This window comes from Sphingomonas sp. P4_G2, from assembly GCF_056401155.1.
The window spans coordinates 1-171,940 of the sequence record NZ_JBFUJY010000008.1; the positions used below are offsets into that span (position 1 = coordinate 1).

The 171,940-nt window shown below is 65.1% G+C and carries 147 protein-coding genes, 1 tRNA gene and 1 pseudogene; 66 read left to right on the plus strand and 83 right to left on the minus strand.

The window, feature by feature from the left end; genetic code table 11:
• From AC1DRD_RS19210 to AC1DRD_RS19230, 5 genes are all read left to right on the plus strand, one after another.
• A partial coding sequence (locus tag AC1DRD_RS19210) for an MBOAT family O-acyltransferase (protein ID WP_478042665.1) occupies nt 1-1,073 on the plus strand: 1,073 nt, incomplete at its 5' end.
• A 14-nt stretch (nt 1,074-1,087) separates the two neighbouring features.
• The gene (locus AC1DRD_RS19215) at nt 1,088-2,992 is read left to right on the plus strand and encodes an HAD-IIIC family phosphatase (RefSeq protein ID WP_478042666.1); all 1,905 of its coding nucleotides are present in this window, start codon (nt 1,088-1,090) and stop codon (nt 2,990-2,992) included.
• A complete protein-coding gene (locus AC1DRD_RS19220) occupies nt 2,989-3,237 on the plus strand; it encodes an acyl carrier protein (protein WP_478042667.1) in 249 nt (82 codons plus the stop codon). Before AC1DRD_RS19215 ends, AC1DRD_RS19220 begins: the two co-directional genes overlap by 4 nt.
• Complete coding sequence (locus AC1DRD_RS19225; protein WP_478042668.1) at nt 3,237-4,262, plus strand: hypothetical protein; 1,026 nt, start codon at nt 3,237-3,239, stop codon at nt 4,260-4,262. The genes AC1DRD_RS19220 and AC1DRD_RS19225 overlap by 1 nt, the downstream gene beginning before the upstream one ends.
• A 153-nt stretch (nt 4,263-4,415) precedes the next feature.
• Nucleotides 4,416-5,876: a lipopolysaccharide biosynthesis protein gene (locus tag AC1DRD_RS19230; protein WP_478042669.1), complete on the plus strand. Its 1,461-nt coding sequence runs from the start codon at nt 4,416-4,418 to the stop codon at nt 5,874-5,876.
• Between the two features lie 18 nt (nt 5,877-5,894).
• Here AC1DRD_RS19230 and AC1DRD_RS19235 read toward each other — a convergent pair whose 3' ends face one another.
• From AC1DRD_RS19235 to AC1DRD_RS19250, 4 genes are read right to left on the minus strand one after another with little or no spacing between them, the layout of a single operon-like run.
• On the minus strand, nt 5,895-7,250 hold the full coding sequence (locus tag AC1DRD_RS19235) for an outer membrane beta-barrel protein (RefSeq protein WP_478031841.1): 1,356 nt from the start codon (nt 7,248-7,250) through the stop codon (nt 5,895-5,897).
• A 34-nt stretch (nt 7,251-7,284) separates the two neighbouring features.
• Nucleotides 7,285-8,163, minus strand: coding sequence for a hypothetical protein (locus tag AC1DRD_RS19240; RefSeq protein WP_478031842.1), 879 nt, complete (start codon nt 8,161-8,163; stop codon nt 7,285-7,287).
• Between the two features lie 11 nt (nt 8,164-8,174).
• The gene (locus tag AC1DRD_RS19245) at nt 8,175-8,666 is read right to left on the minus strand and encodes a glycosyltransferase (protein WP_478031843.1); all 492 of its coding nucleotides are present in this window, start codon (nt 8,664-8,666) and stop codon (nt 8,175-8,177) included.
• A 4-nt stretch (nt 8,667-8,670) separates the two neighbouring features.
• Nucleotides 8,671-9,846, minus strand: a complete 1,176-nt coding sequence (locus AC1DRD_RS19250) for a Gfo/Idh/MocA family protein (RefSeq protein WP_478031844.1) — start codon at nt 9,844-9,846, stop codon at nt 8,671-8,673.
• 427 nt (nt 9,847-10,273) lie between these two features.
• Here AC1DRD_RS19250 and AC1DRD_RS19255 point away from each other — a divergent pair, with 427 nt between their 5' ends.
• The 9 genes from AC1DRD_RS19255 to AC1DRD_RS19295 all read left to right on the plus strand — a co-directional run bounded on the left by AC1DRD_RS19255 (nt 10,274) and on the right by AC1DRD_RS19295 (nt 20,042).
• On the plus strand, nt 10,274-11,524 hold the full coding sequence (locus tag AC1DRD_RS19255; protein WP_478042670.1) for a hypothetical protein: 1,251 nt from the start codon (nt 10,274-10,276) through the stop codon (nt 11,522-11,524).
• A gap of 59 nt (nt 11,525-11,583) precedes the next feature.
• Nucleotides 11,584-12,894: an ATP-binding protein gene (locus AC1DRD_RS19260; RefSeq protein ID WP_478042671.1), complete on the plus strand. Its 1,311-nt coding sequence runs from the start codon at nt 11,584-11,586 to the stop codon at nt 12,892-12,894.
• Nucleotides 12,895-12,908: 14 nt separating this feature from the next.
• Entirely contained in the window at nt 12,909-14,273 is a 1,365-nt protein-coding gene (locus tag AC1DRD_RS19265; protein ID WP_478042672.1) for a GNVR domain-containing protein, read from the plus strand.
• A gap of 1 nt (nt 14,274) precedes the next feature.
• Entirely contained in the window at nt 14,275-15,006 is a 732-nt protein-coding gene (locus AC1DRD_RS19270; RefSeq protein WP_478042673.1) for a P-loop NTPase family protein, read from the plus strand.
• Between the two features lie 289 nt (nt 15,007-15,295).
• Complete coding sequence (locus AC1DRD_RS19275; RefSeq protein ID WP_478031851.1) at nt 15,296-15,901, plus strand: exopolysaccharide biosynthesis polyprenyl glycosylphosphotransferase; 606 nt, start codon at nt 15,296-15,298, stop codon at nt 15,899-15,901.
• Nucleotides 15,902-15,985: 84 nt separating this feature from the next.
• Nucleotides 15,986-17,113, plus strand: a complete 1,128-nt coding sequence (locus tag AC1DRD_RS19280) for a glycosyltransferase family 4 protein (RefSeq protein WP_478042674.1) — start codon at nt 15,986-15,988, stop codon at nt 17,111-17,113.
• 44 nt (nt 17,114-17,157) lie between these two features.
• A complete protein-coding gene (locus AC1DRD_RS19285; protein WP_478031853.1) occupies nt 17,158-17,715 on the plus strand; it encodes a polysaccharide biosynthesis/export family protein in 558 nt (185 codons plus the stop codon).
• A 10-nt stretch (nt 17,716-17,725) separates the two neighbouring features.
• Entirely contained in the window at nt 17,726-18,262 is a 537-nt protein-coding gene (locus AC1DRD_RS19290; protein WP_478031855.1) for a UDP-N-acetylglucosamine--LPS N-acetylglucosamine transferase, read from the plus strand.
• Nucleotides 18,263-18,776: 514 nt separating this feature from the next.
• Nucleotides 18,777-20,042: a glycoside hydrolase family 5 protein gene (locus tag AC1DRD_RS19295; RefSeq protein ID WP_478031856.1), complete on the plus strand. Its 1,266-nt coding sequence runs from the start codon at nt 18,777-18,779 to the stop codon at nt 20,040-20,042.
• A 117-nt stretch (nt 20,043-20,159) separates the two neighbouring features.
• Here AC1DRD_RS19295 and AC1DRD_RS19300 read toward each other — a convergent pair whose 3' ends face one another.
• Nucleotides 20,160-20,348 (minus strand): hypothetical protein, encoded by a 189-nt coding sequence (locus AC1DRD_RS19300; protein WP_478031857.1) that lies wholly within the window; start codon nt 20,346-20,348, stop codon nt 20,160-20,162.
• 735 nt (nt 20,349-21,083) lie between these two features.
• Between AC1DRD_RS19300 and AC1DRD_RS19305 the strand changes: the two genes are divergently transcribed.
• From AC1DRD_RS19305 to galE, 3 genes are all read left to right on the plus strand, one after another.
• Nucleotides 21,084-21,770, plus strand: coding sequence for a class I SAM-dependent methyltransferase (locus AC1DRD_RS19305; RefSeq protein WP_478042675.1), 687 nt, complete (start codon nt 21,084-21,086; stop codon nt 21,768-21,770).
• Nucleotides 21,771-22,287: 517 nt separating this feature from the next.
• Nucleotides 22,288-23,226, plus strand: a complete 939-nt coding sequence (locus AC1DRD_RS19310; RefSeq protein ID WP_478042676.1) for a UDP-glucuronic acid decarboxylase family protein — start codon at nt 22,288-22,290, stop codon at nt 23,224-23,226.
• Nucleotides 23,223-24,227, plus strand: coding sequence for a UDP-glucose 4-epimerase GalE (galE, locus tag AC1DRD_RS19315; RefSeq protein ID WP_478042677.1), 1,005 nt, complete (start codon nt 23,223-23,225; stop codon nt 24,225-24,227). Before AC1DRD_RS19310 ends, galE begins: the two co-directional genes overlap by 4 nt.
• On the opposite strand, the gene AC1DRD_RS19320 is transcribed toward galE, so the two are convergent.
• Genes AC1DRD_RS19320 through AC1DRD_RS19330 form a run of 3 tightly spaced genes read right to left on the minus strand, consistent with a single transcriptional unit; the run spans nt 24,205 to nt 29,285 of the window.
• The gene (locus AC1DRD_RS19320) at nt 24,205-25,998 is read right to left on the minus strand and encodes an ABC transporter ATP-binding protein (RefSeq protein ID WP_478042678.1); all 1,794 of its coding nucleotides are present in this window, start codon (nt 25,996-25,998) and stop codon (nt 24,205-24,207) included. The genes galE and AC1DRD_RS19320 overlap by 23 nt on opposite strands.
• A 6-nt stretch (nt 25,999-26,004) precedes the next feature.
• Nucleotides 26,005-28,017 carry a glycosyltransferase family 2 protein gene (locus AC1DRD_RS19325; RefSeq protein WP_478042756.1) on the minus strand — a complete coding sequence of 671 codons (2,013 nt, stop codon included), beginning with the start codon at nt 28,015-28,017 and terminating at the stop codon, nt 26,005-26,007.
• Nucleotides 28,014-29,285 (minus strand): glycosyltransferase family 2 protein, encoded by a 1,272-nt coding sequence (locus AC1DRD_RS19330; RefSeq protein ID WP_478042679.1) that lies wholly within the window; start codon nt 29,283-29,285, stop codon nt 28,014-28,016. Before AC1DRD_RS19330 ends, AC1DRD_RS19325 begins: the two co-directional genes overlap by 4 nt.
• A gap of 71 nt (nt 29,286-29,356) precedes the next feature.
• Between AC1DRD_RS19330 and AC1DRD_RS19335 the strand changes: the two genes are divergently transcribed.
• Nucleotides 29,357-30,397, plus strand: a complete 1,041-nt coding sequence (locus AC1DRD_RS19335; protein WP_478042680.1) for a glycosyltransferase family 2 protein — start codon at nt 29,357-29,359, stop codon at nt 30,395-30,397.
• 488 nt (nt 30,398-30,885) lie between these two features.
• Nucleotides 30,886-31,179, plus strand: coding sequence for a hypothetical protein (locus AC1DRD_RS19340; RefSeq protein ID WP_478031868.1), 294 nt, complete (start codon nt 30,886-30,888; stop codon nt 31,177-31,179).
• Nucleotides 31,180-31,209: 30 nt separating this feature from the next.
• On the opposite strand, the gene AC1DRD_RS19345 is transcribed toward AC1DRD_RS19340, so the two are convergent.
• Both AC1DRD_RS19345 and AC1DRD_RS19350 read right to left on the minus strand, forming a co-directional pair.
• Nucleotides 31,210-31,890, minus strand: coding sequence for an anti-sigma factor family protein (locus AC1DRD_RS19345; RefSeq protein ID WP_478031869.1), 681 nt, complete (start codon nt 31,888-31,890; stop codon nt 31,210-31,212).
• Complete coding sequence (locus tag AC1DRD_RS19350; RefSeq protein ID WP_478032031.1) at nt 31,887-32,351, minus strand: RNA polymerase sigma factor; 465 nt, start codon at nt 32,349-32,351, stop codon at nt 31,887-31,889. The genes AC1DRD_RS19345 and AC1DRD_RS19350 overlap by 4 nt, the downstream gene beginning before the upstream one ends.
• A gap of 105 nt (nt 32,352-32,456) precedes the next feature.
• Here AC1DRD_RS19350 and AC1DRD_RS19355 point away from each other — a divergent pair, with 105 nt between their 5' ends.
• Together AC1DRD_RS19355 and AC1DRD_RS19360 are read left to right on the plus strand one after the other, a co-directional pair.
• Nucleotides 32,457-33,686 carry a S8 family serine peptidase gene (locus tag AC1DRD_RS19355; protein WP_478031870.1) on the plus strand — a complete coding sequence of 410 codons (1,230 nt, stop codon included), beginning with the start codon at nt 32,457-32,459 and terminating at the stop codon, nt 33,684-33,686.
• A gap of 69 nt (nt 33,687-33,755) precedes the next feature.
• A complete protein-coding gene (locus tag AC1DRD_RS19360; protein ID WP_478031871.1) occupies nt 33,756-34,640 on the plus strand; it encodes a hypothetical protein in 885 nt (294 codons plus the stop codon).
• A 180-nt stretch (nt 34,641-34,820) separates the two neighbouring features.
• Here AC1DRD_RS19360 and AC1DRD_RS19365 read toward each other — a convergent pair whose 3' ends face one another.
• The 6 genes from AC1DRD_RS19365 to AC1DRD_RS19390 form a co-directional block, all read right to left on the minus strand.
• Nucleotides 34,821-35,396 (minus strand): c-type cytochrome, encoded by a 576-nt coding sequence (locus tag AC1DRD_RS19365; RefSeq protein ID WP_478031873.1) that lies wholly within the window; start codon nt 35,394-35,396, stop codon nt 34,821-34,823.
• A gap of 33 nt (nt 35,397-35,429) precedes the next feature.
• Nucleotides 35,430-36,620, minus strand: coding sequence for a copper resistance protein B (locus AC1DRD_RS19370; protein WP_478042681.1), 1,191 nt, complete (start codon nt 36,618-36,620; stop codon nt 35,430-35,432).
• Nucleotides 36,617-38,542, minus strand: coding sequence for a copper resistance system multicopper oxidase (locus AC1DRD_RS19375; protein ID WP_478042682.1), 1,926 nt, complete (start codon nt 38,540-38,542; stop codon nt 36,617-36,619). Before AC1DRD_RS19375 ends, AC1DRD_RS19370 begins: the two co-directional genes overlap by 4 nt.
• A 122-nt stretch (nt 38,543-38,664) precedes the next feature.
• Complete coding sequence (locus AC1DRD_RS19380) at nt 38,665-39,234, minus strand: RNA polymerase sigma factor (RefSeq protein ID WP_478042683.1); 570 nt, start codon at nt 39,232-39,234, stop codon at nt 38,665-38,667.
• Nucleotides 39,231-39,671, minus strand: coding sequence for a periplasmic heavy metal sensor (locus tag AC1DRD_RS19385; protein WP_478042684.1), 441 nt, complete (start codon nt 39,669-39,671; stop codon nt 39,231-39,233). Before AC1DRD_RS19385 ends, AC1DRD_RS19380 begins: the two co-directional genes overlap by 4 nt.
• Nucleotides 39,668-39,949 (minus strand): hypothetical protein, encoded by a 282-nt coding sequence (locus AC1DRD_RS19390; RefSeq protein WP_478031880.1) that lies wholly within the window; start codon nt 39,947-39,949, stop codon nt 39,668-39,670. The genes AC1DRD_RS19385 and AC1DRD_RS19390 overlap by 4 nt, the downstream gene beginning before the upstream one ends.
• A 332-nt stretch (nt 39,950-40,281) precedes the next feature.
• Between AC1DRD_RS19390 and AC1DRD_RS19395 the strand changes: the two genes are divergently transcribed.
• Nucleotides 40,282-42,633, plus strand: a complete 2,352-nt coding sequence (locus AC1DRD_RS19395; protein WP_478042685.1) for a heavy metal translocating P-type ATPase — start codon at nt 40,282-40,284, stop codon at nt 42,631-42,633.
• On the plus strand, nt 42,630-43,019 hold the full coding sequence (gene cueR, locus AC1DRD_RS19400) for a Cu(I)-responsive transcriptional regulator (RefSeq protein ID WP_478031882.1): 390 nt from the start codon (nt 42,630-42,632) through the stop codon (nt 43,017-43,019). The genes AC1DRD_RS19395 and cueR overlap by 4 nt, the downstream gene beginning before the upstream one ends.
• A 76-nt stretch (nt 43,020-43,095) precedes the next feature.
• Here cueR and AC1DRD_RS19405 read toward each other — a convergent pair.
• A tRNA-Ser gene (locus AC1DRD_RS19405) sits at nt 43,096-43,185 on the minus strand.
• Nucleotides 43,186-43,347: 162 nt separating this feature from the next.
• On the opposite strand from AC1DRD_RS19405, the gene AC1DRD_RS19410 reads away from it, so the two are divergent.
• The gene (locus AC1DRD_RS19410; RefSeq protein WP_478031883.1) at nt 43,348-44,091 is read left to right on the plus strand and encodes a DUF1134 domain-containing protein; all 744 of its coding nucleotides are present in this window, start codon (nt 43,348-43,350) and stop codon (nt 44,089-44,091) included.
• 173 nt (nt 44,092-44,264) lie between these two features.
• On the opposite strand, the gene pyrC is transcribed toward AC1DRD_RS19410, so the two are convergent.
• On the minus strand, nt 44,265-45,290 hold the full coding sequence (gene pyrC, locus AC1DRD_RS19415) for a dihydroorotase (RefSeq protein WP_478031884.1): 1,026 nt from the start codon (nt 45,288-45,290) through the stop codon (nt 44,265-44,267).
• Between the two features lie 77 nt (nt 45,291-45,367).
• Here pyrC and ygfZ point away from each other — a divergent pair, with 77 nt between their 5' ends.
• Nucleotides 45,368-46,084: a CAF17-like 4Fe-4S cluster assembly/insertion protein YgfZ gene (gene ygfZ / locus AC1DRD_RS19420; RefSeq protein ID WP_478031885.1), complete on the plus strand. Its 717-nt coding sequence runs from the start codon at nt 45,368-45,370 to the stop codon at nt 46,082-46,084.
• Nucleotides 46,085-46,134: 50 nt separating this feature from the next.
• Here the strand turns inward: ygfZ and AC1DRD_RS19425 are convergent, their stop codons facing one another.
• Both AC1DRD_RS19425 and AC1DRD_RS19430 read right to left on the minus strand, forming a co-directional pair.
• Nucleotides 46,135-47,436 (minus strand): UDP-glucose dehydrogenase family protein, encoded by a 1,302-nt coding sequence (locus AC1DRD_RS19425; RefSeq protein ID WP_478031887.1) that lies wholly within the window; start codon nt 47,434-47,436, stop codon nt 46,135-46,137.
• Between the two features lie 434 nt (nt 47,437-47,870).
• Nucleotides 47,871-49,001, minus strand: a complete 1,131-nt coding sequence (locus AC1DRD_RS19430; RefSeq protein WP_478031889.1) for an OmpA family protein — start codon at nt 48,999-49,001, stop codon at nt 47,871-47,873.
• Between the two features lie 288 nt (nt 49,002-49,289).
• Between AC1DRD_RS19430 and AC1DRD_RS19435 the strand changes: the two genes are divergently transcribed.
• Nucleotides 49,290-50,126 (plus strand): J domain-containing protein, encoded by an 837-nt coding sequence (locus AC1DRD_RS19435; protein WP_478042686.1) that lies wholly within the window; start codon nt 49,290-49,292, stop codon nt 50,124-50,126.
• A gap of 18 nt (nt 50,127-50,144) precedes the next feature.
• Here the strand turns inward: AC1DRD_RS19435 and dapF are convergent, their stop codons facing one another.
• Nucleotides 50,145-51,104 (minus strand): diaminopimelate epimerase, encoded by a 960-nt coding sequence (gene dapF / locus AC1DRD_RS19440; RefSeq protein WP_478042757.1) that lies wholly within the window; start codon nt 51,102-51,104, stop codon nt 50,145-50,147.
• Between the two features lie 122 nt (nt 51,105-51,226).
• Here dapF and AC1DRD_RS19445 point away from each other — a divergent pair, with 122 nt between their 5' ends.
• Entirely contained in the window at nt 51,227-52,201 is a 975-nt protein-coding gene (locus AC1DRD_RS19445) for a hypothetical protein (RefSeq protein ID WP_478031892.1), read from the plus strand.
• A gap of 8 nt (nt 52,202-52,209) precedes the next feature.
• On the opposite strand, the gene AC1DRD_RS19450 is transcribed toward AC1DRD_RS19445, so the two are convergent.
• From AC1DRD_RS19450 to AC1DRD_RS19470, 5 genes are all read right to left on the minus strand, one after another.
• Entirely contained in the window at nt 52,210-53,049 is an 840-nt protein-coding gene (locus tag AC1DRD_RS19450) for an EF-hand domain-containing protein (protein WP_478042687.1), read from the minus strand.
• Nucleotides 53,050-53,150: 101 nt separating this feature from the next.
• Nucleotides 53,151-54,515, minus strand: coding sequence for a dihydrolipoamide acetyltransferase family protein (locus AC1DRD_RS19455; RefSeq protein ID WP_478042688.1), 1,365 nt, complete (start codon nt 54,513-54,515; stop codon nt 53,151-53,153).
• A gap of 5 nt (nt 54,516-54,520) precedes the next feature.
• The gene (locus AC1DRD_RS19460; protein WP_478032034.1) at nt 54,521-55,525 is read right to left on the minus strand and encodes an alpha-ketoacid dehydrogenase subunit beta; all 1,005 of its coding nucleotides are present in this window, start codon (nt 55,523-55,525) and stop codon (nt 54,521-54,523) included.
• 217 nt (nt 55,526-55,742) lie between these two features.
• Nucleotides 55,743-57,029 carry a thiamine pyrophosphate-dependent enzyme gene (locus AC1DRD_RS19465; protein ID WP_478031896.1) on the minus strand — a complete coding sequence of 429 codons (1,287 nt, stop codon included), beginning with the start codon at nt 57,027-57,029 and terminating at the stop codon, nt 55,743-55,745.
• A 267-nt stretch (nt 57,030-57,296) separates the two neighbouring features.
• Nucleotides 57,297-58,298, minus strand: a complete 1,002-nt coding sequence (locus tag AC1DRD_RS19470) for a fumarylacetoacetate hydrolase family protein (RefSeq protein ID WP_478042689.1) — start codon at nt 58,296-58,298, stop codon at nt 57,297-57,299.
• Between the two features lie 168 nt (nt 58,299-58,466).
• Here AC1DRD_RS19470 and AC1DRD_RS19475 point away from each other — a divergent pair, with 168 nt between their 5' ends.
• The 6 genes from AC1DRD_RS19475 (at nt 58,467) to AC1DRD_RS19500 (ending at nt 65,498) form a co-directional block, all read left to right on the plus strand.
• On the plus strand, nt 58,467-59,621 hold the full coding sequence (locus AC1DRD_RS19475) for an acyl-CoA dehydrogenase family protein (protein WP_478042690.1): 1,155 nt from the start codon (nt 58,467-58,469) through the stop codon (nt 59,619-59,621).
• Nucleotides 59,622-59,830: 209 nt separating this feature from the next.
• Entirely contained in the window at nt 59,831-61,483 is a 1,653-nt protein-coding gene (locus AC1DRD_RS19480; RefSeq protein ID WP_478042691.1) for an AMP-binding protein, read from the plus strand.
• Nucleotides 61,480-62,634, plus strand: coding sequence for a thiolase domain-containing protein (locus AC1DRD_RS19485; RefSeq protein WP_478042692.1), 1,155 nt, complete (start codon nt 61,480-61,482; stop codon nt 62,632-62,634). Before AC1DRD_RS19480 ends, AC1DRD_RS19485 begins: the two co-directional genes overlap by 4 nt.
• Complete coding sequence (locus AC1DRD_RS19490) at nt 62,634-63,029, plus strand: Zn-ribbon domain-containing OB-fold protein (RefSeq protein WP_478042693.1); 396 nt, start codon at nt 62,634-62,636, stop codon at nt 63,027-63,029. Before AC1DRD_RS19485 ends, AC1DRD_RS19490 begins: the two co-directional genes overlap by 1 nt.
• A gap of 121 nt (nt 63,030-63,150) precedes the next feature.
• On the plus strand, nt 63,151-64,494 hold the full coding sequence (locus AC1DRD_RS19495; protein WP_478042694.1) for an MFS transporter: 1,344 nt from the start codon (nt 63,151-63,153) through the stop codon (nt 64,492-64,494).
• Nucleotides 64,491-65,498, plus strand: a complete 1,008-nt coding sequence (locus AC1DRD_RS19500) for an aldo/keto reductase (RefSeq protein WP_478042695.1) — start codon at nt 64,491-64,493, stop codon at nt 65,496-65,498. Before AC1DRD_RS19495 ends, AC1DRD_RS19500 begins: the two co-directional genes overlap by 4 nt.
• A 240-nt stretch (nt 65,499-65,738) precedes the next feature.
• On the opposite strand, the gene AC1DRD_RS19505 is transcribed toward AC1DRD_RS19500, so the two are convergent.
• On the minus strand, nt 65,739-66,023 hold the full coding sequence (locus AC1DRD_RS19505) for a chorismate mutase (RefSeq protein WP_478042696.1): 285 nt from the start codon (nt 66,021-66,023) through the stop codon (nt 65,739-65,741).
• 102 nt (nt 66,024-66,125) lie between these two features.
• Here AC1DRD_RS19505 and AC1DRD_RS19510 point away from each other — a divergent pair, with 102 nt between their 5' ends.
• On the plus strand, nt 66,126-67,142 hold the full coding sequence (locus tag AC1DRD_RS19510) for a polyprenyl synthetase family protein (protein WP_478042697.1): 1,017 nt from the start codon (nt 66,126-66,128) through the stop codon (nt 67,140-67,142).
• A gap of 248 nt (nt 67,143-67,390) precedes the next feature.
• On the opposite strand, the gene AC1DRD_RS19515 is transcribed toward AC1DRD_RS19510, so the two are convergent.
• A complete protein-coding gene (locus AC1DRD_RS19515) occupies nt 67,391-67,609 on the minus strand; it encodes a hypothetical protein (RefSeq protein WP_478031911.1) in 219 nt (72 codons plus the stop codon).
• 266 nt (nt 67,610-67,875) lie between these two features.
• On the opposite strand from AC1DRD_RS19515, the gene AC1DRD_RS19520 reads away from it, so the two are divergent.
• Nucleotides 67,876-68,148, plus strand: a complete 273-nt coding sequence (locus tag AC1DRD_RS19520) for a hypothetical protein (RefSeq protein ID WP_478031912.1) — start codon at nt 67,876-67,878, stop codon at nt 68,146-68,148.
• Between the two features lie 211 nt (nt 68,149-68,359).
• Here AC1DRD_RS19520 and AC1DRD_RS19525 read toward each other — a convergent pair whose 3' ends face one another.
• Nucleotides 68,360-69,376 carry a cation diffusion facilitator family transporter gene (locus tag AC1DRD_RS19525; protein WP_478042698.1) on the minus strand — a complete coding sequence of 339 codons (1,017 nt, stop codon included), beginning with the start codon at nt 69,374-69,376 and terminating at the stop codon, nt 68,360-68,362.
• Nucleotides 69,377-69,466: 90 nt separating this feature from the next.
• Here AC1DRD_RS19525 and hrpB point away from each other — a divergent pair, with 90 nt between their 5' ends.
• The 3 genes from hrpB to AC1DRD_RS19540 are packed head-to-tail and all read left to right on the plus strand — an operon-like array spanning nt 69,467 to nt 72,661.
• Nucleotides 69,467-71,992: an ATP-dependent helicase HrpB gene (hrpB, locus tag AC1DRD_RS19530; RefSeq protein WP_478042699.1), complete on the plus strand. Its 2,526-nt coding sequence runs from the start codon at nt 69,467-69,469 to the stop codon at nt 71,990-71,992.
• Between the two features lie 10 nt (nt 71,993-72,002).
• A complete protein-coding gene (locus AC1DRD_RS19535) occupies nt 72,003-72,284 on the plus strand; it encodes an NADH dehydrogenase ubiquinone Fe-S protein 4 (protein ID WP_478031917.1) in 282 nt (93 codons plus the stop codon).
• On the plus strand, nt 72,281-72,661 hold the full coding sequence (locus AC1DRD_RS19540; RefSeq protein ID WP_478042700.1) for a nuclear transport factor 2 family protein: 381 nt from the start codon (nt 72,281-72,283) through the stop codon (nt 72,659-72,661). Before AC1DRD_RS19535 ends, AC1DRD_RS19540 begins: the two co-directional genes overlap by 4 nt.
• 12 nt (nt 72,662-72,673) lie before the next feature.
• On the opposite strand, the gene xth is transcribed toward AC1DRD_RS19540, so the two are convergent.
• Genes xth through AC1DRD_RS19555 form a run of 3 tightly spaced genes read right to left on the minus strand, consistent with a single transcriptional unit; the run spans nt 72,674 to nt 74,915 of the window.
• Nucleotides 72,674-73,450, minus strand: a complete 777-nt coding sequence (gene xth / locus AC1DRD_RS19545) for an exodeoxyribonuclease III (protein WP_478042701.1) — start codon at nt 73,448-73,450, stop codon at nt 72,674-72,676.
• Nucleotides 73,450-73,644 (minus strand): hypothetical protein, encoded by a 195-nt coding sequence (locus tag AC1DRD_RS19550; RefSeq protein WP_478042702.1) that lies wholly within the window; start codon nt 73,642-73,644, stop codon nt 73,450-73,452. The genes xth and AC1DRD_RS19550 overlap by 1 nt, the downstream gene beginning before the upstream one ends.
• 17 nt (nt 73,645-73,661) lie before the next feature.
• Nucleotides 73,662-74,915: an NRAMP family divalent metal transporter gene (locus tag AC1DRD_RS19555; protein ID WP_478042703.1), complete on the minus strand. Its 1,254-nt coding sequence runs from the start codon at nt 74,913-74,915 to the stop codon at nt 73,662-73,664.
• Nucleotides 74,916-75,139: 224 nt separating this feature from the next.
• Here AC1DRD_RS19555 and ptsP point away from each other — a divergent pair, with 224 nt between their 5' ends.
• From ptsP to ftsH, 5 genes are all read left to right on the plus strand, one after another.
• A complete protein-coding gene (ptsP, locus tag AC1DRD_RS19560; RefSeq protein ID WP_478042704.1) occupies nt 75,140-77,416 on the plus strand; it encodes a phosphoenolpyruvate--protein phosphotransferase in 2,277 nt (758 codons plus the stop codon).
• Nucleotides 77,417-77,529: 113 nt separating this feature from the next.
• A complete protein-coding gene (locus AC1DRD_RS19565; protein WP_478042705.1) occupies nt 77,530-78,516 on the plus strand; it encodes a helix-turn-helix domain-containing protein in 987 nt (328 codons plus the stop codon).
• 121 nt (nt 78,517-78,637) lie between these two features.
• Nucleotides 78,638-79,594, plus strand: a complete 957-nt coding sequence (locus AC1DRD_RS19570) for a tetratricopeptide repeat protein (protein WP_478042706.1) — start codon at nt 78,638-78,640, stop codon at nt 79,592-79,594.
• Nucleotides 79,572-80,561, plus strand: a complete 990-nt coding sequence (tilS, locus tag AC1DRD_RS19575) for a tRNA lysidine(34) synthetase TilS (RefSeq protein ID WP_478042707.1) — start codon at nt 79,572-79,574, stop codon at nt 80,559-80,561. The genes AC1DRD_RS19570 and tilS overlap by 23 nt, the downstream gene beginning before the upstream one ends.
• Before the next feature lie 69 nt (nt 80,562-80,630).
• A complete protein-coding gene (gene ftsH, locus AC1DRD_RS19580; protein WP_478042708.1) occupies nt 80,631-82,592 on the plus strand; it encodes an ATP-dependent zinc metalloprotease FtsH in 1,962 nt (653 codons plus the stop codon).
• 93 nt (nt 82,593-82,685) lie between these two features.
• Here the strand turns inward: ftsH and AC1DRD_RS19585 are convergent, their stop codons facing one another.
• The 4 genes from AC1DRD_RS19585 to AC1DRD_RS19600 form a co-directional block, all read right to left on the minus strand.
• Nucleotides 82,686-83,675 (minus strand): CFI-box-CTERM domain-containing protein, encoded by a 990-nt coding sequence (locus AC1DRD_RS19585; protein WP_478042709.1) that lies wholly within the window; start codon nt 83,673-83,675, stop codon nt 82,686-82,688.
• A gap of 729 nt (nt 83,676-84,404) precedes the next feature.
• Nucleotides 84,405-86,753 carry a S8 family peptidase gene (locus AC1DRD_RS19590; protein WP_478042710.1) on the minus strand — a complete coding sequence of 783 codons (2,349 nt, stop codon included), beginning with the start codon at nt 86,751-86,753 and terminating at the stop codon, nt 84,405-84,407.
• A 133-nt stretch (nt 86,754-86,886) separates the two neighbouring features.
• Nucleotides 86,887-87,918, minus strand: a complete 1,032-nt coding sequence (locus tag AC1DRD_RS19595) for an AAA family ATPase (RefSeq protein WP_478042711.1) — start codon at nt 87,916-87,918, stop codon at nt 86,887-86,889.
• A gap of 1 nt (nt 87,919) precedes the next feature.
• Nucleotides 87,920-88,285: a hypothetical protein gene (locus AC1DRD_RS19600; RefSeq protein WP_478042712.1), complete on the minus strand. Its 366-nt coding sequence runs from the start codon at nt 88,283-88,285 to the stop codon at nt 87,920-87,922.
• Between the two features lie 294 nt (nt 88,286-88,579).
• On the opposite strand from AC1DRD_RS19600, the gene AC1DRD_RS19605 reads away from it, so the two are divergent.
• Entirely contained in the window at nt 88,580-89,614 is a 1,035-nt protein-coding gene (locus tag AC1DRD_RS19605) for an IS110 family RNA-guided transposase (RefSeq protein ID WP_478042713.1), read from the plus strand.
• Between the two features lie 361 nt (nt 89,615-89,975).
• Here AC1DRD_RS19605 and AC1DRD_RS19610 read toward each other — a convergent pair whose 3' ends face one another.
• The gene (locus AC1DRD_RS19610) at nt 89,976-91,760 is read right to left on the minus strand and encodes a retropepsin-like aspartic protease (RefSeq protein ID WP_478042714.1); all 1,785 of its coding nucleotides are present in this window, start codon (nt 91,758-91,760) and stop codon (nt 89,976-89,978) included.
• Between the two features lie 195 nt (nt 91,761-91,955).
• On the opposite strand from AC1DRD_RS19610, the gene AC1DRD_RS19615 reads away from it, so the two are divergent.
• Nucleotides 91,956-92,681, plus strand: a complete 726-nt coding sequence (locus AC1DRD_RS19615; RefSeq protein WP_478042715.1) for a DUF6629 family protein — start codon at nt 91,956-91,958, stop codon at nt 92,679-92,681.
• A gap of 54 nt (nt 92,682-92,735) precedes the next feature.
• Here the strand turns inward: AC1DRD_RS19615 and AC1DRD_RS19620 are convergent, their stop codons facing one another.
• Genes AC1DRD_RS19620 through AC1DRD_RS19635 form a run of 4 tightly spaced genes read right to left on the minus strand, consistent with a single transcriptional unit; the run spans nt 92,736 to nt 93,756 of the window.
• Nucleotides 92,736-93,044 (minus strand): hypothetical protein, encoded by a 309-nt coding sequence (locus tag AC1DRD_RS19620; RefSeq protein ID WP_478031939.1) that lies wholly within the window; start codon nt 93,042-93,044, stop codon nt 92,736-92,738.
• Nucleotides 93,041-93,355 carry a hypothetical protein gene (locus tag AC1DRD_RS19625; protein ID WP_478042716.1) on the minus strand — a complete coding sequence of 105 codons (315 nt, stop codon included), beginning with the start codon at nt 93,353-93,355 and terminating at the stop codon, nt 93,041-93,043. Before AC1DRD_RS19625 ends, AC1DRD_RS19620 begins: the two co-directional genes overlap by 4 nt.
• Entirely contained in the window at nt 93,355-93,480 is a 126-nt protein-coding gene (locus AC1DRD_RS19630; RefSeq protein WP_478042717.1) for a hypothetical protein, read from the minus strand. Before AC1DRD_RS19630 ends, AC1DRD_RS19625 begins: the two co-directional genes overlap by 1 nt.
• A gap of 57 nt (nt 93,481-93,537) precedes the next feature.
• Nucleotides 93,538-93,756 (minus strand): hypothetical protein, encoded by a 219-nt coding sequence (locus AC1DRD_RS19635; RefSeq protein WP_478042718.1) that lies wholly within the window; start codon nt 93,754-93,756, stop codon nt 93,538-93,540.
• A gap of 250 nt (nt 93,757-94,006) precedes the next feature.
• On the opposite strand from AC1DRD_RS19635, the gene AC1DRD_RS19640 reads away from it, so the two are divergent.
• A complete protein-coding gene (locus tag AC1DRD_RS19640; protein WP_478042719.1) occupies nt 94,007-95,623 on the plus strand; it encodes a DUF1800 domain-containing protein in 1,617 nt (538 codons plus the stop codon).
• Between the two features lie 18 nt (nt 95,624-95,641).
• A complete protein-coding gene (locus AC1DRD_RS19645; protein ID WP_478042720.1) occupies nt 95,642-96,856 on the plus strand; it encodes a DUF1501 domain-containing protein in 1,215 nt (404 codons plus the stop codon).
• A gap of 46 nt (nt 96,857-96,902) precedes the next feature.
• Here AC1DRD_RS19645 and AC1DRD_RS19650 read toward each other — a convergent pair whose 3' ends face one another.
• The 15 genes from AC1DRD_RS19650 to AC1DRD_RS19720 all read right to left on the minus strand — a co-directional run bounded on the left by AC1DRD_RS19650 (nt 96,903) and on the right by AC1DRD_RS19720 (nt 114,001).
• Nucleotides 96,903-97,682, minus strand: coding sequence for a helix-turn-helix domain-containing protein (locus tag AC1DRD_RS19650; protein ID WP_478031947.1), 780 nt, complete (start codon nt 97,680-97,682; stop codon nt 96,903-96,905).
• 140 nt (nt 97,683-97,822) lie between these two features.
• Entirely contained in the window at nt 97,823-99,202 is a 1,380-nt protein-coding gene (locus AC1DRD_RS19655; protein WP_478042721.1) for a glycoside hydrolase family 28 protein, read from the minus strand.
• A gap of 333 nt (nt 99,203-99,535) precedes the next feature.
• A complete protein-coding gene (locus AC1DRD_RS19660; protein ID WP_478032036.1) occupies nt 99,536-102,070 on the minus strand; it encodes a TonB-dependent receptor in 2,535 nt (844 codons plus the stop codon).
• Nucleotides 102,071-102,096: 26 nt separating this feature from the next.
• Complete coding sequence (locus AC1DRD_RS19665; RefSeq protein ID WP_478042722.1) at nt 102,097-102,831, minus strand: phosphatase PAP2 family protein; 735 nt, start codon at nt 102,829-102,831, stop codon at nt 102,097-102,099.
• Nucleotides 102,832-103,040: 209 nt separating this feature from the next.
• Nucleotides 103,041-104,444: a sensor histidine kinase gene (locus AC1DRD_RS19670; RefSeq protein ID WP_478042723.1), complete on the minus strand. Its 1,404-nt coding sequence runs from the start codon at nt 104,442-104,444 to the stop codon at nt 103,041-103,043.
• Nucleotides 104,435-105,115 (minus strand): response regulator transcription factor, encoded by a 681-nt coding sequence (locus AC1DRD_RS19675; protein WP_478042724.1) that lies wholly within the window; start codon nt 105,113-105,115, stop codon nt 104,435-104,437. The genes AC1DRD_RS19670 and AC1DRD_RS19675 overlap by 10 nt, the downstream gene beginning before the upstream one ends.
• A 95-nt stretch (nt 105,116-105,210) precedes the next feature.
• Nucleotides 105,211-105,615 (minus strand): RidA family protein, encoded by a 405-nt coding sequence (locus tag AC1DRD_RS19680; protein ID WP_478042725.1) that lies wholly within the window; start codon nt 105,613-105,615, stop codon nt 105,211-105,213.
• Nucleotides 105,608-107,257, minus strand: coding sequence for an AMP-binding protein (locus AC1DRD_RS19685; RefSeq protein WP_478042726.1), 1,650 nt, complete (start codon nt 107,255-107,257; stop codon nt 105,608-105,610). Before AC1DRD_RS19685 ends, AC1DRD_RS19680 begins: the two co-directional genes overlap by 8 nt.
• On the minus strand, nt 107,257-108,069 hold the full coding sequence (locus AC1DRD_RS19690) for an enoyl-CoA hydratase family protein (RefSeq protein ID WP_478042727.1): 813 nt from the start codon (nt 108,067-108,069) through the stop codon (nt 107,257-107,259). The genes AC1DRD_RS19685 and AC1DRD_RS19690 overlap by 1 nt, the downstream gene beginning before the upstream one ends.
• Complete coding sequence (locus AC1DRD_RS19695; protein WP_478042728.1) at nt 108,066-108,533, minus strand: MarR family winged helix-turn-helix transcriptional regulator; 468 nt, start codon at nt 108,531-108,533, stop codon at nt 108,066-108,068. Before AC1DRD_RS19695 ends, AC1DRD_RS19690 begins: the two co-directional genes overlap by 4 nt.
• Nucleotides 108,527-109,276, minus strand: a complete 750-nt coding sequence (locus tag AC1DRD_RS19700) for an SDR family NAD(P)-dependent oxidoreductase (RefSeq protein ID WP_478042729.1) — start codon at nt 109,274-109,276, stop codon at nt 108,527-108,529. Before AC1DRD_RS19700 ends, AC1DRD_RS19695 begins: the two co-directional genes overlap by 7 nt.
• Complete coding sequence (locus AC1DRD_RS19705) at nt 109,273-111,549, minus strand: bifunctional salicylyl-CoA 5-hydroxylase/oxidoreductase (protein ID WP_478042730.1); 2,277 nt, start codon at nt 111,547-111,549, stop codon at nt 109,273-109,275. Before AC1DRD_RS19705 ends, AC1DRD_RS19700 begins: the two co-directional genes overlap by 4 nt.
• An 82-nt stretch (nt 111,550-111,631) precedes the next feature.
• Nucleotides 111,632-111,868: a hypothetical protein gene (locus AC1DRD_RS19710; protein ID WP_478042731.1), complete on the minus strand. Its 237-nt coding sequence runs from the start codon at nt 111,866-111,868 to the stop codon at nt 111,632-111,634.
• On the minus strand, nt 111,865-113,322 hold the full coding sequence (locus tag AC1DRD_RS19715) for a radical SAM protein (RefSeq protein WP_478042732.1): 1,458 nt from the start codon (nt 113,320-113,322) through the stop codon (nt 111,865-111,867). The genes AC1DRD_RS19710 and AC1DRD_RS19715 overlap by 4 nt, the downstream gene beginning before the upstream one ends.
• Entirely contained in the window at nt 113,267-114,001 is a 735-nt protein-coding gene (locus AC1DRD_RS19720) for a prolipoprotein diacylglyceryl transferase family protein (RefSeq protein ID WP_478031965.1), read from the minus strand. Before AC1DRD_RS19720 ends, AC1DRD_RS19715 begins: the two co-directional genes overlap by 56 nt.
• A 77-nt stretch (nt 114,002-114,078) precedes the next feature.
• Between AC1DRD_RS19720 and AC1DRD_RS19725 the strand changes: the two genes are divergently transcribed.
• Nucleotides 114,079-114,231, plus strand: a complete 153-nt coding sequence (locus AC1DRD_RS19725) for a hypothetical protein (RefSeq protein ID WP_478031966.1) — start codon at nt 114,079-114,081, stop codon at nt 114,229-114,231.
• A 9-nt stretch (nt 114,232-114,240) separates the two neighbouring features.
• Here AC1DRD_RS19725 and AC1DRD_RS19730 read toward each other — a convergent pair whose 3' ends face one another.
• A complete protein-coding gene (locus AC1DRD_RS19730; RefSeq protein WP_478042733.1) occupies nt 114,241-114,621 on the minus strand; it encodes a VOC family protein in 381 nt (126 codons plus the stop codon).
• A gap of 144 nt (nt 114,622-114,765) precedes the next feature.
• On the minus strand, nt 114,766-115,368 hold the full coding sequence (locus AC1DRD_RS19735) for an LmrA/YxaF family transcription factor (protein WP_478042734.1): 603 nt from the start codon (nt 115,366-115,368) through the stop codon (nt 114,766-114,768).
• A 134-nt stretch (nt 115,369-115,502) separates the two neighbouring features.
• On the opposite strand from AC1DRD_RS19735, the gene AC1DRD_RS19740 reads away from it, so the two are divergent.
• Nucleotides 115,503-116,177 (plus strand): hypothetical protein, encoded by a 675-nt coding sequence (locus AC1DRD_RS19740; RefSeq protein ID WP_478042735.1) that lies wholly within the window; start codon nt 115,503-115,505, stop codon nt 116,175-116,177.
• 56 nt (nt 116,178-116,233) lie between these two features.
• Here AC1DRD_RS19740 and AC1DRD_RS19745 read toward each other — a convergent pair whose 3' ends face one another.
• Nucleotides 116,234-117,313: a DUF3667 domain-containing protein gene (locus AC1DRD_RS19745; protein WP_478031973.1), complete on the minus strand. Its 1,080-nt coding sequence runs from the start codon at nt 117,311-117,313 to the stop codon at nt 116,234-116,236.
• Nucleotides 117,314-117,390: 77 nt separating this feature from the next.
• Between AC1DRD_RS19745 and AC1DRD_RS19750 the strand changes: the two genes are divergently transcribed.
• Entirely contained in the window at nt 117,391-118,665 is a 1,275-nt protein-coding gene (locus tag AC1DRD_RS19750) for a glutamate-5-semialdehyde dehydrogenase (RefSeq protein WP_478042736.1), read from the plus strand.
• 52 nt (nt 118,666-118,717) lie between these two features.
• Here the strand turns inward: AC1DRD_RS19750 and map are convergent, their stop codons facing one another.
• Complete coding sequence (map, locus tag AC1DRD_RS19755; protein ID WP_478042737.1) at nt 118,718-119,545, minus strand: type I methionyl aminopeptidase; 828 nt, start codon at nt 119,543-119,545, stop codon at nt 118,718-118,720.
• A gap of 92 nt (nt 119,546-119,637) precedes the next feature.
• Entirely contained in the window at nt 119,638-120,042 is a 405-nt protein-coding gene (locus AC1DRD_RS19760; protein ID WP_478042738.1) for a DUF2147 domain-containing protein, read from the minus strand.
• 126 nt (nt 120,043-120,168) lie between these two features.
• Between AC1DRD_RS19760 and AC1DRD_RS19765 the strand changes: the two genes are divergently transcribed.
• The 3 genes from AC1DRD_RS19765 (at nt 120,169) to AC1DRD_RS19775 (ending at nt 123,002) form a co-directional block, all read left to right on the plus strand.
• On the plus strand, nt 120,169-120,312 hold the full coding sequence (locus AC1DRD_RS19765; RefSeq protein ID WP_169804917.1) for a hypothetical protein: 144 nt from the start codon (nt 120,169-120,171) through the stop codon (nt 120,310-120,312).
• Between the two features lie 53 nt (nt 120,313-120,365).
• Nucleotides 120,366-121,223 carry an ion channel gene (locus AC1DRD_RS19770; protein WP_478031978.1) on the plus strand — a complete coding sequence of 286 codons (858 nt, stop codon included), beginning with the start codon at nt 120,366-120,368 and terminating at the stop codon, nt 121,221-121,223.
• A 195-nt stretch (nt 121,224-121,418) separates the two neighbouring features.
• Nucleotides 121,419-123,002 carry a Na+/H+ antiporter gene (locus AC1DRD_RS19775; protein WP_478031979.1) on the plus strand — a complete coding sequence of 528 codons (1,584 nt, stop codon included), beginning with the start codon at nt 121,419-121,421 and terminating at the stop codon, nt 123,000-123,002.
• Between the two features lie 156 nt (nt 123,003-123,158).
• Here AC1DRD_RS19775 and AC1DRD_RS19780 read toward each other — a convergent pair whose 3' ends face one another.
• Together AC1DRD_RS19780 and AC1DRD_RS19785 are read right to left on the minus strand one after the other, a co-directional pair.
• A complete protein-coding gene (locus tag AC1DRD_RS19780) occupies nt 123,159-124,784 on the minus strand; it encodes an alkaline phosphatase D family protein (protein WP_478031980.1) in 1,626 nt (541 codons plus the stop codon).
• Nucleotides 124,785-124,818: 34 nt separating this feature from the next.
• The gene (locus tag AC1DRD_RS19785) at nt 124,819-128,022 is read right to left on the minus strand and encodes a TonB-dependent receptor (RefSeq protein WP_478042739.1); all 3,204 of its coding nucleotides are present in this window, start codon (nt 128,020-128,022) and stop codon (nt 124,819-124,821) included.
• A gap of 228 nt (nt 128,023-128,250) precedes the next feature.
• Between AC1DRD_RS19785 and AC1DRD_RS19790 the strand changes: the two genes are divergently transcribed.
• The 3 genes and pseudogenes from AC1DRD_RS19790 (at nt 128,251) to AC1DRD_RS19800 (ending at nt 129,835) form a co-directional block, all read left to right on the plus strand.
• Nucleotides 128,251-128,847 (plus strand): RNA polymerase sigma factor, encoded by a 597-nt coding sequence (locus AC1DRD_RS19790; protein WP_478031984.1) that lies wholly within the window; start codon nt 128,251-128,253, stop codon nt 128,845-128,847.
• A pseudogene (locus AC1DRD_RS19795) lies at nt 128,816-128,962 on the plus strand (FecR/PupR family sigma factor regulator); the annotation flags it as partial. The gene AC1DRD_RS19790 and the pseudogene AC1DRD_RS19795, both read left to right, overlap by 32 nt.
• Before the next feature lie 177 nt (nt 128,963-129,139).
• On the plus strand, nt 129,140-129,835 hold the full coding sequence (locus tag AC1DRD_RS19800; protein ID WP_478042758.1) for a FecR family protein: 696 nt from the start codon (nt 129,140-129,142) through the stop codon (nt 129,833-129,835).
• A gap of 19 nt (nt 129,836-129,854) precedes the next feature.
• Here AC1DRD_RS19800 and AC1DRD_RS19805 read toward each other — a convergent pair whose 3' ends face one another.
• From AC1DRD_RS19805 to AC1DRD_RS19815, 3 genes are all read right to left on the minus strand, one after another.
• The gene (locus AC1DRD_RS19805) at nt 129,855-130,256 is read right to left on the minus strand and encodes an MAPEG family protein (protein ID WP_478042740.1); all 402 of its coding nucleotides are present in this window, start codon (nt 130,254-130,256) and stop codon (nt 129,855-129,857) included.
• 57 nt (nt 130,257-130,313) lie between these two features.
• On the minus strand, nt 130,314-132,353 hold the full coding sequence (locus AC1DRD_RS19810; RefSeq protein ID WP_478031987.1) for an amidohydrolase family protein: 2,040 nt from the start codon (nt 132,351-132,353) through the stop codon (nt 130,314-130,316).
• Between the two features lie 412 nt (nt 132,354-132,765).
• Nucleotides 132,766-133,863, minus strand: coding sequence for a glycosyltransferase family 2 protein (locus AC1DRD_RS19815; RefSeq protein ID WP_478031989.1), 1,098 nt, complete (start codon nt 133,861-133,863; stop codon nt 132,766-132,768).
• Nucleotides 133,864-133,976: 113 nt separating this feature from the next.
• On the opposite strand from AC1DRD_RS19815, the gene AC1DRD_RS19820 reads away from it, so the two are divergent.
• Both AC1DRD_RS19820 and AC1DRD_RS19825 read left to right on the plus strand, forming a co-directional pair.
• Nucleotides 133,977-135,770 (plus strand): ABC transporter ATP-binding protein, encoded by a 1,794-nt coding sequence (locus AC1DRD_RS19820; RefSeq protein ID WP_478042741.1) that lies wholly within the window; start codon nt 133,977-133,979, stop codon nt 135,768-135,770.
• Nucleotides 135,771-135,774: 4 nt separating this feature from the next.
• On the plus strand, nt 135,775-136,539 hold the full coding sequence (locus tag AC1DRD_RS19825) for a 2OG-Fe(II) oxygenase (RefSeq protein WP_478031992.1): 765 nt from the start codon (nt 135,775-135,777) through the stop codon (nt 136,537-136,539).
• Here the strand turns inward: AC1DRD_RS19825 and AC1DRD_RS19830 are convergent.
• Nucleotides 136,528-137,349 carry a Stf0 family sulfotransferase gene (locus AC1DRD_RS19830; RefSeq protein WP_478031993.1) on the minus strand — a complete coding sequence of 274 codons (822 nt, stop codon included), beginning with the start codon at nt 137,347-137,349 and terminating at the stop codon, nt 136,528-136,530. The two genes, AC1DRD_RS19825 and AC1DRD_RS19830, sit on opposite strands and share 12 nt — an antisense overlap.
• 44 nt (nt 137,350-137,393) lie before the next feature.
• Here AC1DRD_RS19830 and AC1DRD_RS19835 point away from each other — a divergent pair, with 44 nt between their 5' ends.
• The 3 genes from AC1DRD_RS19835 (at nt 137,394) to AC1DRD_RS19845 (ending at nt 140,213) form a co-directional block, all read left to right on the plus strand.
• Nucleotides 137,394-138,173, plus strand: a complete 780-nt coding sequence (locus AC1DRD_RS19835; RefSeq protein WP_478031994.1) for a hypothetical protein — start codon at nt 137,394-137,396, stop codon at nt 138,171-138,173.
• Nucleotides 138,170-139,051, plus strand: a complete 882-nt coding sequence (locus tag AC1DRD_RS19840; RefSeq protein ID WP_478031996.1) for a polysaccharide pyruvyl transferase family protein — start codon at nt 138,170-138,172, stop codon at nt 139,049-139,051. Before AC1DRD_RS19835 ends, AC1DRD_RS19840 begins: the two co-directional genes overlap by 4 nt.
• 382 nt (nt 139,052-139,433) lie before the next feature.
• Complete coding sequence (locus AC1DRD_RS19845) at nt 139,434-140,213, plus strand: right-handed parallel beta-helix repeat-containing protein (protein WP_478031997.1); 780 nt, start codon at nt 139,434-139,436, stop codon at nt 140,211-140,213.
• Nucleotides 140,214-140,419: 206 nt separating this feature from the next.
• Here AC1DRD_RS19845 and AC1DRD_RS19850 read toward each other — a convergent pair whose 3' ends face one another.
• The 3 genes from AC1DRD_RS19850 to AC1DRD_RS19860 form a co-directional block, all read right to left on the minus strand.
• Nucleotides 140,420-141,769 carry a DEAD/DEAH box helicase gene (locus tag AC1DRD_RS19850; RefSeq protein WP_478031999.1) on the minus strand — a complete coding sequence of 450 codons (1,350 nt, stop codon included), beginning with the start codon at nt 141,767-141,769 and terminating at the stop codon, nt 140,420-140,422.
• Between the two features lie 216 nt (nt 141,770-141,985).
• Complete coding sequence (locus AC1DRD_RS19855; protein ID WP_478042742.1) at nt 141,986-142,360, minus strand: hypothetical protein; 375 nt, start codon at nt 142,358-142,360, stop codon at nt 141,986-141,988.
• 1 nt (nt 142,361) lies between these two features.
• Nucleotides 142,362-142,712, minus strand: a complete 351-nt coding sequence (locus AC1DRD_RS19860) for a hypothetical protein (RefSeq protein ID WP_478042743.1) — start codon at nt 142,710-142,712, stop codon at nt 142,362-142,364.
• Between the two features lie 207 nt (nt 142,713-142,919).
• Here AC1DRD_RS19860 and AC1DRD_RS19865 point away from each other — a divergent pair, with 207 nt between their 5' ends.
• Complete coding sequence (locus AC1DRD_RS19865; protein ID WP_478042744.1) at nt 142,920-144,482, plus strand: ABC-F family ATP-binding cassette domain-containing protein; 1,563 nt, start codon at nt 142,920-142,922, stop codon at nt 144,480-144,482.
• A gap of 19 nt (nt 144,483-144,501) precedes the next feature.
• On the opposite strand, the gene AC1DRD_RS19870 is transcribed toward AC1DRD_RS19865, so the two are convergent.
• From AC1DRD_RS19870 to AC1DRD_RS19880, 3 genes are all read right to left on the minus strand, one after another.
• Nucleotides 144,502-145,722 (minus strand): NAD(P)/FAD-dependent oxidoreductase, encoded by a 1,221-nt coding sequence (locus AC1DRD_RS19870; protein WP_478032037.1) that lies wholly within the window; start codon nt 145,720-145,722, stop codon nt 144,502-144,504.
• Nucleotides 145,723-145,833: 111 nt separating this feature from the next.
• Nucleotides 145,834-148,437: a TonB-dependent receptor gene (locus tag AC1DRD_RS19875; protein WP_478032005.1), complete on the minus strand. Its 2,604-nt coding sequence runs from the start codon at nt 148,435-148,437 to the stop codon at nt 145,834-145,836.
• A gap of 105 nt (nt 148,438-148,542) precedes the next feature.
• Nucleotides 148,543-150,159 carry a tetratricopeptide repeat-containing sulfotransferase family protein gene (locus tag AC1DRD_RS19880; protein ID WP_478042745.1) on the minus strand — a complete coding sequence of 539 codons (1,617 nt, stop codon included), beginning with the start codon at nt 150,157-150,159 and terminating at the stop codon, nt 148,543-148,545.
• A gap of 89 nt (nt 150,160-150,248) precedes the next feature.
• On the opposite strand from AC1DRD_RS19880, the gene AC1DRD_RS19885 reads away from it, so the two are divergent.
• Complete coding sequence (locus tag AC1DRD_RS19885; protein ID WP_478042746.1) at nt 150,249-151,532, plus strand: APC family permease; 1,284 nt, start codon at nt 150,249-150,251, stop codon at nt 151,530-151,532.
• Here the strand turns inward: AC1DRD_RS19885 and AC1DRD_RS19890 are convergent.
• Both AC1DRD_RS19890 and AC1DRD_RS19895 read right to left on the minus strand, forming a co-directional pair.
• Entirely contained in the window at nt 151,512-153,119 is a 1,608-nt protein-coding gene (locus AC1DRD_RS19890; RefSeq protein WP_478032009.1) for a phytoene desaturase family protein, read from the minus strand. The genes AC1DRD_RS19885 and AC1DRD_RS19890 overlap by 21 nt on opposite strands.
• Before the next feature lie 171 nt (nt 153,120-153,290).
• A complete protein-coding gene (locus AC1DRD_RS19895) occupies nt 153,291-154,472 on the minus strand; it encodes an aromatic ring-hydroxylating oxygenase subunit alpha (protein WP_478042747.1) in 1,182 nt (393 codons plus the stop codon).
• Nucleotides 154,473-154,708: 236 nt separating this feature from the next.
• Here AC1DRD_RS19895 and betI point away from each other — a divergent pair, with 236 nt between their 5' ends.
• The gene (betI, locus tag AC1DRD_RS19900; RefSeq protein WP_478042748.1) at nt 154,709-155,374 is read left to right on the plus strand and encodes a transcriptional regulator BetI; all 666 of its coding nucleotides are present in this window, start codon (nt 154,709-154,711) and stop codon (nt 155,372-155,374) included.
• Here betI and AC1DRD_RS19905 read toward each other — a convergent pair.
• Entirely contained in the window at nt 155,341-156,738 is a 1,398-nt protein-coding gene (locus AC1DRD_RS19905) for a M20/M25/M40 family metallo-hydrolase (RefSeq protein WP_478032013.1), read from the minus strand. The genes betI and AC1DRD_RS19905 overlap by 34 nt on opposite strands.
• A gap of 310 nt (nt 156,739-157,048) precedes the next feature.
• Here AC1DRD_RS19905 and AC1DRD_RS19910 point away from each other — a divergent pair, with 310 nt between their 5' ends.
• Entirely contained in the window at nt 157,049-157,690 is a 642-nt protein-coding gene (locus AC1DRD_RS19910) for a PilZ domain-containing protein (protein ID WP_478032015.1), read from the plus strand.
• Nucleotides 157,691-157,803: 113 nt separating this feature from the next.
• Here AC1DRD_RS19910 and AC1DRD_RS19915 read toward each other — a convergent pair whose 3' ends face one another.
• The 3 genes from AC1DRD_RS19915 to bglX form a co-directional block, all read right to left on the minus strand.
• A complete protein-coding gene (locus AC1DRD_RS19915) occupies nt 157,804-158,478 on the minus strand; it encodes a DUF6445 family protein (RefSeq protein ID WP_478032017.1) in 675 nt (224 codons plus the stop codon).
• Nucleotides 158,475-160,844: a glycoside hydrolase family 31 protein gene (locus AC1DRD_RS19920; protein ID WP_478042749.1), complete on the minus strand. Its 2,370-nt coding sequence runs from the start codon at nt 160,842-160,844 to the stop codon at nt 158,475-158,477. Before AC1DRD_RS19920 ends, AC1DRD_RS19915 begins: the two co-directional genes overlap by 4 nt.
• Before the next feature lie 124 nt (nt 160,845-160,968).
• Nucleotides 160,969-163,242, minus strand: a complete 2,274-nt coding sequence (bglX, locus tag AC1DRD_RS19925) for a beta-glucosidase BglX (protein ID WP_478042750.1) — start codon at nt 163,240-163,242, stop codon at nt 160,969-160,971.
• 354 nt (nt 163,243-163,596) lie between these two features.
• Here bglX and AC1DRD_RS19930 point away from each other — a divergent pair, with 354 nt between their 5' ends.
• Nucleotides 163,597-166,647 carry a TonB-dependent receptor gene (locus AC1DRD_RS19930; RefSeq protein WP_478042751.1) on the plus strand — a complete coding sequence of 1,017 codons (3,051 nt, stop codon included), beginning with the start codon at nt 163,597-163,599 and terminating at the stop codon, nt 166,645-166,647.
• A 60-nt stretch (nt 166,648-166,707) separates the two neighbouring features.
• Here the strand turns inward: AC1DRD_RS19930 and AC1DRD_RS19935 are convergent, their stop codons facing one another.
• The 4 genes from AC1DRD_RS19935 to AC1DRD_RS19950 all read right to left on the minus strand — a co-directional run.
• Nucleotides 166,708-168,228: a tryptophan halogenase family protein gene (locus tag AC1DRD_RS19935; RefSeq protein WP_478042752.1), complete on the minus strand. Its 1,521-nt coding sequence runs from the start codon at nt 168,226-168,228 to the stop codon at nt 166,708-166,710.
• Nucleotides 168,229-168,340: 112 nt separating this feature from the next.
• Nucleotides 168,341-169,681, minus strand: coding sequence for an HlyD family type I secretion periplasmic adaptor subunit (locus tag AC1DRD_RS19940; protein WP_478042753.1), 1,341 nt, complete (start codon nt 169,679-169,681; stop codon nt 168,341-168,343).
• Nucleotides 169,678-171,465 (minus strand): type I secretion system permease/ATPase, encoded by a 1,788-nt coding sequence (locus AC1DRD_RS19945; protein WP_478042754.1) that lies wholly within the window; start codon nt 171,463-171,465, stop codon nt 169,678-169,680. The genes AC1DRD_RS19940 and AC1DRD_RS19945 overlap by 4 nt, the downstream gene beginning before the upstream one ends.
• 178 nt (nt 171,466-171,643) lie before the next feature.
• Nucleotides 171,644-171,940 (minus strand): hypothetical protein (locus AC1DRD_RS19950; RefSeq protein ID WP_478042755.1); only part of this gene is annotated, 297 nt, incomplete at its 5' end.

Below are 171,940 nucleotides of genomic sequence, written 5' to 3' on the forward strand. Positions count from 1 at the left end.
GGCCGCGCTGGGACCTGGTCGCGATCGGACTCACCTTGTTCCTCATCGGATTGTTCAAGAAGGTGATGGTCGCCGATCCGCTCGGCGTCGCGGTGCGGCCGATCTTCGTGCAGGCAGAGATCGGCGGCGTACAATTCATCCAGGCATGGACCGGCGCATTATCCTACGCGCTGCAAATCTATTTCGACTTTTCCGGCTATACCGACATGGCGATCGGCCTCGGGCTGCTCTTCGGCATTTCGCTGCCGCCAAATTTCAACAGCCCCTACAAGGCGCGAAACATCATCGACTATTGGTCGCGCTGGCACATGACGCTGACGCGCTTCCTGACCGCCTATATCTACAATCCGATCGTCGTCGCCTTCACGCGGCGACGGGCGATGAAGGGGCTTCCGCTACCGCGCCGCGGCAAGATGACCCCGGCGACGTTCGTCGCGCTGGTCGCCTTGCCGACAGGTTTCACCATGCTGATTTCGGGCGTCTGGCACGGCGCCGGCTGGCAATTCGTGATCTTCGGCCTGCTGCATGGCTTCTACCTGGTCGTCGCGCACGCGTGGCGCGCGTGGAAGATGCATCGCGGCCTTCCGTTGCAATCCGGCTCTCCGCTCACCGTCGCTGGATCGGTTCTGCTGACCTTCCTGTGCGCGACGGTCGCATTGGTCTTCTTTCGGGCGCCATCGGTTCCCGCCGCGATCGACCTGCTGCGCGGCATGACGGGATTGAACGGCGTGACGCTCCCCGGTCCGGTCGCCCGCATCCCGCTGATCGCGTCGCTGGCCGATGGCATGGGCATTGCGATCGGTTCGCTCGACAATTTCGAGGCGAGCTACGTTGTCCGTATCGTCGTCTTCCTGATCGTCGTCTGGACCTTTCCGAACGCCTATCAATGGTTGCGAGACCACCGCACGGCGCTCGATTTCAAGCCCACACCAAGCTGGACCGATCGCTTCGCCTCGATCGTGCCGTGGCGCCCGACGCCCGCGCTCGGTCTGGTGGTCGGCGCGGTCTCGACAATCACCCTGCTCTACGCGCTGTCCTCTGCGCCGAGCGAATTCCTCTATTTCCAGTTCTGATGGAGACCGATCCGATGTCGCTCCTGCCCTGGCTGCCGCCGCCGTCCGACCCGGGAAGTGACCTGCGCGCCGCCAAGGGACTCGACCCGGCCGAGCGAGCGATGGCGGCGGTACAGCTGGCGGCGTACGATCTCGATGCGATCGAGACCAACCGACTCGATCGCTTCGCCGCGAATCTGGCCGCGCCTGTCTCCGGCTCGACCCCCGTCAGGCTCGCCTTGCTGGGGTCGCACACGCTCGACCATTTGGCGCCGGCGATCCGGGTCGGGGGACTGCGTCACGGCCTGACGATCGCGACGCATATCGGCGATTATGGCCAATATCGCACGGCGCTGCTGGCTGGCGACCCGGTACTCGACGGATTCGCGCCGACCCACGTTCTGCTCGCGCTCGATCTTGAATCGATCCTCCCGACCCTGCCGATGTCGGCGGACGACGGCGAGGTCCGCGACGCGATCGCCGCGGCCGTTGCCGCGATCCGCGTCTGGTGGCAGCGTATCCGTGCTCGCTGGAACGCGCAGCCCATCCAGCAGACCTTGTTACCGCAGTCCCCGACACTCGTCGGGTCCAACGAGGCGCTGCTTCCTGCATCGCCCGCGGCGATGGTCCTCCGGCTCAATGCCGCTATCCGCGACGCGGCGATCGACGACGGCGCGTTGCTCGTCGACGTGGCGACGCGGATGCCCGGCGAGCATGGCAGCGATCGCCGCTACGATCCGGTTCGCTGGTATCAGGCGAAGCAGCTCATCAATCCGGTTTTCGCGCCGCTCTATGGCGAGTTGGTCGCGCAGGTCCTCGCCGCCGCCACGGGGCGGGCGCGCAAGTGCCTCGTGCTCGATCTCGACAACACGATGTGGGGCGGCGTCGTCGGCGACGACGGGATCGACCAGCTCAAGCTCGGCCAGGGCAGCGCCGAAGGCGAAGCGTTTCTCGCCTTCCAATATTATGTGCGGCGGCTCGCGGCCAGAGGCGTCATCCTCGCCGTGTGCAGCAAGAACGATCCCGACATCGCCCGCGCCGTGTTCGATACGCACCCCGACATGCAGCTGGCCTATACCGACATCGCCTGCTTCGTCGCCAATTGGAACGACAAAGCGGGGAATATCCGAGCGATCGCCGCACATCTCAATATCGGCATCGATAGCCTCGTGTTCATCGACGACAATCCCGCCGAGCGCGAGATCGTCCGCCGCGAACTGCCCCAGGTTGCGGTTCCCGAACTCCCGGATGACGTCGCTTTCTATCCAGAGCGGATTGCCGCGGCCGGGTATTTCGAGGCCACGGCGATCACGCGCGATGATTTCGGACGCGGCGGAAGCTATGCCGCCAACAGTCTCCGCGCCGCCGCGCTCGACGACGCGACCGACATGGATGGCTTCCTGCGCAGCCTGGAAATGAAGCTCGTTTCCGGGCCGATGGTCGCGGTCGATCGTCCGCGCGCGGCGCAACTGATCAACAAGAGCAACCAATTCAACCTGACGACGATCCGCCGCGACGAGGCGGAACTGGAACAGGTAGCACGCGATCCCGGCGCGATCAGTCTGTGCTTCCGGCTGCGCGACCGGTTCGGCGACAACGGCCTGATCAGTGTGATCGTCGCGCGCCGCGATGCCGCCTGGCCCGACGACACGCTGCTGATCGACACCTGGCTCATGAGCTGCCGGGTGCTCGGCCGCGAGGTCGAGGTGGCGGCGCTGTCCGTCCTGATCGACGCTGCCGTCGAGCGTGGCATCAACAGCCTGGTCGGCGAATATCGCCCCAGCGGGCGCAATTCGATGGTCGAACAGCATTACGAGAAGCTGGGCTTCACACCGATCACGCCGCCACAGGGTGCGGCGGAAGACGCGCGTTTCTGGCGCCTCGACATCGGCGATCGGCCAGCGCCGGCCCACCATCTCGAACTGGAGACGACCGCATGACCAGCGACGATCTTTATGCGGCGCTCGCCGATGTGATGCGCGATGTCTTCGACCGCGACGACATCGTCATCGGCCCGGAAACGACGGCGCAAGACGTGGCCGGCTGGGACAGCCAGGCGCATATCACGCTGATCGTCGCGGCCGAGCAGCGCTTTGGCGTGCGTTTTCGCACCGCCGAATTCGAATCGCTGCGCAATGTCGGCGATTTCGTGAGCCTGATCGATTCCAAGCTGGCGCCCGCCTGATGGCGACGCTCGCCGCCCCGCTCGGAAAAAGCGCGCCACGACTGGAGCCGATGCGGCGCTACTTGCTGGCGATGGTCATCGGGGCCTTGCTGATGTTCGCTACGCTGGCGGCCGCTCTGGTTTCGCTCAAGGCGTATGACACGCTCCCCCCACCGCAATTTTCCAACAGCCTTTGCATCGACGAAAAGCTGCACAGCATGCGGGCGGGCATCCCAGCCGATCCCAATCTGCTGATCGTCGGCTCATCGGCCGCCTGGCGGCACTTCAACAGCCCCGCAGCGATCGCCGCCGATCCGTCGCTGCGTCCATTCAACGCCGGCTTCTGTGGTGCACGGATGACGCAGGTACGCAAGATATCGGCCTGGCTGACGGCACGCCTACCGACGGTCAGGCACGTGCTGCTGATCGCCTCACCGCTCGATTTCGAGAATTGCACCAAGGCCGACCCATCGCAATTCGACGTGTTGGACGCCGATGCGTACGTCTTCGGCAAAGCGTCGCCGGCGCGTTTCTACGCCCGCTATTTCGATCCGCTGACGCTGGCGTACAATGCCGGGATGATCCGGACGGCGCGCGGCAGCATGTTCGCGCCCGAACCGCTTTTCCAGAACAGCTATGGCGACGCGCCGAACCAGCCCGATCGGTCGCGCGGGCTGTTCTATGGCGCGGTGAAGCTCGATCCCGCCTGCTTCGCCGCCCTGCGGCAAACGGCGCATATGCTCGAGCGCAAGGGTGTCGCCTTTGACGTCACGATCACGCCGCTGCACCCGGAATGGGTCAGCCGCTACGGCGGCGGGGCGTTCGCAACCGCGTTTCCCGACATGATCCGGACGAGCCTCGTCGGCACCGGGGCGCGCTATGATGCCACCCGGCACCAGCCCGATCCCAGGGCCTTCTACGACGCCATCCATATCCGCTGGTCGGCGACGGCCGCCTACACGCGTTCGGTGCTGGCCGAAGCGGGAGCCCGGGCCGGCGTCCACACGGCACAGGCGCTGGTCCTGGCCGGGCCCGGCCAGCGGTGACGGGGTTCTTGCCAAAGCCGGACCATCCCCGAATAGCCGGCGTGCCCGCGGCGGGATGCCGTATCGATGCGCGCAAGCAGCCATCGGGCGCCGACGCGCGCGGCGGCGGCGGCAAGACGACGGCGTGATCCGATGCCCCGGGGGTCGCATCTGATGGCATCGAACGCCAAAACCGCGCGGAACGCCGCATGGGCGGTGCTCGGCCAGGGCGCGGGCCAGATCCTCTCGCTCATCAGCTTCCTGTTCATCGCCCGTTTCGTCTCGCAGGCGAGCTTCGGGATGGTCGCGGTGAGTCTCGCGGCGATCGAAATCGTGCGGCGCGTCCTGATCGATCCGATCACCTATGCGCTCACGGCCAAGACCGATATCACCGACCGCGACTATAATGTCAGCCTGACGCTCCTTACCCTGGTCGGCGCGATCGCCTCGGGGGTGATGTTCGCGCTTGCCGGACCGCTCACGACCTTGGTCGGCACGCCGACCGCCGCGCAGCCGCTCCGCGTGCTGTCGCTCCTCCTCTTCGCCTACGGCCTCGCCGGCGCCCACGGAGCATGGCTGGTGCGCAACATGCGCTTTCGGGCGCTCGCGGTTCGATCGACGATATCGGTGGTGATCGGCGGCGCGATCGGTATCGCCATGGCGCTCAACGGCTTCGAGATGTGGAGTCTGGTAGGACAGCAGCTTGCCATCAACGCCATCAGCCTCGCGACCTTGTGGTTCTCCACCGACTGGCGTCCCCGACCCGTGCTGCGCAGGGCCGATATCAAGGAGACCTACCACTCGATCCGCCACATCTCGCTGAGCGCGGTGTGGACGTCGATCGGCAACGACGCGGATCTGTTCTTCGCCTCGGCCTGGTTCGGGCCGGCAATTGCTGGCATCTACAACGCCGCCAAGCGGATCTTGCTATCGGCCACGCTGATGCTTGTCCACGCGATCTCGGCGGTCACCTTGTCCGCTTTCGCCAGCGCTCGGGACGACGAGCATCGCCGCCACGAGCTTTGCGGTGGACTGAGGTTCACGAGCGCGATCACCGCGCCCGCCTTTGCGGGCTTGGCGGCCACAGCCCCGGAAGTCGTCCACGTCATCCTTGGCGATCGCTGGGCAGCAGTCGCGCCGATCCTGTCGGCGCTGGCGGTCAGCGGCTATCTGCTGTCGCTCGGCATCATCGCGAGTTCGGCCTTGCTGGTCGCTCAGCGGTCGCATCTCGATTCGCTGAGCTCCGCCATCGCGGCGGCAACCAATGTCATTGCCTTTCTGGCCGTGGTGCATTTCGGCCCTGTAACGCTCGCCGTTACCGTTTCGATCATGGCATTGCTGCTGGTGCCGATGCGGCTCGGCTTCGCGTTGCGCGCCTTCGGGGGCAAGTGGCGCGACGCCTGGCATGCTGTGCTGCCATCGCTGTCGGCAACGGTCGTCATGCTCGGCGGCTTGCTGATGGTGCGTTACATCCTGCCCGCGGGTCTGCCGGCGATCGAGCTGCTCGCGGCACTGAGCGCGACGGGTGCGCTGCTGTACCTGGCCGCGCTGCGACTATTCTCCAAAACGCTGTTCGAGCTCGTGCTAGGGGCGGTCGGCGTGGCGCGGTTCCACCGCGCCGTTCTGGCCGAATGATCGAGACTATCCAACCGGTCAGAAGCTGTAGCGCATCCCGAGGCTGACAGTGACGTCCTTGTAACTGGCGGCAAACGGATCGTTGTCGACCGTTCGGCTGACGAAAGCTGCCCGGCCCTCGAACGCGACGTGCCGGTCGACATTGTAGGTGGCACCGACATTGGCATCGAAGACCTTGTCGTTGCGCGGGTTGGTCCGGAAATTGTCGTAGCGATAGCCGGCGCCCGCGCGAACGATGAACCAGCGCTTGAGTTCGTAATCGGCACCGATGCTGAAGGCAGTGCTGACATAACCCGACCTATCCCGAAGCACCGCTTCCTCGACGCTCCGCGACGCTTTGGCGGATAGCGTCAGCAACGGCGTCGCGAATAACGCCACGTCGGCCTTGACCGCCAGGCCGTTGGCGTCGGTCCCGCCACCGCGGCCGAATTGGCGCCAAATATAGCCCACCCCGATCGATCCGCGCAGGAGGCGGTTGCCGGCAAAGGAGACGCCCGCGAGCGCCGTATAGGCCTTGCCCCCGAGATTGGGCACGCCCGGCGCGATGGTGGCGACGCGATAATCGACCGATTGCGCGATTCCCTGAACGAACACCGCCATGTCGGGGGTGACGCGAAAGTCGCCGCGCAGGGTGCCGCGCAGGATATGCTGGTCGCGCAAATCCTGATCGATAATGCCGACGACGGCTCCCGTCGACGTCAGCGCCTTGGTGTCGCGAAAGTTGAAGCGGGTATAGTCGACCGCGCCCATGATCCTCAGATCGCCGGACTGATGCGTCGCGCGCGCGAACACCTGGGTCTGGATATACCTTACGGGTTGGACGCGGCCATCGGGAAAGCCGCTGGAATCACGACGCTCGATCCGCTGGCCGAAGTTCGCACCGCCCTCGATGCGGGTGTCGCCCGTCAGGTCGTAGCGGCCGTAAGCGTTGACGGTGTAGCTGTCTTCATTGGCCTGGGCCTGGTTCAGGAAGCGGACAAATCGCCCACTGGCGCCGAACGCCAATTGTCCCCAGGACGGTGCCGCGTCGAGCCCAACCGCCGGACGCAGCGCGGCGAACGCCGCCGAGTCCGAGTTGCGCGCGTCGCCGAACGGGTTCGATTCATAGCCTATGTCAGCCGCGACCGACGGGTAGAGTCGCCAGATGCCGAGTGGAAAACCGATCGCATCGAATTCGGGCCGATGCCGGGTCCGCACATCCATGTCGACGTCGCCCTTGCCCCGGGCATCGGGAAGATAGACCGTCTGCTGGAGCGGCGGCAGGTCGGGCAGCGGCACTTCCTGCGCCTGCGCCGGAAATACGGCGACGAAACCGACAACCGTCCCAGCCAGCAGGCCGAGCCGATGCCGAACGCTTATCAACGATATTGTCACGGCTGTTCCCCCACGGATCAGTGTTTCTTTCAGGTCATGCTGCAAGCGCTTCCCGTCGATCGAAGGTGCGAACGAGGTCGACCGTGTTGCGGATGTTGCGCTCGCTGGAGGCACCGAACAGGATCGACCGGACATAGGGTTCGGCGACCACCCATTCGATCGCCTCCACGGCGGGAATGGCGCCGGAGGCGAACACCGACATCGCGATGACTCGCGTCGGATGCCGCGCGACGGCCTCGCGATAGGCGTCGATGCCACCCGACATGCGAAAGCCGATTTTGTTGACGTTGGCGCAGACGATTGGATTGTGCAGTCCGACCGAGGCCAGCGCCTCGACCAGTCGCGGCAAGTTCATCGTGATGAAGCCTGCCTCGGCACCGTATTTTTCGCGCACATGGTCGGCGAAGGTACGGAACGCCCCGAAATAACCGAGCCCAAGGATCAGGTCGGTGACGACATTCTGGATGAACACCACCGGCGTCGACAGACCCTCGAATGGCTTCATCTCTGCATCGATGAGCAACGTAGCGACACTATCCATGTCCCTCTTGATCATTGCCTTGCCGCCGCGCAGCGCCGTATCGAGCAACCCGTTGGACGGCAGGAACTTGCGCAACGCGTCGAAATAGCCGAGCTCGGTGACCGCATTAGCATATTTGTGCGCGTACGGCATGCACGGATAGAAGGCGTAGTTCCGCCATTCGTCGGCCGAGCGTCGCACCGCATCCGCGATCTCGGCCACGCGATCATGGGTGGTGCACATGAAGGTATTGATCCCGGCATCGCGCGCAGCCGCGAGCGTGTCGAGAACGGGCGTCAGATCGGCGAACTGCATTGCCTGCCGCCGGGCCTTTTCCTCCGACATGTGGTTGATGCCGAAAAACTGATTATCTCCGAACAGGATGCGCTCCACGTCGTCCTCCTTTAATTGACGCCCGCGCCCAGAAAGTCGCGAATCCGGTCGGTCATCGCGGGGGGCGCGTAAGGTGAAAGGCCTCCTTCTGTTTCGAGCGGGGCGTCGAGGAGGCGCGTCATCTCGGCGTGCAGGTCGGGGACGGTCTCGACGACGCGCAGCCCCGGCGTGCCGCGAAACCGGGCAACGGTATGCAATTGATGATCGGTGGTATGCTCGCCGAGCGTCGCCAGGCGCGGCAGCATGAGCAATTGCTTGCGCGCCTCGAGCGCCTGGAAGATCGAGCCAATTCCCACATGCGCGACGAACAAACTGCATTCGGTGAGCCGCCGGGCGTACAGGTCATGCGGCATCATGCGGACCCAATCGGCATGGCGCGGCTGATACGTGCCATCGCCGATCTGGATCAGCACCGGCACGTGGCGATTGGCGGCCGCCCAGTCGTCGACCGCGCGAACCAGCCGATCGAACGGCAACATTGAGCCGACCGAAGTGAAAATCATCGCATCAGCCCTGCTGCGCCATGCGCCCGAACAGCGCGAACCGGCGCCGTTTGGATTCCGGCTGCGCGGACGCGGCCATCGCCGTCGGCGCATAGGGGACCGGTCGGTTGTTGGCCGCGTCGCGGATCATCTGCAGCGTGAAATCGGTCATGGCCGCGCTGCCGAAATCGTTGACGCCCGGCATTTCCGGCGTGCGCATCGCCGACGCGAAGTTCTCGAGTTGCGCCGAATATTCCTCGCCGCGCAGATAAAATGCGGGGTGCGGCGTCAGCTCGGTGATATATTGCACCGTCCAGCCCGAATGATATTCTGCGGTCGGCACGGCGCGCGCGCCGAGGAACACCTGCAGTTCCTGCCGCTCGACGATGATCTTGCCGCAGTCGCCCCAGATCGAAAGCCTGGTCGACATCTTGCGGGCGGTCTCGTCGGCCCAGTTGACCGACACCTGCCCCGAGGCACCGTCCGGGAAAATCAGCGAGGCGTAGACCGCGTCGTCGACTTCGCGCGACCATTGCTGCGTGAGCTGCGCTCCCGAACAGGCAATCGGACGGCCAAGATACCAGTTCATCAGGTTGATGGGGTGCGCGGCGTAATCGTAGAGGCAGCCGCCGCCTTCAGCCGCCGCGCTTCGCCAGGTCCGGCTCGCCGGCTTAAGCACGACCGGGCCATAGGCCTCGGCATGGATGTGGCGGATCTTGCCGATCAGTCCATCATCGACAATCTGCTTCGCGCGGGCGAACGTGCCGAGAAAGCGATTATGATACCCGACCTGGGCGGTCAGACCGGCTTGCCGGGCTGCCCGCGACAGATCGGCGCTGTCCGACGCGGTCAAAGTCAACGGCTTTTCGCAGAAGACGTGGAGCCCGCGATCGAGCGCCTGCTGGACCATCGAGACGTGCAAGCGCGTCGGGGTGGCGATGATGATGCCGTCGAGCTCCGGCTGCGCGATCAGCGCTTGATAGTCGGAGTGAAACTTCATCCCGGTATATTTCTCGACCATGGTGCCGAGCAGCGACGAACTGTCGCACACCGCGATGACCGTCAGCCCCGGGGTTTCGCGCGCGATAGCGAGATGAGAGACGCCCATCTTGCCGAGACCCACGATGGCAATATTGAAGTCGGTCTGCATTGCTTCCCCCAGTGGCGGGACGGTCGGGAAATGCCCGCGTCCGTGCCGCATCGACGTTCGCCCTGATTGCGACGTTCGATACGAGTCCCTGATCCGACGCTAACTTTCGGGCCCGGGGAGTCAAAGCGCCCTTAAGAGCGGGTTTACCCTGTTTGGTATTACAACCGTTGAGCGCCCGCCGACACCACGCGCTGAATCACGCAATGGTGAAGCGGATATTATCTTTAGGATTACTGATTTATCGCTGGAATCAAATCGAGCATAATACTTGATCGAACGTCTTTTACTTATGCATTGTTGCCCGCCCGACCCAACGATGAAAGGTTCAAACCTTCTCGAATGAAGGTCAGGTGGGGAGATGTGGCCACTTCGTTCAATAAACGCGATAAATGAGGTGGAGGCTGCGCGTGGCTTCACCAGACGCCGGGACTCGGCCGCTCCCGGACATCCGCTCATCCCGGACGCGCGCGATGTGCGGTTGCCCAGCACGGTTATCATCGCTTTCGGGCTCGTGGCGATGCTCTACAACGCAGGCCTTGCGATCGTGAACGCGCACGTCAGGCCGCTCGCCATGACGCACGTCGCGATCACGGAATTCGTGCTGCTGTCGGCGCTCGCACTGGTCTTGTTACGGTCGGGGCTGCGGCGGAACGACATCGCCCCGGTCCTTCTCGGCACCCTGTTCGTCCTCGGGGCGCTGATCTTGTCCTTCATCAACGGCTTTCTGGTCGTGACCGCGCTGCGCAATGCCGCCATCATCGTGCTGTTCACGATGCTGGGCCACCGTTGCGACGCGCGCACGGTACGCCGGTTTGCGATCGTTGCCGTCGCGGTCGTCTTTGCGGGTATGCTCTACGAGCTGGTCGCCGTACAAAGCTACGCGACCCTGTTCGCGCCGCAATCCTATTACCACAACACGCGCGGGATCGGCGACGACACCGTCAACGAACTCGGCCTGTTCCCCAATGCGCTCGGTTTCGACGGGCGCTTCAGCTACGGCCTTTTCCAGACGCCGCGCACCTCGTCGATCTTCCTGGAGCAGACCTCGCTGGCCAATTTCGCCAGTGTGACCGCCATCTATCTGATCGCGCGGTGGCGCGCGCTGCCGACATCGGCGCGCTTCTTCCTGCTCGCCTTCACGGTCATCGCGCTGCTGTCCAACAATACCCGCATGTCGTCGACCTTCGCGCTGATCGCGCTTGCCGGCTATTTCCTCTTTCCACGGCTGCCCAGCCGCGGAACGCTCGCCTTGCCATTGCTGTTGTTGGCGATGGCGGTGGGCTTGACCCTGGCGATGGGCCCTTCCGAAAACGATGATCTGGCCGGCCGGATCGGGATGTCGGTCCACCTGCTGTCGCTCACCGATTTGCAGGCCGCACTTGGCGGGCGGGCGCTGGAAGCCGACGCCTTTCCGGACAGCGGCTATTCCTACGTGCTCTATTCGAGCTCGATCGTTGGCACGCTTTGCCTATGGCTCTACGTCGCCCTGATCGTTCCGTTCCGGTCCGATGAGCAGCGCCGCTGCGCCTGGGGCCTGTCGGCGTTCTTCTTCATCAATCTGCTGGTCGCCGGCAACGCCGTTTTCGCGATGAAGATCGCCGCGCCGCTCTGGCTGCTGGCCGGCCACATGCGATCGTCGCACTTCCGCGCCGCCGTCACGCCGCCGGCACGGCGCGCCATCCGGCCGGTCCGATCGCCGATCGTTTCAACCGCGGGAGCAACGACATGATCGGTCGCCGTCTCGCCCATCGTCGCCAAGGCCCATCGTCGTCAAGGACGCATCACACCATGCTGAGACGCTTCATCGTTTGGCTGAGCGATTGGCTGCTCGGGAGGCCGTCCGACTCGGTCGGTCCGGTCGCACTGCCCGAGCCGGGACCGCCCTGCGTCGAGCCGCCCGCGCGGCCACCGCGATCGCGAGATGTCCCGCCCGACCCGCGCACCGCGATGTTGCGGATCATCACCGCGTTCGATTCGGCCCATCCGGTGCGGCAGCGCAAGGACCTTCACGGCCGCGACGACAAGCTCGAGCTCCTGTTCGAAGCGGTGCTGTTCAATCGCCAGCATGCGATCATCCATGGCGCGCGAGGGTCGGGCAAGACATCGCTGGCGCAGGTATTCGGCGACTATGCCGATCAGCGGTCGGCGGTCGTGATCTACGCCGCGTGCGAAGCCTCGGCGTCCTTCGCCGATCTGCTGCGGCCCTATTTCGCCTTCGTCCCCGATTCGTGCGTACCGTTCAGCGAGAAGGCGAATTTCGAGCGGAACCGTGAGGCACTCTCGGGCGCCTTCGGGCCGCGCGAGGTGGTCGATTTCCTGTCCCGCCTGTCGCCCGAACGGCAGGTCATCATGATTTTCGACGAGTTCGATCGCGTCCAGAATTCCGATGTCGACCAGCAAGTAGCAACGCTGATGAAGCTCTTGTCGGACGCGCAGGTGCCCGTCCAGCTGCTCATCGTCGGTATCGCCCACACACTCGACGACTTGATCAACTGCCATCCGTCGCTGCGTCGTCATCTGATGTCGATTCCGATCGGCCGCATTTCGCAGCGTGACGTGATCGAACTGATCGACAGCGGCGCCGCGCGAGCGCGGATCGAGTTTGACGAGGCCGTCAAGACGCAGATCGTCACGCTGGCCTGCGGCTCGCCCTATCACGCCCAGTTGTTCTGCTATGTCGCAGCGATCGAGGCGACGAAGGCCGGCGCGGATACCGTCGATCTCGCCATCCTGCGGAAAGGCCTCGAGCGGGCGTGCGAGGCCTGGGGAATGCTCAATCAGGACGATCATGACCGCTTCCTGGCGCTCGCCACGTCGAACGCCGCGGATGCCGCGCGCGCCGAACTGGCCGCGCGCGAAGCGGCCGGCAAGGACAGCCTGTGCCCCGACGCGGCGACCGCCGAACTGCTCGGCGACGCGCTGGTCCCAGGCGGCAGCGCCGGCCGATACGTCTTTCGCGACAGCACAGCGCCGCAATTCCTGCTGGCGATGATGGCGCTCGAACGCGCGCTGGCGAACACCAAGGCAGACGACGCGAGGGATGGTTCGGATCCGGATGATGGCGATCTGCCGTCGTTGCCGCTGTCGATCGCGGTTTGAGGGAGGGAGAGAAGATGTTCTCGTCGGACATGATGCTGGCATTGAAGGCGCGCTGGAAACTGGTCGTACTCGTCATGACGATCACCGCCGCGCTCGCCGCCTTGTGGGTGGCGACCACTCAGCGCGTCTATATCGCACGCGCGTCGCTGCTGTTCGACGGCGGACCCAATCCGTCGGTTCAAGAAAATGGCGCAGCGAAGGACAATCAATCGCTGCTGGGCACGCAGGCCGACCTCATCAAGAGCAGTTCGGTCGCTCACCGCGTGGCCATCGCCAACCGCCTCTCCGGCAACGCTGCCCTGACAGCGGCGTGGAGGCAGTCCGGCGCCAAGGGGCCATTCGATTCCTGGCTGGTGCAATATTTGCTCGCCAGCGTCGAGGTGACGCCGGAGAAAGACAGCAACGTCCTCGCCGTCGGCTTCAAATCGGGTGATCCTGCCTTCGCCGCCCGGATGGCCAATAGCTTCGCGCAGCAATTCGTCTCGGCCCGGCTGCAGATCAGCACCGACGCGGCGAAGCAATATGCCAGCTGGTTCCAGCAGCGCACGACCGAGGTCCGCCGCAACCTGGAAGCCGCGCAGTCCAAACTCGGCGATTTCCAGCGCAGCCATGGCATGGTCAGCGGCAACAGCCTGGCGCTCGAGGCCGACCGGCTCAGTTCGTTGTCGACCCAGCTGGCGAGCGCGGAAAGTAGTGCCGCTGATCTGCGCGCGCGCGCCGGGACGCGGGTCTCGCGCTCTCCCGACGTCCAGTCCAGCGCGGTCGTCGCGAGCTTGCGCCAGCAGATAGCCTCCACCGACGCGAAAGTCGCCCTGCTGTCATCGACCTACGGCGACAACCACCCCGACTTGGTGGCCGCGCGGTCGGAACTGACCACGCTCAGGGCAGAACTCGGCAATGCGACCGCGGTCGCCAGCGAGGCGGTGCGGATTGCAAGCTCGGCCGCCTCCTCGCGCGAGGGGCAGCTGCGCGGCCTGGTCAACGGCCAGCGCGGCCGCATGCTTCAACTGACCGGTTTTCAAAGCCAGTTCGAGGCGCTGCAAAGCGATGTGACGACGGCACAAAACGCCTACGACGCGGTTACCCAGCGCCTCAACCTGATGCGGTTGCAAAGCGGCTTGCCGACCACCAATGTCCAGCAGATCGACCGCGCCACGCGGCCGTTGCTGCCGGCCAGCCCCAACGTGCCGCTGCTGGCGTTGCTGGCGTTGCTCGGCGGGCTGGTGCTCGGGATCATCGCGGCGATGGTCAGCGAATGGCGGTCGCCATTGGTCCGCTCGGCCGGCGGACTGTTCGACTCGACCGGCCTTCCCGTGCTGGGGAACTTCACCTTCGCGACTTTCCGGCCGGAGCCCGCGCTAGCCTTGAGGGGAATCTGAGATGCGTATCCGATCGAGCGAAGGCAGTGCCGTTAAACTGGCCGGGCATGAAACCGGCCTCGACGACGATACCGCCGCCGTCCGCGACATGCTGTTCACCCCCGGCAATGGCCAGCTGAGCTCCTATGCCAAGGCGGCCTTCGACCCTGACGATCCGGTGTCGCGTACCGCCCGATCGATCAGGATGTCGATCTCCAGCGCCGCGACGAGCGCCGCGCCCATTCGATGCGTCGCTGTCCTCAACATCGACGCATCGTTCGAGGCTTCGGTACTCGCCGCGAACCTGGCGATCACCTATGCTCAAGGCAACGTTCGCACGGTGATCATCGACGCCACCGCCATCGATGCCCTGCATCATGAACTGCTCGGCGTAAGCGAGGGCTACGGCCTCACCGCGGTGCTCAACGGCGACGTTGATGCGCTATCGGCGATCGAGGCCACGCGGGTCCGCAATCTTTTCGTTCTGCCGGTCGGCACCGCCAGCCAAAACACGTCACTGCTGCTCGATGGCGAACGGTTCCATGGCCGCGTCATGCCATTGCTCGACAGTTTCGGGATGATGATCGTCGATGTCGGCATGGTGTTCGAGGATCCGCCGGCATTTTGCGAAACGCTCGATGCTGCCGTGCTCATCGTCCGGCGCAATCGCACCACCATCGCCGCGATCCAGCACCTGGTCGGTCGTCTGGGCGACATGAAGACACGCGTTGTCGGTACCCTGATCGTCGGCTGAAACGGCGTTCGACTCGGCGCTGCCCGATTGCTCCCGACTAGTTGTCCTGAAGACTCGGCCCTTAAGGATTAGGCGGCCCCTTCAGCTAATTCCTATGAACGATTTGTTAACTACCGGCTACGTGATACTTTCATAATCACCAATAGAGGCGAGCATGATTTACGCCTCTCAATAGACCGGTGACCTAATGGCAAATATCGGCAGCATATCGTCACACCAATATTTGGGTGGAACTCGCGACAAACGGCGCGAAACATATAAGGCGAACCTCGAGCCGTTGGGCAGGTCGATGCCAGCGCGGCCGGCTTATTCCCGCCCGAAACGGGCGCTCGACATCGTCGCGTCTCTGCTCGCGCTGCTGCTTTTCCTGCCCATCTTTGCCGTCGCGGCGTTCCTGATCCGGGCGACCAGCCCCGGTCCGATCATCTTCCGTCAGCATCGCTCCGGCTTGGGTGGACAGCCGTTCGAACTGTTCAAGTTCCGGACGATGCATGTCGCCGAAGATGGCGAGCATATCCGGCACGCGATGCGAGGCGACAGCCGCGTCACGCGGATCGGCGCGATACTGCGGGCAACCAGCATCGACGAACTGCCGCAACTGATCAACGTGTTGCGCGGCGACATGTCGCTGGTCGGCCCTCGTCCCCATGCGCTGGCGCACGATCGGCATTACGGCTCGCTGATCCACGGCTATGCCAAAAGGTTCATGGTCAAACCCGGCATCACCGGCCTTGCCCAGATACGCGGCCTGCGCGGCGAGATCGATGAATTGTATTCGATGGAACGGCGCGTGCGCGCCGATCGCGAATATATCGCGAGTTGGTCGCTGGCTTGCGACCTGCGCATCATCCTGCTCACGCTGCCGCGCATGCTGGGCGACCCGCATGCGTATTGATCGGTGATGCACGGCGGCATGCCTGGGCCGGCCGGCTTGCGAATCACGCATGTGGTCCGGCAGTATCCTCCCGGGATCGGCGGCATGGAGAATTTCGTTCGGGCGCTCGCCGAGCGCCAGGCCGCGGCAGGGCACCGCGTCCGAGTAGTGACGCTCAACCGCATCTTCGACGGCCCAACCACTACTCTGCCCCCGGTCGATTTGCGCGGCGGCGTCGAAATCCGGCGCGTCGGTTTTGTCGGTGGCATTCGCTATCCGCTCGCCCCGGGCATCCTTCGCCAGCTCGGCCGGCCCGACATGGTCCATGTCCATGGCATCGAATTCGCCGCCGACTATTTGAGCTGGACGCGGTGGCTGCACCGATCGACGATGGTCGTTTCGACGCACGGCGGGTTTTTTCACACCCAGTTCGCGCACACGATCAAGCGCCTCTGGTTCAACACCCTCACGCGCTTCACGCTGCGCCGCTATGCGGCAGTCCTGGCATCGAGCGTGCAGGATGCCGAAACCTTCCGTCGGATCGCACCCGACCGCGTCCATGTCGTCGAGAACGCGGTCGATACCGAGCGCTTCACCGGACTCGCCAATCGCACCGGAAAGACCATGATCTATTTTGGCCGGCTGGCGCCCAACAAAGGGCTCGAGCGGCTGCTCCGCTGGTTCGCCAGGCTTGCCGCTCGCGATCCCGAATGGCGGTTGATCGTCGCGGGTAAAGCGATGGGCGTTTCGCAGGCGTCGCTGCGGTCGCTGTGCGACGACCTGGGGATCGGCCGGATGGTGGAATTTCACGTATCGCCGAGCGACGCGGCACTGTCCGCGCTGATCGCGCGGTCGCGCGTTTATGTCTGCGCGTCGACCTATGAAGGGTTCGGCCTGGCGGCGGTCGAGGGCATCGCTGCCGGTCTCTATCCCCTGCTGAGCGACATTCCGGCGTTCCGCCGCACGCTCGATCGGATCGGCTTCGGCACCGCGATCGATTTCGACCGCGACGACGGCGTCGATCGGTTCCTGACCGACCTTTCCTACTATTCGTGCGACGACGCCGAGCGCGACCGCCTCGACGATCGCCTTGAAACATTCGGCTGGCCGCGCGTCCTACGCGATGTCGAAGCCTGTTACCGCGCCGCGCTCGCCCCCCGGGCGAAAACGCCGGCACGGCCAGATCATTTTGTGGAGGAGGCCCATCGCGGCATCGCGGTTCCGCCGAGTTGATGCGGGATCGCGCCACGTCGTGACGGCTTCATGGGGAGAGTGTCATGAGGATTTATCGAACGTTCATCGCGCCGGCACTGGCAGTCGCGGTCGCCGGATGCGCCGCCGAGTCGCTGCCGGTCGGGCCGCCGCCACAGGCCACCGCCTACACGTTGGGCGCCGGCGACAAGATCCGCGTGACGACCTTCGGTTTCGAGAATCTGAGCGGCGAGTTCATCATTGGCGCCGACAACGCCATCGCGCTGCCGCTGATCGGGACGATTTCGGCAAAGGGCGCGACGCCGGTCGAACTGCAGGCAAAGATCACCAATGCACTGCTTGACCGCAAGATCGTGCGTGATCCCAGGGTATCGGCCGAAGTCATCGAATATCGACCCTATTACATCCTCGGCGAAGTCGGCAAACCGGGGCAATACCCCTTCACCAACGGCCTCACTGTGCTGAAGGCGGTCGCGACCGCCCAAGGCTTCACTTATCGCGCCAATGAGAAGACAATCTTCATCACCCGCGACCTGACCAACAGCGAGATCACGGTCCCGCTGACGCCGTCGACGCCCGTGCGCCCCGGCGACACCGTGCGCATCGCCGAACGCCGGCTTTGAGTTGGCGAACATGACGCCGGGCCCGGTTTCGCCGACAGCGGTGCGCGGCCGGTCGCCGCCGGCACCGCGTGATCGCGGCGGAAGCCGCATCGCCGGGAATCCGCCTCGGCTGCTGGTCGGCGCGTCCGGCGGCGGGCACTGGATCGAATTGCTGCGGCTTCGCCCGGCCTTCGCGGGATTCGACGTCGCCTATGTCTCGACGTTCGACAGCTATGCCGAGGTGGTTGCCGGCCAGCGTTACTACACCGTACCGGATGCGTCGCGCTTTCGGCTGAAGACCTTCGCGCCGGTGTTTGTCCGCGCGCTGCTGATCCTGTGGAAGGAGCGTCCGGCGGCGATCCTCACTACCGGATCGGCGCCGATGCTGCCATTTATCGTTCTTGGGCGTCTGTTCGCCGCAAAGACAATCTGGATCGACAGCATCGCCAATGCCGAACATATCTCGACTTCGGGCCGTATCGCGAAGCGGTTCGCGCATCGTTGCCTGGCGCAATGGCCCAATGTCGCCGCAGATGAAGGCATTGAATTCTGGGGGAATATTATCTGACGTCGCGGCGCGCGCCCAGGTTGCTTAACTTGCGTCAATCAAAGCCCGGCGACGATGCCTGACCAATGGGTCGGCGCGCGACGGCCCGCGACCCTACCTCTTTCGGATTACTTGCTCGGTACGGCCACTCCGCTAAGTAGCGTCCAAGAACGCAAAATAGTAAGGGTCACCGACAATCTCACTCCAACGATCTAATCCCTAATTTTCGGCCAGTCATCACAAAAATAGCGCGCTCTATGCTTGCACGCTATGGAAGTGGCGCGTCGCTCCGATAGCCAGTCTGGCGGATTCCGCAAGCGGCTTCGCTGCTGTGGTGCGCCCGTCTGGGCGGCGACATACCGACAACTGCTTCTTCTTGCCGGAGATTCCGATCAACATCGCCGTTGCAATGGCGCTTGCGTTGCGCAGGCCGCCAATCGCGATGCGTAGTGACAATTTACTTACCTATTTCGATTATCATTGGGTTTCTTCTTGATAATTGATGATTTTACTTGATTTATGAGGAAGACGGGCAGTGACACTTCAACGTGAGACCGGTAACGATGCCCCGCCGAGCCGTCGCAAGATGCTGCATTGGCTGGGCGCCGGCGCCGCCATCGTGCTGACAGGCTGCGGAGGCGCGTCAGGCAAGACCGGCACGGCGCCGGGGAAGAGCGGCGCGAAGGGCCCAACGCCGACGCCCAGCCCGACCCCTACGCCAACTCCTACACCCACGCCCACGCCGACGCCGACGCCAACACCTACGCCGACGGCCAGCCTCCGTCGTGGCGTCAATCTGTCGTCGATCGAAGGGACGCCCGACCACCTGCCGGGCTATCTCAACGGCGAGGTATTCGTCATACCCGACGGTCACTTCACATATTACACGAGCGTCGGGATGGACCACGTCCGGCTGCAAGGCAGCTGGGAACGCCTGCAACCTCGTCTCAACGGCGCCCTGGGCGAGCAATTGCTCGACCATTATTCCGATCCCAACAACCCGTTGCGCAACCCCGTCAACCTGGTGAACCGCTATCTGGATCTCGCCGCGCGGAACAACCTTCGTGTGATCCTCGATCTCGCGCACAATTATGGTCGCCGCTATGTCGGCTATAACGGCACCTGGGCGAGCAAGACCCAGGCGCAACTGGGGTCCGCCCAGCTCCCCGTCGATGCTTTTGTCGACTATTGCGTCAAGCTCGTGCAAACCTTCGGCAGTCATCCCGCGGTCATGGGCATCGAGTTGATGAACGAGCCGCACGATCTGGCGATCGGGTCCAGTGGCTGGCAGAGCGCGTGCCAGAGCGCCATCACCGCTATCCGCAAGATCAACACCTCGATCTCGATCTTCATCGATGGCTATGGATGGGCGAGCGCGGAGTCCTGGGCATCGAACAATCCGACGATCCATCAGCTCAGCGACCCGGCCGGCCGCACGATCTTTTCCGCGCATCAATATTTCGACGCCAATTCCAGCGGCGTCTATGGCGGTGGAGGCGAGGCGGCGCCCAGCAATACTCAGCTCGGCGTGCAGCGCGTGACCCCGTTCCTATCATGGCTCGCACAACATGGCCTGGAAGCGAAGGGCCATATCGGCGAGTTCGGCGCGCCCAATCGCACCGAGTGGATGCCGATCGTTCAGAACTTTGTCAGCGCGGTCAACGCTGTCGGTCTACCGATGACCGTGCATCAGGACGAACCCTATCCCAACGACAGCTATACGATGAATGTCTTCCCGCAGACCGATTCCACGGGAGCGATCGTTGGAGCAGATAAGTTGATCATCAAGGCGATCATGTGATCGCCACCGATCGCCGAGCACCCTGAGGTACCGACGGCCGATGCCTGCGGGCAGCGCTCGCGTCCGGACCGCAGGGCAAGCATGACCCCTATCGCCAAAGCATCACCGACGACTCGCTCAGTTCAGCGGCGACGGCGTGTTCCCCAGTAGCCAGGAAAGTAGACGGCTCAATTCCGCCAGACCCATTTCGTCATCGCTGAGTGCGCACATGCACAGACCTTCGATGATACAGGAAAGATCCGTTCCGGAAACGCTACTGACAATGCCCAGGCCATTTAGCAGAGATTGAATATCGATCACATCCATGGTCGCGTACTCTATATGTTTATCCGTGAAAGCTACATATACTTACGCACTGAAGCTACCACTTAAGTATTACACGTTCGCATGTTGGCCGATCAGATAGGTCAACGGCAATTGGTTGCCAAAGAGGTGTAACTTTTCCTTAGCAGAAAATGTGGCTCTTAAAATCCCCACAAAGCGGTAGGCACACATTCGCCTCATGATCGGCGTCGATCTCGATATCAATCCTGATGCTGACACCGGTTTTCGGGCCAGGCATTCGGCGGCCAACGCTCGTTGTCGCGTCAAAGGAAGGACAAACTCCGCGGATCGATGGCGACCAAACCCGCCTTCGCAACGGCTCCGTTATCTTCGGTCTTGGTGGGATACCGCACCGCCAGAAGCTCCTTAACCGCATCTGCTATGGGCCGCTCAGATAATTCAACCAGGCTCCACCCTTGTGCCGACCGGATATCAGACACCGGTCTCCGGGGAAGGATCGTGGCGGCCCGATGCCTCCGGACACGGGCGGCACTCAAGGTGCGGCTACCGGTTCGGTGCGCCGTTAGGCATCGGCAACCTATTGGTCCAACTGTGAATATTGCTCGCACGCCAATGAACGGCCGTTACACGCGCCTCGGGCGCTAGCACCTATTCCCACGAGAGGGATTATCTACTTCTTTTCCGTGGCCGTATTTCGCGCTGGGCCTAAGATATTTCCGCATAACGCTCGCGGTTTGCTAGCGGCGGGGGCACAGCATGTTCGGTATCAAAACAAGCACAGTCGATGCGATTGCAGATACCCCCGGGGTTCAGCAAATATTGCGCAAGCTGCGAAGCCGTCAGCACGTGTTCGAGAGATGTTATTCGCAACGGCTGTGGGGAAGCGCGGAAAGTGGCTCGGGATGCGGTTCCGAGATCGCCGCGACCGATGATCTGCGTTCCTATCTCCCCGACCTGGTCGGCCGGCTCGGGGTCAAGCTCGTGCTGGATGCCCCGTGCGGCGATTGGAACTGGATGCGCCTCGTCGATTTCGGTGAGGTAGAGTATATCGGGGCGGACATCGTCCCGAGCGTGATCGATGACAATCAGTCGCGATACGCGCGCCCAGGAGTACGGTTCATCCTGGCCGATCTCGCGAAAGACCCGCTGCCGCAAAGCGACCTGATCCTGTGCAGGGATTGCTGGGTGCATCTGTCTTTTCAGGATATCGCGGCGATGCTGGAGAACTTCCGCCGGTCGGGCGCGACGTGGCTATTGGTCAGCGACACGCCTTCCGCCGGAAGGAATCTCAACAAGTTCACGGGTGCGAGTTGGCGACATCTGAACCTGTCACTGGCACCTTTTCACTTCCCACCGCCGCTCGACAGACAGAAGGATCATCACGCCGATGTGCCATTCCAGATCTCCCTATGGCGGATCACCGACCTGCCAAGCATAGAATAGAGATGCCGCTCCGGCGCCGGTACTTTTTATGCAGGCCTGACCGCCAACATCGGGGACAATATATATGTCTTGACCAGAAAGCCCCGAATGCCGAATGTAATCACAAGTGGGCAGTTATGGTGCTTTATCAGCAGCTTGATATCAAATAATGGACGAGGCTGGACCGGCCTGGAAGGCCGTTTTGATATTCACGGGGCACCCAGCCAATCGAAAATTTTGGCCGTTAAGTGGATTTCCGAGTCTCTTCAGACCGCCGGAGTTCGCAACTGCGACATCCGACCGAAAAGGCCGCCGGGCGGAATGCCGGTGAAGCGGCCGTTCACTGACCTGATTGAAACGCGTCTCAACGGATTTCGACTCAATTTTCGCGGCGTCGGGGAACCGGTCGGGCTGTCGTCGCTTCTAGCATCATGCATTTTGATGTTGCGTTGCAGCACCGAGACATATGCCGATTGTGGCATAGCACGTTTTGACGACGCGCCCGCGTAGAACGCCGTCGCGGCGTAAAACGATTCTAGTGACGGGAGGCGCCGGCTTCCTCGGATCCTTTTTGTGCGAGCGGCTGCTCGAGCGGGGCCACAATGTCATCTGCGCCGATAACTTTTTCACCGGCACGCGCGACAATTTGATGGCGGTGATCGATCACCCGCAGTTCGAACTGCTGCGCCACGACATCACCTTCCCGCTCTATGTCGAAGTCGATGAGATCTACAATCTCGCCTGCCCGGCGAGCCCGATCCACTATCAATACGACCCGGTGCAGACGACCAAGACCAGCGTCCATGGCGCAATCAACATGCTCGGCCTCGCCAAGCGGACCGGCGCGAAGATTCTTCAGGCCTCGACCTCCGAAGTCTATGGCGATCCCGAGATGCATCCCCAGCTCGAAACCTATTGGGGCCACGTCAATCCGATCGGGCCACGCTCTTGCTACGACGAGGGCAAGCGCTGTGCCGAGACGCTGTTCTTCGATTACCGGCGTCAGCACCATATGCCGATCAAGGTGGCGCGCATCTTCAACACTTATGGTCCGCGCATGCAGCCCGACGATGGACGCGTGGTCTCCAACTTCATCATGCAGGCACTGCGCGGCGAGCCGCTCACGCTCTATGGCGACGGGCAGCAGACCCGCTCCTTCTGCTATGTCGACGACCTGATCGACGGCCTCATTCGCCTGATGGAAACCGGCGATGACGTCACCGGCCCGATCAACATCGGCAATCCTATCGAATTCACCATGGCAGAGCTTGCCCACCATGTCCTCGCGCTGACCGGCAGCACATCGCCGATCGAGCACCGGCCGCTTCCGCTGGACGATCCGAGGCAGCGCCAGCCCGACATCACACTCGCACGCACGCTTCTCGGCTGGGAACCGACGGTGCCGCTGGAACAGGGATTGACCCGCACCGTCGACTATTTCCGGACGCTGGAGCCGGTCTCGGGCCGGCCGACATGAGGCGCACCGTGCTGGTAACGGGCGGTGCCGGCTATGTCGGTGCGCATTGTTGCAAGGCCTTCGCCGCGGCGGGCTGGAAGGTGGTCGCCTATGACAACCTTTCGCGCGGCCATGCCGATGCGGTGCGATGGGGACCGCTGATCCATGGCGAAATCCTCGACGCGCCGACACTCGACAAGGCGCTGGACGAGGTTCGCCCCGATCTGGTCGCGCACTTCGCCGCCTTTGCTTATGTGGAGGAATCGGTGCGCCAGCCCGATCTCTATTACCGCAACAACAGCCTGGGTTCGCTGACATTGCTCGATCGCATGCGCGCGGCGGGTCTTTCCAAATTGATCTTCTCCAGCACGTGCGCGACCTATGGCGTGCCGCGGGTCGTGCCGATCGACGAGAATCACCCGCAATCGCCGATCAACCCCTATGGCTGGTCCAAGCTGTTCGTGGAACGCATGCTCGCCGATCATGCCGTAGCCTATGGCTTGGACAGCGTCGCGCTGCGCTATTTCAACGCTGCCGGTTGCGACAGCGACGGATTGATCGGGGAATGCCATGATCCCGAAACACATGTGATTCCGCTGGCGATCGAAGGCGCGCTGGACGGAGAGCGGCCCTTCACGGTGTTTGGGACCGATTTCGACACGCGCGATGGGAGTGCCGTCCGCGACTATATCCATGTCGAGGATCTGGCGCGGGCCCATGTGCTGGCGGGCGAATGGATCGCCGGAAACAAAGGCTTTCACGCTTTCAATCTCGGCACCGGCAAGGGCACGACCGTCTTCGAAATCGCCCATGCCGTGGCGGCGGCATGCGGTTCGGACCGCGCCATCAAAACCGGTCCGCGGCGCGCGGGGGATCCGCCGATATTGATCGCCGATCCGACCAAGGCGCTACGCGAACTGGGCTGGAAAGCCGAACGGTCGGACATCGACACCATCGTCCGGACCGCGCTCGCCTGGCACCGGCGGACCCGCCGATCCGCTAACCCGCCTCAACCACTCTGACCGGACCGGCATCCGCCGAACGCAATATGTCATCCGGCGACCCGGCGCCGACGACACGTCCTTCCGTCAGTCGAACGACATGATCGACGGTGCGAACCGTCTCCAGACGATGCGTGATGATCAGCATCGTGCGGCCCGCGAAATGCGCATGCACGCTTGCCCGCACCTGCGCTTCCAGTGCGCCGTCGAGCGCGCTCGTGGCCTCGTCCAGGATGAGCAAATCGGGCTCGCGCAGTACCGCGCGCGCAATGCCGACGCGCTGTCGCTCCCCGCCCGAGAGATTAAGCCCCTGCTGTCCAATCCAGCTTTCATCACCGTGTGGCAGCCCCGCCAGGAAATCGCCCAGCCCCGACAGCCGGTAGGCGTGCGCCAGCGCGACTTCGTCGGCATCGGGACGCGCCATCCTGACATTGTTGCGCACCGTGCCCTCGACCAAATCGATGTCCTGGCCCGCGACGGCGATCTGTCCCAGCCAATCGGCGCGCCGCACCGAAGCGAGCGGAGTGTCGCCAACCATCAAACGGCCCTGATCGGGCTCGTAGAGACGCAGCAGCAGGTTGACGATGGTCGTCTTGCCCGATCCGCTCGCCCCGACCAGCGCGGTTACCTTGCCGCGCGGAATGGTCAGGCTGACATCGCGCAGCACGGGCTGGCCGTCATAGCCAAAGTCGACGCCCTCCAGCATGATCGCGGAATAGTCGATGGGAAGCGGCTCATGTCCGTCCTCGGGAAAGGTCTTGTCGGCCCGATCGACCATGGCGCGGACGGCGCGAATCTGAGGTTCGGTATGGGATAGAGAAAGCAGATTGTCCTCGAACTCCCGCAAGTGCGGCTGGAGCCTATACAACAGTGCGACGATGGTAAGCGTCGCCTGAAAATCGATCGCCAACAGATTCGCGCCCGCCACGATCAAGCACAGGATGGCGAGGTAGCCCACTTCGGTGGCAGGCCCGATCGCGGCCGACAGCCGCTCGACGCGCGTCAGGCCCTCGCGGGCGGCAGCGGAGGATTCGACGAAATGGGCGTGCTGAGCGCTCTCGCGGCGATAGGCGCGGATGGCGCGCATTCCCTGCAGCGTCATCAGCATCCGCCCGCCCATCGACTGATGCTCTGCCTTCACCGTGGCCCCCAAAGCGGCAACGGGCTGCGACAGTCGGCCGATGAAGACCGAGACAAGGATAGCCGAGATCGCGGCGGCAAGCGTGATCTGCCACGACAGCACCAGGATGAACGCGGCGAAGACGAGGATCGCCGACAGGTTGATGATGATCCGCGTAAACGCTCGGTAGGCGCTCGCCACAGCCCAGCTGTCCGTGCCCAGAACGTCCATCAGCTCGGCCTGGCTGTGCCGGCGAATGAAATCGTAGGACACTTCGAGATATTGGAGGTGGATTGCATTGCGCGCCGCCTCGCTGATTTGCGCGCTCAGCGCTGCTGATATCCGGCTATACCAATAAGCGATCCACCCGCGCAGAACGATCAACGCGAAGATCGCCACTGCCAGCGGCGCGGTGCCACCAAGCAGGTGCATTGCCCATTCGGCGGCGGGGCCGAACATCCGCGTCATGCCATTGCCGCTGCCCAGCCGGCCCATCGTCACATACAGGAAGAGGATGACCAGGCTGATGCCGATGGTCTCCGCCAAGGACGCGACGAGGCCGAGGAAGATCAGCAACGGTGCCGCCCGTCGCGCCGCCGGCACGATTTTCAGCAGTGCGCGAAGATCCCGCAGTGTCGATAGGCGCCCGGTGATCATGCTGCCGATGCGCATGCCCGGCTATCCTGCGGCCATGGCGCGGTCGGGATCGCCGATTGCGAACCGTACATAGTGGGTTTTCCAGCGCGGCGAACGGCCAAGGCGATGCCGTGCCCCCTTCGCAAGCCGACGGGCCAAAGGACCGACGACGAGCCGCAGCGCCTGCCCCGGCGAGGTGCAAATTAGATCAAGAAAAAAGCGCCACACCAACGTGAAGTCACCGCGCTCTGCCGCCGACAACGCGCACCATTCGAGGTAATTTACGAGGCCCTCGGTAATCGCCGCCCGCGATTCCGGATGGCGCTCGACCATCTCGTCGGCGACGATGCGCCACGACCGCAACATCTGGAGCATATCGCTCGACATATTGCCGGGCAGCGTCCGATAGCCCGTCAGCGGTTCCGGAACGAGCGCGAAGTCGTGATTCTCGGCGATGCGGAAATAGATCGAGAAATCCTCGCAGCCCTGCGCTCCCCGCGCGCGCAAGCCGGAGTCGAAACCGCCAACCTCCTCCAACACGGCGCGCCGGATCAGCGCCGCGCTGCCGTTGCCGATGAAATTGCCCCTGAAGATGTCCTGCAGCACCTGTCCTCGGGCATTGGGCCGATGGCCGACGCTGATAACGCGGCTGTCCGGATCGATCCGCGCATACCAGGTGTAAGCGAGCCCCGCTCGCCCCCCGGCCGCGTCGAGCGCTTCGAGCTGGCGCGCGATCTTCGTCGGTGCCCAGAGGTCGTCGGCATCGACAAAGGCGATCAGGTTGGCCGCCGCGGATCGCCATCCCGTATTGCGCGCCGCCGCTACGCCGGCATTAGGTTGCCGCATCACGCTGACGCGGGGATCGACTGCCGCATGGGCCAGCACGGTTTCGACCGTGCCGTCGCGGGAGCCGTCGTCGACGACGATGATCTCAAGCCGGCGATGAGTCTGCGCTCGCACGCTGCGCAGGGTCTCGTCGATCGTCCCTTCCCCGTTATAGGCGGGAATGACCACGCTCACGAGCGGAGCATCGGTGCCACCGATGCCGAGCGACCTGTGCAGGCTATTCCGAACCGCGCGGCGCAGCCCAAGATCGTCGAGCTTGGCCAACAGGCCATCGACGATATCCTCCATCCAGTCGGCACGCGCCGCGAGCGCAGCCGGTGAGCAGCACCCGCCCACGCACAGGGCTTCGAGAATCATCGATGCCAGTGGCCCCGCCTCGCCGTTCGCGATGGAGGTACGAAACGGCGCCGCCAACTGACTGCCTTGCGCCGCCGCGATCGTCGCGCACCACAGGGTGAAATAGGCCGACGCCTGCTCCGCGGCGGATTGCGCGAGTTCCGCCTGCGCGCCCTTGTCGCGGAGTGCGGCAAAACCCCGGCCGATCACGCTCAGTCCGTCGGCGTGGAGTTGGTCGACCTGCTGCGATAGCGAACCGGGATGCAACCGATACGGGGCGTGCAGCCCCGGCACGGGCACGAAAGCCCCCCGTTCGATCGCCAGTCTTTGCCATAGATCCCAATCTTCGCAGGTTTGGAGATCGGGGTCGAAGCCACCGATCGCTTCCACATGGTCGCGCGAGACGAGCGCCGCGTGCACGGCAAGGCCGTTGCGCCGGGCGAAAAGCTGCCCCGCGTCGGCGATCTCCCGGCTGAAGCGCGGGAGGAAGCCGTGCCCGCCCGCCGCGACGCGCATCGAGCCGCAATAGCTCGCCACGGCATCCGGCGCGGCCTCCGCGGCATCGAACAGCCGGCCGAGCTGATCGGGTGCGAGCCAATCATCGGCATCGAGGAAGAGCAGCCGCCGCCCGTTCGCGATGGCGATCCCTGCGTTACGCGCCGCCGATACGCCGGTGCCCCGGGTGGATCCGATGCGAAAACGCGGATCGCGGGTAGCGTAGCGGTCCGCAATCTCCATGGTGGCGTCGGTAGATCCATCGTCGATTACGATCGCCTCCCAATCGCCGAAGCGCTGTTCGATGACGCTGTCCAGCGCGGCCGGCAGCGTGTGGGCCGCGTCGCGTGCCGGAACGATGATCGAAACCGCGCTCATCCCCGGCTCGCACGCGCATGGCGCAGATAATATGCGATCCCGGCGAGGAACCCTGCAATCTCTCGTCCTAGAAACTGGTTCTCGGGCCGCTTTCCGTAGCGCAGCCGTTTCCAGCTGCGGCCGGCATAATAGCGCGGCAGGAAATTGAACGCGCGCCACAGGTTGCCGCGATTGCGGCTGCGCTCATATTGCACGAGCAACGCGGCCGAATGCCCCTTCATATAATGGTAGATCTGCGAGCTGAGCCCCGCGAGATCGCGGCGGTGATAGTGAAAGGCGACGGCGGCCGGCTCGTAGCGGCAGACGCCGCCCTTGCTCAGTATCCGGTGCCAGAATTCGGAGTCGCCGGAGCAGCCGGCAGCACCCACATCCAGTCTTTCGTCGAACAGTCCCGCCAGATCGAAGGCCGCACGGCGAAACGCCATGCTCGCGCCCGCGCCGATCTGCCAAACCTCACTGCCTGTCTTCGTGTCGGCGGCGAAGAATTCGGCGCCGAACAACTGTGGATCATAACCGCGCCCGAAACCCCAGTGTCGCTCGAAAATCTGTTGCGCCTCGGTCTCGAGCTCGGCGGGGAGAACGAGCCCGGTTGCCGCCATCGCCGTCCCATCCTCCAGCGCGCCGGTCAGCCGTTCGAACCAGGACGGATGCAATCGCACATCGTCATCGGTGAAGGCGATGATATCGCCACGCGCGGCGCGCACGCCGGCATTGCGGGCGATATCAAGGCCGGGGCGGTCCTCACGGACATAGATCACGCCCGCGGCCTCAGCAGCGGCGCGCGTTCGCCCATCGCGCGACGCATTGTCGACGACGATTACCTCATCGGGTGTCCGCGTCTGTTTCTCCAGCGAAGCGAGGCAGCGGATCAGTTCTTCCGGTCGATCGCGCGTGCAGATGACGAGCGATGCCGTCGCACCCGTCGATGGGGATCTCGCCGAGCGGTACGCGCCGGCATCGGGCGCCGTCTCTGCCAGCTGTGCCCAATGTCGTGGCAGATCGATGAGTGTTCCGGGGGGACCCTGATCGATTACCTGCCCCACCGGTCTATCGCCCCGCCAAAAGACGAGCAGGGTTTCGGCCTCGATGCGGAGGAGAGGCTGCAATCCCGCTGCGGCATCGATGTGCTCGATCTGGATTCGGGGCATAAGCTTCTCCATCGACTCTTTGTCCGACGAAGGGTGCATCAACAACGTCGCATTGGCGCCGATTGCGGCAATGCGGTCCTGGGGCACGACGGGCGCCGCCTCGAAAGCGCCCTCTTCCATGGTATTTTGTGTCGATGGGCAGGGTACCCCTTCGAGGAAGCGGCGTGGGAGAAAGCGGGATCAAGGTTTCAGTGGTTATTCCTGCGTACAACGCCGGGCAGACACTCGATCAAACACTGGCGAGTGCGCGTGGCCAGTCTCATCGCCATCTCGAGATCATCGTCGTCGATGACGGCTCGACGGACGATACCGCGGCAGTAGCGGCGGCGCATGGTGCCGAGGATCCGCGCGTCTCGGTTATCAGCCAGGCCAATGCCGGCGTGGCCGCGGCGCGCAACGCCGGCGTTGCGGCGGCGGAGGGAGAGTTTGTTGCCCTTCTCGACGCCGACGATCTCTGGGCCCCGCGCAAGATCGAGCAGCAACTAGCGGTATTCGCCAGGAGCGATGCTCGGGTCGCGCTGGTATATACGTGGTTCGCGCTGCTCGATGGCCAGTCGCGCATAATCAAGTGGGGGCCGCAGATACGTCACGAAGGGGACGTGCTCGATCCGCTCGCTTATTACAACTTCATCGGCAATGGCAGCTCGCCGCTCATTCGCCGCACCGCGATCGAGGAGGTCGGCGGCTTCGACGCGACGTTGCGCGCACGGGGCGGGCAGGGATGTGAGGACTGGAAGCTCTATTTCGAGATTGCCGAACGTCACCATTTCGCGCTGGTTCCGGAAGCGCTCACCGGATATCGCCACACCCACAATAACATGTCCAGCAACGGGCTGCAGATGTTGCGATCGCGCGATCTGTGCATTGCCGACCTGCTGCCGCGCCATCCGGCGCTTGAAAGTCGATTCCGCGAAGGGCGCAACCGGCTGAGCCGCGCGCTCTTCCATCGTTCGATCGCTCGGCGGCGTTTCGGCGAAGTCGCGTCGCTAGCGGCCGCGATCGGGCGATATGACCCTGCGTTCCTGATAAGGTTGCTCGGAAAGCTGCCCGCAAGCACCCTCATGACGCTGCGCGCGCGCTACGCATCGGGAAGGGGCTCGCAATATCTGCGGGAGACTTGCGTTCAGGCCCCCGAGCTAGCGTCGCTCCAACGCACTTTCTATTGCAAGGCTCCGCCGCCTCGACCGAATGGCAATCTTTCTCGACCTGATAGCGCCGACTGCCTCCGTTAGCGGCGCGTCGGAGAGACCGAATTTCGCTAGCCGCCGTCATCAACCTTATGGCGTTTGTTATCGGGTCGGCGGTGGTGCTAAGCGGCTTCCTGCCGCGCTGATCGCCTGCAACACCAATGCAAATATGAAGCCAGAAACCTGTAGAAATGCGTGAGTAGAAACGGACTCTGACTCCGTCAATTGAGGTTCGAATCCTCACGGGGCATCCAGCATCCTTCAGTTAAGCAGGCCTTCCTTCGCGCGAGGAGCATCCATCTGCGGACATCCGGCTGGTCAAAGCGAAAATGCGATTCTATATGGCCAGCATGACCATGCGCGCGATTCTCGACGTAGCGGCCGGGCGTCTTCGCCCGGACCTTGCGCGCGCACGAATGCGGGATACCCAGGCGCGAATTAGCATCAGCCGGATCGGCTGATCCGGCGCGTCGTCGGCCGGGCGTGATCGAGCGCCCCGCCGTTCCTGCCCAGCTTCTTGAAAGTAATTCAGCGTGCTTCCTGGTCAAACTCGCGCCCCACGTGCGCCCAAAACTGCTCGTCCAAACCTCGTCCGCCTGCATGTCAGTGGCGACGTCTGCCCCAATCTGCTGCCGCGCCTGCTCGGCCTTGTCGCGCAATTCGACGAGATCCCGTACGGCATCGCGCTCACCCGGCACCGCGCCAGCCTCAAACTCTCGATCGACCTCGGCCGGCTGGAGGACCCGCGCGCGGAAACGTTGCTCAACAAGGTGGCGGTTATTCCGACCGTGCGCGGCGCGCGGCTCGTCGCACTGCGACGCGACTAACGCGTCGCCGCCTCTAGGCGCGGGTGGCCCTTAGCGCCACCCCGAGCCGCGCGCCGCTGCTTCCGCCTTTGCGTCGAGCGGCTCGCCGGCCATCATGTCCTGCGCTGCCGCCATGAGGTCGGGATCGGGCGATCCGGCCTGCGCATAGTCGCCACGCTGTGTCGTCGATCCCTGCTGCGTGCGGCGCAGCGCCCAGCCGGACGCGTCGCGACAGGCAATGCCGTCGGTCGCGCTCGAGCTGAACACCCGACAATAAGCACCCAGTTTGTCGCGGAAGCTGACAGCCACCTTCACCGCCCCGTCGGCGCCACCGATTTGATTATCAAGAGCAGCGGCGAGCGATCCCGAGGCGTATAGCCCGCCTGCTCCCGAGGAGACGGGTCCGCGTGACATGCTCATTCCGATCATCAGGCCAAGCACCAGGCACGCCGCCAATGCCGCCGCCGCGCGCCATCGCGTCAGGATCGGGCGCGTCCCGGGCGCCGGCAAGTCGACGACATTGCTTTTCAACAGAGCGGCCAGCCGGTCGGGAACCTGCTCGTCGGCAATCGGCGCAAAGCTGTCCGAGATCCGCTTGCGCAGCGCGCGGTGGCGTTCGACCTGTTGGGCAAGCGCCGGATCGCCGGCCATCGCGCGCTCGACCCGCTTGGCGTTGAGCGGATCAAGCTCGCCATCGGCATAGGCCATCAGCATTTCGGGCTCGATCGTCACGCCGCTTCTCCAAGATCGAGCATCAGCGCCTGTCGGCCCCGCACCAGCCGCGAGGTGAGCGTGCCCATCGGGATATCGAGCACCTCGGCCGCTTCCTTATAGGCCAGGCCCTCGACCAGCACGAGCGCCACCGCCTCTCGCTGTTCATCCGGCAATCGCCGCATCGCCGCGTCGACCTCGCCAAGCGCGACACGCGCCTCGGCTCCGCCGTCACCGCCCACTCCCGCCCCGGCCTCGGCATCGACAAAGGTCTCCGACGCCCTGCCGCGGGCACGGGCGGTATCGATCCAGGCATTGCGCATGATCCGGTACATCCAGCTGTCCAATCTCGTTCCAGGCTGCCACGATCCGCGCGCAAGCAACGCCTTTTCGACCGTCATTTGACACAGATCGTCGGCGTCCGCCGCGTCGCGGGCGAGCGCACGCGCGAACCGCCGCAGGCGCGGCAGCAACGCAAGCATCTCGTTTTCGAAAGCGGCCAAGCCAATTCCCTTCGTCTGGATGAAACGGATGGCGTCGCCCGTTTAATCCACGCAGAATGATTTTTGCCAGGCGAAAGGATTTGCGTGCTGCGTCACATGGTCATTGCCCTGATCTTGCTCGCCGGCGCCACGGCGGCGGGCGCGCAACTCGTGCCCAGGCTTCCCGCTCTCCCGATCGACGTGCCGGGCCTGCCGGTCGCACGAGGCTTGGCCGATGACGTACTCCGCGCGCCCTCGGACGCCGCACGCATGCTCGACCAGGCGCGCCGCGCCACGATCGCGCGGCTGATCCACGACAATCCGGACCGTATCGCGCTCGACCCGGACGGCTTTCCGGCGCGCGCCGGGGAAGTCGTTATCGACGATCCGAAGGATGACGTGATCGCCGCGGCCGTTGCCAAGGGATATCGCGTGATCGAGCGTGGCGACGTGCTGGGCGTGGGTTTCGCTCGCCTTGCGGTGCCCGGCCAACAGTCTCTCGCGTCGGCGATAAGGGAAATTCGCAGGCTCGGCGGCGAGGTCAGCGCGGATCAACTCCACATGCCGAGTGGAGCCATGAACGGTCGCCCCGCTCCGGTGGCAAGCGGCGACGGCACGCTGATCGGCGTGATCGATGGCGGCGTTGCCGGGGCGGCCATCTCGACCGGATTCGCCGCCGGCGCGCCGCGAGACAATGACCATGCCACCGCCGTCGCATCGTTGATCGGCGGGTCGGGCAATGTGCGCGGCGGCTTGCCTGGCGCGCGGATCGCTTCGGCCGATGTCTATGGCAGCGATCCCGCGGGCGGCAATGCAACCGCGATCGCGAAAGCGCTGGGCTGGATGGTTCAGCAGCGCGTGCCGGTGGTGACGATCAGCCTGGTCGGACCCGCCAATCCGTTGCTGGCCAAGGTGGTGGCGGCGGCACAGGCGCGCGGGCTCGTGATCGTGGCGGCGGTCGGCAATAACGGCCCCGCCGCGCCGCCGGGGTTTCCCGCTTCGTATCCGGGCGTGATCGCCGTGACCGGGGTCGATGGGCGCAACCGCGTGCTGATCGAGGCTGGGCGCGCGAGTCATCTCGATTATGCGGCGCCCGGCGCGGACATGCTGGCGGCGGGGATTGCCGGTCGGGTCTTTCGAGCGCGGGGAACGTCTTTCGCGGCGCCCTTGGTCGCGGCGACGATCGCTCGCTTCTATCCGTCGCCTTCGCCCACCGCGATTGGCGCCGCGCTCAAACGCGTCGACACGGTGTCGCGTGACCTGGGACCGCGCGGGCCCGACAAAATTTATGGCCGGGGCCTGGTCTGCGGTGAGTGTCGAACGCCCGCGAAATAATTTTTCCGCAGCCGCGGGATTAAAACCGTGTCGGGCGCCGTTCTCCGGGCAGAAACAAGGAGAATGGTCATGATGAAGATCCTGTTTGGTGCGGCAACGCTCGCGATCGCGATCGCCGCGACCCCGGCTTCGGCGCAGCTGCTTGGCGGCGGCGGCGGTCTTGGCGGCACCCTCGGCGGAACGCTTGGGGGAACGCTCGGCGGGGCCAGCGGATCGCTCGGCGGTTCGGGCAATGGCTCGCTGGGCGGTATGATCGATCGCATGCCGGTCGATACCGACACCGCCACCTCGACGCGCAGTTCGAGCAGGACGCACAAGAGCGTCGACACCCGCAAGGGCAAGGTCAGCGCATCCAATGCGAGTTCGACCGACACGAATGCGAGCAACAGCAGCCTGATCGGCGACAACGCGCTGACCGGCAGCGGATCGGCAGCGGGCAGCGCCGGCACCGGCATCGACGCACAACTGGTCGGCACGGATGCTGTTCGCGGGACCGCCTCGCGCGCGACCGACGCGACGCGCAACGCGGTCGATCGGACTCGGAACGCCACCGGCGCGGCGGCCGAGCGCGCTCGCGGTACAGCCGGCAATCTGTCGTCCAGCGCTCGGTCGCTCGGCGGCAGTGCGTCGGGCAGCGGCAGCGCCGCCGGCGCGGGCACGCTGTCCGGACTTGGCGGCGCGGCCTCGGGCACGGGCAATCTGGCCCTGGCCGGCAGCGGCGCGGCGAATGCGGGCGCCTTCCCGGTGAACCCCGGGATGGCCGTCACCGACGCCAAGGGGCGTACGATCGGGACCGTTCAGTCGGTGCGCTCGACCGCTCGCGGTACGGTACAAAGCGTGCTGGTCCGCGTCGGCAAGAAGACGGCGGATCTGCCGGCCGCGAACTTCTCGGGCTCGGGCAGCGCTTTGGTCTCGGCGATGGGCAAGGGCGACGTCAAGGACGCCGCTCAATAGCCGAACGGTACGGGTCGCGCCCCTGGATAGCACGCGGCCCGCATCCTGACGGCGCGTCCAGCACCAAGCTGGGCGCGCCGTTTCTCTAGCCCGCGATCCATGCCTTCAGACCCGCGCTTGCACAGGCGTTCTTCGTCATCATGCCTCCAATCCGGGATCGCCTGCCCTTTGCCGCGATGATCATTTCATGCCGGGCATGTCCTTCATCATCTCGTCATGGTCCTCCGGTGCACTGGCGACGAGGCGCTTATATTCTTCGGGCGACATGCCCGGCAGCCGGCGCACGAACGAGACCATGTCCCAGATCAATGGATCCGGATGGGTTTTGCCCCAGGCCGGCATCGCACTCAGCTTGACGCCGTGCTTGATGATCCAGAATTGCTCGCCCGCGCTCAGGTCCTGCGCTTTGGCAAGATCGGGCGCCTGCGGATAAAGACCCTGGCTCAACTCCGACCGCTCGACGCCGGGGCCGAGATGGCAGCTCGAGCACATTTCGCCGTAAAGGCCGGCTCCCGCCGCAACGCGCTGCGGCGAATTCAGATCGGCGGGCGGTGTGATGCCGCGCGCACGAACCGCGATCGAGCGGTCGCGCAGGCTTTCGATCAGCGAATGAACGACAGGTGTGTGCGGTGCATCGGCCGCGATATTGTAGATACCGAAATAGACGAAGGCGGCGGCGAGGATCAGCCCCAGCGCAGCGAACACGCCGACGAACGGGATGCTCGGTAGGTGGCGCCGCATCGTCTCTCTGTCCATCATCTTCCTCCTGTTGCCGCCGCCGACGATCGCTCAGAACCAGAAGCGCATGCCGGCGACGAAGCTCGTGGTTGTCGGATCCTTGCCGTCAGCGCGCACGTAGTCGGCGGTGCGGCCGGTCTTCGCCTCGTACGAGACGCCGATATAAGGCGCGAACTGGCGGCTGATCTCGTAGCGCAGCCGCAGCCCGAGCTCGGCGTCCGTCAGCCCCGAGCCAAGCCGAATCTGGGGCGCATCCTGCGCCGATAGATTGAGCTCGACGCGCGGCTGCAAGATCAGGCGCTGGGTGATGCGCTGGTCGTAATAGCCTTCGAGGCGACCGAGCAACTCGCCCTTGTTGCTGAGGAAGACCGCACCTTCGACTTCGAACATATAGGGGGCGAGGCCTTCGAAGCCGACCGTGGCATAGGTTCGCGTGGGCGACGGCTGGAAATCGTGCCGTACCCCGGCTTGCAGGTTGAAATAGGGTCCGATCGCATGGCTGTAGAGTGCCTGGACTTCGGCAGTTTCGACACCCTCGCGAAACGCGCCTTCGCCTTCGGACTTGAGCCACAGCCGATTGATGTCGCCGCCGACAAATGCCTCGCCATCCCAGCGGTAGCCGTCGCGACCTTCGCGCGCCTGATATTCAGCGAGATTGAACATCACCTGGTAGAATGTCCCGCCACCCTGTTCGCGCATCGCCTGCATGCGTGCGCGCTCCATTTCCCCGGCGGGGAAAAGGCGGTCGGCGTAATGATCCATCGGCGGGGTCGGTGCGGGTGCGTTGCCCGCAGGAAGCGCGGTGCCCGTCTGCTCCATGCCCGGCATCGCCATTTCCGGCATCGCGCCCATGTCGTGCCCCTTGTGGTCGCTCGACATGTCCATCCCGGGCATCGCCGGCTGGGCGGCCGGCCCGCCGCTTGGCTCAGGCTGCGTCATTCCGGGCATTGCCGGCATGGGCTGCGCACCGGGCTTGGCGGGCGGCATCGCCATGCCCGGCATCGATCTGTCCATCGCCGGCGCGGGCCCCGCGGGCCTGGTGCGGGGCGCAGCCTTGCGCCGCGCGATTGGCTTCTTCGCTGCGGCTTTTTTGGTGACGGGCTTCCTTGCGGCCGGCTTCTTTGCCGCCGGTGCGGGCATTTTCATCCCGGGCATGTTCATCCCCGGCATGGTCTGGGCGACAGCGGGGGCGGTGAGCACGAGAGCGGCGGTCGCGAACGCGGCGGTGAGGCGGCGGCTCATGCCGCCTCTCCCTTCGGCCGCACGCTGACGATGCGCATCATGCCCGCCATCATGTGGTACAGAAGGTGGCAATGGAACGCCCAGTCGCCGACGGCATCGGCAGTGAAATCCCAGGTCACCTTGCCGCCGGGCTGAACGAGGACCGTGTGCTTGCGGGGGCCGTGATCGCCATGTCCCGTGACCAATTCGAAGAAGTGGCCATGGATATGGATCGGGTGACTCATCATCGTGTCGTTGATGAGGTTCACCCGAACCCGCTCGCCCTCGATAAAGGGGATCGGGTCGTGCACGTCGGACATCTTCTCGCCGTCGAACGACCACATGAACCGCTCCATGTTGCCGGTCAGGTGGATGTCGATGCTGCGCGACGGCGCACGCACGTCGGGATTGCGGTCGAGCGCCATCAGGTCCCTGTAGACCAGCACCCTGTGGCCCGCGTCCTCTAGCCCCTGGCCGGGTTCGCCGGTGCGGTCCATCGGCATGGGCGCGATCGTCTGGACGCCCGGGCCTTTCTTGACCTGGGGCGCGTTCGAGAAATCGCGCATCTTCATCGAACCCATGTTCGCGCCGCCCATATCCGCGCCGCCATTCTGGCCGGACATCCCCGCCATCTTGCCATGGTCCATGCCGGCCATGTCACCGGAGGCCATGCCGGGCATCGCGTCCGTCCCTTGCGGTGCAGCCGACAAGGCGGCACCTGACGTTGCCAGCCTCGCCGAGCGGTTCTGCTCGGCGCTCGGATCGATGCCGCGCTGCGGCGCCATCCCGCCCGAATTGTCCATGCCCTCCATCCCGGGCATGCTCGACATGTCCATCCCCATGTCCTTCATGGTCGCGATCGGGCGCTTCCTGAGCGGCGGGACTTCGCCGACCATTCCGGGGCGAGGTGCCAGCGTGGCGCGCGCCATCCCGGATCGGTCGACCGCTTCCGCGATGATCGAATAGGCCTTGTCCTCTGACGGTATGACGATTGCATCGTAAGTCTCAGCGACACCGATCTGGAATTCGTCGACCGCAACGGGATGGACGTTCTGGCCGTCCGCCTGGACGATCGACAGCGACAGGCCGGGAATGCGGACGTTGAAATTGGTCATGGCGGAGGCATTGATGATGCGCAGCCGCACGCGCTCGCCGGGCTTGAACAACGCAGTCCAATTGTCGCGTGGGCCAAAGCCATTGACGATATAGGTATAGGCGGAGCCGGTCACGTCGAGGATGTCGGTCGGATCCATTCGCATCCGGCCCCAGTCCATCCGGTCCTTGATCGGCTGGTCGCGCTTGGCAAGCAGCCCGGAGAGCGTCTGGCGCTGAAAGTTGAAGTGACCCGGATCGACCTTGATCCGGCGGAAGATCTCCGCCGGCGACAACGCACTATGATCGGCGAGCACGAGCACATGTTCGCGGTCATAGTGCACGGGATCGGTGCCCGCCGGGTCGATGACGATCGGCCCATAATGGCCGAGCTGCTCCTGCAACCCGGAATGGCTGTGGTACCAATAGGTGCCCGATTGCCGGATCGGAAATTCATAGCTGAAGGTCGAGCGCGGTTTGATGCCGGGGAAGGAAACGCCGGGCACGCCGTCGAACTGGGTCGGCACGAGCATGCCGTGCCAGTGAATCGAGCTGTCCTCGTCGAGCGCGTTGACCACGTTGAGCCGGACCTTCTGCCCTTCGCGCAATCGCAAAAGCGGCGCGGGCACGGTACCGTTGACCCCGATCGCGCTCATTCTGCGACCGTCGATGACCATTGTCTGGCGCGCGATCGTCAGCGTGATATCCTCGCCGGAAAGCGTCGGGAGCGGTCGCACGATGCCAGCCGAATTGGTTTGCGCCCAGGCAGGCAACCACGCCGCCAGCGCGAGGCCGCCTCCCGCGAACGTGGCGCCACGCAGCAACTGGCGGCGGTCGATGGTGTCGGTCATGCTGGTCCTGGGTCCCGTCTTCAACTTGGGCGTCTGAAAGGCATACGCACGTCGTGCGCGTGCCCCTCACTTTTCCCGGACAACATGGGATCTGACACTATGTCAGGGTCAAGCACCGCGATTCAGCCTCTGCCGAGGCGCTCGGCAAGCTTGGCGCGCGCGCGGCGTATGCGTGTCTCGACCGCCTTCTCGCTGATCGACAATATTGCAGCGGTCTCGCCCTGACTCAGCTCGTCGATCGTGTGCAGGATCAGGGGCTCGCGGAGCGCCGCCGGAAGCTCGGCGATCGCACGCGAGAGGCGCGCCATTTCCTCGCGGCCGGCGGCCTCCGCGTCGGGGAGCGTGCGATCCTCGGCGATCTGGTTGCTGGTGTCATCAAGCGGCAGAGCGAACGCGAACAATCGCCTGACCGCGCGCCGGCGGCGCCAATCGCGGCACTTGTTGAGCGCGATCGTCACGAGCCAGCGCCGCATCGGGCGGTCGGGCTCGTAGCGCACGAGCGCGCGGTGCGCGGCAACGAAACTTTCCTGCACGAGGTCGAGCGCCTCGTCGGCATCGCCGACATTGTTCGCGATGATGCGATACAGGGGCTCGCGGTGGCGGCGCATGATCTCCGCGAAGGCGGAGTCGCGCCCGGCGATGCTGAGCGCGGCCAGCTCGCCGTCGGTCAGCGCGGTGAGATCGAGCGTCACCGCGCGTCGACGGTCAGCGCCTTCACCACCGCCTGATCGAATGTCGCCGCCTGATCCGGCCGCAGTATCTGTCGCATCGCGAAGATATGCGCGAGCGTATCCTTCTGGAGCTCGCCCATCACGGCATGCGAAGCATCGACCGCGGCGGCGACCTGCGGACCATTGCCGTGCTCGGCCTGGATTGCGCCCGCGAGTCGCGCATTGGCGGCGCGTAGCTCGAGCTCGAGCGCGCGACGGCGGATCGCGAAGCGCTGCTCAAGTGCGTCGAGCCGAACCTCCTGCCCCCGATCGAGATGTAGTTGATGGTGGAGCACCTCATGGAGTTCGGTGCCCTCGTCTTGCGGCACGGGAACCAGCGCGCGGCCGATAAACACCCCGGCGATGCCGGCCAGGAACGCCACCACCGCGATGACGATCGTCCAGCGCAGCGGTTTCACTGGCTCGCCGTCAGCAGGGTCGACGGTGCGAGCGGGCTCGAGGGACCGAACGGCGAAAGCGTGTCAGGTGCCGCCTTCGCCTGAAGCGAACCGCCGCTTATAATCCCGAGCGTCAGCGCCGCGACAACGGCGACGGCTCCGATTCCAATTCCGTGTACGGTCGTCGTGCCTGCACGGTCGTGCAACCGCCCGAGCACCGCGCCTTCGATCGACATGAGCCCCGGGTGCGCCGGTATGGTCGAAAGCCGTCGAAGGGCCGCGTCCAGATCCTGTTCCATAACCATCTCCGCTCGCCCTTTCTCGCTCTTACGCGCCGGGCGAAGCAATCCCTCAAAAAAAACGTGCGGGCCCCGAATCGCAAAATTTCTGTGCTGATTGATGAGGGGTTGCTGGGGCGAGATGCGTACTCCTGATTGCCGACGTCTTGTCGGCCCTCCGGAGAATGCCGCTTTTGCGTTTTGCCCCGATCAGCGCGGCCGTGCTGCTCGTTGCGCCGGTTGCGGCTTATGCCCACTCCGATCGAGATCGCCGGGCCGGGGCGGCATAAATTCGGGGCTTGACCCTGACATGATGTCAGACCTCACATGGGGTGGCATCGGAGGACCGTTACATGAATCACGCCGACCACCATGCCCATCCCGCAAGCGGCTGCTGTTCCGGTCACGCCCTGACCGAGGGCCAGGTGAAGGACCCGGTCTGCGGCATGACCGTGGATCCGGCCGCGACGCCGCACCATGCCGAGCATGATGGGCAAGACTATCATTTCTGCAGCGCCGGCTGCCGCGCCAAGTTCGTGGCCAGCCCTGAATCCTATCTGGGTGGCGCCCGCCCAGAACCCGAGGCGGCGCCAGGCACCATCTGGACCTGTCCGATGCACCCGCAGATCCGTCGCGACGGTCCGGGCACGTGCCCGATCTGCGGCATGGCGCTCGAGCCCGAAGAGCCGTCGCTCGACGATGCACCCAATCCCGAGCTGGTCGACTTCACGCGGCGACTATGGGTGTCGGGCGTGCTCACTTTGCCGTTACTCGCGATCTCGATGGGCGCCGAAATGCTCGGCATCCGCCTCGTCGACCCGAAGTGGTCGCCCTGGGTGCAATTGCTGCTGACGGCGCCGATCGTGCTGTGGGGTGGATTGCCGTTTTTCGAGCGCGGCTGGGCGTCGCTCAAGACCCGGCACTATAATATGTTCACACTGATCGCGATCGGCGTTGGCGCGGCGTTCACGTACAGCCTGGTCGCCACGGTCGCGCCTGGCCTGTTTCCGCCCAGCTTCCGGCAACACGGCATGATGATCCCGGTCTATTATGAGGCGGCCGGCGTCGTAGTGACCTTGGTGCTGCTGGGACAAGTGCTCGAACTCCGCGCCCGCGCGGCGACCGGGCGCGCGATCCGGGCGCTGCTCAACCTCGCGCCAAAAACGGCGCGCCGGATCGATGCCGACGGCGGCGAGAGCGAAGTGCCGTTGGGCGGAGTCATGGTCGGCGACAGGCTGCGCGTGCGCCCGGGCGAAGCGATCCCGGTCGACGGCATGGTTATCGAGGGCCGTTCCCCGGTCGACGAATCGATGCTGACCGGCGAGCCCGCGCCGGTGCTCAAGGAGGCACAGGCGCGGGTCACCGGCGGCACGGTCAACGGCACCGGCAGCCTGGTGATCGAAGCCCGGGCGATCGGCTCCGACACGGTGCTCGCCCGGATCGTCAAGATGGTCGCGCAGGCACAGCGCAGCCGGGCGCCGATACAGGCGGTAGCCGACCGCATCTCGGGATGGTTCGTGCCGCTGGTCGTCGCGATCGCGGTCGCCACGTTCGTAGTGTGGAATTTGGTCGGTCCCGAGCCGCGCTTCGGCCACGCGCTGTTGAACGCAATCGCGGTGCTGATCATCGCCTGCCCCTGCGCGCTCGGGCTCGCGACCCCGATGTCGATCATGGTCGGGACCGGACGCGGCGCGCATGCCGGCGTACTAGTCAAGAATGCCGAGGCGTTGCAGGCGCTGGAAAAGGTCGACACGCTGGTGATCGACAAGACCGGAACGCTGACCGAGGGGCGGCCCAAGCTGATCGCCGCCGAGCCTCTCGGCGACCTGGGCGAAGACGCGCTGATCGCCGCCGCGGCGGCGGTCGAGAGCCGTTCGGAGCACCCGCTGGCGCGCGCGATCGTCGAGGCGGCCGAGGCGAGACGCCTGGAGCTGGCGCCGGTCGAGGATTTCGAATCGCAGACCGGGCTCGGGATCAGCGGGCGCGTCGGCGGGCGCGCGGTAGTCGTTGGCAATGCCGCACAGATGCAGCGCGTCGGAATCGATCCGGCGGCGTTGGACGAAACCGCCGAACGTCATCGCAGCGAAGGCGCCGGGGTCATGTTGGTGGCGATCGAGGGACGGCTGGCCGGTCTGGTCGCGGTCGCCGACCCGCTCAAGGAATCGGCCCGCGACGCGATCGCCGCGCTGCACCGCGACGGGCTCAGGATCGTCATGCTGACCGGCGACAGCCGCGGCACGGCAGAGGCGATCGCCCGCCAGATCGGCGGGATTGACGAAGTCCATGCCGATCTCAAGCCCGAGGACAAGGCGCGCATCGTCGGCGAACTCAAGGCGAAGGGCGCCACCGTGGCGATGGCCGGCGACGGCATCAACGACGCGCCCGCGCTGGCAGCGGCCGATGTCGGGGTGGCGATGGGGACCGGCACCGATGTCGCGATCGAAAGCGCGGGCATGACGCTGACCAAGGGCGACTTGTCGGCAATGGTGAGGGCACGCAGGCTCGCACATGCGACGATGGGCAATATCCGCCAGAACCTGTTCTTCTCGTTCCTGTTCAACGGGATCGGCGTGCCGGTCGCGGCGGGCGTGCTCTACCCGGTCGCCGGGATCCTGATGTCGCCGATGTTCGCGGGCGCGGCGATGGCGCTGTCGAGCTTCACGGTGGTATTGAACGCGCTCCGACTCAACGCGGTGAAGCTATGAACATCGGCCAGGCCTCGGAAGCGAGCGGCGTCTCGCAGCGGATGATCCGCCACTACGAGAAGATCGGGCTGATCCCGCGCGCGCCGCGGCGCGACAGCGGTTATCGCGATTATTCGCCCGCCGATCTCCACCGGTTGCGCTTCATCGCCAATGCGCGCGACCTCGGCTTTCCGATCGAGGACATCCGCACATTGCTTGACCTGTGGAACGACCGCAGCCGCGCGAGCGCCGAAGTCAAGGCATTGGCCACGACGCGAGCCAGAGAACTCCATCGCAAGGCCGAAGCGCTCGAGGCGATGCGACGGACGCTGATCGACCTCGCCCAACGCTGCCACGGCGACACCCGGCCCGACTGCCCGATCCTCGATAATCTGGCGAGCGAGTGAAGATGCCGCATGGCATTGCAACTGCCGGCTGCAACCGCGACGCCGCCAATGGCACTCGATCACGGTGCCGGCGTTTTGGCGGAGACGGAGGGATTCGAACCCTCGATACGGTTTCCCGTATGACGCTTTAGCAAAGCGTTGGTTTCAGCCACTCACCCACGTCTCCGGTTGCGGCAGAATGCGGGCCTATAGCGAGCGTCCCCTAGGTGATCAACCGGGGGTTTCGACTCGGTCGGGCGCGGAATAGACTCGGATCGCCGCTGCGTTCATTGCCGGGCAATCTCCGCCGGGCTTAGCGTATGGCATGTATGGGTTGGGGTTGGGGGCGATGATGCGCCGTTTATTGACTATTCTGTCGTTGGCGATGCTGACGATCACCGGGCCGGTCGCCGCGCAGATGACCACGATCGATCCCAACAAGGCGATCGATGGCGACCTGCAACGATCGCCGCCGCCACCGCCACAGCCCGCGCCGTACACGCCGCCGCCCGCCAATCCGAGCGTGCCGGCCTATGACGAGGCGCCGCCGCCGCAGGACGAGACCGCGACCACCACCACTGCCCCGCCGCCGATCCCGCCGACCACCGGCCCGACTTATGGCGACGACGACGTGCTCGACGCGGCTGAAGGCGTATTCGGCAAGGGCGCCAAGGGTCTGGCCGGGATCATCGAGAAGACTCTGAAGAATCAGGGGCGGCCCAACGCCTATATCGCCGGGCGCGAGGCATCGGGCGCGTTCGTCGTCGGACTGCGCTACGGCTCGGGCACGCTCAGCCACAAGGTGGCGGGCGACCAGAAGATCTATTGGACCGGCCCATCGGTCGGGTTCGATGTCGGCGGCGACGCCACCAAGGTGTTCGTGTTGGTGTACAATCTCTACGACACCGAGGATCTCTACAAGCGCTTCCCGAGCGGCGAAGGACGACTCTATTTCGTCGGCGGATTCTCGGCGACCTATCTCCGGCGCGGCAACATCGTGCTGATCCCGATCCGCTTGGGCGTCGGCTGGCGCGCCGGGGTCAATGCCGGCTATATGAAATTCACCCACAAATCGAAGTGGATGCCGTTTTAAGGCCGAATGCGGCAGCGGGCGCCCTCGCCCGCTGACTCGCATCGGCCCGGCCGGCGGCGCACAGCGCCGACCGACGACGCGGGCTCTGCCCGCGTCGCAAGTTGAAGAAGACCCTCACCCTCCCGCTTCGCGGGCCCCTCCCTCTCCCGCAAGCGGGAGAGGGTATTCCGGAGCTATACCACTAACCGCCACTCCAGCGTCTCACCGGCATGGAACGACACCAGCCCCGCGACGCGCGCCGGCACCTCGGTCGCCACGCGCTCCAGCGTCACCGTCCCCTCGTTGAGCGGCAGTCCATAAAAGCGCGGGCCATGTTCCGAGGCAAAGCCCTCGAATTTGTCGAGCGCGCCTTCTTCCTCGAACACCGCGGCATAGCTTTCGAGCGCGAACGGCGCGTTGAAGATGCCGGCACAGCCGCAATCCATTTCCTTGCGCTCGACCGCATGCGGCGCGCTGTCGGTACCGAGGAAGAATTTGGGCGAACCCGACACCGCCGCCGCACGCACCGCGAGACGATGGCGCTCGCGCTTGATCACTGGCAGGCAATAAGCATGCGGCCTCAGCCCGCCGTCGAACAAAGCGTTGCGGTTGAGGTGGAGGTGTTGCGGCGTGATCGTCGCGGCGACCAGCGGACCGGCGTCGGCCACGAATTCAGCGGCTTCGGCGGTGGTGATGTGCTCGAGCACGATCTTGAGCGCGGGGAAGTCGCGCACCAGCGGCGCCAGCGTGCGATCGATGAACACCGCCTCGCGGTCGAAAATGTCGACATCGCGGTCGGTGACCTCGCCGTGGATCAGCAGCGGCATGCCGATCCGCTGCATCGTTTCGAGCACCGCGCCCAATGCGCGGATGTCGGTGACGCCATGCGCGGAATTGGTCGTGGCGTGCGCGGGGTAGAGCTTGCACGCGGTGAACGCGCCCGCTTCATGCCCGCGCTCAATCTCGGCAGGGTCGGCACCGTCGGTCAGATAGCAGGTCATCAGCGGCGTGAAGTCGCTGCCGGCGGGCAAGGCGGCGCGGATGCGCGTGCGATAAGCTTCGGCCGCGGCGACGTTGGTGACCGGCGGCGTGAGGTTGGGCATCACGATGGCGCGCGCGAACTGGCGCGCGGTGTGCGCGACGACCGCCTCCAGCATCGCGCCGTCGCGCAGATGGACATGCCAGTCGTCGGGGCGGCGGATGGTCAGGCGATCGGTCATGACAATCGCCCTACAATCGTGCGCCGCGATCCGCCAGCATGGCTTGGATTCGGGCGGGCGCGCACTAGTTTGGCACCATGAGCGACACTGGAACCATGCTGGACGACCGCGCACTGATCCGCCTGGCCGGCGACGACGTCCGCGATTTCCTGCAAGGGCTGGTGACGCAGGACGTGCTGACGCTCGACCCCGCTGCGCCGCGCTGGTCGGGGCTACTGACCCCGCAAGGCAAGGCGCTGTTCGACTTCCTGCTCTGGGCGGACGGCGATTCGGTGCTGATCGATTGCGAGGCGGCCGAGGCCGACGCGTTGGCGCGGCGGCTGATGATGTACCGGCTGCGACGGCCGATCACGATCGAACGCGTCGCGGGCGCAGTGCATTGGGCGCGGGACAGCGCGTTGGGCGTGCCCGACCCGCGCTTGCCGGAACTGGGTCGGCGTTGGCTGGGCATGCCAAGCGAGCCGGCGCAAGGATGGCGCGCGCACCGCCTGTCGCTCGGCGTGACGGAGGGGGTCGCCGAGCTTGGCCAGGACAAGACCTTGTGGCTGGAGGCGAATGCCAGCGAACTCAACGGCGTGAGCTTCGCCAAGGGCTGTTATGTCGGGCAGGAGAATACCGCGCGGATGCATTATCGCGCCAAGGTCAACCGGCGGCTGGTGGTCGCGCCGATCGCGCCCGCGGGCGACCGGACGCGCGCGGTCTATCCCGATCTCGGCCTGATGGTCGAACTACGCCGGGTCGAGGCCCTGGGCGATGCGATCGTCGCACCGTGGCTGGCGACGGCGCTGATCTGACGCTTATTCCCCTCCCGCTTGCGGGAGGGGAGATAACCGCCGCCTGATCGTCAGCGCCCGACCGAGGAATAAGCGAAGCCAAGTTTGCGAACGTCATCCGGCCGATAGACGTTGCGCAGATCGACCATCACGGGCGCGGTCATCACGCTTGCCAGCCGCCGCAGATCGAGCGCGCGGAACGTGTCCCATTCGGTCACGATCGTTACCGCGTCGGCGCCGGTCGCGGCCTCATAGGCATCTTTGCAGAAGATGACGCCGGGCATCATCGCCTTGGCCGCCTCCATCCCTTCGGGATCGAACGCGCGCACCGTCACGCCGGCGTCCTGCAGGCTCTGCACCACCGCCAGGCTGGGCGCGTCGCGCATGTCGTCGGTGTTCGGCTTGAACGTCAGCCCCAGCACCGCGACCGACTTGCCGCGGGGCTCGTCGCCCAGCGCGTGGAGTACCTTGCGGCCCATCGCGCGCTTGCGGCTGTCATTGACCTTCACCACCGCCTCGACGATGTGGACCGGGCTTTCGTGATCCTCGGCGGTCTTGAGCAGCGCCAGCGTGTCCTTGGGGAAGCACGAGCCGCCATAGCCGGGTCCGGCATGGAGGAACTTGGCGCCGATGCGATTGTCGAGCCCGATCCCGCGTGACACGTCCTGGACGTTGGCGCCAACCGCTTCGCACAAATCGGCGATCTCGTTGATGAAGGTGATCTTGGTCGCGAGGAAGGCATTGGCGGCGTATTTGATCAGTTCCGAGGTGCGGCGGCTGACGAACAGGATCGGGCTCTCGTTGAGATAGAGCGGGCGATACACTTCGCGCATCACTTCGCGGGCGCGCGCATCCTCGCTGCCGATGACGATACGGTCGGGCCGCTTGAAGTCGCCGATCGCGGCGCCCTCGCGCAGGAATTCGGGATTGGAAACGACTGCGATGTCGATATCGGGGCGTTCTTCGCGCAGAATCTCCTCGACGCGGTCGCCGGTGCCGACCGGCACGGTCGACTTGGTGACGACGACGGTGGGCCCGGTGACCGCCGCGGCGATCTCCTTGGTCGCCTCGAACACATAGGTCAGGTCGGCATGGCCGTCACCGCGGCGCGACGGCGTGCCCACCGCGATGAAAATGGCATCGGCGCCCGCGACCGCGGTGGCGAGATCGGTGGTGAAGGTCAGGCGCCCGGCGGCGACGTTGGTCGCGACGAGCTGGTCGAGACCGGGTTCGTAGATCGGCATGCGACCGCCCTGGAGCGCCTCGATCTTGGCCGCATCCTTGTCGACGCAGACCACGTCGTGGCCGAAATCGGAAAAGCAGGCTCCCGACACCAGGCCGACATAGCCCGATCCGATCATCGTGATTTTCATTCTAGTCCCTCGGTGCAGACGGCATGTCCGGCGACCCGCCAGATCGTGACCCGCGTGCTCTATCGCAAGTAGGGGGTTTTGCCATCCCTGTGTGAGCCAGCCTGAGCCGTGAACCGTCGCCCCCTCTCCCGCGTGCGGGAGAGGGAGGGGCCCGCCGCGAAGCGGTGGGAGGGTGAGGGTCTTCTTACTTCTTCAAGGCGAGTGTCGGGCCAGGAGAAGTAAGAAGACCCTCACCCAACCCTCTCCCCTAAACGGGAGAGGGCTAAGCTCGGGAAAACCGCCGCGGCAAAGCCGCGTCGTCGGTCGGGCGCCTCACGCCCGCCGGCCGTGCGTGTTCGCTGGTGGAAATAGCTGCGCTATTCCCTTCCGCTCACACGCAAAGAAAAAGGGAGGCCGGCGAACCGACCTCCCCAAATCTTTCAGTCGTTGGAGACTTACTGACCCGAAGACGGGCCGTAGGTGATCTCCACGCGACGGTTCTGGACCTCGCGGACGCCATCGGCGGTCTCGACACGCGGACGGCTCTCGCCGAACGCCTGCTCGCTGATGACACCATCCGGAACCGAATGGGCGACCATGTAAGCCTTCACCGCGTCGGCACGACGCTGCGAGAGGCCGACATTGTACTTGGCCGAACCCGAACGGTCCGCGTGACCCGCCAGCATGACCTGGGCATTGCCGCAGTTCGCGTACTGGCTGATCGCGTTGTCGAGGATCGACGCCGCTTCCGGCGTGATATCCGACTTGTCCCACTCGAAGAACACGATGAACGGTCCCGGCGAGCAGACCACGGCCGGCGGAGGCGGCGGCGCCGGCGGTTCCGGCGGCGGAGGAGGCGGAGGCGGAGGCGGCGGCGGCGGAGGCGGCGCCGGCGGTTCGCCGAAGTTGTAGGTGAAGCCGCCCAGGATGCTGTGCGTACGGAAGCGTCCGTCCAGCGTCCGGCCGGTCACGTCGACCAGCTTGACGTTCTCGGCGTTGAAGAAGCGATACTTCAGCGACGCGTCGATATGGTTGGTGATCGGCGCACGGATACCCGCAATCGCCTGCCACGCGAACACCGTGTCCGAATCGTTCAGGAACGAGCCGTAGGTGTTGAGCGCGTACTTGTCGGCCTTGACGCGAGCGACACCGACACCGCCGCCGACGAAGCCCTGCAGGCCATCATCGTCGCCGAAGTCGAGCATGCCGTTCAGCATGAAGCTCAACGCGGTGGTCTTGCCCCCGGCATAGCTATAGCTGCCGGCGTTTGACTGAACCAGAGCGCCAGCGCTGTTATACGCCGGAATGCGAAGGCTCGAGCTGATCGCGTCGACATTGGCGGACTTGTACGAAACTTCGGTTTCGACGCGGAACATACCGAAGTCGTAACCGACCTGGCCACCGACGTCATAACCGTAGTTATGGTCGATCTTCATGGCGTCTGGCGCCGCACCGATGTCGAAGTGAATGTCTTCGACAATCATCGCGCCGCCTTCGACGCCAACATACCACGCCTTATCGCGCGCAAGCGCGGGCGTCGCAAGTGCGGTTGAAGCGAGCGCCACGGCAATGGCAAGCTTGCGCATCTGTATCCCCTTTCACGGTTGTCACTACGGACAGCGCAAACTCCCTACCCAAAGGTTCGTTTCCACGCAAGCGAAACAAAGCTGATCCGCTGTGGCGGCGGAGCAACACTTTTACCCGGTTTTCCGTCGGTTTCAGGTTTCCCGCCCGCTTGCCGGCACGGCGGAAAGAGCGGTGCGACCATCGTCCGCCAACCGCCTGCGACGGACGGCGCCAACAACGCGATCAGCCCGGCCAGGATCGCGCATCCCACGCTTGCCGAGTTCGCCTTTTGGGCGCAAATATTGGCGATGGCGGCAGCGCCCGATTATTACGCGATGCTCGGCGTAACGCCCGACGCGGACCACGCCGTGATCCGCGCCGCGTGGAAGGCGCTGTTGCGCAAATACCATCCCGATACCGCGCATGGCGTGCCCGACGCCGACGACCGTACCCGCGCGTTCAACGCGGCCTGGGCGGTATTGGGCAATAACAACCGCCGTATCGCCTATGACCTGCAACGCGCGGCACCGCCCGATGACGAGACGCGACCCGGCTGGGCGTCGCCCTATCCGATGCCGCCGCGCCGCGGAGCCGGCACCACGCTGGTGCTGATCCTCGCCTTTGTCGGGTTGCCGGCGGTCGCGATCACTCTGCCCGGCGTGCCCGGACAGGTCGCGGCGATGCTGCCGGGGGGCGATAGCGGGTCGGCCGCGAGCTTCGCGCGGTCGAGTTTCCGCCAGGTGCGGCGCCTGCTCACGCCCGCCGGATTCGGGGCCGGCAGCGCTGCCGCGAGTCCGGCTATCCCGACGTCGGCAGCGACATCGTCGCCGACCCCGGTCGCCGCGCCGCAGATCGACCACGCGACCATCCGCCTTGCCGTCCGCCAATATAGCCGCGTCGTCCGCCGCGACGGCCAGCAAGGAATCGCTGCTTATAGCCGCGGCTGCGCCCAGCGCGCGGCCAGCCTGGCACGGTGGGAATCGGACGATTTCTGCGCTGCCTTCGACATGGCCGCCGGGCGCGATACGACAGCATCGGCGGCGCGCTACGTCCGGCTCGGCATCCCAGCCACGGCCGCGACGACGCGCCTTGGGCAAATCCGCGCCCAGCTTCACCGAACAGCCTCGTTCCCCAAGCGGCAGTAACCCGTAGCCGGCCCGCGATCAGGCCGGTCGAGGTGCCGCGATCGCCTGGTCCGCTACCCCCGCCCAGGCCGCGATCTCGTCGTTGAAATGCCGCGTCACGATGAGCTCGCCGGCCAAAGCGCGGTCGAGATCGACGTCGGCCGACCCTTCCCATTCGTAAGTGGCATTGCCCGATAGCCGGACCATGCCGTCCGGATCGGCACAGGCCCTGATCAACCCGCCCGCATTCCAGACGGTGATTTCGGTATCGAAGCGTGCGCGTTCGGTCAGGCAGGCGGCGAAGGTCGACGCCGCCATCGCGCTGCCGCAACTGTCGGTCAGTCCGACGCCGCGTTCGAACGTGCGGACGAACAGACCGCCGGGACGCGTTTCGACGAAGCTGACATTGGCGCGGTTGGGCAGCCAGTCGGGCGCCGATTCGCACAGCTGACCGACCGCCACGAGTTCCTGCTCATCGACTGCGTCGACGAACGCGATCAGATGCGGGTTGGGAATCGAGACCGCGGTGAACGGCCGATCGCTGGGCAATCCGGGAATCGCCATCTGGACATTCTGTTCGCGGCCGATCGTCATCGGCCAGTCGACGATATCGAGCGATGCCGGACCGGCCAGTTCGCGAACCGTCACCACGCCCGGCGAAAGATCGGGATCGCGCGTCACCTCGACCACCGAGGTCTTGAGATGGACGTGCGCATGGTCGATCCCCAGCGCATCGAACCCGGCCCGCGCGACGCAGCGTAGCCCGTTGAGACAAGTCTCGGCTTCCGACCCGTCGCTGTTGAACATGCGGAAACCGAAATCGTGCCGCGCATCGCCCGCGGTCAGCAGCAGCAGGCCGTCGCCACCGACCGGCCCGCGCCGATCGGCCAGCGCCCGCGCGACCTGGGCCCAGGCAGCGTCGGGCAATTCGATGGCACGCGCATCGATCATCGGGAAATCGTTGCCCGAACCGTGGCATTTGACGAACGCGAACCGCATCGCCGCGCTGTAGCGCTGTCGCGCGCGCGGTTCAAACCATCGCGTGCCGGTATGGCGCATTCACCCCTTGCCGCGCGACACGGCGCACGACATGTTGCCGGCGGGGAAAGCGGGGGCCGCGCATGATATCGTCGACATGGCGAGACGAAGGTCTCGACGAATGGGAAGCCGCGCTAGAGCAATCCGATGGCCGTCCGTGGATCGCCATGCTGGCGGGGGCCGGCGCGATCCTGCTGATCGCGATCGTCGCGATCAACCTGTCGCCGGTCGACATATCGACGCATAGCGCGGGCGCGCTCGCGGTAGCGACGATATTGGCGGCACTGGTCTGGGGCGGCGCCTGGTTCCTGACGCTCCGCCACGCCACGACGGGCTGGAAAATCGGCGTAGCGGCGGTCCTATGGGGCATCGCCCTGCTCACCGTTGCCGCCGCGATCGCCTTTGACACGATCGCGCTGCGGATGGACGCCGCCAACGTCCGGCGAATCCGTATCGACGAGACCGGCGAGCCCCGCCTGCCACCGGGCATGGCGGTCGGCCCGATCACGCGGACGATGTTCGATTTCCTCCGCGACATGACCTCCGAACGGCACCAGCGCGAGGCGATGTTCCAGGTGATGGGCATGGATCGGCTGCACGACGCCTATATGGTCAGCAACACGCCGGCGATGCTCAAGGATTGCGCGAGATTTGTTCGGGTCGAACCGAAAATCGACCAGTCGGATCGCCGCGTGACCGCGGCGATCGCGCGGGTCCACACGCGGCTGGGCGAGATCGTCAAGGACGAGGCGACCCGGCGCGAGTTGATCAAGGCGTTCGACAAGGGACTGGACAGCAATCTGGCCAATTCGCGCCGGTCGAGCGAATTGCAGCGCCAGCAACTCGAGATCGGCGGCCGGTTGTGCACGTTCCTCGCGACGCATCGCTGGAAAGCGGTCGGCGGCCAGTTCATGTTCTACAATCAGGGCGATGTCGGCACGTTCAACCGAACGATCACCGATTGGAACGATGCGGTCAGGGAGCAAACCGCATTGGTCGCCAACGCGCGCCGCAAGATGACCGAGACCGGATTGCTCGACAGCCGGTCGCGCTTCTGACCGGCGCCTCAGGGCGCGGAGTCGCCGCCATCCTTGTCCGCCGGGGGCGAGCCGTTGCCGGTGGCGTCGCCGCGCGACCAACCTCTGCCGCCTCTCCGCTTGCCCTTGCCGCCGAACTGGCCCGCCGCCGGCGCGCTCAATTTGGGAAGTTCGGCGCGGGTGAGTTTGCCGTCATGCTTGGTGTCGAGCATCGCGAAGCGATCCGCCGCGGCGTCACGGAACTCCTTGGGATCGACCCCACGGTTGAAATTGGTGTCGGCAACGGTGACCGGCTCGGGATAATCGAAGAACGAGAAGCGCGCCGCACCGCGTTTGACGTCGGAATAACGTGGCTGCGCGTCGCTGCTGCTCGATTGGGCGTCGCCGCCACCACCGCCACCGCCCATGCGACCGCCGCCGCGGCCTCCACCCCCACCACCGCCGCCGCCGCCATGTCGGCCGCCACCGCCGCGACGCGCACCGCCACTCGGCCGGCCGGCGGCCATGCCGCCTTCACCGCCGGTACGGATTTCGGGGGCGAGCACGGTCTCGTAATAGTCGATATCGTCGGGATCGATCTCGCCGTCATGCCCGCGATCGAGCCGCAGGAAGAAGCGGTCCGCGTCGGCGGTGAACTCGGCGAGCGTCACCACGCCGTCATGATTGGTGTCGGCGCCGTCGAACCACATTCCCACAGGATCGGGGCCGCGAAACGGCTCGCCCATCGGGCTGATGAACAGCCGGCCGCGCGGGCGGTCCTGCGGGGCGGCGGCAGGCTTGTCGTCGTCCGGCAGCTTACCGGCCAAAGGCGGTATCGGTGGCACCGCCTGCCCGCCCGCCATCAACATCAATCCCAACCAGAAACCCATCGCCGATACTCCGCCCCGACCCTCAAGGGCGGGACGCTAGGCGCGCTTTGTCGCACAACTATGTCGGGCCGCAACGGCCGCGCCGGCGCCGGCGCAGCTGGTCAGTCGGCAAACAGCAGGACCGGCGTCTCGAGATATTTGCGCACCGCCTGGACGTAGCTCGCCGCATCCCAGCCATCGACGACACGGTGGTCGCAGCTGATCGACAGGTTCATCAGCTTGGCGCGGACGATGTCGTCGCCACGGAATACCGGGCGCTCGACGATCTTGTTGGGACCGATGATCGCCACTTCGGGTCGGTTGATCACCGGCGTCGTCGCGATGCCGCCCAACGGCCCGAGCGAGGTCACGGTGATCGTGCCGCCGCCCATTTCGTCAGGCTTGAGCTTGTTGGCGCGCGCGGCCTCGGCCAGCCGCGTGATCTCGGTCGCGAGCTGCCACACGTTCCTGTCCTGCGCATCGCGGATGACGGGAACGGTGAGCCCGGCATCGGTTTGCGTCGCCATGCCGAGATGGACCCGGCCCGAGCGCGTCACCACGCCGGCTTCGTCGTCGTAGCGCGCATTGAGCATCGGGAAATCGGGTAGGGTGCGGCAAATGGCGACGATCAGGAACGGCAGCATGGTGAGCTTGGGCCGCCCCCCGCGATTGGCGTTGAGGTCGGCGCGCATGTCCTCGAGCGCGGTCACGTCGATCTCGTCGACATACGTGAAATGCGGGATGTTGCGCTTGGCCGCCTGCATGTTCTCGGCAATGCGGCGGCGCATGCCGATGACCTTGATCACCTCGTCCTCGCGCGCGCGGCTCGCGTGCGGGGCATGATAGCCCTGGCCCGAGCCGTAGCGCAGGAAGGCGTCGAGATCGGCGTGGCGGATGCGGTCGCCGTCGGTTTTTACCTGGGAAAGGTCGACGCCGAGGTCTTTGGCGCGCTGGCGGACCGCGGGGGTGGCGAGGACCTTCTCCCTCTCCCCTTGTGGGAGAGGGAGGGAGCCGCCGGAGGCGGCGGAAGGGTGAGGGGGAGTGCTGGGCGAGACGGACGCAGAGTCCCCCTCACCCTTCCCACTCGCTGACGCGAGCGGGCCCCTTCCCCCTCCCACAAGGGGAGAGGGAGATTCGGTTTCGTAGGCCGGCGTCTCGCCCTCAGCATCCGCAAGACCCGGCGTCTCCGCCTCGATCTCTTCCGCGACTTCCTCGGCCTTTGTCTCGGGCTGGGCACTGGCCTCCCCCACGGTCTCGATCACCACCAGCGTCGAGCCGATCGGGATCTGATCCCCGACCTCGCCCGCCAAGGACACGACGGTCCCCGAGACCGGGCTCTCCATCTCGACCGTCGCCTTGTCGGTCATCATGTCGGCGAGCTGCTGGTCTTCCTCGACCGCATCGCCGACCTTGACGTGCCAGGCGACGATCTCGGCTTCTGCGATGCCTTCACCGATGTCGGGCAAGCGAAATTCAAACCGGGCCATTCGGATCAGTCCTTCATGATCTTTTTGAGCGCCTGTCCGATACGGACGGGGCCGGGAAAATAGGCCCATTCGAGGCTGTGGGGGTAAGGCGTGTCGAACCCGGTGACGCGTTCGATCGGTGCCTCGAGATGATAGAAACAACGTTCCTGGACCAGCGCCGACAATTCGGCGCCGAAGCCCGAGGTGCGCGTCGCTTCGTGGACGATCATGCAGCGGCCGGTCTTCTTGACCGACTCCTCGATCGCCTCGATGTCGAGCGGGACCAGCGTGCGCAAATCGAGAATCTCGGCGTCCACGCCGGCTTCCTCGATCACGGCCCGGCAAACATGGACCATCGTGCCGTAGCAGAGGATAGTCAGCGCCTCGCCAGCGCGGACGACGTTCGCCTTGCCCAGCGGCACCTTGTAATAGCCTTCGGGCACCTCGCCGCCGGGATGTTTCGACCAATTCTCCGCCGGACGATCCCAATGGCCGTTGAACGGGCCGTTATAGATACGCTTGGGCTCGAAGAAGATCGTCGGATCATTGTCCTCGATCGCCGCGATCAGTAGGCCCTTGGCGTCGTACGGCGTCGCCGGGATCACCGTCTTCACGCCCGAGACGTGGGTGAAGATGCCCTCGGGCGATTGCGAGTGCGTCTGCCCACCGAAGATGCCACCGCCATAAGGCGAGCGGATCGTCATCGGCGCGATGAACTCGCCCGCCGAGCGATAGCGCAGCCGCGCCGCTTCCGACACGAGCTGGTCGAGCGCGGGATAGATATAGTCAGCGAACTGGATCTCCGGCACCGGGCGCAGGCCATAAGCGCCCATGCCGACCGCGACGCCGATGATGCCGCATTCGGTGATCGGCGTGTCGAACACGCGCGTCTTGCCGTGCTTCTTCTGCAGCCCGGCGGTCGCACGGAACACGCCGCCGAAATAGCCGACATCCTCGCCCATCACGATCACGCTGGGGTCGCGCGCCATCATCACGTCGAGCGCCGAGTTGATCGCCTGGATCATGTTCATGCGGGAGGTGGTGCCGGTATCGGCCGCGCCAGCTTCGGTTTCGATGACATCGCTCACCAGACCAACTCCGTCACCCCAGCGAATGCTGGGGTCTCTTGAAAATAGAGCGAGCGCTGGCGGCGCGAGACCAGCGACGGGTTGAGCATGCCCCGCATGCTCAAGGCCCGTCCGGGGGACGGGCCGACCCGTCGCTCTTTCGCTGGGGTGACGGATAAGGTCACTTCCGCGCCCATGGCCGCCCCGATGCTTCTTCTTCGCTCATCATCTGCTGCTGCTGTTCGCGCAAATGCCATGGCATTTCCTCGAACACGCCGTCGAACAAGGTGTCGAGCGGCTGGTGCAGGCCGTGGCCGAGGATGCCGTTCTTCTCGGCCTCTTTTTGCGCGTCGCGCACCATTTCGGCGAGCTCCTTGTCCTGCGCGACATGGCGCTCCTCGTCCCATTCGCCGATCGCGATGAGATGGTCCTTGAGCCGCGTGACGGGATCGCCGAGCGGCCAGGCCGTCGGCTCGCCTGCCGAGCGATATTGCGTCGGGTCGTCCGAGGTCGAATGGCCTTCGGCACGATAGGTGAAATGCTCGATCAAGGTCGGGCCCTGGTTGGTCCGCGCGCGCTCCGCTGCCCAGGACATCGCGGCATAGACCGCGAGCGCATCGTTGCCGTCGACGCGCAGGCCGGCAATGCCATAGCCGATCGCGCGCGCGGCGAAGGTGGTCGCTTCCGCCCCGGCGAATCCCGAGAACGAGCTGATCGCCCATTGGTTGTTGACGACGTTGAAGATGACCGGCGCGCGATAGACCGTCGCGAAGGTCAGCGCCGAGTGGAAGTCGCCTTCCGCGGTCGACCCTTCGCCGCACCAGGTCGAGGCGATCCGCGTGTCGCCGCGCGACGCCGAGGCCATCGCCCAGCCGACCGCTTGCGGATATTGCGTGGTGAGATTGCCGGAGATCGAGAAGAAGCTGAACCGCCGCTCCGAATACATGATCGGCAGCTGCTTGCCCTGGAGCTTGTCGCCATTGTTCGAATAGATCTGGTTCATCATGTCGACCAGCGGACAACCGCGCGAGATCAGGATGCCTTGCTGACGATAGCTCGGGAAGCACATGTCGTCATCGGCGAGCGCGGCGGCGGCGCCGATCGACACCGCTTCCTCACCCAGGCTCTTCATGTAGAAGCTGGTCTTGCCCTGGCGCTGGGCGCGGAACATGCGCTCGTCGAACGCGCGGACCAATGCCATGTTGCGAAGCATGCGGCGCAGCGCGTCGGGCGAAAGCTTGGGGTCCCAGGGGCCGACCGCGCGATTGTCCTCATCGAGCACGCGGACCATGGTGTAAGCGAGGTCGGCGAAGTCCTGCGCCTTATCGGCGGTATCGGGACGCCGCACCGATCCGGCGGGGGGCACGTCGACTTCGCCGAAATCGACCGTGTCGCCGGGGCGGAATTTGGGTTCCGGCACGTGCAGCGACAGGGGCTTCAAATTGGCGCGCGGATGATCGCTGGCCATGCTCTCTCCAGGTTCGACTCACCAGCCGCAACGCTTGGGCGCGGGCTTTGGCGCGTTGTTATAAAATTTCAACGGACTTGGCGAGTCTTGCGTGGAGCAGGTCGGCATACCGCCCGGCAACCAAGCTGCGCCGAGCGGATTGCGCACTCCGTCACCCCAGCGAAAGCTGGGGTCTCAAGCGGTGGCGCGATGAGGCTGGAGACCCCAGCTTTCGCTGGGGTGACGGGAATTTCGCTGGGGCGACGGAATCTCGCTCGGGTGACGGAGTTATTCCACCGTCTGTTCGATCACCCCGAAGATCGGATGATGGCGGTCATCCTCTGCCCAGATGCGGACGGTATCGCCTTTCTTGAGGAACGGCGTTTTGGCCGCGCCGGTCTGTATCGTCTCGACGGTGCGCACCTCGGCTAGGCACGAATAACCGACCCCGCCATCGGCGATCGGTTTGCCCGGACCGCCATCCGCGTCGCGGTTGGAGACGGTACCCGACCCGATGATCGTCCCCGCCCCGAGGCGCCGCGTCTTGGCGGCGTGCGCGACCAGGGTACCGAAATCGAACGTCATGTCCTCGCCCGCCTCGGCACGGCCGAAGGGCTGGCCGTTGAGGTCGACCATCAATTTGCGATGGAGCTTGCCGTCCTGCCACCAATCGCCGAGCGAATCGGGCGTGACGAACACCGGGGAGAAAGCGCTGGCCGGTTTCGACTGGAAGAAGCCGAAGCCCTTGGCGAGTTCGCCCGGGATGAGGTTACGCAGTGACACGTCGTTGGTCAGCCCGACCAGCAGGATCGCGTCGAGCGCCTGGTCGCGCGTGGCGCCCAGTGGCACGTCGCCGGTCACCACCACGACCTCGGCCTCGAGGTCGCAGCCCCAGGCTTCGTCGGCGAGCGGGATCGGATCGCGCGGGCCGAGAAAACCGTCCGAACCGCCCTGGTACATCAAGGGATCGTGCCAGAAGGTCTCCGGCATCTCGGCGTTTCGTGCCTGTCGAACCAATGCAACATGGTTCACATAGGCCGAGCCGTCCGCCCATTGGTAGGCGCGCGGCAGCGGCGAGGCAGCGTCGTGCTCGTGGAAGCGCTGGCGCGGGATGACTTCGTGATCGAGGTCGGTCTGAAGATTCTGCAGATCGGGCGATAGCCGATCCCAATCGTCGAGCGCGGCTTGCAAGGTCGGCGCGATATGCCCGGCATCGGCATACCAGGCGAGGTCGGTCGACACGACGACCAGTTTGCCGTCACGGCCGTGCTTGAGGCTGGCGAGTTTCATGCGCTCTCCTGAAAACTTTGCCCATCCTTACCCGTTCGCTTCGAGCGAAGTCGAGAAGCCTTTGCTCCCCTCAACGGTGTCTCGGCGTCGTTCGACACGAACGGCGACGGTTGACGCCCGCGTAAACTGCCCGCACCTTGCCCAAAAGGTTGCAGGAGAGGACGTATCATGACCCCGGATTCGGTGCCCGGCCGCTTCGCCTATAACGAGGATCATGAGGCGTTCCGCCAGACCGTCCGTTCCTTCCTGCAGAAGGAAGGCGTGCCGCACGTCAACGAGTGGGAGCAGAACCGGCTGGTCCCGAAGGCCTTCTGGCGCAAGGCCGGCGAGATCGGGATGCTGTGCCCGACCGTTCCCGAGGCTTATGGCGGGCTGGGACTCGATTTCGGCTATAACGCGATCGTCGATGAGGAGATGTCCTATATCGGCGTTCCCGCCGGCTTCTCGCTGCAATCCGACATCGTGTGCGGCTATCTCGAAGCTTATGGTTCGGAGGAGCAGAAGGCGCAGTGGCTGCCGCGCCTCGTGTCGGGCGAGACGATCACCGCGATCGCGATGACCGAGCCGGGCACCGGCAGCGATCTCCAGGCGATCCGCACCTCGGCCAAGAAGGACGGCAACCATTATGTCGTCAACGGCAGCAAGACCTACATCACCAACGGCCAGAATGCCGACCTGGTATTGGTCGTCGCCAAAACCGATCCGGACATCCAGCCGGCCTATAAAGGCATGTCGATCATCCTGATCGAGGCCGATCGCGAAGGCTTCAAGCGCGGGCGCAAGCTCGACAAGATCGGCCAGGACGCCGCCGACACCTCCGAGTTGTTCTTCGAGGATGTGCGCGTGCCGATGACCAATTGCCTGGGCGAGGAAGGCAAGGGCTTCATCTACCTGATGAGCCAGCTGCCGCAGGAACGGCTGTCGATCGCGATCGGGACGCAGGCATCGGCGCAAAAGGCGTTCGACGAAACGGTCGAGTTCACCAAGACGCGCAAGGCGTTCGCCGGGATGGTGTTCGATTTCCAGAATACGCGGTTCGTGCTCGCCGACCTCAAGGCCAAGCTCCAGGTCGGCTGGGCGCATCTCGATTGGGCGATCCAGCGGCATCTCAAGGGCGAACTGACTCCGACCGAAGGCGCGGCGGCCAAACTCTGGCACACCGAGCTGCAATGGGAGGTCATGGACAAGTGCCTCCAGCTGCATGGCGGTGCGGGCTATATGAACGAATATCCGATCGCGCGGATGTGGCGCGCGGCGCGGGTGTCGCGCATCTATGGCGGGACCAACGAGATCATGAAGGAGCTGATCGGGCGATCGCTGTAAAGCGACCGTCCGCGCTCCGAGGGTTACGAGCCGCACCTCGGCTTTGCCGAAATTCCCGCTTCGACAGGAACGGCGATTATTTCGCCCTGCCCCCTTGACGCTCCATACCCGATCTTCCAATCGCTTTCTCAAGAAGCCGTAGCGTCAGGAAAGAAGCGCGGTAACTGGGAGAGTCGGATGCCAGCCTTCCGTACCCGAGGTTCCGAGCAGTGACCGCTTGGACCTATGCCAATGTCTGGGAAGCGGTCGCCGCGGCGATCCCCGACGAGCCCGCAATCGTCCAGGGCGACCGCGTCGTCAGCTTCGCCGCATTCGATACCGCCGCCGATGCGCTCGCCGCGCACTTCCTTGCCGCCGGGCTGACGCATCAGTCGAAGGTCGCGGTCTACACGACCAATTGTCCCGAATATCTCATCGCCTATTTCGCCGCGTTCAAGGCCGGGCTGGCGCCGTTCAACGTCAATTACCGCTATGGGCCCGGGGAGGTCCGCTATCTGCTCGACAATGGCGATGCCGAAGCGGTGGTGTTCGAGGCGGGGTTCGCGTCATTGCTCGACCGCGTGCGCGGACAGATGCCCGACGTGAAGAGCTGGATCGCGGTCGCGCCCGCTGGTGAAGCGGTGCCCGATTGGGCGCAGGGGTTCGCCACGCTCGCCGCCACCGTCCCGGACCAGCGCCCGATCGTCGCACCCTGGGGCCGTCACGACGAGGATCTGCTGCTGATCTTCACCGGCGGCACCACCGGCATGCCCAAAGCGGTGATGTGGCGGCAAGGCGATCTGTTCGCCAAGGGTGGCTATGGCGCCAATCCCCTGCTCGGCATCCCGCCGCTCGACCGACCCGAGGATGCCGGGCCGCGCGCGCTCGCCACCCCGATCAAGCCACGCTCGCTGATCGCGCCGCCGCTGATGCACGCGACTGGGCTGATCGCCGCGTTCGGTGCGCTCGGCTTTGGCGGGACGGTCGTCCTGCTGCCCCATGGCAAGTTCGATCCTGAGGCGATGTGGGATTCGGTCGAACAATGGCGCGCGACGCGGATCACGATCGTCGGCCAGCCCTTCGCCCAGCCCTTGCTCGAAGCGCTCGATGCCAATCCGAGCCGTTGGGACCTGTCATCGGTGTTCGTGATCGGCTCGTCGGGCGCGATGTGGAACCGCGAGAACAAGCTCGGACTGATCCGCCATATTCCCCAGGTCCAGTTGATGGATAGCTATTCCTCGTCCGAGGCGTTCGGCATGGGCATCTCCACCACCAACGCCAGCGGCGAGATCGCCACGGCGAGCTTCGCGCTCGGCCCCGATTGCGCGATCTTCACCGAGGACGGCAGGCGGGTCGAACCGGGGTCGGGCGAGAGCGGCCGGCTTGCGGTCGGCGGGCCTATTCCGCTCGGCTATTACAAGGACCCGACCAAGACCGAATCGACCTTCCCGACCTATGAAGGCAAGCGCTGGTCGATGCCCGGGGACTGGGCGACGGTCGATGCCGACGGCACTGTCCGCATCCTCGGCCGCGGCTCGCAATGCATCAATACCGGTGGGGAGAAGGTGTTTCCCGAGGAAGTCGAGGAAGCATTGAAACGCCATCCGGCAGTGCGTGACGCGGCGGTGACCGGCGTGCCCGACCCGCGCTTTGGCGAGCGCATCGTCGCATTGGTCGAGCCGCATCCGGGGGCAGCGGCCGACGAAATGGAATTGCGCGACCATGTGAAGGGCCAACTCGCCATCTACAAGGCACCGCGCCATGTGCTGGTGGTCGAGAGCGTGGCCCGCGCGCCCAACGGCAAGCTCGATTACAAGGCGGTCAAGGAGCGGGCGCTGGCGGCCTTCGGGGCGGCATCGGGCGAGATACAGGGGGCAGCGTGAGCATCAGGAACAAGGCCTATATTTCCGGGGCGTACGAACATCCCACGCGCCTGGCGCCGGACAAGTCGACGCCGCAGCTCCACGCCGAATGCACTGCCGGGGCGCTCGCCGATGCCGGGCTCAGCCTCAAGGACGTCGACGGCTATTTCTGCGCGGGCGACGCGCCCGGCTTCGGCGGCATGTCGATGGTGGATTATCTCGGCCTCAATGTCCGCCATGTCGATTCGACCGAGACCGGCGGCTCGTCCTACATCCTCCACGTCAGCCATGCCGCGCAGGCGATCGCCGCAGGCAAATGCTCGGTCGCGCTGATCACGCTTGCCGGGCGCCCGAGATCGGAGCCGTTCGGCCGGCAATTGGGCAATGCCCCCGAAGCGCCATTCGAGGGCTGGGTCGGGCAATCGACGCACAACAGCTACGGCATGTGCGCCGCGCGCCACAGGTATGAGTATGGCACCACCGCCGAGCAGCTTGCCTGGGTCAAGGTCGCGGCCAGCACGCATGCGCAATACAACCCACACGCGATGCTGCGCGACGTCGTCACGGTCGAGGATGTGGTCAATTCGCCGATGATCTCGGACCCGCTCCACCGGCTCGATTGCTGCGTGGTGTCGGATGGCGGCGGCGCGTTGCTGGTGGTGTCGCCCGACGTGGCGAAGTCGCTCAAGCGACCGCTGGTCGCGGTGCGCGGCGCCGGCGAACATGTGAAGGGCCCGCGTGGCGGCATAAATCTCGACCTCACGACCTCGGCGGCGGCGGTGTCCGGGCCTGCAGCGTTTGCCGAAGCAGGCGTGACGCCGGCCGACATCCAATATGCCTCGATCTACGACAGCTTCACCATCACCGTGCTGATCCAGCTCGAGGATCTCGGGTTCTGCGAGAAGGGCCAGGGAGGCCGCTTCGTCGCCGACGGCAACCTGATCTCGGGCAGCGGCAGATTGCCGTTCAACACCGATGGCGGCGGCCTGTGCAACAACCACCCGACCAATCGCGGCGGCATCACCAAGGTGATCGAGGCGGTGCGCCAATTGCGCGGCGAGGCGCATCCGGCGGTGCAGGTGCCCGATTGCGGTCTCGCCGTCGCCACCGGCATCGGCGGCGCGCTCGGTGCGCGGCATGGTGCCGGCACCCTGATCCTGGAGCGGCAATGATGAGCGAGCCCCGCAAGATCCCCGCGCCCCAGCCCAATGTCGAGAATCAGCGTTTCTTCGACGCGGCGGCGCAAGGCACACTGCTGATCGGCCAGTGCGATGCGTGCGGCCAACCGCATTATTATCCGCGGGCGCTGTGTCCCTTCTGCCTGGCGGAAAGCCGCTGGGTGGAGAGTGCGGGCAAAGGCGCGATCTATTCGCTGTCGACGATGCGGCGCGGGGCCGGCGCGCCGTACACCCTGGCTTGGGTGGCGCTGGACGAAGGACCGGCGGTGCTGACCAACATCGCGACCGAGGATCACGATGCGTTGAAGATCGGCCAGCGGGTGCGGGTGCAGTTCACGCCGACCGAGGGTGGTCCACCGGTCCCGATGTTCGCGCCTGACGTGGGGTAGTAACGGTGCCCCCTCTGCTCCGTCATCCCGGCCTTGTGCCGGGATCCACCGTGCCGCAGGCTGAGTCCTCGCCCCTCAAGGTCAGCGCTCGCTGCATGGTGGATGCCGGGACAAGCCCGGCATGACGACAACTGAGGACGCAGCCGACCCCCGCTCTCCCGCCGAACGCGAAGCCGCCTATGCCGCGTTCGTCGAGGCGAATCTCCGCCGCAACTACACTGCGCATTTCATCCACGGCATGCTCGGCATGACTGGGTTCCGGCTGATCTACGCGCCGACCTTCATCCCGACCTATATCCACCGCCTGACCGGCTCCGACGCCTTGGTCGGGCTCGGCACGTCGCTGCTCCAGTTCGGCGCAATCATCTCGCCGATCTTCGCCGCCTCGCGGTTCGAAACCAAGCAGCGCATCCTTCCCTACGCCATCCGCACCGGCACGATGATGCGCATCATGATCCTGGGCCTGGCGCTCGCCGGCTGGTTCCTGCGCGGCGAGGCGCTGCTGCTCGTCACGCTCGGCCTGTTCTTCCTGCTCGGCGCGTTCAACGGCACCCAGCGCGTCGCCTTCCAAATGCTGATGTCGAAAGTGATTCCGATCCATCGGCGCGGGCGGTTGCAGGCTTATCGCAATATCACCGGCGGGCTGATCGCCGCGGCCTTGTCCTATGTCGCCGGGCGCTGGCTGATCCAGAACGACGTGCTCGGCAATGGCTATGCGACCACCTTCTTCCTCGCTTTCGTGCTGACCAGCCTGGGGCTGACCGTGCTTCAGTTGCGCATGGTCGAGCCGATCCCGCCGGTGGTGCGCTCGCCGATGCGGTTCGTCGATCGGGTGAAGACCTTCCCGACCTTGCTCGAAGATCGCGGCTATCGCTGGTTCATCCTGGCCGAAGCGTGCTGCGTCTGCGCGCGGATCGGGGCGCCGTTCTACATCCTCTATGCCGGTAGCCAACTCGGCTTGTCTGGGATCGTCATCGGCGAATTGTCGCTCGCTTATCTTGGCGCCGATACCGTCTCCAACCTCGCTTGGGGACATCTCGGCGACCGTACCGGCTATCGCTCGACCTTCACGCTGGCCGCCGCGCTGTGGGCGGGCGGCATCGCCTTGCTGCTGACCGTCCACCATCCCTGGGCAGTGTTCGCCGCGTTCTGTTGCCTCGGCGCCGGCAATTGCGGCTATCAGATGAGTCAGCAGACGATGGTGCTCGAATTCGGCGAGCGTGCCGACGTCGCGATGCGGCTCGCTCTGTCGACCACGATCGAGGGCACGATCTCGGCGATCGGGCCGCTGCTCGGCGGGCTGATGGCGTGGAAACTCGGTTATCCGCCGGTGCTGTGGCTGTCGTTCGGGTTCCTCTGCCTCGCGGTTCTGCTGCTGATTTTTCGCGTGCGGGAACCTCGCCAGCGCAAGGTCGCGGCGATAGTGAGCGACGACCTTCTCCTTCCCGAAAGCGAATCGGCATGACGCTCCCGACCCGACAGATCGGCCCCCTTACCGTCTCGGCGATCGGGCTCGGCTGCATGAATCTCAGCCATGCTTACGGCACGCGACCGAGCGACGAAGAGGGCACGGCATTGCTCAATCGCGCGCTCGATCTCGGCGTCACGTTGCTCGACACCGCGGCGCTTTACGGCCTGGGCGCCAACGAGCGGCTGGTCGGCAAGGCAGTGATGCATCGCCGCGCCGAATTCACGCTGGCCTCGAAATGCGTGCTCGACGCGGTCGACGGCAAGCGCGTGCTCGATGGCCGCCCCGAATCGATCCGCCGCACGCTCGACGGGGCGTTGGAACGGCTCGGGACCGATCATATCGATCTCTATTACCTTCACCGGCTCGACAAGAAAGTGCCGGTCGAGGAGTCGGTCGGCGAGCTCAAGCGCGCGGTCGAAGCAGGCAAGATCGGTGCGATCGGCCTCAGCGAAATGGGCGCCGCGACAATCCGTCGCGCGCACGCAGTCCATCCGGTGGCCGCGGTGCAGAGCGAATATTCGCCGATGGTCCGCAATCCCGACATCGCCGTGCTCGACACCTGCCGCGAACTCGGCATCGGCTTCGTCGCTTTCTCGCCGGTGGCGCGCGGCATGCTGGCGCGGGGTGTGCACGACGACAATTATGAAGCGGGCGACATCCGGCTCCACATGCCGCGCTTCCTCGGCGACAATCTGCGGCACAATCTGGGCGTGGTCGCACGGTTCGACGCGCTGGCGGCCGACGCCGGAATGACGTCGGCGCAGCTCGCGCTCGGTTGGGTGCTGGCGCGCGGACCGCATATCGTCGCCATTCCCGGCACGCGCAGCCTCACGCATCTCGAGGAGAATGTCGGCGCCGCGACGGTCAGCGTCTCCGACGATCTGGTGAAGGCGGTCGACGCCGTGTTCGACGGCACGATCCGCGGCCCGCGCTATCTCGCGCCGATGCAAGCGCAGATCGATACCGAGATCCTGCCTGGCGAGGAACTGGCCGCCTGAGCGATCGGTCTAGCCGATCAGCAGCACGACACCCAAGATGATCCCGGCCAGCGCAAAGCTGACCAGATGCATCGTCAGACCATAATTGCACTGGCTCTCCGACGCGTGGAAGCCATGCATCGCACCTCTCCCCGGCGCGCCTTTGCTCTGCTTCCGGCATGGGATCGCGCCTTCGGTATTTTTAACTCTTTTCGCGCGCTTTGGCCAGTTTGACGTCGGTCGGCGAAGTCAAGGAAAACGCTAAGCTTCGTCGCGCAGCCGTTCATGGTGACGGATGACTTCGTCGATGATGAAGCGCAGGAACTTCTCCGAGAATTCAGGGTCGAGACGCGCTTCCTCGGCCAAATGCCGCAGCCGCGCTATCTGGCGTTCCTCGCGGCCGGGATCGGCCGGCGGCAGGCCGGCCTGCGCCTTGTAGCGGCCGACCGCCTGGGTCACCTTGAACCGCTCGGCGAGCATGTGGATCAGCGCGGCATCGATATTGTCGATGCTGCTGCGATAGGCGTCCAGCACGTCGTCGCTCATCTGGCGGCTCCCTCGATTCGTGGCGGCCTTCTGCGCATCCATGCCGGGATGCGCAACCCGTGCTTGCCTTCCGCGCCCCTCTCGGCCAGAGGCTCCGCTGAGATGAGCGCCACGATCTATCGCCTCGATCCGACCCGGCCGCAGCCCAGCCTCGAGCCGATGATGCAGCTGGTCGCGTCGGACATGAACATGGTCAATGCGGTGATCCTGGACCGCATGCAGTCGGACATTCCGCTGATCCCCGAGCTTGCCGGTCACCTGATCGCCGGCGGCGGCAAGCGCATGCGCCCGATGCTGACGCTCGCGAGCGCGCGGCTGCTCGGCTATACCGGGATGCGCCACCATCGCCTGGCGGCGGCAGTCGAGTTCATCCACACCGCGACCCTGCTCCATGACGACGTGGTCGATGGCAGCGACTTGCGCCGCGGCAAGCGCACCGCGAATCTGATCTGGGGCAATCCCGCGTCGATCCTGGTCGGCGACTTCCTGTTTAGCCGCTCGTTCGAATTGATGGTCGAGGACGGCAGCCTGAAAGTGCTCAAGATCCTGAGCAACGCCAGCGCCGTGATCGCCGAAGGCGAGGTCGACCAATTGACCGCCGCGCGCCGCGTCGACCTGGGCGAGGAACGCTATCTCGATATCATCGGCGCCAAGACCGCCGCCTTGTTCGCTGCCGCCTGTCGGATCGCCGCGGTGGTCGCCGAACGGCCCGAAAGCGAGGAACAGGCGCTCGATGCATTCGGCCGCAACCTCGGGGTGGCGTTCCAACTGGTCGACGATGCGATCGATTACGTGTCCGACGCCGGGACGATGGGCAAGGATACCGGCGACGATTTCCGCGAAGGCAAGGTCACCCTGCCGGTGATCCTGGCCTATGCGCGCGGCAATGAAGAGGACCGCAAGTTCTGGAAGGACGCGATCCTGGGCCATCGCGCTTCGGACGAGGATTTCGCGCATGCGGTCGAGTTGGTCCGCACGACGCGCGCGATCGACGACACGCTGGCGCGGGCGCGCCATTACGGCCAGCGCGCGATCGACGCGATCGCCGGCTTCTCCTCGGGCCAGGCGCGCGATGCGATGACCGAAGCGGTCGAATTCGCGGTGGCGAGAGCGTATTAAAGGGAGGATGTCCGCCCAAAGGCGGACGTGCCAGCGTCAGCCGGCGTCGGGGTCGTTCGCGGCCCTTGCTGCCTTGCAGAGAGCGAGCAAGGCGCGCCGGATCGACGGCCCCGCCAGATGCGGTTGAACCGACGGATATCGCTCGGCCGTCAACACGCGCCGAATATCATCGACCGTGGCGCAACTGCCCGACCGCGCCAGTTCAAACGCGCGCTCGACGGTCGATAACTGCTCCCCGGACCGGTCGTTCACGCGTCGGCGCGGCCGCGATCGGGAGATTCGCTCGGGTCGAGAGCGTCATTGGCCGGGATGAGGTTGAAATTGCGGTGCGGAAACGTCCCGGCAGCGAGCAGCTTGCCATAAGCCCGTGCGAGCCCGGCATGCGCCAGGCGCGATGAGGAACAGCCGGCTTTGCGAGCCATCATCAGCGAGATCTGCTCGCGGTGCAGAAGGTAATTGGTGTCCAAAGGGCACGCCTCGTCAGCAGGCGAAAGCGCAAGCGCTCACGGTCACAAGATGCCTGCGAAATCGGTCAGGTGATGATTTCTAATAGCACACTTTGCCGGCCGCCTCGCATCAATTCGCCGATCTATGCGGCAACAGACAGTGTCGGGGCGAAATACATGGCTTTTCGGCGGTATACAGCCTAAAGGCTCCCTATCGCGCTGCCCGCCCCAGCATCGGCGCGACTGAGAGAGGTTCGTGCTCCCGCTAATCCAAGGAGAGCAAACCGATGATGCCGACTATTCCCGCTACCAATGGCCATGACAGCTGGAGCAATCCGGGTCCCGGCCGCGCGATCAACGTCTCGCTCGATCGCGCCGCGGTCGAAGCTCTGTGCGTGAAGCATCAGACCAAGATCAGCGCGATCGAAAAGCTGCCCAAGGGCGGGACGCGCGTCGTGATGATGAATGGCGACGATGCCGAGGCGATGCGCCGCGTGTTCGGCAACAAGATCCTGACCGGCACGGTGACGCGCGAGCATTGGGCGCGCGTGGTGCGGTGAACCCTGGCGGTATACGCGCCGCCACCATCGTACCGTGCACCCGTTCGAGGAGAAATGACGTGGCAAAAGGCCAGCGCAAGAGCAACAAGGAAGTCCGCAAGCCCAAGAAGCCGGAGCCGCCCAAGCTCAACGCTTCCAACCCGACGGCGAAAGGCACGCCGGTCAAGCAGCCTGTCTGATCGGTTTTAGATATCCGGTACCGAGTTCCGGGTCAGCAATCGGTCCCACAATCGGCATCGGCGGCGCGCTCGACCTGGATCGTCGTGTGCGCGATGCCGAACCGCTTCTGCAGCATCGCCGCCGCATTGCCCAGGAATGCCGGCCCGGTTTCCTCGGTCATCACCAAATGCGCGGTCAGCACCGTCTCGGTGGTCGACATCGGCCAGATATGGAGGTCGTGCGTCGCGCTGACGCCGGGCATCGCCGCGAGTGCGGCCTTGACCTCGTCATAGTCGATCCCGCGCGGCACCGCGTTCAGCGACATCTCGATCGTCTCGCGGAGCAGGCCCCAGGTTTGCCAGAAGATGATCGCCGACACGATGATCGATACCACCGGGTCGATCCATTCCACGCCGGTGAACCAGATCACGACGCCGGCCAGCATCACCCCGGCCGAAACCGTCGCGTCGGCCGCCATGTGCAGATAGGCGCCGCGCAGGTTGATGTCCGATTTCTGCCCGCGCGCGAACAGCCAGGCTGACGCCGCATTGACCAGGATCCCGGCGGCGGCGACCACCACGACGACCGCGCCCTTGACCGGCGCGGGATCGCCGATCCGCGTCACCGCCTCGAATACGACCGCGCCCATCGCCATCATCAGCAGCAATGCGTTGATCAACGCGGCCAGGATGGTCGAAGCCTTGAGCCCATAAGTGAAGCGTTTCGACGGACCGCGCCGCGCCAGCGTGGCGCCGCCCCAGGCGACGCATAGCCCGAACACGTCGGACAGATTGTGTCCGGCATCCGCCATCAGCGCGACCGAATGGGCAACGAAGCCGAAACCGAATTCGACGACGACGAACAGGATGTTGAGCGTGATGCCGATCGCGAAGGCGCGATCGAAGGTCAGCGGGCCGTGATTGTGGCCGCCATGGCCATGGCCGTGCCCATGACCATGACCATGACCATGTTTATGGCCGTGTCCATGTTTGTGGCCATGACCGTGCTGATGGTCGTGCGCGTGATCATGCTCATGATCGTGCGCGTGGTCGTGGCTATGGTCGTGCATGCTGGACCTGCCTAGCACTGCAATTGGGGGAGATACTAGGACACTGGGCTGTCATCAGTGGAAAGTTTCTGCCACGTGTCGCGATCGCCGATGCAACCGCCCAGCCTTCCCGTCGAAACCGTCCTTCCGCAGTTGCTCGCGGCACTGGACGCCGAGCCCAATGCGGTGCTGGTCGCGCCGCCCGGTGCGGGCAAGACCACCGCGGTCGCGCCCGCGTTGCTCGGCCAAAATTGGTGCGGCGGCGAAATCCTGCTGCTCAGCCCGCGCCGGATCGCGGCGCGCGCCGCGGCCGAGCGGATGGCGATGCTCGCGGGCGAGCCGGTCGGCAAGACGTTCGGCTATGCGACGCGGATGGACAGCAAGCGCTCCGCCGCGACCCGCATAACGGTAGTGACCGAAGGCATTTTCGTCGCGCGGATCCAGGCCGATCCCGAACTCGCCGGTATCTCGGCAGTGCTGTTCGACGAGGTCCACGAACGCAATCTCGACAGCGATTTCGGCCTCGCCCTGGCGCTCGACGCACAAGGATCGCTGCGCCCCGACCTCCGCCTCGTCGCCATGTCGGCGACGCTCGACGGCGCGCGCTTCGCCAAGCTGCTCGGCGACGCGCCGGTGATCGAGAGCGAAGGCCGCAGTCACACGCTCGACCTCCGCTATCTCGGCCGTCGCGGCGAGGCACGGATCGAGGACGAGGTCACCGCCGCGATCCGGCTGGCGCTGCGCGAAGAGCAAGGCGGCGTGCTCGCCTTCCTGCCCGGCGTCGCCGAGATCGAGCGGGCCGCCGAGAGACTCGGCGACCTGCCCGGCGTGCGCCTGCATCGCCTTCACGGCACGATCGCGCCGGCGGATCAGCGTGCGGCGATCGCCGGCGAGCCCGACGGCATGCGCAAGCTCGTGCTGGCGACCAGCATCGCCGAAACCAGCCTGACGCTCGACGGCATCCGGGTGGTGGTCGATTCGGGGCTCGCTCGCCGCCCGCGCTACGATCGCGCGGCGGGGATGACGCGGCTGGTCACCGAACGCGCCAGCCAGGCCGCCGCGACGCAGCGCGCCGGGCGAGCGGCTCGGCAAGGGCCGGGTGTCGCTTATCGGTTGTGGGAAGAAGCGGGGACGGCAGGGTTGCCGCGCTTCGACCCGCCCGAAATCCTCGAAGCCGATCTATCAGGCCTGGTGCTCGATTGCGCGATCTGGGGAGTCGCCGATCCGCGCACGCTGGCATGGCTCGATCCACCACCCGAAGCCGCGGTGGCGGAAGGACGCGCACGGTTGGCAACGCTCGAGGCGCTCGACGCCGATAGCCGGCCGACCGCGCACGGCCGCGCGATCGCGAAGCTGCCGATGCCGCCGCGGCTTGCGCATATGCTGGTGCGGGCGGGAGAGATGGGGCTGGCAACGGAAGCGGCCGAAGTTGCGGTGCTGCTCGGCGAGCGCGGATTGGGTGGTCCGGGGACTGATCTGGAAACCCGTATTCGCAGATTCCGCACCGAACGTGGACGGCGTGCTGAGAGTGCAAGGCGGCTGGCTGAGCGGTGGGCAACCATTCTCCCTCTCCCCTCTGGGGAGAGGGTCGGGGAGAGGGGCACGAACCGATCGCCTGCCGCACTGCCCCTCTCCCAACCCTCTCCCCAGAGGGGAGAGGGCGTTAGCATCGCCATCGCCCTCGCCTTCCCCGACCGCGTTTCCCGGCGCCGCGACGCTTCCGGCGAACGTTGGGCCTCGGTCGGCGGCCGGGGGTTCAAGCTCGATGCGGCCGACTCTCTCGCCACCGCGCAATGGCTCGCCGTTGCCGAGACACAGGGTGTCGCGGCCGGCGCGCGCATCCTGTCGGCGGCGGCGATCGACCAGGCGACGGTCGAAACCTTGTTCGCCGACAAGATCGAAACGCGCCGCACCTTCGCATTCGATCCAGCGACCGGCGGCGTCGAAGCAGTGCGCGAACGTCGCCTGGGCGCGATCGCTTTGTCGCGCGGGCCCGATAGCAACGCCGATCCGGCCGCGATCGCCGCCGCCCTGGTCGACGGCGTCCGAGAGCATGGGCTGCATCTGCTGCCCTGGGGCGAGGCGTCGACCGCGCTTCGCGACCGCGCGGCGTTCGCCGCCGCACATGGCTGGGACGGCGCGCTCGACGACGAGACGCTCGCCGCCCGGCTCGACGATTGGCTCGCCTCGTTGCTCGACGGCAAGCGCCGCCTGTCGCAGCTCTCCGACGCAGATCTCACCGAGGCGCTGCGCAATCTCGCCTGCTGGGACGCTATGCGCGCGCTCGACCGTATCGCCCCCGCCCGGCTCGACACGCCGGCGGGATCGAGTCACGCGATCGACTATGCCGCCGAAGCCGGCCCAACTGTCGAGCTCCGCCCCCAGGCCCTGTTCGGGCTTGCGGTGCATCCGACCATCGCCAATGGCGTGCCGCTCGTGCTCAGCCTGACCTCGCCGGCTGGCCGCCCGATCCAGACGACGCGCGATCTGCCCGGTTTCTGGGCCGGAAGCTGGTCCGCGGTCGCCAAGGAAATGCGCGGGCGCTATCCCAAACATCCCTGGCCCGACGACCCCGCCGCCGCAAACCCGACGCTGAGGACCAAAAAAGCCGATGCAAGGTTCGGAAAGTCAGGATAAGGGAAAGATCATGCCAACCGCCCGTATCTATCAGCGTCCCAAGAACGCGATGCAGTCCGGACGTTACCGGACCGATCGCTGGATTCTCGAATTCGAACCCGCCGAGGCCAAGCGCCCGGATCCGCTCACCGGCTGGGCCGGGTCGGGCGACACGCGCGAACAGGTCCGGCTGACCTTTGCCACCGCGGAAGCCGCACAGGCCTATGCCGAAAAGGTCGGGCTCGCCTTCCACATCGTGCCGGCGCCCGCGCGCACGCTCAAGCTGCAGAGCTACGCCGACAACTTCCGATGAGCCTTCCCATTGCTACGCCCAAGGGCGTGGTGCGGCGCTGGATCGCGGCGTTCAATGCCGCCGATCCCGATGCGCTCGCCGCGCTCTATCATGACGACGCCACCAATCATCAAGTCGCGGTCGGCCCGGTCCAGGGCCGATCGGCGATCCGCGAGCGCTTCGCTCAGGAATTCGCCGCAGCGACTATGGAATGCCTGCCGGTCAACCTGTTCGAGGACGGCGAATGGGCGATCCTCGAATGGAAAGATCCGCAGGATCGGCTCGGCTGCGGCTTCTTCCACGTGATCGACGGCCGCATCGCGCTCCAACGCGGCTATTGGGATAGCGCGACATTTGCCGCGCCGGTGAAGAAGACGGCCGCCAAGCCGAAGGTCTGACCCGTTACCCGCTCACGGGTTCGCGAGTTCGATCCAGACGGGCGCATGATCGCTCGTCTTCTCCCAAGCCCGCACCCGCTTCTCGACCCGCGCATCAATTAGCCGCGGCGCGAGATCGGGGCTGAGCAGGATGTGATCGATCCTGAGGCCGGCGTCGCGTTCGAACGCGCCGCGAAAATACTTCCAGAAGGTATAGATGTGCTCGCCGGGGCGGCGCGACCGAAGCGCGTCGGTCCAGCCTTGTTCCAATAAGCCAGCATAAGCCCGTCTGACCTCGGGCGCGAACAGCGCGTCGTCGAGCCATCGTTCGGGTTTGTAGACGTCGAGCTCGGTCGGCATGACGTTGAAGTCGCCGGCGATGACCACCGGCACGCCAGCGTCGCGCAGCGACTGCGCATGCCGCGTCAGCCGCTCGAACCAGCGAAGCTTGAAATCGAACTTGGGTCCGGGCCGCGGGTTGCCGTTGGGCAGATAGAGGCAGGCGACGATGACGCCGTTGATCGCGGCCTCGAGGTAGCGGCTCTGGTCGTCGGCGCGGTCGCCGGGCAACCCGCGACGGGTTTCGTGGATCTCGCCCACTCGGCTGAGGATCGCGACGCCGTTCCAGCTTTTCTGGCCGTGCCAGATCGCGGTGTAACCCAAGTCGTTCAACGCCGTTTCCGGGAAACGCTCGTCCGGCGCCTTCAATTCCTGGAGGCAAACCACGTCCGGAAGGTCCTCGGACAGCCAGCGCTGGAGGACGGGGAGGCGCCCATTGACGCCGTTCACATTGTAGGTCGCGATCCGCATCAAGCCTCGCGCGCCTTCGACCCCATCACGATCGCCACGAAAATGTCGAGCGGCGTGAGGTTCGAGAAGGTCCGCCGCCTGGCGATGCGAATGCAGAGGATGCCATAAGGCAGCAGCAGCACCGCCCGGACGCAGAATTGCCATGTCGCGGCACTGCCGTCATCGGGCCCGATCAGAGCGGTCAGCCAATCCATCACTTCCTCCTTCCTCGCTAGCTGGACGGCAGGACGGCCATTCCTATGACCGCCGCCGCCATCACGGCGGTGCTCGCCCAGCCGAATAGCTTCAACATTGTCGACGCGGTGAAGTCGCCCATGGTCGATCGCCGGGAGACGACCAGCATCGTTCCGATCAGGATCGGCACGGCGACGACGCCATTGATCACCGCGCTCCAGAACAATGCCTTGATCGGGCTGATCGGCGACCAGTCGATGCCGACGCCGAGCGCCATCGCGACGCCGATCACGGCATAGAATAGCTTGGCCTTGCGCGGCTTGTGCTCGAGGCCGGTTTTCCAACCGGCGGTCTCGCCGATCGCATAAGCGGTCGATCCGGCGAGTACCGGCACCGCCAGCATCCCTGTGCCGATGATGCCGAGACTGAACAGCGCGAAGGCGAACTGGCCGGCGATCGGCTCGAGCGCCTTGGCCGCGTCGGCGGCGGTCTGGATGTCGGTCTTGCCCGAGGCGTGGAGAGTGGCGGCGGTGCCCAGCATGATGGCGATGGCGACGAGGTTCGAAATCGCCATGCCGACGAAGGTGTCATAGCGCATCCGAACTTCGGCGTCCGCCGCCTGATCGGGCGATTTCTTGAGCGGCTCCCGCTCCTCGACGACGTCGATCTCCTCGACTTCCTGCGAGGCCTGCCAGAAGAACAGATACGGGCTGATCGTGGTGCCGAAGATGGCGACGACAACGGTCACCGCCGCTGCGCCGGGGATCGTCGGGACGACCATGCCGTGCAGCGCCGCCGCCCAATCGACCTTCACGATGAAGATCAGCGCCACGTAAGCGAGCAGCACCATCGTCAGCCATTTCAGGAAGGACGAATATTTGCGGTAGGGAATGAAGAGCTGGAGCAGCAGCGAGACGGCCGCGAAGCCGATGGTGAAGAGATGGCCACCGCCGCCGGCGACCAATTGGGCGGCGTCGCCCATCGCGGCAAGGTCGGCGCCGATATTGATCGTATTGGCCACGAACAGCAGCCCGACCAGCACCATCACGATCCATCGCGGCATGACGTGGCGCAAATTCCAGGCGAGCCCGTGCCCCGTCACGCGGCCGACCCGCGCGCTGATCAATTGCACCGCGCTCATCAACGGATAGGTCAGCACCATCGTCCATAGCAGCACCGGACCGAAAGCGGCGCCGGCCTGCGAATACGTGGCGATACCGCTCGGATCGTCGTCGGCCGCGCCGGTGACCAGGCCGGGACCAAGCTTTTTGAGGAAGCCCTTCAAGTCCATACCAATCCCCATTTGTATCAGCAGCACAGCATTTGACGGCTCATCCGGTTCCGCGATGATGATCGATCGGTGCTGGCGGGGCTAACGACGGCGAATGCAGCGCTTGCTGCACCCGGAACGCCGGGAGGAGCGCGGCATGGCAGCTTTGATACTTGGCCGCGCATTACAAATTCTTCGAATGTCGGGTCATGGCGCCGCCCCCGCCAACCTGCTAGCGCTTCGACATGCCGCTTACCGCCGCTGCGTCCGCTCGTGAAATCCTGGTCCGCCTGCATGATGTGATGGCGGCGCGATCGTCCGCGCAGGCAAAGCTCGACGCGGTCGCGCGGATCATCGGCGAGGCGCTGGATAGCGAGGTCTGCTCGATCTATCTGCTGCGCGAAGGGCTGCTCGAACTCTATTCGACGCGCGGGCTCGACCAGGCGGCGGTCCACGTCACCAAGATGGCGCTGGGCGAGGGCCTGGTCGGCACGATCGCGCAGAATGTCGAGACGCTGAACCTGGACGAAGCGGCGTCGCATCCCGACTTCGCCTATCGTCCGGAAACCGGCGAGGACGAGTTCCACTCTTTCGCCGGCGTGCCGATCATCCGCCGCGAACAAGCGGTCGGCGTACTGGCGGTGCAGCATGCCGAGCCGCGCAAATATGACGATGTCGAGATCGAGGCGCTGCAGACGGTGGCGATGGTGCTCAGCGAGCTGATCGCCAATGCCGGCCTGATCGACCAGCGCGGCGACGCGGCGACGCGGCCGCAATCGACCGCGGCGACGCGGCTGGAGGGTCTCAAGCTGGTCGAGGGGATGGCGATCGGCCACGCCGTCTATCACCAGCCGCGCATCACCATCGAACATACCGTCGCCGAGGATACCGAGGCCGAGCGCCACCGCGTCTATGCCGCGTTCGACAAGATGCGCGAGCAGATCGACCGCATGGCGCAACAGGCCGAATTCGGCGTCGATGGCGAGCATGAAGAGGTCCTCGCGACCTACAAGATGTTCGCCTATGACGAGGGCTGGTCGCGGCGGATCAACGAGGCAATCGATTCCGGCCTGACCGCGGAAGCCGCGATCGAGCGCGTCCAGCAGCGCACGCGGATGCGGATGCGCCAGATCGGCGATCCCCTGCTCCAGGACCGGATGCACGATCTCGAGGATCTCGCCAACCGGCTGCTCCGCATCGTGTCGGGGCAGATGGGGACCGCGGCACAATTGGGGTTGCGGCAGGATACGATCCTGATCGCGCGCAACCTGGGCCCGGCCGAATTGCTCGAATATGACCGCCGGCGGCTGAAGGGCGTGGTGCTCGAGGAAGGGTCGCTGACCGCGCACGTCACCATCGTCGCGCGCGCGATGGGCGTGCCGGTGCTGGGGCGCGTGCGCAATGTCCGCCAGACGATCGCCGACGGTGACCTGCTGTTGCTCGACGTGACCGAGGCGGGATCGGTGCTGGTCCGTCCGTCCCAGGCGATGGAAGAGGCGTTCGACGCCAAATTGCTGGTCCGCCAGAAACGCCGCGCGGTGTTCGCGGCGCTGAAGTCGGAAGCGCCGATTACGCTCGACGGCGAGCGGATGACGGTGATGGTCAATGCCGGCCTGCGCGACGATGTCGCCGCGCTCGACGTCACCGGCGCTGATGGGATCGGCCTGTTCCGCACCGAATTCCAGTTCCTGGTGTCGGCGACCCTGCCGCGGCGCGAGCGGCAATTGCGGCTGTACAAGGACGTGCTCGAAGCGGCGGGCGACAAGCCGGTGGTGTTCCGCACGGTCGATATCGGCGGCGACAAGGCGCTGCCCTATCTCAATCATCACGACGAGGATGAGGAGAATCCGGCGATGGGCTGGCGCGCGCTCAGGCTCGCGCTCGAACGCGGCGGGTTGATGAAGGCACAGGCCCGCGCGTTGATCGAGGCGGCCGGGGGTCGGCAGCTCAACGTCATGTTCCCGATGGTCAGCGAGGCATGGGAGCTCGACGAGGCCAAGGCGCTGTTCGAGGCGCAACGCGAGTGGCTGGGCAAGCGCGGCAAGCGGCTGCCGAGCGAGATCCGCTATGGCGCGATGCTCGAAGTGCCGGCCTTGGCCGAGCAGCTCGATCTGTTGCTGCCCAATATCCAGTTCCTGTCGGTCGGCACCAACGATTTGACCCAGTTCCTGTTCGCCGCCGATCGCGCCAACCCCAAACTGGCCGAGCGCTATGACTGGCTGTCGCCGTCGATCCTGCGCTTCCTCAAGCGCGTGGTGGCGCCGTGCGACGCGGCCGGGGTCGCGCTGACCGTGTGCGGCGAGATGGGCGGACGGCCGCTCGAGGCGATGGCGTTGATCGCGCTGGGAATCGACCGGCTGTCGATCACGCCGGCGGCGGTCGGGCCGATCAAGGCGATGGTGCGCAGCCTCGATCGCGGCAAGGCGATGCGCTTCATGGACGGGCTGCTGGCCAAGCCGCCGCGCGACATTCGTGGGGTGCTGACCGAGTGGGCAGCCAAAAACCATGTCGAGCTGGCCTGAGCCGGGGCGAAAACGCGCTAACGAGCCGTTGACAGTCTTACCCGCTTTGGCCGACAGCCGTCACCGGCGGATGGCGATTCAAGGTCGCAACCCCCTATTCGCCGGAGAAGGTAATGGACGAGGACGAAGCGACGGGCGCACCCGATCAGGCGTCGCTATTCCCCAAGACCGTGGGCGACAAGCTGCGTGAGGCGCGTGAAGGACTGGGACTGACCCTGGCCGACATCGCCAACAAGACGCGCGTGCCGATGCGTCACCTGGAGGCGATCGAGAATAACCGGATGGAGGGGATGGCGTCGCCGGCCTATGCGATCGGCTTCACCAAGACCTATGCGCGCGCCGTCGGGCTCGACGACCGCGCGATCGCCGCGGAGTTGCGCCAGAGCCCGCAAATGCCGCTGTCGCCGACGACGCAGTTCGAGGAATATGAGCCGACCGATCCGCGCCGCGTGCCCTCGAGCGGGATTGCCGGCATCGCCGCGATCATTGCCGTGGTGCTGCTGGTCGGCGTCGGCATCTGGTACGGAACGACCTGGCTGCGCGGCACTGGCGAGGAGCCCGCGGCGCTCGCCACGCCCGACGCATCGCCAACAATCGCCGCCGCGCCCGAACCGACTCCCGCCCCGGTTGCCGGCGGCCAGGTCGTGCTGACCGCGACCGATGCGGTGTGGCTGCGCGTCTATGACGCGACCGGCAAGACGTTGATCCAGAAGACGATGCAGCCCGGCGAGCAATATTCGCTGCCGAACGACGCCGCCAACCCGATGATCAATATCGGCCGGCCCGACAAATTGCAGGTGACGATCAACGGATCGGCGGTGCCGGCGCTGGGCGACGGCAAGCGCGCGATCAAGGACGTGCCGATCAGCGCCGCGGCGTTGCAGGCGCGCGGGAATGCCGCGGCGCCTGCAGCCGTGCCGACTCCCGCGGCCGCTGCCCCGACGACCCAAGCGAAGCCGGGCAAGCGTGCAGGATCGAACGAGGTGCCGGACTTCTTCCGCCAGCCCAGCGACAAGCCGACCGCGTCCTCGACGCCGCGACCGGTAGCGACGCCCGACCCGGTATCCTTGCCCGCCGCGGCGCCGACAACGGCGCCTTAGGCCGGCCGGACGAAACCCCGCCCGCGGGGAGTCAAATCGGGCAATGACGCCAACCACATCTAGTGGCGCGGACCGGCGTTCCGGGGTAGGTTAACCACAGCGGGACAATCTGGGGATGAGTATGCGTAGTTTGTTGACGACGGTCATGATCGCGGCGGCGAGCCTGGCGATCACAGTGCCGGCGCACGCGCAGGACCGGTCGGTCGATGCGCGGCTGGGCCAGCTGGAAAAGCGGATGAACACGGTCGAGCGCGTGGTGTCGCGCACGTCGGGACCGCTGGTGCAGCCCGAAATCGGTCCGGACAACACGCCGGTCACCGCGGCGGGCACGCCGGCGAGCGCGCCGCTCGCCGATCTCGAACAGCGGGTGAGCTCGATCGAGAGCGAATTGACCGGCTTCACCGGGCGGCTGGAGACCGACGAGCACAAGATGCAGCAGCTCGAGGCCGATTTCGCCGCCTATAAGCGCGCGACCGATGCGCGGCTGAAGGCGCTGGAGGATCGCGCCGCGCCGCCGCCGGGCGATGCCGATCCCGCCGCGGTGACCGACGGTCCGGCGCCGGGTCCGGTCAAGACCGGCCCAAAGCCTGCCGGCCCCGCGCCCAAGCCTGCCGCCGCCGCCAATGACCCCGATCGCGCCAAGGCAGTCGCCGCGATTCCCAAACCCGCCGGCAAGGACGCGGTCGACAAGGCGATGTACGCGTACAATTACGCCTATCGCCTGTGGCAGGCGCAATTCTATCCCGAGGCCGAGGCGCAGCTCCAGGGCTATGCCGGCAAATTCCCCGGCCACCGCCTGGTCAGCCGCGCGCAGAATCTGCTCGGCACGATCTATATGGATGACGGCAAGCCCAATCTGGCCGCGCAAATCTATTACGAGAATTATTCGAAATTGCCCGATGGCGAGCGCGCCGCCGACAGCCTGCTCAACCTGGCCAAGGCGCTGACCGTGCTCAAGAAGCCGCGCACCGATATTTGCCGCGTCTATACCGAGCTGGGCGACGTCTATGGCGCCAAGCTGACCGCGGCGCAAAAGGCCGACGCGGACAAAGGCCGTGCCGCCAACAAATGCACCTGAGCTGACGCGCGCGGTCGACCCGGTAGCACTCGCGCGGTTCGCCGACGATCTGGCGCTGCTGTGCGATCCGGCCGAGGCCCGCGTGCTGGTCGCGGTATCGGGCGGCCCAGACAGCCTGGCACTGCTGTTGCTGACCCACGCGTCGCTCGGCGAGCGCTGCGTCGCGGCGACGGTCGACCACGGCTTGCGCTCCGAAGCGGCGGACGAGGCGGCATGGGTGGCCGATCTGTGCGCGGCGCACGGCATCGATCATGCCGTACTGCGCGGCGCCCTGCCCGAGCGGACGGGTCATACCGCCAACCTGTCGGCGCGGGCGCGGGCGCTGCGCTACGAGCTGCTCCAAACCCATGCCGACGCGATCGGCGCCACGCAGATCGCCACCGCGCACCATGCCGACGATCAGGTCGAAACGCTGATCATGCGGCTCAACCGCGGGGCCGGGGTCGGCGGGCTGGCGGGGGTGCGCGCGAGAAGCGGGCGGGTGATCCGGCCCGTGCTCGGCTGGCGCCGCGCCGAGTTGGGCGCGATCGTCGCGGCGGCGGGGATCGTCGCGGTCGACGATCCGAGCAATGTCAGCGATCGCTTCGACCGCGCGCGGCTGCGCAAGCACCTCGCCGCGATCGACTGGATCGACTCCTCGCGAGTCGCTGCGAGTGCGGCCGCCCTGGCCGACGCCGAGGAGGCGATCGGCTGGATGGTGCGTCAGCTTGGGACGGATCGCATCGCGGCCGAGGGCGATTCGCTGCTGCTCGACCCGCGCGACCTGCCCTTCGAGCTGGTCCGCCGCCTGGTCGAGCTCTGCGTCCGCCAGATCGACCCGGCGGCGGAAATCCGCGGCTCCGCATTGGTACGGATGGTCAAGGCGCTGGAATCGGGCGACACTGCGATGCTGGGCGACGTGGCGGCGGTCGCCTTGTCGCCCGCGGCGTGGCGTTTTCGCAAAGCCCCACCGCGTCGATTGCTCTGATCGACGTTGTTCCATTGCCATTAAGGCTTGGTGCCTTATCTTTAAGGGCACGAAAGGTATCTTGCGACGATGAACGACAACGACAAGCAGCCCGGCCCGGACGGCGGCAACAACAACTGGGCCCGGAACCTGTTGCTCTGGGTGGGTATCGCGGTTGCGCTGGCGGTGCTGGTGGCCATGCTGGGCAACAATGCGTCGACGCCCGCGGGCCAGCAATTGTCCTATTCGGGCTTCGTCGCCAAGGTGAAGGACGGATCGGTCAAGAAGGTCGAGATCGCCGGCACCGCGATCAACGGCACGCTGAAGGACAATACCACCTTCCGCACCAATGCCGGCGTGCCCGATCCCAATCTGGTCCAGCGCCTGATCGACAACAATGTCGAGGTCGTCGCCAAGCCCGAGGAAACGCCGTCGATCTGGCAATATCTGCTGGTCCAGTCGCTGCCGTTCGTGCTGATGCTGGCGATCGCCTTCTTCGTCATCCGCCAGATGCAGAAATCGTCCGGCTCCGGCGCGATGGGGTTCGGCAAGAGCCGCGCCCGCATGCTGACCGAGAAACAGGGTAAGGTGACGTTCGACGACGTCGCCGGCATCGATGAGGCGCGCGAGGAATTGCAGGAGATCGTCGAGTTCCTGAAGGACCCGACCAAATTCGCCCGGCTGGGCGGCAAGATCCCGAAGGGCGCATTGCTGGTCGGCTCGCCCGGTACCGGCAAGACCTTGCTGGCGCGCGCGATCGCGGGCGAAGCGGGCGTGCCGTTCTTCACCATTTCCGGCTCGGACTTTGTCGAGATGTTCGTCGGCGTCGGCGCCAGCCGCGTGCGCGACATGTTCGAACAGGCCAAGAAATCGGCGCCATGCATCGTCTTCATCGACGAGATCGACGCGGTCGGCCGCCATCGCGGCGCGGGCCTGGGCAACGGCAACGACGAGCGCGAACAGACGCTCAACCAGTTGCTGGTCGAGATGGACGGGTTCGAGGCGAACGAAGGCATCATCATCATCGCCGCGACCAACCGCCCGGACGTGCTCGACCCCGCGCTGCTGCGCCCGGGCCGGTTCGACCGCCGCGTGACGGTGCCGCTGCCCGATATCGAGGGCCGCGTGCAGATCCTCCAGGTTCATATGAAGAAGGTGCCGCTGGCCCCCGACGTCGATGCGCGCACGCTCGCGCGCGGTACGCCGGGCATGTCGGGCGCCGATCTCGCCAATCTGGTCAACGAGGCCGCTTTGATGGCGGCGCGGCTCGGCAAGCGGCTGGTCGCGATGGCGCAGTTCGAGCTCGCCAAGGACCGCGTGATCATGGGCACCGAGTGGAAATCGCTCGTCATGACGCCCGAGGAAAAGAAGATGACCGCCTATCATGAGGCCGGTCACGCTTTGGTCCGCATCCATGAGCCGGCGTCCGACCCGATCCACAAGGCGACGATCATCCCGCGCGGCGGGGCTCTCGGCATGGTCGTGTCGATGCCCGAGCGCGACAATTACTCGTACCATCGCGACAAGATGTACGCCGACCTCGCCACCGTGATGGGCGGGCGCGCGGCCGAGGAGATCATCTTCGGCTATGACAAGGTCTCGTCGGGCGCGAGCGGCGACATCAAGCAGGCGACCAAGCTGGCGCGCGCGATGGTGATGCGCTGGGGCATGTCCGACAAGCTCGGCCCGCTCGAATATGAGGAAGAGCAGGGCGAGACGTTCCTGGGCTATTCGCAGACCCAGCGGCACAATATGTCAAACGAGACCGCGCTGATGATCGACAGCGAGATCAAGTCGCTGATCGACGGCGGCCACAAGCGCGCGACCCAGGTGCTGAGCGAGAATGTCGATCAGCTCCACCGCATCGCGGGCGCGCTGCTCGAATATGAGACGCTGACCGGCGACGAGATCAAGCAGATCGCCGCGGGCGAGGACATCAACCGGCCCGACGCTGGTGCGACGGCGTCGACCCTGCCGAGCGGCGGGACGTCGATCCCGAAGACGCGGCGCCCGTCGGGGCCGTTCGGGAATCCGGCGCCGGCTGGGGCGTAAGGTAAGGGTTCAACGATTGTTGTGATGCGAGAGGCCCTTCCCGTGTGAGCGGGGAGGGCTTTTCTTTTCGGTGAGTACAGCGGTGCGACTGCTCTACTTTGCCAGCAACCAGCTTGCCAACCACACCATCGGGCGAACCACGACGGCGCGCGAGATGGACCTTCGTAGGTCGGTTCTCGCAATAAATGCCGCCGCGCTCGGGCCGACGCGATAGTAAACGGCGATAGCCTTTTGACCCCATCCGCGCCGGCGTAGCCAGTCGTCACGGAATGCCTGCAAGAAGGTCACATGTGGATGCTGCGGATCGCCCATGCTCGCAGTGATCACAAAGCACGCTTCCGCCTTCTTCTTCTCGATGGCAGGGGGAGCGTAGGATGGATCAAGCGCTCGCAATTGGTTCGCCGCCTCGTCCATCTTGGCTTTGAGTGTTGCTTCGTATTGAGGAGACAGCGTCCAGGCCTTGGCAGCGTTCTGGTCGAACCGGTCGCGATAGCTGACCCCCTCAATGTTGTCCTTGCAGATGTGGACGATGTTTTCGAGCGTGAGCCTATCCGTTGGATCCCAGCTATGAACCGTAGCGAGCGCATCGATCATCTGGCCCATCTGATTAAGGTAGTTGGCCCAGCTACTATCAAGCGACACATATTCCAGCATGTGGTCGCGAGCCAGCTTGTAGATCGTGACGATCAGATGATTGGCATCGAGTATAACTGACTGCAATGTAGCATCGCGAGCGTCGGGCTCCGCGTTGGCTATTGCGTGATTAAAGGCGACAAGCATCTCTCCCACGCGGAGGTTAACGAGCGTCGTCTGCCACCCTGCGGCTTTACCCTTGCCGATCCATGCCGCCGAATTGTTTGGATCGGATTCCAGCACCCTATTAAAATAAGAGAGCGCTTCGGCGTTATTTCCCGCCAAAGCGGCAGTCTGCGCCATTCCCATTAGCGTCGCTATAGTTGCGGCTGGCGCGGCGCCCTCCTGCCCGACGATTGCGCCGCAGTACGGGCAAGCGGGATTTACTACGTCGCTTGGTACCTGGATGTCCTTATGGCACGCCGGGCATACGGCAGCGATAAAACTCATCTTCCTCCCCCCAAATAATTCTGTCCGAGCGCTTGCTGCAAATGATCAGCCACGCGATTGCAGGCGATCATTTGTGACCTCCCGCGGGCCGTGTTCATTCTCGCGCGATTTAAGGCATCACGCCGATAAACGGGCGCCGCGCTCCTCGCGCAATCGGACTATACGTCGCCATAGATCTGCCTCCCGAATATCGGTGCCGACAATGTATCTCCTGTGTCGAATCGCGCGTCATATATTGCGTCCATTTTGGCTTGATCAGGCCGGTGATAGAGCCTGGAAAATGCGCGGCTGCCGACTGCTAGTGTCGATCGTGCCGCCGCATGGCGCGCTCCTCGAATATGAGACGCTGACCGGCGACGAGATCAAGCAGATCGCCGCGGGCGAGAACATCAACCGCCCGACACGGGAGCGACAGCATCGACCCTGCCGAGCAGCGGGACGTCGATCCCGAAGACGCGGCGCCCGTCGGGGGCCGTTCAGGAATCCGGCGCCGGCTGGGGCTTAACGCTTCTACGATTGCTCGGAAAACGAGAGGCCCTTCCCATGTGAGCGGGGAGGGCTTTTTGTCGTGGCGCTTCGGCTTGCAAGCGATTCCGGCAATCAGCACTGGGCAGGCTCGTCCGCGAGGTGGCGAGCCGCAGCCGAACGTAAGCTGTGTGCCTTTACATGGTAGGCTGGGGTTCAGGCGCCACGCGGCCAGTGTTGGCCTTTAGAATTATGGGGCTGATATTAGACGCCTTCGGCCGAAGCCCTGACCGCAGGGCGGAGGCGGAGCCGCACCTCATCATATAACCCTACCAGCCCCGGCATACCTATCGTCACGGCGACCCCGAAGGGAATGCTGTCGTCGATCACACCCCCTTGGTCCGGGTCACGCTGGATGTGGATAGGGATCGATAAACCCGGGCCAATGACAGGCGCTTGATCGCCGCGCCACGATCGAGTGAAAACTGTGCCGCGATTGGTCTGGTTAGTATCGGGCTGATTGCTGTGACTTGCGACTGCGAGATCGCCGAGCCCAAGCGGCTCGATGATCTTGAGTCGGCATGTCCGATAGCGCTTCCGTCCGGGTGAGACTGGGGTGAACCAGGCGACGGTCGCTGAGAGCGAGTGAAGTCGCGCCTGGCCCGACATGCATTGCGGCACCGGCACGTTGAGCGTGGTTATCTGATTAGACGCCAGCATCCCGGTCGCCCAGAACGTTGCCCGATCCTCGGCGCACGCGACTGCATCATCGGGGTCTACCCAGCCATAACCCAGGAAGCGGCGAATATTGTCCTTCTGCCGCACGTGCTGGCGACCATCGGCCGGCCCGAGCACCGATCGTAGGACCGAAGCCGAATCTTCATGCCAATGCGCGGGATGGATAAGAAGCGCTTTCAAGAGAACCGCGCGCTGGTGATGCGAGAGACCGGTGAACTGATCGCCATATACCGCTTCGAGGCTGTCGTGGATGCGGTGACATGTCCTTGCTGCAAGCGCGGTCGCTGCACTCGTGCCGCTCGTATAGCCCAGTCGGTTTTCGTCACCCGCCGCCGGCGGCGCGGCGACCTTGAGACCGGCAACTCGCGATGGGCGCGAGGGCCGGACGTCGACATGATCATGCGTGCGAACGACATGCACATGCTCGCGGCTACCGGGCATTAGGATGTCAGGCTTGACCGAACTCGCGAACCCGGGCCCCAGATTGCTCGACGGATTGGCAATCCTGAGATCGGGAAAAGGGTCGACGTGCAGCCCGGCACCAACCCGCGCTGCGGGCAGGATCGCGTCTTCGTTGCAAGCCCCGACGGTAACGCCGTTGACCGTTTCGGCAGGGGCAAAGAGCCGCCGGTCCGCGACAACGGCACCAAGAGCGGCAATCATTGCCGCTGAGCGCTCGCGCGGATCGGCCGCTTCGAGCTCGGCTCCGCTCGCAAAGGTTGGCACACCAAAGGGCGCGTCGTTGTTGCCGGCGCTAACCAGGAACAGGCAACCGAAGTGATATGAGAGCCGGTCGAGCAGCCGCGCCCAAGCTGATAACTGGCCATGAAAAGGCCGACGCCAGTTGCCGAGCGAAAGATTGATAATGAGAACGTCGGGAGCTGTCGGCGCATCTCCTGCGCGCATGCGCTGGAGCGCAAGGTAGATTATGTCGACAACCAGCCGGTCGGGTGGAAACCTATCGCCATTCCCCATGACCGGGACGACGTGAATGCGGCGAGGCAAGGGGGCTTCGCTCCGGTTTCGATCACCATGGACAATGAGCGACGCCATGGCTGTTCCATGCACGCGGTTCGTCACGAGCGCGTCAGGCTCGAGAGCAAACGGATCGTCCAAGTCGATATGATTGGCGAGCACCGGATGAGCCGCCACGGGAACGCCGTCGAGCAACGCTAGGATGGGTCGTCCGAGAGCGGCAGACTGACCGCCCGATATAGCGAAGTCCTCTGGATCGGCGAGTTCGATCCCGGTCGCGACGCTTTGCGGCCGAATATGCATAACGGGCTCAAGCCCGGCTAGCCCTTCGCTCCCGCGTTCAACTATCTGGCGGACGGCCCAGACGGGAAGGTCGGCCAAGACGGCATGATAAGCGATGTCATCGATCCGGGCGCGCGACACCGTGCGGCCATCGCAGCGCGCGACGAACCGACGGACCTCATCTTCAGCGATCGCACCTTTATCCGCACTCGCGCGGTAGATCAGCTCGATCTCCAGCCGAAGAAGATAGTCGTCGGACTCGCCCTCGATCTCGGTCGCAAGTTCGGCTGCGTCGAGCGCCTGGACGCGATCCTGTGGACCCCATGGACGCAAGTCCCGCAGCAACTGGAAGACGTTGCGCCACGGGGTCTCGCCAAGGATAAGCGCGCCGCGCAGCCAGCGCGACCAGAGCGACTCCAGCTGGCGTAAGGCTTCGAGGTCGGGCATCAGCAGGTAGGCGACGGGGTCCTTATCGCCTTCCTCAGCGATCAGCTCCTCCTCGTCGACCAGTTCAAGCCCCGGCACGCGCTGGATCGCATTGGCGAAATCGGAAACCGTGCCACGGACCTCGAATACCAGCAGGCGTTCGGGCGCAAGCGCGGTAGCATCCGCGCGCATCTCAAGCGGATTGCCCCGTTCGAGTAGTCGGCGCAATCTCTCGAATTTTGGCCCGATCGCCTGGCGTTGGCGATCTTGGCTGAACGCGTCCGGCGGCGGAACGTAACGCGGGATTCCTACCGGCCTAGGCCGACTATTCTCCGTGTTCAGCCGCAGTAGCGGCTTGGTTGGATCGCTTGGCATCTATCGCCTCGGGCGTTACGCGCGAGGTCCAGAGATCAAGCTCGGCAGCAAGTGCTGCATCGATATTGACTTCCCCCAGCCCCAATATCTGCCGGCGACGTACGTTCTGGCAAAAGTCCAACGCCTCGGCATAACTTACCATACCAAGCTTGCCCGCGATTTTCGCCAGCGGCAATCCCGGACGGGCCGGCCAACCATCAATAATTCGCTCCAAATAGGATGTAATCGACTTCCGGTCGGGTGCCGGGAAAGCGAGACGCATTTGGAACCGGCGCCAAACCGCACGATCGAGCAATTCGCCATGATTGGTTGCGGCGCAGATGATAACGTAGCTCGGCAATTGATCGAGCTGCATTAGAAGGAAGGAGACAACCCGCTTGATCTCACCTGTTTCGTGCGTGTCGCCGCGCTCTTTGCCGATGGCATCGAACTCGTCGAAGAACAGCACGCTCGGCTGCGTCCGGACATAGTCGAACAACCGGCGCAATCGAGTGTTGGTCTCGCCGAGGAAGCTGCCAATGAGCGCGTCGTAACGCACCACGAAGAACGGTAGCCCAAGGGCTTCGGCAATGCCTTCGGCAAACGACGTCTTGCCATTGCCGGGCGGTCCAGAGAGCAGTACGCGGTGGCGGGGCTCATAACCGTGCGCGCGCAAGACATCGGCGCGCGCGTGTTCCTCGATCAGTTGGCGTCCACTTTCGCGCGCGGGCAGGGGCAGGAGCAATTGGTCCATCTGGATGCGCGGCTCAAGTTCGAGGATCGCATCACGGCCATTGGCGGAATTGTTAGGCTGCGCGGAGGTCGAAAGGGCGGGCGGCGTCACCGCCACGGTCGACAGCGCGCGCTGGAGGCGGTCGGCAACTGCGAAATGTCTCTTCGCGCGTTCGTCGGCCATCAAGGCTTCCGCCGCATCGCGCAACAATTGCTTGTCGCCCGAGGCACCAGCCCGCACGATCGATACTATGAGGTCGCTGCGCGCCATCTCAGAACAACTCACCCCCCACGTGAATCGTCGCTAAACGATTCAGAAAATTAGCTGAAGCGGCTCTGCATGTCGTCAGGCCGAGCCAGACAACGGGCCGAGTCGAATCGATTTCGCGCTCAAGCGAATCCCGGAGGCGTTCTGCCAGACCGGCTGCTCCGTGAAAACGAACAGCCGCCCCGCCTTGGACATCGGTTTCGACAATATCCACAGGTATAGTCAGGAAAGTGTGGACAAGCAGGGGCAAAAATCCGGCAGAAATCTCCTGCCCGCGCCCTGAGATGCGACGATGCGACGTGTGTCGCGCGAAAGCGGAACCGGTGTGCGCGGTATGGCGCGTCCAGACTTCCGTTGTCAGCTTCGCCATGTGCTCGAATTCTGACTGCGACTCATTCATCGCTTCGATATACCATAAAGGAGAAAATGTTCACTATATGTTCTTAATTTGTTACGCGCGCGCCTGATCGAACCAGGGGCATATGGTGAAGGGCGCCGTCGCCTATGACGATCTGGCCAGGACCGACCCCGGGCTGATCGCGAAGATCGAGGCGATCATGGGTTACGGTGATGGTGTGGACGGCGCTCTGTTGAGGGTTTGAGTCGGCGATGCCGAGCCTCCACGGTGTGATTGTCAAAGATCCACCTGAGGAGCACCATCCACATGAGCAAGATAGTCGCCGATCTTTCGGCTGTCACGACGGTCAGCATCGATCTGGCCAAGCATGTATTCCAGGTTCACGCGGTCGATGCGAGCGGCAAGGTGATTGTCGCCAGGTCGCTGCGCCGGGGCGAGGTTCTGCCGTTTTTCGCATCGCTGCCGGACTGCCTTGTCGGCATGGAGGCATGCGGTTCAGCCCATCACTGGGGGCGCGAGCTGATGGAGCTGGGTCATACGGTGAAGCTGATCCCGCCGGTCTATGTGAAGCCCTTCGTCAAGCGACAGAAGAACGATGCCAATGACGCGGCGGCGATCTGCGAGGCGCTGTCCCGCCCGGGGCTGCGCTTCGTCAAGGTTCGCTCGATCGCCAACCAGGCGGTGCTGATGCAACACAAGGCTCGCGAGATGCTGGTGGTCCAACGCACCCAGCTCCTCAACGGCTTGCGCGGACATCTGGCCGAGGTGGGCGTGATCGCGGCGCAAGGCACCTGCAACATGCGCGCGCTGGGCGCCCTGATCCATGAAGGCGATCCCGTGATACCTGAAGCGGTGCGTGCCAGCCTGATGCCACTGGTCGTCCAGATCGCGCACCTCGATGAAGCGATCAAGGCGATCGACGCGGATATCGCCGTACAGGCCAGAGCCGATCCCGTGTCGAACCGGTTGATGACCATCCCCGGCATCGGTCCGGTCACCGCCTCGGCGCTGGTCGCAACCATCGGCGATCCGGCGAGCTTCTCGGGCCCGCGCGAGTTCGCGGCGTTCCTGGGCCTGGTCCCGCGCCAGCATTCCAGCGGCGGCAAGGCCCGGTTGGGGCGTATCACCAAGATGGGCAACAGCTATTTACGCAAGCTGCTCGTGGTGGGCGCACACGCCGTGCTGCACCATCAGGCCCGGCACGACGATCCGCTGCGCACCTGGGCAAGGAAGCTCTTGGCCACCAAGCCGTTCAAGCTCGTCGCGATTGCGACCGCCAACAAGCTGGCGCGCATGGCGTTCGCGCTGATGACCCGCGACACACGCTACGCCGGCGCCTGATCGGCCAGCGCGCACGACATCCAGGGTGACCAAGAGGTGATGTGACAGAAACGGACACAGGCTGCCAAACCCGGTGCACTGGCTGCGCAACAACAGCGCGATACGGTGATAGGGGTCAACAGCACAGGCGGACAAACATCAGGGCCAGTGATCAACCATCACGCCAAACAGGCCGAAGACATGACCGCACCCGGAATACGTAACTTCAGCTCTTTACACCCTTGATCGCAGGGCGCCGTCCAGACATGACAGTTTACTAAATTCGCGGAGCGGTCAGGTCAGTCAAGCGCTAACGCGATCGTAAAAATCGGGCCTAGATTATCCCGTGCCTGCCCCCAAAAACCAACCCTCACCCACCCCCTCACCCACCGGGCACCGCCAACATCTCCCGCAACACGATCTCCGCATCCCGCTCCTGCCCATCCCTGGCGTAGCGCACCCGCACCCGCGTCCCCGGCGCCTGCGTGAATGCCCGCGTGACGTCGCCGCCGCCCAGCTCGTGCGCGCTGCGGCCATCGACGCTGAGCAGCTTGTCGTTCTTGCGCAGGCCCGCCTGCGCCGCCGGTCCGCCGTCGTTGACGAAGCTCACCAGGATCGTGTCCGGGTCGGTCTTGAGCGCGCGCAGCCCGGCGCGGCTGAACGGCACCGGCACATAGCCCGGCACATAGTCCATGCAGACGCGCGAGCGGCCGTAATCGAACGTGATCGTGTAGTTCGCCAAGATATTGGTGCCGAGATTGCCGGCCTCGCTGATCGACAGAGCGACGCCGCCCTTGTCGTCGGTCGTGCGGATCATCGGATAGCGCACCGTGCCGCCGCCGACGGCGAAGGTCTGCGCGTAATTCACCCAGTTGCGCGACGGCCCGCCGGCGCCATAGGACACCGCCTCTACCCCGCGATTGTAGCGCGCGGTGACGCCCGTTTGCTTCAGCCAATGGGCATAGAGCTGCAGCGATCCGTTGTTGCCGGTATCCATGGTGAACGGCGCGCGGATGCCGTCGAGCTGGGCCTCGATCGTCGGCATGTCGCTGGTGAACCGCGCCGCCACCCAGCCGCTCTTGCACGTCACGGCGCTGTCGCGCGGCAACAAGGTCATCGTGCCGGCGCGATAGTCGATCCGGACGATGAAGCGCTCGACCACTTCCAGCCCGAGCAGGCCGTCGAGCGGCGGTTGCGCGCCGCGCTCGAACGTCGAATAGCCGAGATCGAGGATCGAGAAGAATTGATCGCGCAGCACCGCGTCGCCGATGCGGACTTCCTTCACGCGGGTGAATTGCTCCGCGAGCGTCCCCGCGCCGCTGCCGCCGCTGCGCGTCCCGCCGACGGGCGTGAGCCCAAGCGCGCGCGCCGCATCGGGCGACAGGATGCTGTGCCCGCCAGTGTCGAACAGGAAGTGCATCGGCCGGCCGTTGACGCTGGCCGCGATTTCGAGCTGGGGAAAGGCCGTCGCGGCGACCGTCGTGCCCGCGGACGGGATCGTGTGATCGTCGGGCTGGCGCGGCGCCGCATAGCTGTCCGCCGGCGCCCGGGGAAGCAGGCGATAGCTGTCGATGGCGATCCGCTCTTCGTTATTGCCGTCGGACCGCACGATCGAGAAGGGCAGCCGCCGCCCCGCGACCGCGCGATAATCGGTGTAGCGCGTCTCTACCTTGTAGAACCAGTCCTGCTCGACCGCGCGCGCCAGTTCGCCCGACGCCGCGTCGAACCACAATTCGACCGGCTCGCCGCCGCGCGGGGTGGCGGTGAGCACCGAATAGTGCCGTCCCTTGTCGGTTCGCGTGACCGCCGCTCCGCGCTGCGCACCACCGAACCCCGCCTGCATCCAGCCGAACCGGGCGAGCCAGGCGCTGGTCCGCGTCCGCCGCTCAGCGAACTGGCTGTCGAGCTTGTGGCTGCCGCCCGACCGTTCGATCCGCCAATGCGTGCGGCCGTCGTAAATGTCGGCGGTCTTGAACGCTTTCAGGTCGGTGCGCGTGGCGAAGCGGCCGTCGCCCAAGTCGTTGACCGAGCGCCAATCGCCGTTCAGCCCTTCGGCGGCGATCGTCCCGGTCGCGACCAGCGTCTCGTGGGGTTGCCATTTGCTCGCCGGCGCGCTCCCGATCAGCACCAACGCCGCGCCGGCGATCATCCAGTTCATTCGCACCATGTTCGTCTCCTTGGCAGACGCGATAGCGCGGGCTCACCCCTCCGGTCTTGAACGGGATTAACGTGACTTACGGTGCCGGGCCTGGCGATCGACGCGAGAGGCTGCCCGCGTCCCGAACCGTTGCTCGCCAACATGCTGGCTATATGCCGGGAATAGCTCCACACGGTTTCTCGTCCATTGGCCGGAGAAAATCGCATGTGCTTTTCGGCCACGTCCAGCTTCATCGCCTCGGGCGTGATCGGGGCGATCGGCGTTGCGACGCTTCGCCACGTGCGCGAGCCGCGGGCGCTGCTGTTCGCCTCCGTGCCGATGCTGTTCGCGGTGCACCAGTTTACCGAAGGATGGGTCTGGCTCGGCCTTGACGGGCGGATCGGCAAGCTCGCGCTCGACCATGTCGCCTTCCTGTTCATGCTCTATGCCCAGGGCATCCTGCCGTTGCTGATGCCGGCCGCGGTCGTGCTGATGGAGCCGCCCGGCTGGCGTCGCGGTGCCATTCTGGCGCTGACGGGCATCGGCGCGGTCGTCTGCGTGTGGGATGTTACCGGGCTGATCTTCCTGCCCAGCCGGTGCTTCATCGAGCAGGATTCGATCGCCTATCGCAACCACATGACGGGCAATTTCTGGATATCCTGCCTGTATGTCCTCGCCACCTGCGGCGCGTTGCTGTTGTCGACCCATCGCGTCGTCAGATGGTATGGCGCGATCAACGTTGTCGCGCTGACGATCGCAGAGATCGTCAAGCAATATGCCTTTGCCTCGGTCTGGTGTTTCTACGCCGCGATCATGAGCGTGATCATCTATTGGCAATTCAGGCAACTGAAGATCGATGTCGAGACGCCCAATGGCATGTCGCCGATTCGTCGAGCCTTGCTCTTCCCCATCCTGCGCCTGACGAAGGCGGGTGGGGCGAGGGCTGACTGACTGCCCATGGCGGGAGGGGCCGATATCGCCTTCAACCCGCCGGAAACCGCCCCGTTAATGCCGCGACGGCTTCTTCTTCCCCGGACCGGCCGTGCCGCCGGATGACTCCCCCCGGCCGAAAAACGCCCCGCGCTCGTTGATGTCCTTGTACAATTCCTCGAGCCGGTTGACGTCGGCCACCACCTCGCGCTGTTCGGTCAGCCAGCGGTCGGTCGCGTCGTGGAGCGGCTCGCCGTTCCTGCCGTCATGCAGGGTGGCGCCCTGTTCGATCAGCCAGATCATGTCGTTGGCGCGCGAGCGTTGCAGCCGCAAATGCGTCATCCACTGCTCGACGATTCCGGAGGGAACGAGGCGATCCATCATCGGTCAGTCCGGCGCGCGCGGAGCGCCAGCGCCTGTTCGACGGCGGCGAGGCCCTCGGCGCTTTCGATCGCCAAATCGAGCGGCCGGCCGAGCCCGGCCTGATCGCTGTTGAGATACTCCATCGCGGCGGCGGGCCCCGCGAAGGATTGCAGCGCGAACGAGACGACGCGCCCCTGGCGCGCGATTTGTTCGGGCGTCAGGTGCGGTCGATCGCGGCGGCTGCGAAAGAAGGGCTTTTTCGGCGCCTGTTCGGACTGCGGCGCTTCGTCCGCCGCGACCACAGGCTGCTGGGGCGCGGCGGCCTTTGCCATCAGGAGCTCTTGCCTAGGGTCACCTTGACCGCGTTCTTGTCGATCGCGAGCGGCGTCGCGGGCTTGGCCTCAACCTTTTTGGGTTTGCGGATTTCGCGATTGCTGCGTTTCTGGGCCTTGGCCATGAGATATTCCTTCTTGATAGTGACGCCGGCCCGCGGCGCGGGCGCGGTAGCGATCGATCAGCGGTGACGCGAGAAGACGGGCACGCGCCGTGCCGTTTTGTTGATGATTTTCGATTTGAAGGCGCGGGCGATGATCGCGGTGTCGTCCATGTTCATCAGCGCCACGCGGGTGCCGCCGTCCAACAGGCTCTCGATCGCGCTGATCGGTACCTTGCGGCGGCCGCACAAGGCAGTCACCTCAGCCAAAGGAACGTTGAGATTGATGGCGCGGGACATGTGACCTCCTCGGCGGTTGAGCGGGAGCGTCTCGTCTCTCAGTCGACACCGTGCCCGGAGCGTCGATGCGATAGCCTTTATATGGGGGCGATGAGCGGCAGGCGCAATGACGCAGCTGTCGCGGCCGCCGCAGCTTGGCCGCGCCCTCCCTCAGCCAATCATGGCAAGTCGATTAAAAACGACGATTATTCGTCGACGACAGGAGCGGTTCAGGATCTGAAGCGTAGTGGACTCCCGAAGGATGGCCGATATGCGCGCACGCTCCGTCTCCGTTCTGCTGTTAGCGACACTCGCCACGCCCGCGCTGGCCGCCCCGCCGGCGCAAGAGTCGGCCGCCTGGGTGAACCGCCTGACCTGGGGCGCGTCCGCGGCGGACGGCGAGAGCGAAAAAGCGGGCAGCAGTCGCTGGCTCGACGCCCAGCTCAAACATCCCGACGATACGCTGCCACCCGAGGCCGCCGCCCAAATCGCAGCGATGCGGATCAGCCGCAAGCCGCTGGCGGCTTTGGTGGTCGAGCAGGATGCGGCGAGCCGCTATGCCAACAAGCTCACCGATCCTGCTCAGCGCGATGCCGCGCGCAAGGCGTATCAGCAGGACATGAACGCGCTCGCCAGTGAAGCGGCGACGCGATCCTTGCTGCGTGATCTCTACGCGCCCGACCAATTGCGCGAGCAGCTGACCTGGTTCTGGTTCAACCATTTCAACGTCCAGGCGCAGAAGCGCGACATCCGCGCGATGGTGGGGGATTACGAGGATACGATCCGCGACCATTCGCTGGGCAAGTTCCGCGACCTGCTGGAAGCGACGCTGAAGCATCCGGCGATGTTGCGCTATCTCGACAACGATCAGAACGCGGCCAACCATATCAACGAGAATTACGCGCGCGAGATCATGGAGCTCCACTCGATGGGAGTCGGGTCGGGCTATACGCAAAAGGACGTGCAGGAACTGGCGCGGATCCTGACCGGCGTCGGGGTCGATCTCAGCCCCAATGCGCCCAAGCTCAGCCCGCAGCGCCAGCCGCTCTACGTCCGCGCCGGGCTGTTCGAGTTCAATCCCAATCGCCACGATTTCGGCGACAAGCTGTTCCTTGGCCATACGATCAAAGGGAGCGGCTTTGGCGAGGTGGAGGAAGCGCTCGACCTGATCGCGCGGTCGCCGGCCACCGCGCGCCATGTCTCGGAGCAGCTCGCGACCTATTTCATGGGCGACAACCCGCCCGCTGCCGTGATCGATCGCATGACAGCGACCTGGCAAAAGAGCGACGGCGATATCGCGCAAGTGTTGCGCACGATGATCCGCGCGCCCGAATTCAGGCAATCGCTCGGCACCGTGTTCAAGGACCCGGTCCATTATGCGATTTCGTCGGTGCGCCTGATGTACGGCGACAAGGTGATCGTGAACGCGCAGCCGATCATCGGCTGGCTCAACCGCATGGGCCAGGGCCTGTATGCGCGCGAAACGCCCGATGGCTATCCGATGACCTCGGCCGCCTGGACCGGGCCGGGCCAGATGTCGGTGCGGTTCGAGATTGCGCGCCAGATCGGCGGCGGCGCGGCGGGGCTGTTCAAGCCCCCCGCTCCGCCCGCCGCCGTGGCTGCCGTGGGGATAAGCGGGGCGCCGGCGATGGCCAGTCCGATGGCATCGGAGATGATGGCGCCCGGGATGCCGACCGCCGCCGCTCCACCGCCACCGCCACCGCCGGCTGTTCCCATACCGGCGCTCCCCAAGCTGCAGAATGCCGCTTATTACAGCGCCATCGCACCGGCGCTGGCCGGGCAGACCAGGACGGCGCTGACCCAGGCTAGCTCGCCGCAGGAATGGAACGCATTGTTCCTGTCGTCGCCCGAATTCATGCATCGCTGACGCGAACGGAGAAGGCTTATGTTGCTCGATCGCCGTGACCTCATTGCCGGTGCCGCCGCGCTGGCGCCGCTGATCGTCGCCGGCCGCGCCTTCGCCGCGCCGCAAGCGGGCAGCCGGATGCTCGTCGTGTTCCTGCGCGGTGCCTACGACGCGGCGAATGTGATCGCGCCGACCGGAAGCGATTTCTATCACGCCTCACGCCCGACGATCGCGCTCGGCAAGCCCGATCCGGCCGACGCCAACGCGCCGATCGCGCTCGACGCCGATTGGAGCCTGCACCCGGCGCTCAAGGACTCGATCTATCCGCTATGGCAGAAGAAGCAGATCGCCTTCGTGCCCTTTGTCGGCACCGACGATATGAGCCGCAGCCATTTCGAGACCCAGGACACGATCGAGCTCGGCCAGCCGATCGGCGGCCATCGCAATTACAATTCCGGCTTCATGGCGCGGCTCGCCGCGGCGCTCGGCCAGGACAAGCCGATCTCGTTCACCGATCAACTGCCGCTCTGCTTTCGCGGTGGGCCGGTGATCCCGAACGTTGCCCTGGCGGCGGTCGGATCGAAACCCGCCGTGCCGCCCAAGGACGCCGCTTTGATCACCGCGATGTACAAGGGGCAGCATAGCGGGACGAACGACCTGGGCAGCTCGGTCGCCGCGGGGTTTCAGGTGCGCGACACCGTGTTCAAGACGGTCGACGAGGAAATGAAACAGGCGAGCCGCGGCGCGGTCAGTCCCAAGGGCTTCGAATTGTCGGCGCGGCGGATCGGGCGGCTGATGCGCGACCAGTTCAACCTCGCCTTTGTCGATGTCGGCGGGTGGGATACGCATGTCAATCAGGGCGGCGCACAAGGCTATCTGGCGACGCATATCGGCGAATTGGGGCGCGGCCTTGCCGGCTTTGCCGATGAGATTGGCCCCGATGCCTGGCGAAACACGACGGTCGTGGTCGTATCCGAATTCGGCCGCACCTTTCACGAGAATGGCGATAAAGGCACCGATCACGGTCATGGCAGCATCTATTGGGTGATGGGCGGCGGCGTGAATGGCGGGCGCATGGCGGGCCCCCAGGTCGCGCTGTCGCAAGCGACACTCAACCAGGGCCGCGACCTTCCCGTCCTGACCGATTACCGCTCGATGATCGGCGGGCTCGCGGCGCGGCAATATGGCCTGGCCGGCGACCGGCTTGGCACGGTATTCCCGGCGGCCAAACCAGTCGACTTGCTGCTCATCTGAAATCGGGGCGGGTTCGGCGGCGCGGGTTCTGGGCGCCGCCTCTCCCTCACTCGATGATCATGCCCACCACGTGCCAGGCGCCGTCCTCGCGCACGAGCGTGACGGTCTCCACCGCGTCGGCCTTGTTGGCATAGCGGGCTCGGAACTTCACGACCTCATAGCCATAAGGTGGCGCGGGCAGGTATTCCTCGCTGAGAAACGTCCGCGACATCACCGCGCCGAGAGAGGCGCGCATCTTTTCGGACACGTCGGTCCAGACCTGCACGGTGTTCATCTTGCGGAAGGAGGCGCCGGTTATCCGATAACTGTCGGCCCAGCGGTCCTGATCGACCAGCGCCAGCCATTGCCGCGTCGCGTCCATGACGTCCGCATTGGACTTCGTGTCGGCGGCAATTGGCGCCAGCGGGGGCGACGCGGCCTGAGGCAAAGCGACAAACGCCAATAGTCCGAGAGCAAAGGTCATGAGCAGCACTCCGATGACGATCCAGGGATGGCGGGTGACCCGCCCCGCGCCGCTGTTCGGCGCCCCTTCCTGATCCACGCCAACGCGGCTCGTGGCTTCCCCGATTCTTGCGTCCCCCAACAAATCGGGGGTCGGTGAGGCGGACGCGCCGCCCTCGGATTCGAACAACAAGCGCGCGGCTTCGCGGCTGCTGGACACCGCCATCTTGCGGCGCGCGTCGCGTAGTCGTTCGTTGATCGTGTGGACCGACAGGCCAAGGCTGCGCGCAACCGATTTGGCGTCGTGACCGCGGACGATCAGGCGAAGGGTCTGCTTTTCCTTCTCGGTCAGGGCGCCAAAGCCGTCTTTCACCGCCATGTTCATATCTCACCGGCCTAAGCCGGGTATAGGGTCGCAGCTACCCCGAAAAATTCGTACCTTCAGCGACGCCAGTCCGGCAATCGCCTAGAGTCCTTTTTCAGCTTCGCTGAATCGGTGCCGTTTCAGCTTTGCTGAAACAAACTCTAGGCCACCAACACCTGTCCATTCACCCGCACGCCGTCCAACCGCAGATCCCGGGTATGCGCGATCACGTTCCGCTCGCGCGCTTTGCCGACCGTCACGTCGCGGATCAGCACGTCCTCGACCGGCGCCGCTTCCACGCCGACGATGCGCAGCGCGCGGCCAGTATTGTGGCAATCGACGCGCTCGACGGTGAATTGCTTGTAGGTCGGGGGCGCGTTGCCGCCGCGGCTATGGTGATAGGCGGTGGTGAAATCGATCAGCGTGTCGCTGTCGCGCACCTTCACATCGCGCACGCGGACCTGGGCGATGGTGCCGCCGCGGTCGAGATTGGCCTTGAAGTACAGCGCCTGCTTGGCGTGGTGGACCTCCAGCCGTTCGGCGAAGATGTTGGACGCGCCGCCCGACATCTCGCTGCCGATCGCGATCGCGCCGGCGATATGGGTCGACATCTGGCAATCGCGGATGACGACGTTACGGGTCGGCCGACCGACCCGCCAGCCGTCCTGGTCGCGGCCCGATTTGATCGCGATACAGTCATCGGAAACGTCGAAGCGGCAATGTTCGATCAGCACGTCCTGGCACGAATCGGGGTCACAGCCGTCCGAATTGAGGTGGTGGCTGATCACCGTGACGCTGCGCACGATGACATTGGTCGAATAGACCGGGTGGATCGTCCAGAACGGCGAATCGACGAATTTCGGCCCGTCGATCAGCACATTGGTACAGCGGAAGAACTGGACGAAGGCCGGACGCAGGAAATGGCCGGGACCGAAGCGGCGATCGGCGACCGGCGTGCCGGCCTCGCCCATGTCGCGCAGCGCCGCCTTGTCGCGATCCTGGTGCGGGCGCCATTGGAAGAAGCCCTGCCCGCCCTGACCATCGCACACGCCCTGCCCGGTGATCGCGACGTTGGTGCAATCGCGCGCGTAAATCAGCGGCGAGTAATTATAGACTTCGATCCCTTCCCAGCGGGTGAGGACGATCGGCAGCACGATCTCCCCCGGTTTGCCGAAACGGAGCACGGCGTCGCGATCGAGATGGAGATCGACATTGGAACGGAGATGGATCGCACCGTTGATCCGCCACACCCCTGCCGGGACGAGCACGCGGCCGCCGCCGGCCGCGGCGCAGGTATCGATCGCCGCCTGGACGGCGAGGTGCGCCGGGGTGCCATGCCTGGCGCCGTGATCGAGGATCGAGAAGGTGGCGGCGGGGAAGACCGGTGCCCGCATTCGCGCGACGATCGCGTCGACCGGAGCCCAATCGTCGCGGGCGATATCGCGCGGATCGGAGCGAGGATCGGCGGCACGGCCGATCCCGGCGCGCGCCGCGGCGGCAAATGCCAGAGATCCCGCGACGACCGCGCGGCGATTGACCATCAAACCCCACCCTCTGCCGGGCAGTGCGCAACGACCTTGGCCGTCGCCGCGCCCGGACCCTATGCGTGTCGGTCGGCGCGCCCGAACTGGGGACGCCCAATGAGCAACGCCCAGTGAGCAGCGGATGCGACCCCGCGCCGACCGATCGTGACTGGTCCGCCCATCTCGCGTGCCCCCACAGCCGCGAGTACCCGGGCAACTGACCGACCCTCGATCTACCTGACCTTACCAGCCGGCTGCAGTCCGGAAAAGACCGGAGGCGCGGCGCGGCGCGCCGATCTTTTTGCTTGCCGGCTCTTTTTGCACGGCCGGCCGCAGGGCGCTGGCGCGCGATCAGAACTTCAGCCGCGCCGAGACCTGGAACGAGCGCGGTGGCAGGTAATTGAACTGGTCGAGCTGACCATAGCCGCTCTGATAGCTGGTGCCGTTGATCGTGACGGTCGGCGCGCCCGACGAGCTGTTGGCGATCGCGGTGACAGCGCGGCTGTTGAACACGTTGTTGACGGTTACGCCCAGCCGCAGGTTCCTGCCGATCTCCTGGCTGATCGCGAAATCGCCGATGCTATAGGGCTTGATGCGATACAGCCGCAGGTTCGGGTTGCCGTTGAACTCGGTGGCATATTGCGGACCGGTATATTTCTGATTGAACGACAGGCGGAAGCCGCCGTTGCGATAGATGAACCCCGCCGCCGCGGTGGAGAATGGCGCCTTGGCGATCTGCGCCCCGGTCGAAACGCTACGCGCATAATTGTACGATCCGTTGGCGAACAGAGTCAGGCCGGTGAGCGGCATATAGCTGACCTGGCCCTCGACGCCCTTGTACCGGACCTGGCCGATATTCACGAGCAGGGTCGTGTCGCAGCCGACCGTGGTGCAGGTGCCGATCTTGTTGTTGACGTTGATGATATAACCGTCGGCGTCGACCGAGAACTTGCTGCCGTGCCACACGGTGCCGATTTGATAATTGGTCGTGGTCTGCGGCTTGAGGCTATCGAGCGCGGTCGAAAGCTGGCCCGAGGACGAATAGAAACTCGACAGATCGGGGACGTACATGCCCTGGGCATATTGCGCGTAGAACGACCAGTTGGTCATCGCCTGCCAATTGACCGTCAGGAACGGCAGCGTCTTGGTCCAGGTCGCCGAGGTATCGAGCGGCAGGCGTGACTTCTGGTTGACCGCGGCATCGATCGAGCGGTTGAAATGCACGTATTTGACGCCTGGGGTGATCGACAGGCTGGCGATCGGCCGGAATTCGAATTCGGCGAACAGCTGATACTGGTTCCATGTCGAATGCTGGACGTAGCCGATGTTGGCAAGTGTCGTCGGAGGCAGCGCGCTCGTCGCGGGGGTGCCGAGATTGGCTTTCTCATTATAGCTCGGTTGGCCCGTCGTGAGATCGAAATCGATATTGTGGCGGTCGGTGACGGCATATTCATACCAGCCGCCGACGCGAATTTTGCCCATCGAGAAATCGTAGTTGAGCTGGCCGATATAGCCGAACACGCGATATTTGTTCATTTTGCTATAGCCGAGGATGTCGGTCGCCGGCCCCGCCACCGCCTTGTATGGCGAGGCGGGCGTGCCCGCGCCGGAGAAGCCGGTGACGACATTGCCGGTATTTCCCGACCAGGTATTGTTGGTGTAGCCGTACATGTACGCACGGTTGTCCATCGAGAACCCCGATCCGAGATCGCTCTGCAGCCGCAGGTAGGAGAAATCGGTGGTCTTGTCGGTGCGGTTGTACTTCCAGTAATCCTGCTGCGTCGGATCGTTGCCCAGGCCGTAATTGCGGCCATAGACTCCGACATTCGAAGCGGTCGAGCAATTCTCCCCGGTCAATTGGGACAGCGGCTGGCCGTCGGCGCCGAGGGCCGCATTGGCGAAGGTTACCGTCTTTCCGGTGACGGGATCGACGGTCGTGTAACCCTTTTGCGCGCTGCCGCAGGTCGCACCTTTCAGCACGTCCGACTGATAATAATGGTTGCGGTTCCACGTACTCATGATGGTCAGCGTGTTGGCGCTGCCGATCGGCACCACCGCCTTGGCATAGAGGTTCTTCGAGCCGACCGGCGAATAGGTCAGCGCGCCGTCGGAGCGCAGATACTGGCCGGTCAGCACGATACGCGTGCCGCCCAGGCTGTCGATCTTGCCCGATTGGAGCTCGGCGCGGGCGACGAAGGTGTTCCAATTGCCCAGGATCGCCTCGACCTGGCCGCCCATCTGGTCCTTCACGCCGCGCGAATACATGTTGATGTTGCCGCCGAAGCTGGCCTGACCGAGCTGGCTGGCATTGCCCGGACCGCGGTCGACGACGACGGTCTCGATCGTGTTCGACGGGAAGAACGAGGTCGAATGGTGGGTCGGATTGTTGGTATCGGCGAAGGGGATCGAATCGTAAGTGACGTTATATTCGCCATCCTGGAACCCGCGGATCGTCGCCTTGGTCTCGCCCAGGCCATAGCCGTTGCCGGCACCCGAGATCGACACGCCCGGAGTCAGCGCGATCAGCTCGTTGAAGTCCGAAGTCGCGGTCGCATTGTCGATATAATCGCGGCTGACCGCCGATTGCGGCTGGGTGGTGGTAAGCGACGCGGTGATCGGCGCGCTTTCGGCGGCCCGCGACCCGGTGACGATGATGTCGGAGGAGGTCAGCGACTGCTTGTCGTTGGCCTGCCCCTTCTGGTTGGCACTGGTCGACTGGTCGTCGGCAGCGGGGGTCGACGCGTCCTTGGCGGGTGCGTTGGCATTGGCATCCTTGGCCACGGGCGCGGCGGCATCGGGGCCTGCGATCGCGGCCGCGGGAAGCAGGAAGGCGCCGGTCGCGGCGGCCGCGAGCAAGGTGGCACGGAAAACACGTCGGTTCATCATCATCCCCAGTTCGGCAAATAGGTCGGTTACGGTCGGGCGAGTTCGCGGCGCGCGGCGGCGACCTGATCGGCCAGGCGCGGATCGGCGAGCAGGCGGTCGGCGATCATCACCGCGACGCCGTGGCTGGCTTCCAGATCGGACTGGAAGTGGACGCCGCAGATTTCGCGGCTGAGCGAATAATCCTGCGCCCGCGCGATGATGGCGGGCGCGCGGTCGGGCATCAGCCGGGCGAGCGCCCAGCCGACCGACCAGGCCATGCCGCCATGGCCGCTGGGATAGCCGCGATCGGCGACCTTCCCCTTGCCGCAATGCGCCATCTGCGGGTCGACACCATAAGGCCTCAGCCGCCGAAAATAGTCTTTGCCCGCGCTGACTACGCGGTTGGTTTCGCGCTGGATCCGCGTGAGCAATGCGTAGGTCGCGGGAAGCTGGGCGAGGTCACGCCCCGCTGCCTGATCGAATGCGGTCGGATTCTCGGTTTCGCCGTCGCGCTCGGCCTGGGCGAGCCGCTCGGGCGAGGCGGCGGCACGCAACGCTTTCACCCGCTGGAGCTCAAGCGCTTCGAGCCGCGAATTGCGTGGCGGCGGGGGCGCGAAGGTGCGGTCAGGCGCGAACTCGGCGGGGTCGAGCAGCGGCGGCGTGGCGTCCTTTGCGGCGGCGGCGGGCGCTGGCGCCATTTGCGGCGGCAACGGTCTCGCCTGGACGCACGACACGGCAAGGCCCGCCGCGAGCGCGGACGGCACCCAATATCTGGCGATCATCACTGCTTCCTTCGTTGTCACCCCTGCGACCGACGGCGCCCGAAAGCGCCGACGTCATGAGCGGCCGCTAGGTGCGCGTGATGACGGTTCCGTGACTCCGCGGCCCGCGACCGGGTCGAAAGCGCCAACATTGCAAACTTAGAATTTTGCCATCACCGGCTTGTCACATCTCCGGTGTCAAATCGGACCAGCGCCAACGGCAATATGGATCAGGCAGCCGCGGCGCCCGCATCGGCGAGCGGGCCGGGCGAATCGTTGGCGGGGATGCGCACGCGCACCTCGAGCCCGGGCGCGGCGTCGGCCAGGTCGATCCGCCCGTGGTGGAAGCGGACGATCGCCTGCGCGATGGCGAGCCCGAGGCCGCTGCCCCGCGCGGCCGACGCGCTCGCCCCGCGCTCGAACGGGCGAGTCACCCGTACCAGGTCGGCGGCGGCCAGGCCCGGCCCATCGTCGCGGATCGTGATCACCGCGCCATCGGCATCGCGTTCGAGCGACAGCCGCGCGCGCGTTCCGGCGGGCGTGTGCGTGGCGACATTTTCGAGCAGGTTGATCAGCAGTTGGTTGATCAGGTCCGAATCGCCGGTGATCGCGACATCGTCGAGCCGCCCGACTTCGAGCGTGCCGCCGCGATCGGCGATCACCGGGTCCATCGTGTCGGCGACATCCTCGATCAGCGGGCGGAGTGACAGCGTGCCCATCGCCGATGGATGCCGGCCGGTTTCGATCTCGGCGAGGCGTAGCAGCGCGTCGAAGATCGCGATGATCGACGCGCATTCGCGTTCGGCGCGCTCGAACGTGCCCGACAAGGCCGGATCGCCATCGGCGACACCCCGCGCGAGCGTGCCGCGCAACCGAGTCAGCGGCGTGCGCAAATCGTGCGCGAGGTTGCTCGAGAACAGGCGCTGGGCGCGGACCAGTTCCTCCATCCGGTCGATCATGCGGTTGAGGCTGTCGGCCTGGACCGCGAACATGCCGTCGAGCCGGTCGGTCGGAATGCGCCGGCTGAGATCGCCCGCGGCGATGGCGTCCGCCGTGCTCTGCGTCTCCGCGAGCCGATTCGCCGTCAGCCGCGCGAACAGGAAGGTCGCCGATACGCCCATCACCAGCGCAACGAGCGAGATCGCCAATACGATGCCGGGCAGCAGCGCGTGGAGGCTGGCCGCCGCCTCGCTATGCTGGACGATCACCAGCAAGCTGCCGCTCGGTAGCCGCGTCGCAAGAGCGCGCCCTTCCTGATAGTTATGGCCGCCGCCGAGAAAACGAACGTCGGAAAAGCCCGGCGGCAGTGGCGTGATGTCGAGCCGTCCCGCGATCCGGGCGCCGTCGCGGCCGAACAGCACATAAGTCCGCTCGCTGAGCACCTTGCGGCGCTGCCAGTCGAGGATCTTGGCCGCCACCGCGGCATCGTCCGCACCATGGCCGTCGACCGGCTGGAGATATTTGGCGGCGTGATAGCGCAGCGACGCGTCGATGCGGCTCGACACCCAGGAATCCGCCGCGCTGAATCCGATCATGCCGACCGCGAGCATCGCGATCGCGAACGCCATGCCGAACTGGATCGCGAGCCGGCCGACACGCGGCGACCGCGCCAAAGCCCACGGGATCAGGCGCACCGATCCGACCGCAAGATATAGCCGGCGCCGCGCTGGGTCTCGATCGGGTCGCAGCCGAGCGCCAACAATGCCGTGCGCAGCCGGCTCATATTGCTCTCGACGATATTGGTGGTCGGCGAGAAGGAATAGGCCCAGACGCTTTCGAGCAGCATCGACCGGGTGACGAGGCGATCGGTATTGCGCATCAGATGGGCGAGCAGCGAATATTGCTTGCGGTTGAGCGCGGCCGAGGCGTCGCAATAGCGCGCGCGGTGACTGCTCGGGTCGAGTTCGAGCCGACCGACCTGGAGTCGCGATCCTTCCGGCCGGGATACGTTGCGGCGCGCGATCGCGCTCAGCCGCGCGGCGAGCTCGTCCATGTCGAACGGCTTGGCGAGATAATCGTCGGCGCCGACCTCGAGCCCCTCGATCCGGTCCTTGACCGAGCCCAATGCGCTCAACATCAGCACCGGCACCGTATTGCCCTGGCGCCGGACATGATCGATCACCGACAGGCCATTGATGTCGGGCAACAGGCGATCGAGCACGACGGCGTCGTGCGGCCGCCGGTCGAGCATCAGGATCGCCTCCGACCCGGTCTGAGCGAGCGTCGTCTCGTGGCCATGCAGACCCAGCCCGGCAACAATATGCTCGGCGATCACCGGATCGTCCTCGACTATCAGGAAGCGCACGCCCGTCTCCGTCGTCCGGATCCTTCGTTGCGTCCGCCATGTGACAGGCCGATGTCAGCACCGTGACGGTTTGCAGTCGCTCCGACGTTCGGGTTCTAGGCCGGGTCGCTTGGCACCACTGCCATCGCCTGGATCTCGACCTTGGCTCGTGGTTCGACCAGGCGGACGACCTGGACCAGCGCCATGGCGGGGAAGTGTTTGCCGATCGTGTCGCGATAGGCGCGGCCGATGTCTTTTTGGCGCGCGACATAGTCCTCGATATCGGTGACGTACCAGGTCAGCGAGACGAGATGCTCGGGCGCGGCGCCGCCCGCGGCGAGCACCGCGACCACATTGGCGAGCGTCTGGCGCACCTGATCGACCAGGTCGTCGCTGTCGAATTGCTGCTGGGCATTCCAGCCGATCTGACCGCCGACGGCGATCAGCCGCCCTTCCGCCGCGACGCCATTGGCATAGCCGAGCGGGGGCGCCCAACCGGCGGGCTGCAATATGTCATGCATGATCGGCCTTTCGCGAAGCGGCGGCGGCCTGGCGCAGCCGGAAGCGCTGGATCTTGCCCGTCGCGGTCTTGGGCAGAGCGTCGACGAAGCGGATCGCGCGCGGATATTTGTACGGGGCGATCACCGCCTTGACGTGATCCTGGAGCAATTTGACGGTGAGCGCGTCGGGCGCGGCGTCCTCGATCAGCACGACATGCGCCTCGACGATCTGGCCGCGATCGGGATCGGGCGCGCCGATCACCGCGCATTCGCGCACGATCGGATGCGCAAGCAGCGCCGCCTCGACCTCCGGTCCTGCGATATTATAGCCGGCCGAGACGATCATATCGTCCGAGCGCGCGGCAAAATGGTAACGGCCATCCGCGTCCTGGCGGAAGCTGTCGCCGGTCAGGTTCCAGCCGTCGCGGACATAGTCGCGCTGGCGCGGATCGGCGAGATAGCGGCAGCCGGTCGGCCCGCGCACCGCCAGGCGGCCGACCTCGCCCACCGGCACATCGCGCATCGCATCGTCGACGATCCGCGCTTCGTATCCGCCGACCGCGCGGCCGGTCGCGCCCGGCGCGCGATCGTCGACCCGGTTGGTGATGAAGATGTGGAGCAATTCGGTCGAGCCGATGCCGTCGAGGATCGGCTTGCCCGTCCGCCGCGCCCATTCCTCATAGACCGGTGCGGGCAAGGTCTCGCCCGCCGACACCGCGAGGCGCAGCGACGAGAGATCGGCGCCTTCCTCCATCGCCGCCATCATCGCGCGGTAGGCGGTCGGCGCAGTGAAGCTGATCGTCGCGCGGTGGCGTTCGATCAACTCGACCATGTTGGCGGGCGAGGCCTGTTCGAGCAGGGCGGCGGCAGCGCCGAAGCGCAGCGGGAAGATCGCGAGGCCGCCGAGCCCGAAAGTGAAGGCGAGCGGCGGCGAGCCGACGAAGATGTCGTCTGGCGTGACTCCCAGCACTTCGCGGGCATAGCCGTCGGCGATGATCAGCAGGTCGCGATGGAAATGCATCGTCGCCTTGGGCTCGCCGGTGGTGCCCGAAGTGAAGCCGAGCAAGGCGACGTCGTCGCGCCCGGTGCGAACCGCGTCGAACCGCACCGGCTTGGACAAAGCGGCACGGTCGAGTTCGGCATCGTGATTGGCGGTGCCGTCGAAGCCGATTACCTTGGCAAGGAATCTGCTGCTTTTAGCGCAGGCGACGAGCTCGTCGAGCGCTCGCGTGTCGCACAGCGCCAGGCTTACTTCCGCCTTGTCGACGATCTTGGCGAGTTCGGCGGCGCGCAGCATCGGCATGGTGTTGACCACCACCGCACCCGCCTTGGTCGCGGCGAGCCAGCAGGCGACCATCGCCGGGTTGTTGGGGCCGCGGATCAGCACGCGATGGCCCGGCACGACGCCATAATCCTCGACCAGCGCATGCGCGATGCGGTTCGACCAGTCGGCGAGCTCTTTGTACGTCCGCGCGCGCCCATTGCCGATCAGCGCGACGCGGTCGCCATGCCCGGCGACGACCTGGGCATCGCACAATTCGACCCCGGCATTGAGCCAATCTGGATAATCGAACCCGTCGAGCAACAGATCGGGCCATTGCTCGGGCGGCGGCAGATTGGCGCGCGCGAAGCCGTCGACATGACCGGTGGGGCCGAGCGCCATCAGTTGCCCTCGAACACCGGCTGCTGTTTGGCGACGAAGGCGCGATAGGCGCGTTCGAAGTCGCGCGTCTGCATGCAGATCGCCTGTGCTTGTGCCTCCGCCTCGATCGCCTGGTCGAGCCCCATCGACCATTCCTGGTTGAGCTGGGTCTTGGTGATACCGTGCGCGAAGGTCGGTCCGGCGACGATGCGCGCGGCGAGCGCCAGCGCTTCGTCCTCGAGTGCATCTGCGGCGACTAGCCGGTTGTAGAAGCCCCAGCGCTCGCCTTCCTCGGCGCTCATCGTGCGGCCGGTATAGAGCAGATCGGCGGCGCGACCCTGGCCGATGATCCGCGGCAGCATCGCGCACGCGCCCATGTCGCAGCCGGCGAGCCCGACGCGGGTAAACAGGAACGCGGTCTTGGCCGCGGGCGTGGCGAGACGCAGGTCGCTTGCCATCGCCATGATCGCGCCGGCGCCGACCGCGACACCATCGACCGCGGCGATCACCGGCTTGCCGCAGCCGATCATCGCCTTGACCAGGTCGCCGGTCATCCGGGTGAAGCGCAGCAGGCCTTTCATGTCCATGCCGACCAGCGGGCCGATGATGTCGTGGACGTCGCCGCCCGAACAGAAATTGCCGCCATTGGGCAGGATCACCACGGCGTCGACATCGTCGGCATCGACCAGGCCACGGAACGTGTCGCGCAGTTCGGCATAGCTGTCGAAGGTCAGCGGGTTCTTGCGCGCCGGATTGTCGAGCCGGATGCGCGCGATGCGATCGGCCACATCCCAGCGGAAATGCGCCGGCTTCCATTCCGCCATGGCGGTCATGCGTCATTCTCCCATTGGCTGCGGAACGTGGCGAGCGTGGTGCTGAGGTCGCGCGCCGCGTCGGGCTCGATCGGGCCGAGCAATTCGTCGATCCAGCGCGCATGCGCGGCAGCCATTGCGGCGAAGGCGGTGCGGCCGGCATCGCTCAACCGCACGATCGCGGCGCGGCGATCGCCGTCGCGATGGCTACGCACGACCAGCCCATCGGCGACCAGCCGCTCGACGATCCCGGTGACGTTGCCGTTCGAGACGAGCAGGAAGCGCGACAGCTCGCCCATCATCATGCCTTCGGGCTTGCGGTCGAGCGCGGCCATCACGTCGAAGCGTGGCAAGGTAGTGTCGAACGCATTGGCCAGCCGTTCGCGCAATTCGCGCTCGATCGCGCGCGTCGTGCGCAACAGGCGCAGCCACAACCGGAGCCGCGCGCGATCGTCGTCGGCGATGCGGGCGACCGCGCTCACCATGTCTCGCCGCCCGACACCGAAATCGCCTGGCCGGTGACCGACCCTGCCCCCTCGCTGACCAGCCAGAGGACGGTAGCGGCGACTTCCTCGGGGGTAACAAAGCGCCCTTGCGGGTTGGCGAGCGCGGCACGCGCTTCCGCCTCCGAGCGGCCGGTCTTTGCAGTGATCTCATCAAGCGAACGCGCCAGCATCTCGGTCTCGGCAAAGCCCGGGCATATTGCGTTGACGGTGACGCCGCTCTTCGCGGTCTCGGCGGCAAGCGCGCGCATAAGCCCGATAACGCCATGCTTGGCGGCGACATAGGGCGCGACATAGGCATAGCCCTTCAATCCGGCGGTCGAGGCGATGAACACAATCCGGCCCCTGCCGGCTTTGGTCATCGGCGCGATGGCGGGCTGGACCGAGAGAAAGGCGCCGGTGAGGTTGACCGCGAGGCTTGCCTGCCAGTCGTCCAGCGTCACCCGCGCGGCGGGCGCACTCATCGCGGCACCGGCATTGGCGATGACGATATCGAACGGCCCGCGCGCCAGTGGCGCGGTCTCGTACAGTGCGGCGATCGAGGCCGGGTCAGTGACGTCGGCGGCCACGCCATGGATGCGCGGATGCTCGACCGCGTCGAGCGCGTCCTGACGGCGACCGCAGATCGTCACCTCGACGCCCGCTTCGGCCAGCGCCAGCGCGATCGCGCGGCCGATCCCGCTGCCGCCGCCAGTGACCAAAGCATGGCTGCCCGCGATCGTCATGGCATCTCTCCGCGCTCGGCAAGGCGATAGAGCTGGTCGCGCCCGGCGAGATACGGGTCGGGCCAGCGTACCCCCTGATCGCCCAGTCGCGCGGCGGCATGGAGCGTCCAATAGGGATCGGCTAGGTGTGGCCGTGCGAGACAGACGAGATCGGCGCGCCCCGCCATCAGGATCGAATTGACATGATCCGGCGAATAGATGTTGCCGACCGCCATCGTCGCAATGCCCACCTCATTGCGGATACGGTCGGAGAAGGGCGTCTGGAACATGCGGCCATAGACCGGGCGCGCCTGGAGCGAGGTCTGGCCGGCCGAGACGTCGACGATATCGACGCCCGCGTCCTTCAGCATCCGCGCGATCGCCACCGCTTCCTGCGGGGTCACGCCATCCTCGCCGACCCAGTCGCTCGCGGAGATACGTACCGAGATGGGTTTGTCCTCGGGCCATTCGGCGCGCACCGCGGCGAACACTTCCAGCGGGAAGCGCATCCGGTTGTCGAGGCTCCCGCCAAATTCGTCGTCGCGGCGGTTGGTCAGCGGGGTGATGAAGCTCGACAGCAGATAGCCGTGCGCCATGTGTAGCTCGATCATGTCGAATCCGGCGCGGTCGGCCATGCGCGTGGCAGCGGCGAACTGGTCGCGCACCATGTCCATATCGGCGCGGTCCATCGCTTTGGGGATCTGGTTGGCGGGCGACCAGGCGATTGCCGACGCCGCGATCACCGGCCAATTGCCCTCGCTCAGCGGCGCGTCCATTTCCTCCCAGCCCAATTTGGTCGAGCCCTTGGCGCCTGAATGGCCGAGCTGCGCGCAGATCTTCGCCTCGGTCTCGGCATGGACGAAATCGACCAGCCGCTTCCACGCCGCTTCGTGTTCGGGGGCATAGAAACCGGGACAGCCCGGCGTGATCCGCCCGTCGGCGCTGACGCAGGTCATCTCGGTATAGACCAGCCCCGCGCCGCCTTTCGCGCGCTCGGCATAATGCGCGAAATGCCAGTCGGTCGGGCAGCCGTCGACCGCCTTATACTGCGCCATCGGCGAGACGACGACGCGGTTGACGAGCGTCATGCCGCGTAGCTTGAACGGTGCGAACATCGGCGCGCGCGGGGCATTGCCGGCGCCGGCCTGTTGCTGAAACCAACCCTCGGCGGCGCCAAGCCAGGCATGGTCACGCAGGCGTAGGTTCTCATGGCTGATGCGCTGCGAGCGGGTCAGCAACGAATAGGTGAACTGCACCGGGTCGAGGTCGAGATAGCGTTCGACCTCCTCGAACCATTCGGCCGAATTGCGCGCCGCCGATTGCAGCCGCAGCACTTCGATCCGCCGCGCCTCCTCATAGCGCACCAGCGCGTCGTCGAGCGCGCGGTCGGCGTGGAGCTCGTCGGCCAATGCCACCGCGCTTTCGAGCGCGAGCTTGGTGCCCGAGCCGATCGAGAAATGCGCGCTCGCCGCGGCATCGCCCATCAGCACCACATTGCCGTGTCGCCACGTCTCGCACAGCACGCGCGGAAAGCTGATCCAGGCCGAACCACGCAAATGGCCGGCGTTGGACATGAGGGGTTGGCCGCCGAGATGCGCGGCAAAAATGGCCTCGCACGTCGCGATGGACTCCTCGCGGCTCATGTCGCCAAACCCGGCGCGTGCCCAGGTCTCGGCCGAGCATTCGACGATGAAGGTCGCGGTTCCAGGCTCGAATTGATAGGCGTGCGCCCACATCCAGCCATGCTCGGTCGGCTCGAAGATAAAGGTGAACGCGTCGTCGAACGTCTGGTGCGTGCCGAGCCAGACGAACTTGTTGGCATAGAGCTGCACATCAGGCCGGAAGGTATCGGCGAATGCATCGCGGACGCGTGAATTGAGCCCGTCGGCAGCGACGACGAGGTCGTAGTCGGCCGCCAGCGCCGCGACGTCAGCGACCTCATTCTCGAACTTCAGCGCGACGCCCAGGTCCCGCGCGCGCTCCTGCAACAACAGCAGCAATCGCCGCCGCCCGATCCCGCAAAAACCGTGCCCGGTCGAGACGGTGCGGGTGCCGCGATGCACCACGGCGACATCGTCCCAATAAGCGAAATGTGCGCGGATCGCCTCGGCGCTGACCGGATCGTTGGCGGCGAGGTTCTGGAGCGTCTCTTCGGACAGCACGACGCCCCAGCCGAACGTGTCGTCCGCGCGATTGCGCTCGAATACGGCGATGTCGTGGCGCGCATCGCGCAGCTTCATGCTGATCGCGAAATAGAGTCCCGCCGGGCCCCCGCCGACAATCGCGATCCGCATTCGACTCCTCGCCTGATTATCGCGGGAGGGTCGGCCTGTCGGGAAAAAGTTTCAAGTATAAAATATTCGCGGTAAGCGCCGCTTACGGCTGCGGCGGCGTCCTCGATGGATCGGTGCGCAACAACCACCGTCCCCACCAGAACAGGCCGAAGCCGATCGCGAACGGGACGCCGCCGACGACCAGCGGGAGCATGATGATCGAGGGATCGCGCATCGCTTCGCTGAACCCCATGAACACGACCACCAGCGAGCACAGCCCGCTGCACGTCATGATCAGGATACCGACGCCGAGCAGCAGGCCGCCGAACAACCCTCTCATCGATCCCTCCTTGCGTCTTGCCGTGCCCTAGCCACGACCGCGGCGCCTTCCGCGCCCGGGCGGTAGAAAGTGTTGTAGGTGTCGAACGGAATGATCTGTTTGTTCGGCGTGACGAAATGGACGCAGCTGCGCTTCACCGTCGCCAGGTCGAAATTGTAGCGGTCGAGGAATTGCAGGATGACGACGCGGAAGCTGTTTGCATAGCCCAGCTGCTCGGGCACCAGCGCCTGCGGCAAGCAGCACAGCACGCCGGCCAGTTTCTCCTCGGTACTGCATTGCGTGGTGGCGAGGCTGAGCAGGTCGAGCACGCCCTGACGCAGCGCCGGATAGGCTTCGTAGCTGATCGTGTTGGGGCCATTGAGGATCAGCTCGCGCGGCAAGAGCGAGGTGATCGGCGTCACGCTGCGCCCGGCGCGCAGGCCGTAGCCGATGCAGATCTGGTCGGGATTGCACGGCAAGGGGATCATGTCCTCGATCCCGAACACACCCGCCTTGGCCACTTCGCGCCTGATCTGCGACAGCAGTACGCGGTTGGCCTTGGCGTCGAACCCTTCATTGCGCCCGGCATCCTGGACCGGCTGAAAGGTGACCCCGCGCACGCACGACCAGTCGAGCGCATGGTCGACGATCGCGGCGACTTCCTGATCGTTGACCCCGCGCTTCACGACCGCGACGAGCGTGGTCGACAGCCCGACGCGCTCGAGCTGCTCGAGTGCGGCCTGGCGGATGCGCGAGAGGCGCGCGCCGCGCAGGTTCATCAGCGCGTCGTCATTGAGGCTGTCGAACTGAAGATAGACTTCGAGCCGCGGCGCGTAGCTGGCCAGCCGATCGACGAATTCCGGTTCCTGCGCGATCCGCAGGCCGTTGGTGTTGATCATGACGTGGCGGATCGGGCGACGCTTCACCGCGTCGAGAATGTCGAAGAAGCGCGGGTGAAGCGTCGGCTCGCCGCCCGACAGCTGAACGAGATCCGGCTCGCCTTCGCTCTCGACCAACGCGTCGAGCATCCCTTCGATCACCTCGAGCGACAGATGCCCTCCATGCATGTCCTCGGCATCGGCGAAGCAGACCGGGCAAGCGAGGTTGCAGGCTGAATTGATCTCGACGATCGCCAGGCAGCTATGCTGTTCGTGGTCGGGGCAGAGACCACAATCGAACGGGCAGCCGGCCTCGGTCCTTGTCTGGGTATGCAAGGGGCGGTCGCCGGGCTTGAGCCAGTCCTTTTGCGAGCGCCAATAGGCCAGGTCGTCGCTGATCAGCGTCTTTTGCACGCCGTGCGTTCGGCAGCGCTTGAGGTAATAGACGCACTCATCCTCGATGATGACCTTGGCCGGCACGGTCTCGAGGCAGGTCTCGCACAGGCTCGTGGTCTGGCCGTGGAAGATATAGGGCGCCGCCTTACGGTCGGGCGGGGAGTGGAGCGGCGCGTCCGCGAGCGATCCAGAGGAGTGCATAGGCGCTGAGTCCGATCATCACGAAGTGGAACACGTTGAACGGGCCGATCAATGTTGGATAGGGCTTGAGGAACTCCCAGGCAAATCGCTGGACGGCATAGAAGAGGACGAAGGCGTGAAAGCCGTGCTCGACCGCCCAGCGGCGATGGCGGACCAGCGCGCGCCAATAAAGTGCGAGGAACAGCGCCATCGCCAGCGATTCGTAGATCTCGACCGGGTGGCGCGATACGCCGTCGCCAAGATCGACTCCCCAGGGGAGCGCGGTCGGCACACCATAAGTCTGGTCGCCTAACCCCGCGAACAGGCACCCCCAGCGGCCGACGACGATGCCGAGCGCGAGCGGGATGACGAACGGCCCACCGGTCGACCCGCGCACCCCGCGCGCCCATTTCCACAGCTCAACCGCGACGATCGCCCCCGCCAGCGCGCCGGCGATCGAATGCGAGACGACCGGGCGCGTATCGCGAAGCGTGTTGAGCGAACCCAGCAACCAGGCACCGAGCGCGCCCCCGACCGCAAGGTTGACGAAATAGCCTGGAGCAGTCTGACTCGCGAGCCCATCAACGCTGGCGCGACGGTGGCGATAGACCCACCGCGCACCAAGGAACGCCGCGACCCACGCAGCGAGATCGCCGACATAATGGTACCAAGGCGCGGTCAGGACATGGATCACGCGCATTGGGTAGCATGATCGACATAAGAGGCGAGAGAGCCAGCCCTATTTGCGGGCGCGACGACCCTCGCTATAGTTGTCTGATGGAAGACATAGTCTTCATCTCGTTGGCCGAAACTCTCATCCACCAGGTCGATGACAGGTTCGGGCGTGCGGCGGCGTGGGCAGTCGCCGTTATCATGTGCGTCCTGCCTATCGCGCTGATCGCCGGTGCGGTGGTCTGGCTGAAGGCTTAGAAGGGGGCATTACTCCCAACTGATCGCGTCGTCCGAAAACCCGTCGCGCTGCACGCGGACCACGCAAAAGCGCTGGCCGCTCGGCGCGCGCATCACCACCCAGCGTTCCATCTGCGTGTCGATCGTCGCGCCGAGTTTCTGCAGACGCTCGACTTCGGCGGGAATGTCGTCGGTTTCGATATCGAGATGGATCCGGCTGTCATGCTCGACGCGCTGAATCTGCACGCTGATCTCGCCCTCCGGGGTTGCCAGCATCCGGTAATTGCCCCGCGTACCGGGATGATCGGGGTCGACCGGCCGGCCCAGCGCTTCCGCCCAGAAGTGCGCGGCGGCGTCGATATCGTCCGTGTTGCAGTCGATCAGAATGCCATTGATGCGCGATCTATGCACGACAACATCTCCAATGCGGGCATGAGGCAGGCAGACGCCTCTGCCCTATTATCGCGAGCAGTTTAGGCATGGCTGTCCGTGGTTTACAAATCAACGTCGCGAGCATCCGGATAAACGGAGCTTATCGATCTCCGCCGCTCGCCCCTATCGCATGATCGCGCGAAGCTGGCCGGCAGCGGCCTTGAGCGCGATACTATCCTGTTCGGCCTTGGCGATGGTCATCGCGCCCGTGAACAGGGCGATGACGACATTGGCGAAAGCCTCCGGATCGGGAGCATAGGACGCCTCGCCTTTTTCGCGGTCACGGCGGATGCGGTCGGCGATGGCGTCGCGCCAGACGCGATATTCGCTCGCCAGCGCGCCGCGTAGATCGGCATCGGCCAGCGACAATTCGAGCGCGAGATTGCCGAGCGGGCAGCCCGAGACGGAGCCCTGCGCATCGAGTGCGGCGGCGACCGTGTCGAATGCCTGCAGGATGCCGGCGGCGGCGCTCGGCGCATCGCGGACCGTGGCCACCCAGGTTTCGCCCAATTCGGCCGCGACCCGCTCGCCGATCACCGCCAGCGCGAGCGCTTTCTTGGTCGGGAAATGATGATGGAGCGCTCCGCCGGTAACCCCCGCCATGCGCACCAGGTCATGCGTGCTGGTCGCGGCGAAACCCGACGACTGGAACGATCGCGCCGCAACGTCGAGCACGCGATTGCGCAACCCGATCGGATCGTTGGTGCGGATTTTCGATCTAGTCATGCCGCCCTTTCCTTTCTGCTGACCATATCGCCAGGATAGATACCGGGCAACCGGTCGGTTCGAGGCGCCACCCGACCTTTGCGAAGGATTAACTATCCGCGTCCATCATTGCCGCGACATCACGGATTAAAGGCATGTTCGAGCGCAAGATCATGTTTTCGGACAGGCAAAGGCGGCGTCCGGCACTGCCGAACGACGTGCGCCTGTCGCTCGACGAGGTCGATCGCTACGTCATCGCCGCGGCGCGCGCACGGGGGTATCCCGAGGATTTCCTGACCGACGCGGCCAGGCAGGTGCGCTTCCTGGAAGCGCGCGGCTTGCCGGGCTTCGCTTCGTTCCGGCGCGAAATGCTGGAACATCGCACCGAGACGCTGACCCAGCGCGGGCAGCTTACGCGGCCCGATGGGCAACGGGGCGGACACTGCCCGATGATCGACGCGCTACGGATCGCCGAGCGGTTCGACCGGATCGTCGCGCTGCCGCCCGGCCGCGAGGCCGATTACCCGATGCCGTCCAATCCGCTGCTCGCAATACCCGTGCTGGCCGAATGCGCCGGACGCCACGGCGTCATCATGATGACGACCTTCTACATCCACGAGCGGCCCGGGGCGTATGTGTTCGTCGATGGAGATCGCGCCGCGCTGCACGGGGCGTACCACGCGCTGTTCGAGGCCGATTCCTGGGGTATAGCGCGCTTTCCGGAGGAGACGCACGGCGCGCCACCGCTGCGCGAAGCTCATGTCGAGGCGATCGACTTTCCGGCGGACGCGCTACGCGACCTGATGACGCTGATCGAAAGCCAGCCGTAACCGGCGCCGGCCGCCACTCCGGGAAGAGGACGAACAGTGACGGCGGCTGCCGCGCTCTACTCCATCAACCCCAGTCCGAGCAGCAGGATCCCGAACAAGGTCAGCGTGATCGTGGCGAAGATCAGCAGCGCGAAGGTGCGCCACAGGGCCGAGAACCAGTTGAGCTGATAGGCGCCGCGCAGCTGGAAGAAGATGTGTACCGGCGGGCCAAACGCGATCAGATTGCCGTAGAGCCAGGCCGGCGCGCCGATCGTCATCAGCAGCGAGATGGTCGTCGCCAGCAGCATCATGAATGCCAGCGAATAGGTCACGAAGATGGCGTGGTCGTAGAGCTTGAAGCGCCGCCGCCACAGGAACAGCAACGCCACGAACGGCACCGAGATCGGGATCAGCGCCCAGCTATATTTGTACGCCGAGGACTGCAGCTTGTAGAGCGCGAGTTCGGGATTCTCGTTGGCTTTGCGGATGCCCTTGTCGAGCGCGGGCCACCCGGTGCTGACGTTGTTCACCGCCTCCTTGCGGCCCTGCTCGGGACCCGCCGCGATGCTGGTGCGCGCGACCCGCAGTCCGCTGAGCGTCGCCTGATATCCGACGATATCGCCCTGATCGTCGTCATCGGCCTTGCCCTGGGCGACGCGCTGTTGCGCGCGGTCGAGCTTGGCCTGGGTGCTGGCAATCTCTCCATCCAGCTTCGCCAGTTTCTCGGCCTTGGTCGCCGGCGTTTTGTCGAAGTTGAAGTTGGTGCCGCTTTCCAGCGAATGGAAAGTCGCGAACATCAGAAAGACGAAGAACAGGAACATCGCCAGCGGCGACACGAAGCGCGCGCGCTCGCCATCGATATAGCGCCGCGTCAGCCCGCCGGGCCGCGTGACCAGCATCGGCACGGTGCGCCACACCTTGCCTTCGAAATGGAACACGCCGTGAAGGAGATCATGCCCGATCGAGGTCAGGGTCTTGTGGACATGCCCGTTCTGGCCACAGGCATGACAGAACGAGCCGATCAGCGCGGTGCCGCAATTGAGGCAGACGCCGTGCGCACCCTCCCCGACCCCGTGTTCGCCCGCGCTTGGTTCGACCGCACGCCCGATCAGCGCCCCGGTGGCGATATCGCCTGCTGCCGCAAATTCCCCGCTCATGGCGCGATGGATAGCATTGGCCGCAGGAAAGGCGATAGGGCTTTGGCGACCGGTTTCGGCGTGATAATCGGCCCGCCATGGAAACGACCGTCGACATCGAAATCGATCCCGTCGCGCTGATCGCGTCGATGGGCCGGCATGCGCGATCCGCGGCCCTGGTACTCGCCGGGCTGTCGAGCGCTGATAAGGCGCGCGCGCTGAACGCCATGGCGCAGGCGATCCGCGATGCCGAGCCGGACATCCTGGCCGCGAACAAGATCGACATGGCCAACGGCACTGCCGCCGGGCTGTCGGCGGCGCTGCTCGACCGGCTGAAGCTGACGCCCGAGCGCGTCGCCGCGACCGCCGACGGAGTCGCCACCGTGGCGACACTCAAGGACCCGGTCGGCGAGATAATCGACGAGATCGAGCGGCCCAACGGCCTGAAGCTCGCGCGCGTGCGCGTGCCGATCGGCGTGATCGGCATCATCTATGAAAGCCGGCCCAATGTGACCGCCGACGCTGCGGCGCTCTGCATCGGATCGGGCAATGCGGTGATCCTGCGCGGCGGGTCCGAGGCGATCGAAAGCAATCGCGCGATCCACGCGGCGCTGGTCCGCGGGCTGGAGGCCGCCGGCCTTCCCGGCGAGGCCGTGCAATTGGTGCCGGTGACCGACCGCGCCGCGGTCGGCGCGATGCTGGCGGGCGAAGGCGTGATCGACATGATCGTCCCGCGCGGCGGCAAGGGACTCGTTGCGCGCGTTCAGGCAGAGGCGCGGGTGCCGGTGCTCGCGCATCTCGACGGGATCAACCACATCTATGTCCACGCCTCGGCCGATCAGGCGATGGCCGAGGACATCGTCGTCAACGCCAAGATGCGCCGCACCGGCGTGTGCGGCGCGATGGAGACGTTGCTGATCGACCGCGACTATCCCAACGCCGGGCAACTGATCCAGAAATTGCAGGCGGCGGGCTGTGAGGTCCGCGGCGATCCGTTGCTCAAGCAATTGGTGCCCGGCGTGGTGTCGGCGGGCAGCGAGGATTGGGATACCGAATATCTCGACGCGATCGCTTCCGCACGCTTGGTCGGTGGGGTCGACGAAGCGCTGAGCTTCATCGCCGCGCACGGTTCGCACCATACCGATGCGATCATCGCCGAGGAGGCAGCCGTCGCCGAGCGCTTCCTCGCCGCGGTCGACAGCGCGATCGTGCTGTGGAACGCCTCGACCCAATTCGCCGATGGCGGCGAGTTCGGCCTGGGCGCCGAGATCGGCATCGCGACGGGGCGGCTGCATGCGCGTGGGCCGGTCGCGCTCGAGGGGCTGACGACGTACAAATGGATCGGGCGAGGGACCGGACAGATCCGGCCATAAGCGGAGCGGTATCGCCAATCGCCGGTCGGACTAATCGGGCCGAGCCATCACCTCACGCGTAAGGCGGACGGTGACGCCCCGTCGGGCTGGTGGTGAAGATCTCGCAGCCGGTTTCGGTGATGCCGATCGAATGTTCGAATTGCGCCGAGAGCGAATGGTCGCGCGTCACCGCGGTCCAACCGTCGTCGAGCATCTTAACATCGGGGCGGCCGGCATTGATCATCGGCTCGATGGTGAAGATCATTCCCGGCTTCAGTTCGGGGCCGGTGCCGGGCCGTCCGTAATGCAGGACATCGGGCGCATCGTGATAGACGCGGCCGACGCCGTGGCCGACGAAATCCCGGACCACGCCGTAGCGATGGCGTTCGGCATGCTGCTGGATCGCATGCCCGATATCGCCCAGCCGGTTGCCTGGTCTGGCCTGCTCGATCCCGCGCATGAGGCATTCGTAGGTGACGTCGACCAGCCGCCGCGCCTTCACCGACACGTCGCCGACCAAGTACATGCGGCTGGAATCGCCGTGCCAGCCGTCGACGATCGAGGTCAGGTCGATATTGACGATATCGCCGTCCTTCAGCGTTCGCGCGCCGGGAATGCCATGGCAAACGACATGGTTGATCGAAATGCAGCTGGTATGGGCATAGCCGCGATAGCCGATATTCGCCGGAACCGCCCCGACGGCCACGATCGCGTCATGGGCGAAGAGGTCGATCGCCTCGGTGCTGACGCCGGGTTGCACTATGTCGGCGAGAGCGTCGAGCACCGACGCTGTCACCTGCCCTGCCTTGCGCATGCCGGCGAAATCCTCGGCTCCGTGGAGCTTGATCGCGCCGGTGCGGCGATCGGCGCCTTTCGACGCCGCGGCGACATAGTGGGTCATCAACGTCTCTACTGTCCAAACAGGCGCCGAAGCGCGATCATTCGTGAGTATGACCGCGGATTGGCGGACGCAAGGTAAGGGCCAGGCGGCGGCTAACCGATCCTGACCAGCACCTTCGACTTGCAAAGGATGCGGCCGACGAGGCAACCCGCACCCTTCAGCGTATTGTGGTCGACCAGCACGATGGTGCCGGAAAACGTCCTGTTGAGATCCGGGACGAATACCTTGCCGCGCCAATTGCCCGCGGAATCCTGTCGGAAATCGCGAAAGACCTGGGTACCGATCAGGTCGTGCGTGCCGCCGCGGCGAGCATCGGCGATCGCCTGATCGCTTGCCCAGACGACCTTGCCGCACACCGATTCGCCGCAATGGCGGATCTCGATATGCATCGTGTCGCGAAGGTTGCGCCATGTGCCGATTGCGGCGTCCTGTTCGCCGGCATTGGCGGAGGAAAAGGTCAGCAGGCTCAGAATGACGGCCAGGATCGCGCGCGGCATCCGGTACTCCAAATTGGTTGATCGCCGCTGCGATATAATTTCGGCGGCGACATCCGCCAGAGGCCGCCCGCAAGGATGGCGCCGCTAGACCGTGCGCCGCCCCTCGCTTTGGTGTAAGCAATCACGATGGCCGACGACACCATCATCCAGACGCCCGACGGGCCGATGACCTGGGCGGAGTGGAAGAAGAAACACCCGATTCAGGTCCCATCGCGCCGCACCAAGGGCAAGGACCTGCCCAATAAGATCAAACGGCGCACCGATGACTAACGCGCGAACGCCAGACGCTTGACCGCTGCTCGATCCTGCCCAACCTAGGCGGCATGGCCAGAAAACCACGCCGCCAAGTCATCAATCTCGGCGGCTTCCCCGCGATCAAGATCGGCGCGCCCGCGCCGTTCGCCGACCTCTATTACTGGGTCATGGAGATGTCCTGGCCGATGTTCATCGGCCTGGTGTCGCTGTTGTTCCTCGTCGTCAACATCGTGTTTGGCTTGATCTACGCGGCCATGCCGGGCGCGGTCGTCAATGCCCAACCCTATTCGGTGGTCGACGGGTTCTTCTTCTCGGTCGATACGCTCGGGACGGTCGGCTATGGGGTGATGGCACCCGCGACCCGTTTCGCGCACGCCATCGCGTCGATCGAGATTCTGACGGGCCTGTTCTTCTCGGCGACGATGACCGGGCTGATCTTCGCGCGGTTCGCGCGGCCGCGGCAAAGCCTCGAATTCAGCCGCGTCGCCGTGATCGGCCGCCACCAGGGCAGCAAGGCGCTGATGGTGCGGGTGGCATCGACGCGATCGCGCGCGCTGGCCGACGCCCAGGCGCAGATGTCGTTCCTCGAGACGCATCATCTTGGCGACGGCCGCTTCTTTCGCAGTCTCGTCACGCTGCCGCTGGTCCGGGACACCAATCCGCTGCTCGGCCTGTCCTGGACATTGGTCCATCTGCTCGCCGATGACAGCCCCGTCCTGGCCGCGCTGGCGAGCGAGGACCGCTTCCTGCTGACCGTCACGATCGGCGGGGTCGACACGCTGCTCGCCGGGCCATCGCTGGGCGGGGTCCGCTATGACCGCGATCACATCCGGGCCGATCACGAATTCGTCGATATCATTTCCGAGGAGGATGGCGTCGTCCGCCTCGACATGACGTTGCTCCATGAAACGGTGCCGATCGGCTGACTGACCGGCGCGAGCCCGGGGTCGATCTGCGCGAGAATGGCCGGGGTGCCGCGCGCTCAAGCGACAAGTTTTCCGTACGGCTGACCCGCCGCCTTGAAAGAAGAGGCCTTCCGCCCTGCCTCCCGCGGTGGCACGATCGGGATCGGATCAGGCAAGGAAGCGGGTCAGCATCGGCCCGGCGAGATGGGGAAAGCGATGCGTCCTGTCGAGACTTTCGAACTCGTCCTGGCCCTGCTGGTCGGTGTCGTCGCGCTGCATTGGGCGGCGCGGCGACTGAAGCTGCCGCCATCGACTGCCTTGCTGGTGGGCGGCGGTGGGCTTGCCTTCATCCCCGGACTGCCGCCCGTGGCGCTCGATCCCGAACTGGCGCTGGTCTTGTTCCTGCCGCCATTGCTGATGGACGGTGCCTATTTCACCGCGTTCGGACGGTTCCGGCGGCATTTGCCGGGAATCCTGTCGCTCGCCATCGGGGCGATCATCTTCACCACGCTGGCGGTCGGGGTCGTCACGCATTGGCTCGTCCCCAGTCTGCCCTGGGCAGCATGTTTCGCGCTCGGCGCGATCGTGTCGCCGCCCGACGCGGTCTCGGCGCGCGCGGTGCTGCAGAACGTCAAGCTCCCGCGCCGGCTGTCGGCGCTGGTCGAGGGCGAAAGCCTGCTCAACGACGCGACCGGGCTGGTGCTGTTCCGCTTCGCCGTGGCGGCAACGTTGAGCGGCACGTTCAGCGCCGGCGCCGCGGTCACCAGTTTCTTCCTGCTCGCGCTCGGCGGGGTGGTGGTCGGGCTGGCGGTTGCGGCGGGTTGGCTGTTCGTGGTCAAGCGGCTGAAGGACCAGACGCTGATCATCATGGCCAATACCTTGATGTGCTGGGTCGCCTATATCGCCGGCGAGCGCGTTCATGTCTCCGGCGTGATCGCGACGGTGGTCGCCGGGCTGATGCTCGGCTGGTATCAGCATATCGTCTTTTCCGCTCCCGTCCGGCTGCGCGGCAGCGCCTTCTGGCAGACGATGGTGTTCGTGCTCGAGGCGATCGTCTTCATCCTGATCGGCTCGTCGTTGCGCGGGGTGCTCGATCGGGTCGGCGGGGTCGAGGCGGTCACCGCGACGATGACGATCCCGATCCTGGGCGTCATCCTGACCATCGTCGCGGCGCGCTTCGCCTGGATCTTCGCCAATGACGGCCTGCTCTCTGCCCTCCGCGCGATGGGACTGAAGCGCGCGCGGCCGCTCGGCGTGCGCCAGGCGACAGTGCTGAGCTGGACGGGCATGCGCGGCGTCGTCACGCTGGCGGTGGCGCTGTCCCTGCCCGCGGCGATGCCGGGGCGCGACCTGATGCTGGTCACTGCCTTCGCGGTGATCTTCGCCACCGTCGTCGTACAGGGGACGAGCCTGGGCTGGCTGATCCGGACGGTCGAACCCGAGGACAAGGACCCGCCGGCGAAGATGACGATGGCGGAGACCGAGGCGGCGATCGCCGGCGCTCGCAACGCGGCGGTCGAAGCCAATGCCTATGACCAGGACGGCACGCTGATCCACCCGCAATTGCTCAAGCAATCACACAAGCGGCTAGAGGCGATCCAGCGCTACGCGGCGGACGCGGATACGTTCATGGAGAATGTCCGCCCGCATTTCGACGTGATCCTGACCGCGATCGCCGCGGGCCGCGCCGAACTGATCCGCGCCCACCGCGCTGGGCTGATCGAGGACGAGGTATTGCAAGAACTCGAACGCGATCTCGACGTCGAGGAATTGGGGATCATCCTGCAGCGCGGAGAGTAGGCGGCCCGGGTAGTTGAGCAATCACTGCTAGAGCATCGCGCGGAAAAGTGGGTACCGGTTTTCCGCAAAAAGCGATGCGACGACAAATAACTAGAACGGAGCGCGTGATTCAGAAATCACGCGCGACGCTCTGGGGCAACGCGCCGAAGAGATCGTTCAACCAGCAAATGCCCTTCGACCACGGTCGACATGCATCTGATGCGACCCTGCGAGCTCGACGCTCGGAGATTGGATCGTCCGCATGAATAGCCACTCGCCCGTTACGCGCTGCGGCGTGATGTCGATCATCATATAGCCCCGCTGACTCGTGTCGGCCCATTGCAGCTCGGGATTGGCGGCGACGAAGCCCCGGGCGACACTCTTTGAGTCGGCGCGGAAACTACCCTCCAGGCCGCCCGAGGTGACGCTGTGGCCGGCGAACTCGACGCCGGCGCGCTTTCCGTCCTCGACCAGCGAATAAGCCCAGGCGTTATGACTGTCGCCCGACAGCATGACGAGATCCGCGTCCGCCTCCTGCGCCGATTTCAGCAATCGCGACCGCGCGGCGGGATAGCCGTCCCAGCGATCCATCCACATCGGCAGGCCGATCCGCGCCGCGCGAACATCGTTCTTGAAGCGGCTCACGACCTGATCGCTGGCGTCGGAGCGGAGCCAGCCGACCGCGTCGCCGGGCATCACCGTCCGGCCAAGGATCGTGCCCATGCCGACCAGCTGCCAGGCGGTCGACCGGGCGCCGGCCTTCAGCGCATGCGCCAGCCAGCTTTCCTGGGTCGACCCGAGCATGGTCGCGGAAGGATCCTGCCACACGCCGTCGCGAAACGCCTTGAGCGCGCCATCGGTATCAGGGGCGTGATAAGCGGCGGCGATATCGGCCTGTTTGGTGCGCGCCAGCAACCGCGATTCGGTGCGGTAGAGCGTTGCCAGCGTCCCGATCGGATAGGATTTCCAGGGTTCGTCGGACACCGGCATCCATTCGCGATAGACCTGCATCGCGGCGGCGCGGCGCGGGTTCCAATCGCCTTCGGTCTTCGGCTGATGGTTTTGCGCCCCGCCTTCCCAGCTGTCATTGGCGGATTCGTGATCGTCCCAGAAGGCAACCATCGGCGCCATCTGATGCAGCCGCTGCAGATCGCCATCGGCGCGATAGCAGGCATAACGCAGGCGATAATCGGCGATCGCGAGGATTTCATGATCGGGTTCCACCGCCCGGCCGGCGATAATCTTGTCCTTATAGGATGCGTTGCCGTATTCGTAGAAATAGTCGCCGACATGCATCCAGAGATCCAGGTCGGTCCGCTTGGCCGCATGGCCATAAGCGTTGAACCAACCGACCGGCATGTTCGAGCAAGAGAACACCGCCAGTCCGAAGCGAGCGGCATCGTCCGTCGGCAAGGTCTTCGTCCGGCCGACCGGCGAGCGGCTGCCATCGGGGGCGACGAAGCGATACCAGTAAACCGTTCCCGGTTTCAGCCCGTCGACCGTGATCTTCGCCGTCCAGTCCCGATAGACGCCGGTGCGCACGCTGCGGCCAGACATCACCTTGGTGAAATCAGGATCGAGCGCGACTTCGGCATCGAGCCGAACGATGTCCTCGCCCGTCGCGGGCACGTACCGCGTCCATAGCAGCATGGAATCGGGGCCGGGCTCTCCGCTCGCCACGCTATGCGTGAACCCCTTGGCGGCGAGCAGCTGGGCGAGGCTCCGGCCCGGCGCTACCAGCAGCGCGCCCAGGCCAAAGCCGGCACCCAGAACGAGGCTACGCCTATCGATCGTCAACATCATGAAACTCCGCAAAACTGATCGATGAAATGGCGGCTCAGAAGGTGGCCTTGAACGCGACGTTCCACATCGATCCATAGATGCTGTAGAGCTGCACCCGGCTGCGGATGTTGGAATAGACGATGTCCGGCGCGTTGAAGATGTTTCGGCCGGCGATCTGCACCGCGTATTTCTTGGAGATCTTGTACGTCGCGCTGACGTTCCACAGCGTGCGGTCGGCGTGATAAAGGATACCGTTGGTGGCAGTCGTCGGCGTGTTGCTCAGCGCGCTGGTGCGGTAGGACGACTGATAATTGCCGGTCAGCTGGAAATCGATCGGACCGCGGCCATAGCGGATGCCCCAATTGGCCGAATATTTGGGCAGGTTCACGCGCACGCCATCGGGGTCGACCAGGTTGAACGATCCGCGAAGCCCGAAGCCTTTCAGCGCCCCCGGCAGGAAGGTCAGCTGCTGGTCATATTCGAACGTCACGCCGTTGGTGCTGCTCACGCCCGGCTGATTCACCGTGCTGACGAAGGTATAGCCGCTATAGTCGCTGTCGCTGTAGCCGGCGTCCTTGGGATCGATGGTGATGCCCGTCACCTGCATGTCCTTGACGTCGAGCCGATAGGCCGAAATCGCGATGATGCCCGCCGGCTCGAGATAATATTGCAGGCTGGCATAATATTTCGTCGAATGCTCGGGCTTGAGCAGCGGGTTGGGCACGGTGACGATCTGGGTCGTGTCGTTGACCGAGATGGCGCCGCCGAGATTGCCATAGTCGGGACGCAGGATCGCCTGGCTGAAGGCGAATTGCGCGACCAGATGTCGGTTGAAATCGTATTTGAGCCCGCCGCTCAGGAACCAGTCGCCATAATCGCCGGTCTTCCACAGCTGCTGGCCGTTATAATATTGATAATTCACATAATCGACGGTGCCGGCCTTGTACCCCGCGGCGAGGACATCTTTCGCCGGGCGGACTTTCGCGATCAGCGCGCCTTCGCGGGTTCCTTCATAACGCAGGCCGAGGTCGAACTTGAGTTTGTCGACCTGGCCTTGCAGCTCGACATAGCCGGAGCTGATCGTTTCGCGGACGCGATGATTGTTGAGGTAGTCGCGCTGCAAATTGCCCACGACGTCGGGCACGAAATATTCCGGATGCTGCTGATAGAGCGCCCAGGTCGCGTAATTGCTGTCGGCGCGCCAGCCCTGATCGTTGAAATTGCCGGCGTCGAAGCCGCGGATCTGGAATTGGTAATTGGTCGTCGCCGGGAGGGTCGACCCCTTGGGGCCGACATAATTGAACAGATTGTAGGACCCTTCGGTGGTCGACCATTCGTTGGTGCGGATGCCGCCGCCGGCCAGCAAGGTGGCGCGAACGGGGCCCACATCGAACTTCTTCTTGATGTCGAGATTGCCGCCATATTGACGGCCGGCGGCATTGGACTCCGCCGACCGCACGGTATTGCTGACCGGCAGCCAATTGTCGGGATTGCTCCACGACGGCCCGGCGGTCTGGGTCAGCGTATAAGCCGGGGATTCCGATGAGGCGCGATCGAGCGTGAAGCCGATCCCCGAATCCTTGGTGTCATCGCGCTGGAAGAAGCCCTTGCTGCCGTCGCGGAAATGGTATTCCGAGCTGGAATAAGCGCCGCGCAGCACGATGTCCCAGCTGTCGCCCTGATATTCCAGCTTGGGGGCGATGATCCCGGCCGGCGTGCCGGCGTAGCGATGCGAATATTGCGTGTTGACGTTGGTGTTGGCACCGTTCGGATTGACGACGATATGGGTCGGCGTCGAATCCGCGGTGGCATAGCTCTTGGCCGAGGTGCCGAACGTCAGGAAAGTGTATTGGTTGAAATATTCGACGTCGTAGAATGAGTAGGTTCCGCGCAGCGAGAAGACGAGCTTGTCGGAGAATTTATAGTCGATCGCGCCGTTCACCGCTTCGCGGTGCGTGAACTTCGGCCCGGGGCGCCACATCACCTGATAGGGCAGGACCGTACCGTCCTTCAGGTAGGACCAATCGGTCTGGACGCGATCCTGCTCAACATAATTGGCGTTGTAGCTGCCGCTGAGCGCGACCCCGAGACGACCATTGAGGAAGACGTCGGCGAAGGAAACCTGCGCGGACGGAAAGATCGTCGCATGCTTCTTGTCGTCCGGCATGTACCGCGCGGCGAATTGGGAATCGGACGTGCCGATCGCCCCGATTTGCAGCTGCAACAGGCGCTTCTTGCGCTGGAAGGCATATTTGCTGACCAGGTTGATCGAGCCCCCCGGGGCGTCGGCGTCCATCCCGGCGGTCAGCGTGTTGTTGAGTTCGATCCGCGAGATGCCGGTGATCGACATCTGCTCGAACGAATTCTGGCGGCCGGCATTGTTGTTCGAGGTGGCGGTCGCCATGCGGGCGCCGTCGGTCGTGAACAGCGAGTATTTGGGATCGAGGCCGCCAATACGCACGGCATTGGTATCGACTTCGACATAGTCGAGCGAGATGCCGGGCATGTTCTTCAGGAATTCGCCGACATCGCCCATCGTCAGCGCGCCGAAATTGTCCGCGTCGACCGCATTCATGGCATTCGGTGCGGAACGGCGCTTCATCAGCGCGGCGGCTTCGCCGGAGCGCACGCCCACGACCGTGATATCCTGGCTGCCCTCGTTCCCGGCATTGAGCGACTGCGGCCGCATCGCGATGTCGACCGACGCCGGCTTGCCGGCGGCGATGTTGGTGGTGGTCCTGATGTCCTGCAAACCGGCATAGCGCACCACGATCGTGACCTCGCCGTTCGGGACGTCGGTGATGCGGAAGCCGCCGTCATCGTCGGTATAGGTGACGATATCGGTGCCTTCGACGCGTATCTCGGCATTATGCAGATACTGGCCGGTCGCCGTGTTGAGCACACGACCGCGGATCACGCCGTTCCCGACGCTACGTCCCTTGCCATTGTCGGACGCACGGTTCGACCGCAGCGTGATGGTCTGCCCATCGTCGCCGACGATCCGGAGCGGTGTTCCCGCGATCAGGCGGCGCAGTGCTTCGCGCGTATCCATCGTGCCCTTGATCGCCGGCGTACTGACACCGGCCAGGTCTCGCGCGGAGGCCACGATCTGGATCTGGCCCTGGCGGGCAAGCTCCGGGATCGCCTTCACCGCAGCCTGCGCGGGGATGTCGAAGCTGCGGCCCTGCGCATAAGCGGGCGCCGACACGACACTGGCGGCGATGGCGCTGCCGCACAGAATGGTATGACGCGAAAACATCTTCTTCCCCCTTTTGCATGCGACGATCGTCGCCCTGTTGGGGACTGAGAGCCTTGGGCTGACCGCTTCCGCCACCGGACGGAGGAAAATTTTGGAAGCGCCACCCGCGCGACGGACTGTCACATATTCAGGCTAGCGGAGGTTCGAATCGACACGGCGCGGTCTGGTTCCACCATGTGGATCGCGGGCGGTCCCGGGGTGCCCATTTCCCTTGCCTACGGATACCAGATGAGCGGATTCGACCAGGAACGAACACGCTGGTTTCTTCGAAACATCCTGCCACATGAGCCGGAACTGCGCGCATGGCTGTCCCGATCGACCATCGCGGGGCTCGAGCCGGACGACGTCATCCAGCAATCCTATGCGATCTTCGCCGAGATGGAGCGCGTCGATACGATCAGCTATCCGCGCGCCTATCTGTTCCAGATCGCCCGCTCGCTGATCACGCGCCACATCCGCCGCGCCCGGATCGTGCCCCTCCACGCGATCGACGAACGGTTCGATTGTCCTGACGACAGTCCCTCGCCCGAACAATATGCCGTGGATCGCGATGAATTGCGCGAACTGGCCCATGCGATCGCGGCGATGCCCGATAAAATGCGCGAGGCCTTCATCTTGCGCCGGGTCCACGGCCTGCCCCAACGCGAAATCGCTTCCCAAATGAACATTTCAGAGAATACCGTCGAAAAGCATATATCCAGAGGCATTCGTTTCCTGATCGAGTGGTTTGGGCATGGCGGAAGAGCGCTGTCTCGAGGCTCTAGAAGCCAGGGTGTGGAGATTGCCTCGCTAGATGCCGACATTCGAATCCAGTCGAAGCATTGATGAAACCGCGTCCGATTGGACGGCGCGGCTTGATCGTGGACAGCTGACTCCAGGCGAGCAGGCTGAGCTCGAAGCGTGGCTGCACGGTGATCCGCGGCGGCGCGGCGCCTTGTTGCGGGCACAGGCGATCGCGCTGAAGAGCGAGTCCGCCCAGGCATTGGGGGCGCGCTTCGATCCCGCCGATTTCGCCCCGCCCCCGCCCGCGGACAAGAGTGGAATCTCGCGCCGCCGGACCTTGATCTGGACCGGCACGGCTGTCGCCGGTGCGACGTTGATCGCGTTGGGGGTCGGCATGCCCGCTGCCGGCACGACGATCAGCACGGGCCGGGGCGAGCTTCGCCTGGTGCCGTTGAAGGACGGTTCGACGGTCATGCTGAACACCGATACCAGCATCAGAATTCGCGACGGCGCCGACGAGAGGCGCGTGACCCTGCTCAAGGGCGAGGCTTTCTTCTCGGTCGCGCGGGGCAGGACGAAGCCGCTCGTCGTCGAGGTCGACGGGCGTCGCCTGATAACGGGCCAGGCCACATTCAACGTCCGCAAGCTGACCGGCGCGCCAGTCAATCTGCTGGTTCACCAGGGAGAGGTCAGGCTGACCGCGCCATCATGGGGCGATCAGCGCGTGGTCGCGGTAACATCCGATATGAAGCTGGACCTGGCTGAACCGCACTTGTTTCGGCCAACGCCGCCCGAGCGGCCTTTACCGGTTCCGTCCGACGCCGTGACGCGCGGGTTGGCATGGCTGGAAGGCAAGATCGCGTTTGAAGGCGAGACGCTGCAGACCGCGGCGGACAGCTTCGCCCGCTATAGCGACACCCGTATCCAAATCCGCGATGCCAGCCTGGCGCGCGAGCCGGTCACCGGCCTTTTTGCCGCAAACGACCCGGCGGGATTCAGCCGGGCCGTCGCCGCCATATTCGATGCCAAGGTCGATCGACAGGGCGATACGATCATCCTGTCCAGAGACCGGCATCCGGATAAGTTCTAAGCCCGCGACGCAAGGTCCGTCAGACCCCACCCGCCACCAAAGTATAGACGATCCTCCCCAGCGCCCCGAGCAGCAGAACCCCGCTAGCCGCGAACTGGATCAGGAAGCCGGTGCTGCGCTTGCCGGGATCGGCCATATAGCCGGCGGCATAGATCAGCCGCCCGGCAATCCACATCACGCCCAGCCCGGCGGCGACATATTCGTTCCAATAGATCGCGAACAGCCACAGCCCGCCGAGGAACAGCGGCAGCCCTTCGAGCGTGTTGATATGCACCCTGACCGCGCGTTCGAGCAGCGGATCGCCGGTCATGGCGGGCGCGGCGATGCCCGATGTGCCGCGCACGCGGCCGACTTGCAGGCTCATGTAGAAATAGACCAGCAGCGCCACGATCGTGACGATCGCGGTCCAGCGATGTTCCATCATTGATATTCCCCAAGATTACCGGCCGGTGCGAGTGCCGCCGGTCGTGCGTGATCGCTATTTCGGCATGCCGCTGAGGCCGCTCGCCTGGCGCAGCGCGGCGCCGTCGAGGCGATAGCCGTCGAGGAACACCGTCCGGACATGGCGGAGATTGGTCAGGTCCTTCGACACGTCGCCATCGACCAGGATGATGTCCGCGGTCTTGCCCGGGGCAATCGATCCGACACGGCCGTCCATTCCGGTCATCCGCGCCGGCACGATCGTCGCGGTCTGGAGCGATTCCGCGTTGGTCAGCCCGGCCTGCTGATAGAGTTCGAGTTCGCGCACCAGCTCAAGTCCATAGCCATCGGTCCCCGCGACGATGCGCACGCCGGCCTGGTGAAGGCGGCCGACCAATCCCACCATCTTGTCGAAGCTCTTGCGGAAATCGTCGCGCGTCAGCCCGCCGAACAGCGGATAGCCCGGGATCTTCCAGCCGCGCACCACCGATGGCGGCGCGACCTCGGCGAATGGCGCATATTCGGGCGACATCGCCGTCCCGTCCGAGGTCATCAGCGGCTCCCACACGGTCAGGGTCGGATCGATGATCGTCCCGCGCTTCGACAGCTCGGCGTAAAAGGCCTTCATCGCCGGGGAGTCGAGATCGACATCCTTGCCATATTTTGCCGGCCCCTCGAGCCGCGCGGCGGTATTAGCCTTGTCGACCACGTCCTGCGGCATCGCCTGCATCATGATGAAGTTGATGTGCGTGACTTCGTCATAGCCCGCGCGCACCGCGTCGAGCGGGCGCATGCCCGCCGGGACATGGCCATGGACGTGGAGGCCGAGCTTGTGCGCCTCGGCAGCGCCCGGAGCGATCCAGGCCGGATTCATCGAGGTATAGAATTTGACTCCCCACAGACCAGCTGCCTTGATCTTGTCGACCGCGGCGATGGTTTCGGCAGCCGACGACACGGTGAGCGCACCCTGCGCGGCGAGCGGATCCTTGCGGTCGATGATCACCGATATCTTGCCGTCGGGCGCGAGCAGATCGCCGGCGGCGCGCCGCTTGTAGATGCTCAGCGCCTCGTCGATCATCGAACCGGGGCTGCGGTAATTGGTCATGCCCGTGGCGAGGTTCTGCAGCAGGTTCCAGTCGTCGCCGACATGCTGGTGCGAGTCCCACAGGCCCGGCAGCAACGTCTTGCCTTTACCGTCGATCACGACCGCGCCCGCGGGCGCCTTGATCGACCCGGCGGCGCCGACCGACGCGACCTTGCCGTTCGAGATCAGCACCGCGCGGTCGGGCAGATAGGTGCCCGCGACCGAATCGAACATCAGCACGTGGTCGACCAGGGTCGGCGTACGGTTGGCCGGCGCCAGGAAGCTATGGGCAATGTCGCGGACCATCGCCGCGATCGCCTTGTCCTGGATGTCCTTGAGCTTGGGCCCATCACTCTCATAGCCTTCGGGCAGCAGCGAGATCTGCCCGGCATTGCCGAAGAATCGGTTGTCCTGATCGAGCCAGACCGGCGACGGCGAGAAACCATAGCCGGTGATGAAGGCGAGTTTGACGGTCTTCTTGCCTTGCGGACCGTCAATCTGCACCGGCTGGCCGATCTTGATGCTGGCATGGCCGGTCGGCAATAAGTCGATGCCCTTGGCGCCCGCCGCGACTAGCGCGTTGACGTCCATCTCACTGGCGAGCCAAGGGCCGCCATAGCTATTGTAGCGCCGCGCGGCGAATGGCGCGGAGCCGGAATCGACGGCGGTCTTCCAGCGCGCGACGCCGGCGGTATCAACATCGAAATTCTCGGTGGCGTCGCCCGAATCGGTAAAGCCGCGGATCGCGATCGCCGATGGCCGCTTGTCGGCCGCCAGGGTCACCAGCTCGTCGGTTTCAGTGACCCAGCCGCGCAGCGACATCGACATGCGATAGGCGACCCGGCCATCGGGCATCGTCCACGACCAGACGTCACCATGCTTCCCAGCGGTCGAGCTGATCGTATAATGCCGCGCGCCCGCCGGCGGGGCCATCAGCTCTTCCTTGGGCGTCGACGCGGCCCCGGCGATCGACGCGGTGGCGGCGAGCAGTGACGCGAGCAGAATCCGGCGCATATTTTCCCCCTGTGCAGGCGCGCCGAGACTGACGCGGTCCGCTCGCCGAGGCAACCGCATATCTGCGGGGCCGGCGTGCAAGGTCAGGCAGCGAAAGATGTCGAGGGCCGGAGCGTTATTCAGCGAATGATGTCGCCGCCGCCTTTGCCGCCGCGCTGGGGAAAGCCGTGACGGTCCAGGTGACGCCGCGCGATCGCTGGGTGGAGGCGTATCGCGCGCTCGGCTTTTCGGACGCGGCGGCCGATTCCTATGCGCGCATGACGGCGGTGAGCGTCGACGACGGCTTCGATACGCGGCTGCGTCCGAGCGCGGCGAGACCATGCTCACTGCCTATATCAACGCGCTGGTCACCGAAGCCGACGGGCGAGCGCACGACTGATCGCTGCAACACCAAAAAAGGGCGCCGGATCGCTCAGGCGCGGCCGGTGATCGCCAAGTCGCCGTCGCTGCGCGGTTGGTTCGCGCGACCCGCGAGCGATCCTTCGGCCACGGACCGGCCAGGCTTCATGACTGGACCAGGACCATCGGCGCCGATGGCCACGCGCGGCTGCCATTCGACCATCGTTGCGCTGCCGATGCGGCGGCGCGTGGCGCGCGTGCGCAGCACGCCGGCCAATCGCATGCTCGCGCGTAACGTGCCCGGACTGATCGCTCCCCATGCAGCCCACGCCAACACCTTGACGGCATTCAGGTTCCAGCCCAGCGCCCGGCTCCTCAGCAATTGTCGCAATATCCCGGGCCGCCCGCCCGACCATAACCGCAGCGAGCCGACCGCGCGCAAGGTTTCAGGCCGCAGATCGACGACCGACGGCGGAATTGGGGGCAGGCGGCGGTCTGCGCGCTGCTTGGCGCGCTGGACGTCGAATGCGTGCTGCAATTGCGCGATGGGAATGTTGAGCCGCGCACTCGTTTCGCTGAACCGGTAGCGGTATAGCGGCTCGGTCAGCACGATCAGCTTGCCCGCCGTGGCGATGCGGTAATACAGGTCGATATCTTCGAAATAATCGGTGCCCGCGGCATAGCCGCCGACCTGGTCGAATGCCGCCTTTCGGTACATTATCGAGCCGTGTGCGATCGGCGGCGCGTCGCCCGGATCGATCGCGCGCGCTCCGCTCCGCCGGGTCAAGCGTCCCTTGGCATCGATCGCTTCGAACAAGGTGCCAACCAGCACCACGTCGGCCCGCCCGTCGAACAGGTCGATCTGGCGCCGGAGCCGGTCGCGATGGGCGACATCGTCAGCATCCATCCGCGCGACGACCGGCGCACGGGCGGCATTGGCCACCCAATTGGATGACCCGACCGGTCCACCGGACTGGCTACGTTGAAGCAACCGGATGCGACAGTCGCGCGCCGCCCATGCCCGCAGGCGTTCGGTCGACCCGTCAGTCGACCCGTCGTCGCCGATCACCAGTTCGAATTCGCCAAAGCTCTGGTCGAGAATGCTCGAAATCGCTGCATCGAGAAACGGCAATGCGTTTCTGACCGGCATGACGACGCTCAATCTGGTCAACAAATCCCCCCCGGATTGACCTCAGTCTAACAGTGGCGTCGGGCAGTTGCTAGGAAGGATCTGATAGCGCCGAATTTGCTCCCGGCTGTTCGATCGGATAACCGATATTTGACATGCCGGGGGGGCGATCATCATCGGGGGAAGCTGCGACTGGCATCCTGTCGCTGATCGGCGAATTCGCGCGCGATCTCGCGCGCTCGTCGGGCCGACGCGGTACGCTCGGCATAGCAGCGACGCTGCTCGCGGCGATGATCGAAGCGGCTGGATTGATTCTGATCATGCCGATGGTATCGATCACGCTTGACCGCGGATCGCGGCAACCGGTGCTCGATCGCCTGGTCGATGCCATCTTCACGCGAATCGGTATTCCCAGCCAGTCGGGCCAGGTGATAGCCATGCTCGGATTGTTCGCAGGGCTGTTCATCATGCGCGTGGTCGTCGTCGCGGCCCGGGACGTCCTGTTGTCGCGATCAACCATCGACTTCGTCGATGCGCGGCGCAAGCGGGTGGTCCACAGCGCCGCGCATGCACGGTGGGAGGTGATCTCACGCTTGCATCAGGCGCGGGTCGCGCAGATCCTGGGTGCCGACGTACAGAACGTCGCCACAGCGGCGCGGATGATGCAGTTTTCGCTGATCGCAGCCATCACGTTGTTGGGCCAGTGCATCGCCGCGATCGTCCTGTCGCCGCAACTATCGCTTCTATGTCTTGCCGTGCTCGGGCTGGGTGGCGTGCTGCTGACTCGGACGATGCAGCAAGCGCATTCGCTCGGCCAGACCAATGTCGAGGGAAATCTGGCGGCGATGAATACCATCGTCCAGTTCTTCGGTGGGCTCAAACTCGCCGTCAGCCAGGATCTCCAAGCGAGCTATGTCGCCGAGGTCGAGACGGCACTCGACAATGTCGCCGGCCATCAACTGGCCTTTGCCCGCGGCCAGGCGCGGCGCCAGGTCGTGATCGGTACGATTGCGGCGATCGCCGGGATGATTGTGGCGGCGGTAGGCCTATTGGTGCTTCATCTGGCGCCGGCGGTGCTGGTTGGACTGTTGCTGATTCTGCTAAGAATGACCGGCCCGGCCGCGACGCTGCGTCAGCATAGTCAGCAGCTTGCCAAGCTGCTCCCCGCCTATCGCGCATTGACCGATCTCGAGGAAGAACTCGCCGCGGCGACGGCCGTCGCCGCGAGGAGCACGAATGCCGCTCCCGTCTTTCGTGGAGAGATCGCGTTTCGCGGGGTCGGCTTTGCACATGTATCGGGCGGCGCCGATGGCGGCGGACTCGACAATTGTTCATTGGCGATCGCCTGCGGAGAATTTGTCGGGCTGACCGGTCTGTCGGGCGCGGGGAAGACGACGCTGGTCGACCTGCTTGTCGGCTTGTACGAGCCGCTCGCCGGCGCGATCCTGATCGACGGAGTACCGCTAACCCCGGCCGTCTTACCGGCCTGGCGGGCTCGCATCAGCTATATCTCGCAGGATCCCTATCTGTTTTACGATACTATCCGGCGCAACTTGCTTTGGGCGAATCCGGCGGCGAGCGAGACTGCGTTGTGGGATGCGCTACGGTTGGCGGGCGCCGACACAATGGTTCGGCGGATGCCCGACGGACTCGATGCCGTGGTGGGCGAACGCGGCACATTGATTTCGGGCGGCGAACGTCAACGGCTGGCGATCGCGCGAGCAATGATCCGCAATCCCCGCCTGCTGATTTTGGACGAGGCCACCAATGCCCTCGACGTCGCCGCGGAACGGATGTTGATCGGTAATCTGCTCGACGTGACGCCGCGGCCGACGATCTTGATGATCGCGCACCGCAAGGAGAGCCTCGCACGGTGCGACCGCGTCCTGCGGCTTGAGGACGGCAAGATTGCTGCACTGGACGCCAGCGTGCGCGAAAGCATAGACTGAGCGTATGGAGGCGAGCCCGAACCGCGCGACTGTCAGCGATTGGCCGTTTCCGCACGTCATGGTGGACGGCTATCTCGACGCCGACGACTATGACGCGCTGCGTGGATCCTTCCCGCCGTGCCCGCACAATAGCGGCCCGACCGGCTATTCGCGATTCTGGGGCGATCCCGAATTCGATGTGCTGCTCGATGCCCAACCGGTGTGGCGGCGGCTCTTCGACTGGACCCAGAGCCAGGCGTTCGTCGATCTGTGCCTCGCGCCGTTTGCCGACGTGATCGCGCGCGAGGCGGTGGTCGACCTGTCGCACGCGCGCTTTGTCTCGCATATCGAAGCACGAGGCGAAAAGGAGCAGCGGTTTCTCGCGCCCGCAGGACTCGCTCCCGATCAATTGTTCGTCCGCACCGACATCCTGCAGGGCAAAGTCGGTTACGAGCGAGGCGCGCATGTCGATCACCGCCGCCGCGCCGCGACAATGCTGATCTATCTGTGCGACGGCGACGAGGATGAGATGACGGGCGGCGATTTGATCCTGCACGCTGCCGACGGTGAAACCTTGACGATCCGTCCGCGCCATAACCGCATGATATTGTTTCCATGCATCAATACGTCGCTGCATTCGGTGTCGCGGATCGACGCACAACGGCGCCCGCGCAATTTCGTGCAGCTGACCGTGTCGAGCTCGGTCGATTTGTGGGAGGACGAGCGCGTCGGCGGACTCGCCGGGATTCGCCAGGCCTTGGGCCGAGGGATGCGGCGGCTAGTCGCCTAGGGGCGGCGAGCTACTCTTCCAACCCTTTTCGCCCCGACGGTTCGCCAAACCGCCAAGCCGGTCGATTAGCCGCTCCCATCGTCCAGTGACTAGTGCCGGCATTTGATCGAGCGTCTGCTGCTCCGCCAGGAAACGCGTTCGCCATTCCGCATTGGTCGCGTCGCGCTGAATGGTCAGATCGACCTTGCCGGCGTCCGGTTGCACGCTGCCACTCACCCCGAGGAAAGCGGCAACCTTGGTCAGCACGGCCGGCGCGTCGGCGAGCAGATCCTCATACGCGATCTCGAGTGGCGCAATGTCATGGAGAGCGAAATATTGCTGAACGCGAGCCTCGTTCACCGCCTGGGCGAGGATCATGTCGCGGATCATCGCGGCGCTGTAGCGCGGCTCGCCGCGCGCGGTCGAGCTGGCGCGAAATTGCCGGGTCTGCTGCGCTTTCACGTCCGACAGCGCCCGCGCCAGCCGATCGCGACGGACGAGATGGATGAAGCGACGTTCGGGAAAGTCTTCCGCCCAGCGATCTGGCCAGAGGTCGTCGAGACGCTGCGGTGAGAGCTTGACGCCGAACACCCCGTTCTCGGTCATGCCGCGGCTGAGCATCATGGCACGCTGGCCGGCGCGGTCGAGCGGATAGTCGGTCACGCCACGGTCGCGATACCCTTGACCATTGAACCAATCCTCGGGCCGGCCCAGTGCGCCGGTCGAGCCCAGCAATTGCGCGAACCAGGTGCCGCCCGAACGGGGATAGGTCATCACGACATAGCCCCGGTGGGCGGGAGCGCGGTCGACCTGTCGGGTCATGTCGGTCATGGCCGTCTCTTGATCGGAATTGCCAGGCGGGTAAATACCCGCACGTGAGCGATCACTTGCCCATTTGCGTATCGCTCTGGATTGGCGAGCGGCTGTCGCCGATCGAACGCGCCTGCCTCCGCTCGATGCTGGCGATGGGGCATCAGGTCGAACTCTATTGTTATGAGCCACTGCGGGATGTGCCGTCCGGCGTCCGCCTCGTCGATGCCGCGACTATCCTGCCTGCCGACGCGATCATTCGCCACCGCAGCGGCAGTGTGGCCTTATTCTCTGACCGATTTCGCTTCGAGCTTCAGCGACGAGGCAAGGGGCTCTGGGTCGATCTCGACGTCTACATGCTGACCCCAGTAGCATTTTCAAACGGGCAGGCCCTGTTCGGGTGGCAAGACCGTGCGACCTTGGGTGCCGGTGTTCTGTACCTGCCGGCGGATAGCCCGGTGATCGCGCGCGTGCTGGATCTGTTCGAGCATCCCTACGTGCCGGACTGGCTGCGGCTGTCCGACCGAATTCAGGCATATTGGCGATCCAGAAGAGCTGGCACGATCGAGCTCGCCGACCTTCCCTGGGGGGTTGCCGGACCACTCGCGCTGACCGGGCTGGCGCGCCGGTTCGGGTTGCTCGATCACGCGGCACCCCGCGACGTCTTCTATCCCTACCACTGGGATGACGCCGGATGGATTTTCGATCCCAGCCAATCCCTCGACCGACACGTGACGCCACGCACGCGTACACTCCATCTCTACAATCATATGATCGCCGCGCGAAAATTCGAGCCCGCCGCGGCCGGCAGCTTCATGGACCGTTTGCAGCAGGAAGGCGCGTGACGCCGCCGCGTTTCGGCCTGCTCGACTATCCCGGCATCGCCAATCTCGGTGATACGATCCAGGCGTTGGCCGCCCGCCGGTTCCTACCGCGCGTCGATGTCCTCGTTCCGCGCGAGCGTCTGTCGGCGCCACTCGCTGGGCATGACGGACCGGTCAGGATGATCCTCAACGGCTGGTTCATGCACGACACCGCTTTTTGGCCACCCAACCCGGCCATCGAACCGCTGCTGATTTCGATGCATTTCGTGCAGGGTGGCAGGCCGCGGCTAAGGCGTTGGGTCCGGTCGCGACTCGAGCGGATGCTCAGCGGGCCGGGCGCGGAATTCCTGCGGCACTGGGGTCCAGTCGGGGCGCGCGACGCCTTCTCGCTGGAGCAACTCGAACGGCGCGGCATTCCAGCCTACCATTCAGGCTGCCTGACCCTGACGCTGCCACGTCGCGAGGGCATCACCCGCACCGACACGATCGTCGCGTGCGATGTGCCGCCCGATGCGCTCGCGTATCTGCGCGGGATCGCGACGGGGCCGATGGAAGAGGTCACGCATCTGGGCGCCGAACAACTCGACGCTGCCGGGAGAGAGGCGGCCGCCAATGCCCTTCTCGACCGTTATGCCGCCGCGGCCGCGGTCGTCACCACGCGCATCCACGCCGCGCTCCCGTGTCTGGCGTTGGGCACGCCCGTGCTGCTCGTCCACGATGCACGTCCGCCGCGCCGCATCGGGGACATGACCGCACTGTTCCACAGCTGCCCGCTGAACGATTTCGCCACCGGCCGCAGTGCTTTCGACTTCGCCAATCCCCCGCCCAATCCGGACGGTTTCATTCCGCTCGCGCGTGACATGATCCGGCGTTGCAAGACGTTCGTGGCGAGACCTTGATTAAGTATGACAAGTAAGCCGCGCGGTTGGGCGCGGCTTAACGTCACACCTCTGATCGAAACAACATAATCCGTTAGCTTTGAACTTGTTGAAGGGCGCCGCTCTCTACTCCCGAATTGGCTGATAGCCATTCCTAGGCAGGCTTAGGGAAAGCCGCGACTTGCGGCGACCAACACCGTCGCAAAACTCCTATAAAACTTCATTTCGGCGTGCTCTTTAACCATGACGAAATGAGTGATAGCGTCCCCGCCGATAAGTGTCGTTATCGACGCGAATCCAACAGAGGTAGGGTTTTCGCGACGCGATATCTTACAACTTGAGGGAAGTTATTTTCGCCGACTCAATGATGGGTTATGCGATGTTTCGTGGAGGGGAGCTGAACATGAAGAGAGTGTGGATAAAAATTCTGGGGGTAGGAATCGCCGGACTGGCATTCCAGGCGAGTCCCGCGGCGGCCCAGGCGACCCGTACGTGGATTTCCGGCGTTGGCGATGACGTCAATCCGTGTTCCCGCACCGCGCCCTGTAAGACTTTCGCGGGTGCGATCAGCAAGACCGCGGCGAATGGCGAGATAAACTGCATCGACCCTGGCGGCTTTGGTGGCGTGACGATCACCAAGTCGATCACCTTGCGTTGCGATCAGGTAGAAAGCGGCGTTCTCGTCGCCGGTACCAACGGCATCATCATCAATGCCGGGGCGAACGACAAGGTGGTGATCGATGGACTCGACATCGAAGGACTCGCCTCGAGTGGTAATTCGACCAACGGAATCAACATCCTTTCGGCGCGCGACGTCGTCGTGCGCAACACCAGCATTCGCGGGTTTACCGCGGCCGGCACGGGCAATGGAATTGTGGTGAACGGTGCGAACCAGATCGCCTTGACGGTCGAGCATTCGTTCATCTTCAACAATAATGTCGGAATCTTGGTCAGCTCGAGCGGCGGCAACGGCGCGGCGCGAGTCTATGATTCGGTTATTGTCGCCAACGCCAATGCCGGGGTTCGCGTCACCGGCGCGGGCAACAAGGCCGAGCTATCTGGGAATAAGATCATCCGTACGCCGAAGTCGATCGAAATCCTGAGCGGCGGCGGCGTCAGCTCCTACGGTGACAATGTATTGTCGACGGGTGGAGACGCGCCGACGATCATCCCGAAGGGCTGATAACTCGGCCAGCCGGGGTCCGGCGCGATAGAACCGCTCCTGCTGGGAAGCAGGGGCGGTTTTTGCTTTGCGTCCGGGAGGGTGCGGCGCCTAGCCCGTGACGGACTTACAGGCGCGCCAAAAAAAGGGGCGTCGGATCGCTCCGACGCCCCTTTCGGTACGCTTTACTCACCCTCGATCGAGCCGAAGCTCGCGAGGAATTCCTATCACGCGCTGGCTTGGGTCCGGCCGCCGCCCTGGCCGCCACGTCCGCGGCGGCGATTGCCGCTACGACCACGGGGGGCATAAGGATTGGCCGGCCGCGCTTCGTGCGTCTTGCGCGGCGGGCGAACGCCGCGCGGGCCGCGCGGGCGCTCGTCGCGTTCCTGCTGCGCGGTGACCGACTGTTTCGAGCGGGTCGAGACGATCTTCGCCGCCTCTGCCAGGAAATTCTCCGGCAGCGCCTTGAGCGCGATCTTCTGGCGCGTCAGCCTTTCGATGTCGCGCAGATAAGGACGCTCGTCGTCCGCCACGAAGCTGATCGCGATGCCGTCATTGCCGGCGCGCGCGGTGCGGCCGATGCGGTGGACATATTGCTCCGCCACGTTGGGCAGCTCGAAATTGATCACATGGCTCACACCCGACACGTCGATGCCGCGCGCGGCGATGTCGGTCGCGACCAGGACCTTTACTTCACCGGTCTTGAACGCGGCCAAAGCGCGCTCGCGATTGGCCTGGCTCTTGTTGCCGTGGATGGCGTTGGCCGCGATGCCGTTGCCACCTAGCAACCGGACGACGCGGTCGGCGCCGTGCTTGGTGCGGGTGAAGACCAGCACGCGCTCGATCGCCGGATCGCGCAGGGTCATGGTCAGCAGCGCCTGCTTCTCGGCCTGGTTGACCAGGGTAGCGAATTGCTCGACGCGCTCGGCAGTGGTCGCCGCCGGCTTGATCGAGACGAGCGCCGGGTCCTTGATGAACTGATCGGCCAGCTCGCGGATCGACTGCGGCATGGTCGCCGAGAAGAACAGGGTCTGGCGCTGGCGCGGGACCATCTTCACGATCTTGCGCAGCGCATGGATGAAGCCGAGGTCGAGCATCTGATCGGCCTCGTCGAGGACCAAAGTCTCGATCAGGTTGAGGCTGACGAATCGCTGCTCGATCAGGTCGAGCAGGCGGCCAGGCGTGGCGACCAGGATGTCGACGCCGCGGCTCATGTCCTGGCGGTTCTTGTTGATGCTGGTGCCGCCGAACACGGTGGCGACCGTCATGCGGCTAAACTTGCCGTAAGCACGCGCGCTCTCGGCAATCTGGCTGGCGAGCTCGCGGGTCGGGGCGAGGACGAGCATGCGGCAATGCGTCGGCAGGACGCGCTTGTCAGCCTCGACCAGGCGCTGGATCGACGGCAGCACGAACGCCGCGGTCTTGCCGGTGCCGGTCTGCGCGATGCCGAGCAGGTCGCGGCCTTCAAGCACATAGGGAATGGCCTGCGCCTGGATCGGCGTCGGCGTGGAATAGCCTTTGGCCTCGAGCGCGCGAACGAGCGGCTCGGCAAGGCCGAGATTAGTGAAATTGGTCATGGAAACCTTATGCAAAAATGCCTCTCGCATGTCCGATGGACACACGGGCGGCGGGGAGAAATGACACCCCGCGTGACTTGGGAAGCCTGTCGCTTAAACGACCGAGGCGGAGCCTGAACCGTAGCCATAAGGCCGGGTTCGATCACGCTGCATTACGCCTCGATAGCGGCCAAATAGATGCTGCACCGCAAAAAGTCAAGATCGGCAGGTGTAGCGTTAGCGGCCAAGATCCGGGTTGCGCAGCATCCTGAAGATCATCCAGCCGATCACCGCTCCCCAGGCAATTCCCGCGATCGAGGCGATGATCGTGCTGCCGCCATGGAAAAGCCGCCACAAGACAACCCCCGACACGATCGCGAGGCCGCCGATCCTGCCCCATAATCGCGCCCGGCCATGGAGCAGGATTTCGATCGCCGCGAGGATCGCGAGCAAGACGGCGACGATCACCAGTGTCAGTACCGATTCCCGGAGCGCGGCGAGCAACGCTTCGCGATGCCAATTGTTGAACACCGATCCGGCGATCACCAGCACCGCCGCGACCGCGATCAGGCCGGGCGGGATACGGCGTGGATTGGTGCCGGGCTCCGGCATCTCAATAAGCGCAGACCGAGAAGCCCTCGCCGACCCAGCACGCGCTGTCGCGGCGCGAGCGGACCGCGCGGCCCCAGCGCGAATTGATCCCGTCTCGGGTCAGCCCGCGAACATCCGCCACGCCGCGCTGGGTAACGTAGACGGTGACGCTCACCACGCCTTCGCCGAACGACCGGGCATGCGCCGGGCTCAGCGTGAAAGTGCCGCCTCGCGCGACAACATACTGGCAGGGGCCGCGATAGCTGGTGCCTTCGGAATCGATCACGCAGCGGGCGATCCGGGCCTGGGCGGGTGCGGCGGCGATTCCGGCGGCGATCAGGATTGAGGCGAAAGCGAGCTTGCGGATGGTCATCGGACGACTCCCTGTATCGAACGGGCCGAAGGAAATACCCAACCCGCCGCAGGGTCAACCGACCGCGGGTTTGCGCGCGCTTTCAACCATCCCTATGTGACGGCACCAAGACGGGCAGGCTCGCCCGCCAGCGAAGGAGACCCACCTTGGACAAGACCACGATCGCCCGATCCGTTTCTCTTGCCCAGGTGCCTTATGTCTTCGTTCGTGACCTTGGATTCGCTGTCGCTTTCGACGCCTGACGGCCGTCCGCTCTTTTCCGATCTGACGCTTTCCTTCGGCCGCCAGCGCACCGCTTTGGTCGGGCGCAACGGTTGCGGCAAATCGACCCTGCTCCGCGCGATCGCGGGAGAAATTGATCCCGTCGCCGGCAGCATCGCGCGCTCCGGCAGCGTCGCGCTGCTGCGCCAGGGCTGGCCCGACGATACGATCTCCATCGCGGCGGCGCTCGAGGTGGCCGGTCCGCTCGCCCTGATCCGCCGGATCGAAGCGGGCGAGGGCGACGTCGACGATTTCGCCGTCGCCGACTGGACGCTCGTCGAGCGGATCGACAACGCGCTTGCCGCGCTTGGCTTGTCGGGGCTCGACCTCGATCGCCCGCGCGCCAGCCTGAGCGGTGGGCAGCGCACGCGGATCGCCATCGCGCGTGCCGTGATCGCTGCGCCCGATCTGCTGCTGCTCGACGAGCCGACCAACAATCTCGATGCCGATGGCCGCGCCGCGATCGCGGGACTGATCGCCGGGTGGAAAGGCGGCGTGGTGGTCGCCAGCCACGATCGCGCGCTGCTCGAGGCGATGGATCGCATCGTCGAACTGGCGCCGATCGGCTGCCGGTCGGTCGAGGGCGGCTGGTCCACCTTCGTCGCGCTGCGCGATGCCGATCGCGAGCGCGCGGCGCAGGCGCTCGACCGTGCCGAGGCCGGACTGCACCAGGCCGAGCGCGGGGCACAGGCGCAACGCGAGAAGAAGGCACGCCGCGACAAAGCCGGCCGCGCACTCGGCGCCTCGGGCAGTATGCCGCGTATCGTCGCCGGCATGATGAAGGAACGCGCCGAGGGCAGCGGCGCGCGCGAGGGAGAGATTGCGCGGCGGCTGATCGGCGAGGCGGAGGCGGCACGAGCGACCGCACGCGAGCGGGTCGAGATCGTCACGCCGCTGCGCATCGATTTGCCGCCCAGCGGGCTGTCGTCGTCGCGCGATTTGCTGCGGATCGAAGACGCGGTGATCGCGCGCGGCGATCGGCGGATCGGGCCGGTCAGCCTGGCCATCCGCGGTCCCGAACGCCTGGCGCTGACGGGACCCAACGGCAGCGGCAAGACCAGCGTGTTGCTGCTTGCGGCCGGAGCCATCGCACCGATCGACGGAACGGTGACGCGGTCCGACCGCATCGCCTTGCTCGACCAGCATGTCGGGCTGCTCGATCCCGACGCGACGATCCTCGCCAACCTCCGCGCGCTCAATCCCGAGCTCGGCGAGAACGAGGCTTATGCCGCGCTCGCCCGCTTTGCTTTCCGCAATCAGGCTGCGTTACGCGTCGTCGATACCCTGTCGGGCGGCGAACGTCTTCGTGCCGGGCTCGCCTGCGTCCTGTCCGCGGCCCGGCCGCCGCAATTGTTGTTGCTGGACGAGCCGACCAATCATCTCGACCTCGACTCGATCGAAATGCTCGAAGCGGCGCTGCGCGGCTATGACGGCGCGGTGCTGGTAGTCAGCCACGACCCCACGTTCCTCGAAGCGATCGGGATCGAACGAGAAATCGCGCTCGCGTGACGCAAGCCGCGGCCGAGGCTCAGATCATTTCCTTGAGCGGCACGGTCGTGTCGGCGAGCCGGACAGGATCGATCACTGCGCCTGTTTCGACCAGCTTGCGGCCCTGGACATAATCCTTGGTCGCGTTGACGCAGTCGAGCGCGATCACTTTGCCCTGTTTCAGGTGGACGACCGAGAAACTGCGCGTCGCCGGGTCGCCGCGAACGACCGCCTGATCGTAACCGATCGAGAGTCCGATCGTCTGGAGCTTGAGGTCGTATTGGTTCGACCAGAACCACGGCGTCGCCTCATAGGCGACATCCTCGCCCAGGATCGTCTTGGCCGCGACCGTCGCTTGGTCGGTCGCGTTCTGCACCGACTCCAACCGCACCGCCGCGCCGTCGGCAAAGCGGTTGGCGTGGAGCGCGCAGTCGCCGACCGCGAAGATATCGGGCAGCGAGGTGCGGCATTGCGCATCGACGCTGACGCCGTTGCCGCCCTCGGCGCCTGCCGCAATCAGCGGCTCGACCGCGGGAACAATGCCGATCCCGACGACGACCAGATCGGCGGGCACGACAGTGCCATCGGCGAGGCGCACGCCGGTCGCTTTGCCGTCGCCCTCGATCGCGGTGACCGCGACGCCCAGGCGAACGTCGACGCCGTGCGCGCGATGCTCGTCCTGATAGAAATCGGACAGGTCCGGGCCGGCGACGCGCGCCATGACGCGGTCGAGCGCTTCGAGCAAAGTCACCTTCTTGCCGAACTTGGCGAGCACCGCCGCCGCCTCCAGCCCGATGAACCCGCCGCCGATCACCACGGCGTTGGTCACGTCGGGCAGCTCGGCGATCATGCGATCGGCGTCGGCGCGCGTGCGGACGGTGTGGACGCCGGTGAGATCATGGCCCTGACACGACAACCGCCGGGCGTGGCCGCCTGTCGCCCAGATCAGCTTGCCATAAGCGATCTCGGCGCCGTCGGCGGTGGTGACGCGATGCGCCTCCGGATCGACCGCGACGACGCGCCGGCCCGGCAGCATCGTCACCTGGCGCTCTGCCCAGAAGGCCGGCTGGCGGATCAGGATACGGTCGAAGCTCTTGTCGCCGGCGAGATATTCCTTGCTCAGCGGTGGGCGCTCGTAAGGCAGTTCGGGCTCGTCGCCGAGAATCGCGATCGATCCGTCGAACTTGCCCTGTCTCAGGGCGATCGCCGCCTGCGCGCCGCCATGGCCCGCGCCGACGATTAGGACGTCATAGTGCTCCATCGCGGTCGCGATACGCACAAAGTCCGGGGCGCGCCAGCATGGCGAAGTGAAGGTCGCCCTAGCGAAACTATTGAGGGCGCGACCGTCACCCGACGGCCGCGCCCGCCATTCCTAGAATTTCGACCCCAGCCTGACACCGACGGTCTGCGGCCGGTTCGGGACGATATAGGGCCGCTGTCCGCAGCTTCCGCACTCCTGGAACCGGGAGAGCTGGCCGCGCGTGTCGAAGGCGTTTTCGATGAACAGCTCGATGTCGAAGTTCTTGAATTCGGCCCCCAGCGCGAAGTTCGCGGTGGTGAACGCCTTCAACTCGCCCAATTGCGCTGCGGGACTGATGACGTTGCCGCTGAACGTCTCGTAAATCGCCGTACGGATGTCGGACGACGCCGAGCTCTGATACGACACGACCCCCTGACCATAGATTTTGGCATCCCCCATCGGCACGGTGTAGCGCGCGGTGCCGTTGAGCTTGACCTTCGGGGTGATCGGCAGTCGCGTGCCCTTGGGCGCCGAGATCATGTTACCGTTGCCGGTATCGGCGCAGGTAAAGGTCGGATCGTCGAACAGGCACAGATTCTTGGTCGTCTTGGCATCGGTATACGATCCCGATGCGGTCAGGCTGAGCCCGCCGAGCGTCAACGAGCTGTCGAATTCCGCGCCCCAGATACGAGCGTTGGGGCCGTTATGGATTTCGGTGAAGCTGTTCTGGCCAAGGAACGAGAACTGGAATTTGTCCCAATCCTGACGATAGAAAGCGGCGTTGAAGCGCAACTTGCCGCCCAGCCAGGTCGTCTTCGCACCGACCTCGTAATTGGTCAGGAAGTCGGCGGCATAAGGCGACACGTCGGCGCGGCGATTTATCCCGCCCGGCCGGAATCCGCGCGACACCGTGCCATACATCAACAGCCCCGGCCGTGGCTTCCAGCTGAGGTTGAAGCGATAGGTCACGCCTTGACCCGATGCCTCGACCGGGATGACGCCCCCATTGGTATAAACGCCCAGGTTGGTGCACGGCGCCCCCGCGACCGCGGGCGGCAGCAAGGTCGTCGACCCGCCGCTGGCCAAGGCATCGCGTAACCGCTGCCCGCCCGTCGTGAAGCACTGGATGAAGCCAGTCCTCGAACTGAACGCACCGTTCGGCGGCGAGTCTGTATAGCCGCCGCCCGGATTACGCCCGAACCCGAAGAAGCCGATCAGCGTGTTGTCGTAGATGAACGCGCGGCCGCCTGCGGTGAAGGTCACCGTCGGCGTGATGTCGTAGCTGGCCTCGCCGAACATCGCGTAATCCTTGTCGACGCGATGCTGCTGGGTCAGCCACAAGGTGCCCGGCCAACCATTGACCGACAGTTCGGGGGCAAGCCCGGTGATCTGGTAATCCTGGTGGATGTCATTGCTCTGACGCTGGTAGAAGGCGCCGGCGACGATGCGGAACCGGTCGGTCGACGGCGACGCGACGCGGAATTCCTGGCTCATCTTCTTGAAATGATCGGTGCCGACGACGCGCTGGCGCGGGTCGATATTGTTGCCGTTCTTGTCCCAATAGGCGAAATAATAGGCCAGGCCGCCGACCGACGAGTAGAGATTGTCATAGGCCTCGGCATAATCGGTATAGTCGCTCGACTGCAGATCTTTGCGATCGAGATAGGCGGCGGCGTAGGTCACATCCCAATTGCCGACCTTGCCCTCGATCGTCAGCCCCGCCTGCCAGAATCGGTCGCGGCGATATTCCGGGAAGAAATGCTGCACTTCCAGGTCGCCCACTTTGGGGTCGAAGCCGTAGGAACCGTGGCTGCGCGTGTCCTGGTAGAGGAAGCTCGGCGTGATCGTCCAATTGCTGTCGAGGTCGACCTTGAGTGCGGCACGGCCGCCCCAGATTTCGGTGTCGTTATAGTCCTTCTTGACGAAGGGTGCATTGTTGACGCTGATCCCGCCATCCGGGCGGATGGTATTGTTGGGATAGGTCGCGACCGCGGGCGGCCCGCCGGCAACTGCGGGCGAAATGAAGTCGCGCGTGCCCGGCACATTGTCGATGAAGCCGGCATCCTTCTCGTAATACCCGACCGCGCGAAACGCGATGTTGGGCGACAGCGGCAGGTTGATCATCCCTTCCGCCTTGCCGCCCCAGCCGCCCTTGCTGACCTTGTTGCCTTCGACATCGATCCGGCCATAGGTCTTCGACGTATCGGGCTTGTTGGTGATGATGCGGATCGTGCCGGCTTCGGACGAGGCGCCGTAGAGCGTGCCCTGCGGCCCCGACAGGCTCTCGATACGGGCGATGTCGTAGATATGGACGTCGAGATTGCCGCCGATCGTCGTCACCGGCTGTTCGTCGAGATAGACGCCGACCGAGGGCAGCGAGCCCGAATGGTTGCCGTCGCCGCCCGAGGCGACGCCGCGCATATAGACGACGTTGGTGCCCGGCGTGCCGCCCAGTGCCTGGAACGACACCGACGGCAGCGACGCGACATAATCCTGGAAATTCGAGATATTGAGCTCGTCGAGCTTCTTGGTGCTCAGCGCCTGGACGCTGATCGGCACATTCTGCAGGCTGTCCGACCGCTTCAGCGCGGTGATGATGATGTCGCCATTGTCGGGCTGGTTATTGGCCTGGCTGTCGGGCGCCGGCGGGGCGTCCTGTGCCAGGGCCGGAGTAGCGGCGAGTGCTGCCGAAGCGAGCAACCCGCTGACGGCAAGACGGCGGCGAAGGAGTGACATGGAAAGCCCCTTTTGCGTTTTTGTTACGGCAGCGTGTTAGCAGGCGCAGCATTCGTCAAGCGCAGACGGGACAGCACGATATTTACGTGCCGACGCGTTGCGTTTTTACAACGCGGCCGGAGCGGCCGGATAGGCATCGAGCACGTCGCCCAACGCGGTTTTGAGCGGATCCAGCCACGGCTCGAACGGCTTCCAGGCCTCTGTCCCTTCACGGAAAATCGGCTGGCGAACCTGTTCCGAACTGGCCGTGCGCACCGCGCGCTCTGTCTCGTGAAAGGCCAAACAGGCGGGCTCGAACTCCAGCCCGCAATAGTCGAGCAGGCTGCGCACTTCGCGCTCGGTATGCTCGACCATGTCCTCGTAGATCACGCGATGGACGCGCCCCGGCAGCACGCGGTCGACATGCGCCATCAGCCGCACATAGTCGCGATAATAACGCCCCATGTCCTCCAGCGCGTAGCTGAACGCCTGGCCGCGCGCGAAATGCTGTTTGTAGTTGGAGAAGCAGCAGCCGAGCGGATGGCGCCGCGCATCGATGATCTTCGCGTTGGGCAGGATCAGGTGGATGAACGGCAGATGCGCCCAGTTATTGGGCAATTTATCGATGAAGAACGGTCGGTCGGTGCGGCGCTGGATGCGCGTGCGCTTGAGATATTCCTCGCCCAGCGCGCGCAGCTTTTCGGGCGCGAAATCGGCGAGACCTTCGGGATAATTCTGATCGCGCCGCGCCAGGGTCGGGATGTCGGGCAGTTCCGACGTGCCCTCGACCGAGCTGTGGCTCGACAATATCTGTTCGATCAAGGTCGAGCCTGCGCGCGGCATGCCGAGGATGAAGATCGGGTCGGGCGCGCCGCATCCCTGGTCGGCGCGCTCTGCCAGGAAATCGGGGGTGAACAGCGCGATCGAGCGATCGACGAAGCGCCGCGTCTCGTCGGGGTCGTAGACCAGCTTCGTGCGCCGCAGCGCATTGCCGGCGTCGTAATGGCGGAACGCGGCCTCGGCCTGGCGACGGTCCTCGAACGCCTTGCCCAGCGCGAAATCGAGGTGGAAGCGGTCCTCGTCCGAGATCGCGGAGTCGGCGAGCGCGCCTTCCATCGCGGCGATATCCGCGTCGTCGAACTTGACCGTCTTGAGGTTGGCGAGACTCCACCACGCCTCGCCCAAGGCCGGCATCAGCGCGAGCGCGCGGCGATAGGCGGCGATCCCGTCCTGCTGGCGTCCGACGGTCTTGAGGATATGCCCATAGGTCATCCAGATGCGCGGCTGGTTGGGCGCGTCCTTGAGCACGCGGTCATACAGCGCGATCGCGCCGTCGAAATCGCCGACCCGCCCGAACGCCGCCGCCTGGAGATTGGCATGGCCGGGATTGTCGGGATCCTCGGCGACCACTTGCTCGAGTTCGTCGATCGCCTCGGCCGGGCGATTGAGGCGATACAGGACCAGCGCGAGATTGGCGCGCGCGGCGGTGAAGGCCGGCGATAGCTCGATTGCGCGTCGCAGCAACGCTTCGGAATCGCGATAGCGCCCGATCCGCCCAGCGAGTTCGGCCAGCATGCGCATCGCCGCGACGTCGAACGGATCGTCCTTGAGATGCTGCTTGAGCAATGGCTCGGCGACATGCAGCGCATTGTCGTTGAGCGCCATCGCCGCCTCGACCAGGCGCGGATGATAGCGGCCGCCCATCGCCATGCCACCCGTCCCGCCTGTTGCTCCGCTCACCATCCTGAGCACCCTAGACCAGGTCGCGCGAAAAGGACCAGTGGCGCCGCGCGGAATGACGTGCTTTGCTGCGCGTCGAGGGGAACCGGGCGATGGACACCAGCAAAAGGCCTTTCGGATTCTGGACCGCGACCGCGCTGGTCGTCGGCGGAATGATAGGATCGGGCATCTTCATGATGCCCGCCGCGCTGGCGCCGTTCGGCTGGATCGGTTCGCTCGCCTGGATCGTCAGCATCGCCGGCGCGCTGGCGATCGCCTATACGATCGGCCGGCTGGCGCAGGCGATGCCCGAGGCGAGCGGCGCGGTGGCGATCACCGGCGCGGCGCTCGGCGAATTGCCGGGCGTGCTGGTCGGCTGGAGCTATTGGGTGTCGGTATGGACGGCGAATGCCGCGATCGCCACCGCGGCGGCGAGCTATCTGGCGGCGATCTTCCCGCCGCTCAATGCGACTCCCTGGCTCGGCGCGCTGACATCGATCGCCTTGCTGTGGCTGCTGACCTTGCTCAATCTTGCCGGCGCGCGCGCCGCCGGGCGATTCCAGGTGGTCACGACCATCCTGAAGCTGGCGCCGCTGATCGCCGTCGTCGTGATCGCGGTGTCGCTGGGCGCGGGCGGCGACGTCCATCTGCCGGTCTTGCCGACCGGGCAGGCGGTGATGGCGAGCATGGCCACCGCAGTGACACTGACTCTGTTCCCGCTGGTCGGTTTCGAATCCGCCGGTGTCGCCGCCGAGCGCGTGCGCGACCCCGCGCGCAACATCATGCGCGCCAGCATGGCAGGCACCGTCGTCACCGGATTGCTCTATATCCTGGTCTGCTCGGCGATCGTGCTGATCCTCTCGGCCGACGCGGTCGCCAAATCCTCGGCGCCGTTCGCCTTGTTCGTCGGCCAATTCTGGGGAAGCGGCGCCTCGCTGCTGGTCGCGCTGTTCGCCGCCATCGCCGCGATTGGGGCGCTCAACGGCTGGGTGTTGATCCAGGGCGAAGTCCCGCTCGGCATGGCGCGCGCGGGATTGCTGCCTGCCTGGTTCGCGCGCGTATCGAGCCGCGATGTCCCGATCCGCGTGCTGGTCGTTTCGTCGGCACTCGCGACCGTGCTGATCCTCTGCACCACCAGCCCGACCCTGGGCGGCGTGTTCCAGTTCATGGCGATCCTGGCGTCTTGCGCAACCTTGTGGCTCTACCTCGCGGTGTGCGTGGCCGCCCTCGTTCGCCGGATCGCGATCCCCGCCGCGGCGATCGGTCTGGTCTTCTCGCTGTTCGCCTTCTGGGGCGCGGGTTGGCAGGCCGCCGGCCTCAGCGTCGTACTGATGCTGAGCGCGATCCCGCTCTACTTCCTGCGCCCCAAAGCAATTCTAGCCGAACAGCCGGCCTAGCACCGAACGGTCGCGCAGAATCTCGTGCGCGGCATTGTGGCCCGGCGCACCGGTCACACCGCCGCCCGGATGCGTACCCGCACCGCACATGTAGAGACCCTTGATCGGGCTGCGGTAATCGCCGTGGCCGAGCACCGGGCGCGCCGCCCAGAGCTGATCGAGCGACATGTTGCCATGCATGATGTCGCCGCCGATCAGCCCGAACTTGCGCTCGAGATCGAGTGGCGAGTGGATCTGGCGCGCGATGATCGCCGCCTTGAAATTGGGCGCGTGCTCGTTGACCGTATCGATGATCAAATCGGCCGCCGCCTCGCGCTCGTCGTCCCATGACCGCCCATCGGGAAGCGTGGGAGCGAATTGCTGGCAGAACAGGCTGGCGATGTGCATCCCCGGCGGCGCCAGGCTGTCATCGACCGAGGTCGGCAGCTTCATCTCGACGATCGGTTTTTTCGACCAGCCGAACGCCTTCGCGTCGGTGAACGCCTGGTCCATATAATCGAGCGTCGGCGAGATGATGATGCCGCAAGTGTGGTGCTCGGCCTTTTCCTTGCCCGGCAGCACGGTGAAATCGGGTAATTCGCTCAGCGCCACATTCATCCGGAACGTGCCCGACCCGACCTTGAAGCGGTCCATGCGGTGCGCGAATTCGGCGGGTAGATCGGCGCGGTCGACCAATTGACGGAAGAGCAATGCTGGCCCGGCGTTCGACGCGACGATCGATGCCGCGATTTCCTCTCCGCTTTCCAGCACGACGCCCGCGACCTTGCCGCCATCGACCAGCACCCGGGCGACCGGCGCCTCAAGGCTGATCTCGACACCAGCCTCTTCGCACGCCTCGGCCATATATTGGGTGATCGCACCCATGCCGCCGACCGAATGGCCCCACATACCCTTCTTGCCGTTGATCTCGCCGAACACGTGGTGGAGCAGGACATAGGCCGAGCCCGGCGTGTCCGGACTGGCGTAATTGCCGACCACCGCGTCGAAGCCGAACGCGGCCTTGATATATTCGTTCTCGTACCAGCCATCGAGGAAGTCGCGCGCCGACTTGACGAACAGGTCCATCACGTCGCGCTGCGCCTCGATATGCATGCCGGCGAGCTTCTTGCCCTGCACGGCGGCGGCAATCAGCGCGCGCAAACCTCCGCCGGCATTGGGCGGCGTCTTGAGCGAGAGATCGCGCAATACGTCGGCGACGCGTTCGAGCGCTTCCTCATATTTGGGGAAGGTATCGGCGTCCTTCTGGCTGTAGCGCGCGAATTCGGCGCGCGTGCGGTCTTCGCCGCCGCCGAGCTTGAGATAGCCATTCTCGTGCGGAAAGAAGTTGCTGATCGTGCGCTCGATGATCCGCCAGCCGCGCTCGTGGAGGCGCATATCCTTGATCACCTTGGGGCGGAGCAGGCTGACCGTATAGCTCGCGGTCGAGTTGCGGAAACCGGGATGGAATTCCTCGGTCACCGCCGCGCCGCCGACGATATCGCGACGTTCGAGCACGCGGACCTTGAGGCCGGCGCGCGCGAGGTAGAAGGCGCAGACTAGGCCGTTATGCCCACCGCCGATGATGATCGCGTCGTATTTCTTGGTCATTCGCTCACCTTGTTCGCCTTTAAGCCCTCTCCCGCAAGCGGGAGAGGGTTTGGGTGAGGGTCTTCTTTCTTCTTCCAAGCGTGTGCTGAAACAGAAGAAAGAAGACCCTCACCCTCCCACCGCCTTACGGCGGCGGGCCCCTCCCTCTCCCGCAAGCGGGAGAGGGGTCGTTTAGTCGACCGCTCTAGGCCGCCGCGACCATCCTGGCGCCGGCGCACGGTGCTGGCGAGCCTCCGGGATCAGGTGCCGGATCTTCCTGGCGAAGCTGCGCAGGCACACCTCGCTCGCGCCGATCGGCCCCGCCGTGTAGCTTTGCGACGCCATGCCCTGCTGGACGCGCTCGATCAGCCAGGTGTCCTCGGCATTGACCACGCGATTGATCCGCCAATTGGCGTAGCGCACCAGCTTCATCTCGCGGCGGTCATCGGGAATCGCGAACGCCATTTCGCGCAGCACGCTGATGGTCGGCGTCAGCGGAAGCCATTGCATGAAGTCGATCTGGTCGGCGTAGATGTCGAACGCCATGTTCGGCCAGAGCTTGTAATAGAGCCACAGCCGCTGGTTCGCCTCGGGCAAATGCTCCGCGCGCGGCAGATGCTTCTGGTAGAAGCGCTCCCAGACATTGTCCGACACGCGATCGACGATCCCGCCCGACATTTTGTCGACCCAGGGCTGCGCCTCGATCGCATAGCTCTTGCCGAACAAGCGGGTCAGCCCGTCATGCGCGACCGGGATGTGGAGATTGTCCGAATAATTGTCGCCGACATTCTTCCAATTGACCTGGCGCTCGCGCAGCCGGATCGGGCTGATGCAGCGCATGTCCTCGAAGCGATAAGGCGCGATCTCGTGATCGTACGGCGCCATCATCGCCGCGACCGAGGGGCCGCCATTATCCTCGAGCCGGACGAAGACGAAGCCGCGCCAGATCTCGACGTCTACTCCGGCGAGCCCGTTATCCTCCAGCCGCAGCGTTGGATAATCGCCCTTCATCGGCACGCCCGACAGCCGCCCATCGGTCTCATAAGCCCAGGCGTGGTACGGGCAGACCAGCTTCTTCGCGCAGCCCGCCGGCCCTTCGACCAGCCGCATCGCGCGATGGCGGCAGACGTTCGAGAAGGCGCGAACCTGGCCATCTTGTCCGCGGATCGCGATCACACTCTCGCCGAGATAATCGATCGTGTGGAAATCGCCGGGCTTGGCGATGTCGCTCTGATGACAGACGATCTGCCACGACGGCCGCAGCACGCGCGCCATCTCGACCTCGAAATATTCGGGATCAGTATAGAGCCAGCCGGGCAGGCTCCAGTCGGCGTCGGGATCGTGCTCCTCAATGTCCGCGTATCGATGCGCCATGGGCGAACTCCCGTTGCTTGTTGTACGATCGTATAATAAGAAAACCAACAACACAACCGTCGTCATGCCGGGCTTGTCCCGGCATCCACCATGCATCATGCAGCGACGGAAAGATGGAGGAGTGGACCCCGGGACAAGCCCGGGGTGACGAATCCACGCGCAAACTACCCTCTCCCGCTTGCGGGAGAGGAGCGAGACTTGGCAGCTTGCTGCCTAGTCGCAGCGGTGAGGGTCTTTTGGCTGGCGGCGGAGAAAGAAGGAAGAAGACCCTCACCCAACCCTCTCCCGCGAGCGGGAGAGGGCTAAACAGGCGCGCCGAACCCGATGCGCGCCGCCAGAGCCTGATCGAGGCAACCGCGCGGGTGCTGGCGCGTGACGGCGCGACCGGCGCCTCGGTTCGGCCAATCGCGATCGAGGCGGGCGTGTCGCCTGGGCTGATCAATCACTATTTCGCCGGGATCGAGGCGCTGATCGCGGCAACCTATTCGGCAGTCGGCGATCAGGTCAGCAATGCGCTGGCCGCCGCGGTCGCCACCGCCGGGGACGATCCGCGCGCGCGCCTCACTGCCTATGTCACCGCGAGCTTTGCCCCGCCGATCGCCGATCGCGCATTGCTCGCGACCTGGATCGCTTTCTGGAGCCTGACCGGCAAACCGCAGATCGCCGAACGCCACGACGCGATCTACGCGCGCTATCGCGAGGACCTCGAGGCGTTGCTGGCCGAATGCGGGATAGCCGCCGCCGACCGCCGCCTGACCGCGATCGCGATCACCGCATTGGTCGACGGCCTATGGCTCGAACTCTGCCTGTCGCCCGACAGCTTCACTGCCGACGAGGCACGGAGCCTCGCCGAGCGGCAATTGGCGAGCTATCTCGTCAGATCGGCGAACAGCGACAGATAATAAGTGATCCCCGGGGCGATGTTGCTGATCGGCGTGCGCTCGTTCAGCCCGTGGCTGAAATCCTCCGATTCCTTGATGAAGGTCGGGCTGGCGCCATAGCTCGGCACGTTGTGATAACGGAACCACATGCTGTCCGACGCGCCCGACGACATTGCCGGGAAGACCGGAACGCCGGGATAGACCTTGCCCATCGCGCGGTTGACCGCGGCAATGAAGTCAGGGCGCATCGGCGAGGCGTCATTGGCGACCGAGCCTTCGGTCACGTCCTTGAAGGCGATGGCGGGGTCGCCCGCGACCTGTTGCAACTCAGCCATGATGTCGGCGGGCTTGTGGCCGGGAAAGATGCGGCAATTGATATTGGCGGTCGCCTTTTGCGGCAGTGCGTTGATGGCATGGCCGCCATTGACCATGGTCGGCACGCAAGTCGTGCCGATCCGTCCGACCGTGCTCGGGTTGTTGCGCAGCACCGCCAGCGCTTTTTCGTCGCTGGGATTGGCGACGAACGCCTTGAGCGCGGCGCCGACTTCCGGCTCTTCATAAGGCGCGGCCTTGCTCAGCGCCTCGCGCGTCAGGTCGCTCATTTCGGGCTTGAAGTGATAAGCGCCGATCTTCTCGAGCGCGCTCGACAGTTCGACGATCGCATTGACCGGGCGCGGCGCCGAGGAATGGCCGCCGGGATTGGTCACGGTCAGCTCGAAATCGGCATAGGTCTTTTCCGCGCCTTGCCAGGTCCAATATTTGGGCTTGGCGGTCGCTTCGTCGAGAATGCCGCCGCCGCCATCGATGTTGAGCACGAGGTCGGCATTCTTGAGTTTCTCGGCGATGATCGCCGAGGTCTTCATCCGCGTCTCTTCGTCGCCCGAAAATTCGATGATGATCGTCCGTTTGGGTTTATAGCCCTCCCGGCGCAATTCGTTGAGCGCGGCGATCGCCATCGTGCCGTCGAGCTTCATGTCGGTGGCGCCGCGGCCGAACAGATAGCCATTCTCGACCACCGGCGTGAACGGATCGCGCTGCCAGTCGGACGGCTTGGCCTCGACCACATCCATATGGCCCGAAATGACCAGCGGCTTGAGCTTGGGATCGCTGCCCGGCCAGGTCGCGATGAGATAGGCGGTGTCGTCGACCGGAGTGATCTCGATATCCTTGTCGGCGAACCCGCCGGCGACCAGCGCCGCTTTGTAGAGTGCCGCGACCTGCGGCGTCTGGTTGTTCGGACCTGTCACCGAGCGCAATGCGATCGCCTTTTTGGCGAGGTCGAGCGCCTCGGTTTCGGCCTGGGGATGCGTCGTCGTCTTGGGCGCCGCCGCGCCCGCCGTGGCCACCAATGCCGCCGCCATCGCGGCCAGTCCGAGCTTGTTCATCAACGATCCCTTTATTGTTCGGACGCGACTTTCGACGATCCGCCGTTGAGGGGCAAGCGTAACAATCGTGCGCTGAAATCGCTCATGCGGGGGTTTTTCATCATGATCGCCGTTACTTGGGGCCGCTCGTCAGCACTTCATTAACAAACCTCCGTCACAGTGGACACCGGTGGACTGCGGCCGATCGGACTTTCCCGGAGAAGACGCCGTTCAGCGGGAAGTGTATCGCGTAGGATGAAGCTGGAGCCGGCGCCGCTATCATGGCGAGCGTTGGCACCGTTGGAGTGACATTTTCGAAGTGGAGGGCCGCATGTTCGAATCGCGCGACGATGCGCCCCGGAGCAGTGCGCTATCGAGCGCAGCCCCGCTCGATGCGGAACGCCGCCACGGCGCGCGCCATATCGCAGTCATGCGCGTCGCGAAGCTGCACACGCGGCACGGCGAGGAACTCTGCCTGGTCCGCAATATCTCGCCCGGCGGATTGATGGCGAATATCTGGTCGGACTTGGCAATCGGCGACCTGCTGACCGCCGAGTTCAAGTCCGGGCACCGCGCCTCGGGCCATGTCGTATGGCGGCGCGAGAATCGCATCGGCATGCAATTCGACCAGGATATCGATGTGCCCATTGTGCTGGGCGGCGACGAGGATCCCGCGCCGGGTTTCCACGCGCGCGCGCCGCGCATCAACATCGCGGCGCGCGGCCGCCTGCGTTGCGGCGCGCATTATTATGCCGTCGATCTGCGCGACATCTCGCAAGGTGGCGCGCGCATCACGTCCGCCGATCCCAATGTCTGGGAAAAGATCGACGGGCCGATCGTGCTGACCGTGACTGGCCTGCCGCCGATCGAAGGCACTGCGCGCTGGCACGATTCGAGCAATGCCGGGCTCGCGTTCAATACCCCGATTCCGCTCGACACGATCGCCCGCTGGATCGCCGCGAACCGCGGCTAGGCTAGTTTCGTCGTCCCCCGTTCCGTCACCCCAGCGAAAGCTGGGGTCTCGGGCGAAAGCGCAATCCGGCTTGAGATCCCAGCTTTCGCTGGGATGACGCTAAGCGGAAACGATCATCCTCTGTGCCCCTTGATGAAGATGTTGGCGGTCAGCCGCCCCAGGCGCGGATCGGCGCTGAACGCCATGTCGGGCGGAATAATCCCTGAATGGAGCATCGCCCCGCGATAGATCGCCAGCCGATCGCGCACGCCTTCGATCTGCCCGATCTGCTCGTAATGCTGGTTGGAACCGTGAGTGTATCCCGACAGATCGCCGTTCACGCGACGTGCAGTCGTAACGAAGCGCTCGACATTGCGGTCGTCGACCAGTTCGATGCCCGTCGCGCGCTGGCGAAAGAAGGCGGTGCCGGTTGTGTCGCTGAGATAATGAAGCAGTGCGAGATAATTGGAGTCGGTCGAATCGAAATGCGGGGCGCGTTGCGCCGGGTCGAGGGTCGCAGGCGCGCTCGTCACCATCGAGAAGCTCGCCTCGATCAGGTCGAACGTGTCGACATCGAACCCGCCGCCAATGAACGGCGCGGCGGCCCTGAGCAGCCGCTCGACATAGCCATAAGCATCGTCGCCCGTCTCAATCGGCCGGCGCAGTCCGGGGTAATAGCTGCCCGAACTTGACGGGAACGGTGCCATCGCCGCGGCCAATTCGACCAACTCGTCCACGGCGCCGGTGAAATCGTCGATGACGACCACCGGGCTCTGCGCCTCGCCGACATGACGCAGTTCGGGGGTCATGGCTGGATCGCGATCCGTGCTCCTCTGGGCAGATCGGGAAGCGAGAAGCGCAGCGCGCCATCGGCGACCCGGACGGCAATCCGCTTCGATCCCATCGTCACCTTGGGCACGCCGCCTTTCCAACCGTGGATCGCCACGTCGAATCCGCTCCACCACGGTTTGTAACTGCCGGTGCGCGGCTCGAAACTAAGCGACCCCGCGTCGCAGCGGATCGCCTGACGCAGGAAGCCGCCGCGCTGATAGGCGAAACTGACCCCGTCATCGAGATAGAGTGAGCCGGTGCAGTCATTGCCCGGATAGACGTTGATCTCCAGCGCGCCCTTGGGCGTCTCGCCGGTCGACTGGACGAGCGGCTGGCGCGGAATGATCGCGCCGGGGCGGACGAATACCGGCAAGCGATCGAGCCTGGGCGTTTCCCTGACCGACGCGCCCTGGACCTGCTCGCCGGTCCAGTAATCGTACCAGCCGACGCCGGGCAGGCCGATATCGTATGGCGCGGGCGATTCCCAGGTCTGCGGTGGCGCGATCAGCAAGTCGCGGCCGAGCATGAACTGATCCTCGGTGCCGCCGACGCGGTCGCCACCCTTCACCACCGCGGGATATTCGAGCACCACCGGACGCATCAGCGGCAGACCAGTACGGCTATTCTCCTCGGCCAGGCCGTAGAGATAGGGCATCAGCCGATAGCGTTCCTCGATATAGCGGCGGCGGATATTCTCCTGCTGCGCGCCATGCACCCACACTTCCTGCTCGGGTTTCCCCTTCTGGTAATGGTCGCGCATGATCGGGTTGAACGCGCCGATTTCGATCCAGCGAGTGAGCAATTCGGGCGACGGCGCGTTGCCCGCGAATCCGCCGATATCGGCACCCGAGTAGGAGAAGCCCGACAGGCCGAGGCTGGAAAGTTGCGTCGTCGACAGCGACAGATGCGCCCAGCTCGATGTGTTGTCGCCGGTCCAGGTCGCCGAGCAGCGTTGGCCGCCCGCATAGGAGGCGCGGGTCATCACGAACGGCCGGCGATCGGGCGCGAGCTTTTTCACGCCTTCGTAGGTCGCGCACGAATTGAGCATGCCGGTGATGTTGTGCGTCTCCGCCTGGGTGGTCTTGCGCGTCTTGAAGCCCGGCGAGTCGATCGTGTTGACGATTTCGATCGGCATCGTCTTGGTCGGCGAATTGAACACCGCCGGCTCGTTCATGTCGTTCCAGAAGCCGGCGACGCCCATGCCGACAAACTCGGCATAATTGCGCCCCCACCAGTCGCGCGCCTTGGCCTGGGTGAAATCGGGGAACACCGCGGCACCCGGCCAGACCGGACCGACGAATGGGGTGCCGTCGGGGTTCTTCATGAACACATCCGCCGCTATCCCGCTGTCGTATGGCGCATAGCCCTGGTTCGGCGCGCTCGCGATGTGGAGGTCGGTGATGACCACCAATTTCATCTTCATCGCGTCGAGCTTGGAGACCAGCCCGCGCAAATCGGGATAGGCCTTCTCGTCGACCGTAAACGGGCGGTTGCGGTCCTGATAATCAATGTCGAGCCACAGCACGTCGGCCGGAATCTTGTCGTTGCGCAGGCGGTCGGCGATGCCCTGCGCCTGGACCTGGGTCATGTAGCTCCAGCGCGATTGCTGGAAGCCGAGCGCCCATTTCGGCGTCAGCGGCGCCGGACCGGTCAGGTACGCATAATCCTGGACAATGTCCTTGGGCGTCGCCCCGGTCATCACGTAATAATCGACTCCGCCGCCCTCGGCGCCGAACGAGAAGGCCGCGCGCTCGGATTTGCCCAGATCCATGAACCCGCGCCACGTATTGTCCATGAACAGGCCGTACGTGCCACCCGCCTCGTTCAGGCCGATGACGAAGGGGATCGACTTGTAGATCGGGTCGGTCGCGGGCGTATAGCCGAACTGGTCGGTGTTCCAGAAGGTATAGGCCCCGCCGCGCCGGTCGAGCGGGCCGGTCTTGTCGCCGAGCCCAAAGAAATGCTCGTCATTCGGCATCGCCTTGCGGACGCGGAAACCTCCATTGTCGAAGCGGATCGGCGCGCCGGGAGCGTCGGCCAGGATCGTTTTGCCTGAAAGATCGGTGATGGTGATCGCCAGCGTCTTGTCGTCGATGCGAACGATCAGCTGTGACGTGCGGATTTCGGTGGTGTCGCCTTTGTCGCTGATCGCCAGCGGCACGCGGGTTTCACGCGATTGGGGCAGGACAGCCCAGGAGGCGTCCTCGGGCAATGAGCCTTCGCCCGCACGAACGCGGATGATGTCCGCGCGCGGCGCGCTGATCTCGATTTTGATGCCGTTGGCGGAGGCGGTGTAATGGTCGACCGGCTTCGCCGCCGCGACCCCAGGGACGAGCGCCAGCACCGACGCAGCCAATCCCAGCCAGTGCTCCTGCGAAAGCAGGAGCCTAGAGTCACGAGCGACACGGCCTGCGACCCTGGGTTCCTGCTTTCGCAGGAACACTGACTTGGACACATGTCGCCGCATTCTATGCTCCAGCCTTGAGGACGAAGGTGGCGGGGGTGCCCGCCATCGCATTGGGCGCGATCCATACATCGAACGCGCCTGGCTCGGCATAGCTCTTCTTGTCGGGATGGACGAAACCGAGATCGGCGCGGCTCAAGGTGAAACTCACGGTCGCGCTCTGCCCCGGCTCGAGATCGAGATGCTTGATGCCTTTCAGCGAGCGCACTGGCTGGGTCAGGCTCGCCACCTTATCGTTGATATAGAGCTGCGCGACCTCGTGCATCGCCCGAGTGCCGGTATTGGTGACGGTCGCGGTGACGGTGACCGATCCCGCCCAGGGAATGCTCGCTGCACTGACGCTCGTCGCCGAATAGCTCGCGCTCGAATAGGTCAGGCCATGGCCGAACGGATAGAGCGGCTCGTCGGTCACTTCGCGATAGCGCGCCTTGTAGGCCTTGTCCTCGGTCAGCTGCGGACGCCCGGTGCGGCGGTGATTGTAATAAAAGGGCTCCTGGCCCGAGGCTTGCGGGAAACTGACCGGCAAGCGCCCCTGGGGGGCGTAATCGCCGAACACCACATCGGCGATCGAATTGCCCGTCTCAGAGCCCAGGAACCAGGTCGCCAGGATCGCTGGCGCGTTCTTCACCGCACCGGTCAGCGCCAGCGCGCGCCCGTGGCGGAGCAGTACCACGATCGGCTTGCCGGTCGCGGCGACCGCCTCGGCCAAGGCCAGCTGCGGCGCGGGGATGCCGATATCGACGCGCGCTTGCGCCTCGCCCGACATGCTGGCGCTTTCGCCGAGCAGCAGCACGACGACGTCGGCGTCCTTCGCCAGGCGCACCGCCTTGTCGAGTTCGCCATCGATCACTGCCTCATAGTCCGACCCACGCGTCACACTCAACTTGGCTTTGCCGTCCAGCGCGGCGCGGAACCCTTCCTCGACCGTCACGCAGCTTTCGTAATCGGGAAAATTGGCCCAGGGGCCCGGATAATCGCCCTTCTGGCTCACCGCCGGCCCGATCAGCGCGATCTTTCCCTGCTTCTTCAGCGGCAGCAGATTGCCCTCGTTCCTGAGCAGCACCATCGACTTGCGCCCCGCCTCGCGTGCCAGTGCGATCGCGTCCGGGCGGCGCACGTCGCGCGCCTCGCGCACCGGGTCGAGCGAGCGGTAGGGGTTGGCGAACAATCCCATCGCCTTCTTGACGTAGAGCACCCGCCGCACCGCGGTATCGACCACCGACATCGGAATCCGCGCGCTCTTCACGAGGTCTGGCAAGTGCTTCCAATAGAGGCCCGACTGCATCGAGATATCGCACCCCGCGGTCAGTGCCTTGACCACCGCATCGGGGCCGTCGGCGGCGTAACCGTGCAGGATCAACTCCTCTTCCGAGGTATAGTCGCTGACGACGAGGCCCTTGAATCCCCATTCGCCGCGCAGGATGTCGGTCAGCAGATAATGGTTGGCGGTCGACGGCACCCCGGCAATGTCGTTGAAGCTCGACATGGTGGTGATCGCGCCGGCATCGAACGCCGCCTTGAATCCCGGCAAATGCACTTCGCGCAAGGTCGTCTCGGGGATGTCAGCGGTGTTATACTCCATCCCGCCCTGCACCGCGCCATAGGCCGCGAAATGCTTCGGGCAGGCGAGCATCGAATCGTCGCGACGGATATCCGGCCCCTGGAAACCGCGGACGCGCGCGCGGGCCAATTGCACGCCGAGCCAGGTGTCTTCGCCCGATCCTTCGACCACACGCCCCCAGCGCTGATCGCGCGCGACATCGACCATCGGCGCGAAGGTCCATTGGATGCCCTTGGCCGACGCCTCGACCGCCGCGGCGCGCGCGGTACGCTCGGCCAGGCCGGGATCGAAGCTGGCGGATTCGCCCAGCGGCACCGGGAAGCTGGTCTTCATCCCGTGGATGACGTCGCCCGCGAAGATCAGCGGGATTTTGTGCGGCGATTCCTCGATCGCCACGCGCTGCAACTCGCGGCCGATCGTGGTGCCGATGCCGTTGAACAGCCCGACGATCGCGCCACGCCGGATGCGCGCCTTGAGCTCGTCGATCCCTTGCTTGGCGAGGCCTGGGTTGAGCACCGGTCCCTCGGTCCGTGCCGCCAGCGGGTCGGAATAGATCGACAGCTGACCCGCTTTGTCCTGGATGCTCATCTTGGCGATCAGCCGCTCGATGAACGGGTCGGTCGCCGGCACCGCTTTGGCGAGCGCGGGCAGCCCCGCCGACACCATCGCGACCGCTGACGCGCCCTTCAGGAGAGTTCGGCGGGACAGATCGGTCATGGCTTTTACTCCGCTTGTGATGCCGTCCCGCAACAGGCCCGGCAAATCCGGCCCCGCGCGATTCGCGGCAGTCGATTTCTGCTTGGCGAATGCGCATGAAACCGGTTACGGTGCAACTGTGGAACCGGTTACGCGACCGTGAGAGTCGACCCCGTCCACCCGGCAGAGCTTGCCGGCGGAGGAGAGGATTCAGATCAAGGCGATGGCTGCAAGCCAATCACACCCAGCGATAGCCGAAGGGCGCCCGGACGGCACCGGCGACCGCCATGCGCGGCGCGCGCGAAGCATTGTGACATCATAACCGACAAACAACTGGACAAAGGGCGCTCGCGCCCGCGTGCAAGGGGAATTGAGATGACGAACCTGATGAGGGCCAGCCTGCGGACAGCACTCGCGACCACCATCCTGGCCGGCGGCGCGCTTGCGCTGGCCATGCCGGCTTCCGCGCAGACGACCTCGACCATTCAAGGACATGTCGATGGTGCCGCCGCTGGCGCGACCGTGGTGCTCACGGATACGAACACCGGCCATCAGGATACCGTCAAGGTCGACGCCAATGGCAATTACGTGTTGGTGGGGGTCCCGCCGAGCACCTATCGCGTAGCCTCGGGCGACAAGTCCGTCATCGTCGTCGTGCCGCTGGGCCAGGCAGTCACCGCTGATCTGATCGCGGCGCCGGAGAACACCAAGGACATCGTCGTGACTGGTTCGCGCGCCCGCGACGTCAAGACGCCGACCATCAGCACCAACATCTCGCGCTTCCAGCTCGAGAATCTGCCGAACGGCGACCGCAACTTCCTGAACTTCGCCGCGCTGGCGCCCGGCGTCACCGTCGAAGCCCCCACGCTCGGCGGCAGGGCGCGTCGGGTTCAGGCGGGCGGCGTCAATTCGGACAATACCAACACGTTCATTGACGGCATCAGCATCAAGAACCTGGTCAACCACGGCGGCACGCTCGGGCAGAACCTATCCTCGGGCAACCCGTTCCCGGCATCGGCGGTCGACCAGTTCGACGTCCAGACGCAGAACTTCAAGGCAGAGTTCGAGCAATCGGGATCGGCCGTGATCTCGTCCGTGACGAAAACGGGCGGCAACGAATTCCACGGCGAGCTCTTTGGCGAATGGCAGCCCAAGGCGTTCATCAGCGAGAATTTCGACGACCGGCCGGGTGGCCGCAACAACGCGACGCGCCCGTACAAGCAGAAGCCCGATTTCGACACCAAATATTATGGCGGCAATCTCGGCGGCCCGATCATCAAGGACAAGCTGACGTTCTTCGTCGATTTCGAAGGGACCAAGAAGACCTTCGGCTCGAATGATATCGGCGTCTATCCGACATCAACACAATTTCCCACCGGATTAAGCGCTCCCACTCCTGCAGCGGCAGCCTATGCTCAAAGCGCCCGGTCGCAATATAACGGCAGTTTCGCGGCGGACTTCAATGAGAAGCTGTATTTCGGCAAGTTGACATTTTTCGCGACGTCGCAAGATACCATCAATGTCAGCGCGTTCATTCGTAACGAGTCCAATCTCCAGATCAACGGAGGTGTGACGACGACCGACGCATCGACGAGGAACCGAAACGACGAGCACCGGTATCAGCTCACTTGGGCTCACCGCGGTGAAAATTGGCTCAATGAGTTCATCTTCGCGCGCGATGCCGCAGCCAACGGGGCGATACCCAATACTCCTGGTTCATCCTATGTCGTCGTCGATGGTGGTCCGGGAAACACACCGAACGTGGGCAGTGCGAGAGTTATCGCCCTTGGCGGGACGAATTTTACGCAGGATGACCATCAGTATCAGACGCTATTCAAGGACAATGTGACGTTTTTCGGTGGCGCGCATACGGTCAAGGCCGGTGTGAAGGTCAATTTCACCAAACTGCAGCGCCTTGAGGATAACAATAGCCAGGGCACATTCTTCTATAACGGCAATACTTTCACCGGAATCGGTTCGTCGACGCCCTTCGCAGCGTCGATCAACACTGCCGCGGTCCAGCCGGTCACCGCGAAGAACACCGAGGTGGGCCTGTTCATCCAGGACGACTGGAAACCCGACGACCATTGGCAGGTCAGCGCTGGCCTGCGTTGGGACTATGAGTCCAATTCGCGCAACGAAAAGTTCGTGACGCCGGCCAACATTGCGGCCGCGATCCGCGCCTATCCTGGCTGGAAGGCAGCGGGAATCAACCCTGACGACTACATCTCGACCGGCAGCAATCGTAAGCCGTTCACGGGCGCGTTCCAGCCCCGTCTGGGCATCTCCTACGATGTGAAGGGCGATCGCGACCTGGTCTTCACGATCGGCGGCGGCCGTTACTACAACCGGTCGTTGTTCATCGATTCCGCGCTGGAGACTATCAAGGACGTTTACGAATCGGTCGTGACCATCAACACGCCGCCCAATTGTACCCTGGGCACCCTGGGCTGCGTCACGACGATCCCGACCGACGTCACCGCACTGCGTGCGCTGGCCGCGATGCGGGGCGGCGAAGTGCACCTGATGAACAACAACACCAAGGTGCCCTATTCCGACCAGTTCAGTTTCGGCATCCGGAAGCGGCTCGGCAAGATCAACACCTCGATCAGTTTCTCGTACATCAAGTCGCACAACATCTATCAGGAAGTCGTCGGCAATCGGAATCCGGACGGGAGCTACAATCCGGGCGGCAACCCGGTCTTCACCTACGACGGCAACGTCTATGCAGGCGGCATCTTCTTCCCGTCAGGCGCCCTCAGCACCGCGCCGTTGCCTGGCTACGGCAGCATCTTCATCGGCAACAGCGACGGCAAGGCCACCTATGCCGCGTTGTACCTGCAGGCCGACAAGCCCTACACTGAGGAATCTGGCTGGGGCTTCAGCACGACGCTGACCATTTCCAGCGCCCGGTCCAACGACTCACGCAATGGCGCCAATATCGGCGATCCCTTCAACTTCGATGCGCCAACGATCGGCGCCCAGGGCTGGGGCAGGTCGAGCGGGCTCGAGCGGTGGCGGTTCGTCGGCACGGGTACTGTCCGGTTACCGCTGGATATCCGCGCAACGACCTTCCTGACCCTGTCGTCGGGGCCATATTATGGCGGCGTCCTGTGCGGCATTCCCGCTCCCGCCGTCGACGGCTGCTACACGACCAATTTCGGCATCTACAAGCCGGGCGGCATCGGCTACGCGAACATCGACTTCAATTTCTCCAAGACGTTCAAGATGCCGTGGGCGAAGTCGCATGAGCTGACCGTCTATTTCCAGGCACTCAACGCGTTCGACATGGTCAACCGCAACTACTCGATGTGGGGCGGCGGCTTCCGTAACGTCGGCGACGCCGGCGCGAGCGGCCGGTACGATCTGGGCGGCGTGGCGAGCCAAGGCCGCAACTTCAAGGTCGGCGCCCGCTACAAGTTCTGACACCGTCGGTTTCGCAGACGAAAAGGGGGCGGGTCGAGCTATCGATCCGCCCTTCTTCGTTCAGGCGGCGATCGCCGGCGCCTTGCAATAACGATCGATGAAGGCGGCGTGATCGGGCATCCGTCCCGCGGCATCGGCAATCACTTCCTCGATATCCGCCAGGAACGACCTGCGGACCTCGGCCGGCATGATCGCCGCATGGGGATCGTGTCCCATCGCGAACCCCTGCCCCAGCAACACCTGGACCCAGCTTTCGACACGGAACAGTTCGGCCGCCGCGCGCTTGTAGAAGCGGCCCGACGACGCGAACAGCTCAAGCCGCTCGGTCAGGCTGTCCGGGACCGCCATGTGCTTGAGATAGCGCCAGTAAGGCGTTCCCTCGCGCTCGGTCACCTTGTAGTGCGCGACGATGAAGTCGCGCACGTCGGTGAATTCGAAATCGTGCTGGCGGTTATATTCTGCAACATCGGCGGCGGCGAACCCGCGGTGCGGGAACAGGCCGAGCAGCTTGATGATCCCGGTCTGGATGAGGTGGATGCTGGTCGATTCGAGCGGCTCGAGAAACCCCGACGACAGGCCGATCGCGACGACATTCTTCTCCCACGCCTTGCGCCTTTTGCCCGGCCGAAACCGCACCGGCCGCGGATCGGCGAGCGGCTTGCCATCGAGATTGGCGAGCAGCACCGACGCCGCTTCATCGTCCGAGATGTGGTTGCTCGAATAGACGTGACCGTTGCCGGTGCGGTGCTGGAGCGGGATCCGCCACTGCCAGCCGTGATCGCGCGCGGTCACCCGAGTATAAGGCGTGAGCGGCGACACGCGCTCGCACGGCACCGCCAGTGCGCGGTCGTTGAGCAGCCAGTGGTTCCAGTCCTCATAGTCGATGCCGAGCGCCTGGCCGATCAACAGCGCGCGCATCCCCGAGCAATCGACGAACAGGTCGCCACCGACCGTTCGCCCGTCTTCCATCACGAGGTGGTCGACATAGCCGGTCTCGCCATCGAGCTTGACGTCGACGACCTTGCCCTCGATCCGCTCGACCCCCGCCGCTTCCGAGCGCACGCGCAGATAGCGCGCGAGCAGCGACGCATCGAACTGATAGGCGAAGTCCAGGCCGGCCAGTGGCGACGCCGGGTTGCGCGAATCCGGAAAGGCGAATTTGTTCGCCATCCCGGCTGTGCAATTGAGCGCGTAATCGTCGAAATGTCGCCCCTTGCCCGCTGCGCGCTCGAGCAACCACAATTGGTGCGTGTGCAGCCACATGAAGTCCTGGCCGATCCGCCCGAAGCCGTGGAAATAACGATCCTGGCCGTTCTTCCAGTCGACGAAATCGATCCCCAGCTTGAAGGTCGCCTGGGTCGCGCGGATCATCTCGACCTGATCGATCTCGGCGATGGTCATATAGTCGCGGATCGCCGGGATCGTCGCTTCGCCCACCCCGATGATGCCGATCTCGTCCGACTCGATCAGCCGGATCTCGTAGCTCTTGAACAGGTGCGAAAGCAGCCCGGCAGTCATCCACCCCGCAGTGCCGCCGCCGACAATGGTAATGGTCTTGAGCGGCGCGTTGGGCGCGGTCATGCGATGATCCCCTCGGACGGCGTTCGATCGACGAAGTGCGCGGCGCCTTGCCCGAACCTTAGACCAGCCACCCCGCCCCGGTAAACGGTTCCATCAGCGGCGGGTCTGCACCCTAACCCTCGCTGCGCATCGAATAGCGCAATTGGTCGAGCAGCGGCTTGACCAGGAACGACAGGATCGAGCGGTCGCCGGTCTCGACGAAGGTCTCGGCCGGCATGCCTGCCTTGAGCGCGATCTGCGGCGCCCTCGCCAGCGCGCCGGCGTCTAGCCGCACCTTGATCCGATAATAGCTCTGGCCGGTGCGCTGGTCGGAGGTCAGGTCGGGCGAGACGAAGATCAGCTTGCCGGAAATGTCCGGCGTGGTCTGACGGTTGAAGCCCGAAAAGGTGACTCGCGCGGCCTGACCGACGCGAACCTGGTCGACATCCTGCGGGCGAATCCGCGCCTCGACGATCATAGTGTCGCGATCGGGCACGATCTGGAGCAGCGGCTGCGTGGGCGGCACCGCGCTGCCGATCGTGGTATAGGCGATCTTGTCGACCACGCCCGATTGCGGCGCGCGGATCTCGCTGCGGTCGACCGTGTCGGTGGTGGTGGCGACGCGGACTTGCTGGTCGTTGAGCTGGCCGACCACCTCGGCCAGCTGGGTGCCGGCGTCGCTGCGGATCTGCTTGTCGACGTTGAGGATCTGCTCGTTCGCCTCGGAAATATGCGCGCGCGCCTCGGCGATGTTCGATGCGAGCGCGGCCTTGCTACCCTTCATCTGGACCGCGGTGCGCTCCATCTCGTTGAGACGGTTGATCGTCACCAGCTGGCGGTCGTGGAGTTTGCGCAGCCCGGCGAGCTCGGGCTCGATCAGGGTCATCTGGCTTTCGATCGCCGCGATCTGCGCCTGATAGCTGGCGATCTGCTCATCATATTGGCGCACGCGCTGATTGAGCAATGCGATCGATCCGTCGCGCTCGCGCCGGCGCAGCGCGAACAATTGCCGCTCGCGTGCCATCGCTTCGCTGGCACGCGCGTCGGCCTTGGTAGTGAGGTCGGGCGGGAACAGGATCGAGGAGGCGCCGTCACGTTCCGCTTCGAGCCGCGCGCGCCGCGCGAGCAATTGCTCGAGGCCCAACGCGGCGGACTCGGCGCCGACCGACGACACGCCCTGGTCGAGCCGCATCAGCAGCTGCCCCTTGGCGACATGATCGCCATCGCGGACCATCAACGCCTTGAGGATGCCGCCGGTCGGATGGATCAGCGTCTTCACGTTCGATTCGACCGCGACCTCGCCCGACCCGACCACCGCGCCGCCGACCTGGAGGATCGCCGACAGACCGAAAAAGCCGAGCACCAAAGCGGCGATCAGCACATAAGCGCGCCGCGTACGGAGACGCAGCCGCTCGGCACCGGGATCGGGCTCGGCATCGGGCCAGAAAGCGTGGAGCGGGACTTGCGCGGTCATTGCCCGGCCTTCTTGCTGACGACCAGTCCGCCGGGTCCCTTGCCGCCACTCCCGTCGCGCGCCACCGGATCGGACCGGGGTGCTTGCTGCGGTGGCGGCGCGAGCTTGGCCAGCACCTCGTCGCGCGGCCCGAAGGCTTGCGCGGTGCCGCCGCGCATCACCAGCAACAGATCGACCACGCTCAATATCTCGCGGCGATGCGCGACCAGCAGGACGATGCCGCCCCGCGCCTTCACCCCGGCGACCGCGCGCGCCAGTGCCACCTCGCCATCGGGGTCGAGGTTCGAATTGGGCTCGTCGAGCACGACCAGGAACGGGTCGCGATAGAGCGCGCGGGCAAGCGCGATGCGCTGGCGCTGGCCGGCCGACAATTGCTGGCCGTCCTCGCCGACCTGGAGGTCGTAGCCGCCCGGCAATTGCACGATCAGCTCGTGCACGCCCGCCGCCTTGGCCGCGGCGATCACCACGTCGGACGGCGCCCCGACCTCGAACCGCGCGATATTCTCGGCGATCGTGCCGGCGAACAACTCGACCGATTGCGGGACATAGCCGATCGAGCGGCCGAGCGTCTCGCTATCCCATTGCTGGATCGCCGCGGCGTCGAGCCGGACCGCACCCTTGGCCGCTTTCCACACCCCGAGCACGCCGCGCACCAGCGACGATTTGCCCGACGCGCTGGGCCCGATGATCCCGACGACTTGCCCTGCCTGCGCCTGGAAACTGACCCCGGCGACGGTGGTCAGCTGGCTGCCCGGCGGGGTCAACGAGAGATTGTCGACGATCAGCGACTTGGCCGGCGGCGGCAATTCGGTACGCTCGCCGACCGGCGGCGGCACTTGCCCGAACAATTTGTCGAGCCGCGCCCAGGCCTGGCGCGCGCCGACGAAATGCTTCCAATTGGCGATCGCCGCATCGACTGGCGCCAGCGCGCGGCCCGACAGGATCGAGCTGGCGAAAATGATCCCCGCGGTCGCCTTGCCGTCGATCACCAGCATCGCACCAACGGTCAGCACGACCGATTGCAGCACCATCCGCGCCACCTTGCTGATCCCCGACAAGGTCGCGGTGGTGTCGGTCAAGGTCGCCTGCTGGTCGAGATAATCGTGATGGATCCGCCGCCATTGCAGCATCAGCCGGTCGCGCATGCCGAGCGCGGTGATGATCTCGGCATGGCGCCATTGGCGATCGGCGAGCAGGCGCCGCTTCGCCGCCGCCTGCGCGACCGCCGCGACATGGCGCCCGCTGACGCGTTCGGCGACCAGGGTCAGCGCGGCGAGGCCCAGCATCCCGACCAGGGTCACCACGCCCAGCCAGTAATGCACTGCGGTCAGGATGATCAGGAACAGCAGGATCCAGGGCAGATCGATCAGCGCCGGCGGCCCCGCGCTGGCGATGAACGCGCGCAATTGGTCGAGGTCGCGCACCGGGCTGACCTGTTCCTTGGCCTCGGGCCGTTCGAGCGCGATCCGCGCTTCGATCGCCTGGACGCGCCCCGACAGCGAGCGGTCGAGCGACGCGGCGACGTCGGCCAGCATCTTCGAGCGCATCACGTCGAACACGCCGTAAAAGGCGTAGGCGATCAGGATCATCGCGAAGACGCTGAACAAGGTCGGCAGGCTCTGCGCCGGCAGCACGCGGTCATAGACCAGCATCAAATACAGCGAGCCGGTGATCGTTAGAATGTTGATGAACGCACTGAGCGCGACGATCGCGCCGAACCCCCCGCGCAGCTTGGCCAGCGCGGCGCGAATTTCGGATTCCTTATGGCCCCCGGGGCGCGCCATTGTACGCTTTCTACTGATCGACCTCGATCGATAGACGCATACTCGAATGAATCCAATGCGATCGTTACGCTGCCGCGGTCACAAGATGCAATTCCACCTCACGCAGTTGTACCGCAGCAACGTCCCGCGAGGCGATGGAGTTGGTTTGCGCCAACCCATCGCTACGGCGGGTTACCGCTCAGCCATGCAGGACCGAGATTGCGGCGATCCCACCATGCCAGGTGCCGTCGGTGCCGAGGTCGGCCATGAACGGCTGCATCTGCACCGCGGCGGCGCTGTTGCCGACCCCGATGAAGTCGCCTGAGTGGAGTTGCGCGGTAGTGACCCCGGTCAAGGTCAGCTGGTCGCCATTGCCGAGGTCGATCACCGCGTTGCCGCCGACATCGTGGGTAGCGTTGATCACGTCCTGGTAGCTGGCAAAGCCGATCGCGGTGAGGTCGATCTTGTCGGTCCCTGCCACGAAGTCGCCGATACT

Bases quoted from the DNA above. Each gene is read 5' to 3' on its own strand.
- AC1DRD_RS19215 (WP_478042666.1), top strand. From the start codon at position 1,088: ATGTCGCTCCTGCCCTGGCTGCCGCCGCCGTCCGACCCGGGAAGTGAC.
- AC1DRD_RS19220 (WP_478042667.1), top strand. From the start codon at position 2,989: ATGACCAGCGACGATCTTTATGCGGCGCTCGCCGATGTGATGCGCGAT.
- AC1DRD_RS19225 (WP_478042668.1), top strand. From the start codon at position 3,237: ATGGCGACGCTCGCCGCCCCGCTCGGAAAAAGCGCGCCACGACTGGAG.
- AC1DRD_RS19230 (WP_478042669.1), top strand. From the start codon at position 4,416: ATGGCATCGAACGCCAAAACCGCGCGGAACGCCGCATGGGCGGTGCTC.
- AC1DRD_RS19245 (WP_478031843.1), bottom strand. From the start codon at position 8,666: ATGATTTTCACTTCGGTCGGCTCAATGTTGCCGTTCGATCGGCTGGTT.
- AC1DRD_RS19250 (WP_478031844.1), bottom strand. From the start codon at position 9,846: ATGCGGCACGGACGCGGGCATTTCCCGACCGTCCCGCCACTGGGGGAA.
- AC1DRD_RS19260 (WP_478042671.1), top strand. From the start codon at position 11,584: ATGCTGAGACGCTTCATCGTTTGGCTGAGCGATTGGCTGCTCGGGAGG.
- AC1DRD_RS19265 (WP_478042672.1), top strand. From the start codon at position 12,909: ATGTTCTCGTCGGACATGATGCTGGCATTGAAGGCGCGCTGGAAACTG.
- AC1DRD_RS19270 (WP_478042673.1), top strand. From the start codon at position 14,275: ATGCGTATCCGATCGAGCGAAGGCAGTGCCGTTAAACTGGCCGGGCAT.
- AC1DRD_RS19275 (WP_478031851.1), top strand. From the start codon at position 15,296: ATGCCAGCGCGGCCGGCTTATTCCCGCCCGAAACGGGCGCTCGACATC.
- AC1DRD_RS19280 (WP_478042674.1), top strand. From the start codon at position 15,986: ATGGAGAATTTCGTTCGGGCGCTCGCCGAGCGCCAGGCCGCGGCAGGG.
- AC1DRD_RS19285 (WP_478031853.1), top strand. From the start codon at position 17,158: ATGAGGATTTATCGAACGTTCATCGCGCCGGCACTGGCAGTCGCGGTC.
- AC1DRD_RS19290 (WP_478031855.1), top strand. From the start codon at position 17,726: ATGACGCCGGGCCCGGTTTCGCCGACAGCGGTGCGCGGCCGGTCGCCG.
- AC1DRD_RS19300 (WP_478031857.1), bottom strand. From the start codon at position 20,348: ATGGATGTGATCGATATTCAATCTCTGCTAAATGGCCTGGGCATTGTC.
- AC1DRD_RS19305 (WP_478042675.1), top strand. From the start codon at position 21,084: ATGTTCGGTATCAAAACAAGCACAGTCGATGCGATTGCAGATACCCCC.
- galE (WP_478042677.1), top strand. From the start codon at position 23,223: ATGAGGCGCACCGTGCTGGTAACGGGCGGTGCCGGCTATGTCGGTGCG.
- AC1DRD_RS19320 (WP_478042678.1), bottom strand. From the start codon at position 25,998: ATGCGCATCGGCAGCATGATCACCGGGCGCCTATCGACACTGCGGGAT.
- AC1DRD_RS19325 (WP_478042756.1), bottom strand. From the start codon at position 28,017: ATGAGCGCGGTTTCGATCATCGTTCCGGCACGCGACGCGGCCCACACG.
- AC1DRD_RS19330 (WP_478042679.1), bottom strand. From the start codon at position 29,285: ATGGAAGAGGGCGCTTTCGAGGCGGCGCCCGTCGTGCCCCAGGACCGC.
- AC1DRD_RS19350 (WP_478032031.1), bottom strand. From the start codon at position 32,351: ATGCTTGCGTTGCTGCCGCGCCTGCGGCGGTTCGCGCGTGCGCTCGCC.
- AC1DRD_RS19360 (WP_478031871.1), top strand. From the start codon at position 33,756: ATGATGAAGATCCTGTTTGGTGCGGCAACGCTCGCGATCGCGATCGCC.
- AC1DRD_RS19365 (WP_478031873.1), bottom strand. From the start codon at position 35,396: ATGGACAGAGAGACGATGCGGCGCCACCTACCGAGCATCCCGTTCGTC.
- AC1DRD_RS19370 (WP_478042681.1), bottom strand. From the start codon at position 36,620: ATGAGCCGCCGCCTCACCGCCGCGTTCGCGACCGCCGCTCTCGTGCTC.
- AC1DRD_RS19375 (WP_478042682.1), bottom strand. From the start codon at position 38,542: ATGACCGACACCATCGACCGCCGCCAGTTGCTGCGTGGCGCCACGTTC.
- AC1DRD_RS19390 (WP_478031880.1), bottom strand. From the start codon at position 39,949: ATGGAACAGGATCTGGACGCGGCCCTTCGACGGCTTTCGACCATACCG.
- AC1DRD_RS19395 (WP_478042685.1), top strand. From the start codon at position 40,282: ATGAATCACGCCGACCACCATGCCCATCCCGCAAGCGGCTGCTGTTCC.
- cueR (WP_478031882.1), top strand. From the start codon at position 42,630: ATGAACATCGGCCAGGCCTCGGAAGCGAGCGGCGTCTCGCAGCGGATG.
- AC1DRD_RS19410 (WP_478031883.1), top strand. From the start codon at position 43,348: ATGATGCGCCGTTTATTGACTATTCTGTCGTTGGCGATGCTGACGATC.
- pyrC (WP_478031884.1), bottom strand. From the start codon at position 45,290: ATGACCGATCGCCTGACCATCCGCCGCCCCGACGACTGGCATGTCCAT.
- ygfZ (WP_478031885.1), top strand. From the start codon at position 45,368: ATGAGCGACACTGGAACCATGCTGGACGACCGCGCACTGATCCGCCTG.
- AC1DRD_RS19425 (WP_478031887.1), bottom strand. From the start codon at position 47,436: ATGAAAATCACGATGATCGGATCGGGCTATGTCGGCCTGGTGTCGGGA.
- AC1DRD_RS19430 (WP_478031889.1), bottom strand. From the start codon at position 49,001: ATGCGCAAGCTTGCCATTGCCGTGGCGCTCGCTTCAACCGCACTTGCG.
- AC1DRD_RS19435 (WP_478042686.1), top strand. From the start codon at position 49,290: ATGGCGGCAGCGCCCGATTATTACGCGATGCTCGGCGTAACGCCCGAC.
- dapF (WP_478042757.1), bottom strand. From the start codon at position 51,104: ATGCGGTTCGCGTTCGTCAAATGCCACGGTTCGGGCAACGATTTCCCG.
- AC1DRD_RS19445 (WP_478031892.1), top strand. From the start codon at position 51,227: ATGATATCGTCGACATGGCGAGACGAAGGTCTCGACGAATGGGAAGCC.
- AC1DRD_RS19450 (WP_478042687.1), bottom strand. From the start codon at position 53,049: ATGGGTTTCTGGTTGGGATTGATGTTGATGGCGGGCGGGCAGGCGGTG.
- AC1DRD_RS19455 (WP_478042688.1), bottom strand. From the start codon at position 54,515: ATGGCCCGGTTTGAATTTCGCTTGCCCGACATCGGTGAAGGCATCGCA.
- AC1DRD_RS19460 (WP_478032034.1), bottom strand. From the start codon at position 55,525: ATGAACATGATCCAGGCGATCAACTCGGCGCTCGACGTGATGATGGCG.
- AC1DRD_RS19465 (WP_478031896.1), bottom strand. From the start codon at position 57,029: ATGGCCAGCGATCATCCGCGCGCCAATTTGAAGCCCCTGTCGCTGCAC.
- AC1DRD_RS19470 (WP_478042689.1), bottom strand. From the start codon at position 58,298: ATGAAACTCGCCAGCCTCAAGCACGGCCGTGACGGCAAACTGGTCGTC.
- AC1DRD_RS19475 (WP_478042690.1), top strand. From the start codon at position 58,467: ATGACCCCGGATTCGGTGCCCGGCCGCTTCGCCTATAACGAGGATCAT.
- AC1DRD_RS19490 (WP_478042693.1), top strand. From the start codon at position 62,634: ATGAGCGAGCCCCGCAAGATCCCCGCGCCCCAGCCCAATGTCGAGAAT.
- AC1DRD_RS19495 (WP_478042694.1), top strand. From the start codon at position 63,151: ATGACGACAACTGAGGACGCAGCCGACCCCCGCTCTCCCGCCGAACGC.
- AC1DRD_RS19500 (WP_478042695.1), top strand. From the start codon at position 64,491: ATGACGCTCCCGACCCGACAGATCGGCCCCCTTACCGTCTCGGCGATC.
- AC1DRD_RS19505 (WP_478042696.1), bottom strand. From the start codon at position 66,023: ATGAGCGACGACGTGCTGGACGCCTATCGCAGCAGCATCGACAATATC.
- AC1DRD_RS19510 (WP_478042697.1), top strand. From the start codon at position 66,126: ATGAGCGCCACGATCTATCGCCTCGATCCGACCCGGCCGCAGCCCAGC.
- AC1DRD_RS19520 (WP_478031912.1), top strand. From the start codon at position 67,876: ATGATGCCGACTATTCCCGCTACCAATGGCCATGACAGCTGGAGCAAT.
- AC1DRD_RS19525 (WP_478042698.1), bottom strand. From the start codon at position 69,376: ATGCACGACCATAGCCACGACCACGCGCACGATCATGAGCATGATCAC.
- hrpB (WP_478042699.1), top strand. From the start codon at position 69,467: ATGCAACCGCCCAGCCTTCCCGTCGAAACCGTCCTTCCGCAGTTGCTC.
- AC1DRD_RS19535 (WP_478031917.1), top strand. From the start codon at position 72,003: ATGCCAACCGCCCGTATCTATCAGCGTCCCAAGAACGCGATGCAGTCC.
- AC1DRD_RS19540 (WP_478042700.1), top strand. From the start codon at position 72,281: ATGAGCCTTCCCATTGCTACGCCCAAGGGCGTGGTGCGGCGCTGGATC.
- xth (WP_478042701.1), bottom strand. From the start codon at position 73,450: ATGCGGATCGCGACCTACAATGTGAACGGCGTCAATGGGCGCCTCCCC.
- AC1DRD_RS19550 (WP_478042702.1), bottom strand. From the start codon at position 73,644: ATGGATTGGCTGACCGCTCTGATCGGGCCCGATGACGGCAGTGCCGCG.
- AC1DRD_RS19555 (WP_478042703.1), bottom strand. From the start codon at position 74,915: ATGGACTTGAAGGGCTTCCTCAAAAAGCTTGGTCCCGGCCTGGTCACC.
- ptsP (WP_478042704.1), top strand. From the start codon at position 75,140: ATGCCGCTTACCGCCGCTGCGTCCGCTCGTGAAATCCTGGTCCGCCTG.
- AC1DRD_RS19565 (WP_478042705.1), top strand. From the start codon at position 77,530: ATGGACGAGGACGAAGCGACGGGCGCACCCGATCAGGCGTCGCTATTC.
- AC1DRD_RS19570 (WP_478042706.1), top strand. From the start codon at position 78,638: ATGCGTAGTTTGTTGACGACGGTCATGATCGCGGCGGCGAGCCTGGCG.
- ftsH (WP_478042708.1), top strand. From the start codon at position 80,631: ATGAACGACAACGACAAGCAGCCCGGCCCGGACGGCGGCAACAACAAC.
- AC1DRD_RS19585 (WP_478042709.1), bottom strand. From the start codon at position 83,675: ATGAGTTTTATCGCTGCCGTATGCCCGGCGTGCCATAAGGACATCCAG.
- AC1DRD_RS19590 (WP_478042710.1), bottom strand. From the start codon at position 86,753: ATGCGCGCGGATGCTACCGCGCTTGCGCCCGAACGCCTGCTGGTATTC.
- AC1DRD_RS19595 (WP_478042711.1), bottom strand. From the start codon at position 87,918: ATGGCGCGCAGCGACCTCATAGTATCGATCGTGCGGGCTGGTGCCTCG.
- AC1DRD_RS19600 (WP_478042712.1), bottom strand. From the start codon at position 88,285: ATGGCGAAGCTGACAACGGAAGTCTGGACGCGCCATACCGCGCACACC.
- AC1DRD_RS19605 (WP_478042713.1), top strand. From the start codon at position 88,580: ATGAGCAAGATAGTCGCCGATCTTTCGGCTGTCACGACGGTCAGCATC.
- AC1DRD_RS19610 (WP_478042714.1), bottom strand. From the start codon at position 91,760: ATGGTGCGAATGAACTGGATGATCGCCGGCGCGGCGTTGGTGCTGATC.
- AC1DRD_RS19615 (WP_478042715.1), top strand. From the start codon at position 91,956: ATGTGCTTTTCGGCCACGTCCAGCTTCATCGCCTCGGGCGTGATCGGG.
- AC1DRD_RS19620 (WP_478031939.1), bottom strand. From the start codon at position 93,044: ATGATGGATCGCCTCGTTCCCTCCGGAATCGTCGAGCAGTGGATGACG.
- AC1DRD_RS19625 (WP_478042716.1), bottom strand. From the start codon at position 93,355: ATGGCAAAGGCCGCCGCGCCCCAGCAGCCTGTGGTCGCGGCGGACGAA.
- AC1DRD_RS19630 (WP_478042717.1), bottom strand. From the start codon at position 93,480: ATGGCCAAGGCCCAGAAACGCAGCAATCGCGAAATCCGCAAACCCAAA.
- AC1DRD_RS19635 (WP_478042718.1), bottom strand. From the start codon at position 93,756: ATGTCCCGCGCCATCAATCTCAACGTTCCTTTGGCTGAGGTGACTGCC.
- AC1DRD_RS19640 (WP_478042719.1), top strand. From the start codon at position 94,007: ATGCGCGCACGCTCCGTCTCCGTTCTGCTGTTAGCGACACTCGCCACG.
- AC1DRD_RS19645 (WP_478042720.1), top strand. From the start codon at position 95,642: ATGTTGCTCGATCGCCGTGACCTCATTGCCGGTGCCGCCGCGCTGGCG.
- AC1DRD_RS19650 (WP_478031947.1), bottom strand. From the start codon at position 97,682: ATGAACATGGCGGTGAAAGACGGCTTTGGCGCCCTGACCGAGAAGGAA.
- AC1DRD_RS19655 (WP_478042721.1), bottom strand. From the start codon at position 99,202: ATGGTCAATCGCCGCGCGGTCGTCGCGGGATCTCTGGCATTTGCCGCC.
- AC1DRD_RS19660 (WP_478032036.1), bottom strand. From the start codon at position 102,070: ATGATGAACCGACGTGTTTTCCGTGCCACCTTGCTCGCGGCCGCCGCG.
- AC1DRD_RS19665 (WP_478042722.1), bottom strand. From the start codon at position 102,831: ATGATCGCCAGATATTGGGTGCCGTCCGCGCTCGCGGCGGGCCTTGCC.
- AC1DRD_RS19680 (WP_478042725.1), bottom strand. From the start codon at position 105,615: ATGCATGACATATTGCAGCCCGCCGGTTGGGCGCCCCCGCTCGGCTAT.
- AC1DRD_RS19685 (WP_478042726.1), bottom strand. From the start codon at position 107,257: ATGGCGCTCGGCCCCACCGGTCATGTCGACGGCTTCGCGCGCGCCAAT.
- AC1DRD_RS19690 (WP_478042727.1), bottom strand. From the start codon at position 108,069: ATGACCGCCATGGCGGAATGGAAGCCGGCGCATTTCCGCTGGGATGTG.
- AC1DRD_RS19695 (WP_478042728.1), bottom strand. From the start codon at position 108,533: ATGGTGAGCGCGGTCGCCCGCATCGCCGACGACGATCGCGCGCGGCTC.
- AC1DRD_RS19700 (WP_478042729.1), bottom strand. From the start codon at position 109,276: ATGACGATCGCGGGCAGCCATGCTTTGGTCACTGGCGGCGGCAGCGGG.
- AC1DRD_RS19705 (WP_478042730.1), bottom strand. From the start codon at position 111,549: ATGCGGATCGCGATTGTCGGCGGGGGCCCGGCGGGACTCTATTTCGCG.
- AC1DRD_RS19710 (WP_478042731.1), bottom strand. From the start codon at position 111,868: ATGAGAGGGTTGTTCGGCGGCCTGCTGCTCGGCGTCGGTATCCTGATC.
- AC1DRD_RS19715 (WP_478042732.1), bottom strand. From the start codon at position 113,322: ATGCACTCCTCTGGATCGCTCGCGGACGCGCCGCTCCACTCCCCGCCC.
- AC1DRD_RS19720 (WP_478031965.1), bottom strand. From the start codon at position 114,001: ATGCGCGTGATCCATGTCCTGACCGCGCCTTGGTACCATTATGTCGGC.
- AC1DRD_RS19725 (WP_478031966.1), top strand. From the start codon at position 114,079: ATGGAAGACATAGTCTTCATCTCGTTGGCCGAAACTCTCATCCACCAG.
- AC1DRD_RS19735 (WP_478042734.1), bottom strand. From the start codon at position 115,368: ATGACTAGATCGAAAATCCGCACCAACGATCCGATCGGGTTGCGCAAT.
- AC1DRD_RS19740 (WP_478042735.1), top strand. From the start codon at position 115,503: ATGTTCGAGCGCAAGATCATGTTTTCGGACAGGCAAAGGCGGCGTCCG.
- AC1DRD_RS19745 (WP_478031973.1), bottom strand. From the start codon at position 117,313: ATGAGCGGGGAATTTGCGGCAGCAGGCGATATCGCCACCGGGGCGCTG.
- AC1DRD_RS19750 (WP_478042736.1), top strand. From the start codon at position 117,391: ATGGAAACGACCGTCGACATCGAAATCGATCCCGTCGCGCTGATCGCG.
- map (WP_478042737.1), bottom strand. From the start codon at position 119,545: ATGACCCACTATGTCGCCGCGGCGTCGAAAGGCGCCGATCGCCGCACC.
- AC1DRD_RS19760 (WP_478042738.1), bottom strand. From the start codon at position 120,042: ATGCCGCGCGCGATCCTGGCCGTCATTCTGAGCCTGCTGACCTTTTCC.
- AC1DRD_RS19765 (WP_169804917.1), top strand. From the start codon at position 120,169: ATGGCCGACGACACCATCATCCAGACGCCCGACGGGCCGATGACCTGG.
- AC1DRD_RS19770 (WP_478031978.1), top strand. From the start codon at position 120,366: ATGGCCAGAAAACCACGCCGCCAAGTCATCAATCTCGGCGGCTTCCCC.
- AC1DRD_RS19775 (WP_478031979.1), top strand. From the start codon at position 121,419: ATGCGTCCTGTCGAGACTTTCGAACTCGTCCTGGCCCTGCTGGTCGGT.
- AC1DRD_RS19780 (WP_478031980.1), bottom strand. From the start codon at position 124,784: ATGATGTTGACGATCGATAGGCGTAGCCTCGTTCTGGGTGCCGGCTTT.
- AC1DRD_RS19785 (WP_478042739.1), bottom strand. From the start codon at position 128,022: ATGTTTTCGCGTCATACCATTCTGTGCGGCAGCGCCATCGCCGCCAGT.
- AC1DRD_RS19790 (WP_478031984.1), top strand. From the start codon at position 128,251: ATGAGCGGATTCGACCAGGAACGAACACGCTGGTTTCTTCGAAACATC.
- AC1DRD_RS19800 (WP_478042758.1), top strand. From the start codon at position 129,140: ATGCCCGCTGCCGGCACGACGATCAGCACGGGCCGGGGCGAGCTTCGC.
- AC1DRD_RS19805 (WP_478042740.1), bottom strand. From the start codon at position 130,256: ATGGAACATCGCTGGACCGCGATCGTCACGATCGTGGCGCTGCTGGTC.
- AC1DRD_RS19810 (WP_478031987.1), bottom strand. From the start codon at position 132,353: ATGCGCCGGATTCTGCTCGCGTCACTGCTCGCCGCCACCGCGTCGATC.
- AC1DRD_RS19820 (WP_478042741.1), top strand. From the start codon at position 133,977: ATGCCGGGGGGGCGATCATCATCGGGGGAAGCTGCGACTGGCATCCTG.
- AC1DRD_RS19825 (WP_478031992.1), top strand. From the start codon at position 135,775: ATGGAGGCGAGCCCGAACCGCGCGACTGTCAGCGATTGGCCGTTTCCG.
- AC1DRD_RS19830 (WP_478031993.1), bottom strand. From the start codon at position 137,349: ATGACCGACATGACCCGACAGGTCGACCGCGCTCCCGCCCACCGGGGC.
- AC1DRD_RS19845 (WP_478031997.1), top strand. From the start codon at position 139,434: ATGAAGAGAGTGTGGATAAAAATTCTGGGGGTAGGAATCGCCGGACTG.
- AC1DRD_RS19850 (WP_478031999.1), bottom strand. From the start codon at position 141,769: ATGACCAATTTCACTAATCTCGGCCTTGCCGAGCCGCTCGTTCGCGCG.
- AC1DRD_RS19855 (WP_478042742.1), bottom strand. From the start codon at position 142,360: ATGCCGGAGCCCGGCACCAATCCACGCCGTATCCCGCCCGGCCTGATC.
- AC1DRD_RS19860 (WP_478042743.1), bottom strand. From the start codon at position 142,712: ATGACCATCCGCAAGCTCGCTTTCGCCTCAATCCTGATCGCCGCCGGA.
- AC1DRD_RS19870 (WP_478032037.1), bottom strand. From the start codon at position 145,722: ATGGAGCACTATGACGTCCTAATCGTCGGCGCGGGCCATGGCGGCGCG.
- AC1DRD_RS19875 (WP_478032005.1), bottom strand. From the start codon at position 148,437: ATGTCACTCCTTCGCCGCCGTCTTGCCGTCAGCGGGTTGCTCGCTTCG.
- AC1DRD_RS19880 (WP_478042745.1), bottom strand. From the start codon at position 150,159: ATGGTGAGCGGAGCAACAGGCGGGACGGGTGGCATGGCGATGGGCGGC.
- AC1DRD_RS19885 (WP_478042746.1), top strand. From the start codon at position 150,249: ATGGACACCAGCAAAAGGCCTTTCGGATTCTGGACCGCGACCGCGCTG.
- AC1DRD_RS19890 (WP_478032009.1), bottom strand. From the start codon at position 153,119: ATGACCAAGAAATACGACGCGATCATCATCGGCGGTGGGCATAACGGC.
- AC1DRD_RS19895 (WP_478042747.1), bottom strand. From the start codon at position 154,472: ATGGCGCATCGATACGCGGACATTGAGGAGCACGATCCCGACGCCGAC.
- AC1DRD_RS19905 (WP_478032013.1), bottom strand. From the start codon at position 156,738: ATGAACAAGCTCGGACTGGCCGCGATGGCGGCGGCATTGGTGGCCACG.
- AC1DRD_RS19910 (WP_478032015.1), top strand. From the start codon at position 157,049: ATGTTCGAATCGCGCGACGATGCGCCCCGGAGCAGTGCGCTATCGAGC.
- AC1DRD_RS19915 (WP_478032017.1), bottom strand. From the start codon at position 158,478: ATGACCCCCGAACTGCGTCATGTCGGCGAGGCGCAGAGCCCGGTGGTC.
- bglX (WP_478042750.1), bottom strand. From the start codon at position 163,242: ATGACCGATCTGTCCCGCCGAACTCTCCTGAAGGGCGCGTCAGCGGTC.
- AC1DRD_RS19930 (WP_478042751.1), top strand. From the start codon at position 163,597: ATGACGAACCTGATGAGGGCCAGCCTGCGGACAGCACTCGCGACCACC.
- AC1DRD_RS19935 (WP_478042752.1), bottom strand. From the start codon at position 168,228: ATGACCGCGCCCAACGCGCCGCTCAAGACCATTACCATTGTCGGCGGC.
- AC1DRD_RS19940 (WP_478042753.1), bottom strand. From the start codon at position 169,681: ATGACCGCGCAAGTCCCGCTCCACGCTTTCTGGCCCGATGCCGAGCCC.
- AC1DRD_RS19945 (WP_478042754.1), bottom strand. From the start codon at position 171,465: ATGGCGCGCCCCGGGGGCCATAAGGAATCCGAAATTCGCGCCGCGCTG.